This window comes from Pseudomonas sp. St290 (assembly GCF_018325805.1).
Taxonomy (GTDB): domain Bacteria; phylum Pseudomonadota; class Gammaproteobacteria; order Pseudomonadales; family Pseudomonadaceae; genus Aquipseudomonas; species Aquipseudomonas bijieensis.
On sequence record NZ_AP014703.1, the window covers coordinates 4,536,888 to 4,740,000 of the forward strand.

General features: G+C 62.1%; 146 protein-coding genes, 9 tRNA genes, 2 rRNA genes and 1 pseudogene (2 of these 158 only partly in view). 69 read left to right on the forward strand and 89 right to left on the reverse strand.

Annotated features, from left to right (window positions below; translation table 11 throughout):
• Window positions 1-608, forward strand: the 3' portion of a protein-coding gene (xthA, locus tag PBDP_RS19630) for an exodeoxyribonuclease III (protein WP_109754667.1). The gene continues 205 nt to the left of window position 1, outside the view; only the last 608 of its 813 coding nucleotides appear in the window; its start codon lies beyond the left edge, outside the window; it ends in the stop codon at window positions 606-608.
• Between the two features lie 39 nt (window positions 609-647).
• Here xthA and PBDP_RS19635 read toward each other — a convergent pair whose 3' ends face one another.
• Window positions 648-1,199 (reverse strand): ester cyclase, encoded by a 552-nt coding sequence (locus PBDP_RS19635; RefSeq protein ID WP_116832944.1) that lies wholly within the window; start codon window positions 1,197-1,199, stop codon window positions 648-650.
• Window positions 1,200-1,265: 66 nt separating this feature from the next.
• Window positions 1,266-2,279: a polysaccharide deacetylase family protein gene (locus PBDP_RS19640; RefSeq protein WP_116832945.1), complete on the reverse strand. Its 1,014-nt coding sequence runs from the start codon at window positions 2,277-2,279 to the stop codon at window positions 1,266-1,268.
• Between the two features lie 114 nt (window positions 2,280-2,393).
• Here PBDP_RS19640 and PBDP_RS19645 point away from each other — a divergent pair, with 114 nt between their 5' ends.
• The 3 genes from PBDP_RS19645 to PBDP_RS19655 all read left to right on the forward strand — a co-directional run bounded on the left by PBDP_RS19645 (window position 2,394) and on the right by PBDP_RS19655 (window position 5,570).
• Window positions 2,394-3,287 carry a LysR family transcriptional regulator gene (locus PBDP_RS19645; protein ID WP_116832946.1) on the forward strand — a complete coding sequence of 298 codons (894 nt, stop codon included), beginning with the start codon at window positions 2,394-2,396 and terminating at the stop codon, window positions 3,285-3,287.
• 101 nt (window positions 3,288-3,388) lie between these two features.
• A complete protein-coding gene (locus PBDP_RS19650; protein ID WP_370873825.1) occupies window positions 3,389-4,714 on the forward strand; it encodes a substrate-binding domain-containing protein in 1,326 nt (441 codons plus the stop codon).
• A gap of 514 nt (window positions 4,715-5,228) precedes the next feature.
• Window positions 5,229-5,570: a DUF6124 family protein gene (locus PBDP_RS19655; RefSeq protein WP_109754665.1), complete on the forward strand. Its 342-nt coding sequence runs from the start codon at window positions 5,229-5,231 to the stop codon at window positions 5,568-5,570.
• A 100-nt stretch (window positions 5,571-5,670) separates the two neighbouring features.
• Here PBDP_RS19655 and PBDP_RS19660 read toward each other — a convergent pair whose 3' ends face one another.
• Complete coding sequence (locus PBDP_RS19660) at window positions 5,671-6,909, reverse strand: M20/M25/M40 family metallo-hydrolase (protein ID WP_176689418.1); 1,239 nt, start codon at window positions 6,907-6,909, stop codon at window positions 5,671-5,673.
• Between the two features lie 372 nt (window positions 6,910-7,281).
• Between PBDP_RS19660 and PBDP_RS19665 the strand changes: the two genes are divergently transcribed.
• The 6 genes from PBDP_RS19665 (at window position 7,282) to PBDP_RS19690 (ending at window position 14,412) form a co-directional block, all read left to right on the forward strand.
• A complete protein-coding gene (locus tag PBDP_RS19665; protein WP_109754663.1) occupies window positions 7,282-8,211 on the forward strand; it encodes an alpha/beta fold hydrolase in 930 nt (309 codons plus the stop codon).
• A 138-nt stretch (window positions 8,212-8,349) separates the two neighbouring features.
• On the forward strand, window positions 8,350-9,849 hold the full coding sequence (gene glcD, locus PBDP_RS19670) for a glycolate oxidase subunit GlcD (RefSeq protein ID WP_109754662.1): 1,500 nt from the start codon (window positions 8,350-8,352) through the stop codon (window positions 9,847-9,849).
• Entirely contained in the window at window positions 9,849-10,907 is a 1,059-nt protein-coding gene (gene glcE, locus PBDP_RS19675) for a glycolate oxidase subunit GlcE (RefSeq protein ID WP_212801200.1), read from the forward strand. The genes glcD and glcE overlap by 1 nt, the downstream gene beginning before the upstream one ends.
• A 1-nt stretch (window position 10,908) precedes the next feature.
• Window positions 10,909-12,129, forward strand: coding sequence for a glycolate oxidase subunit GlcF (gene glcF, locus PBDP_RS19680; RefSeq protein ID WP_212801201.1), 1,221 nt, complete (start codon window positions 10,909-10,911; stop codon window positions 12,127-12,129).
• A gap of 88 nt (window positions 12,130-12,217) precedes the next feature.
• Window positions 12,218-13,594 (forward strand): 2-oxoadipate dioxygenase/decarboxylase HglS, encoded by a 1,377-nt coding sequence (gene hglS, locus PBDP_RS19685; RefSeq protein WP_109754659.1) that lies wholly within the window; start codon window positions 12,218-12,220, stop codon window positions 13,592-13,594.
• Between the two features lie 299 nt (window positions 13,595-13,893).
• Window positions 13,894-14,412, forward strand: coding sequence for an Hcp family type VI secretion system effector (locus tag PBDP_RS19690; protein WP_116832952.1), 519 nt, complete (start codon window positions 13,894-13,896; stop codon window positions 14,410-14,412).
• A 500-nt stretch (window positions 14,413-14,912) separates the two neighbouring features.
• On the opposite strand, the gene PBDP_RS19695 is transcribed toward PBDP_RS19690, so the two are convergent.
• The 6 genes from PBDP_RS19695 to PBDP_RS19720 form a co-directional block, all read right to left on the reverse strand.
• Entirely contained in the window at window positions 14,913-15,086 is a 174-nt protein-coding gene (locus tag PBDP_RS19695; protein ID WP_162893849.1) for a hypothetical protein, read from the reverse strand.
• Between the two features lie 30 nt (window positions 15,087-15,116).
• Window positions 15,117-15,359: a hypothetical protein gene (locus PBDP_RS19700; protein WP_212801202.1), complete on the reverse strand. Its 243-nt coding sequence runs from the start codon at window positions 15,357-15,359 to the stop codon at window positions 15,117-15,119.
• A 65-nt stretch (window positions 15,360-15,424) separates the two neighbouring features.
• Window positions 15,425-16,495: a lipocalin-like domain-containing protein gene (locus PBDP_RS19705; RefSeq protein WP_212801203.1), complete on the reverse strand. Its 1,071-nt coding sequence runs from the start codon at window positions 16,493-16,495 to the stop codon at window positions 15,425-15,427.
• Window positions 16,485-18,953 carry an ABC transporter permease gene (locus tag PBDP_RS19710; protein ID WP_212801204.1) on the reverse strand — a complete coding sequence of 823 codons (2,469 nt, stop codon included), beginning with the start codon at window positions 18,951-18,953 and terminating at the stop codon, window positions 16,485-16,487. The genes PBDP_RS19705 and PBDP_RS19710 overlap by 11 nt, the downstream gene beginning before the upstream one ends.
• Window positions 18,953-19,621 (reverse strand): ABC transporter ATP-binding protein, encoded by a 669-nt coding sequence (locus PBDP_RS19715; protein WP_109754654.1) that lies wholly within the window; start codon window positions 19,619-19,621, stop codon window positions 18,953-18,955. Before PBDP_RS19715 ends, PBDP_RS19710 begins: the two co-directional genes overlap by 1 nt.
• Before the next feature lie 112 nt (window positions 19,622-19,733).
• Window positions 19,734-21,431: a sulfatase-like hydrolase/transferase gene (locus tag PBDP_RS19720; protein WP_212801205.1), complete on the reverse strand. Its 1,698-nt coding sequence runs from the start codon at window positions 21,429-21,431 to the stop codon at window positions 19,734-19,736.
• A 377-nt stretch (window positions 21,432-21,808) separates the two neighbouring features.
• On the opposite strand from PBDP_RS19720, the gene PBDP_RS19725 reads away from it, so the two are divergent.
• From PBDP_RS19725 to PBDP_RS19805, 17 genes are all read left to right on the forward strand, one after another.
• Window positions 21,809-23,173 (forward strand): UDP-glucose dehydrogenase family protein, encoded by a 1,365-nt coding sequence (locus PBDP_RS19725; RefSeq protein ID WP_109754652.1) that lies wholly within the window; start codon window positions 21,809-21,811, stop codon window positions 23,171-23,173.
• Complete coding sequence (locus PBDP_RS19730) at window positions 23,170-24,225, forward strand: NAD-dependent epimerase (protein ID WP_212801206.1); 1,056 nt, start codon at window positions 23,170-23,172, stop codon at window positions 24,223-24,225. Before PBDP_RS19725 ends, PBDP_RS19730 begins: the two co-directional genes overlap by 4 nt.
• Window positions 24,222-24,968, forward strand: a complete 747-nt coding sequence (locus PBDP_RS19735) for a sugar transferase (protein WP_116832957.1) — start codon at window positions 24,222-24,224, stop codon at window positions 24,966-24,968. The genes PBDP_RS19730 and PBDP_RS19735 overlap by 4 nt, the downstream gene beginning before the upstream one ends.
• Window positions 24,969-25,613, forward strand: coding sequence for a CpsD/CapB family tyrosine-protein kinase (locus PBDP_RS19740; RefSeq protein WP_109754649.1), 645 nt, complete (start codon window positions 24,969-24,971; stop codon window positions 25,611-25,613).
• 20 nt (window positions 25,614-25,633) lie between these two features.
• Window positions 25,634-26,656, forward strand: a complete 1,023-nt coding sequence (locus tag PBDP_RS19745) for a polysaccharide biosynthesis/export family protein (RefSeq protein WP_109754648.1) — start codon at window positions 25,634-25,636, stop codon at window positions 26,654-26,656.
• Between the two features lie 16 nt (window positions 26,657-26,672).
• On the forward strand, window positions 26,673-28,265 hold the full coding sequence (locus PBDP_RS19750; RefSeq protein ID WP_109754647.1) for a GumC family protein: 1,593 nt from the start codon (window positions 26,673-26,675) through the stop codon (window positions 28,263-28,265).
• The gene (locus tag PBDP_RS19755; RefSeq protein ID WP_212801207.1) at window positions 28,262-29,365 is read left to right on the forward strand and encodes a glycosyltransferase family 4 protein; all 1,104 of its coding nucleotides are present in this window, start codon (window positions 28,262-28,264) and stop codon (window positions 29,363-29,365) included. The genes PBDP_RS19750 and PBDP_RS19755 overlap by 4 nt, the downstream gene beginning before the upstream one ends.
• Window positions 29,362-30,732, forward strand: coding sequence for an O-antigen ligase family protein (locus tag PBDP_RS19760; RefSeq protein WP_212801208.1), 1,371 nt, complete (start codon window positions 29,362-29,364; stop codon window positions 30,730-30,732). Before PBDP_RS19755 ends, PBDP_RS19760 begins: the two co-directional genes overlap by 4 nt.
• A complete protein-coding gene (locus tag PBDP_RS19765) occupies window positions 30,729-31,688 on the forward strand; it encodes a glycosyltransferase (RefSeq protein ID WP_109754644.1) in 960 nt (319 codons plus the stop codon). Before PBDP_RS19760 ends, PBDP_RS19765 begins: the two co-directional genes overlap by 4 nt.
• Window positions 31,681-32,817 (forward strand): glycosyltransferase family 2 protein, encoded by a 1,137-nt coding sequence (locus PBDP_RS19770; protein ID WP_116832959.1) that lies wholly within the window; start codon window positions 31,681-31,683, stop codon window positions 32,815-32,817. The genes PBDP_RS19765 and PBDP_RS19770 overlap by 8 nt, the downstream gene beginning before the upstream one ends.
• A 12-nt stretch (window positions 32,818-32,829) precedes the next feature.
• Window positions 32,830-33,834, forward strand: coding sequence for a polysaccharide deacetylase family protein (locus PBDP_RS19775; protein WP_109754642.1), 1,005 nt, complete (start codon window positions 32,830-32,832; stop codon window positions 33,832-33,834).
• On the forward strand, window positions 33,831-35,135 hold the full coding sequence (locus tag PBDP_RS19780; protein WP_109754641.1) for an oligosaccharide flippase family protein: 1,305 nt from the start codon (window positions 33,831-33,833) through the stop codon (window positions 35,133-35,135). The genes PBDP_RS19775 and PBDP_RS19780 overlap by 4 nt, the downstream gene beginning before the upstream one ends.
• A gap of 242 nt (window positions 35,136-35,377) precedes the next feature.
• Window positions 35,378-37,273 (forward strand): hypothetical protein, encoded by a 1,896-nt coding sequence (locus PBDP_RS19785; protein ID WP_212801209.1) that lies wholly within the window; start codon window positions 35,378-35,380, stop codon window positions 37,271-37,273.
• Window positions 37,270-37,959, forward strand: a complete 690-nt coding sequence (locus PBDP_RS19790) for a GNAT family N-acetyltransferase (RefSeq protein WP_116832962.1) — start codon at window positions 37,270-37,272, stop codon at window positions 37,957-37,959. Before PBDP_RS19785 ends, PBDP_RS19790 begins: the two co-directional genes overlap by 4 nt.
• Window positions 37,960-37,964: 5 nt before the next feature.
• Window positions 37,965-39,140, forward strand: coding sequence for a GNAT family N-acetyltransferase (locus PBDP_RS19795; protein ID WP_212801210.1), 1,176 nt, complete (start codon window positions 37,965-37,967; stop codon window positions 39,138-39,140).
• On the forward strand, window positions 39,112-39,906 hold the full coding sequence (locus PBDP_RS19800) for a carbohydrate deacetylase (RefSeq protein ID WP_212801211.1): 795 nt from the start codon (window positions 39,112-39,114) through the stop codon (window positions 39,904-39,906). Before PBDP_RS19795 ends, PBDP_RS19800 begins: the two co-directional genes overlap by 29 nt.
• An 89-nt stretch (window positions 39,907-39,995) precedes the next feature.
• Window positions 39,996-40,934 carry an alpha/beta hydrolase gene (locus PBDP_RS19805; RefSeq protein WP_212801212.1) on the forward strand — a complete coding sequence of 313 codons (939 nt, stop codon included), beginning with the start codon at window positions 39,996-39,998 and terminating at the stop codon, window positions 40,932-40,934.
• A 251-nt stretch (window positions 40,935-41,185) separates the two neighbouring features.
• Here PBDP_RS19805 and PBDP_RS19810 read toward each other — a convergent pair whose 3' ends face one another.
• From PBDP_RS19810 to PBDP_RS19835, 6 genes are read right to left on the reverse strand one after another with little or no spacing between them, the layout of a single operon-like run.
• Window positions 41,186-42,928 carry an ABC transporter substrate-binding protein gene (locus PBDP_RS19810; protein ID WP_109754635.1) on the reverse strand — a complete coding sequence of 581 codons (1,743 nt, stop codon included), beginning with the start codon at window positions 42,926-42,928 and terminating at the stop codon, window positions 41,186-41,188.
• Window positions 42,929-42,976: 48 nt separating this feature from the next.
• On the reverse strand, window positions 42,977-43,249 hold the full coding sequence (locus tag PBDP_RS19815) for a DUF2160 domain-containing protein (RefSeq protein WP_057451631.1): 273 nt from the start codon (window positions 43,247-43,249) through the stop codon (window positions 42,977-42,979).
• 10 nt (window positions 43,250-43,259) lie between these two features.
• Window positions 43,260-44,060, reverse strand: coding sequence for a carbohydrate ABC transporter permease (locus PBDP_RS19820; protein WP_109754634.1), 801 nt, complete (start codon window positions 44,058-44,060; stop codon window positions 43,260-43,262).
• 10 nt (window positions 44,061-44,070) lie between these two features.
• Window positions 44,071-44,937, reverse strand: coding sequence for a carbohydrate ABC transporter permease (locus PBDP_RS19825; protein ID WP_030142069.1), 867 nt, complete (start codon window positions 44,935-44,937; stop codon window positions 44,071-44,073).
• Window positions 44,934-46,043 carry an ABC transporter ATP-binding protein gene (locus tag PBDP_RS19830; protein ID WP_109754633.1) on the reverse strand — a complete coding sequence of 370 codons (1,110 nt, stop codon included), beginning with the start codon at window positions 46,041-46,043 and terminating at the stop codon, window positions 44,934-44,936. The genes PBDP_RS19825 and PBDP_RS19830 overlap by 4 nt, the downstream gene beginning before the upstream one ends.
• A complete protein-coding gene (locus tag PBDP_RS19835; RefSeq protein WP_053123386.1) occupies window positions 46,043-47,137 on the reverse strand; it encodes an ABC transporter ATP-binding protein in 1,095 nt (364 codons plus the stop codon). Before PBDP_RS19835 ends, PBDP_RS19830 begins: the two co-directional genes overlap by 1 nt.
• 397 nt (window positions 47,138-47,534) lie before the next feature.
• Here PBDP_RS19835 and PBDP_RS19840 point away from each other — a divergent pair, with 397 nt between their 5' ends.
• Complete coding sequence (locus PBDP_RS19840; RefSeq protein ID WP_109754632.1) at window positions 47,535-49,379, forward strand: sigma-54-dependent Fis family transcriptional regulator; 1,845 nt, start codon at window positions 47,535-47,537, stop codon at window positions 49,377-49,379.
• A gap of 199 nt (window positions 49,380-49,578) precedes the next feature.
• Here the strand turns inward: PBDP_RS19840 and PBDP_RS19845 are convergent, their stop codons facing one another.
• Window positions 49,579-50,082 carry an anti-virulence regulator CigR family protein gene (locus PBDP_RS19845; protein ID WP_109754631.1) on the reverse strand — a complete coding sequence of 168 codons (504 nt, stop codon included), beginning with the start codon at window positions 50,080-50,082 and terminating at the stop codon, window positions 49,579-49,581.
• 127 nt (window positions 50,083-50,209) lie between these two features.
• On the opposite strand from PBDP_RS19845, the gene PBDP_RS19850 reads away from it, so the two are divergent.
• Both PBDP_RS19850 and PBDP_RS19855 read left to right on the forward strand, forming a co-directional pair.
• Window positions 50,210-51,421: an MFS transporter gene (locus PBDP_RS19850; RefSeq protein WP_212801213.1), complete on the forward strand. Its 1,212-nt coding sequence runs from the start codon at window positions 50,210-50,212 to the stop codon at window positions 51,419-51,421.
• A gap of 232 nt (window positions 51,422-51,653) precedes the next feature.
• Window positions 51,654-51,860, forward strand: a complete 207-nt coding sequence (locus tag PBDP_RS19855; protein WP_027912993.1) for a hypothetical protein — start codon at window positions 51,654-51,656, stop codon at window positions 51,858-51,860.
• Window positions 51,861-51,922: 62 nt separating this feature from the next.
• Here the strand turns inward: PBDP_RS19855 and PBDP_RS19860 are convergent, their stop codons facing one another.
• The gene (locus PBDP_RS19860; RefSeq protein ID WP_212801214.1) at window positions 51,923-52,756 is read right to left on the reverse strand and encodes an FRG domain-containing protein; all 834 of its coding nucleotides are present in this window, start codon (window positions 52,754-52,756) and stop codon (window positions 51,923-51,925) included.
• Between the two features lie 159 nt (window positions 52,757-52,915).
• Here PBDP_RS19860 and PBDP_RS19865 point away from each other — a divergent pair, with 159 nt between their 5' ends.
• Both PBDP_RS19865 and PBDP_RS19870 read left to right on the forward strand, forming a co-directional pair.
• Entirely contained in the window at window positions 52,916-53,344 is a 429-nt protein-coding gene (locus PBDP_RS19865; protein WP_176689404.1) for an HD domain-containing protein, read from the forward strand.
• A 223-nt stretch (window positions 53,345-53,567) separates the two neighbouring features.
• A complete protein-coding gene (locus PBDP_RS19870) occupies window positions 53,568-53,996 on the forward strand; it encodes a DUF2628 domain-containing protein (protein ID WP_163857748.1) in 429 nt (142 codons plus the stop codon).
• A 99-nt stretch (window positions 53,997-54,095) separates the two neighbouring features.
• On the opposite strand, the gene PBDP_RS19875 is transcribed toward PBDP_RS19870, so the two are convergent.
• A complete protein-coding gene (locus PBDP_RS19875) occupies window positions 54,096-54,239 on the reverse strand; it encodes a hypothetical protein (RefSeq protein WP_176689403.1) in 144 nt (47 codons plus the stop codon).
• Window positions 54,240-54,408: 169 nt separating this feature from the next.
• Between PBDP_RS19875 and PBDP_RS29995 the strand changes: the two are divergent.
• A pseudogene (locus tag PBDP_RS29995) lies at window positions 54,409-54,871 on the forward strand (phosphotransferase); the annotation flags it as partial.
• Here PBDP_RS29995 and PBDP_RS19880 read toward each other — a convergent pair.
• Both PBDP_RS19880 and PBDP_RS19885 read right to left on the reverse strand, forming a co-directional pair.
• Entirely contained in the window at window positions 54,868-55,539 is a 672-nt protein-coding gene (locus PBDP_RS19880) for a hypothetical protein (RefSeq protein WP_212801215.1), read from the reverse strand. The pseudogene PBDP_RS29995 and the gene PBDP_RS19880 overlap by 4 nt on opposite strands.
• A 97-nt stretch (window positions 55,540-55,636) precedes the next feature.
• Complete coding sequence (locus PBDP_RS19885) at window positions 55,637-56,059, reverse strand: PACE efflux transporter (protein ID WP_163857741.1); 423 nt, start codon at window positions 56,057-56,059, stop codon at window positions 55,637-55,639.
• Between the two features lie 106 nt (window positions 56,060-56,165).
• Between PBDP_RS19885 and PBDP_RS19890 the strand changes: the two genes are divergently transcribed.
• The gene (locus tag PBDP_RS19890; RefSeq protein ID WP_212801216.1) at window positions 56,166-57,050 is read left to right on the forward strand and encodes a LysR substrate-binding domain-containing protein; all 885 of its coding nucleotides are present in this window, start codon (window positions 56,166-56,168) and stop codon (window positions 57,048-57,050) included.
• A 49-nt stretch (window positions 57,051-57,099) separates the two neighbouring features.
• On the opposite strand, the gene PBDP_RS19895 is transcribed toward PBDP_RS19890, so the two are convergent.
• Window positions 57,100-57,300: a hypothetical protein gene (locus PBDP_RS19895; protein WP_013693816.1), complete on the reverse strand. Its 201-nt coding sequence runs from the start codon at window positions 57,298-57,300 to the stop codon at window positions 57,100-57,102.
• Between the two features lie 424 nt (window positions 57,301-57,724).
• On the opposite strand from PBDP_RS19895, the gene PBDP_RS19900 reads away from it, so the two are divergent.
• Window positions 57,725-58,399 (forward strand): hypothetical protein, encoded by a 675-nt coding sequence (locus tag PBDP_RS19900; RefSeq protein WP_212801217.1) that lies wholly within the window; start codon window positions 57,725-57,727, stop codon window positions 58,397-58,399.
• 170 nt (window positions 58,400-58,569) lie between these two features.
• Here the strand turns inward: PBDP_RS19900 and PBDP_RS19905 are convergent, their stop codons facing one another.
• The 4 genes from PBDP_RS19905 to PBDP_RS19920 all read right to left on the reverse strand — a co-directional run bounded on the left by PBDP_RS19905 (window position 58,570) and on the right by PBDP_RS19920 (window position 61,784).
• Window positions 58,570-59,115, reverse strand: coding sequence for a DUF4410 domain-containing protein (locus tag PBDP_RS19905; protein ID WP_176689397.1), 546 nt, complete (start codon window positions 59,113-59,115; stop codon window positions 58,570-58,572).
• Between the two features lie 493 nt (window positions 59,116-59,608).
• On the reverse strand, window positions 59,609-60,367 hold the full coding sequence (locus tag PBDP_RS19910; protein WP_212801218.1) for a hypothetical protein: 759 nt from the start codon (window positions 60,365-60,367) through the stop codon (window positions 59,609-59,611).
• A 185-nt stretch (window positions 60,368-60,552) separates the two neighbouring features.
• Window positions 60,553-61,068, reverse strand: coding sequence for a hypothetical protein (locus PBDP_RS19915; protein ID WP_249411813.1), 516 nt, complete (start codon window positions 61,066-61,068; stop codon window positions 60,553-60,555).
• 443 nt (window positions 61,069-61,511) lie between these two features.
• Entirely contained in the window at window positions 61,512-61,784 is a 273-nt protein-coding gene (locus tag PBDP_RS19920; RefSeq protein ID WP_003203821.1) for a hypothetical protein, read from the reverse strand.
• A 791-nt stretch (window positions 61,785-62,575) separates the two neighbouring features.
• On the opposite strand from PBDP_RS19920, the gene PBDP_RS19925 reads away from it, so the two are divergent.
• The gene (locus PBDP_RS19925; RefSeq protein WP_176689388.1) at window positions 62,576-63,661 is read left to right on the forward strand and encodes a type I restriction endonuclease; all 1,086 of its coding nucleotides are present in this window, start codon (window positions 62,576-62,578) and stop codon (window positions 63,659-63,661) included.
• 181 nt (window positions 63,662-63,842) lie between these two features.
• Here PBDP_RS19925 and PBDP_RS19930 read toward each other — a convergent pair whose 3' ends face one another.
• Window positions 63,843-64,487, reverse strand: a complete 645-nt coding sequence (locus PBDP_RS19930) for a hypothetical protein (RefSeq protein WP_212801220.1) — start codon at window positions 64,485-64,487, stop codon at window positions 63,843-63,845.
• 83 nt (window positions 64,488-64,570) lie between these two features.
• Window positions 64,571-64,647: transfer RNA gene (locus PBDP_RS19935), tRNA-Val, on the reverse strand.
• A gap of 183 nt (window positions 64,648-64,830) precedes the next feature.
• Here PBDP_RS19935 and PBDP_RS19940 point away from each other — a divergent pair.
• Entirely contained in the window at window positions 64,831-66,114 is a 1,284-nt protein-coding gene (locus PBDP_RS19940) for an NAD(P)/FAD-dependent oxidoreductase (protein WP_134925098.1), read from the forward strand.
• 222 nt (window positions 66,115-66,336) lie between these two features.
• On the opposite strand, the gene PBDP_RS19945 is transcribed toward PBDP_RS19940, so the two are convergent.
• From PBDP_RS19945 to leuC, 19 genes are all read right to left on the reverse strand, one after another.
• Window positions 66,337-66,413 (reverse strand) — tRNA-Asp (locus PBDP_RS19945).
• A gap of 89 nt (window positions 66,414-66,502) precedes the next feature.
• Window positions 66,503-66,579, reverse strand: a tRNA-Asp gene (locus PBDP_RS19950).
• A gap of 58 nt (window positions 66,580-66,637) precedes the next feature.
• Window positions 66,638-66,713 (reverse strand) — tRNA-Val (locus PBDP_RS19955).
• Between the two features lie 103 nt (window positions 66,714-66,816).
• Complete coding sequence (locus tag PBDP_RS19960) at window positions 66,817-67,590, reverse strand: SDR family oxidoreductase (protein WP_109754609.1); 774 nt, start codon at window positions 67,588-67,590, stop codon at window positions 66,817-66,819.
• Window positions 67,587-68,798: an O-succinylhomoserine sulfhydrylase gene (locus tag PBDP_RS19965; protein WP_109754608.1), complete on the reverse strand. Its 1,212-nt coding sequence runs from the start codon at window positions 68,796-68,798 to the stop codon at window positions 67,587-67,589. Before PBDP_RS19965 ends, PBDP_RS19960 begins: the two co-directional genes overlap by 4 nt.
• Before the next feature lie 58 nt (window positions 68,799-68,856).
• On the reverse strand, window positions 68,857-70,362 hold the full coding sequence (gene purF, locus PBDP_RS19970; protein ID WP_109754607.1) for an amidophosphoribosyltransferase: 1,506 nt from the start codon (window positions 70,360-70,362) through the stop codon (window positions 68,857-68,859).
• Between the two features lie 41 nt (window positions 70,363-70,403).
• Window positions 70,404-70,964 (reverse strand): CvpA family protein, encoded by a 561-nt coding sequence (locus PBDP_RS19975; RefSeq protein WP_003179770.1) that lies wholly within the window; start codon window positions 70,962-70,964, stop codon window positions 70,404-70,406.
• 89 nt (window positions 70,965-71,053) lie between these two features.
• Complete coding sequence (locus PBDP_RS19980; protein WP_109754606.1) at window positions 71,054-71,716, reverse strand: SPOR domain-containing protein; 663 nt, start codon at window positions 71,714-71,716, stop codon at window positions 71,054-71,056.
• Window positions 71,700-73,007, reverse strand: a complete 1,308-nt coding sequence (gene folC / locus PBDP_RS19985) for a bifunctional tetrahydrofolate synthase/dihydrofolate synthase (protein WP_212801221.1) — start codon at window positions 73,005-73,007, stop codon at window positions 71,700-71,702. Before folC ends, PBDP_RS19980 begins: the two co-directional genes overlap by 17 nt.
• The gene (gene accD, locus PBDP_RS19990) at window positions 73,004-73,924 is read right to left on the reverse strand and encodes an acetyl-CoA carboxylase, carboxyltransferase subunit beta (protein ID WP_109754604.1); all 921 of its coding nucleotides are present in this window, start codon (window positions 73,922-73,924) and stop codon (window positions 73,004-73,006) included. The genes folC and accD overlap by 4 nt, the downstream gene beginning before the upstream one ends.
• A gap of 254 nt (window positions 73,925-74,178) precedes the next feature.
• Entirely contained in the window at window positions 74,179-74,811 is a 633-nt protein-coding gene (locus tag PBDP_RS19995) for a phosphoribosylanthranilate isomerase (RefSeq protein WP_109754603.1), read from the reverse strand.
• Window positions 74,812-74,874: 63 nt separating this feature from the next.
• Window positions 74,875-75,699, reverse strand: coding sequence for a tRNA pseudouridine(38-40) synthase TruA (gene truA / locus PBDP_RS20000; protein ID WP_109754735.1), 825 nt, complete (start codon window positions 75,697-75,699; stop codon window positions 74,875-74,877).
• Between the two features lie 437 nt (window positions 75,700-76,136).
• Complete coding sequence (locus PBDP_RS20005) at window positions 76,137-78,734, reverse strand: FimV/HubP family polar landmark protein (RefSeq protein ID WP_109754602.1); 2,598 nt, start codon at window positions 78,732-78,734, stop codon at window positions 76,137-76,139.
• Between the two features lie 210 nt (window positions 78,735-78,944).
• On the reverse strand, window positions 78,945-79,955 hold the full coding sequence (locus PBDP_RS20010) for an aspartate-semialdehyde dehydrogenase (RefSeq protein ID WP_109754601.1): 1,011 nt from the start codon (window positions 79,953-79,955) through the stop codon (window positions 78,945-78,947).
• A 264-nt stretch (window positions 79,956-80,219) separates the two neighbouring features.
• Window positions 80,220-81,332, reverse strand: a complete 1,113-nt coding sequence (gene asd, locus PBDP_RS20015) for an aspartate-semialdehyde dehydrogenase (RefSeq protein WP_109754600.1) — start codon at window positions 81,330-81,332, stop codon at window positions 80,220-80,222.
• A gap of 54 nt (window positions 81,333-81,386) precedes the next feature.
• Window positions 81,387-82,469, reverse strand: a complete 1,083-nt coding sequence (gene leuB, locus PBDP_RS20020) for a 3-isopropylmalate dehydrogenase (protein WP_109754599.1) — start codon at window positions 82,467-82,469, stop codon at window positions 81,387-81,389.
• A gap of 54 nt (window positions 82,470-82,523) precedes the next feature.
• A complete protein-coding gene (locus PBDP_RS20025; protein WP_116833048.1) occupies window positions 82,524-83,288 on the reverse strand; it encodes a class I SAM-dependent methyltransferase in 765 nt (254 codons plus the stop codon).
• 133 nt (window positions 83,289-83,421) lie between these two features.
• Window positions 83,422-84,066 carry a 3-isopropylmalate dehydratase small subunit gene (gene leuD / locus PBDP_RS20030; protein WP_109754597.1) on the reverse strand — a complete coding sequence of 215 codons (645 nt, stop codon included), beginning with the start codon at window positions 84,064-84,066 and terminating at the stop codon, window positions 83,422-83,424.
• Between the two features lie 11 nt (window positions 84,067-84,077).
• Window positions 84,078-85,496: a 3-isopropylmalate dehydratase large subunit gene (gene leuC, locus PBDP_RS20035; RefSeq protein ID WP_109754596.1), complete on the reverse strand. Its 1,419-nt coding sequence runs from the start codon at window positions 85,494-85,496 to the stop codon at window positions 84,078-84,080.
• A gap of 155 nt (window positions 85,497-85,651) precedes the next feature.
• Here leuC and PBDP_RS20040 point away from each other — a divergent pair, with 155 nt between their 5' ends.
• Together PBDP_RS20040 and PBDP_RS20045 are read left to right on the forward strand one after the other, a co-directional pair.
• The gene (locus tag PBDP_RS20040) at window positions 85,652-86,542 is read left to right on the forward strand and encodes a LysR family transcriptional regulator (RefSeq protein ID WP_109754595.1); all 891 of its coding nucleotides are present in this window, start codon (window positions 85,652-85,654) and stop codon (window positions 86,540-86,542) included.
• A 69-nt stretch (window positions 86,543-86,611) separates the two neighbouring features.
• Entirely contained in the window at window positions 86,612-89,890 is a 3,279-nt protein-coding gene (locus tag PBDP_RS20045) for an EAL domain-containing protein (RefSeq protein ID WP_109754594.1), read from the forward strand.
• A 217-nt stretch (window positions 89,891-90,107) separates the two neighbouring features.
• Here the strand turns inward: PBDP_RS20045 and PBDP_RS20050 are convergent, their stop codons facing one another.
• The 11 genes from PBDP_RS20050 to uvrB form a co-directional block, all read right to left on the reverse strand.
• Entirely contained in the window at window positions 90,108-90,560 is a 453-nt protein-coding gene (locus PBDP_RS20050; protein ID WP_003203872.1) for an Hsp20 family protein, read from the reverse strand.
• 119 nt (window positions 90,561-90,679) lie between these two features.
• A complete protein-coding gene (locus PBDP_RS20055; protein ID WP_212801222.1) occupies window positions 90,680-91,639 on the reverse strand; it encodes a tRNA dihydrouridine synthase in 960 nt (319 codons plus the stop codon).
• A 248-nt stretch (window positions 91,640-91,887) separates the two neighbouring features.
• Window positions 91,888-92,337 (reverse strand): acyl-CoA thioesterase, encoded by a 450-nt coding sequence (locus PBDP_RS20060; RefSeq protein ID WP_116833051.1) that lies wholly within the window; start codon window positions 92,335-92,337, stop codon window positions 91,888-91,890.
• Window positions 92,338-92,421: 84 nt separating this feature from the next.
• Window positions 92,422-93,255 (reverse strand): alpha/beta fold hydrolase, encoded by an 834-nt coding sequence (locus PBDP_RS20065; protein ID WP_212801223.1) that lies wholly within the window; start codon window positions 93,253-93,255, stop codon window positions 92,422-92,424.
• Between the two features lie 28 nt (window positions 93,256-93,283).
• Window positions 93,284-93,823, reverse strand: a complete 540-nt coding sequence (locus tag PBDP_RS20070) for a TetR/AcrR family transcriptional regulator (RefSeq protein ID WP_109754589.1) — start codon at window positions 93,821-93,823, stop codon at window positions 93,284-93,286.
• Window positions 93,824-94,003: 180 nt separating this feature from the next.
• A tRNA-Glu gene (locus PBDP_RS20075) sits at window positions 94,004-94,079 on the reverse strand.
• A gap of 76 nt (window positions 94,080-94,155) precedes the next feature.
• Window positions 94,156-94,231: transfer RNA gene (locus PBDP_RS20080), tRNA-Ala, on the reverse strand.
• A gap of 53 nt (window positions 94,232-94,284) precedes the next feature.
• A tRNA-Glu gene (locus PBDP_RS20085) sits at window positions 94,285-94,360 on the reverse strand.
• 79 nt (window positions 94,361-94,439) lie between these two features.
• Window positions 94,440-94,515: transfer RNA gene (locus PBDP_RS20090), tRNA-Ala, on the reverse strand.
• Between the two features lie 146 nt (window positions 94,516-94,661).
• Complete coding sequence (gene gltX, locus PBDP_RS20095) at window positions 94,662-96,143, reverse strand: glutamate--tRNA ligase (RefSeq protein ID WP_041023763.1); 1,482 nt, start codon at window positions 96,141-96,143, stop codon at window positions 94,662-94,664.
• 217 nt (window positions 96,144-96,360) lie between these two features.
• Window positions 96,361-98,376 (reverse strand): excinuclease ABC subunit UvrB, encoded by a 2,016-nt coding sequence (gene uvrB, locus PBDP_RS20100; RefSeq protein WP_109754588.1) that lies wholly within the window; start codon window positions 98,374-98,376, stop codon window positions 96,361-96,363.
• Between the two features lie 331 nt (window positions 98,377-98,707).
• Between uvrB and PBDP_RS20105 the strand changes: the two genes are divergently transcribed.
• Window positions 98,708-99,904: an amino acid aminotransferase gene (locus PBDP_RS20105; protein ID WP_212801224.1), complete on the forward strand. Its 1,197-nt coding sequence runs from the start codon at window positions 98,708-98,710 to the stop codon at window positions 99,902-99,904.
• A 245-nt stretch (window positions 99,905-100,149) separates the two neighbouring features.
• Here PBDP_RS20105 and PBDP_RS20110 read toward each other — a convergent pair whose 3' ends face one another.
• Window positions 100,150-100,377 carry a hypothetical protein gene (locus PBDP_RS20110; RefSeq protein ID WP_109754586.1) on the reverse strand — a complete coding sequence of 76 codons (228 nt, stop codon included), beginning with the start codon at window positions 100,375-100,377 and terminating at the stop codon, window positions 100,150-100,152.
• A 234-nt stretch (window positions 100,378-100,611) separates the two neighbouring features.
• Here PBDP_RS20110 and PBDP_RS20115 point away from each other — a divergent pair.
• The 3 genes from PBDP_RS20115 (at window position 100,612) to PBDP_RS20125 (ending at window position 101,400) form a co-directional block, all read left to right on the forward strand.
• A tRNA-Asn gene (locus tag PBDP_RS20115) sits at window positions 100,612-100,687 on the forward strand.
• Between the two features lie 246 nt (window positions 100,688-100,933).
• On the forward strand, window positions 100,934-101,128 hold the full coding sequence (locus tag PBDP_RS20120; RefSeq protein ID WP_003203896.1) for a hypothetical protein: 195 nt from the start codon (window positions 100,934-100,936) through the stop codon (window positions 101,126-101,128).
• Window positions 101,129-101,217: 89 nt separating this feature from the next.
• Window positions 101,218-101,400, forward strand: a complete 183-nt coding sequence (locus PBDP_RS20125) for a hypothetical protein (protein WP_003203898.1) — start codon at window positions 101,218-101,220, stop codon at window positions 101,398-101,400.
• Here the strand turns inward: PBDP_RS20125 and PBDP_RS20130 are convergent.
• Window positions 101,397-102,458, reverse strand: a complete 1,062-nt coding sequence (locus PBDP_RS20130) for an AI-2E family transporter (protein ID WP_109754585.1) — start codon at window positions 102,456-102,458, stop codon at window positions 101,397-101,399. The genes PBDP_RS20125 and PBDP_RS20130 overlap by 4 nt on opposite strands.
• Before the next feature lie 147 nt (window positions 102,459-102,605).
• Here PBDP_RS20130 and trhP point away from each other — a divergent pair, with 147 nt between their 5' ends.
• Entirely contained in the window at window positions 102,606-103,943 is a 1,338-nt protein-coding gene (trhP, locus tag PBDP_RS20135) for a prephenate-dependent tRNA uridine(34) hydroxylase TrhP (RefSeq protein WP_109754734.1), read from the forward strand.
• A gap of 288 nt (window positions 103,944-104,231) precedes the next feature.
• Here trhP and ctpM read toward each other — a convergent pair whose 3' ends face one another.
• From ctpM to PBDP_RS20165, 6 genes are all read right to left on the reverse strand, one after another.
• Window positions 104,232-106,052, reverse strand: a complete 1,821-nt coding sequence (ctpM, locus tag PBDP_RS20140; protein ID WP_502936853.1) for a methyl-accepting chemotaxis protein CtpM — start codon at window positions 106,050-106,052, stop codon at window positions 104,232-104,234.
• Window positions 106,053-106,139: 87 nt separating this feature from the next.
• Window positions 106,140-107,456, reverse strand: a complete 1,317-nt coding sequence (locus tag PBDP_RS20145; protein WP_162893913.1) for a Na+/H+ antiporter family protein — start codon at window positions 107,454-107,456, stop codon at window positions 106,140-106,142.
• 255 nt (window positions 107,457-107,711) lie between these two features.
• The gene (locus PBDP_RS20150) at window positions 107,712-109,025 is read right to left on the reverse strand and encodes a sensor histidine kinase (RefSeq protein WP_109754582.1); all 1,314 of its coding nucleotides are present in this window, start codon (window positions 109,023-109,025) and stop codon (window positions 107,712-107,714) included.
• Complete coding sequence (locus PBDP_RS20155) at window positions 109,022-109,690, reverse strand: response regulator transcription factor (protein ID WP_109754581.1); 669 nt, start codon at window positions 109,688-109,690, stop codon at window positions 109,022-109,024. The genes PBDP_RS20150 and PBDP_RS20155 overlap by 4 nt, the downstream gene beginning before the upstream one ends.
• Entirely contained in the window at window positions 109,690-110,001 is a 312-nt protein-coding gene (locus PBDP_RS20160; protein ID WP_109754580.1) for a PepSY domain-containing protein, read from the reverse strand. The genes PBDP_RS20155 and PBDP_RS20160 overlap by 1 nt, the downstream gene beginning before the upstream one ends.
• Window positions 110,001-110,309 carry a PepSY domain-containing protein gene (locus PBDP_RS20165; protein ID WP_109754579.1) on the reverse strand — a complete coding sequence of 103 codons (309 nt, stop codon included), beginning with the start codon at window positions 110,307-110,309 and terminating at the stop codon, window positions 110,001-110,003. The genes PBDP_RS20160 and PBDP_RS20165 overlap by 1 nt, the downstream gene beginning before the upstream one ends.
• A 245-nt stretch (window positions 110,310-110,554) precedes the next feature.
• On the opposite strand from PBDP_RS20165, the gene PBDP_RS20170 reads away from it, so the two are divergent.
• From PBDP_RS20170 to codA, 5 genes are all read left to right on the forward strand, one after another.
• Window positions 110,555-111,634 (forward strand): patatin-like phospholipase family protein, encoded by a 1,080-nt coding sequence (locus tag PBDP_RS20170; RefSeq protein WP_212801226.1) that lies wholly within the window; start codon window positions 110,555-110,557, stop codon window positions 111,632-111,634.
• A gap of 83 nt (window positions 111,635-111,717) precedes the next feature.
• Window positions 111,718-112,074 (forward strand): 6-carboxytetrahydropterin synthase QueD, encoded by a 357-nt coding sequence (queD, locus tag PBDP_RS20175; protein ID WP_025212792.1) that lies wholly within the window; start codon window positions 111,718-111,720, stop codon window positions 112,072-112,074.
• 231 nt (window positions 112,075-112,305) lie between these two features.
• Window positions 112,306-113,121, forward strand: coding sequence for an alpha/beta fold hydrolase (locus PBDP_RS20180; protein WP_212801227.1), 816 nt, complete (start codon window positions 112,306-112,308; stop codon window positions 113,119-113,121).
• Window positions 113,122-113,387: 266 nt separating this feature from the next.
• The gene (gene codB, locus PBDP_RS20185; RefSeq protein WP_134925127.1) at window positions 113,388-114,659 is read left to right on the forward strand and encodes a cytosine permease; all 1,272 of its coding nucleotides are present in this window, start codon (window positions 113,388-113,390) and stop codon (window positions 114,657-114,659) included.
• 12 nt (window positions 114,660-114,671) lie between these two features.
• Window positions 114,672-115,919: a cytosine deaminase gene (codA, locus tag PBDP_RS20190; protein ID WP_109754575.1), complete on the forward strand. Its 1,248-nt coding sequence runs from the start codon at window positions 114,672-114,674 to the stop codon at window positions 115,917-115,919.
• Window positions 115,920-116,113: 194 nt separating this feature from the next.
• Here the strand turns inward: codA and PBDP_RS20195 are convergent, their stop codons facing one another.
• Window positions 116,114-117,106, reverse strand: a complete 993-nt coding sequence (locus PBDP_RS20195; RefSeq protein ID WP_109754574.1) for a diaminopimelate epimerase — start codon at window positions 117,104-117,106, stop codon at window positions 116,114-116,116.
• Window positions 117,107-117,276: 170 nt separating this feature from the next.
• On the opposite strand from PBDP_RS20195, the gene PBDP_RS20200 reads away from it, so the two are divergent.
• On the forward strand, window positions 117,277-118,428 hold the full coding sequence (locus PBDP_RS20200; RefSeq protein WP_109754573.1) for an MFS transporter: 1,152 nt from the start codon (window positions 117,277-117,279) through the stop codon (window positions 118,426-118,428).
• A gap of 231 nt (window positions 118,429-118,659) precedes the next feature.
• On the opposite strand, the gene PBDP_RS20205 is transcribed toward PBDP_RS20200, so the two are convergent.
• The 11 genes from PBDP_RS20205 to PBDP_RS20255 all read right to left on the reverse strand — a co-directional run bounded on the left by PBDP_RS20205 (window position 118,660) and on the right by PBDP_RS20255 (window position 133,128).
• Window positions 118,660-121,098 carry a TonB-dependent siderophore receptor gene (locus PBDP_RS20205; protein ID WP_212801228.1) on the reverse strand — a complete coding sequence of 813 codons (2,439 nt, stop codon included), beginning with the start codon at window positions 121,096-121,098 and terminating at the stop codon, window positions 118,660-118,662.
• A gap of 97 nt (window positions 121,099-121,195) precedes the next feature.
• Window positions 121,196-122,179: a FecR family protein gene (locus PBDP_RS20210; RefSeq protein ID WP_163857672.1), complete on the reverse strand. Its 984-nt coding sequence runs from the start codon at window positions 122,177-122,179 to the stop codon at window positions 121,196-121,198.
• A 37-nt stretch (window positions 122,180-122,216) separates the two neighbouring features.
• On the reverse strand, window positions 122,217-122,717 hold the full coding sequence (locus PBDP_RS20215) for a sigma-70 family RNA polymerase sigma factor (RefSeq protein WP_060741413.1): 501 nt from the start codon (window positions 122,715-122,717) through the stop codon (window positions 122,217-122,219).
• 218 nt (window positions 122,718-122,935) lie between these two features.
• Window positions 122,936-123,376, reverse strand: a complete 441-nt coding sequence (locus tag PBDP_RS20220) for a carboxymuconolactone decarboxylase family protein (RefSeq protein ID WP_003203930.1) — start codon at window positions 123,374-123,376, stop codon at window positions 122,936-122,938.
• A 249-nt stretch (window positions 123,377-123,625) separates the two neighbouring features.
• Entirely contained in the window at window positions 123,626-125,068 is a 1,443-nt protein-coding gene (locus PBDP_RS20225) for a mechanosensitive ion channel family protein (RefSeq protein WP_109754570.1), read from the reverse strand.
• Between the two features lie 102 nt (window positions 125,069-125,170).
• Window positions 125,171-126,037: a pirin family protein gene (locus tag PBDP_RS20230; protein WP_109754569.1), complete on the reverse strand. Its 867-nt coding sequence runs from the start codon at window positions 126,035-126,037 to the stop codon at window positions 125,171-125,173.
• A gap of 228 nt (window positions 126,038-126,265) precedes the next feature.
• On the reverse strand, window positions 126,266-126,880 hold the full coding sequence (locus PBDP_RS20235; protein ID WP_109754568.1) for a response regulator transcription factor: 615 nt from the start codon (window positions 126,878-126,880) through the stop codon (window positions 126,266-126,268).
• A 115-nt stretch (window positions 126,881-126,995) separates the two neighbouring features.
• Entirely contained in the window at window positions 126,996-127,430 is a 435-nt protein-coding gene (locus tag PBDP_RS20240; protein WP_109754567.1) for a chemotaxis protein CheY, read from the reverse strand.
• Between the two features lie 241 nt (window positions 127,431-127,671).
• Complete coding sequence (locus tag PBDP_RS20245; RefSeq protein ID WP_212801229.1) at window positions 127,672-130,884, reverse strand: ATP-binding protein; 3,213 nt, start codon at window positions 130,882-130,884, stop codon at window positions 127,672-127,674.
• A 280-nt stretch (window positions 130,885-131,164) separates the two neighbouring features.
• Window positions 131,165-132,499, reverse strand: a complete 1,335-nt coding sequence (locus tag PBDP_RS20250; RefSeq protein ID WP_116833064.1) for a lysine N(6)-hydroxylase/L-ornithine N(5)-oxygenase family protein — start codon at window positions 132,497-132,499, stop codon at window positions 131,165-131,167.
• A 146-nt stretch (window positions 132,500-132,645) separates the two neighbouring features.
• Window positions 132,646-133,128 (reverse strand): sigma-70 family RNA polymerase sigma factor, encoded by a 483-nt coding sequence (locus tag PBDP_RS20255; protein WP_109754564.1) that lies wholly within the window; start codon window positions 133,126-133,128, stop codon window positions 132,646-132,648.
• Window positions 133,129-133,578: 450 nt separating this feature from the next.
• Here PBDP_RS20255 and PBDP_RS20260 point away from each other — a divergent pair, with 450 nt between their 5' ends.
• The 4 genes from PBDP_RS20260 (at window position 133,579) to PBDP_RS20275 (ending at window position 138,948) form a co-directional block, all read left to right on the forward strand.
• Window positions 133,579-134,727 (forward strand): efflux RND transporter periplasmic adaptor subunit, encoded by a 1,149-nt coding sequence (locus tag PBDP_RS20260; protein ID WP_212801230.1) that lies wholly within the window; start codon window positions 133,579-133,581, stop codon window positions 134,725-134,727.
• Window positions 134,728-136,698, forward strand: coding sequence for a MacB family efflux pump subunit (locus PBDP_RS20265; protein WP_212801231.1), 1,971 nt, complete (start codon window positions 134,728-134,730; stop codon window positions 136,696-136,698).
• Window positions 136,699-136,708: 10 nt separating this feature from the next.
• Window positions 136,709-138,103, forward strand: a complete 1,395-nt coding sequence (locus PBDP_RS20270) for an efflux transporter outer membrane subunit (RefSeq protein WP_212801232.1) — start codon at window positions 136,709-136,711, stop codon at window positions 138,101-138,103.
• A 518-nt stretch (window positions 138,104-138,621) separates the two neighbouring features.
• Complete coding sequence (locus PBDP_RS20275) at window positions 138,622-138,948, forward strand: DUF6124 family protein (protein WP_109754560.1); 327 nt, start codon at window positions 138,622-138,624, stop codon at window positions 138,946-138,948.
• 213 nt (window positions 138,949-139,161) lie between these two features.
• Here PBDP_RS20275 and pvdP read toward each other — a convergent pair whose 3' ends face one another.
• The gene (gene pvdP, locus PBDP_RS20280; RefSeq protein ID WP_109754559.1) at window positions 139,162-140,778 is read right to left on the reverse strand and encodes a pyoverdine maturation tyrosinase PvdP; all 1,617 of its coding nucleotides are present in this window, start codon (window positions 140,776-140,778) and stop codon (window positions 139,162-139,164) included.
• A gap of 331 nt (window positions 140,779-141,109) precedes the next feature.
• Between pvdP and pvdM the strand changes: the two genes are divergently transcribed.
• From pvdM to PBDP_RS20305, 5 genes are all read left to right on the forward strand, one after another.
• Window positions 141,110-142,480 (forward strand): pyoverdine-tailoring dipeptidase-like protein PvdM, encoded by a 1,371-nt coding sequence (pvdM, locus tag PBDP_RS20285; RefSeq protein ID WP_212801233.1) that lies wholly within the window; start codon window positions 141,110-141,112, stop codon window positions 142,478-142,480.
• Window positions 142,477-143,757: a pyoverdine-tailoring periplasmic protein PvdN gene (pvdN, locus tag PBDP_RS20290; protein WP_109754557.1), complete on the forward strand. Its 1,281-nt coding sequence runs from the start codon at window positions 142,477-142,479 to the stop codon at window positions 143,755-143,757. Before pvdM ends, pvdN begins: the two co-directional genes overlap by 4 nt.
• A gap of 33 nt (window positions 143,758-143,790) precedes the next feature.
• Complete coding sequence (pvdO, locus tag PBDP_RS20295; RefSeq protein WP_109754556.1) at window positions 143,791-144,666, forward strand: dihydropyoverdine dehydrogenase; 876 nt, start codon at window positions 143,791-143,793, stop codon at window positions 144,664-144,666.
• A gap of 275 nt (window positions 144,667-144,941) precedes the next feature.
• Entirely contained in the window at window positions 144,942-146,591 is a 1,650-nt protein-coding gene (locus PBDP_RS20300) for a cyclic peptide export ABC transporter (RefSeq protein ID WP_212801234.1), read from the forward strand.
• A gap of 104 nt (window positions 146,592-146,695) precedes the next feature.
• The gene (locus tag PBDP_RS20305; RefSeq protein WP_212801235.1) at window positions 146,696-149,146 is read left to right on the forward strand and encodes a TonB-dependent siderophore receptor; all 2,451 of its coding nucleotides are present in this window, start codon (window positions 146,696-146,698) and stop codon (window positions 149,144-149,146) included.
• 222 nt (window positions 149,147-149,368) lie between these two features.
• Here PBDP_RS20305 and PBDP_RS20310 read toward each other — a convergent pair whose 3' ends face one another.
• From PBDP_RS20310 to PBDP_RS20330, 5 genes are all read right to left on the reverse strand, one after another.
• Complete coding sequence (locus PBDP_RS20310; RefSeq protein WP_109754553.1) at window positions 149,369-150,331, reverse strand: alpha/beta hydrolase; 963 nt, start codon at window positions 150,329-150,331, stop codon at window positions 149,369-149,371.
• Window positions 150,332-150,597: 266 nt separating this feature from the next.
• Window positions 150,598-163,146, reverse strand: a complete 12,549-nt coding sequence (locus PBDP_RS20315; protein ID WP_249411814.1) for a non-ribosomal peptide synthase/polyketide synthase — start codon at window positions 163,144-163,146, stop codon at window positions 150,598-150,600.
• The gene (locus PBDP_RS20320) at window positions 163,146-174,233 is read right to left on the reverse strand and encodes a non-ribosomal peptide synthetase (RefSeq protein WP_212801236.1); all 11,088 of its coding nucleotides are present in this window, start codon (window positions 174,231-174,233) and stop codon (window positions 163,146-163,148) included. Before PBDP_RS20320 ends, PBDP_RS20315 begins: the two co-directional genes overlap by 1 nt.
• On the reverse strand, window positions 174,234-186,698 hold the full coding sequence (locus PBDP_RS20325) for a non-ribosomal peptide synthase/polyketide synthase (RefSeq protein WP_212801237.1): 12,465 nt from the start codon (window positions 186,696-186,698) through the stop codon (window positions 174,234-174,236). It lies immediately after the preceding gene.
• A gap of 263 nt (window positions 186,699-186,961) precedes the next feature.
• Window positions 186,962-187,696 carry a thioesterase II family protein gene (locus PBDP_RS20330; RefSeq protein WP_163857631.1) on the reverse strand — a complete coding sequence of 245 codons (735 nt, stop codon included), beginning with the start codon at window positions 187,694-187,696 and terminating at the stop codon, window positions 186,962-186,964.
• Window positions 187,697-187,841: 145 nt separating this feature from the next.
• On the opposite strand from PBDP_RS20330, the gene tam reads away from it, so the two are divergent.
• The 4 genes from tam to PBDP_RS20350 all read left to right on the forward strand — a co-directional run bounded on the left by tam (window position 187,842) and on the right by PBDP_RS20350 (window position 192,696).
• Window positions 187,842-188,612: a trans-aconitate 2-methyltransferase gene (tam, locus tag PBDP_RS20335; protein ID WP_212801238.1), complete on the forward strand. Its 771-nt coding sequence runs from the start codon at window positions 187,842-187,844 to the stop codon at window positions 188,610-188,612.
• 91 nt (window positions 188,613-188,703) lie between these two features.
• Complete coding sequence (locus PBDP_RS20340; protein ID WP_163857624.1) at window positions 188,704-189,837, forward strand: cupin-like domain-containing protein; 1,134 nt, start codon at window positions 188,704-188,706, stop codon at window positions 189,835-189,837.
• A 242-nt stretch (window positions 189,838-190,079) separates the two neighbouring features.
• The gene (locus tag PBDP_RS20345; RefSeq protein ID WP_116833077.1) at window positions 190,080-190,880 is read left to right on the forward strand and encodes an SDR family oxidoreductase; all 801 of its coding nucleotides are present in this window, start codon (window positions 190,080-190,082) and stop codon (window positions 190,878-190,880) included.
• Window positions 190,873-192,696: a glycoside hydrolase family 15 protein gene (locus tag PBDP_RS20350; protein ID WP_116833078.1), complete on the forward strand. Its 1,824-nt coding sequence runs from the start codon at window positions 190,873-190,875 to the stop codon at window positions 192,694-192,696. The genes PBDP_RS20345 and PBDP_RS20350 overlap by 8 nt, the downstream gene beginning before the upstream one ends.
• A 140-nt stretch (window positions 192,697-192,836) precedes the next feature.
• On the opposite strand, the gene PBDP_RS20355 is transcribed toward PBDP_RS20350, so the two are convergent.
• Window positions 192,837-193,202 carry a DUF6124 family protein gene (locus PBDP_RS20355; RefSeq protein ID WP_212801239.1) on the reverse strand — a complete coding sequence of 122 codons (366 nt, stop codon included), beginning with the start codon at window positions 193,200-193,202 and terminating at the stop codon, window positions 192,837-192,839.
• Window positions 193,203-193,783: 581 nt separating this feature from the next.
• Between PBDP_RS20355 and PBDP_RS20360 the strand changes: the two genes are divergently transcribed.
• Together PBDP_RS20360 and PBDP_RS20365 are read left to right on the forward strand one after the other, a co-directional pair.
• The gene (locus PBDP_RS20360) at window positions 193,784-194,161 is read left to right on the forward strand and encodes a hypothetical protein (protein WP_109754543.1); all 378 of its coding nucleotides are present in this window, start codon (window positions 193,784-193,786) and stop codon (window positions 194,159-194,161) included.
• A gap of 28 nt (window positions 194,162-194,189) precedes the next feature.
• Window positions 194,190-195,092, forward strand: a complete 903-nt coding sequence (locus tag PBDP_RS20365; RefSeq protein ID WP_212801240.1) for an alpha/beta fold hydrolase — start codon at window positions 194,190-194,192, stop codon at window positions 195,090-195,092.
• Here the strand turns inward: PBDP_RS20365 and PBDP_RS20370 are convergent.
• On the reverse strand, window positions 195,061-196,053 hold the full coding sequence (locus PBDP_RS20370; RefSeq protein WP_212801241.1) for a GlxA family transcriptional regulator: 993 nt from the start codon (window positions 196,051-196,053) through the stop codon (window positions 195,061-195,063). The genes PBDP_RS20365 and PBDP_RS20370 overlap by 32 nt on opposite strands.
• 100 nt (window positions 196,054-196,153) lie before the next feature.
• Here PBDP_RS20370 and inhA point away from each other — a divergent pair, with 100 nt between their 5' ends.
• Window positions 196,154-196,840 carry an isonitrile hydratase gene (inhA, locus tag PBDP_RS20375; protein ID WP_212801242.1) on the forward strand — a complete coding sequence of 229 codons (687 nt, stop codon included), beginning with the start codon at window positions 196,154-196,156 and terminating at the stop codon, window positions 196,838-196,840.
• A gap of 225 nt (window positions 196,841-197,065) precedes the next feature.
• Here inhA and PBDP_RS20380 read toward each other — a convergent pair whose 3' ends face one another.
• Window positions 197,066-197,803, reverse strand: coding sequence for an SDR family oxidoreductase (locus PBDP_RS20380; protein ID WP_212801243.1), 738 nt, complete (start codon window positions 197,801-197,803; stop codon window positions 197,066-197,068).
• 202 nt (window positions 197,804-198,005) lie between these two features.
• On the opposite strand from PBDP_RS20380, the gene PBDP_RS20385 reads away from it, so the two are divergent.
• Window positions 198,006-198,953, forward strand: coding sequence for an AraC family transcriptional regulator (locus tag PBDP_RS20385; protein WP_212801244.1), 948 nt, complete (start codon window positions 198,006-198,008; stop codon window positions 198,951-198,953).
• Between the two features lie 160 nt (window positions 198,954-199,113).
• Window positions 199,114-199,509: a hypothetical protein gene (locus PBDP_RS20390; protein WP_502936854.1), complete on the forward strand. Its 396-nt coding sequence runs from the start codon at window positions 199,114-199,116 to the stop codon at window positions 199,507-199,509.
• 464 nt (window positions 199,510-199,973) lie between these two features.
• On the opposite strand, the gene PBDP_RS20395 is transcribed toward PBDP_RS20390, so the two are convergent.
• A complete protein-coding gene (locus tag PBDP_RS20395) occupies window positions 199,974-200,432 on the reverse strand; it encodes an SRPBCC family protein (protein ID WP_109754535.1) in 459 nt (152 codons plus the stop codon).
• Between the two features lie 147 nt (window positions 200,433-200,579).
• On the opposite strand from PBDP_RS20395, the gene PBDP_RS20400 reads away from it, so the two are divergent.
• A complete protein-coding gene (locus PBDP_RS20400; protein ID WP_116833087.1) occupies window positions 200,580-200,981 on the forward strand; it encodes a lysozyme inhibitor LprI family protein in 402 nt (133 codons plus the stop codon).
• Between the two features lie 115 nt (window positions 200,982-201,096).
• Here PBDP_RS20400 and rrf read toward each other — a convergent pair.
• Together rrf and PBDP_RS20410 are read right to left on the reverse strand one after the other, a co-directional pair.
• Window positions 201,097-201,212, reverse strand: a 5S ribosomal RNA gene (rrf, locus tag PBDP_RS20405).
• Between the two features lie 171 nt (window positions 201,213-201,383).
• Window positions 201,384-203,113: ribosomal RNA gene (locus tag PBDP_RS20410) — 23S ribosomal RNA — on the reverse strand; it runs 1,162 nt beyond the window's last position.

Consider the following 203,113-nt stretch of genomic DNA (forward strand, 5'->3'; position numbering starts at 1 on the left):
CCCGCCAGGCGCCGCTGAGCCTGTACAAAGGCTTCGAGGGCGACGACGAGGACGCCCAGCGGCGCTTCATCTGGGGCACCTTCGCCGATGCCAACGGCGTACCGGTGACCATCATGAACGGCTATTTCCCACAAGGTGAAAGCCGCGACCACCCGACCAAATTCCCGGCCAAGGAGCGTTTCTACAGCGATTTGCAGCAACTGCTGGAAAGCCGCTTCAGCAACGATCAGCCGCTGGTGGTGATGGGTGACGTGAACATTTCCCCGGAAGACTGCGACATCGGCATCGGCCCGGACAACATGAAGCGCTGGCTGAAGACCGGCAAATGCAGCTTCCTGCCGGAAGAACGCGAGTGGATGGCCCGCCTGAAAAACTGGGGCCTGGTGGACAGCTTCCGCCACCTGAACCCGGACGTCACCGACCGCTTCAGCTGGTTCGACTACCGCAGCCGCGGGTTCGAAGACGAGCCCAAGCGCGGCCTGCGCATCGACCTGATCCTCACCTCCCACGGCCTGCTGCCACGGGTCAAGGACGCCGGGGTGGACTATGAGCTGCGGGGCATGGAAAAACCGTCGGACCACGCGCCGATCTGGCTGCAGTTGAGCTGACCGGCAAGAAACGGCTCGCCGCAATGGCGAGCCGTCCTGTCACAGCGTACCCAGTTGCTTGAACAGGGTCAGGTTGTCCTCGATGTGCCAGTTGGCGACGATCTTGCCCTGGTCGACCTGGTAGATATCCGTCGCAATGAACTCCACCGGCTGGCCCTGGCCCTTGAGCTGGTCGAAGGTCCCGGTGAAATGCCCGCGAAAGCGCAGGTGCACCACCACCCGATCCCCCGCCACCAGCATCTGCTCCACGACGCAGCTGAGATCCGGCACGGCAGTGCGGAAAGCCCGCGACGCCAGCAACGGGCCTTCCGGGCCCTGCTTGCGCCCGGCCGGAGGGGTCTTATCGATGAAACTCGACGCCAAGGCTTCGCGGGCCAGCGCTTCGTCGCCGGTGTGCCAGAACGTGTCATAGCGCCGCGCCGCCAGGATCATCGATGTCGCCTGCTGCTCGGACAGGCTGCGGTCGACAATCAGGCTTTGAGGTTGCACGAGCGCATCGGTGGCGGCCGAAGCCCCCAGCGACAGGCCCAGGCTCAGGAAAAAACCGGCCAGGCGCAGGCCGCCGGGCATGGCAAGGGATGAGAACGACATGGTGGATTCCTTCGGGTCGATCAAGGGCCGGACAACACCGTGCGGCCCAGGGTTATGGAACAGGTTTCAGAGGGTTTCGGACTCCCGCAAGGACAGCGGGCTGGCAAGGGTGTAGCGGGCAATGTCGTCCTTGCGCATGAACGCCACGCCCGGATGGCTTTTGGCGTAACGCAGGAACTCATCCCAGACCCGCACCATTTGGGGCGTGCCGCTGATGCGGTCGTGGGCACTGATGGACATCATTCGTCGCCGCGTGCCGGCTTCTTCGTAGAGCTGGTCGAAATCGAGCTTCACTTGCTCCAGGAAAGCCTGGGGCGAGTAATGCCGGCCTTCGATCAGCACGATGTCGTTGTTGCGCAACGTGTAGGGGACCACGACGAAATCCTTGCCGTTGACCGCTTCGATGAAGGGTTCATCGCGGCTGACGTCATCGATGTGATAGAGGTAGCCCAACTCTTGCAACAACCCCAGGGTATTGGGTCCCCGGCGCAGCCAGTTGCAGTTGTAGCCGGTGACTGGCTGCCCGGTGACCTCCTGGACCATCTGCGCGGCCTGGCGCAGGAACGTGCGTTCCTCGTCCCGACTCATTGCAAATTGCGAACTCCAGCGCGGCCCGTGCCCGGCCGCCTCGTGACCGCGAGTGACGATCTCCCGTGCCAGGGCCGGTTGGTGCCGCGCCGCTTCGCCGATCATGTGGGAGGTGACCTTGACGCCATGGCGGTCCCACAGATCCAGCAAGCGTGGGATGCCTTCCCGATAGCCGTAGGCAAACCAGGTATTGGTTGCCGGATCGCTAGGCACACTGTTCGGGAAGTCGACCGCGGGAAACGGACTGTCAGTGCCTTTAGGCGGCTGTCCGCCCGCTTCGAATTGCATGGAAATCGAAATGACCAAGCGCGTGTCGCCCGGCCAGAAGCCCCCCTTGGAAACGCCGGCGGCTTTTGCCAAGACGCCAGCCTGCGCCGAGCCCGTCGTCAGCAGGTCGCCTACGGCCAACAGCGCCGCGCCAGCACTTGCCTGGGCCAGGAAAGTCCTGCGTTCGGGATTGTGAGTGACATCGGCTGCTTCGGGGATGGCCATGGCAGAACTCCTGGGAAACGCTGCGGTGTGATCGTCTGAGGTGCTAAGGTATGCCTTGCGGGTTTTCCTGATAATTGATCAACTTACGAAAATACATTTCGGAACTTCCGAACAATGTTCCTGAAGAATCTCGAGCTCTTTCTGCTCATCGTTGAAAAAGGTGGCTTGTCTGCTGCCGGTCGAGAGGTAGGGTTGTCCCCGGCCTCGGTCTCGGAGCGGCTTGCCCTCCTGGAAACCTATTACGGTGCCAGCCTGCTCAATCGCACCACGCGGGCGATCAGCCTGACCGACGAGGGCAGGATTCTGGTCGAAGGCGCCCGGCGCTTGCTGGCCGAGGCCGGCGAGTTGCACAGCAGCATCCGCACCGGTACCCAGGCCCTCAGCGGGCCGATTCGCCTGAGTGCCCCGCAAGACCTGGGCCGCCAGTACATCGAGCCGATCCTGTCGCGCTTTCTCGACGAGCACCCCGATGTCAGCCTCGATCTGAACCTGGGCGATGGCTATGTGGACCTGGTCAGCCAGGGGTTCGATTTCGCCATTCGCTACGGTGCCCTGGCCGATAGCTCACTGCGGGCCAGGCCCTTGGGAGAGAATCGTCGCGTGGTCTGTGCCGCCCCCACTTACCTGGCGCGACATGGCACGCCAACGCATCCCTGCGAACTGGCCCGGCACGAATGCCTGGTGATGCGCCTGGGCATCAACACCGCGCGGGAATGGACATTCAGCCGGGACGGCGAGGTGCATCGGGTGATGGTCCAGGGCCGGCGAATCGCCAACGACGGCGGCCTGGTGCGGCAATGGTGCCTGGAGGGACATGGCATCAGCCTCAAGTCGATCTGGGACGTACGCGACGATCTCAAGAGCGGACGGCTGGTGGAATTGCTCCCGGACTTCACCGCCGGCAACACGCTGCTGCAGATCGTCTACCCGACCGCCCGCGTCCAGCCCCGGCGCGTGCGCGCCTTGATCGAATGCCTGGTGGCCGGGCTGGCGGCGAGCGAGGCCTAGCGCAACCACCCTGTCATCGTTCAGTCATCTGCCTGACTTATTCTCCCGGCACTTCCCTGGGATCTGAAGGTGGCGGCATGCGGCTGTGCGTGGTCTGGATAATGGCGTTGTGGCTGCCGTTGGCGTTCTGCGCCGAGCGTGAGCCCGCGCCTGGCCTGCCCCTTCCTGCGTCCGGCCCGGCCCTGCGCCTCCAGGGCTCCAATACCATCGGTGCGGCTCTGGGACCGGCGCTGGTCAGGGGTTTGATGGAGGATCAGGGGCTGCGCAGGGTCAGTAGCGAAATCACCGGCCGGGACAACGAACAACGAATCGTCGGCCAGACCACCGATGGCCGACGGGTCGAGATCGACATTGCCGCCCACGGCTCCAGCACCGGGTTCGCTGCCCTCAGGCAGGCCAGCGCCGACCTGGCCGCCTCGTCCCGCCCGATCAAGGACAGCGAGCTGAAGGAACTCGCGTCCCTCGGCGATCTGAAAAGTCCTACCGCCGAGCAGGTCATTGCCATCGACGGCCTGGCGATCATCCTTCATCCGCAGAACCCGCTACGTCAGCTCGATACCCTGCAACTGGCACGGATATTCAGTGGCGAGGCGAAAACCTGGGAGGCAGTGGGCGGCACTGGCGGGCCGATTCATCTGTATGCCCGCGATGAACAATCCGGCACCTACGATACCTTCAAGGAACTGGTGCTCAGCCGCCAGGGAAAACGGCTGGATCTTTCAGCGCGGCGCTTCGAATCCAGCGAACAGTTGTCCGACGCGGTCAGCCAGGACCCGCAAGGCATCGGTTTCATCGGTCTGCCCTACATACGCCAGGCCAAGGCGCTGGCGATTGTCGACGGCGACTCGCAACCCATGTTGCCGTTGAACCACCTGATCGCCACCGAAGACTATCCCTTGTCCCGCCGGCTGTTCTTCTACCTGCCCCCTCGGGAAACCAACCCCTGGGCCACGGCGCTGGTCGAGTTCACCCAAAGCGACCAGGGCCAGGCCATCGTTGCGGCCAATGGGTTCATCGCCCAGACCGTCCAGGCCATGGCCGTCACCCCCAATGCACTGATGCCCGAGGGTTACCAGGCCCTGAGTCGTCATGCCCAACGCCTGAGCGTGAATTTTCGCTTCGAAGAAGGCAGTGCCAACCTCGACAACAAGGCTCATCAGGATCTGGGCCGGGTGCTCGACTATATCCAGAAGCACGGCAAGACCGAGCGGCGCGTGACGCTGGTGGGTTTCGGTGACGCCAAGGACGACCCGGCACGGGCGGATCTTTTATCCAAACTGCGGGCCATGGCGGTGCGACGTGAACTGGTCAAGTACGGCGTGACCCTGCGCGAAGTGCGCGGCTTCGGCGCGCTGATGCCGGTGGCGGCCAATAATGAAGATGGAGGGCGGATCAGGAATCGGCGGGTGGAAGTTTGGGTTTACTAGCAACGCCGCCATCAAAAGACGAACCCGCTTTTTGTGGCGAGGGGATTTATCCCCGTTGGGCTGCGAAGCAGCCCCCAAAGGCGCTACGCAATCTATCTGAGATACCTCACTGTCAGGTTTTAGGGCTGCTTCGCAGCCCAGCGGGGATAAGTCCCCTCGCCACAATAGCTTGTTGTTTATCCCGCTAACTTCGATGTAGGAACAAGCCAAGTCGCCTTGCGCCATTGCCTACAACTACGCCAGAATCCGCCGGCTTGTGCGCCTGGAGGCTCGGCTCTATCGTTTCCCGGTCGCTGACGAATCAGCGATCGGGTTTGGTAGCCCGGGTTGTCGGTGCATAGCGTCACCCTCTGCAAGTGCAGTCATGCACTTCGCTTTTTGGTGGCCATGCGCAGGGTCTCTTCGGAGGCGCCGGCTCCGATGCCCGGTCTACCAACCTTCGTATGGCCACCACCCAATTCGTTTGGTAGCGAGCAGGTGATGGCTCCTTTTCAAATGCATCGGAGCTTCAACTATGTTCAAAGCAACACCCAACCCGCCGGATTCCGATCCAACGACCCACAACTCAAAAGAATTCGACGAAGCCGCTGACCGCGCCCTCGACTACTACCTCAAACCCAAACCCGACAAACCCGAGCCTGATCCAAGCCAACTCTTCACGGTCGTCAACGGCGTCGACACCGAATCCCTGCTCGCCAATCTCAGTGAAAACCTGGCCTCGGCCAATGCCATGGTCAGCAATCTGGCCTTCGACCTGGAAGGCCCGAGGCGCCACATTGCCCTGGGCATCCAGCAGTTGATCGAACTGAGCGGATTGCTGGCGAACCGGGCGTTGGATAACATCGACCCGCGCTAACCGACTCACCGCCTCTGGAGCACACCAGAGGCCTGTGGGAGCAAAGCTTGCTCCCACAACAGGTTTGCCTTTGCCCCGACGGTTTGTGCCTGGTTGACTATTAGCGCCCCGCCAACTCCATGATCATCCGCGACAACAGATAAATCCTTGGCACTACGCTCTCAACCTCCGCGTATTCCTCCGGCGTATGGATGTTGCCACCGACAATGCCAAAACCATCCAGCGTCGGCGTACCCACCCCGGCCGACAAGCTGGCATCCGCCGCGCCGCCGCTGCCTTCTTCGGTGAGTTTGCGCCCCAGTTCGCCATAGATCCCTTGGGCCATGGCCATCAATCGATCCGACTCCGCCGTCTGCGGCATCGGTGGCAGGCCGCGTTTGAGGCTGGTGGTGACTTCGGTGTCGGCGATCAATTTGTCCTGCGACACCCGCGCCAGGTCTTTTTCGATGCGGTCGAACTCCTCCGGCACCGCCGCCCGCACGTCAGCCTTGGCGCTGGCCCGGTCGGGGATCACGTTGGTCCGGTCGCCAGCCTGGAGCACGGTGAAGTTGATGGTGGTTTTCTTTTCCGCGTCGCCGAGCTTGCCCAGCTGCAGGATCTGGTGCGCGGCTTCCATCGCCGCATTACGCCCCAGTTCCGGCGCGACACCGGCGTGGGACGCCTTGCCCTTGACCTCCACCAGCGCGGTGGCACTGCCCTTGCGCCAAACCACCAAGCCATCAGCCGGGCGACCCGGTTCCAGGTTGAGGGTCACGTCATGGGCCTTGGCGGTTTTCTTGATCAGGTCGGTGGCCACGTCCGAGCCGGTTTCTTCGCTGGCATCCAGCAGGAAGGTGATCTGCGCGTAATTCTTGAAGTCGAGGTTCTTGAGGATCTTCAACGCGTAGATACCGGCGACGATGCCGCCCTTGTCGTCCATCACCCCCGGCCCATAGGCGCGACCGTCCTTGATGTGGAACGGACGCTCGGCGGCCGAGCCTTCCTTGAACACCGTGTCCATGTGGGCCATCAGCAGGATCTTCGCCTTGCCGGTGCCCTTGAGGGTCGCCAGGATGTGCTGGGTACCGTCCGAATTCGGCACCTTCTCGATGGTGGCGCCCAGCTTCTTCAATTCGTCGATGGCAATGTCACCGACCTGGCTCAGCCCCGGTACATACCCGGAGCCGGAGTCGATATTCACCAGCCGTTCCAACAGCTTCAGGGCTTCGCCCTTGTATTGCTCGGCATCGGCCAGGACTTGCTGGTGGGGCTGCGCAAAGGCCATGGGGGCGAAGGCGCCAAGGGCCAGGCTCAGGCCGAGACTGACGGCCAGGCGAGTGCGAAGAGCGGTCATCGTCATGATTTCATCCTTGTTCCGTATCGAAAGAGTGCCACAGGCACCCTACCCGACAATGACCCAAGGCTCTAGACAGCAGGTGGCCATCTCAGCCCCGTGGCCGCAAGTGGCTTTGCCTGGAAACCTCTGCATCGCGAGCTTCCCAGGTCAGCGGGGTTGCCTGGCGTCTATCAGGGCAGCACCCAATAGACATCCGTGAATGAAGGGGTATTTATTCTTCTTCAAATGCCCCGCCCTGCCACAGATCTTGGCTATACATGACTCATCAGGCGGCTGTCATGGTTGGTATCAAAGCAAAAGCGGCCCTGTCATCGCGATATGCCCGGGTTTCAGCTTCACTTAACACATTCTGTCCTGACCCATGGAGGGCAAAACATGCTGGTGTTGTGGGTAGTCCTTGCCGTGTTTATCGCCTGGAGCTGGTTGACGTATCCAGGCATCGGTCATGTGCTGTACGACATGGGCACGGCGCTGGAGGCACGGCTCTACCGGTTGCACAAGATCACCGTCCCCATCAGTGAGATGACCGTGTCGACCTGGCAAGGCGGGCCATATGAAGCGTCCGGCAGCATCCTGATGCTGCATGGCTACAGCGCCGACAAGAATCTGTGGCTGCGTTTTGCCCGGCATTTTGTCGGCGACTACCGGGTGGTGGTGCCCGACCTGGCCGGCCATGGCGAAACCGGCTTCAAGGCCGGCGGCGGCTATGACATCCCGACCCAGGCCCGACGGGTGATCGAGTTGCTCGACGCCTGTGGCCTGGACAAGGTCCATGTGGTCGGCAATTCCATGGGCGGTTACCTCGCCGCCTGGCTGGCGGCCACTTCGCCCGAGCGCGTACTGACCTTGGCGCTGATCGATCCGGCCGGCGTCACCGCTCCCCAGGCCAGCGACATGGAGCGCCACCTGGCCGCCGGGCATAACCCGTTCCTCGTCGACTCACGGGATGATTTCGCGCCATTCTACGCCATGACCATGGCCTCCCCACCCTGGGTACCCAGCGTGGTGCTGGCGGCGTTGGCCGAACGTTACGAACAGCGCCGCGATGAACTGGCGGAGATCTTCGTCGACTTTCGCGCCAGCCCGCCGATGGAGCCGCGCCTGGCCGACATCCGCGCCCCATCCTTGCTGCTCTGGGGCCGCAAGGACCGGCTGATCGACGTGAGCAGCGTGCCGGTGTGGAGCAAGGGCATCGCCGACCTGCGGGTGGAGATCTGGGACGGCATCGGCCATATGCCCATGGTCGAACGACCGGGGAAAACCGCGGCGCTGTACCGGGACTTTCTCAAGGGCTTGGGGCAATGACGGCAATGTAAATCATGTGGGAGCGAGCTTGCTCGCGATAGCGGCGATACATCCAACACTGATTCAAGCTGACACACCGCCATCGCGAGCAAGCTCGCTCCCACCGGGATTCGTGGCAACTGAGGGGTATCGATTTTCATGAACATCCTCTACGACGAACACCTCGACGGTCCCTTGCCGAAGGTGGACAAGCAAGCCCTGCTTCAAGCCTTGCAGGCACAGATTCCAGACCTGGACATCCTGCATCGAGAGGAAGACCTCAAGCCCTACGAATGCGACGGCTTGTCAGCCTATCGCACCACGCCGATGCTGGTGGTGCTGCCCAGGCGTGTCGAGCAGGTGCAAGCGCTGCTCAAGCTCTGCCATGGGCAGAACGTCCCGGTGGTCGCCCGGGGCGCCGGAACTGGTCTATCCGGCGGCGCCTTGCCCCTGGCGAGCGGCGTGTTGCTGGTGATGGCGCGGTTCAACCAGATCCTGCACATTGACCCCGACGCCCGCACCGCGAGGCTTCAGCCGGGTGTACGCAACCTGGCGATCTCCCAGGCGGCGGCGCCGTTCGGGCTGTATTACGCACCAGATCCTTCGTCGCAGATCGCCTGTTCCATCGGCGGCAATGTCGCGGAAAACGCCGGAGGCGTGCACTGCCTCAAATACGGTCTGACGGTGCACAACCTGTTGCAGCTGGAGATCCTCACCATCGAAGGCGAACGCCTGACCCTGGGCAGCGAAGCCCTGGATTCACCGGGCCTGGACCTGCTGGCGCTGTTCACCGGCTCCGAAGGCTTGCTCGGGGTGATCACCGAAGTGACGGTCAAGCTGTTGCCCCGGCCCCAGGTCGCCAAGGTGCTGCTGGCCAGTTTCGATTCGGTGGACAAGGCCGGCCGTGCAGTGGCCGACATCATCGCCGCCGGCATTATTCCCGGCGGCCTGGAAATGATGGACAACCTGGCGATCCGCGCCGCCGAGGACTTCATCCATGCCGGTTACCCGGTGGACGCCGAAGCGATCCTGCTGTGCGAATTGGACGGCGTCGAGGCCGACGTCCATGACGACTGCGAACGGGTCCGCCAGGTGTTGGAGCAGGCCGGCGCCACCGAGGTGCGCCAGGCGCGGGACGAGGCCGAGCGGTTGCGGTTCTGGGCCGGGCGCAAGAACGCCTTCCCGGCGGTCGGTCGCCTGGCGCCGGACTATTACTGCATGGACGGCACCATCCCGCGCCGGGCCTTGCCCGAGGTACTGCAGCGCATCGCCAGCCTCGGTGCCGAGCATGGCCTGCGGGTCGCCAATGTGTTTCACGCCGGCGACGGCAACATGCACCCACTGATCCTGTTCGATGCCAACCAGCCCGGCGAACTGGAGCGCGCCGAAACCCTGGGCGGGAAAATCCTCGAATTGTGTGTCCAGGTGGGCGGCAGCATCACCGGCGAACACGGGGTTGGCCGGGAAAAAATCAATCAGATGTGCACGCAATTCAACAGCGACGAACTGAACCTGTTCCACGCGGTAAAAGCGGCGTTCGACCCCCAAGGCCTGCTCAACCCCGGCAAGAACATTCCCACCCTGCACCGCTGCGCCGAGTTCGGTGCCATGCACATCCATGGCGGGCAGTTGCCATTTCCTGAACTGGAGCGTTTCTGATGAGCCGCGAAGCCGACCAGGACGCCAGCGACCTGCTACTCGAACAGATCAATCGCGCACGGGCCAATACCACGCCACTGCGCATCCAGGGTTCGAACAGCAAGGCCTTCCTGGGGCGCGAAGTGGCCGGCGAAGTGCTGGATACCCGCGTGCATCGTGGCATCGTCCACTACGACCCGACCGAGTTGGTGGTCACGGCCCGTGCCGGTACCCCATTGCGGGAACTGCTCGCCGCCCTCGACGCCGCCGGACAGCGGCTGCCCTGCGAACCGCCGGCGTTCGGCGACGACGCCACGGTCGGCGGCATGGTCGCTGCCGGACTATCGGGGCCACGTCGCCCGTGGGCCGGTTCGGTGCGCGACTTCGTCCTCGGCACGCGCCTGATCAGTGGTCACGGCACGTTGCTGCGTTTCGGCGGCGAGGTGATGAAAAATGTCGCCGGCTATGATCTCTCGCGCCTGATGGCCGGCAGTTTCGGTTGCCTGGGGGTGATCACCGAAGTGTCCTTGAAGGTCCTGCCCAAGCCACGTCACAGCCTGAGCATCCGCCTGGAACTGGACAGCACCGAAGCGCTGCAGAAACTCGCCGAATGGGGTCGACAACCGTTGCCCATCAGCGCCGCCAGCCATGACGGCGACTGCCTGCACCTGCGCCTGGAAGGGGGCGAAGGCTCGGTCAGCGCCGCTCATCAGCGCTTTGGTGGCGAGGTGATCGACGATCGATACTGGACGGCACTGAATGAACATCGGCTGGCCTTCTTCGACGAAGGCTCGCCGTTGTGGCGCCTGTCGTTGCCCAACCATACCGGCCCGCTCGCCCTGCCCGGCGCGCAACTGATCGATTGGGGTGGCGCGCAGCGCTGGTTGAAAACCGAGGACGACACGGTGCAAGCCCTGGCCCATGAAGTGGGCGGCCATGCCACCTGCTATCGTCAGGGTGCCAGCGATACACCGTTCCAGCCACTGGCTCCGGCGCTGCTGCGCTATCACCGGCAGTTGAAGGCCCAGCTCGACCCGCTCGGGCTGTTCAACCCTGGCCGGATGTACCCGGAGATCTAGCATGCAGACTCGGTTCAGTGAGGAAAGCAAAAATCTGCCCCGCGCCGAAGAAGCCGAACGGATCTTGCGCAGTTGCGTGCATTGCGGTTTCTGCAATACCACCTGCCCCACCTACCAATTGCTCGGCGATGAGCTGGACGGCCCGCGAGGGCGCATCTACCTGATCAAGCAAGTGCTCGAAGGCCAGCCGGCGACAGCCAGCACCCAACTGCACCTGGATCGCTGCCTGTCGTGTCGCAACTGCGAGACCACCTGCCCGTCCGGCGTGGATTACCACAACCTGCTGGACATCGGCCGGGCAGTGGTCGATCAGGCCGTACCGCGCCCCGCTGGCCAACGCGCACTGCGCCTGGGCCTACGAAGCCTGGCCGCCAGCCCGGAACGATTCAAGGCCCTGCTGCGCCTTGGCGTGGTTTTCCGTCCGTTGTTGTCGGCGAACCTGAGCGCCAAGTTGCCCCGCCCTTCCCCTGCCCGCAGCGAGCGCCCATCGCTTCGACATGGGCGTACGGTGTTGATGCTCGAAGGGTGCGTGCAACCAGGTCTCTCGCCCAACACCAACACCTCGGCGGCGCGGGTACTGGATCGGCTTGGCATCAGCGTAATCCCCTGTGCAGAGGCCGGCTGCTGCGGTGCGCTGGATTATCACCTCGATGCCCAAGCCACCGGACTGGACCGTGCCCGACGTAACATCGACGCCTGGTGGCCGCACCTGGAGAACGGCGCTGAAGCCATCGTCCAGACGGCCAGCGGCTGCGGCGCATTCATCAAGGACTACGGGCATCTGCTGGAACATGAGCCCGCCTACGCCGCCAAGGCCAGACAGGTGAGTGAACGAGCACTGGACCTGGTGCAGGTACTCGGCAAGGAACCGCTGGAACAGATCTGCGCGGCCAGGAACCAGCGCATTGCCGTGCATTGCCCCTGCACCTTGCAACACGCACAGAAACTCGGCGGCAGCATCGAAGCGCTATTGACGCGGTTGGGTTTCAACCTCACCGAGGTGCCCGACGGCCATTTGTGTTGCGGCTCGGCCGGCACCTATTCGCTGACCCAGCCGGCCCTGGCGCGGCAGTTGCGCGACAACCGCCTCAACGCGCTGGAAAGCGGCCAGCCGGAGCTGATTGTCACGGCCAACGTCGGCTGCCAGAACCACCTCGACGGCGCCGGTCGCACGCCCGTACGACACTGGATCGAGCTGGTGGATCAGTCCCTGGCAGAATGAAGTCCTGAAGATTCTTCGTTTGCCGGGGCCGGCGAAGGCTGCGATCTTTCGTCCAACTTTCCCACAGCCCTCGCCAGGAATTCTCACGATGAGCTTCGTCAGCCCCGACCTGATCCGCCAACGCTTCTCCAGGGCGATGTCCGACATGTACCGCGACGAGGTGCCACTGTATGGCGCCCTGATGAAGCTGGTGGAGCACACCAACGCCCAGGTGCTGGCCGAAGACCCGGCCCTGGCCGCACACCTGCGCAGCACCGGCGAACTCGAACGCCTGGACCTGGAACGCCACGGCGCGATTCGCGTTGGCACCGCCGCCGAGCTGGCGACCCTGGGGCGTCTGTTCGCGGTCATGGGCATGCAGCCGGTGGGCTACTACGACCTCACGCCGGCCGGGGTGCCGGTGCATTCCACGGCCTTCCGCGCCGTGCACGAAAGCGCGTTGCAGGTCAGCCCGTTCCGGGTGTTTACCTCGCTGCTGCGCCTGGAACTGATCGAGAATGCCGAGCTTCGGGCCTTTGCCGAGTCGGTGCTGGCCAAACGGCAGATCTTCACCCCCAGCGCCCTTGAGCTCATTGACCTGGCCGAACGCCAGGGTGGCCTGACCGAGGCCCAGGCCGAGGACTTCGTCCTACAGGCCCTGGAAACCTTTCGCTGGCACCACAGCGCCACGGTCACCGCCGAACAGTACCGGCAATTGAGCGCCCAACATCGTTTGATCGCCGACGTGGTGGCGTTCAAGGGCCCGCACATCAACCACCTGACGCCGCGCACCCTGGACATCGATATCGTCCAGGCTCGGATGCCCGTGCACGGCATTACCCCCAAGGCCGTGATCGAAGGTCCACCCCGTCGGCAGTGCCCGATCCTGCTGCGCCAGACCAGTTTCAAGGCACTGGACGAACCCGTCGCCTTTACCGACCAGGCACAAGCCCAGGGCAGCCACAGCGCCCGCTTCGGCGAAATCGAACAACGGGGCGCCGCGCTCACGCCCAAGGGCCGCGCGCTCTACGACCGATTGCTGAACGCCGCGCGGGATGCGCTGGGGGAGTTTCCCAACGAAGCCAACGCCGAACGCTACAACCGGCTGATGAGCGAACACTTTGTCGAATTCCCTGACAACCACGATGAGCTGCGCCGACAAGCATTGGCCTACTTTCGCTATTTCGTGACGCCCAAGGGCCTCGCCGCCAAGGGCACCCTCGGGCAAGCGGCGTCCCTGGAGCACTTGCTCGCGCAGCAATACCTGCGCGCCGAACCTTTGGTGTACGAGGATTTCCTGCCAGTCAGCGCTGCCGGTATCTTCCAGTCGAACCTCGGCGATGCCGCCCAGAGCCATTACGCCGGGCAGTCCAACCGCCAGGCCTTTGAAGAGGCGTTGGGGGGAGCGACCATTGATGAGCTGGGGTTGTATGCCCAGACTCAACAGCGCTCTATCGATGAGTGCAGGGCCACATTGGGCTTGTAGGAACAGGCCGAAGGATAAAACGGCAAAAAGCTGCATGACCAGGCGTGTTGCGCAGCACGCCTACATCGGCCACTTTGCCTGGCTTTCGCGGTGTTTGCTCAGGCCACAAAGAGCTGCAACGCGCCGGGCAAACCTTTGTGCGCTTTCTTGCTTGGCTGAGGAAAATAATCGCCAATAATCTATTCAACTATTTGATATTTATAGTTTTTTTAAAAATGGCATAGCTCTTGATAATCGTCAGGCCACCTCGGGGCGATTCCCGTCCCAGGCCCATAGTTATCCAGGAAGGAGAGCATCCATTGGCTACCCCCGCGTACATGACCATCAAAGGCATCAAACAAGGTCTGATCACTGAAGGCGCGTTTACCGCTGACTCGGTTGGCAATATCTTTCAGGAAGGTCGTGAAGACAAAATCATGGTGCAAGGTTTCCAGCATCAGATGACCGTCCCACGCGATCCTCAATCCGGCCAGCCAACCGGCCAACGCGTTCATCAACCCCTCATCATCACCAAAGTATTCGACAAGGCCACGCCGTTGCTACTGGCGGCGCTGGCCAGTGGTGAGCGCATGGAAGAGGTCGTGATTCAATGGTTCCGGACATCCGCCTCGGGCACCCAGGAACACTACTTCACCACCACGCTGGAAGACGCGATCATCGTCGAGATCAAGGACTACATGTTCAACTGCCAGGACCCGGCGAATGCACACTTCACCCATCTGGAGGACGTGCATTTCGCGTATCGCAAGATCACTTGGACTCACGAAGTCAGCAATACCACGGGCTCCGATGACTGGCGTTCGCCCGTGGTCGGTTAAATCGGGAGCAGCCGTCCATGCATCGGCCAACTCCGCTGACTAATGTGCAGTTGAAAACAATCGATGGGGGTTGATTCAGGATGGTGTTCGCCCAGTGCGATGGCCTCGGCAATCCATGCACTGGTAAAGAGCCTGACACTGGGCGAACGGGCACAATAATAATCGAACTTTTAGAAGATGTCCGTGAGCCTGTTTAAATAATTATTCATCGTTACAACTGTTCACAACTGAGCCCCCCAGCCGCTTGTACAATTACAGTGCGCCGTGACGAGAGCACTTCCCACTCGGCTGGGTGGGCATCCCGCGCGCAACGGCCACTCGCCATAGAGCCCGACGGGAGCATGCATCCTCGCCAGGGGTTTGTGTTTGAATGGGCATTATGTATTAGCTGTACAAACAGTTATACAAAACGATGAATAAGTACAAACGTTATTCGCAACACGTCGTTGCAAGTTTAAACAGTCATTAAAAAAATCTTTTAATACCCCGTGTGACTCACTTCAGCCACGCCGACCGGTTTTCTGCGCATCGGTATCCCCTGCCTCAGGATCGCCGTGCTGTTGCTTGCGCTTGGCCGGGTCATTGGGCCGCAAGGCATCGTTATCGCGTTCCACTTCACCGGGCAACGCCGGCTCGTCGGGGTTCTGCGGCGTTTGGTCGGGGCTGTGCTTCATGGCGAACTCCTTGAATCCTTCAGGCTTGGATCACGCGTCGGGGTCGGCGACTTCTTCAGCGACGTTGGCGTCCGGGGAGCGTTGGTGCAGTTGCTCGGCCTTGGTCTTCAAGGCCTGCCACTGCGCCAGGTCGATGGCGCCCAGGCCGAACAGATCATTGGCCAGCCGCATCAGTTCGGTGAAGTGAACGTCGGGGGACTGCTGCCAGTAGGCCTTGTCGTCGAACAATCGCTGCCAATCGGCCAGCGACGCAAGTTTGAGGTCATCGCTCATGACGGGCTCCTGCGAGACATTCATAAGTTATGAGGGGCGACGTTCGCGGGGAGTTCCAATGATTCTCAGTAGCCGGTCATTTCCAGGTAACCCGTGCCGCCCTGGTTGCCATGCAGTTGCACCGGTCCTTCCCAGTAGGGGATGCGCAAGTTCATCCAGGCATTGGGATTCAGCGCGTGGACAGTAATGTCGAGTTGCTTGCCGGGGATCTTGATGGCCCAGCCTACCGGCATCGAGCGCCCGGCGACCTTGGCGGTGTCCAGGGGCTGCAGGCTGATTTCCCCGGCGCGCAGGGTTTGCGCTTGGCCCTGGGCGTCGATCCAGGTGCCCGTGAGGTACGGCGCACCGTCCTTGTGGCGCATGCGGTAGAGCATCAGGTGCTCGCCGTTGTCCAGGTGCAAGGAGAACCAGTCCCAACCGGTCTGGTTGGCGGTCAGGGGCTGGCTGCTCCATTCGCGGTCGAGCCAGGCCGGGCCGCTGACCGCATAACGCCGGCCGTCGATCTCCAATTCACCGCTGGCCTGGAAGAACGGCTGGCTGTAGTAGTACGACGCTTGCCCCTGTTCGGACTTCTGGCTGAAACCTTGATCGCCCTGCAACACCAGCGGCCGGCTCGATGTGAGCCGCAACGCATAGCTGAAGCGCGGGTCGCGAGCCTTCAACTGCATGTCCGCCAACGGCTCGGCCCCTGCAACCCGGGTGCCGAATTGCCAGTCGTCGATCCAGGCATTGAAGGGCACCGCCTGCACCCCGGCCTGCCCTACCCCACCTCGGGCATAACGCTCGGCGGCATGGTGCACGGTGGCGGATGTGACCGCAGCGTGACCGAGCCAGATCGTCTGGTTGCGCCAGCCGCTGGCCTGGGGCGCGGCATCCAAGGCACTGCGAAACAGCGTCCACTGCACACCGAAATCACGGCCCTGGGCATCCTTGAGATTGGCGGTGACGTACCACCACTCGATGCGAAAACCTTCATGAAGGCCATGGTCGGCCGGAAAACTGAACAGCCGCCCCGGCACAACCGGCGTGAACGCGACAGCCTGGTCGCCGAGGCCGGCAAAGCCCTTTTGCGCCGGCGCCGAGTCATCACAACCGCTGAGCAACGCCAGCAACAACACGCAGACACTAATCCTCATGGGCAAAGGTCCTCAACAAATCCGCCGGCTGCGTGCGGTACAACGCGTACAGCGGCCAGGCCGATGCCAGTAGCGTGGCGAGCATCGCCAGGGCCAGCAACTGCACCAATTGCAACGGGAACACCCGCAGCGGCAGGCGCCAACCGAAGGCCTGCACGTTGATCACCGCGTCCAGGCACCAGGCCAGGGCGATGCCCAGCGGCAACGCCAGGACCAGGGTCAGCAGTGCCAGCAACCAGGTCTGGCCGAGATTGAGCAACATCAACTGCCGGCGCGTCACGCCCAGCGCCCATAGCGGCGCCAACTGACCGAGGCGACTCTGGCTCTGGGTCAGCAGGCTGATGAACAACGCCACCCCGGCCACCGCCAGGGTCAGGCTGTTGAGGGCGGCGGTGGCGGCGAAGGTGCGTTCGAACACCTGGGTCGACCAACCCTTGAGCCGGGCTTGATCGACGATGCGGCTGTCATCCAGGCTGAAGCGGCCTTGCAACGCTGTCAGTAGCGCCGGGATCGCGGGCGGATCGATACGCAGGTTGAAACGGTTCGGTGTCAGGTTCGGCCAGTGCGCCAGCAAGTGATCGGCATTGACCAGCACATGCCCCTTGGGATTGCCGTAGTCGGCGTAGATCCCGACGATGCGCAGCAACCATGGCCCCTGCGGCGTCGGCAGGGTCAACTGATCGCCGATGCTCACCTTGAGGCGTCGGGCCAGTTGCTCGCTGAGCATGAGGGTATCGGCGGCCGCCAGTTGCTCCCACGGTTTGTCGCCGGCCGATTCCAGCAGCGGCCAGTGCTGGCGATAGTGGGGATGATCGATGATGCCGTGGATATCCGTCGGCCAGCCCTGCAACGGGACCGAGATTTGCCAGAGGGGAACGACGGCAGTGATCGCCGGTTGCTGCTTGAGCCAGGCGTGCAGTTCGTTCGCCTGGGCCGGGGTTTGCGGATTGATGTACAACTCGGCGGTCAGCCGTTGTTCGAGCCAGTTACTGAAGGTCTGGCGGAAACCGGCGGTCATGCTGCCGGCACCGATGTTCGCCGCCAGCGCCAGCAACAACGCCATCAACGCCAGGCTCAACGTCGGTAATTGCTGGCGGCAATCGGCGAGAAACCATTGTCCGAGTACCGAGCGGCTGCGACGCGACAACAGGTTCAGAGCGCTGTTGAGCAACACCGGCAAGGCCAGCGCCGCCCCCAATAGCAAGGCCGTCATCAAGACAAAACCGCTGGCCAGATTATCGCCCCAGATCAACGCCGACGCAGCGATCACCCCGGCCAGTGTCGCCACCCAACCCTGGCGTCGCAACCAGCGCGCATGAGCCTGATGCCAGGCCTGGGGATTGGCCAGCGCCAGCAAGGGCAGACGCGCGGCCCGCAGCAAACTGTCGGCCCCGGCTAGCAGCGCACCGAGCAGGCTCAGGCCGACGCCGCTGAGCCACCACCACGGGCTGAGGTTCAACTGCCCGGGCACTTCAGCACCGTACAAGCCCCGCAGACTTGCCGCGACATCGGGCAACAAGAGGCTCGCCAGCCAATAGCCGCTGAGCACCCCGGTGATGCCCCCCAGCAACGCCAGCGCCCCCAGCTCGAAGACCAGGCTGGTGATCAGCACCCGCGCACTGACGCCACAGGCCCGCAGGGTTCGCAGTAAGCCACGACGCTGTTCCAGGGCCAGGCCAATGGCAGCGTGGACAATGAACAGCCCCACCACAAAGGATAAAAATCCCAGGGCGTCGAGGTTCAAGTGAAAGCTTTCGGTCAGACGCGACAGATTGTTTTCTTCATCGGCGCGCTTGAGTTGCAACCGACCGTTGAATGCCTCCGGCAACGCCGCACTGAACGTGGCGGGCAACAGCAATCGCGACAGCTGCTCCGGCAACCCGAGCACCTGCTGGGCAAAACCAATGTCCATCAACAGCACGCCCGGCGCCATGTCCACTTGGGCGTGCAGCGGCGGCAGGGATCGCCCATCGACCGTCCGGGGCCGATCACCCTCGCCCATGCCCAAGGCTTGCAACGTCTGCGGGGCGATCCAGGTGCGGCCGGGATCGCTGAAAAACGCCACCACCTCGGTCATCTCCCGCGCCTGCCCCACCAGCGCCGCACCAGGGGGCAGCGACACCGGATCGATCCCCATCAATTGCAGGCGCTGCTCCTCGTGGCCCTCGAGCATCACTCGCGCCTGCAACACCGGCGACACCGGCCAGCCCTGGCGCCGCAGATCGACAAACCATTGCTGAGCAAACGTGCCGCCGCCGGGTGCACTGAGGCTGGCCTGGGGTTCGCCGCCAATCAGTTGGCTGGCCCGGGCGTAGCTGTCCCGGGCCTGACTGTTCAGCGCTTGCACGCCGGTTAGCAGACTGGTGGCGAGCCAGAGCCCGGTCAATACGCTGAAAAACTGCACCGGGTGCTGGCGCCAGTGACTGAGCAACGCCTTGAGGGTCTGCCGAAAGATCATCAACCCTGGGCCACTTCAGCCAGGCGACCGCGCTGCAACACCACCCGATGGGCCAGGCGCGCCGCCACCCGGGGGCTGTGGGTCACCATCAGCAGGCTGGTGGAGCTGCCATCCAGCAGTTCCAGCAGCAGTTGCAGCACTTCGTCGCTGGTGGTTTCGTCGAGGCTGCCGGTAGGTTCGTCGGCCAGTAACAGGGGCGGTCGCGAGGCCAACGCCCGCCCCAGCGCGACCCGTTGCTGCTGCCCGCCGGAAAGCTGTTCCGGATAACGCCGCAGCAAGTCTGCAAGCCCGAGCCGCTGCACCAGATGGGCCTGCCAGACAGGATCATAGCGCCCGCACAGACGCGCCTGGAACGCCAGATTGTCCTCCACCGACAGGCTGCTGATGAGGTTGAACTGCTGAAACACCAGACCGATTTCCGTACGCCGCCAGTTCGCCAGCTGGCTTTCGCTCATGCCGTCGAGTCGGTATTGGCCACTGCGGATACTGCCGCCATCGACCTTGTCCAGCCCGGCGACCAGATGCAACAAGGTGCTTTTGCCGCTGCCGGACTCTCCCATCAGCGCCAGACTGCTGCCGGGCGGCAATGTCAGGTCGATGCCTTGCAACACCGGCAACGGGCCCTGGGGAGTGACGTAGCTTTTGAAGACTTCGCGCACTTCAAGCATGGAAAGGCTCGATGGATAAACATGAGGCTCAGGATAGCGGAGCTTGCCCGCGAGGGCATCGGCACATCCAATATCGATGCACTATCGCGAGCAAGCTCAGCTCCCACAGGGATCACTGCCCCGCCGCCATCTGCGCTTGCGTCGGCCCCGGTGTGACGATGTGGTTCAGGTCGATGTGTTTCCATTCAGGCACAGCCCCCAACCGTGCATTGAAGCGGTAGTTGAAGGTGAAGGCGTCGTCGGTCGGCTGGCTCAGGGACTTGCCATAGATTGCTTCAATCCCGGCCGGCTCGTACCCCATCAACTGCAACAGCGTCGGGAAGATGTTGTAGTGGCTGGAACGGTCTTTGTTCTGCGCCCAAGCTTGCTGCCAATCCAGGGTGTGCGACTGCGCGCCCTCTATCACCACCAGCGGCACCAGCCCCTCTTCCGCCACCGGGTCGCCGTCGCAATGGGTGTTGAGCCCCGGGTTGCCGCGCTCGTGCAGGTCCTGGCCGTGATCGGAGGTGTAGATCAATACGGCACGACTCAAATCAGCCTGCTGGAAGATTCGTTTGAAGAACTCACCGACATTCCACAGCAACGTGTTCTGGTAGGCGTTGCGGTACAATACCCAGTCGTCCTTCTGGCCATTGAAGCCGTCACGCAGGCCGGTGTCGGACACTTCCTGGAACAGCCCTCGCGGCAAGGCCGGGCGGTAGTTCATGAAGTCGTCAGGGTATTTGTCGTGCACAGGGAAATGCGCGCCCACCTTATTGATCAGCACCAGCTCGGCGTGGTCATCGCCCAGCAACTCGATCAACTTCGCTGCCGCCGCCATGTCACGGTCGCGCACGCTGACCTGGTCGAATTGGATGAATTCGTCGATGTCCTGTTTCTCAAGGTCGGTCATCAGGTTCTGCAGGTTGCCTCCGGTGCGTTGGGCATCGATGTAGACGGTGCGCAACCCAGCCTTTTTAGCGTACTGCCAGATCGACGGCAGGGTGCTGTTGATACGTATGTAGTCGGCGCGAGTACCGCCGTAACGCAGGGTGATATTCGTGTCGGCGCTGCAATTGGCGATGGAGGCCGCGTAACCGAAATTGATGACCTCCACGCCCGAAGGTGGCATTTTCAGGCTGGTGTACACACCGAACGGCGCGTTGATGTCCAGGTAGTTTCCGGCGACGCTTTCATCGATGATCAGCACAATGTCATGCTCGATGACCGAAGTTAGCTGCGCAATGCGCACCGGTTCCCGAGGACCCACGATGTTGTGCAGGGCCTCATAGATGAACAGGTTCAAATAGGCCAACGGCGTGTACATCACCGGCAGCCCGCGCGCGCCCTCGCCCGCCCGCATGAACAACACAGCACTGAGCAACAGCACGCCAAGCAATGGCGCAGCAACTGGCAGAAAGCCTGGCAACGGTAGCCGTCGGCGAGGCTTGAGTCCGATCCCCAACAACAGCAACACACCAGCGGCCGCCGCCCTGATGATCACTTCGCGGTACTGATAGGCCGCCTCCTGGATGAACCCACCGGAGTACACCAGCGACACGAACTGGCTGTAGGTCAGGTAGCTGTCGGTGACCCGGGTGTACACCTCGAAGAACACCGCCGAGGCAAACATCACCAGCGCGAACAGATGCCGCACCGGGGCCGGGCGGATGTACGCGCTCATCCACAACGCCACCACCAACACCACGAACATCGCGCTGTACAACAGCGTAGGGAAACCAAAACCCAGCGCCTGCAGACGATCAAGGTAATAGTCGTACCCCCGCACCAGATACAGCACCAACAGCAGTTCCTTGAGGTATCGGGCCATGTCGATTTCGACTCTATCGCGACGTTGGAAAGGGGTTCGTTTTCTGCACACTAGCAGGGGGTTTCCAAAGTGCAAGAAAGGGATGAACGTCGCAAGCGTCAAAAAAAAGTTACCCCAAAAATGACACGAAAACACGTCACAAAATGTAAAAACCTATGGATTACTACCGTTTATCGCTTTGTCAAATTCCCGTGAAGCCCAATAAAACAGCCACTTTTCTAAGACACTCAATAACTTGATATCAAAAGGCCCGACTCCACTTGAATTGCCAACAGTGACAACTGTCATTTTGCTGACACGCTTTCCTGAAGCTGCGCTATACCCCTCTAAACAGTTTCATCCGAGTTACATCATTCGGTCTGCGAGGCGCGCCAAAAATGGACGTGAGCGTATTTGGTACGGGGTATGTCGGGCTGATCCAGGCGGCCGCAATGGCCGACGTCGGACACCGCGTTTTGTGCATCGATATCGACCTGAACAAGATCCGGCAACTGCAACAAGCCGTACCGACCATCAGCGAACCGGGGCTGTCCAGTTTGCTCGAAGACAACATCAAGTCCGGACACTTGTCGTTCAGTTCTCAGGCCAGCGACGCGGTTAACCATGGCGAGCTGATTTTCATCGCCGTCGGCACCCCCGCCGATGAAGACGGCTCCGCCGATCTCAGCCATGTATTGAGCGTCACCCGGCAAATCGCCGACTTCATGGACAGTGACCGCACCCTGATCATCAAGTCCACGGTACCGGTGGGCACGGCCGACAAAGTGGCCGAATGCGCGCGCCAGGTCCTGGAGCGCCGGGGCCTGAAAAAACTTGCCGTGCGCGTGGTCTCCAACCCCGAATTTCTCAAGGAAGGCAGCGCCCTGGCCGATTGCATGCGCCCGGACCGGATCATCGTCGGCACCGCCGACCCGCTGGCCCGCGACCAGATGACCGAGCTCTACGCGCCCTTTTGCCGCAACCACGAAAAACTGATGTTCATGGACAACCGCAGCGCCGAACTGACCAAGTACGCCGCCAATGCGATGCTCGCCACCCGCATCAGCTTCATGAACGAACTGGCCAACCTCACCGAACGGCTCGGCGCCGACATCGAGGCGGTGCGCAAGGGCATCGGTTCGGACCCGCGCATCGGCTACCACTTCATCTACCCCGGCTGCGGCTTTGGCGGCTCGTGCTTTCCCAAGGACCTGCGGGCCTTGCTGCACACTGCCGAACAAAGCGGCATGCCACTGCGCTTGCTGCGCAGCGTCACCGACGTCAACGACAGCCAACGGCACATCCTCTTCGAGAAACTGGCGAAGCAATTCCAGGATGGCCTGGCGGGCAAGTCGATTGCCATCTGGGGCTTGGCGTTCAAACCCAACACCGATGACATGCGCGAAGCCCCCAGCCGCTACCTGATGGAAGCGCTGTGGCGCGAAGGCGCCCGGGTCCAGGCCTATGACCCGGAAGCCATGTCCGAATGCCGCCGCCTCTACGGCTATCGCAAAGACCTGAACCTCTGCGCCACCCGCGACGACACCCTGGAAGACGCCGATGCACTGGTGATCTGCACCGAGTGGAAGAATTTTCGCGTAGTGGACTTCGACCTGCTGGCCAGCAAGTTGCGCGCCCGGGTGATCATCGATGGTCGCAACCTGTACAACCCCGAACACCTGGCCGCCGCCGGGCTGTTGTATCGCGGCATCGGCCTGCGCCACACCGTGCCGGGCACCCCGGCGTCAGGGCCACAAGCGTGAACATCCTGGTCACCGGCGCAGCCGGCTTCATCGGCGCCCACGTAGTGCTGCGACTGCTGCGCGACGGCCATCGAGTATGCGGGCTGGACAATTTCAACGACTACTACGACCCGCAGCTCAAGCACGACCGCGTGACCTGGGTGAACGATCAGGCCGGCGAATTCCCCCTGGCGCGGATCGACCTGGCCGACGCGCCGGCCATCGACGAGCTGTTCCAGGCCCGACGCCCCGACGCAGTGATTCATCTCGCGGCCCAGGCGGGTGTGCGCTACTCCCTGGAAAACCCGCAGGCCTATGTCGACAGCAACATCACCGGATTCCTGAACATCCTGGAAAGCTGCCGCCGCTATCCGGTCAGGCACCTGATCTACGCCTCCTCAAGTTCCGTGTACGGCGCCAACCCGCGCACGCCTTATTCGGTGCAGGACAACGTCGATCATCCGCTGTCGCTGTACGCGGCCAGCAAAAAAGCCAACGAGCTCATGGCCCACAGCTACAGCCACCTGTTCGGTATTCCTTGCACCGGCCTGCGGTTCTTCACAGTGTACGGCCCTTGGGGTCGGCCGGACATGTCACCGATCCAGTTTGCCCGCGCCATCATCGAAGACCGTGTGCTGCAACTGTTCAATCACGGCGAACACCAACGCGACTTCACCTACATCGACGACATCGTCGAAAGCATCGCCCGCCTGATCGAACATGCGCCCCAGGTCACGCCCTTGCTGGATCACGAACAACCGGGCCCGGCCACCAGCCGCGCGCCCTGGCGGATCTACAACATCGGCGGACAGCACCCGGTGGCGCTGCGCACCTATGTCGCGCTGCTGGAAAAACACCTGGGACGCACCGCACGCGTCGAGCTGCTGCCCCTGCAAGCAGGCGATGTGCTCAACACCTGCGCCGATGCCAGCGACCTGGCACGGGCCACCGGCTTCAAGCCGGGTATCGAACTGGACGACGGCCTAGGCCGCTTCATCCAGTGGTTCCTCGAGTATTACCTACGGCCTGCCCACGCGCCGCTTGCGGCCCAACCTCAGCGGAGGAGTCTATGACCCGACATGAGCAAATCATTACGATCAATGCCCCTGGACGCGACAAGCGTGTCGACCCCGACCACCGCAGGCGCCTGGACGCGGCCATCCACCGCCAGGGCCGTGGTTGGTTGACCGGTCGCGACGGCGGCCGGCCCTGGACGGTCTCGCGCACCAACCGCGTAGTGGCCAGCCTCGGCGCCCTGGCGATCCTGCTGGTGTTCTGTCCACTGCTGCTGGGCCTGGCTCTGCTGGTCAAGTTCTCCAGCCCCGGCCCCGTGCTGTTCGTGCAGAAGCGCACCGGTTATCGCGGCCGGGTCTTCGGCATGTACAAGTTCCGCACCATGGTCGCCGATGCCGAGGCCCTCAAGGAGTCGCTGCGCCACCTCAACAAACACGGCGCCGATGCCATCGACTTCAAGATCGACAACGATCCGCGCATCACGCCTATCGGTCGGTTCCTGCGCCGCAGCAGCCTCGACGAACTGCCGAACCTGATCAATGTAGTGACCGGCGACATGCGCCTGGTGGGCCCGCGGCCGACCTCGTTCAACGCCTATCGCTACAAGGACAATCACCTTGTGCGCCTGAGCATCTACCCCGGCATGACCGGTCTGTGGCAGATCTCCGGGCGCAGCAATATCGACTTCGACCAGCGCGTGGAATTGGACCTCAGCTATATCGCTGAACAAAGCCTGTGGCTGGACTTGAAGATCCTGATGCTTACCCCCTTCAAAGTTTTCAGCGGCCACGGAGCGAGTTAAATGGACGGTTCAACGAATATCCTGACCATAGCCAGCCCGAGCGAGACCAACCTGACCTCGACCGTGCTCGACCCTTCCCTGCGGATCCTGCTTCTGACGGCCGCCAACACCGGCACCGGAACCAGCACCAGCGCCATGGCGCTGGCCGCTCAACTGGCGCAGATGAGCAACGGCCGCGTACTGCTGGTGGATGCCAGCCAGTCACCGCGCAACCTCAGCCAGCAACTGTCGTTGCACAAGGAGCGCGGTTTTACCGACCTGCTGTTCAACAGCCTCGCCCCGCCCTTGTTGCAAGACTGCGTGGTGCAGACGTCCAGCCTGCCCTTCGATGTGCTGCCCCACGGTCGCCTGGGCCGCAATGCCGAACACCTGAGCCCCGAGCGACTGCGCCCGCTGTTCAGGCAACTGGCGGCGCAATACCGCTTCGTGGTGATCGACGCCGACGCGGTGTATTCGGCCAGCGACACGCTGGTGCTCAGCACCCAGGTGGACGGTGTGGTGCTGGTGGTGCGCGGTGAAGACACGCGCTGGGAAGTGGCCCAGGCCACCCGCCAGCGCCTGTCCCAAGCGGGCGCGAAAGTGGTCGGCAGCGTGTTCAACCGCCGCAAGTACTACATGCCCAAGTGGCTCTACAACAACCTGTAAGCCTGCAAAAGGATGACGAGATGAACGCCAGAATACTTGTCCTGCTGTTGCTGCCGCTTGCCGGTTGCTCCAGCAATACCGATACCCGCTCGATGCCGGTGCAGATCCTCACAGCCCCGCCGGCCAACGCCCAGGCCACCGACATGCCCAAGGTCGAACAGACCCTGCGGCCCCAGGACGTGCTGGATGTGATTTTTCACATCGACACCACCTCTTCCCAGGCTTACCGCGTGCAGCCGGGCGACCAGGTTGCCCTGAACTTCACCGCTGCCAGCCAACTCAACGGCACGCAACAGGTGATGCCCGACGGCAGTATCGAACTGCCGGGCGCCAACACCTCGGTGAAAGTCTCCGGCCTGACCACCGAAGAGGCCCGCCTGGCGGTGCAGCGGGCCTACAACCAGAAGATGCTGTTCCAGCCCAATCGCAACCAATTGACCGTAATGGTGACCAGCCCGCTGTCCGGCGAGACGAACCTGCGTAACACCTTGACCCACCCTGCCACCGGCATGAGCCGGGAAATCATCGTGGGCCGAGATGGCTACGCCAGCTTCCCGGAAATCGGTGCCGTACCGTTGCAAGGCATGACCGTCACCCAGTTGGAGACCTTCCTCAACGAGCGCTATGCCCAGTTGCCCGGCCACATGACCGTGGATGTGCTGCTCAAGTCCACCGGTGGTAACGAGATCTATGTCCTCGGTGAAGTGGCCCAACCCGGTTCCTACCCTATCCGCCGGCCGATCTCCGTTCTCGAGGCGCTGACCCTGGCCCGGGGCACGAACGTCAAGGCAAGGCTCGACTCGGTGGTCATCATGCGCCGCAACGGCAATATGGTCGAAGCTCGCCACTACGACGTGGAGAAGGCCTTGAGCGGCGACGCGTCGCAGATCGCCTACCTGCAACCGGAAGACATGCTGTTCGTGCCCAAGACCAAGCTAGCCAGCGCCGGCGAACTGGCCAGGCAACTGGCCGACGTGGTGCTGTTCCAGGGCGTTGGCGTCAGCTTCGGCTACGACCTCGACAACAAAAGCGGCAGCAACTGACCCCAGGTGACCGATCATGAACCCCAAGGAAAACTATCTGCACGAGTTCTTCAGGATCTTCTTCGCCAACAAGCAGTGGGTGAAGCGCGTCTTCCTGATTTTCGCCGTGATCGCCCTGGTGCTGCCGTTGATGCTCAAGCAGAGCTTCGACATCACCGCCCAAGTGATCGTCCAGTCGAAAAAACTCTCCCAAGGCGACGCCACGACTTCGCTGAACCAGGAAAGCGCAACGTTCGTTCCACCGTCCCTGGCGGACATGGAAACCGAGAGCAACATCCTGCGCTCGCCGGCGTTGATTCGCGAAACCATCAAGACCCTGCGCGACCAGGGTGAATACACCCCAAGCCCAGGCGTCCTCAACAAGTGGGTGAGCGAACCGCTCAAGCGCTACATCACCCAGCCGTTGCGCGAATACGTCATCAATCCGCTGCGCGACGGCCTGGGGCTGGAGGTGGATCCGGTACGCGACACCGTACTCGATACGCTTACCGATGAGGCCATCGAAAACCTGAAGATCGAAACACTGCCCGGCTCCAACGTCATTTCGATCGTCTACAGCTTCGGCGACCCAGCCCAGGGCACCCGGTTCGTGGCGCAATTGCTGCAGAACTACCTCACTGGCCGCCAGGACCTGCAATCGATCGAGTTGCCCCAGACGTTCTACGAGCAGAAAAAAGTCCAGTACCAGACGCGCCTTGACGGCTTGGAAAGCAACCGCCTGACGCTGCTTGAAGGCATCGGCTCTTCCGATCCCAAGGAAGAAATCACTTTCCGCTTGAATGCGATCAACACCGAGGAACAGGCACTGAACCTGTTCCAGGATCGCCTGCTGCAAAGCCAACGCTGGCTCGATTACCTCAAGACCAGCCTGGCGGCAGCGAACAGCTCGCGGTTCAACGACTACACCTTCCCGTTCACCTTCACCACCACCGTGGACAACATTGCCTTTGAAGACCGGGAAATCCGGCAGCTGGGCGAACAACTGACCAGCCAGGTCAGCCGCTACATGAACGACCTGGCGATCTTCCAGCCAGGCAGCGAACCGATGCTGCTGGCCCGGGAGCAGATCGTGCGCACACGCCAGCAGTTCCTCAAGGTAGTGAACAATCGGATCCAGGAGCGCACCACCGACCTGGCGGTGGTCAGTTCGGTGATCAATCAGAAAGTCGAACGTATCGCCGCCTTCAAGGAGCGTATCCACCAATTGCAGGAAACCCAGAGCAAGCTGCGGCAGATGGACACCGAGATCAACGCGCTGCATGCGGCCTTCTCGACTTATGCCCAGCGCTTCGCCGAGGCCAGCACCGCGCGTTCGCTGGACAACGACCTGTCCAACGCCCGGGTCCTGAGCCCGCCGTTCGAACCAACCACCCCGGCCTTTCCCAAGCCGATGCTGATTATTGTCTTCGGCATGTTCTGTGGCCTGCTGCTGGCGATCGCCCTGGTCTATGTGCGTGAGTTCTTCGACCATCGCTTCAAGCACCCAGCACAAATCAGCCAGCAACTGGATCTGCCGGTGTTGCTGGTGATCAACGAGCAATCACCCGATCAGGTCAATCCGCACCGCAACTGGACCCTGCCCAGCCTTGTCCATTGGGTGAAAAATTGAACGCGCCGTTCGGCCCGACCCACCACAGCAGCCCCCTGTCGATCATTCATCTGCTCGACAGCGGCGGCTTCTATGGGGCCGAGCGGATGCTGCTCGATCATTGCCTGGCGACGCCCGGGCAGCACCAGGTGCTGTTCCTGGCGGCGCCGCCGACCTTGATCACGCGGTTCCGCCAGGCTGGGGTCGATTGCCGTCATTGCACCAGTTGGGCCGAGCTGTTGCAGCACTTGCGCCAGCGCCGGGACGAACGCCCGCTGATCAACACCCATAACTTCAAGGGGCTGCTGTTCGGCTGGTCCGCCGCCACGCTGCTGCGCTTGCCGCTGGTGATCACCCAGCATGGCTTCACGCCGCGCAGCCCCAAGCAGCGGTTCTATACCTGGCTGAGCCTGCAACTGTGCCGCACCGCCTCGGTCAAGCGAGTGGTCTGCGTGGCCGAAAGCATCGCCACGCTGCACCGCCAGGCCAGCGTGCGGGCGGAAAAACTCGATGTGATCCCCAATGGCCTGCCAGCGCCCAGCGCGCCATTGACCCATCGTGCCGACAAGCAACGCTGGCGGGTTGGCTACGTCGGTCGCTTGAGCAGCGAGAAAGGCCCGGACCTATTCCTCGACGCCATGATCCCCCTGTGCCAGCGGCATTCGTCGCTGCACGCGGTGATGCTCGGCGACGGCCCGGAACGCCAGGCGCTGCTCAAGCGCATCACCGACGCCGGACTGCCCACGCGTATCGAACTGCCCGGCTACCAGACCGATATGAACGCCTGGTGGAGTCGCCTCGACGCGCTGGTGATCAGCTCGCGCACCGAAGGCACCCCAATGATTCTGCTCGAAGCCATGCAGGCCGGCGTGCCGGTGGTGGCGTTCGGCGTCGGCGGCATTCCCGACGTGTTGCAGGACCGCCATAACGGCCTGCTCGCGGCACCGACCGACAGTACGGACCTGGCGGCGCAGATCGAGACGCTGTTCAGCGAACCGCCACTGGCGCGGATCCTGGCCGACAACGCGCGGTGCACCCAACGCGAGCACTACGACCTGCGCACGCTGACCGAACGCTGGTCGCAGCTTTATATCCGTACGGCACGGGAGGCTCGCTCATGATTGTCCCGCTCTCGATCGTCAGCCTGCTGGGCCTGGTGTGCCTGGCGTTGCTGGCCAGCCCTTATCCGTTCCTCGCCCCAGGCGCGGTGCTCGGCCTGGTCGGCGTTGCCATGCTGTACCGCAAACCCGCCTGGGGTTTGCTGGGCATCGCCGCGCTACTGCCGTTCGAAGGCCTGTTCAAGGACAACGTGTTTTCCGGCAGCAAATTCCTCGGCGTGGCGCTGATCCTGATCCTGATGCTGCAGTTGGCCTTGCACCAGATCCCTGCGACGCGCTTGCGTAGCAACATCTGGAAGCCGTTGCTCGGCTTCATGGCGCTGTATGGCCTGAGCCTGTTGATCTCGGAAAACATGGACCTGTCCTTGACACATCTGCGTGAACTGGCAGTAGGGCTGATTCTGTTCGTGATCACGTTGCTAATCGGTCGCGAGCTGAACCTGGATGTGTTCGCCCGGCTGATGACAGTGAGCGTCGCCACGACCTGCGTACTCGCGATGTTTTCAGCCAAATACCAGGATCAGGGTCGCGCCTCGGGTTTGCTGGAAGACCCGAACGCCTTTGCGCTGTTGATTGCGTTTACTGTACCGCTGGCATTGTTGTTGACAATACGCAGCCAGAACCTGTTGTACCGGTTGTTCTGGGGCGGCGGTTTCATCCTGTTGTTGGGCGGAATGACCAAGACCGAATCGCGTTCAGGGCTGGTTGTGCTGTTGCTCAGTCTGATGATCGGGCTGTATCACTATCGGGCGCAGTTGCCACGTGTGCGTCCTCGACACCTGGGGTTCGCAATGCTCGGCCTGGCACTGATGGTTCCGGCGACAGTCGCCTTGATGCCTGCTGGCTACGTGGCACGCATCGAGTCATTGAGCATCCTCAGTTCCGGCACCAACGCCCACAAGGACGGATCCTTGGGTCGCCGCGCCTCGTACATTGTGGTGGGCAGCCAGATGATCCGAGAGAAACCGATACTCGGCTCAGGCCCCGGGACGTTCCCGGAGCACTACGCCCCCACCGGTTACGCGAAAGCGTTCTCGGCCAATCGCAAACGGGGGGATCTGTACCGCCAGGCCCATAACACTTACCTGGAAATTTTCAGCGAAATCGGCGTGCCAGGTGGCTTGATGTTTATCGGTACGATTGGGCTGGGCCTCTACAACCTAGTGCGCGCGCGCCAACTCTGGCTCCTGCGCCGGGACTGGGCTCAGGCGGATCTGTTGACCCACCTGAGCATGAGTTTCCTGTCGCTGGCGTTGTTCCTGATGTTCCTCAGCGCACCGAACCACAAGTTGCTGTGGATCATGCTTGCCTTGACCAGCCTGTTGCGCTACGACGCCGAACAGGCCGAGCCGCGGGAGGCCCGTTCATGAGCCGCGTAAGCGTCATCATACCGATGTACAACGAGGCCCGGCACATCGGCCGCACGCTGCTGGCGGCGCAGGAAGCGGTTCGCCAGGCGCAGCTGGAGTGCGAGTTGATCGTGGTGGACAACGGCTCGGACGACCACGGCCCGCGCATCGCCAACGAGCTGGGCGCGCGGGTGCTGATCGTATCAGGGGTGCACATCGGTGCCCTGCGCAACCGTGGCGCGGCGGCAGCCAGTGGTGAATGGCTGGCGTTCATCGACGCCGACATGCAAATGCCGACCGACTGGCTCAAGTCGCTGGTCGAAATGGAAGGCCGTCAGGGCGATGTGCTGGCGCTTGACCTGGACACGCCTGGCCAAGCGCCGTGGTTCGCACAGGCTTGGCAACGCCGCAGTCAGCGTCCGGGCTCGCGCCCCTTGCATCGTGTCCAATGGTTACCCAGCGCCAATCTATTGATGCGGCGCGCCTGGTTCGAACGGGTTGACGGTTTCGACGAGACCCTGCGCACCGGCGAGGACAAGGATTTCTCCCTGCGCCTGCGCCAGGCCGGTGCGCAATTGTTGCTGGTCAACGAAAGCGTGGCCCTGCACTGGGGCTATGAAGGCAGCTGGCGCGAATGGATGCGCAAGGAACTGTGGCGCCAGGGCAGCCACTGGCAGTTGTTGCGCAGCCACGGGCCGAGCCTGCGCCTGCTGCGCTTCCCCGCCCTTTCCATTGGCACCTGGGGCATGGATTCGCTGGCCTTGGTGGCCCTGCTCCAGGGGCAGGCGCGCCTGGGCCTGATGCTGTTATTCATCAGCCTATTGCCGGCCTTGGTTCTGAGCCTGCGCCAGAGCCAGCGCGACCCGCGCCTGACCCTGCAACTGTGGACCTTGCACGGAGTGCGCCTGCACCTGACCGGCGCCGCGCTGCTGCTCAATCTTTTTCAACGCAATGTCAGGAGACCTGCCCGTGGCTGAATTCATTTACTGGTCGTGCCTGTTGCTGCCGGTTTACGCCTACCTCGGTTATCCCTTGATGTTGAGCCTGCTGGTGCCGCTGTTTCCGCTGCGGCGCTATGGCAAGGCGTTGCCGATGGACGTCAGCATTGTCATAGCCGCCCACAACGAGGCCAGGCACATCGAAGAGAAGTTGCGCACCTTGCTGGCCCAGGACTATCAGGCCCATTCGCTGCAAATCATCCTCGCTAGCGACGGCTCCACCGACGACACGGTGGCCTGCGCACGCAAGGTGATCGACCCGCGCATCACCGTGCTCGACCTGCCACGCCAGGGCAAGGCCGCCGCCCTCAATACCGGCGTGGCCCACAGCAACGGCGAGATCCTGGTGTTCACCGATGCCGACAATCAATGGTTCCCCGACACCCTCGGCCATCTGCTGGCACCGCTGGGGGATCCTGAGGTTGGCGCCTGTGCCGGCCATATGGAGATCCCTGTACCGGGCAGGGGCCTGAGTCTGGGGGACAGTCTGTATCGGCACTACGAAGGTTGGTTGCGCCGGGTGGAGAGCCGCACCGATTGCATGGTCTCGGCCGACGGCGCCCTGTTGGCGCTGCGCCGGGCGTTGTTCCAACCGATACCGGCGCAAGTCAACGATGACTTTTTCCTCAGCACCTGCGCGCCGGCCGCCGGCAAGTCCATCGTCTACGTGCCACGGGCTCGGGTGACCGACCAGGGCGTGGACGAAGCCGACAAGCAGTTTCGTCGGCGCCAGCGGGTCACCGTCGGCGGGTTGCAGAGCCTGGCGCACCGTCGTCAGTTGCTCAATCCGCTGTGTCATGGGCTCTATGCCATCGGGCTGATCAGCCACAAATTGATCCGCCGCCTGGCGCCGGTGTTGTTGTTGCCGTTACTGCTGAGCAATGCCTGGTTGTGGGAGGAGCACATGTTTTATCGCCTGAGCCTGGTGGCGCAGTTGCTCGGCTACGCCATGGCACTGATCGGGTTGATGGACGCAAGCCACCGTTTGCCCCGGCCCTTTCGCCTGGCCGCGTTCGTGCTGGTGACGCTGGCAGGCATGAGTATCGGCCTCTGGCAGTTCCTGCGGGGGCATCGCTACAGCCAATGGAACCCTGAGCAGAATCGCTAAGGAGAAGGGCCGATGTCGATCAAACACGTTTTCAAACGCACCGGCGGCTGGCTGTACCTGAATACGTCCCTGGGCCGCCACCCGCTGCGTGGCGCCGGCGTGATCCTGATGCTGCATCGTGTGTTGAACAACGATCGCGCCGCCGAGCTGCCCCATCGCAACGAGCTGTGCGTGGGGCCCGAAGCGTTTGAACATCTGCTGATCTGGCTACTGCGGCATTTCGAGTGTGTGCCGTTGATGAGCTTGCTGCTGGCCGACCCTGAGAGCGTCCCGAACCGCCCACGGGTGGCCCTGACCTTCGACGACGGCTGGCGCGACAACGCCATGAATGCCTTCCCGTTGCTGCGTCAATATCAGGTGCCGGCGAGCATTTTCCTCTCCACCGACTTCATCGGCAGCCGCCAGCACTTCTGGTGGGAAAGCATCGGCGAGACCCTGTGGGGCAGCCATGGCCAGGTGGCGCGGCATTCGTTGATCGAGCACTTGCAACACGTCGGTCGACCGTTACCGGTGCTGCTCGATGACATTGACGACGAGCGCCGCAGCCTGGCACTGCTGCACTACCTGCAAAGCCTCAAGAGCCTGGATCCACGTACATTGAACGACCTCACCGAAACCTGCCCGCACGGTTCCCAACCCCAAGCGCTGGACTGGTCCCAGGTGCGCATGCTCGAGGATTCCGGCCTGGTCCGCTTCGGCCCCCATGGCGCCAGCCACGCGATCCTGACCGGGCTGGACGACCAGCGCCTGCATGAAGAACTGTCCCGCAGTTGGACGGCCCTGGAAAATGGCTGCGCCCAACCCTTGCCGGTGTATTGCTACCCCAACGGGGACAATGACGCCCGTGTGCGCGAGCAGGTGGCGGCCCACGGTTTTCCGTTCGCGCTGGGCACCGAGGCCGGACTGTATCGCCATGACGGCGACCCGCTGAACCTGCCACGTTTCGGCGTCAGCCAACGCAACGCCTGTCACCCCGAGTTATTGGCCTGGCGTATTCGCCGAGGAGTCCGCTCATGAACCGTGCACGTTACCTCAGGCTCTTGGTGATGAGCATGGGCACGAGCCTGGCGATGATCGGCCTGCGCCTGTTGCGCAACGTGTTGCTGGCACGGATCCTGGGGCCCAGCGAACGCGGGCTGTTGGCGCTGCTCAGCACCCTGCCGGACTTGATCAGTGCCACCACCAGCGGGGGCCTGAATTCCGCCGTGGGTTATCAGGCGGCGCAGCATCGCTCGATGAGCCTGTTGCTCAGCCATGTGCTGGTCTTCGGTTGTCTGCTGGCGGGGTTGCTGACGCTGCTGGTGGTGGCGCTGGTGCGTGAGTTCGGCGCCGAACTGGACGTCACCACGCAACTGGGACTGCTGGCCTGGCTGCTGTTGCTGGCCGTGCCGCTGGCGGCGCTCAAGACCGGCCTGCTGACGCTGCACAACGCCTCCGGCGGCGTCGGCGTGTTCAACGCCTTGCGGCTGATGGAATCTTTGGTCCCGCTGTTGCTGTTCGTGGCGCTGTTCTGGATGTGGAAAGACACGGCGCTGGAAGCGGCGCTGATCAGTTGGCTGGCGGGCCTGAGCCTGGTGGTGCTGGTGGGTTGGATGTGGTTGCGTCGCGATCACGCGGTCACCCTGCGCTGGGATCGCGCCGGCCAGACCGAACTGTTGCGTTACGGTGTCCGCAGTCATCCGGACCTTTTGTTCCAGCAACTGATGACGCGTTCGGATTACCTGTTCATCGGCGCGCTGTTGGGCAGCACGGCGCTAGGGCACTACGCCATGGCCAGCGCGGCGGCCGAACTGCTGCATATCGTGCCGGAAGCGGTCACCACGCCACTGATGAAACGCCTGCTGCAGCAGGACAGCGACATGAAGCGCCTGACCCCGCTGGCCTTGCGCCTGACAGCCACGGCCATGCTGGGCGCCTGCCTGGGGATGGTCCTGGTCGGCGAATGGCTGATCGTCACCCTGTTCGGCATCGCCTATCAGCCGGCGTACCCGGCCCTGCTGGCGCTGCTGCCAGGGGTGTTCGGGTTGTGCTATGCGAGCATCCTGCGCCTGGACCTGCTGGGCAAGAACCGCCCCGGCACCGTTTCGCTGCTGATGGGCGGGGGGGCGCTGTTGAACCTGGCGCTGAACCTGATTTTGATTCCGCGCTACGGCATCGTCGGCGCTGCCGCCGCGTCCTCGACCGCCTACCTGGGTGTCACCCTGGCAATGCTTGTCATGTATTGCCGCCTCAGCGGCGTGGCGCTGTGGCAGACGCTGATCATCCTGCCCAGCGATTTGCTGCCAATGCGTCAGATGCTGCTGGGGAAATCCGCGTGAATACCGTTGTCGGCAAAACCGCCATCGCGAGCAGGCTCGCTCCCACAGGGTCCGGTGCCGGACAGAACACCTGTGTCCACCACACCCCCCTTGTGGGAGCGAGCCTGCTCGCGAAAGCGGTGGGTCGGTTAGCGGCGATGTTGAGGCTGAAGGCCTCTTCGCGAGCAGGCTCGCTCCCACAGTGGAAGATCGGCGCGTGCCTATGTCTTCTCGCGTTGGCAACTTCGGTCCACGGCGCGTCCATGCAATGGACCGGCATCCGTGACGGCAGCCTGTACCTGCAAACCGACCGCCAGGACGCTGTCACCGTGCGCTGGGTGCCCGCCTGGCAAGCCGAAGCCAATACCGAACACCTGTATCTGCTCGACGGCCAGGGACGATTGGCGGGTGAGCGCCTGATCAAGGCCGACCAGGTGCGTGGAGAACAACAATGGCCCCTGCTGCCCGGCACCGCCAGTTATCGGCTGGAAATTCCCGGCTACAGTTTCCGGCGCTATAGCGTTGAGCACGATGTGCGCACCCGCGCCCTGTTTGCCCCGGCCAAGGTGCATTTCAGTGCTGAAACCCACGATGGCGATGAGCTGTATTTCAAAGTGGCAGCCGGCGAACAGGCGGTGCTGGCCGGCAAGTTCCACGGCGGCGTACGTGCGCTGCAAGTCCGGCGAGTCGCGGACGGCAAGCAGTTGCAACTGAATCTCAAGCCACAACGGGCCTATTGGCAATTCGACCAGGTGACCCTGCCGGTGGCGGACGTGGACCAAATCTGGCGCCTACATCTGCAAGGCAACGGCAAGGCCGCGTTCTGGTTGGACGGTACCGCCAACCTGTTCGCCCAAGACCCGGCGCACCTGCAACCGGTGCGCCAGGATCCGGGGCAGACCCACCTGACGTTGTACAACGAGGCGCTCGGCACGACCCCCAGGCTGGGCATATACCTGCCCTATGAGTTACTGCCGCCATCCAGCTACCCTGTGCTCGATGCGCTCAAACCCCAGGCGGCAACCCTCTACAGCTTCGTCGACGTCATGGCGGCCAAGGTCAATCATGAAGATGCCTTCCGACGCTTGTACCGGGGCCGCTTCGGTATCAGCCAAGACATCACCCTGCTGGCCGCCAGCCAGCGCCGGGCGGATCTGCAGGCCGACCGGACCAGTCTCGGCGGTTTGCAAGCCTGGCTCATGTCGACCCGGGCGTCGGGCGACAACGGCATCCATTACCTCAGTTTTGCCGATGAGCCAAACCTGAACTACCCAGACTTCGCCAGTTTCCAGCAACTGTTCCAGAGCATGGCTGCCCAGGTCCGCGCCGATCCTGCCAACGCACGCGCCGGTGTCCGCATCGCCATACCGGCCAGCTCGCGGTTCACCAACGGCCCCTTCGCCGAAAATGCGGCTGACAGGCGCGGGATCGACTGGGCACGGCGCCTGCTCGCGACGTCCGACGACCAGATCGACGCCCTGGCCTGGCACGAATGGATGATCCGCGACCTGCTGGCGACCCGGGTCTACCGCGACAGTGTCCGTCAGGCCGCCAACCTGGTGGGACTGGACAACCAGGGCCGGCCCCGCAAGGCTTTGCTGTTGGACCAGACCAACATATCCAGCGGCTCGAGCCTGAGCCCTTACGACCAGGAAACCCACTATGCCGCTTTGTGGTGGACCTCGGTGGCGATCAACGCCTCCGCGGATGGTTGGCTCGATATGCTCAACTGGTTCATGCTCGCCGACGAACCCGAATACCCCAAAGGCATGGTGCGGGTGCTGGACGCTCAGCGCTTCGAGCTCAAGCCCGTGGGCCTGGCCCAGCAGTTCATTCGACAGCACTGGCTCAACCAGGTGCTGCGCCTGGACAACGACGCTTTTGAAGTCGACGTACTGGCCATGGCCACCGGCAAGCAACGCAAACTGCTGGGCGTGAACAAAAGCACACGAGCCCATCAGGTCAGCCTAGACGGCGCGACCTGCCCTCAACCTGGCATGACCCTGCTGTATTTCGGCCCGGACAACCGCAGCCACAGCGTTGCGTTTGATTGCAAGGCCGGCCAGATCGGATTTCTCCTACCAGGGGAAACCGTGTTCGCCCTCAGTTGGACAGCTTCCCTTTCCCCCCAACCTGCCGCCCGCCAGGAGGCACCATGAACGCTCTGCAAACATTGCGTGATCGCATTCAGAAAAAAGGTCTGCGCGCCGTTCTAAAGCAGCTATGCAGACGCTACGTATTTTCCCACACCCGCCTGGTGTGGCTGGAGCACGATATACGGACCCCGCTCCCCCCACACAACCTCAAGCCCTACCCACCGATGCGCCTGGAGTTCATCACCGTCGCCAATGCCGATGCTTTTGCCCGGCACTTCGGCGACCGCGTCAAAACCATGCGCGAGCTGGCGGCCGAAGGCTACACAGGCTTGATGTATCTGGATGATCAGGGCGACACCGTGGGGTTCGCCTGGGCCAGCACACGGGACTATTTCGACCGCCATTTCTACCACTGCAACTTTCCGATCAAGCCTGGCGAGTACTTTCAGTTCGGTGGCGAGGCGATTCGCCAATACTGGGGTTCCAGTATCTCGGCGGACATGCAGTTGGAGGTGTGGAAAGTCATGGCGGACCACGGTTGCAGCACGATGGTCGATGTCTGCGATTTGCAAAACATCCAGGCGATCAAGATGCATATCCGCATGGGCTTCCAGGAGCGCGGGCAGATCACCCACCTATACTGCTTGCTCGGTCGCTGGCGGCTTCTGCGCAATACGTCCTACACCGGCACGGTACTGGACGCCTTTCGTAAACCGGCCCAGCCGGCTGCCTCGACTTCGGCGGCCTGATCCCCATGGCGATCCGGTTCCAATGGTGTCGCTCCCTGGGCGCGGCGGATTTTCCTGTACCAGCTTATGAACAGCTGCTGACCCAGGTGGCCGACGCAACACCGTTCAACACCCTGGCCTGGCTGCAAGCGGCGGAATTAGCCCTGTTGCCCGAGCAGCAATTGCATGTGCTGCTGGGCTGGCAGGACCAGAGCTTGTGCCTTTGCCTGCCCCTGATATCAGGACTTGAACGCATCGGCGGGCTGCGGTTCCGGGTGTTGCGTCACTTGGGTTTTCCAATGACCGACCGCATCGCCCTGATGGCACGCCTGGACGCCGAAGACATGGTCCAGGCGCTGATGCAGATCCGTCAGCACTTGCCTCACGCGTTGCTGCAATTGAATGAAGTGATCGAGCCGGTCGGTGAGCAAAGCGCCCTCAGCGCCTGGATGGCGCTGAGTTCCACCGGAGAGCGGCGACTCAGTTGTCGGGTTCCGGTGCACCTGATCAGCGACAGCGATCATCAGGAAATTTCCGGTGATACACGCTACAAGCTGCGTCGGGCGCGCAAGCGAATCGCCGCTTGCGGCGCAGAGATCCGCCGTTTAACGCCGGACGCCATCAGCATGGGGCAATTGTTGCGGGCCCTGGCCGACGTCGAGGCCGCCAGTTGGAAAGGCGAGGAAGGTGTCGGGATCTTCTCCGACCCCATGCACCAGCAATGGATGAACCACGCCTTCAGCGCCCTCGCTGCCCAAGGCCAGGTGCGGGTGGTGACGCTGGAGCTGAACGGTGAGTGCATCAGCTATCGCCTCGGCCTGTTGGATCAAGGCCGGCTGTACGATTACAACCTGGCGTTCCTGCCGCAGCATGCCGACCTGGGTAGCGGCCGGGTATTGCTCGAAGAGTGGATTCGCTGGGGGCTGGACGACAACTGGCACTGGATCGATGCATCGCGGGTCAGCCTGGAGAACTCCAACCATCAGTTACACGAACGCATGACCGGCCAACTGGAACACTGGCGCTGGAGTTTTTATTCATGGCAGCCCGGTGGCTTGCTCCTGGGATTTGCCTTGCGACTATGGAAAAGCTTGAAGCCATGGTTTGGCAAACGCCGAAGCAAACCAACCGCGACGACGGCATCGTCCTCCCCCAAGAACCAGGAGAACACGAATGCCTCGTCAAGTGATCGTCAACGCTGACGATTTCGGACTCAGCCTCAGCGAAAACGCGCTGATCCTGCAAGCCTTCGAGAGCGGCGTGATCAGCTCGGCCACGGCCATGGCCAACATGCCAGGGTTCGAGCAAGCGTGTGAACTGGCCCGGCAACCGCTGCTCGACGGCCACATCGGCCTGCATTTCAATCTCAGCTACGGCCCGCCGCTGGGCCAGGCGATCATATCGCGACCGCTCTTTTGCGATGCCTATGGGCAGTTCGACCTGAACCTGTCGCGTTATTGCCTGCGCCTGGGTTCAAAGGACTTGGCGGCCGTGGAGGATGAATTGCAGGCGCAATGGCAGCACTGCCTGGACCATGGCCTGCGTCCCAGCCACCTTGATTCCCATCAACACGTGCACAACATCTGGCCCATCGGCGAACTGGTGGCCCGCTTCGCCGCCAGGCAAGGCGTGCCCATGCGCCTGGCGCGCAACCTGGGAGCGAACTTGACCATGCCCAAGCGCATTTTCAAGACCCTGCTCAACCGGCGCATGCGCGGCTTGTGCGGTGCGACAGCGGACTACGTCTGCACCCCAGCCGACCTGAACCACGCCGCGCCACCGAAACATGGCTCACTTGAGGTCATCGTGCATCCGCTGCAATTGGACGGGGATTTTGGCGATGCCAGCCTGATACCGGGAGACTCGTTGACCCAGATACTGCACAAGCGCCTGGCGGGCGTGCCCAAGGTCGCCTACGGCCAGACCGCGCGGGTGTTGACGCTGATTGAATATGGGGATGTGCAATGACAGGGACGCCGCGTCCGACAGAAATCCCTGCGCCACTTCCGGAGAATCTGCTACAAGGCATATTCCGTTTGCAGTAGCGAATTGCACCGATGTCTTCACTCTTACTTTCTCGCCTGAAACGACGCTGGTTGGCCTGGCTGTGCATGAGCGCATTGGTGGTCGGCCTGCCGGTGGGCTGTGCAGTGTTGCAGCATAAGGAACGCGAACTGGTCTTTCGCATCGAGCCGGGGACGGCGAGCTGGTTCAGTGGACTGCCCAGCGACGTGCAGGAATTCGATCTCAAGCCCAAGAGCTTCAAGGCCGGGGAAAATATCCACGGCTGGTGGTGGCCGGCCGAACGCAAGAACGCTCCGGCCATCCTGTACTTGCATGGCGTGCGTTGGAATCTGACCGGCCAGTTGTTTCGTATCCAGCAACTGAGGGCACTGGGCTATTCGGTGCTGGCGATCGATTACCGTGGTTTTGGCAAAAGCCATGGGGATCTGCCCTCGGAAGCCAGCGTCTATGAAGATGCACGCATCGCCTGGGAACGTCTCAAGGTACTGCAACCGGACCCGGCCCTGCGGCTGATTTATGGTCATTCCCTGGGTGGGGCCGTCGCGGTAGACCTTGCTGCACAGCTGGGCCAGGAGGCGGCGAAGAATGGCGGTGCCCAGGTCCGAGGCCTGGTCATCGAATCCACTTTCACTTCCTTGGGCGATGTTGCAACCGCCATGGCGAACACGTCCCTGCCGGTGCGCTGGCTGCTGTCGCAGAAGTTCGACTCCATCGACAAAATCGGCGAGATCAACATGCCGCTGCTGATTGTCCATGGTGCCGCCGACCGCTACGTACCGCCCCGGTTCAGCGAGCAGCTGTTCAACGCCGCCCGGGAGCCCAAGCGTCTGTTGCTGGTGCCCGGCGCGACGCACAACAACAGCATGAGCCTGGCGGGCAAAAGCTACCGGCAGGCATTGGATGCCCTGATGAAAAGCTCACCCGCGCCCGTGGCTGGAAACGCCCTGGCCAGCCCGGCCAAGGCGGGCTGATCACTCCACTTCAGATCACCCCCCCCTTGTGGGAGCGGGCTTGCTCGCGAAAGCGTCAGCCCAGTCAACATCGCTGCAACTGACCCGCCGCTATCGCGAGCAGGCTCGCTCCCAAAGGGGTTGGCGGTGTGCATGGAGCTTTGGTCACCCCAAGACAGACCATGTGGGAGCGAGCCTGCGCACGATAGCAGTGCGAGCGAACGCAAAAAAAACGGCACCTTTCGGTGCCGTTCGTTTTCACACGTGGGGCTTTACTTGCGTGCCGCCTCCCATGATTTCAACAGCTCGGTGTAGCTCACCGTTTCACCTTTAGGCTTCTCGTTCGCCAGTTTCGGCTTCGGTGCGCCCGGTTGGTCGAACCAGTATTGCGCGTCGCGCTCGGGGTTCATTTTCGGGGCGCAGGTGGCTTGGGCCTTGGAGCGTTCCAGGCGCGTCATGATCGCGTCCTGGTCCTTGGCCAAACCGTCGAGGGCCTGTTGCGGGGTCTTCTCGCCGCTTGCTGCTTCGGCGATGTGGCTCCACCACAGTTGCGCCAGGCGTGGATAGTCCGGCACGTTGGTCCCGGTCGGGGTCCATTGCACACGGGCCGGGCTGCGGTAGAACTCCACCAGGCCACCGAGTTTCGGCGCCAGGTCGGTCAAGGCCTGAGAGTTGATGTCCGACTCACGAATCGGTGTCAGACCGACGATGGTCTTTTTCAGCGACACGGTCTTGGACGTCACGAACTGCGCGTAGAGCCAGGCGGCGAGTTTCTGTTTCTCCGGCGTGGACTTCATGAATGTCCAGGAACCCACGTCCTGATACCCCAGCTTCATGCCCTCTTCCCAGTACGGACCACGCGGCGACGGCGCCATGCGCCATTTCGGCGTGCCATCGGCGTTCATCACCGGCAGGCCCGGCTTGGTCATGTCGGCGGTGAAAGCGGTATACCAGAAGATCTGCTGGGCAATGTTGCCCTGGGACGGTACCGGGCCGGATTCGGAGAAGGTCATGCCCGCCGCTTCCGGTGGCGCGTACTTCTTCATCCAGTCCACGTATTTGGTGGTGGCGAACACCGCCGCCGGTCCGTTGGTATCGCCGCCGCGGGTCACACTGGAACCGACCGGATGGCAGTCTTCGACACGAATGCCCCACTCATCCACCGGCAAACCGTTGGGCAGGCCCTTGTCGCCACCGCCGGCCATGGAGAACCAGGCATCGGTGAAGCGCCAGCCCAGGGACGGGTCTTTCTTGCCGTAGTCCATGTGGCCGTAGACACGCTTGCCGTCGATTTCCTTGACGTCTTCGGAGAAGAACTTGGCGATGTCCTCATAGGCCGACCAGTTCACCGGTACGCCCAGCTCGTAGCCGTATTTCTCCTTGAACTTGGCCTTCAGCTCAGGGCGCTCGAACCAGTCGGCGCGGAACCAGTACAAGTTGGCGAATTGCTGGTCGGGCAGTTGATAGATCTTGCCGTCCGGCGCGGTGGTGAAGGAAATGCCGATGAAGTCCTTGATGTCCAGGGTCGGCGAGGTGAAATCCTTGCCTTCGTTGGCCATCAGGTCAGTGATCGATTCAGTCTTGCCGTAGCGGAAGTGCGTGCCGATCAAGTCCGAGTCGTTGACCCAGCCGTCATAGATATTCTTGTCCGATTGCATCTGGGTCTGCAGCTTCTCCACCACGTCGCCTTCCTGGAGCAGGTCGTGGGTCAGCTGGATCCCGGTAATTTCGCTGAAGGCCTTGGCCAGCACCTTGGATTCATATTCGTGGGTGGCGATGGTTTCCGACACCACGTTGATTTTCATCCCGCGAAACGGCTGGGCGGCCTTGATGAACCACTTGAGTTCTTCGAGCTGCTGCTCGGCGGTCAGGGTCGACGGCTTGAATTCACTGCCGATCCATTTTTTAGCGGCGTCTTCATAGGCGTCGGCCCAGGCCGCAGCACTCAGCCCGCTGAGTGCCAGCATGGCTGCCAATGAAACGCTATGTCGCAGCTTATTGTTTTTATTGAACATAGAGACCTCCTGTTTGGGTTTAAGAGCCTGATCGGCGAACCTTCGCGACTAGCCCCACCGCATCACTGCCAACAGCCACACCAAAGACAACGCGAACGCTATCCAGATGCTCCAGTCGGTAGCACCGATCACCAGCATATGCAGGTAGGCGCTACCGAGAAGACCGATAAACAACCGATCGCCCCGGGTGGTGGCAATCGGCAGGAAACCGCGCCGAGGGATACTCGGCGAACGCAGTTCCCACGTAGTCATGCCTGCCAGCAGCAAGGCGATGACCCCAAAGAATGCCGCCGTGGGGGCGGTCCAGTTCATCCATTCCATCATCGACTCCTCAGACCCGGCCCAGGGCGAAGCCCTTGGCCACGTGGTTGCGAACGAACCAGATCACCAGCATGCCCGGCAGGATGGTCAACACCCCCGCCGCCGCCAGCACACCCCAATCGATCCCGGAGGCCGACACGGTGCGGGTCATCACCGCGGCGATCGGCTTGGCATTGACCGAGGTAAGCGTGCGCGCCAGCAGCAGTTCGACCCAGGAAAACATGAAGCAGAAGAATGCCGTGACACCGATGCCGGAGCCGATCAACGGGATGAAAATCTTGGCGAAGAACTTGGGGAAACTGTAGCCGTCAATGTAGGCGGTCTCGTCAATTTCTTTTGGCACCCCGGACATGAAGCCTTCGAGGATCCACACCGCCAGCGGCACGTTGAACAGGCAATGGGCCAAGGCCACGGCGATATGGGTATCGAACAGGCCGATGGACGAATACAGCTGGAAGAACGGCAACAGGAACACCGCCGGTGGTGCCATGCGGTTGGTCAGCAGCCAGAAGAACAGATGCTTGTCCCCGAGGAAGCGGTAGCGGGAAAACGCATAGGCCGCCGGCAGCGCGACGGTCAGGGAAATCACCGTGTTCAGGCTGACGTAGTACAGCGAGTTGAGGTAACCGGTGTACCAGCTCGGGTCGGTGAAGATCACCTTGTAGTTGTGGAACGTGAAATCCTGGGGCCACAGGGTCAGGCTGCCGAGGATCTCGGTGTTGCTCTTGAACGACATGTTCAGCAGCCAGTAGATGGGCACCAGCAGGAACAGGATGTAGATCAAAAGCGGAATCAGCTTTCTCTTGCTCATCGTGCGGGCCTCAACGGTTGGCGTCGGAATGCGTCATGGCGGTATAGAACAGCCACGACACCAACAGAATGATCAGGAAGTACACCAGGGAAAACGCCGCCGCCGGGCCCAGGTCGAATTGACCGATAGCCATCTGCGTCAGGGTCTGGCTGAGGAACGTGGTGGCGTTACCCGGCCCGCCGCCGGTGAGTACGAACGGCTCGGTGTAGATCATGAAGCTGTCCATGAAACGCAGCATCACGGCGATCAGCAGCACACTCTTCATCTTCGGCAACTGGATGTGGCGGAACACGGCCCAGTTCGATGCGCGGTCGATCCGCGCGGCCTGGTAGTACACGTCGGGAATCGCCCGCAGCCCCGAATAGCACAGCAGCGCGACCAACGAAGTCCAGTGCCAGACGTCCATCACCAATACCGTGACCCAGGCGTCCATGGTGTTGGCCGCATAGTTGTAGTTGATGCCCAGGCCGTTGAGGGTCGAACCCAGCAAGCCGATGTCGGCGCGGCCGAAAATCTGCCAGATGGTGCCCACCACGTTCCAGGGAATCAGCAGCGGGATCGCCAGGATGATCAACACCAGTGACGACCATTTGCCCTTGGTCGGCATGGTCAGGGCGATGGCGATGCCCAGGGGGATTTCGATCAGCAACACGCACGCCGAATAGATGAACTGACGCAGCAATGAATCGTGCAGCCGTGGATCGAGCAGCACCTGCTTGTACCAGTCGGCGCCGACGAAGTAGCGGCTGGACTGGTCGAAGATGTCCTGCACCGAATAGTTGACCACGGTCATCATCGGGATCACGGCGCTGAAGGCCACCAGCAGGAACACCGGCAACACCAGCCACCAGGCCTTGTTGTTCTGCACCTTGTTCATGGCTGCACCTCGCTCAGTGGTTCCAGCAGGTATTCATCGGCATAGACCATCAACCATTGCGCCGGAAAACTGATGTACGCCGTGCCTTCCGGCACCGGCTTGTCTTCGGCCAGGCGTACTTTCAACGGCGCGCCATCAAGGTTGAGGGTCAGGATCTTGTAGGTGCCCAGGTCTTCGACGTGGACCACGTCGGCCCGCATCGCGTCGTCGTATGGGCCGTCCCAGACATGCACGAATTCCGGACGAATACCGACCTTCAGGGTTTTGCCCTGGGCCTGGGCAACGCGTTGTTGCAGGGTTTCGGACAGGGGCAAGTGGGTCGAGCCGAAGCCGACGCCGCCGGGCTGCGCCGTGACTTCGATCAGGTTCATCCCCGGGCTGCCGATGAAGTAGCCGACAAAGGTGTGGCTCGGGCGCTCGAACAAGTCCCGGGGCGTGCCGAACTGCACGATCTGGCCGCCATACATCACAGCGATCTTGTCGGCGAAAGTCGAGGCTTCCAACTGGTCGTGGGTGACGTAGACCATGGTGATGTTGAACTGCTCGTGGATCTGCTTGAGCTTGCGCCGCAGCTTCCATTTCAGGTGCGGGTCGATCACCGTCAGTGGCTCGTCGAACAGGATCGCCGACACATCGTCGCGCACCAGCCCGCGGCCCATGGAGACTTTCTGTTTTTCGTCGGCGGTCAGGTTGCGGGCCTTTTTGTCCAGCAGGTTCTGCAGGTCCAGGACCTCGGCGATTTCCTGCACCTTGGTGTGGATCCTGGCTTCGGCCATGCCCTGGTTACGCAGCGGGAACGCCAGGTTGTCGAACACGGTCATGGTGTCGTACACCACCGGGAACTGAAACACCTGGGCGATGTTGCGCCGCTCCGGAGTCAGGTCGTTGACGACCTTGCTGTCGAACATCACCTGGCCTTCGGAGGGGCTGAGCAGTCCGGAGATGATATTGAGCAAGGTGGATTTGCCGCAGCCCGAGGGCCCGAGCAGCGCATAGGCGCCGCCCTGCTCCCAGATGTGGTTCATCTCGCGGATCGCGTAGTCCTCAGGGCCCGCCGGGGTGCTGGTGTAGCTGTGGGCGAGGTTCTGCAAACGAATTTCAGCCATCAGGCAACCCTCGCAATACGCAGGCCCGGGGCCTGGACCAGCTTGCCTTGGGCATCGAAGACAAACAGTTTATGGGTCGGAATGTAGATGCGGATCGGCGCATCCACGTCGTACTCATGTACCCCTGGCAAGTGCAGCACCAGCAGGAAATGTTCGTTGCGCACATGCAGGAACGTCTCCGAGCCGCTGATCTCGGCCACTTCGACGGTCACCGCCAGTTCGAGGTCGTCGTCGTTGCTCGGCACCAGGGAGATATGGCTGGGGCGCACGCCGAAGCGGAACTCGCCCTCGCCCACCGGGCGCAGGTCGACGTTCAGCGGGAAGTGCACGAAATTGGCGAAGCTCACTTCATTGCCGGCGATGCGTCCGGGCATGAGGTTGATGGGCGGTTCGGAAAACAGCTCGGCGGCCAGCACGGTCTGCGGCTGGTGATACACCGAGGACGATTTGCCGCTCTGGATGACCCGGCCTTCATGCAGGATGGTGGTGGTGCCGCCCAAGGCCAATGCTTCATTGGGCTCGGTGGTGGCGTAGACCGCGATGGTGTGGCGGGCCTGGAACAGTTCGCGCATTTCCTGGCGCAGTTCTTCACGCAGCTTGTAGTCCAGGTTCACCAGCGGCTCGTCGAACAGGATCAGCTCGGCGTCCTTGACCAGCGCCCGGGCCATGGCGGTGCGCTGCTGCTGGCCGCCGGACAACTCCAGCGGATGACGCTTGAGGAATTTCTCGATCCGCAGCATTTTTGCGGTTTCCAGGACCTTGCCCTGGATAACCTCCTCGGACACCCCGGCCTGGCGCAACGGCGAAGCGATGTTTTCGAAAACGGTCATGGTCGGGTAGTTGATGAACTGCTGGTAAACCATCGACACGTTGCGCAGCCGCACCGGGCGGTTGGTGACGTCGACGCCGTTCATCAGGATGCGGCCGCTGTCGGGCTTGTCCAGACCGGCCATCAGGCGCATGAGACTGGTCTTGCCGGACAGCGTGCGGCCCAGCAGGACGTTGAAGGATCCGGGTTCGAAACTCAGATTGGCATCGTCGATCCAGGTCTGGCCTTCGACGGTGCGACAGATGTGCTCAAGCTTTAATGACATGGCTCGGCCTTTTTATTATTTGGAGTCAAGCGACCCGAGCTAGAAAGCGAAAGCCGTGCCAGAAATCACAAGCCTTTGATCAGATTGGTATTTCCCTTGATCTGTAGGAAAAAGGCGTTCATTGATGAACACAAATGAACAATCATGAGTGAACAACTGAACAACGATCGGGTTGACAATGAACAATTTTGAACAACACTGAATAACACCTGTGGGAGCGAGCCTGCTCGCGATAGCGGTGTGTCAGCCGCATTAATGCATCAGATCCATCGCTATCGCGAGCAGACTTGCTTCCACAAAAGGGGCTGTGTATGAAGTGATATTCAGGCTGCCCCAGCACAAGGAGGATGTGCGAGACTGATCACAACAATAAAAACAGCACCTGCGAGAGTGCCCCATGGCCGCACCTGCTCCAGCCTTGTCCCACGAGGCCATCATCCAGGCATCCTGGTCCCGTTGCCGCGCCTTCGGCCTGAACCATCAAAGCGTGCCGGCCTTCGACCAATTGCCCGCCCAAGGCATCGCCCAGTTGCTGGAGAGCCAGCATTCGCTGGTGCAGACCACCCACCAGGAAGTCTTGCCGTATTACGAAAACATCCTGAGCAACTCCAACTGCCTGATCATGCTGGCCGACAACCAGGGCCAAGTGCTGACCTCCTGGGGCACCCAGCGTTTCATCGAGCCGAAACTGGCCCATGGCTTCAGCGCCGGGGCGAGCTGGATGGAGCGCTGCACCGGCACCAATGCCATCGGTACCGCGCTGGCCTGCGAACAGGCGGTGCACATCGAACACGATGAACACTTCCTCAAGGCCAACCGCTTCATGACCGGCTCCGCCGCGCCGATCTTCGATGCCGAGCGCAAGGTCATCGCCGTGCTGGACGTATCCAGCGACAGCTACCTGCCGCCGTCCCACACCCTGGGCATGGTCAAGATGATGAGCCAGACCGTGGAGAACCGGCTGATCCTCAACCTGTTTCGCGGTGAACACTTCCAACTGACCTTCAACACCGGCTTGAACAACCTCGACAGCCAATGGGCCGGGCTGCTGATCTTCGATGAGAGCGGCCAGGTACTGTCCGCCAACCGCCGGGCCGACAACCTGCTGGGCTTGAGCCTGTCGCGGGTCAGCATCGAAAGCCTGTTCAAGGTCTCGTTACTGGAACTGCTGAACCAACCCGACGGCCTGCCGTTCGCCCTGCAAGCATCCGGCAGCAATCGCTTCCAGTGCTTGCTCAGGCGCCCGAGCCAAGTGTCGATCAAGGCCCGGGTTTTCACCGAAGCAGCGCCTGCACCAACGCCCGTCAGCAACGCTATCAGCCTCAACACCCTGCACTTCGGCGACAGCCGCGTGGAAAAAGCCGTGCGCCAGGCCGAGCGCCTGCTGGAGAAGGACATTCCGCTGCTGATCCATGGCGAGACCGGCGTCGGCAAGGAAGTCTTCGTCAAAGCCCTGCACCAGGCCAGTTCCCGCTGCAAGCAGCCATTCATTGCCGTCAACTGCGCGGCGATCCCCGCTGAGCTGGTGGAGTCGGAACTGTTCGGTTATGAAAAAGGCGCGTTCACTGGCGCCAACCAGAAAGGCAGCATCGGCCTGATCCGCAAGGCCGACCGGGGCACGCTGTTCCTCGACGAGATCGGCGACATGCCCCTGCCAACCCAGGCCCGGCTGCTGCGGGTCTTGCAGGAGCGTTGCGTGCAACCGGTGGGTAGCGCCGAGCTGTTCCCGGTGGACATCCGCATCATCTCCGCCACCAACCGCTCACTGCGTGAACAGGTACAACTGGGGCGGTTTCGCGAAGACCTGTACTATCGCATCGGCGGCCTGACCCTGGAACTGCCACCGCTGCGCGAACGCAGTGACAAGCAGGCGCTATTCAAGCGCCTCTGGGAACACCACCGCGAACCGACCCAATGGGCCGGTTTGAGCCGCGAAGTATTGGATCTGTTCGAACGCCATCCATGGCCGGGCAACCTGCGCCAGGTCAGCAGCGTGCTACAAGTGGCCCTGGCGATGGCCGAGGAACAGCCGATCCGCCCGGAGCATCTGCCTGACGACTTTTTTGTCGACCTGGAAATGGAGCCGGTGGAAACACCGGAGCCGCTGACGGTGGACCTTAACGATGCCGAGGACCTGAACCGCCAGTTGCAGGCGGTGGGCGGGAATATCTCGCACTTGGCGCGACGGCTGGGGGTCAGCCGCAATACCTTGTACAAACGCCTGCGGCAACTGGAAAACTGATACGAAACCTGTGGTGAATGCGATACCTGAGACAACTCGGAAAAACTGTGGGAGCGGGCTTGCTCGCGAAGGCGGTGTGTCATTCAACATTGATGTTGACTGACCCGACGCTTTCGCGAGCAAGCCCGCTCCCACAAGTTCCGTTTCTCAACTGACTGGCATTACTCCGAAGAGGCTGCCATTTCGTTGGAACACCGGGTCAATCAAACGCCCCGTTGAGCACTTCATAGATGATGCCAGTGGCGATCGCTACCAGGATCAGGTCAGTGCCGACCTGTTGCCACTCATAACCGTCATAGTGCGGCAACCGCCCCAGCAGTCGACCGTCGAGTTTCTTGGCGATACCGGGTGGCAACGGCTTGCCCCGGGCAAGATTTTTCTGGATGCCCGGCGGCAATGCCGGGCCAGGGCTCCAGTAATCGCGATAGCCGCCAATCACACCCAGGATGCCGCCGCGATCGATGCTCGGGCCGTTATGCCAATCGCCGCCGCCACCACCCTGGTTGCCCTTATTGCCCTTGTTGCCAGAATTTCCTTGACCGCCCTTGTTGCCCTGCCCGCCTTTGCCTCCCTGGCCGTGACCGGGGCCTTGATCGAATTGAGCGCTTCCCTTGCCGTTGCCCGGGTCTGCGACAACAATGCCAGGGCCCGCTGCCAGGGCGAAACAAGTAACTGCAGCAATCAACGAGCGCGATTTGAACATGGCAGTTCTCTCGAAAAAGGGATGTCCCCTGTAAAGATATAGAGACTAACGGTGATATTAGTTCCATATCACGCTACCGTCGTCGCCAGGACAGAATGACGCGTTCAACCCGCAATCAAGGAGCTCCATGCGCAAGGATTACCTGGCTTTTTTCGCCTCGATGTTCCTCTCCCGGCTGGCCGATCAGATTTTACTGTTCATCGTCCCGCTGATTGTTTTCCAGACCACCAACAGCGTCTCCTGGGCGGGCCTGGCTTTCTTCGTCGAATCCTTGCCACGCTACCTGTCGTTCCCGATCTGCGGCGCGCTGTGCGACAAGTTTCCGCCAATTCGCATCCTGCACATCAGCCAGGTTTATCGCGCCGTAGCTTGCGGGGTGGCGGTCGCGCTCTATGGCGTCTTCGGCGGTATCTATTGGATCGTCGCCCTTTCGGCCCTGTGTGGCGTACTGACCACTCAAGGCATCATGGCCCGCGAAGTGGTGATGCCTTACATCTTCAAGCACTACACCTACACCAAGACCCTGTCCTACTCGCAAATCGCCGATCAGACCGGCTTGGTACTGGGCCCGCTGGTCGCTGCGCTGCTGCTTGAGGTGTGGGCGTGGCACTGGGTGGTACTGGCGATTGCCGGGCTGTTCCTGCTGGCGGACCTGACCATGCTGTACTGGCAGCGCACCAGTTCGGTCATCCTGGAAACCTTCGAGCAGCATCACGACCTCTGGCTGAACCCGCTGCGCATCGCCTTCGGCCATATCCGTCGCCTGGCGGAGCTGAAAAAAATCATCGGCCTGGCGGTGGGCGTCAACCTGATCATCGGCGTCACCCTCGCCACCTCGGCTGCCATGGTCATCGGCCATTACGGCGCCGGCAAGGATGACTATGCAGGTTTACAGGCAGCCGGTGCCGTGACCACCATCCTCATCCTGTTCCTCCTGGCCCGGCTGACCTTGCCCTTGAAACTACTGGGCGCCCTCTCCTACACGCTGATTGCCGTCGGCGCCTTCATCACCGCGCTCAGCCCGAACACAGGGGGCTACGTCGTCGGTTTCTTGCTGATTGTCGGTTTCGACAAAATGTTCAACGTCTACTTCCGCACCCTGCGCCAGCAAGTCATTCCGCCCCAGGACTTCGGCAAGACCGTCGGCGTCATCACGCTGCTCAACAACCTGTCGCAACCGCTCGCGGGGCTGTTGGTCGCGGTGCTCGCGGCGCCGGTTGGAACGCAACAGGTGATTCTGCTGTTGGCGGTTGCCTGCAGCCTGATCGGAGCCGGGGTGGTTGTGGTGCAAAGGTATTCGACACACCGGTCAAGCGTCTACAGCGCCGAGACCGACTGACCCTTCCGGAGAGCGGTTTGTATTATCAGTGACTTATTGTTGAGGCATGGTTGCAACGTTGTTGGCGTCAATGCACGTCTGCCCCGCCATTCGTCACCTGTCGAGTGTCGGGGCCAACAAGCGGCCACGTCTGGCTCAGGGTTTGCACTGGCCTGTCTCAGCAGCCAAGAACGACGTAATTCTGACGCGGCGGCAAATTAATCAATGCTTGGTCAGCAAACGGAGATGTACCGTGTCAACTCTCAACGAAATCGCAGCGAACCACGCGAGAATGGCAAAGTTAAAGGAAGAAGAGTCGATGCGGCTGAGTGCGCTTCAGGGTCAGGTGGTGGGGAGTTTTGAAATTCCGCCCATCGAAGCGCCGCAGGAGATGTCGTTGCACTTTATGACGGGTGTACAGGATCACTCGTTTGGGGAAGCGGCTGCGCTGAGTTTTTGACCTGGGTGTTGATTGGAATCAGTCGCCCGCTTATGCGGCGGGCGACTTTGGATGGCTACCGTTCAGTTAGAGTTTCGAGTGGCAAAACCACCAAAGTTGGTGAACGTCAAATCCTTGCATAAGCCTTCCAGGTCGCCATAAACAAGCTTCGAACCGAAATTCATTAACAACAGCTCGGAAAACACCGTCGCTACGCTCTGTTTTCTTATGACGATTTGGTGCGCCTCTGACGCTGGAAAACTGTCCTCTACCTCGTAGCCAATACTGAACAAACCGCTTTGAGACCTCAGCCGGTCATTCATATAGTTCGGCGTGTAGAAACAGAACCCGTCTTCGCGAGCATCCGGGACGCTCGAAAAAACGTCTTCCGGTAAGGCGTTGGTTTCCACCCAGATATGTTCACCGCGAGGTGTCACCACATACACAGCGGCGTCATTTTCAACGATCCCAACCCTGTCATCCATATCGACAGGAATCGTGTCGTTTTCATTGTAGCCAGCGATCAAACTAGCATTCTCGATCAGAGGAATCCGCTTGTACCTCACGCCGTCCAGTGCGAAAAAAAGCGCAACCAAGGGCGACAACGACCAATCCAGCAAGCGAGTAGGCATGCCATAGTGCTGCGCCAGCGCGAGCACATCCCAATCATTGTGGGAGGACAGTCGATGATAGGCGTGACGCTCGGCGTTGAATTTCCTGAAGGCCTTGATGGCCCTGGAGATCAAATCCCCTGACCTGGTTTTGGGGCTTCGAGCCAGAGAAGTCGTTAACCCCCAGTTAGCGTTGCCTTGGCCTCGATATACCGACCCGTGGACCGTACTGGATTCTTTATTGAGCTTCTTAACTGCGTCGATGTACTCAGTCAGACTCGACACGACAATCGTGGTTTTATACACAACACTTCACTCCCTGAATAAAAATCAGCCACTCACTTGCCAAAGGCAAACAGTCATAAAGCTCGCGCTGAACGCGCACCTTGCCCCATTTCCCCATTTAAAACGGCGTCATTCAACCCGAAACAGCATCAAATTGCCACTACGCTAAAGGTAAATGTCATGAGTACTCTTGAAAGAGCGATATCGATTTGCGCGCAGGCCCATGAAGGGCAAGTGGATAAGGGCGGCTCCCCTTACGTTTTGCATCCACTGAAGGTCATGCTGCGCCTGGCCCATGATCAGGAGCGCATTGTGGCGGTGCTGCATGACGTGGTCGAAGATACCGCTGTAACCCTCGCCGACCTGCGCAATGAAGGCTTCAGTGAGGCGGTCGTTGGCGCCATCGACTCCCTCACCAAGCGCGAGGGGGAGACTTACCAGGCCTTTATCGAGCGAGCTGCGCGAGACCCGATAGCGCGCCGAGTGAAGCTGGCTGACCTTGCGGAAAACAGCGATTTATCTCGCATAGGCGAACCAAGCCAGAAAGACCTGGACCGACTTGAAAAGTACCGGAAGGCGACTGACTACCTGACGGCCTTGGAGCAGTAGGAGCCCGTTGAAACAAATAGAGTGAAGCACGTCACAGACCAGATGAGCGCTTAAGCTACCAGTATGGAATGTTCCACACCGACGACCATAAAACGGCAGAATAAGCACCTCACGCGATTCACTTGAGCCCTCTCGACAAGACCAAGGCAATCAATGCTCTAAACACAGGGCACAGGATTTCTCGGAAGAAAAAAACATTCATGGAAAACAGGAGCCTTAAACAATGAGCAGCACCGAACAAGTGCAAAGCGCCGGTAAGTACAGCGCGAAGTGGCAGGAACGCTTTGATTTCTTTGAAACCTATGGGGCACCAAACGACCCGCGTTACAAGGAAGCCGTCAAGACGCTGCCTGGCTTCAAGAAGAAAATTCTCATCAACGCCAACGTGATTGCATTTTTCTTCGGCCCTATCTACCTGTTCGTCCTGGGCCTGTGGAAGAAAAATCTTGCCCTGCTTGGGATTTTCCTGGCGATCAACATCGCATTGAGCGTGATCTTCGCAATCATCGGCATGGAGTTTCCTCGGCCTTTGAACACGGGCCTGAGCATCGCCCTGTCGATGATGTACGCACTCATGACCAACTACGCGTACTACCTCAAAGAAGTGAAAGGCGAGCAAGGCTGGAACCCGTTCAAGGGCATGCGTCTCTGATTGCAGGCTTGAGTCATCAAGAGCCCGCACCTCATCATGAGTGTGCGGGTTTGTTGTTTCTGGGGATTACATACCTGCGAAAGAAGCGACAGTTGGTGTTCAACGCTCGAAATGTTGTTTTTTTACACCATTCTCTCTCTTGCGCTCAAAATAAGAGTGAAAAAACCACAGCGCCAGGGCAAACCCAGCAAAGCCAAAAATGAAGAGCAGAACCTCTATTGCAGTACCTTCATGAGAAAACATTGTGTTCACCTCGTCCTTAAGTAGGTTTACCGAAAATCGTCACGCTTGAAACACTTCGTAACAATCCAAACATTTTCAGGGTAGTCGCCATCAACCTGCATGACAACCCTTTATCCCCGTATAAACCCCGGTCTAGACGAGTCGCCGACCAATGACACCCTGCCCTGGTCTGCGTTGGCTGGCGTCTACCGGCACACCTTGCGCCCATGTCCTTGATGAAGCCCACACAACTGACAGGGATTGGCTGTTGTTAAGTGCAGTGCCGGGGGTTGACCTGCTGTCAGCCCCCATCGACGAGGCAGCCAAGGTCAATGTCATCGCCGACGCCCAGCGCCAACTCCATCAACTCGATCCGGTCGATGCCCCTTCGACCATAGCACCAGCCATCGCATTGCCAAGGCCCAAGCCCGAATGGAAGCCGGGCTTGTCGATCGGGAGGTATTGACGGCCGTTTTACGGGTTTCATCGATTGCGGTCGGCTGGGCGTTGCGGATCGATATCAGTACCTGACGCTGGTAACTCGGGACACTGCCGAAGAATTGGGAGAACATTGGGAGCCCCCTCAAGATGACCTTAGCGCCTTAGTTGCTCCGATAAAAACCGCCAACGCAGGTTTGAAAGGATGTCTCTAAACCCAATTGTCGTAGCGATTAAGCAGAATATTATCCATCTGCCTAAGACTGATTTCCCGGCCAAGTTCTTCTTCAAACAGGCTGCGAACGCGCAAGTAGAAGTCTACGTAGGTCGCGTAGTTTTTCGACATACCCGCCGTGGTCGGAGCGAAAACCAACCCCTCCTCATCCGCGATCCACTTCAGCGCTTCCCGGGCTCGCGAATCGACCATTGGAAACAAAGTCGGGTAATGGAAGTGCAGATACTTCGAAGCGAAGCTGCTCGCGTCCTTGTTAGTGACGGCACTGATAGCCTCGCAGAGCCGGGAATGCACCTTGTTCACCGCGATACAGACAGATCCGGCAAGCCTTTCCCCGACTGGAAGAAAGGACGCTTCCAGACCTACATCTGAGCTGCAAATAGATTTAGCCAACCGCGCATAGAAGCCTCCCGTGGAACCCTCATAGCCATCCTCCTCATCCTTGGTGCGATGCTCGACCGATGCAGCCAGGCTGCGACCAATGATCAGCGCCTTTGAAGCCACCTGCGCATGATCGGTATGACTGGGATTTTCTCGCACAAAGCTGTAGAGCGCTTTGTTGGCAGGTATGAATATGCCGCACCCTTGCTCCGTGCCGATGAACTCGTCAGTCAAATAATGGCGTTTTTCCTTTTGTAAAAACTGCATGCGTCTCTCCTTAGGTGAGCGCCAATCATGCCATTTAATTGCCACTATATGGGAGATGCCTGAATGACGCTTACTTTGTAGCCAACGAAAGCCGCCTTCAGGACTGCGCCGAAAGCGGAACATCAAACACCCGATCAAACAGCCATTGAAAAACCAGCGAGTAAAAAAAGAAGAACACAAACAGCCCCAGGTTAGTCACCAACGCCAGCCACAGGCTAATGCCCAACCACGCCCCGATCACGGGGGTAAGAATCAGCGTCAAGCCACCTTCAAATCCCAGGGAATGGAGCAGTCGTCGCTGCCAGTTGCGATGGCGGCTGCGTTGGCGACGCTCCCACCACTCGAACAAGCCGTTGAACAGCATGTTCCAGGCCAGCGCGACGGCAGAAATAACCAGTGACAGCAGGGTTGAATAGCCCATGCCCTGACCGTAGATCAGCGCCAGCGCCGGTGCGACGAACAGCACGCCGCCGGCTTCGTAGAGGATGGCCTGGAGGATTTTACGGGGTGCGCCTTGCATCGGAGAGCTCCTTGGTTGGACTTGGAAACCACAGCCTGGCAAGTTGAGCCGCCGCGCACAATTGAGCTAAATTGAGCCACGCTCAACCTGAGTAACCTACCCGCCCATGTTCGCCAAACTGCCCCTCACCGCCCTGCGCGGCTTCGAGTCCGCCGCACGGCTGGGCAGCTTCAAGGCAGCGGCCCAGGAACTGAATGTCAGTCCGGCGGCGATTTCCCATCAGGTCAAAAGCCTTGAAGCCTTCCTTGGCGTGCGCCTGTTCGAACGCTCCAGCCAAAACGTGCGCCTGAGCGCCGACGGCGAGCGCCTCCACCCTTACATGCACCGCGCCCTGCTTGATATCCAGCACGGCCTGCAAGTGTTGGCGCCGCCTTGTGTTGCGCAGTCCCTGGTCGTGAGCACCACGCCGGCGTTCGCCAGCCTGTGGTTGATACCTCGGCTGGGGGATTTCCATCGGTTGTACCCGGATATCGACGTCAGGCTGCATACCAGCAACGACGTGGTCGACCTGCTGCGAGACGCCAGCATCGACCTGGCGATCCGCGCCCTGTTCACGCCTGACCCACAACTGTTCGAACAGCCTTTGCTGGACGAGTACTTTGGCGTTTATTGCCGCCCTGGCTGGCAACCGCCCACAGCAGGGTCGCCCATCGAGCTGATCGATGTGCCGTGGCTGAGTAGCGCGAGCGTGGCGGTTGATTGGCCGGTATGGTGCGCCAGGGCCGGCATTCTGGACTGGTTGGATAACGCACGATTCCGGCGTTATGACGAGGAACAGCATGCATTGCAAGCAGCGATTGCCGGGCATGGGCTGGTGCTCGCCAGCAATGTGCTGGTCGCTGAGGCGGTTGTGCGTGGGGAATTGGTTGGCTATCGGCCAGAGGTTCGCCTGGAGGGTGCGCGGTATACCGTGGTGTGTGTGCCGGGGCGGGAACGGCAGGCGGCTGTACAGGTGTTTAGTGAGTGGTTGTTGGGGCACAGCAACGGCTGAATCGGAAACCCGCTTCATATCGTGGGTGTGCCCCCAATATCTACACGCTTCAATGAAGAACCCGGCGACTCTCCCCAATCCTGATCCTATCGAGCGCCCTGTTTAAAGCATCCAAGGCATCGAGCAGGGCTTTCGCCTCAGCTTCCCGCCCATCACCCCAAAGGCGTTCAGCCATTTTGTTCAGCGCCTGGATAGAACGCTCAATGTCAGCAGCAGTCGCTGCTTTGCTTTCCTGAAGTTTCTTTGGCATTGATTGACCCTTCCTCGGGGGCGTTGCTTCATCAGCATCAACGCGATTACATCACGCGCCAGAACACTATGCAGGTGTCCAGACCTGGCTAACGACCAACCATTCGCACTCTCGGTACCGGACCTGTATGAGCAACAAGGTTTCGAGCAAAAGAGAGAACTGGGAACACACCACAATTTTGAGCTCATTTGCAATCAGCTCGTCCCACAATCGTGGTCTTTCCATTTTTCCATACGCAGCTATGCTTCCAGTTCGGAGGGCTGGATAGGTAAGGACCACTCTCACAAGACACCAGCGTTCGTGACTTGTCGTGGTATCGATCATACTGAAGTCCTGGTCTACTCCACCGGTGATCAGGCGTTCAACCATAAGTCTGCTCAAGGTTCTTGGAGTCCGAAAGTAATACCCCCGGAGGATCGCACATATGGAATTAATGAAAGACAAACCCCAAATAGCAATAGTTTCTCTGGACTTACCTAGCAGAACACAAGGAAGAGACGTAAGCTGGAAATGTTCATTCTTAATTAACAACCCCAAATCGGATGGATATCTAATACAAAAAGTCACTATTACAACAAGAGAGTTTTCACTGGCAGATGAAGTCTTTGTAGAAAAAACCCCCAACCAAACTGTAACCTACTGGGAATCATGGAAAATCTCCAAGGGGATCAATTCTGCAGGAAACTATAGAGACACAGGCTCTTTTCTAAGCCGAGACTTTAATGACATTTACCACTTTCCATCGGCACCACCTCAAACTCGAAAAATAGAATATGTTATTGGTCACCTTGAATTTTATACAGGAAATCTAACTGAAGACTTCAAGTCAGGAAACGATCAAACGTTCGCCGGCCCAATACCATCCACAACCACCAAGCCTGATGACTGGCCCGAAACACGCGGCCCATTTCACAACATGTATGTATGCCACCTTGAAAACGACGAAACAATTGTCGCCACATACGCCGGAGAACTAAAGCTCTTTCACTTCAACAACCTCAACGAAATGAAAGTAATCTCGGGATTACAACAAAAAGATATAATAAACTACTTCAAGACTTCAAACGGAGACATTAAAAAACTAAAAACAGATGACTAGCCAGCCACTAAAAAACCAGAACAAACCACGATTTTGAATTCATCTGAATCCCATAATCGTGACCTGTCCCCCGTTTCCCCTGCCACCTATCCGCTTTCCGAAAGATCAACAGCGGCGTGCATCAGATCGACACCCGCCCCGATCAACGACGCTGATTAGCCAGGATTGCATCACTTGGCTTTTGCGCTCTTGATGTCACTGATGATTTTCTGAGAAATAGCCTGAACCTGCTCTTGGGTCATAGCCGACATGACACCTTCCCAGGCAGAAGACGACGTGTCATACGTCCGAGTTCCAATCAGGCGGCCTGATTTCAGGTCCGAGTAATCTGCACTGGAGTTGACCCACGCATTCCCCACCATAACCCCTGCTCCGTAGCGAGCGCCTGGGGTCAGGTAACGGAAATTGGTCACGTTGATCTTGATACCAACACCGTCCTTGCCGTCGAGGCTTGATGCCTGAGCTTCTGTAAGGCTGTAGCCGGCGCGAGTTGCTTCGACCTGAAGGGCGTCATTCCACTCCCGCTTCAAGCGAGGCCAGTCCTCGTTTTGTTGAACCTTGCTATTTCCTTCAAAGTTAACGACCAGATTCTGCTTGGCTGACTCCTGAATGACGAGCGTTTCAGTTCCGCCGCTTTTTACAGAGGCAGCGCATCCGCTCAACATCAAAACAGCAACAGCACAGGACAGCGCAATCGAAAGCTTGGATGTGTTCATTGAATTTCCATATCCACAAAATCGGTTGAGAGAGGGCGTTGAATATCCCCGCCGAGCCAGCTGGGCGCACACGCTGGACGCGCAGAATTTAGCACCATTACTTCGCTACTACGAGCCGGGGTGGGAGTCAGAACGACTGGGACAGGCCACGATATTGCGTACATTAATTTAGCGATCTCAAAAATCGCGGCATGCCCCTTCTCCCCGCCCCGAATCAGCCCTTACACAGATGCCTATGGGCAGGTAATAGCTTTTCGAGACTGCTTTTTGGTCCACAAAAGACGACCGTTGATTCTTCCATCAGTCCATGACTCGGTAACCAGAGCGCAATGGCCGCTCAGGTTCTCAACAAACGTCCTTGGATAACCTTCAGGCTCTTCTCCACCCAGACGCATCCAATTTGGATCTGGCGAGCTCACTGATTGATAAGGCATGCAGGCTACCAGTGCGGCCAGCGAGAGAGCCAAAACTACCTTTTTCATTTAAGTCCCAATCAATTGACGAGTGTCCGGGCAAAACGCGGAGTATAGATTGACTGGATGCTTTCCCAGCGCGAGCTACGACGGGGACTTGCTGTAAGTGCCACTATGGAACCCACCTCAATCGGCGGAAACCAGAAAGCTGGGGACAGACCGCGATTTGAGTTAACGTGTAATCGGACCGCCTCATAATCGTGGTCTGCCTGTGTTGTCCTTACATCCGCAGCCCACAAGCCCATTGTCGCGAATGACGATGAGGAGACGGGGACAGACTCCGATTTGAACTCATGATCACTTTCTAACCCACTGTAACGCCAGCCCAGCGATGCTCGCTCCCTTCGGGTCCGGCTCGTGAAGAAGGCACGGAAACGGCGGCAAGGGTTTAAATTGGACCAGGCCATATCCAAGCGTGCCTGCACCATCTCATTCTTCGCCTGAACGATCTGCCCTGCCAAACTTAGCGCCCTCCTTTTGAACTCCTTGTGAAGCGCCTGCTCCTCGGTCTCGTTTCCCAGTGGCTTAACCTGCATCTCGGAAAATGTGAAAAGCGTTTTGTCGCTAAGTACACAAAACGTGTCGCGACATTTTTGTATTTCACCCTGAAAGACAAAATCGACCGAAATGAACGCACGTTCGTCCATGTCTATGTAGTACAGCGGCTCACCCCGGAGGTTTCGAACTTTTCCGTCCTGGTGAATCCGGCCCAAGGGCGCCCCGTCGCTGCCATTGCCTTTGAAGACCAGGTAGCGGCCGTTCGTGTAGTTGTACGGCATCAACGGTCCTCATTTCGAATGGACATCGGAACACATGGTTTGCCCATTCGCAGCCCCCATCCATGAGCTTTTCACGTAACGCTATCAAGTCAAGACTACCGATGTTCAATTTCTTCTGGCGACTGCTCGCCGAGCTGCTAGCGCGAGCTCTAAAGATAATTATCTTCTGGTGTGATGTTTCGTGTTTAGTCCTTGAAAAGTACATTGCACCGGGCGCACCACCCTTCAGCTGCGCTCCGGTTCATTGGAAAACGGAGGAGAGGATGGCTTGTATCGGCAACCGTCAAAACCAGTGAGAATCCTATGAATCTACGCCGAATCTCGTCGGCTGGAACGCTCATGCCCGCCCCATCGACTATTTGAAGAACCCCGCCCGACACCCTGCTGTCAATCCGTTGCCACTCACACTGCCAGCCTGTTACCCACGTGAAGTCTCGAATTTGATAGTCGCCGGTGGCGCTTTGGCATTGAGCGAGTTTCTTGTTGGAGAGGTCAAAGGCAAGAAATATGGGGCTTGGATAGCCGAGCAGCTGAGTATCATCAAGGTTCAGGCCTTCTTTTAGGTTGATGGATGCTACAAGTGCTTTTGCTCGTCTCTTGCGCCGTATCAAATGCCATATGGCGAGGCAAAAAATAGAAACAGAAGCCAGGAAAAGCTGACGTCCTTCGACTGTAAGCTTATCGGGCGAAAACTCTATCATGCCCCACAAGAGTCCTATCGTCGCAAGCCCCGACAACCATGCGGCGGGGATCACTATACTGTTGGCGAGGCTAGCTCCAAGCGTCCTCACACAGCTTTTCATAATTGGTCCAATATCATTTATGGAAGAACTCGTAGGTTATCACTCACAGAGCGCTAACTTATAGGACCTAGCCCGCAATGCGCGGGTACATGCCTTGAACAGGGCTTCGTTTGCTTCGTTGCACGGGGACCTCACCGTTGGCCGGCTAACCTCTTCCGTCTTCCAGAGCCATCATCGACGTATGCAAATACGTCCAGAAACGCGGCTAGCTCGGAAAGACGAAAGACTGGGGACAAACCACGATTTTGAGTTCACTTGTAATTGGACCGCCTCATAATCGTAGTCTGTCCCCGTTCTCCTCTTATGAAACGGGCGGCTTACTTATAAGTCGCCCGTCTTCATTATTCCGCCGCCTGCGCCCGCAATCGTCTTCCAATCACATCCATGACATCACAACCATCACGTAGCGATGTGGTCAGCAATTTACAAAAATCAGTCAGCACCACCGTGTCTGAGCTGATGTCCGAGCGAAACGCGATATTTTCCAAGACTTGGGTCACCGTGCGGATACGGTAATCGGCGGTTTCGAAAAGGACGTCTAGAGGCGCCTCGGTGTCGATGAGCAGGGTTGCGGGGATGCAGTCGATGCCGGTGATGGGCATGTATCGGGTCATGAGTAGTACCTTCATTCAATTGATAAGGACTACCACTCAAACGTCGCCAAACGAATGGGGTGGCAGCTGTGCTCGGGTTGGCGAACCGGGAATGAAAGCGAACCGGCAGACTCGAAAGTCTCCCGCGCACAGCTGCCATAAAGCAGTCTGCAACTGCAAAAAAGCCCCGCAGTGTAGCAGGAGCTTCTGCGCTTCATTCAATCGAGTCGCCAAACCCGAATCGCCATCTGGGCGACAGAGAGACAATAAGTTGCATATCCAGATGCTGCAATGCACTGATTTCCGAGGTTTGTGTAGGAATTTGCGTTATGCCTCTCGCAGCGCGAGTTTGAGCCCTCAAAAGCCGTAGCTAAAGGACGCAGGGAAAAGGGGACGGAAAAGGGAACAGCTTTTTCCGAACCAGCCAAAACCACAGCTTTCAGCGCGGAGAAATATATCCCCTTTTCTTGGGAGCACTGTTACGCCCTATTCCACCGGGTTACCAAGCCCGATCGCCGATTGTGCAGCGACGTTCGGAGTCGTAACGCGACAGAAAATCTCCGGCGATAGGCTTCGGGTCAGAATAGTGCTTTTGGGGATATTTTCAGAATTTTCCTACGCCGCCGGACCTACGTGGGACTCTTGAATGCGACAGAAGGCCGAGGCAGGCCAAGATCCCGGACAGCTGTACAGTTCCTCCAGCTGTCCGGGTATCCAGCATGGACGAAAAGCCAGTATTCGAGTAGACCTGACAAGTAGTAGCGTTAAGCCTCTATGGGCCCAGTCGGGTAAACGCGCAACGGAGCTAGCAAATGGAATTTGTAGAACGCTTGAACGCAATGTCGGCGAAGGTGAACCAATTAGCTTCAACGATCCAAACCGAGGAAGCAACAAAGACCGCGTTTGTAATGCCATTCATTCATACAGTGCTCGGCTATGATGTCTTCGATCCATCTGAAGTCGTGCCCGAATACGTATGTGACATTGGTACAAAAAAAGGCGAGAAAATTGATTACGCAATTTTAAAAAACGGACAAATTCAGATTCTTATTGAAACCAAAAAAATCGGCGAACCGTTAAATATAAATCACGCTAGTCAGCTATTTAGATATTTCCATGTCACGACAGCCAGAATTTCAATCTTAACGAACGGCAGACTCTATAGATTTTTCACCGACTTAGATGCGCCCAACAAAATGGATGAAAAACCATTTTTGGAAATAGATCTTTTAGACATTGATGAACACGTGATTCCCGAGCTGCAAAAGCTCACAAAATCAGCGTTCGACGTTGAATCCATAATCAACGCCGCAGGTGAATTAAAATACGTAGGCCAGATAAAAAGGGAAATGGCCTCACAGTTCACACAGCCCGATGACGACTTTGTGCGCTTCTTTGCCTCTCGAATCTACGAAGGGGTAATTACTCAAAAAGTAAGAGAGCAGTTCGCGCTTCTTACCAAAAAAGCCGCAGCTCAGTTCCTAAACGATCAGATTAACGATCGTTTGAAGTCTGCTATCAGCGGCGTTCCGCTACCTACCCCGGCTGAACTGGTTGTATCCGAAAGCCAACCAGGAACAAGTGACACGCCCGAGGATAGAGTCCTCACTACGATGGAAGAGCTAGAGGGCTTCCATATCATAAAGGCGATAGTGCGCACAGTAATAGACGCAAAGCGGATCGCACACCGAGATACTCAGAGTTATTTTGGAATTTTATTAGACGACAACAATCGAAAACCAATAGCAAGACTCCATTTCAACAGAACTCAAAAGTATCTAGGTGTTTTTGATAAAGACAAGAATGAAACTCGACATCCGATCAATTCGCTCGATGAAATCTATGAGTTCTCGGACTCTTTAAAAGAGACAATCACCTTTTATCAAGGGCAGGCTTAAAAAACTCTAGCCCGACGGAGCGGGCCTAGGCCACGCTAATGAGTTCATTACTTGACCGCTTCATAATCGTGGCCTGTCCCGTTTTTCCCTTTTATTCGCCACAACGAGAAAGCCCCAATCAAAATCAGGGCTTTCTCGTTTCTGCTAAACGCAAAACCCGCTCGACGGCGGGCTGTACTTATCAGTTTTTGCAGACCACCTGCGGAGGCGCAGCATGCGTCAGCTTTTGGGGAATCACAATCGAAGTGCCAGGCAAAGTGGTAAGTTCGAGAACCGCCAACATGCAAATTAGCGCTGGATCGCCATCTTTGCTTGGTCTGCCATCCACCCCTACCACCGCTTCGTAGTCTTTCCCTGGTTCCAGCTTGTAAACGAGCGCCTGGCCACCACAGGTCCGGTAAGAGCTGCCGTTGCCCGCAATGGTCGCGCCCCGGGTTGCAATTTGGAATGGCAGATCCGTCCTGACGCGATACTCGGTTACGACCTCTTTGTAAGCCCCTTCCCCCATCCGAATTGCAGGGATGTACTGGATAAGACTGGGCCAAACTCTTTTCGGTACGCCAACGCTCGCCGACTTCAGGGGATACTGCGGATAGTTGATGTTCGCTGTCTCGTCCCCCCCGAAACGTCCGGCTTCAGCCATCTTATGCCGGGTAGCAGGAGCACAACTGCCGACGATGCTATCTCCGTACACATCAGAGTTCGTGATAACGCGAACACGCGCCACTCCCTCTGATTGAGCAGGCTCTTCGTATGGAACTGAAGGTATTCCAGAGCAACCAGCAAGTGCTATGGAAAGAAAAGTTACGGAAGTGACAACCCGCATGACCATGTCCTTATGTACGCCAACAAAAAAGGGCCCACCTTTCGGTGAGCCCTTCTAGACCGCCCAGCAGAGCGGATTTTGTTTGGTAGGCGCGATTGGACTCGAACCAACGACCCCCACCATGTCAAGGTGGTGCTCTAACCAACTGAGCTACGTGCCTGCTGTGAGGCGGCATTCTACGGAATTCCGGAGGGGTGTCAACACCTTTTTTTCACCTAACCCTATGAATATGCAAAATATTTAATTTCACCGATGCGACGAAGATTTGGCGGTGGCTGGCGGCCGATTTTTAACTCGGGTAGGATCGGCGCATTCGTAAAAAATATAAAACAGAGGTTGCAGAATGGCGAACACATCCTATCCAGCGTCCTATTACGCCGCGTCAGCCAACCCGGTTCCTCCGCGCCCTGCCCTGCAGGATGACGTTGAGACGGATGTTTGCGTGATCGGCGCTGGTTACACCGGTCTGTCTTCTGCGCTGTTTTTGCTGGAGAACGGTTTCAAGGTCACCGTGCTTGAGGCGGCGAAGGTCGGCTTTGGGGCTTCGGGTCGCAACGGCGGGCAGATCGTTAACAGTTATAGCCGCGACATCGATGTGATCGAGCGTAGCGTCGGGCCTCAGCAGGCGCAGTTGCTGGGCAATATGGCGTTCGAGGGTGGGCGGATCATTCGCGAGCGGGTGGCGAAGTATCAGATTCAGTGCGATTTGAAGGACGGCGGCGTATTCGCTGCCCTCACCGCTAAACAGATGGGCCACCTGGAGTCGCAGAAGCGTTTATGGGAGCGTTTCGGGCATACCCAGTTGGAGTTGCTGGATCAGCGCCGTATTCGCGAGGTGGTGGCTTGCGAGGAGTATGTGGGCGGCATGCTGGATATGAGCGGCGGGCATATTCATCCGCTCAACCTGGCCTTGGGTGAAGCGGCGGCGGTGGAGTCGCTGGGTGGGGTGATTTATGAACAGTCGCCAGCGGTGCGCATCGAGCGTGGCGCCAGCCCGGTTGTGCATACACCGCAGGGCAAGGTCAGGGCCAAGTTCATTATCGTGGCCGGCAATGCCTACCTGGGCAATCTGGTGCCGGAACTGGCGGCCAAGTCCATGCCTTGCGGTACCCAGGTGATCGCCACCGAGCCGTTGGGCGATGAGTTGGCTCATAGCCTGCTGCCTCAGGACTATTGCGTCGAAGACTGCAACTACTTGCTCGATTACTACCGGCTGACGGGGGACAAGCGTCTGATCTTCGGTGGCGGCGTGGTGTATGGCGCGAGGGATCCGGCGAACATCGAAGCGATCATCCGACCGAAGATGCTCAAGGCGTTTCCGCAGCTCAAGGATGTGAAGATCGATTACGCCTGGACCGGAAATTTCCTGCTGACGCTGTCGCGCCTTCCTCAGGTCGGGCGGCTGGGGGATAACATTTATTATTCCCAGGGCTGCAGCGGCCATGGCGTGACGTATACGCACCTGGCGGGCAAAGTCCTGGCTGAAGCGCTGCGTGGTCAGGCTGAGCGTTTTGATGCGTTTGCGGACCTGCCCCACTACCCCTTCCCCGGCGGGCAATTGTTGCGTACGCCGTTCGCGGCGATGGGGGCTTGGTATTACGGGTTGCGGGATAAATTGGGGTTCTGAAGCGCCCAACAACAAGGGCTGCTTCGCAGCCCAACGGGGCGGTGCGACGTTTCGCTAAATCCCCTCGCCACAGCAAACCCCTCGCCACAGGCTTGTTCCAATCTTTCAAATCCCGAAAACAAAAAACCCCGGTCTTTCGACCAGGGTCTTTGCTATCGACTAGAAGTAGCTTTGCAGCTTTCTTCTTAGCTTCAAGGCGTTCAGTGGGCCTCGAAGCAGATATGGCGCAGCGGACGGGACTCGAACCCGCGACCCCCGGCGTGACAGGCCGGTATTCTAACCGACTGAACTACCGCTGCGTATCGCTATGGACTTGCGTCCAGTTAACTCGTCTGACCCAAACCCTTGAGTTTGAACCTCGAACCAGGCGAACCTGCTTCGGAAAATATGGCGCAGCGGACGGGACTCGAACCCGCGACCCCCGGCGTGACAGGCCGGTATTCTAACCGACTGAACTACCGCTGCGCGTCGGTGGAGGCTTTTGACAGCTTCCGTCTCGCTTTCGCAAGACTCTCGTAAAACATGGTGGGTGATGACGGGATCGAACCGCCGACATTCTGCTTGTAAGGCAGACGCTCTCCCAGCTGAGCTAATCACCCTTTGCTTCGTTGAGGCCGCGAAATTTACGCAGGTACCGAAGCTAAGTCAATAGCAGGGTTGAAGTTTTTTCAAAACAGTTTCAAACGGCACCCGCAACCGCCCTCACTTATAAATCATTTTCTTGGTCATGCCGCCGTCCACCACGAACTCCTGCCCCGTGACAAAACCGGCATTGCGCGACAACAGCCACGCCACCATCGCCGCCACGTCCTCTACCGTGCCTACCCTGCCCGCTGGATGCTGGGCGTGGTCGGCATCAGTCAACGGCTGTGCGCGACGCTGGGAGGGGTCCCGCGCGTCGATCCAACCGGGGCTGACGGCGTTGACCCGGATCTCCGGCCCCAGGCTGATCGCCAGGGCATGGGTCAGGGCCAGCAAGCCACCCTTGCTCGCGGCATAGGCCTCGGTGTCGGGTTCCGATTGCGCGGCGCGGGTCGAGGCCAGGTTGACGATGGCGCCGTTGTGGGCGCGCAGGTACGGCGCGCAGTGCTTGGCCAGCAGCATCGGCCCCCCCAGGTTCACCGCCAGGACCCGATTCCAATAAGCCAGGTCCAGGCTTTCCAGGGTGATGTTGTGCGGGTCGGCGATGGCCGCGTTGCACACCAGCGCGTCGAGCCGCCCAAACTGCCCGAGCACCTCGGCGATACCGGTGGCGACCTGCGCCTCGTCCGCCACGTCCATGGCGATGAACCAGGCATTGTCGCCCAGAGTCTTCGCCACCTTGGAACCGCGTTCGCGATCCAGGTCGGTCAGCACCACCTGCCAGCCTTCACAGATCAGCCAGGCGGCGATGCCCAGGCCGATACCCCGCGCGGCGCCCGTAACCAGTGCAACCCGGCCATGAGTGCCGCTCGGCGGCGTAGCCAGCTCGATCACAAGGCCGCCAACCCGCGGGCCAGGTCGGCTTGCAGGTCCGCCACGTCTTCCAGGCCGACCGCAACGCGGATCAGGCTGTCACGAATACCCGCCGACTCACGCTCCTGGGGCGACAAGCGACCGTGGGACGTGGTGCTCGGGTGGGTAATGGTGGTCTTGCTGTCACCCAGGTTGGCAGTGATGGAGATCAGCCGGGTGGCGTCGATGAAGCGCCAGGCGCCCTCCTTGCCCCCTTTGACCTCGAAGCTCACCACCGCACCGAAACCGCGCTGCTGACGCAAGGCCAGGTCATGTTGCGGATGGCTCTTGAGGCCGGCGTAATGCACTTTCTCGATGCCGTCCTGCTGCTCCAGCCACTCGGCCAGGGCCTGGGCGTTGGCGCAATGGGCTTTCATGCGCAGGCCCAAGGTTTCCAGGCCCTTGAGGAAGATCCAGGCGTTGAACGGACTAAGAGTAGGACCTGCGGTACGCAAGAAGCCCACCACCTCTTTCATCTGTTCGCCACGACCGGCCACCACGCCACCCATGCAACGGCCCTGGCCGTCGATGAACTTGGTCGCCGAATGCACCACCACGTCCGCGCCCAGCTTCAGCGGCTGTTGCAGCGCCGGAGTGCAGAAGCAGTTGTCGACCACCAGCATGGCACCCTTGGCGTGGGCGATTTCCGCCAGCGCGGCGATGTCCACCAGCTCGGCGAGCGGGTTAGAGGGAGATTCAACAAAGAGCAGCTTGGTGTTGGCCTTGATTGCGGCATCCCAACCGGACAGGTCCGCCAGGGGCACGTAATCGACTTCCACGCCAAAGCGCTTGAAGTACTTCTCGAACAGGCTGATGGTCGAGCCAAAGACGCTGCGCGATACCAGCACATGGTCACCGGCGCTGCACAGACTCATCACCACGGCCATGATCGCCGCCATGCCAGTGGCAGTGGCCACGGCTTGCTCGGCGCCTTCCAGGGCGGCGATACGCTCCTCGAAAGCCCGCACGGTCGGGTTGGTGTAGCGCGAGTAAACATTGCCCGGCACTTCGCCAGCAAAGCGTGCGGCCGCATCGGCAGCGGTGCGGAACACGTAGCTGGAGGTGAAGAACATCGGATCGCCATGTTCGGCTTCCGGCGTGCGGTGCTGACCCGCGCGAACCGCCAGGGTATCGAACGCTACACCTTCAAGGTCGCTGTCCAGCCGACCGGCATCCCAATCCTGACTCATGCTGTCACTCCTGAATTCGGTTTAAACGCAAACCGGCCCCTCAGGGCCGGTTCGTCAATCAGTTGTTGTACAGATCGATGATCGCACTGACCGCCTGAGTCTTGGCCTTGGACGCATCGTTACGCGCGTTCTCGATCTTGTTCAGGTAGGCCTCGTCGATGTCGCCGGTGACGTACTTGCCGTCGAATACCGCGCAATCGAACTGCTCGATCTTGATCTTGCCACCGCCGACCGCTTCGATCAGGTCCGGCAGGTCCTGGTAGATCAACCAGTCGGCGCCGATCAGGTCGGCGACGTCCTGGGTGGTGCGATTATGAGCGATCAGCTCATGGGCACTCGGCATGTCGATGCCGTAGACGTTCGGGTAACGCACGGCCGGGGCCGCGGAGCAGAAATACACGTTCTTGGCGCCGGCTTCACGGGCCATCTGGATGATCTGCTTGCACGTGGTGCCGCGCACGATGGAGTCGTCCACCAGCATCACGTTCTTGCCGCGGAATTCCAGCTCGATGGCGTTGAGCTTCTGGCGTACGGATTTCTTCCGTGCGGCCTGGCCCGGCATGATGAAGGTCCGGCCGATGTAGCGGTTCTTCACGAAGCCTTCGCGGAACTTGACGCCCAAGTGGTTCGCCAGCTCCAGGGCCGCGGTGCGGCTGGTGTCCGGAATCGGGATGACCACGTCGATGTCGTGTTCCGGACGCTCGCGCAGGATCTTGTCGGCCAGCTTCTCGCCCATGCGCAGACGGGCCTTGTAGACCGAGACACCGTCGATGATCGAGTCCGGACGCGCCAGGTAGACGTGTTCGAAGATGCACGGAGTCAGGGTCGGATTGGTCGCGCACTGACGGGTGTGCAGCTTGCCATCTTCCGTGATGTAGACCGCTTCGCCTGGGGCCAGGTCGCGAATCAGAGTGAAGCCCAGCACGTCCAGGGACACGCTTTCGGAGGCGATCATGTACTCGACGCCTTCATCAGTGTGACGCTGGCCGAACACGATCGGACGGATCCCGTGGGGATCGCGGAAACCGACGATGCCGTAGCCGGTGATCATCGCCACCACCGCGTAGCCACCCACGCAACGGTTGTGCACGTCGGTCACGGCCGCGAACACGTCTTCTTCGGTAGGCTGCAGCTTGCCGCGCTGGGCCAGCTCATGGGCGAACACGTTGAGCATCACTTCCGAGTCGGAACTGGTGTTGACGTGGCGCAAGTCAGATTCGTAGATCTCCTTGGCCAGTTGCTCGACGTTGGTCAGGTTGCCGTTGTGGGCCAGGGTGATGCCGTAAGGCGAGTTGACGTAGAACGGCTGGGCTTCAGCCGACGTCGAACTGCCCGCGGTCGGGTAGCGCACGTGGCCGATACCCATGTGACCGACCAGGCGCTGCATGTGACGCTGATGGAACACGTCACGCACCAGGCCGTTGTCCTTGCGCAGGAATAACCGGCCGTCATGGCTGGTCACGATACCGGCAGCGTCCTGGCCGCGGTGCTGGAGCACGGTTAGCGCGTCATACAGCGCCTGATTGACGTTCGACTTACCGACGATACCGACGATGCCACACATGCGACGCAACCCCTACTTAATGGATCTGAACTGAACAACACTCACTGCGGCGTTTTGGCCATCGGCAAGAGGTGTTCCTTGAACGGTATTTCAGCGGGTACGCTGATACCGCTGGCAAGCCACTGACTGCTCCAACCCAGGATCAGGTTCTTGGACCAGTCTGCGACCAATAGAAATTGTGGCACGAGCCGGGACTCCTGCCACCACGTATCCTGCTGCACCGGCCCCAGGCTCAAGAGCCCGACGGCCACGACCACCAGCAACGCGCCACGCGCCGCGCCGAAGGCCATGCCCAGGAACCGGTCCGTCCCGGAAAGCCCGGTGACGCGAATCAGTTCGCCGATCAGATAATTGATCATTGCGCCAACCAGCAAGGTGGCGATAAACAAGATGGCACAGCCCGCGATCACGCGGGCCGATGGAGTTTCGATGTATCCGGCGAGGTACTGGGACAGCGAACCACCAAACATCCAGGCTACGACTCCCGCGATGATCCAGGTCAGCAGCGAGAGGGCTTCCTTGACGAAGCCGCGGCTCAGACTGATCAATGCGGAGATGGCGACGATCGCAACGATCGCCCAGTCAACCCAGGTAAATGGCACGGTGCAGCCTACAGACGGATAAGGCGGCGCATTTTAGCAGAGCGCAGGGCTGTCGGTAAGCTGCACGATTCAAATCCACTAAATCGCTGTCAGCCGCGCTCGGGCTGGAAGCGCACCACGAACCCCTTGAGGTTCTGCTGGCGACTGAGCAGATCACGCAGGCGGTCGGCCTCGGCACGCTCGATCAGCGGACCGACAAACACCCGGTTCTTGCCATCGGCGGAACGGATGTAGGCGTTGTAGCCCTGGCTGCGCAGGGTTTTCTGCAAGTTCTCGGCACTTTCGCGACTGGTCAGGCTGGCCAGTTGCACCGACCAACTGACCGACAGGCCATTGGCATCCACACGACTCTGGGTCGTGTCCGGCTTGGCGGGTGCCGCGGTGATCGGCTGGCTCGGGGCCGGCTTGACCGCTGGCGCTGCTGGAACAGGCACTGGCGCGACAGTCGGCTTGCTTGGCGCGGCCGGGGCAGGAGCGGGCGCAATAGGCGTGGAAGGCGCAGCAGGTTGCTCAGCCAGCTCCTCGTCGCTTGGCACCGGTTCCTGAGGCAACGTCTGAGGCTCGGGCACAACCACTGGCTCAACCTGCACCGGCGGCACTGAAGGCGCCTGGGGCGCGGCCGGCGCGTCGACTGTGACCTGGCGCTGCTCATCCTGGCGGGAAAACAGCATCGGCAGGAAAATCACCGCCAGGGCCACCAACACCAGGGCCCCGACCATGCGCTGCTTGTACGCCTTATCCAGCAATGCCATCTGCAGCCTCCTCCGTGGAGCGCCGGGCCAACCATTGAAGGGCCTCGGCAACACAAAAAAATGATCCGAACAGCAGAATTTCATCATCGGCCGTCGCCAGGGCGCACTGCCCTTCCAGGGCGTCGGCCACACTGGCGTAGGCTTGCACTGAAGCACCGCGACGCTGCAAGGCTTCCTGCAACTGCTCCGCCGTACGTGAGCGCGGCGAATCCAGTGGCGTCACCGCCCAGTGCTGGACACTAGCACCCAACGCCTCGACAACGCCATCCAGATCCTTGTCGGACAGCAACCCGAACACCGCCAGGCGTTGCCCCACCACCGGCCGCCGCGCCAGGCGCTCGGCCAGGTACTGCGCTGCGTGGGGGTTATGGCCGACATCCAGCAACAGGTTCAGGCGCTTGCCTTGCCAATCGAACTGACGACGATCGAGGCGCCCGACCACACGAGTCGCCTGCAACGCCTGGACGATTTGCCCGGCATCCCAGGGCAAGCCCAGCAGCAGATAGGCCTGGAGCGCCAACGCGGCGTTTTCCATCGGCAGGTCCAACAGCGGCAGATCGCGCAACTCCACCGGATTGCCCCGCAGGTCGCTGCCGCGCCATTGCCAATGCTGCTCGGTCATCGTCAGGTCAAAATCCCGCCCGCGCAGAAAAAACGGGCAACTCAGTTCGCGAACCTTGTCCAGCAACGGTTGGGGCGGATTGAGATCGCCGCAGAGTGCAGGCGCGCCCTGGCGAAAGATGCCGGCCTTTTCGAAGGCCACGGATTCGCGGGTATCGCCCAGGTAATCGGCATGGTCCACGCCAATACTGGTGACCAGTGCAATGTCTGCGTCCACCAGGTTGACCGTATCCAGCCGCCCGCCCAGGCCGACTTCCAGCACCACCGCATCGAGACCGGCACGGGCAAACAACCAGAACGCCGCCAGGGTGCCCATCTCGAAATATGTGAGGGTTGTATCGCCACGCCCGGCTTCCACCGCGGCGAAGGCTTCGCACAGCTGGGCGTCTGTGGCTTCGACGCCGTTCACTTGCACCCGTTCGTTATAGCGCAGCAGGTGCGGCGAACTGTAGACACCGACGCTCAGCCCCTGGGCCCGCAGCAGCGAGGCCATGAAGGCGCAGGTCGAACCCTTGCCGTTGGTGCCGGTGACGGTGATGACCCGGGGCGCGGGCTTGGCGAGTCCCATGCGGGACGCTACCGCTTGCGAGCGCTCCAACCCCATGTCGATGGCCGATGGATGCAACTGCTCGAGGTAGGCAAGCCAGTCGCCCAGGGTACGTTGGATCATAGGCCTGCAGGCACCGGCGGAACCACGACCGGCTCGATCGGTGCGGCGACGAATTTCGGCGTCGGCAGCCCCATCAGTTGAGCCAGCAGGTTGCCCAGGCGCGGACGCAGCTCCTGGCGATGGATGATCATGTCGATGGCGCCGTGCTCCAGCAGGAACTCACTGCGCTGGAAGCCTTCCGGCAGCTTTTCACGCACGGTCTGCTCGATCACGCGTGGGCCGGCGAAGCCGATCAGGGCTTTCGGCTCGCCGACGATCACGTCGCCGAGCATGGCCAGACTGGCGGAAACACCGCCGTAGACCGGGTCGGTCAGTACCGAGATGAACGGAATGCCTTCTTCACGCAGACGCGCCAGCACCGCGGAGGTCTTGGCCATTTGCATCAGGGAGATCAGCGCTTCCTGCATCCGCGCACCGCCGGAAGCGGAGAAGCAGATCATCGGGCAGCGGTTTTCCAGGGCATGGTTGGCCGCGCGCACGAAACGCTCGCCAACGATGGCGCCCATGGAACCGCCCATGAAGGAGAATTCGAAGGCCGAAACCACCACAGGCATGCCCAGCAAAGTACCGCTCATGGACACCAGGGCGTCTTTTTCGCCGGTCTGCTTCTGGGCAGCGGTCAGGCGGTCCTTGTACTTCTTGCCGTCGCGGAATTTCAGGCGGTCCACAGGCTCCAGGTCGGCGCCCAATTCCACACGACCTTCAGCGTCCAGGAAAATATCGATACGGGCACGCGCACTGATGCGCATGTGGTGGTTGCACTTGGGGCAAACGTCCAGGGTCTTTTCCAGCTCGGGACGGTACAGCACCGCCTCGCAGGATGGACATTTGTGCCACAGACCTTCAGGCACCGAGCTTTTCTTCACCTCGGAACGCATGATCGAAGGGATCAGTTTGTCTACTAACCAGTTGCTCATGCTTCTTTCTCCAGTACCGGCGGCCCGAACGCTCTGGTTCGCGGCCCCGCGTATGCCCTTGAGCTAAATTCATTGTGCGGCGAGGATCGAAGGCCACCACGGTCAGCGCGAAACATGACCTGCATGCAGCCCAACCTCCTCAGCCATCCCGGCAACCGCTGCACCGCGGTTACCCCTACGTTATCGGCCCACCCGGAGGCGGCGCCTGCCTGCTTTGTACAGTGCTGGTATGGACGGCGGCAGTCTGCCAGCCGTCACATTGACGACTGGCTACTGCGTACAGCGGCCATGAATGCACGAATCTTTGCCGGGTCCTTGATGCCCTTGCCCTGTTCCACCCCACCGCTCACATCCACTGCGTAAGGGCGAACCTGACGAATGGCCGCGGCGACGTTTTCCGCCGTCAGGCCACCGGCCAGGATGATCGGTTTGCCCAGGCCTTGTGGCACCAGCGACCAGTCGAAGGCTTCGCCGGTACCGCCAGGAACACCTTCCACATAAGTGTCCAGCAAAATGCCGCTGGCACTGGCGAAGGCCTCGCAACGGGCGGCAATGTCGTCGCCGGCCTTGACCCGCAACGCCTTGATGTACGGACGATGCCAGCCTTCGCAATCGGCCGGGGTTTCGTCGCCATGGAACTGCAACAAGCCCAGCGGCACCGCATCGAGAATCTCGCCTAGCTCGCAACGACTGGCGTTGACGAACAGGCCCACGGGAGTCACGAATGGCGGCAAGGCCTGGACGATCGCCCTCGCCTGCTGCACCGTCACCGCCCGCGGACTCTTGGCGTAAAACACCAGCCCGATGGCATCGGCCCCGGCCTCGACCGCCGCCAACGCGTCCTCGACGCGGGTGATCCCGCAAATCTTGCTGCGAACGACCGGCATGGTGGCTAAAACCTCAGGCAAATCCGTGAAAGTCCCGGATGGTAGCAAATGCTGCGCGGGGCGTCAGCCGTCGAGTTCCGAGAAGCCCGTGAGGAAATGTGGCCCTATGTAACGCTGTGGCAACTCGAATTCATCGTGATATTCGACCTGCACCAGGTACAAGCCAAACGGGTGCGCCGTGACGCCACCGGAACGGCGGATACGACTGTCGAGCACTTCCTTGACCCATTCCACCGGGCGCTCGCCGGCCCCAATGGTCATCAATACGCCGGCGATGTTGCGCACCATGTGATGCAGGAAGGCACTGGCGCGGATGTCGAGCACGATCATCTTGCCGTGACGGGTCACGCGTAAGTGATGCAGTTCCTTGATCGGCGACTTGGCCTGGCACTGGCCGGCTCGGAACGCGCTGAAATCATGGACGCCGACCAGGTATTGCGCGGCCTCGGCCATGCGCTCGACATCCAGCGGGCGGTGATTCCAGGTAATTTCTTCGTTCAGGTGCGCCGGACGGATCTGATCGTTGTAGATCACGTAGCGATAACGCCGGGCGATGGCCTTGAAGCGCGCATGGAAATGCGCCGGCATCTCCTTGGCCCAACTGACGCTGACGTCGTGCGGCAAGTTGATGTTGGCGCCCATCACCCAGGCCTTCATCGAACGCTCGACCTGGGTATCGAAATGCACCACCTGGCCGCAGGCATGCACGCCAGCGTCCGTACGGCCGGCGCAATGCAGCGACACGGGCGAGTCGGCGACTTTGGACAGCGCGTTTTCGAGGGTTTCCTGCACGGTCAGTACACCGGAAGCCTGGCGCTGCCAGCCACGGTAGCGCGAGCCTTTGTATTCAACGCCCAAGGCGATCCGGAAAAAGCCGTCGGCCGCCATTTCGGCGGCCGGGTTGTCTATGTTTGCCAAGGAATTACAGCCTGCTGAGGTACGCAAAGGCGGGCATTATAAGGCGGTCGGGACGGGATGCCAGTGCAACCGTTAGTCCTGTGCTGGACGGGCCGACGCCATCGCGAGCGGGCTCGCTCCCACAGGGGGCTGGCGATGGACTCAGAATTTACGCAACACACAAAAACCATGTGGGAGCGGGCTTGCTCGCGAATACGGTGTGCCAGCTAAAAATTCATGACTGACACCCTGCTTTCGCGAGCAAGCCCGCTCCCACAAAGAGCTCTGTTGGATTCAGATTTTACGCTACACACAAAAACCTGTGGGAGCGAGCCCGCTCGCGATGGGGCTAGCCCAACACCATCACCTCCCAACCCCAAACAAAAACGGCAGCCTCATTGGCTGCCGCTCTTGTTGAACCGAGCCTCTCAGACCAGGCGCGACAACATTTCCTGTGCTTCGCTCTTCTGGGTCGCGTCGCCTTCGCTGAGGACTTCGCCGAGGATATCGCGAGCGCCGTCGTTGTCACCCATGTCGATGTAGGCCTGGGCCAGATCGAGCTTGGTGGCTACCTCGTCGGTACCGCTGAGGAAGTCGAAGTCCGGTTCGTCTTCAGCGCCGACCAAGGCATCTTCGGCAGTGAAGGTCGGTTGGCCCAGGCTGTCGGACAAACGATCCAGCTCGGCGTTTACATCATCCAGCTCGGACTCGAAGGCGTCCTTGGGCGCATCGTGGGCATCCATTTCATCGGACAGGGACAGATCGAAATCCGCTGGCAGCTCCAGGTCGTCAGCCGGTGTATCGGCCAAGGCTGGCGTTTCAGTCGCAGGCAAGTCCAAGCCCTTGAGGTCATCGTCCAGGTCCAGCAGGAAGTCTTCGTCATCGAGCGCCGGAATCGGCGTCGGCGCGTCGGCGCCCAGGTCCAGGTCGAACTCCGACAGGTCGTCCAGGCTTTCGTTGGCCTCGGTCTGCTGCTTGAGCACCGACTCGAAACTCAGGTCGTCGTCCTCCGGAAACGCGTCCAACTCCGCGACAGGCTCGGGGGCCGGTGCGACCGGGGTTTCCAGGTCATCCAGGCTCAGGTCAAAGGCGCTGTCGAGTTCCTCGTCGGTTGGCGACTTGTCTTCCAGCAGATCCTTGACGTACTGCGCATCCAGCTCCGCGGCCACGGTCGCTGCGGCCAGGCCTGCTGTAGCGGCGACCACCATGGCCGGGAAACGGCTCTTCAGTTGTTCGACCTGGGCGAAGTTTTCGCCATTGGCCACCAGCTGGCGCTCCTGGGCGACAAAGGCGTCGCGGTCACCCTGCTGACCGTAGACTTCCATCAGCTTCAGACGCAAGTCGCTGCGCTGAGGCTCGGCCTTGATGCCCTGCTCGAGCAGGTCGGCTGCCTGGTTCAAGCGGCCGCGGTCGATATGGGACTGGGCCTGGGGCAGCACGTCGTCGGAACGCTCGGCGGCCGGAGCCACCAATGGCGCGGCGATAGGCGGCGTGACCACCACAGGCGCGACCACCGGGGCTGGCTTGGGGGCCGGCGCAGGCGCGGGTGCGGGTTTCGGCTCGAGTTTTACGCTAGGTGGCGGAACCTCAATGCCCTCGAAGCTGCTCGGGGGCAGATCGAGCTCCGGGGAGAAGTCAGCCTCCTCCTCGAGGGCCCGGGCCATGCGCAAGTGTTTTTCCGCTTCTTGCTGGGCCTTGCGGCGTCGAGCGAGCAACAACAGCAGCAACAGCAGGAGCAGTGCACCGCCGCCAATCAACCCCAGCAGGATCGGGTTGGTCAGCAGGTCGTTGTATTTTTGCTCGTTGGACGCGGCAGGCGTCGGTTCGACCGGCGCGGCAGGCGGTGTCGCTTCCGGGGTCGCTTCTGGCGCAGGTGCCGGTGCAGCCGCCGGGGCTTGTGCCGCTGGCGCAGGCGTCAGCTGTGCGGACATCGCCCCAGGTGCCTCGCCGGCTGGCGGAACGGCGGCGCCTTCGGCCTGCATCTTGGCCAGCTGGTTGTTCTTCAGCTCGATCAGGCGCTGCAGCTTGTCCAGTTGGCTCTGCAGATCCGCCATGCGGCTTTTCAGTTCTTCGTTATCCCGGCGCGCCGAATCGAGGCTTTCCTGGGTGACAGCAAGCTTGTTGGAGAGCGCCTGGGCATCGCCGGCAGCACCTTTGCCCTTGCCGCCCGCCTTCGCCGAGTCGGCCGACACCAGGCTCAAGTTGTCGCGACCGGCGGCCTGTGCCGGCGCGCCTTCGCCACGACCACGCTTGGTGGCATCCAACTGCTGCTTGCCGGCACCCGCCACGCCCCGACGTCCCGAACGCCAGGCGGCGTTCTGCGCAGCCACTTCAGCGATGGCCTGGGGTTGCGGCAACGCCGTGCTTTGCACCGGATCCGGCAGGCGCAACACCTGCCCGGTCTTGAGCAGGTTGATGTTGCCGTTGATGAACGCGTTCGGGTTCAACGCCTGGATCGCCAGCATGGTTTGCTGGACCGACCCGCCGTTGCGCACCTTGGCGGCGATTTCCCACAGGGTATCGCGCGGCGTGGTGGTGTACTGGGAAGGCTTGGTGGCGCCGGTAACCGGTGTGGACACAACCTGGGGTGGCTTCGCCCGGGCGGCGTCGGCGGCCTGTGGCGAGAATTTGGAGGGGTCGAGCAATACGCTGTAGTCGCGCAGCAGACGGCCATTGGGCCACATCACCTGCACCAGGAACTTGACCATGGGTTCGGACAGCGGACGGCTGGAGGTTACCCGCAGGACGCTCTTGCCGTTGGCGTTGATCACCGGGGTGAAGGTCAGGTCATTGAGAAAGGCCTGGCGGTCGACCCCGGCCTTGGCGAAGTCTTCGGGGGAGGCCAGGCTCGGCACGACTTCGGCGGCGGTCAGTTGCTGGACGTCGAGCAACTCGATCTCGGCGACCAAGGGCTGGTTCGGCGTCGACTTCAGGGTCAATTCCCCGAGCCCGAGCGCTTGCGCCATACCGGAGGACAGCGCCGAGGCGGCCGCTATTGCTAACACCAGTTTGCGAACTTGAACCATAGCCTCTTCCTTTGTTTGAACATTCCTCGGCCAGCGAGAAGGTATTGATGCCGCTGCCGTAAGGCATTGCGCGCAGCCCCGATGCGACGGTGCGCGCGATCATTTCACTCATGCCCCGGGAAAGTCCCCCAGAGGGATGTTCGCCTTCAGCACTCCGGCCAAGCATAGCGCCCAGCTAGAATCATTCGACAAATTGATGCCAAGTATCTTTTACAGCAAGTCTTTTATCAACAACTCAGCCACCTGCACAGCATTGAGCGCCGCGCCCTTGCGCACGTTATCTGACGTCAGCCACATATTTAGCTCCGCCGGATCGTCGATCCCGCCGCGCACACGACCAACGTAGACCACATCCTGCCCCACCGCATCGCCCACCGCCGTCGGGTAATCGCCCGCCTCCACCAGCTCGATACCGGGCGCCGCTTCCAAAGCCGCGTTGACCTTGGCCAGGTCGACGGCCTTGGCAGACTGCACAGTCACGCTAAAGCTATCGCCAAAAAACACCGGGGCTTGAATGCAAGTGACGGAAATCTTTAACAAAGGCTGATTCAGCACTTGGCGCAACTCGCGGACCAGGCGTTTTTCCAGCTGCGTATGCCCCTGCTCGTCCGGCGCGCCAACCTGGGCCAGCAGGTTGAACGCCATCTGCCGGTCAAAGAACTTCGGCTCCAGCGGACGGGCGTTGAGCAGCTCGGCAGTCTGACGCGCCAACTCGCTCACGGCCACGCGGCCCTGGGCCGACACCGCGAGGCTGGCGGTCAGGCTGATGCGCTGCAAATCCAGGCATTCACGCAGCGGCGCCAGCACCACCGCCAAGGCCGTGGCCGACGCGCTGGGGCTGCTGACCTGCAACGGTTTGTTCAAGCCAGCCAATACTTGGGCATTGGCTTCCGGCACGATCTGCGGCGCCTGTTCGGGCGGCAAGGCACCGGACAGGTCGATCAGCGCACAACCGGCTGCCGTGGCCCGCGGGGCGAAACTCAGGGTCACCGCTGGGCCCGCCGCGAAGAACACCAGTTGGACTTTGCTGAAATCGAACTCGTCGACCTCGCGCACCCGCACGTTTTTGCCGCGGAACATCACCGAGCTGCCTGCCGATTCGCTGCTGGCCAGCAGGTGCAGGTTACCGACCGGGAAGTCCCGCTCTTCGAGAATCTGGACGAGGGTTTCGCCAACAGTACCGGTGGCGCCGATCACGGCAATATCAAAGGACTGGCTCATGGGTCTACCTCAGGTAAAACGTGGGGAGCGGCACTTTACCGGGTGGTCGGTATGCAGGCAATTGGCAGGGGGATTTGCGGTGCCTGGGCTGGTCCCATCGCGAGCAGGCTCGCTCCCACAGGTTTTGCGGCCACCAAGGATCCCATGTGGGAGCGAGCCTGCTCGCGATGGCGCCGCCTCAGGCGCATAAAATCCCAAAACCGCCCCCCAAATAAAAAACCCGCACCTCTCACAAGGCGCGGGTTCTTTCACAGCGACAATCGATCAACGCTCGAGCAGGATCCGCAGCATGCGACGCAGCGGTTCGGCCGCACCCCACAGCAGTTGGTCGCCGACGGTGAAGGCACCGACGAATTGCGAACCCATGTTCAGTTTGCGCAAACGGCCCACCGGGACATTCAGGGTGCCGGTGACCTTGGTCGGGCTCAGCTCCTGCATGCTGATTTCGCGGTTGTTCGGCACCAGCTTGACCCAAGGGTTGTGCTGGCTGATCAGCCCTTCGATGTCGGCTATCGGCACGTCTTTGTTCAGCTTGATGGTCAGCGCCTGGCTGTGGCAACGCATGGCGCCGATGCGCACGCAGATGCCGTCCACCGGGATCGGGCTCTTGAAGCGACCGAGGATCTTGTTGGTTTCGGCCTGGGCCTTCCACTCTTCACGGCTCTGGCCGTTAGGCAGTTCCTTGTCGATCCACGGAATCAGGCTGCCAGCCAGCGGTACGCCGAAGTTTTCGGTCGGGTAGGCATCGCTGCGCATCGCCTCGGCGACCTTGCGGTCGATGTCGAGGATGGCGCTGGCTGGGTTGGCCAGGTCATCGGCGACGGCGGCGTGGGTCGCGCCCATCTGCTTGATCAGTTCACGCATGTTCTGCGCACCAGCACCGGATGCCGCCTGATAAGTCATGGCGCTCATCCACTCCACCAGCCCGGCTTCGAACAAGCCGCCCAGGCCCATCAGCATCAGGCTGACAGTGCAGTTGCCGCCGATGTAGTTCTTGGTGCCCGCATCCAGCTGCTGGTCGATGACCTTGCGGTTGACCGGGTCGAGGATGATCACCGCATCGTCCTGCATGCGCAGGCTGGAGGCGGCGTCGATCCAGTAACCCTGCCAGCCGGCTTCACGCAGCTTGGGGAATACTTCGCTGGTGTAGTCGCCGCCCTGGCAGGTCAGGATCACGTCGAGGGTCTTGAGCTCGTCAATGCTGTAGGCATCCTTGAGCACACCGGTGTCCTTGCCCACGGATGGGCCCTGGCCACCGACATTGGAAGTGGTGAAAAACACCGGCTCAATGAGATCGAAATCCTGCTCTTCCAGCATTCGCTGCATGAGCACGGAACCGACCATGCCGCGCCAACCGATCAGACCTACACGTTTCATCGCAACTACACCTATACAAAAGTGGGCCACCGTCGAAGCAGTGGGCCCGAAAGATTACAGATTCCGCAGCGCGGCGACTACTGCATCGCCCATTTGCTGCGTACCGACTTTGGTACAACCTTGCGACCAGATATCGCCGGTACGCAAGCCTTGGTCCAAGACCACGCTGACGGCTTTTTCGATCGCGTCGGCGGCATCGTTCAAGTTGAAGCTGTAACGCAGCATCATCGACACCGACAGGATGGTCGCCAACGGGTTGGCAATGCCCTGCCCGGCGATGTCCGGCGCCGAACCGTGGCATGGCTCGTACATGCCCTTGTTGTTGGCGTCCAGGGAAGCCGACGGCAGCATGCCAATGGAACCGGTGAGCATCGACGCTTCGTCGGACAGGATGTCGCCGAACATGTTGTCGGTGACGATCACGTCGAACTGCTTCGGCGCGCGCACCAGTTGCATGGCGGCGTTGTCGACGTACATGTGGCTCAGTTCGATGTCCGGGTAATCCTTGGCCACCTGCTCGACCACTTCGCGCCACAATTGGCTGGAGGCCAGCACGTTGGCCTTGTCCACCGAGCACAGCTTCTTGCCACGCACGCGGGCCATGTCGAAGCCGACCCGGGCGATACGGCGGATTTCGCTTTCGCTGTACGGCAGGGTGTCGTAGGCCTGGCGCTCGCCATTATCCAGCTCGCGGGTGCCACGCGGGGCGCCGAAATAGATGCCGCCGGTCAGCTCGCGAACGATGAGGATGTCCAGGCCCGAGACGATTTCCGGCTTCAGGCTCGATGCATCGGCCAGTTGCGGGTAAAGAATCGCCGGACGCAGGTTGCCGAACAAGCCCAGTTGCGCGCGAATTTTCAGCAGGCCGCGCTCGGGGCGGATGTCGCGTTCGATCTTGTCCCATTTCGGGCCGCCCACGGCACCCAGCAGCACGGCATCGGCGGCACGGGCACGGTCCAGGGTCTCGTCGGCCAGGGGCACGCCATGCTTGTCGATGGCCGCGCCGCCGATCACGTCGTGGCTGAGTTCGAAGCCCAGGCTGTACTTGTCGTTCGCCAGCTCCAGGACCTTGACCGCTTCGGCCATGATTTCCGGGCCAATGCCATCACCTGGGAGAATCAGAATCTGCTTGCTCATGCTTTCCTCGTTTGCTCTGTCGACACAGGCCTCTGGCGCTGGCCGGGAAAAATGCTACCGCTCGGCCCACAGCACCAGTACATCTGTACTGAACGAACCATCGGCCTCAATCTCAAAATATTCACGCACTTCATCACCCATCGAACGCTGCAGCTGGAGAATCGCCGCACGCATCACCTCGGGGGTACGCATGCGCTCGACCCAGGAGTGGTACTCCAGGCGCAGGCGCTGGCGTGAGGTGCTACGGGTGTGCAACCCCGCTTCGCTGACCTGGCGCAACCACTCGCCGGCCGAATAATCGCGCACATGGCTGGTGTCGCGCAGCACTTCGATGCTTTGCAGGTAGGTGTCCAGCAACGGCGTGCCCGGCGACAGGATGTCGATGAACGCCATCACCCCGCCCGGCTTGAGCACCCGACGCACTTCCCGCAACGCCAGGCCCAGGTCACTCCAATGATGCGCCGAATAGCGGCTGAACACGAAGTCGAACTCACCGTCGGCGAAGGGCAAACGCTCGGCGGCACCGCGCACCGTGCTGATATTGCCCAGGCCCCGCTCCGCGGCCGCCGCAGTCACCACATCGAGCATCTGCTGGGACAAATCATAGGCCACCACTTCACCGGCCAGCGGCGCCACGTGGAAACTCACATGGCCGGCGCCACAGCCCAGGTCCAACACACGGGCATCGCCACGGCCAGCCAGCGCAGCCTGTAGCAGCGCGAACTCAGCGCCCTGGGCGTGCACGGCACTGCTCAGATAGGCCGAGGCCTGTTCACCGAATTGCTTTTGTACAACCTGACTGTGGGCGGTGCTGGTCATGGAACTTCCTTTTGGCTGTGTCTGTTCTGGCCTCATCGCGAGCAGGCTCGCTCCCACATTGGATTTGCGGCGTAAAGAAAATCCCTGTGGGAGCGAGCCTGCTCGCGATGGCGTCGTTACGCCTTACGCAAAATCAAGCATCGCGAAACAACCAAGGCTGGCTCGCCCGATGCTTGGCCTCGAACGCGGCAATCGCCTCGCCGTCCTGCAAGGTCAGGCCAATGTCATCCAGGCCGTTGAGCAGGCAATGTTTGCGAAACGCATCGATCTCGAACCCCAACACCTTGCCGTCGGGGCGAGTCACGGTCTGGGCCGCGAGGTCGATTTTCAGCTGGTAGCCGGGGTTGGCTTCGACCTGCTGGAACAACTCATCCACCTCAGCATCGCTGAGGATGATCGGCAACAAGCCGTTCTTGAAGCTGTTGTTGAAGAAGATGTCGGCGTAGCTCGGCGCGATGATGCTGCGGAAACCGTATTCTTCCAGGGCCCACGGCGCGTGCTCGCGACTGGAACCACAGCCGAAGTTCTCCCGGGCCAGCAACACGCTGGCGCCTTGGTAACGCTCGGCGTTGAGCACGAAATCCTTGTTCAACGGCCGCTTGGAGTTGTCCTGGTACGGCTGGCCGACATCCAGGTAACGCCATTCGTCGAACAGGTTCGGGCCGAAGCCGGTGCGCTTGATGGACTTCAAGAACTGCTTGGGAATGATCTGGTCGGTGTCGACGTTGGCACGATCCAAAGGCGCGACAAGACCGGTGTGCTGGGTAAAAGCTTTCATGCTGCGCTCCTTCAGATCAATTCGCGGACGTCGACGAAACGGCCGTTGACAGCCGCCGCCGCGGCCATCGCCGGGCTCACCAGGTGCGTACGGCCACCGGCGCCCTGACGGCCTTCGAAGTTACGGTTGGAGGTGGAGGCGCAATGCTCGCCCGACTCCAAACGGTCCGGGTTCATCGCCAGGCACATCGAGCACCCTGGCTCGCGCCACTCGAAACCGGCCTCGAGGAAAATCTTGTCCAGCCCTTCCGCTTCGGCCTGGGCCTTCACCAGGCCCGAGCCCGGCACCACAATGGCCTGCTTGATCGTCGAGGCAACTTTGCGGCCCTTGGCGATCACCGCCGCGGCGCGCAGGTCTTCGATCCGCGAGTTGGTGCAGGAACCGATGAACACGCGATCGAGTTGAATATCGGTGATCGCCTGGTTGGCGCTCAAGCCCATGTATTTCAAGGCGCGGACGATGGAGTCACGCTTGACCAGGTCCATTTCCTTGGCCGGATCCGGTACGTTCTGGTCCACCGCCAGCACCATTTCCGGCGAAGTGCCCCAGCTGACTTGCGGTTTGATCTGGCTCGCGTCGAGCTCGACTACGGTGTCGAATTTCGCATCGGCATCGGAGACCAAGTCTTTCCAGGCTTCGACCGCCATGTCCCATTCAGCACCTTTCGGGGAGAACGGACGGCCCTTGACGTATTCCACGGTTTTTTCATCGGCGGCCACCAGCCCGACACGGGCACCGGCCTCGATGGACATGTTGCAGATGGTCATGCGGCCTTCGACGGACAAGTCGCGGATCGCGCTGCCGGCGAACTCGATGGCGTGGCCGTTACCACCCGCGGTACCGATCTTGCCGATCACCGCCAGGACGATGTCCTTGGCAGTCACGCCGAACGGTAACTTGCCCTCGACGCGCACCAGCATGTTCTTCATTTTCTTGGCAACCAGGCACTGGGTGGCGAGCACATGCTCCACCTCGGAGGTGCCGATGCCATGGGCCAGGGCGCCGAAGGCACCGTGGGTCGAGGTGTGCGAGTCGCCGCAGACCACGGTCATGCCCGGCAAGGTCGCGCCCTGCTCCGGGCCGATGACGTGGACGATGCCTTGGCGCACGTCATTCATCTTGAATTCGACGATGCCGTATTCGTCACAGTTATCGTCGAGGGTCTGGACCTGCAGGCGCGAGACCTGGTCGGCAATGGCTTCAATGCCGCCCTTGCGCTCCGGCGTAGTCGGTACGTTGTGGTCCGGGGTCGCGATGTTGGCATCGATGCGCCACGGCTTGCGCCCGGCCAGGCGCAAACCTTCGAAGGCTTGCGGCGAAGTCACTTCGTGGATGATGTGACGATCGATGTAGATCAGCGCCGAGCCATCGTCGCGCTGCTTGACCAAATGCGAATCCCAGAGCTTGTCGTAGAGCGTTTTGCCGGCCATCAGACGGTTCCTCATCAGCTTGTTTCTATGCCCCGGGCCTGAACGAATCAATAACCCCTTGGCTTGTGAGGCTGATCCTATGGGGTTACATTAAATAACTCAAATTCATATTTTTTATACTTTGCATAACCAACTGGAATTCGACCGGAACCGCCATGGACCTCGCCAATCTCAATGCCTTTATTGCCATCGCCGAGACGGGCAGTTTCTCCGGCGCCGGCGAACGCCTGCACCTGACCCAGCCGGCCATCAGCAAGCGCATTGCCGGCCTCGAACAACAACTCAAGGTGCGCCTGTTCGACCGCCTGGGCCGTGAAGTGGGCCTGACCGAGGCCGGCCGGGCCCTGTTGCCACGGGCCTATCAAATCCTCAATGTGCTGGACGACACCCGCCGCGCCCTGACCAACCTGACTGGCGAAGTGACCGGGCGCCTGACGCTCGCCACCAGCCACCACATCGGCCTGCACCGCCTGCCGCCTCTACTCAGGGAGTTCACCCGCCGCTACCCCCAGGTGGCACTGGACATTCAGTTTCTGGATTCGGAAGTGGCCTACGAAGAAATCCTCCATGGCCGGGCCGAACTGGCCGTCATCACCCTCGCCCCCGAACCCCACACGCTGGTAAGGGCCACGCCGGTATGGGACGACCCCCTGGATTTCGTGGTCGCCCCCGAGCATGCATTACTGGAAAACGGCGCGGTCAGCCTGGCGGACATTGCCTTGCATCCGGCGGTTTTCCCGGGGGGCAACACCTTTACCCATCACATCGTGCGACGGCTGTTCGAGGCCCAGGGCCTGACACCGAACATCGCCATGAGCACGAATTACCTGGAAACGATAAAAATGATGGTCTCCATCGGCCTGGCCTGGAGCGTTTTGCCGCGCACCATGCTCGACGAACAGGTGGCGCGCATTCCTTTGCCGGGCATACAACTCAGTCGCCAGCTAGGCTATATCTTGCACACCGAACGGACGCTGTCGAACGCCGCACGGGCTTTCATGGCCTTACTGGACGCACAAATCGATTTGCCAGGGACAAAGGCATAGGTTGTGCCGCGCCTGTAGGGCCTTGGATGCTTGTGCTTAATGCCCAAACCCGCTCAAGGCTCGCCAGAAATGCCCAAACCCGCTGACCATCTCCCGCCCTTGCCACGCATCCAGGCGCTAGACCCGAAACGGTCCGAGCAAAGCTGGGACAGCGCGCCGCAGTTGCTGGCCGCCCTGAACGGCGCTCGGCTGGGGGCCTGGTCGTGGGACATCGACAGCGGGCAGATCAGTTGGTCCCGCGGCACCCAGGCGCTGTTCGGCTTCGATCCGCGCCAGCCATTGCCGGCGGATGTGGATTATCTGGACCTGTTGCTGCCCGAAGACCGGGCCCGGGCCGTGCGCGCCTTTCACGCGGCAGTGGCCGGGGCGCCGTTGGAACAGGCGATGCACCACCGCATCGTCTGGCCCGATGGCAGCCTGCACTGGCTGGAGATCAGCGGCAGCGTGCTGCCCGACAAGCATGGCCGTCCGCGCATGATCGGGGTGATCCGCGAAATCACCCATCAGCGCGAGCGCGAACAAGCCCTGCGCAGTTCGGAAAAACGCTTCGCCACGCTCTTTCATCTGTGCCCGAACATGGTCTTGCTGACCCGCCAGGAGGACGGGCTGATCAGCGAAGCCAACCAGTATTTCGAAAGCCTGTTCGGCTGGCCGGTGCATGACGTAATCGGCCGCACCACCCTGGAGCTGGGCTTGTGGGTTGACCCCAGCCAACGGGCGAAACTGGTGGAAGCGACCAAAGCCAAGGGCGAGCTGGTGAGCACGGAGGTGGAGTTCCGGGCCAGCAACGGCCAGATTCATAACGGCATTCTCAGTGCGCAAAAAGTCGAACTCGAAGGCCAGCCCTACCTGTTGAGCACCTTTCTCGACACCACCGAGCGCAAACTCGCCGAACAGGCCCTCAAGGACAGCCAGGAACGCCTGGACCTGGCCCTCGACTCGGCGCAACTGGGCACCTGGGACTGGCACATTCCCAGCGGCATGCTCTACGGCTCGGCCCGCGCCGCGCAGCTCCATGGCCTGGAACCCAAGCCCTTCCACGAATCGTTCGACGCGTTTTTCGAGGGCGTCCCCACGGAAGAACGCAACAACATGCGCAACGCCTATCGCAGCCTGCGCGAAGGCCCGGCGGGCAACTACCAATTGACCTACCGGGTGCAACTGCCGGACGGCAGCTCGCGCTACCTGGAAAGCCGCGCCCGCCTCTACCGCAACGACGACGGCAGCCCTTTGCGCATGGCCGGCACCTTGCTGGACATCACCGACCAGGTGGAGCGCGAACAGAGCCTGGCCGCCTCGGAAGAAAAATTCGCCACGCTGTTCCAGGTCAGCCCCGACCCGATCTGCGTCACCCACCAGGACAGTGGCCGGTTTCTCGAGATCAACTCAAGCTTCACCCAGACCTTCGGCTGGACCGCCAACGACGTGATCGGCCTCGGCGCCGACGAAATCGGCCTCTGGGACGCCTCGGGCAGTAGCCTGCAACGCATCGAACGGGTGATCCGCGAACAATCGCTGAACAATGTCGCCATCGTCGTTCATCATAAGAACGGCCAGCCGCTGACCTGTGTGATTTCCAGCCGGCAGATCAACGTCGGCAACCAGCCCTGCATCGTCACGACCTTGCGGGACATCACGCAGCAACAACGCTCCGAAGCTGCCCTCAAGGCCAGCGAAGAGAAATTCGCCAAGGCGTTTCATTCCAGCCCCGACGCCATCACCATCACCGAGCACAAGAGCGGTCGCTACCTGGAGGTCAACGACGGCTTCTGTCGGTTGACCGGCTACCGCGCCGACGAGGTGATCGGGCGCACGGTCTACGAAGTGGGGATCTGGGCCGAAGAAAAACAACGCGCCGCCCTGCTGGCCGAATTGCAACTCAAGGGCCGCGTCGTTCACCAGGAAATGCTCGGGCGCAATAAACGGGGGGAAATCCTCACGGTGGAGGTCTCGGTCGAGCCCATCACGCTCAATGAAACGGCGTGCCTGCTGCTGACCGCCCGGGACGTGAGCCTGCTACGCAATGCCGAAGCCCAGATCCGCCACCTGGCCTATCACGACCCACTGACCAACCTGCCCAACCGGGCCTTGCTGATGGACCGGCTGAGCCAGCAGATCGCCCTGCTCAAGCGCCATAATTTGCGTGGCGCCCTGCTGTTTCTCGATCTGGACCACTTCAAGCACATCAACGATTCCCTCGGTCACCCGGTGGGCGACACCGTGCTGAAAATCATCACCGCGCGCCTGGAGGCCAGCGTGCGCCTGGAAGACACCGTCGCGCGACTGGGCGGCGACGAATTCGTGGTGCTGCTCAGCGGCCTGGAAGGCTCGCGCAACGAAGTCAGCAAGCAAGTGCAAACCCTGGCCGACACCCTGCGCGAACTGCTTTCGGAGCCGATGTTTCTCGATGGCCAGCGACTGCAGGTCACGCCGAGCATCGGTATAGCGCTGATTCCCGACCACGGCTCCACGCCCACCGATTTGCTCAAGCGCGCCGACATTGCGTTGTATCGCGCCAAGGATTCGGGGCGCAACACCTCGCAGATGTTTCACACCACCATGCAAAAAGCCGCCAGCGAACGGCTGCGCATGGAGACCGACCTGCGCCAGGCCCTGGCCCGTGGCGAGTTCAGCGTGCATTTCCAGCCCCAGGTCGATGCCCGGGACAACCGCATTGTCGGTGCCGAAGCCCTGGTGCGCTGGCATCACCCGGATCTGGGCGCCCAATCGCCGAACGAATTCATCAAGGTGCTGGAAGACAGCGGCCTGATCCTGGAAGTCGGGACCTGGATCCTCGACGAAGCCTGCGATGGCTTCAAGCAACTGATCGCCAAGGGCAAGATCGATCCGGAGCAATTCAGCCTGTGTGTAAACATCAGCCCGCGGCAATTCCGCCAAAGCGACTTCGTCGAACGCATCGAAAGCAGCCTGGCCACCCACGGCCTGCCCTGCTCCTTGCTGAAGCTGGAAATCACCGAAGGCATCGTGATCCAGAACCTGGATGACACCATCGCCAAGATGCGCCGGCTCAAGAAACTCGGGGTGAGCTTTGCCATGGACGATTTTGGCACCGGCTATTCGTCGCTGACCTACCTCAAGCGCCTGCCAGTGGATACGCTGAAGATCGATCAGTCATTCGTGCGCGACGCCACCAGCGACCCCAACGACGCGGAGATCATCCGCGCCATCGTCGCCATGGCCCGCAGCCTCAACCTGGTGATGATTGCCGAAGGGGTGGAGACCCTGGAGCAATTGCAATTCCTGCAGGGGTTGGGTTGCCATCTGTACCAAGGCTACCTGCACAGCCGGCCGTTGCCGCTGGAGGCATTTGAGCGGTTGTTGCCGTGACATGGAGGCGCTACGGGGAGCGCTTGTGGCGAGGGGGTTCTATGTGGGAGCAAAGCTTGCTCGCGACTGCAGCCTGACTCGGTATTTGAAGGACCGCATCGCTTTTATCGCGGGCAAGCCTTGCTCCCACATGAAATCCCCTCGCCACAATTAATCTTCCACCGTTCTCCAAAATGAAGAAGGGCGCCATCTGGCGCCCTTCTTCAGTTGCGATGCATCAGTTTTGCAACGCGGGTTGCTGCTGCGCCCCGTTGATCGGGATGCGCTTGGCTTTCGCCTCTTCCGGAATCACCCGCAACAGGTCGATGCTCAACAGACCGTTGCTCAGGCCGGCGGACTTGATCTCGATATGATCGGCCAACCGGAAGGACAGCTTGAACGCACGCTGGGCGATACCTTGGTGCAGGTAAGTCACGCTGTCGTTGCTCGCTTCGCGCTTGCCGCCACTGATGGTCAGCACACCTTTTTCCACTTGCAGGTCCAGGTCTTCTTCCTGGAACCCGGCGGCGGCGACCACGATGCGGTATTCGTCATCGCCATGTTTTTCCACATTGTAGGGTGGATAGCTGCTGCCCGGTTCGTTGCGCAGAGCGGTTTCGAACAGATCGTTGAAACGATCGAAACCCACCGAGGAACGGAACAGCGGGGCCAGCGAAAATGCAGTACTCATGATTCAAATCTCCTGAAAAATTCAGCAAGTTTTTTTGTCTCCGCGACCCGAATTCGGCATCGCGTAACCCTTATCTAGGGTTCGCCAAAAACTTTTCAAGAGCTTTTTTTGAATTTTTTTCAGGCCGCTTCGGTGTGCTGCACACCCAGCAGATGCCCCACCGCGTCCAGGTCGGTTTCCCGCCGCAGAGCGCTGAACAGCGCCACCGCTTCGGGATAATTGCGCGTCAGCATGGCCAACCACTGTTTCAATCTGCCCGGGGCCTGGCGGGGTGTCAGTTGCTCGACCACTTGCACCCAGAAGTCCTGGAGCATCGGCTGCAAATCGGCCCAGGACATCTCGATCACTTCCTCACCAGCCCGGGCCGCGGCGATCTGCCGGGCCAGATCAGGGCGAGAAACGAGGCCGCGACCGAGCATGATGTCTTCGACGCCGCTGATTTCACGGCATCGACGCCAATCTTCCACGCTCCAGATATCGCCATTGGCAAACACAGGCACCTTGACCACTTCCTGCACCCTGGGGATCCACTCCCAGTGGGCGGGAGGCTTATAGCCGTCCACCTTGGTCCGCGCATGCACCACAATGTGCGCCGCGCCGCCTTCGGCCAACGCCGTGGCACAGACCAACGCGCCATCCGGGCTATCGAAACCCAGGCGCATCTTGGCGGTGACCGGGATGTGTTCTGGCACCGCACGACGCACGTGTTCGACGATTTCGTTGAGCAATTCCGGTTCTTTGAGCAACACCGCCCCACCCCGGGATTTGTTCACGGTCTTGGCCGGGCAGCCGAAGTTCAGGTCGATCACCTCTGAGCCCAACTCGCAGGCCAACGCCGCGTTTTCCGCCAGGCACACCGGATCGGAACCAAGCAGCTGCACCCGCAGCGGTACACCGGCAGCAGTTCGGGCGCCAGTCAACAGTTCAGGGGCGAGCTTATGGAAATAGGCCGGCGTGAGCAGACGGTCGTTGACGCGGATGAACTCGGTGACACACCAGTCGATACCGCCAACACGGGTCAGGACATCCCGCAGGATGTTGTCGACCAACCCCTCCATGGGTGCCAGGGCAATTTGCATGGAAACACACACTCAAACGAAAAAACGTGCGGCAGTTTACCGGATTTTGCCCACATAGCCGGCATTCACCACAAATCCTTGTGGGAGCAGGCTTGCTCGCGAAAACGCGGTGGATCAGCTTGCATTGATGTTGGATGTGCTGCCGTCATCGCGAGCAGGCTCGCTCCCACAATGGTTCCAATGTGTTTACAGAATTGGAGCCCGCCACAAATCCCTGTGGGAGCGAGCCTGCTCGCGATGGCGATGGGTCAGTCTATGAAGATGCCAGATGGATTCAACGCCACGCCATAACCCTCGATGAATTCCTGCGGCATGCGCTTTGGCCGACCGGTGGACAGTTCAATGCAGACAAATGTGGTCTGGGCCCGCAGTAAGGTAGTGTTGTCGCTGGGGCGGACCAGCTGGAAATGCCGGGTCATTTTCAGGCGCTGGTCCCAGTCGACGATCCAGGTCGCCAATTGAAGCTCGTCGCCTTCATAAGCCGCCGCCAGGTAATCGATTTCATGCCGCACCACCGCCATGGCTCGGTCCAGGCGCCGGTACTCCACCAGATCCAGGCCCAGGCGCTGGGAATGGCGCCAGGCACAACGCTCGAGCCAGGTGACGTACACCGCGTTGTTGGCATGGCCCAGCCCGTCGATATCTTCGGCATTTACTTGAAGATCAATGATGAACGGCGTTGCCCGATCCCAGCCCATGCCCCTCTCCCGGTCGAATTTGGTTGGGGCAGTGTAACGGATCCGAGCTTGACCGCCATCGCGGGCAAGCCTTGCTCCCACAGATCAAGCCGATTGCCGCGCTTGCAGGCTGCGCCCGGCCAACAGCGATAACACACCATCAACGACCCGCGAATCGGCCAACACCCGCTGATGCCCACCCTGTGGCAGTCGCAGCAAACGACTGTCGAACCAGGCTTCATGGATCAATTGCGATTCCTTGACCGAGACGAAAGTGTCGTCGTCGGCATGGACGATCAACCCGGGCACGTCCAGTTGGTAATGGGCGACGTCCATTTTCTCGGCCCGCATGCCCACATCGCTTTCCACCAGACGAATGAAAGCTGAACGGGCCTTGGGCGGCAGCCCCATCATCCGCGCGAATCCGCGTAACACACCAAGAATGCGCGCAGGCGCAGCGATGCTGACCAAGGTCTCGGTCCGCAACCCCAACTGAACCGCGAGCATGGCACTGGCTCCACCCATGGAATGCCCGATCACGGCCTGCAACGGTGGCAGCTCAGCGGCGGCCTCAAGCATGGCCCTGGCGAACAACAGGACATTCGCCTCGCGGCCCGGCGAACGACCATGGGCCGGACCGTCCAGGGCCACCACCATGTAACCGGCGCCCACCAGGGCCGTGATCAGCGCCCCGAATTGAGTCGGCCGCCCTTCCCAGCCGTGCATCAGCAAGACTACCGGGCCTTTGCCCCAGCGCAACGCCGAAAGACCGAAGCGCAAGGTGATACGCTCGGACGAGGCCAGCAATGGTAACTCCCAATCCCGCGGCGGCAGGTCTCGAGGGCGCATGAACAGCAGACGCATCTGCTTGGCCACCAGGCGCGGAGCCACCCAACCAAGCGTGCCATTGACGCTACGAATCCAGCTAAACCTGTCCATCGCTCATCTCCAGGGCTTGCGCCTCAGCTCATTGCACCGCCGACTTGGCGGCGCGCAGCAAACGATCGGATAACTCTCCAGGCCCCAAGGCCCGCGCCAGGGCCAGGCCACCCACCATCAAGGCAATGTCGGCCAGGGCCTTGTCGGCGTCCTCCGGGCTGGCCGCCAATTGCGCGACCATCAATTCAACATGCTCGTTGAGCACCTCACGAAACGCATCTGGCAGCCGGCCCAGTTCGCCGACCGACGCAGGAATCGGGCAGGCATTCTCGGTGGAGTCACGGTGCTTTCGTGACAGATAGAACGCCGCCACCAATGCGCGCCGCTCTTCGCCTGTCAGCTCGCCGTCCATATCGGCAATCAAGCCGCGGCGCCGATTGAGCAATTGCTTGAATGCCTCCAGCATCAAGGCATCCTTGCTTTCGAAATGAGCATAAAAACCGCCCACCGTCAGCCCCGCCGCCCCCATCACCTCGCCCACGCTCGGTTCAGCCGGCCCACGCTGGATCAGCGCATCGCTGGCGGCCTTGAGAATGCGTTCACGGGTTTGTGCCTTCTTATCGCTCATCGTCGCCTCCGAATATTACGATTGAAATATTATTCCCATAATAATTTTCCGCAAGCAGAAATTTTGACCGCTGGTCAGAAGTTGCTTTCAAGGATAAGGGAATTGGCCGAACGCCAGATAAACAAAAGGGCCATTCAAGAATTGAATGACCCTTATAAAATCCCGCAGAGCGGGTAATCGTGGCGTCCCCTAGGGGACTCGAACCCCTGTTACCGCCGTGAAAGGGCGGTGTCCTAGGCCACTAGACGAAGGGGACACAAACCTTCTAGCTTGATCAGCGCTGAGAACTGATCGACTCAAGACCGGTGTGGCCAGATCTTGAACCTGTAAATTGGTGGAGCTAGACGGGATCGAACCGTCGACCTCTTGCATGCCATGCAAGCGCTCTCCCAGCTGAGCTATAGCCCCGGATTTTTCGCCTCGCGGCGGAGCGACATCTTGCAACATCGCTTCTGTAAAACTGGCGTCCCCTAGGGGACTCGAACCCCTGTTACCGCCGTGAAAGGGCGGTGTCCTAGGCCACTAGACGAAGGGGACGCAAACCCTTCTATACAACTGATCAACGCTGAGTGTTGATCGCTTCAAGACCGGTGTGGCCAGGCCTTGAAGTGTAAATTGGTGGAGCTAGACGGGATCGAACCGTCGACCTCTTGCATGCCATGCAAGCGCTCTCCCAGCTGAGCTATAGCCCCTCATCGCTGAGGACGGGGCGAATCTTAAGGGCGTATCGGAGGGCTGTCAAATTTATTTTCAACAAATTTGAAAGTTTTTTGCCGGGATAACAATCACTTACCGACAAACCCCGGAAAACCGGGGTATGTCCTGCCTCATCGAGCGCTTACGCGATCGCGCCCAGCAGTTTTTCCCACTCCTTGTTTTCCTTCTTCGACACGCCACCGAGCAGATCGATAGCCTGGCGCAAGCGGAAACGGGTCAGGTCGGGTCCGAGGATTTCCATCGCATCGAGCACCGACACCGAGCTGGCCTGACCGGTAATGGCGGCGAACATCAGCGGCATGGCATCGCGTAATTTCAACTCCAACGACTCGACCACGGCCTGGATGGTCGCGGTGATGCTGTCCTTCTCCCACTGACGCAGGCTTTCCAATTTCCACAGGATCAACTGCATCAACTGGCGCACCTGATCACCCGACAGCTTCTTGGATTCGAACAACTTCGCATCCGGCGTCACGCCACCGGCAAAGAAGAAGCCGGCCAGCGGGGCGATCTGGCTGAACGTCTCTACCCTGCCCTGCACATGAGGCGCGATTTTCATCATGTACTCAGGGTTCAACGCCCACTTCTGCACACGCGCGGCGAACTCTTCTACCGGCAGGTCCCGCAACCACTGGCCGTTGAGCCACGACAGCTTCTCGATATCGAAGATCGGCCCGCCCAGGGAGACGCGCGACAAATCGAAATGCTCGACCATTTCCTGCAACGAGAACTTCTCGCGCTCGTCCGGCATCGACCAACCCATGCGCCCCAGGTAGTTGAGCATCGCCTCGGGCATGAAGCCCATGCGCTCGTAGAACGTCACCGAAGTCGGGTTCTTGCGCTTGGACAACTTGCTCTTGTCCGGGTTACGCAGCAGCGGCATGTAGCACAGTTGCGGCTGTTCCCAGCCGAAGTATTCGTAGAGCAGGATCAGTTTCGGCGCCGACGGCAGCCATTCTTCGCCACGCAGGACGTGGGTGATGCCCATCAGGTGATCGTCGACCACGTTCGCCAGGAAGTACGTCGGCAAGCCGTCGGTCTTCATCAGCACTTGCATGTCCATGCGATCCCAGGGGATCTCGACATCGCCCCGCAGCATGTCCGGCACCACGCAGACACCTTCGCTCGGCACCTTCATGCGGATCACATGGGGCTCACCGGCCGCCAGACGACGGGCGACTTCTTCCTTGGAAAGCAGCAGCGCCCGGCCGTCGTAGCGCGGGGTTTCACCCCGGGCCATTTGCTCGGCGCGCATCTGGTCCAGCTCTTCGGCAGTGCAGAAGCACGGGAACGCGTGCCCCATGTCCACCAACTGCTGGCAATACTGTTTGTAGATATCACCCCGTTCGCTCTGGCGGTACGGACCGTGCGGGCCGCCAACGTCCGGGCCTTCGCTCCAGTCGATGCCCAGCCAGCGCAGGGCGTCGAAGATCTGCTGTTCGGACTCGCGGGTCGAACGCAACTGGTCGGTGTCCTCGATCCGCAGGATGAACTCGCCGCCATGCTGCTTGGCAAAGCAATAGTTGAACAAAGCGATGTAGGCGGTGCCGACATGGGGATCGCCAGTGGGCGAAGGCGCGATGCGGGTGCGGACGGTGGTCATGGCATGTCTCGGAAAGAATATAAAAGCGAAGATGAAACAGGGGGCGAATGGTAACAGGCGATGGCGGGCGGGCTCCAGTGAGAGCGGGATTTGTGTGGTCAGCCGTTGGACCGAGTCGCGCCCATCGCGAGCAGGCTCGCTCCCACAGGGACCGCGACTCGGTCAAAATGTGGGAGCGAGCCTGCTCGCGATGAGGCCATTACAACCACTACAAACCTCAGACAGTCAGCAACCGCTCGCGCAGCTTGCCAATCTCGTCGCGCAACTGCGCCGCCGCCTCGAACTCCAGGTCCCGGGCCAGTTGGTACATTTTCTCTTCCAGTTGCCGGATGCGCTTGGTGATTTCGCTCGGTGAGCGCAGTTCGGCCTCGTAGCGGGCGCTCTCTTCGGCCGCCTTGGCCATGCCCTTGCGCTTTTTGCTGCGCGAGCCGGGCACGGTGGCGCCCTCCATGATGTCGGCGACGTCCTTGAACACGCCCTTGGGGGTGATGCCATTGGCCAGGTTGAAGGCGATCTGCTTGTCGCGACGGCGCTCGGTCTCGCCGATGGCCCGCTCCATGGAACCGGTGATGCGGTCGGCGTAAAGAATCGCCCGACCGTTGAGGTTCCGCGCCGCGCGACCGATGGTCTGGATCAACGAACGCTCCGAACGCAGGAAGCCTTCCTTGTCAGCGTCGAGAATCGCCACCAACGACACTTCCGGCATGTCCAGGCCTTCGCGCAGCAGGTTGATGCCCACCAGCACGTCGAAAGTGCCCAGGCGCAGGTCGCGGATGATCTCGACCCGCTCCACCGTATCGATGTCCGAGTGCAGGTAGCGCACCCGCACGCCATGGTCGGCCAGGTAATCGGTCAGGTCTTCGGCCATGCGCTTGGTCAGCGTGGTGACCAGCACCCGCTCCTCCACCGCCACACGCTTGGTGATTTCCGAGAGCAGGTCGTCGACCTGGGTCAACGCCGGACGCACCTCGACTTGCGGGTCCACCAACCCGGTCGGTCGTACCACTTGCTCGACCACACGACCGGCGTGCTCGGCCTCGTAGTTGCCGGGGGTGGCCGAGACAAAAATCGTCTGCGGGCTCACGCCTTCCCATTCGTCGAAGCGCATCGGCCGGTTGTCCAGGGCCGAGGGCAGGCGGAAACCGTATTCCACCAGGGTTTCCTTGCGCGAACGGTCGCCTTTGTACATCGCGCCGACCTGGGGCACGCTGACGTGGGATTCGTCGATCACCAACAAGGCATCGGCCGGCAGGTAGTCATACAAGGTCGGCGGTGGCGCGCCCGCCGGACGACCCGACAGGTAGCGCGAGTAGTTTTCGATACCGTTGCAGTAGCCCAGTTCCAGGATCATCTCCAGGTCAAAGCGGGTCCGCTGCTCAAGACGCTGGGCTTCTACCAGCTTGTTGTTCGACCGCAGGTATTCCAGGCGCTCCTGCAGCTCGACCTTGATCCCCTCGATGGCGTCCAGCAGGGTTTCCCGCGGCGTCACATAGTGGCTCTTGGGGTAGAAGGTGAAACGCGGCAGCTTGCGGATGACTTCGCCGGTCAGCGGGTCGAACGCGGAAATGCTCTCCACTTCATCGTCGAACAGCTCGATGCGGATCGCTTCGAGGTCCGATTCCGCCGGGTAGATGTCGATCACATCGCCGCGCACCCGGAACGTCGCCCGGGCAAAATCCATGTCGTTGCGGGTGTATTGCAAGTCCGCCAGGCGCCTGAGCAAGGCGCGCTGGTCGAGTTTGTCGCCGCGGTCCACGTGCAGCACCATCTTCAGGTAGGTTTCCGGGCTGCCCAGACCGTAGATGCACGACACCGTGGTGACGATGATCGCGTCCTTGCGCTCGAGCAAGGCCTTGGTCGCCGACAGGCGCATCTGTTCGATGTGGTCGTTGATCGAGGCATCCTTCTCGATGAAGGTGTCCGACGACGGCACGTAGGCCTCGGGCTGGTAATAGTCGTAGTAGGAAACGAAGTACTCCACGGCGTTATTCGGAAAAAACGCCTTGAACTCACCGTATAGCTGCGCGGCCAGGGTCTTGTTCGGCGCCAGTACCAGGGTTGGGCGCTGCACCTGGGCAATCACGTTGGCAATACTGAAGGTCTTGCCCGAGCCGGTCACACCGAGCAGCGTCTGGTGCGCCAGCCCGGCCTCGATGCCTTCGACCATCAGGCGAATGGCTTCCGGCTGGTCGCCGGCGGGCTGGAATCGGGTGACTAGCTGGAATTCAGACATGACATAACCTCTGGGTTCATTCCTGTCGGCCAGCCGACAGGAATGAGAAAGACCGAAACGACTGATGCCGCCCGAGGAAAAAGCTGGGATGCACACAATGTGGAGGTGAATGCCTTCGCTTTCAAGACGAACGTCCTACACGCCTTGCAGACTTTGACGCGGAGAAGGGACTAACGGTCAAAAAAAATCGAAAATACTTACCGCAAAAGCCGAATCGCCTGTCGCCGTACCGGGTGATGGCCTCTATACTAGCTCCCCGTTTGTGCACCGCTCTAGTGCATCCGGCTGGAGCGCGACACGTCCCCCTCACTCCATTCAGAGCCGCGCAATAATGAGCCTGTTTTCCGCTGTCGAATTGGCACCCCGCGACCCCATCCTGGGCCTCAACGAAGCTTTCAACGCCGACACCCGTACCAATAAGGTCAACCTGGGCGTGGGTGTTTACTGCAACGAGGAGGGGCGCATTCCACTCCTGCGCGCGGTTGTCGAAGCCGAGACGGCTCGCGTGGCTCAGCACGTTTCCCGTGGTTACCTGCCGATCGACGGTATCGCCGCCTACGACCAGGCGGTCCAGACTTTGCTGTTCGGCAAGGATTCGCCACTGATCGCCTCCGGCCGCATCATCACCACCCAGGCCGTGGGCGGAACCGGCGCCCTGAAGATCGGTGCCGACTTCCTCAAGCAACTGCTGCCTGACGCCGTCGTCGCCATCAGCGACCCAAGCTGGGAAAACCACCGCGCGCTGTTCGAAACCGCCGGCTTCCCGGTGCAGAACTATCGCTACTACGACGCCGCCACCCACGACGTGAACCGCAGCGGTCTGCTGGAAGACCTCAACGCCCTGCCCGACCGCTCGATCATTGTGCTGCACGCCTGCTGCCACAACCCGACTGGCGTGGACCTGAGCCCGCAAGACTGGAAAGACGTACTGGCCGTGGTCAAGGCCAAGAATCACGTACCGTTCCTGGACATGGCCTACCAGGGCTTTGGCGACGGCATCGACGAAGACGCAGCGGCCGTGCGCCTGTTCGCCGAATCGGGCCTGACCTTCTTCGCCTCCAGCTCGTTCTCCAAGTCGTTCTCGCTGTACGGCGAGCGCGTCGGCGCATTGTCGATCGTCAGCGAATCAAAAGAAGAAAGTGCTCGCGTGCTGTCCCAGGTCAAGCGCGTGATCCGCACCAACTACTCCAACCCGCCAACCCACGGCGCCAGCATCGTCGCCGCCGTACTCAACAGCCCGGAGCTGCGCGCGCAGTGGGAAGCCGAACTGGCCGAAATGCGCCTGCGGATTCGCGGCATGCGCAACCAGATGGTCGACATGCTGGCCAAGGCCGCCCCGCAGCACGACTTCAGTTTCGTCGCACGCCAGAGCGGGATGTTCTCCTACTCCGGCCTGACCGTTGAACAAGTGACGCGCCTGCGCAACGAGTTCGGCATCTATGCTCTGGACACCGGGCGCATCTGCGTGGCTGCGTTGAACCAGAACAACATCGATGCGGTGACCAAGGCCATCGTTCAGGTGATCTGAAGCTTTCGGCACTAGATGAAAAACGGGAAGCCCTTGGGCTTCCCGTTTTTTTTGTGTGTTTACCAGGACAGGCGCACCTGTGGCGAGGGGATTTATCCCCGCTGGGGCGCGAAGCGGCCCTAACTCAGGCAACTCGGTGTGTCAGGTTCCCCCGGTTTGACTGTCTTGGGTCTGCTTCGCAGCCCAGCGGGGATAAATCCCCTCGCCACAAAGGCGTCTGGCCTGACACTCCTATTCAAACCAGGCTACAGCTCCGTCGCCCGCTGGCTCGCCGCATCGTCATAGATCACATACAACGACTCGGCAATCTGGCTCTTGATCGCCTTGGTGCTTTCCAGCCCCAGGACAAACCCTTCGGCCTTGCCACCGGCGCGGTTCAGCTCTTCGACGGTGCTGGCCTGGGTGATAGCGTCGTACAGTTTCTCGGCATGGGGCCCCACGCCCTTGGGCAAGCTGATCTGGGCGGTGCTCACAGGCACACCTCGGCGCAGCTGGCTGTGTGGAGCGGTAACAGATGGTTCATGGCGCGTACCTCAATGTCGGCGAATGGCCGGCAGTGCGTCCTGCCACTTCCGGGCAAGCATGGTAGCCCTCTCCCGCCATTGCGGTAACCGCAATTGTTGATTGACCGCCAATGGGCCCCAGGAATGCGCCGCCCGGTAATAGACGCTTGACTTCTCTTTTCCAATCAGTAACATACGCGCCATTCCGCGATAGCTCAGTTGGTAGAGCAAGTGACTGTTAATCACTGGGTCCCTGGTTCGAGTCCAGGTCGTGGAGCCAGACAGCAACAGAAAAAGCCCCTGGGTCGAAAGATCCAGGGGCTTTTTTGTGGGTGAAAAACAGACCAGATGGCCGTATGAGCCTGCCCGAGGTCGCTGCCGGAACAATAATCCGGCGCCAAAAAGGCATTATGGTCCGGATCCTGCTTCTTTTTCCAACAACTCAAGCTGTCACGTGAGCGTCATGACAGGGCCGCAAACTGGCATTGTCCGCCAACAACAGCTTCATAAAAACAAGGACGAAGGTATGCCCACGCAAAATCCCCATCGCATTGTCGGCTTGTGCACCTCCAGCAAGGTGTACAACGTGCTGACCGAACTCAAGCAACTGGAAGGCCACCGCAGCGCCAAGTTCCTTTCGCTGCTGGCGGAAAACCTGGTTCGCAAGGGCCTGCTCAACGAGCAGGAAGTGGTGCACATGCTCGATCTGGTCGTCGATTGAGCGGCATCGATTCCTACTATTGAGCCGGTTGATTTTTCGTCCTTCCTTCTGAGTCGTAAGGTAACCCCATCGTTTGATGGAGGTTTCCCATGCCCAAGGTTCAAATCATGTCTGTCATTGGCAGCGCCGTTCCCGCCCCACTCCGGGAGCTCGGGTTGCTGGCCTGCTGGTATCTGGTGCAGGACGGCGTGACCATCAGCGGCCCGCTGACTTCACTGCCCGCCGCCCAGGCATTGTCGCAACGCATCGGCCCCTACCTGTTGAGCGCCTAGGGCAACTGTACACGCGGCGTGCTTTCGACGAACAACGCCCAGCACGACATGAACAGCGCGGCGATCAGTGGTCCGATCACGAAACCGTTCAGCCCGAACACCGCCAGCCCGCCCAGTGTCGAGACCAGCACCATGTAGTCGGGCATCTTGGTGTCCTTGCCCACCAGGATCGGACGCAGGAAGTTGTCCACCAGACCGATCACGAATACCCCGAACAGCGTCAGCACCACACCCTGCCAGATCGCCCCGGAAAGCAGGAAATACACCGCAACCGGCGCCCAGACAATGCCCGCCCCCACGGCTGGCAACAGTGACAGGAACGCCATCAGTACCGCCCACGGCAATACCGTCGGGATTCCCAGGATCCAGAAGATCAGCCCACCCAGCGCACCTTGGCTGATGGCGACCAGCAGGTTGCCTTTCACCGTGGCCCGCACCACCCGATTGAATTTCAACTGCAGGCGGCGTTTTTGATGTTCCCCCAATGGAACAGCCGTGCGCACTTTGCGCACCAATTCCGGACCATCGCGCAGAAAGAAGAACAGCAGATAGATCATCACGAAGAAGCTGACCAGGAACTGGAACGTGCCCTGGCCGAAACTGAAGGCCTGGGTGGCGAAGAACTCGCTGCCCTGCATCGCACTCTTGACGATCTTGTCGCGCAAGCCATTCAGGTTGCCCAGGCCGAAGCGGTCCAGCAGGTGCTGGAAGTACGGCGGCAAGGCATCCTTGAAGCGGGCCAGGTAATCGGCAATGTCCAGCTCTCCGCTCTCCAGGCTCTTGTACAGCGCCGCGCCCTCCTGGACCAATAACGTACTGATGATGATCACCGGCAGGATCGCGCTGACCACACAGATGCTCAACGTGAACAACGAGGTGACATTGCGGTGCCAGCCGAACCTCAACTGCAGGCGGCGCTGCATCGGGGCAAAGACGATGCCCAGGATCACCGCCCAGAACACCGCGCCGTAAAATGGCAGCAGGATCCAGATGAAGGCGACCGTGACCAGCACCAGGAGCAGCATCTGGGCTTTGTTTTGCAGCATCTTTCGATTCATCAGCTTTCCATGTCCAAAGGCGGGATAAACATTAGTCATCCAGGACTCGCCGGAGTGCCTTCGCGTTTGCACCCGGCATTGATCCAAATCAATACCGCCGGGCCGACCGTGGCGTACCCTCGCCGCTTTTTGCGACCTGACGCCACCATGACCCTCGCCGCCCCCGAACTGCTCGCTCCCGCCGGCACCCTGAAAAACATGCGCTACGCCTTCGCCTACGGTGCCGATGCGGTGTACGCCGGTCAGCCGCGCTATAGCCTGCGGGTGCGCAACAACGAATTCGACCACGCGAACCTGGCCTTGGGTATTGCCGAGGCCCAGGCCATGGGCAAGCGCTTCTACGTGGTGGTGAACATTGCCCCGCACAACGCCAAGCTGCGGACCTTCCTCAAGGATCTGGAGCCGGTGATCGCCATGGCGCCGGACGCGCTGATCATGTCCGACCCGGGGCTGATCATGCTGGTGCGCCGACACTTCCCGCAGATGCCGATTCATCTGTCGGTACAAGCCAATACCGTGAACTGGGCGAGCGTCGAGTTCTGGCAGCAACAGGGCTTGAGCCGGATCATCCTGTCCCGGGAGCTGTCCCTGGAGGAAATCGCCGAGATCCGCGAGCAGGTGCCGGCCATGGAACTGGAAGTGTTCGTCCATGGCGCGTTGTGCATGGCTTATTCCGGGCGCTGCCTGCTGTCCGGCTACTTGAACAAGCGCGATGCCAACCAGGGCAGTTGCACCAATGCCTGTCGCTGGAAATATTCGGCGCAGCCGGCGGTGGAAAACGTCGTGGGCGACATTGTGCAAACCTGTCAGCCGGAACCGACCCTGGGCCTCGGCGCGCCCACCGACCAGGTGTTTTTGCTCCATGAAGCCAACCGCCCGGAAGACGCCATGCCGGCCTTCGAGGACGAGCATGGCACCTACATCATGAATGCCAAGGATCTGCGAGCGGTGCAGCACGTGGAGCGGCTGGCGCGCATGGGCGTGCATTCGTTGAAGATCGAAGGCCGGACCAAATCGCACTTTTATTGCGCGCGCACCACCCAGGTCTATCGCCGGGCCATCGATGACGCGGTGGCCGGCCGGGAATTCGATCGCAGCCTGATGACCGACCTGGAGTCCCTGGCCCAGCGCGGCTACACCGAAGGTTTTCTACGACGCCACGTGCACGACGAGTACCAGAACTACCAGAACGGCAGCTCGGTGTCGGAGCGCCAGCAGTTCGTCGGCGAACTGACCGGCGAACGCCGCGAACGCCTGGCCGAAGTACGGGTGAAAAACCGTTTTGGCCTGGGCGACCACATGGAACTGATGACCCCCAAGGGCAACTTCCACTTCGATCTGCATCAGTTGCAGGACGTCAAAGGCCAGAGCATCGAGGTGGCGCCGGGGGATGGGCATGTGGTGTACGTGCCGATTCCGGATGCGGTGGATTTGCGGTTTGGGTTGTTGATGCGGGATGTGCGCGAGTTGCCTGCCGGATCATGAAACGGTGGCGAGGGGATTTATCCCCGCTGGGCTGCGAAGCGGCCCCAAAAAACCAAATACGACTTTCCTGATGTTCCGCGCAATCTATCCGGGGGCTGCTTCGCAGCCCAGCGGGGATAAATCCCCTCGCCACAACAGTACTCGGCTTGAGTTGGCGAAACGACTTGCCCGGCAGGAACTGCCGAAGGCTGCGATCCTCCGCTTCCGATAAGGCCTGGTAGCCCAGGCGAAAACATCTGGATCGAGAGCGAAAGATCGCAGCCTTCGGCAGCTCCTGCTGCGACGGGATCAGATCCGGAACTGCCCCACCAGTTGGCCCAGGCGCTGGCCCAGGTCGGCCAGACTGCGGGAAGTCTGGGCGCCGAGTTGGGTTTCGTCGGCGACACTGTCCACCGCCACAGCGATCTGATGCACGCTGCGGTTGATTTCTTCGGCCACTGCGGTCTGTTCCTCGGCAGCGCTGGCGATCTGGGCGTTCATCGAATTGATGGTGCCGATCAACTGCGCCATGGTGTCCAGGGAAGCACCCGCCTCGTTGGCCCGTTCCGAGGTGCCATCGCCGGCCTCACTGGAACGGCGCATCGCTTCCACCGCCGCATGGGTGCCTGATTGCAGGCGGTCGATCATGCCCTGGATTTCCTGAGTGCTCTGCTGGGTCCGGCTGGCCAGGGCCCGTACTTCATCGGCCACCACGGCGAAGCCACGCCCCGCTTCCCCGGCACGCGCGGCCTCGATGGCGGCGTTGAGGGCCAGCAGGTTGGTCTGCTCGGCGATCGAACGAATCACCCCGAGCACACTGACAATCGAGGCCACGTCCTGCTGCAAGCTGTCCAGGGACACGCCGCTGCTACGAATATCGTTCACCAACGCATGAATCTGCTGGATGCTGCCAGCCACCACGCGCTTGGCCGACTGCCCTTCCTCGTCGGTCTGCTGGGCCGCGACAGCGGCGCCCTGGGCACTGCGGGCGACTTCCTGGGCAGCCGAGGACATCTCGTTGATCGCCGTGGCGACCTGATCGGTTTCGTGGCGCTGGCGCTCCATGGCCTGCTCGGAGCGCTGGGCCTGTTCGGAGACTTGCGTCACCAGGCCGGTCAGTTGCGAGGTCATGTCGGTGATCTGCCGCACCAGGCCGTGGATCTTGTCGACGAAGCGGTTGAACGAACCGGCCAACTGACCGAGTTCGTCCTGGCTGGTGATGGCCAGGCGACGGGTCAGGTCGCCCTCACCCGCGGCGATGTCGTCGAGGTTGTCTTTCATCAGGTGCAGGGGACGCAGGATCGTATTGGCGAGCACCAGGCCCACCACCGCAATCACCAGCAACACCACCGCGGCGATCCCGACGATGCTCAATATCACGCCTTGCAGACGCTCATGGACCTTGGCTTCCACCAACGCCACCTGGGCTTCGATGCCGTCCAGGTTGACCGAGCTGCCGACGGCCATGTCCCACTTGGACAAATATTCGGTGTAGCCGAGCTTGGGCACCAGGTCGTTGCTGCCGGGCAGCGGCGAGCTGTATTCCAGGTAATGCGTGCCATCCTTGGCGACTTTCACCAGGTCACGGTTGACGTAGACACCGTTCGGGTCGCGGTTGTCCTTGAAACTCTTGCCCACGCCATCGGGGCTGTTGGCCTTGAACAGACGAATGGTCTCGGAGTCGTAGCCGAAGAAATAACCGTCCTTGCCGTAACTGATATTCGACAGCAGCTTGATCGCCTGGGCGCGTGTCTCGTTATCGCCCGCAGCTGCGGCATCGTACAGCGGCTTGATGGCGGTAAGGCCCACCGCCACGTAGTTCTGCAGCGTGGCCTTGGCCTCGCTGAGCAGGCGTTCGCGAGTCTGCTGGACTTCTTTGCCAGCTTGTTCCTTCAAGATGAAAGCCGTGGTCAGGCTGATGATCACGGCGGACAGCAATACCGGCAGTATCGCAAGGGACAGGACTTTAGCCTTCAGGCTCAGGCGCATGCTGTTCACTCTTGTTGGTGTTATTGGCGTGGTTAGCTGTATTAACGGCAAGGCACGGCAAAACTGTAGGACAAAGTGAACAAGGCTTGAGGGAGGTATTGAATCTGGGGGGCCCCATCGCGAGCAGGCTCGCTCCCACATTGGATTGAGGTGTTCACAGATGTTGTGTCCACTGCAAGTCCCCTGTGGGAGCGAGCCTGCTCGCGATGCAGGCAACGCCGTCTCGGATTACAACACCATCGCCGCCACCCAGCCAAACGCCAGCAACGGCAGGTTGTAGTGAATGAAGGTCGGGACCACGGTGTCCCAGATGTGATGGTGCTGGCCGTCGATGTTCAGGCCGGAGGTCGGGCCCAGGGTCGAGTCCGAGGCGGGCGAACCGGCATCGCCCAGGGCGCCGGCGGTGCCGACGATGCAGACGATCGCCAGCGGGCTGAAGCCCAGTTGCAGGCACAGCGGCACGAAAATCGTCGCCAGGATCGGCACCGTGGAAAACGACGAGCCGATGCCCATGGTCACCAGCAGCCCCACCAACAACATCATCAGCGCACCGATGCCCTTGTTGTGGCCGATCCAGGCCGCCGAGGTTTCCACCAGGCTCTGGACTTCACCGGTGGCCTTCATCACTTCGGCGAACCCCGAGGCGGCGATCATGATGAAGCCGATCATCGCCATCATTTTCATGCCTTCGGTGAACAGGTCGTCGGTTTCGCGCCAGCGCACCACTCCCGAGAGCGAGAAAATCAGGAACCCGACCAGGGCGCCGATGATCATCGAGTCCACCAGTAGCTGCACCGCGAACGCCGCCGCCACCGCAAACCCGGCCACCATCAGGCTCAGCGGGTTGTAGCGCACGGCCACTTGCTCGACCCGGGCAATTTTTTTCAGGTCGTAGACGCGTTTCTTGCGGTAGGAGAACAACGACAACAGCAAGCCGAACACCATGCCCAGCGCCGGAATGCCCATGGCGTGAGTAACGTTGATGCCGCTGACGTCCACACCGCTGCGGGCGATGTTGGCCAGCAGGATTTCGTTGAGGAAGATATTGCCGAACCCCACCGGCAGGAACATGTAGGGCGTGATCAGGCCGAAGGTCATGACGCAGGCGATCAACCGGCGGTCCAGTTGCAACTTGGTCAGCACATAGAGAAGTGGCGGCACCAGCAGCGGGATGAAGGCAATATGGATCGGCAAAATGTTCTGGGAGGCGACCGCGACCGTTCCCAGCAGACCGATCAGGACCCACTTGACGCCCGAGCCGCCGGCGGCATCCTGGCGATCCACCAGGGCCAAGGCTTTGTCGGCCAGGGCATGGGCCATGCCGGACTTGGCAATCGCCACGGCGAAGGCTCCGAGCAAGGCATAGGACAACGCCACCGTCGCACCGCCACCCAGGCCGGCATTGAACGCCTTGAGCGTCGCCTCGATCCCCAGGCCGCCTGTCAGGCCACCCACCAACGCGCCGATAATCAGCGCGATCACCACATGCACGCGGGACAGGCTGAGTACCAGCATGACGCCTACCGCAGCAATTACTGCATTTATCATCGTTACCTCAAAGCACAGCGATGGAAAGCCACCGGACAAAAAGGTCGCGACTGTGCAGCAAGCGGCGGCAAGCTGCAAGGGCCGTGGGGCGGGTTTTCAAGTCTCGCCCCCCTGTATGAGGGGGATCTGTGGGAGCAAAGCTTGCTCGCGATGACGTCGTCACCTACAACATCTGTGTTGGCCAAAAAAATGCTATCGCGAGCAAGCTTTGCTCCCACAGGCTCACTCCACAGGGAGGCCATGAAATAGCTGTCAGCGCTTGGGCAATTCGATCACCACCTTCAACCCACCCCATTCACTGTCGTCCAACGCCAGCAGGCCGCCCCAGGTGTCGACGATGTCCCGCACGATGCCCAGGCCCAGGCCGTGTCCATCGGTCTGTTCGTCCAGCCGCGTGCCCCGGCTGAACACCTGGTCGCGGCGGTCCTTGGGGATGCCCGGGCCATCGTCCTCCACGGCCAGGCTGAAGCCCTCGGCTGTTTCGGTCATGGTCAGGCGTACCTCGGCGTCGGCCCATTTGCAGGCGTTGTCCAGCAGGTTGCCGAGCAATTCCAGCAGGTCCTCACGGTCCCAGGGCAAGTGCAGGCCTGGCGGGGCGACATAGCTCAAGTGCAGGTGTTCGCCGTGGATCATGTTCAACGTGGCCAGCAATCCTGGTAGTTCGGCGTCGCAGTCCAGATGCGCGCCGGGCAAGGCATCGCCGGACAGGCGGGCACGGTTGAGTTCGCGGTTCAAGCGCTGCCGGACCTGTTCCAACTGCTCGAGCAACAGCTTGCGCAGCTCAGGATAGGGGTCGAGCTTTTCGTTCGAAGCCAGGCTTTGCAGCACTGCCAGCGGGGTTTTCAAGGCATGGCCGAGGTTGCCCAGGGCGTTGCGTGAACGCTTGAGGCTGTCTTCGGTGTGGGCCAGCAGATGGTTGATTTGTGTCACCAGCGGCTCCAGCTCCCGCGGCACCTGTTCGTCGAGTTGCGAACGCTGCCCGCGCTGCAACTGCGCAATCTGCTCCCGGGCCCGGTCCAGCGGACGCAAGGCGCGGCGCACGGTGATGCGTTGCAGCAACAGGATCAGCAGCAGCCCCGCCAACCCGAGCCCGAGGCCAACCTGCTGCATCCTTCGGAAACTGTCACGCACCGGCGTGTAGTCCTGGGCCACGCTGATGGAAATCGCCTGGCCGAGCCGCCGATAGTCGGTACGCAGCACCAGCAGCTTCTGGCCCTCGGGGCCCAGTTGCAGGTTGCTGTGCAGGCCCGGGTGGTCGAGCCGGGGCAATTCCTGGTCCCACAGGGAACGGGAGCGCCAGTGCACATCGGCAAAATCGATGCGGAAATAATGTCCGGAAAAAGGTCGCTGATAGGCCGGCGACAAACGTCGCTCATCCAATTGCAAACCCTGCGGGCCGCGCACCAGGGCCACCAGCAGGTTCTCGCTGTCGTTGCGCAGGCCCGCTTCCAGATAACGCTGCAAGCCCAGTTCGAACAGCCACAGGCTGGTCTGCGCCAGCACCAGGCCGACCACCACCATCACACCGATCAGGCCCAGGCTCAGGCGTCGCTGGATGGATCTCACTGCGCCTGCCCGCCGAACAGGTAGCCCTGGCCGCGACGGGTTTCGATGACGCTGCGTCCCAGCTTGCGTCGCAGGTGATTGACGTGGACTTCCAGCACGTTGGAGTCGCGCTCGGTCTCACCGTCGTACAGGTGTTCGGCAAGATGACTTTTGGAAAGGATCTGCTCGGGATGCAGCATGAAATAGCGCAACAGGCGAAACTCGGCGGCCGTGAGCTGGATGTCGGTGCCGTCGCGGACCACGCATTGTCGCCCTTCATCCAGGTGCAGCCCGGCCGACTTCAGCGTCGGCTGGTTGACCTGACCATGGGAACGGCGCAGCAACGCCTGGATCCGCAAGTGCAGTTCTTCGGGGTGAAAAGGTTTGGTCAAGTAATCGTCGGCACCGGCCTTGAGGCCTTCGATGCGCTCGGCCCAGGACCCGCGGGCAGTGAGGATCAGCACCGGTGTGGCCAGGCCGCCGGCGCGCCACTGGGCCAGTACCTCCAGCCCCGGCACACCCGGCAGGCCAAGGTCGAGGATAATCAGGTCATAGGGCTCACTGCTGCCCTGGTACACCGCATCGCGACCATCGGCGAGCCAATCGACGGCATAGCCCTGTCGTGTCAGCCCCGCCATCAATTCGTCCGCCAGGGGCACGTGATCTTCCACCAGAAGCAGGCGCATCAGTCTTCCTTATCTTTGAGTAAGCGGCCGGTCGCGGCCTCCAGGTCCAACTCGCGCACGACGCCGTCGGTGTCCAGCAACTCGACCTCATAAATATAGACGCCGTGTTTCTCCTCCAACTCGGCTTCCAGAAGTTTGGCGCCGGGATGCAGGTCCAGCGCCTGTTGCAGCAATTGCTCCAGCGGCAGGATCACGCCTTGCTGGCGCAGTTGCAGGGCCTCGTCCTGGTCCAGGTCCCGGGCTACGGCCAGCGAACAAAACGCCAACAGCGCCAGCGCCCATCGACTATGGGCGCGCAGATTAAGCTTCATTACGTATCCTGATGATTCTTGAGTACCTCGCCGTTGGTGGCGTCCAATTCCAGGTCCCACTCAATGCCCTTCGTATCGCGCAGATCCACCTGGTAAATGTACCTGCCGTACTCCTCTTCCAGTTCGGTATCGGTCAACGTGGCGCCAGGGTGTTTGGCCAGGGCAATGGCGTCGAGTTTTTCAGTGGACAGAATGGTACCAGCGTCTCGCAGTTTGCGGGCTTCGTCGTTGTTGAGGTCTCGTGCGTGAGCCAGGCCAGCGCCGAGGGCCATGAGGGTCGCGATGAAAAAGGCAGTCAGGCGGTTCATGGGTTGTCTCCTTTTTATAATCTTTGCCGGGGGACTGTATCGGGGTGAACTTAACTGAAACTGAATGGCCATCATGGAACCCACATCAATAGTGTGTGGGAGCGAGCTTGCTCGCGATAGCGCCAGCTCAGTCACATCAATATCAACTGACAGACCGCCATCGTCGGAACGCCGCCCGGAACAAGCTCGCTCCCACAGGGTTTTGTGTCGCTATAATTGTCCGCTTGTTTGCATTCGAGGCCGGTATGACCGCCATCCACATCAAGTTCCCCGCCCTTACCCTCAAGGCCGGCCCCCGTGCCTTCGGGCGGATTCGCCAGGCCGGCCTGAACGCCGCCGACGTCGGCATCCTGCCGGGCGCCGCCGGTGGTCCCAAGGCCTTGGGTATCCAGGGGCTGGACCTGGCGCTGTTCGGCCAATGGCTGCCCGCCGCGCCGCGGGAACGCTCGCTGATCGGCGCCTCGGTGGGCGCCTGGCGCTTCGCCAGTGCCTGCCTGCCAGACGCCGCCGAAGGAATCCGGCGCCTGGGCACCCTATACAACGAACAAAGCTTCGCCAAAGGCGTGACCATGGCCGGGGTCAGCCAGAGCTCGCAGCGCATGCTCGATGACTTGCTCGAAGGGCGCGACACTTCGATCCTCGATAACCCGCGATACCGGCTCAATATCATGGTGGTCAAGAGCCACGGCCTGCTCGCCCAGGATCATCGCGGCCGGCTGGGCCTGGGGTTGTCATCGGTGATCGCCGACAACCTGCGAGGCCGTGCGCGGCTGTCGCGGCATTTCGAACGGTTGATCATCCATGACCCGCGCCTGGCCCCGCCCCTGCATCCATTGAATGACTTTCCGTCGCGCTTCGTGCCCCTGGCCGCTGGCAACCTGCGCCTGGCCCTGCTGGCCTCGGGCTCGATCCCGATGATCATGGAGGGCGTGCGCGACCTGCCGGGCGCCGGTGCCGGCACCTACCGTGATGGCGGCTTGCTGGACTACCACCTCGACCTGCCGTACAGCGGCGAGGACATCGTGCTGTATCCGCACTTCACCGACCGGGTCATCCCCGGCTGGTTCGACAAGGGCCTGCCGTGGCGCCGGGGCAACGTCGACCGCCTGCAGGACGTGCTGTTGCTGGCACCGTCCCGGGAATACCTGGCGCGCCTGCCCTACGGCAAACTGCCGGACCGCAACGACTTCAAGCGCTTCATGGGCGATGACCCGAGCCGCCGCAAATATTGGCGCACGGCAATGGACGAGAGCCGCCGGCTCGGTGACGAGTTTCTTGAACTGGCAGCCAACGGTGGCCTGGGCGAGCGTTTGCTGACCCTTTAGTCAGCACGCTCGCGCAACGCCGTTATCAAACTGATAAACTCCGCCGCCTGCCTCGCGACCGCTATCTAAAAGAGCCCGAACCTGTGGAAATCTTCAAAGAGTTTACTTTCGAATCCGCCCACCGCCTGCCCCACGTACCAGAGGGCCACAAGTGCGGCCGCCTTCACGGTCACTCGTTCAAGGTGGCGATCCACCTGAGCGGCGACATTGACCCGCATACCGGCTGGATTCGCGATTTCTCGGAGATCAAGGCGATCTTCAAGCCGCTCTACGAGCGCCTGGACCACAACTACCTCAACGACATCCCTGGCCTGGAAAACCCCACCAGCGAAGTCCTGGCCAAGTGGATCTGGAATGAATTGAAGCCGTTGCTGCCGGAACTCAGCGCCATCCGCATCCATGAGACCTGCACCAGCGGTTGCATCTATCACGGCGAATAATCACTCCCCTGTGGCAAGTGAGCTTCCTGTGGCGAGGGGATTTATCCCCGTTGGGCTGCGCAGCGGCCCCCAAACCAGGCAACTCGGTGTGCCAGGAAGATTGAGTTCATTGCTTTAGGGCTGCTACGCAACCCAGCGGGGATAAATCCCCTCGCCACAAGGATGTCTCTCCTACTGAATGGCATTGGCCTATGCTTGATCCCCTGAGCCATTTTCAGGGGAGTATCGATCATGACCCACTGGCCGCTGGATCAGACCTACGACTTCAACGGACACCCCATCCGCTACGCCATCCACGGCGACGGCCCGCCGCTGGTGTTTGTCCACGGCACGCCCTTCTCTTCCTACGTGTGGCACCGGATCGCTCCGCTGTTCTTCACCACCCACAGGGTGCATTACTTCGACCTGCTGGGTTATGGCCAGTCAGCGCAGCCCGATGCCGATGTGTCCCTCGGCGTGCAAAATCAACTGCTCGCGCAATTGCTGGAGCACTGGGGCCTGCATTGCCCGGACGTGGTGGCCCATGACTTTGGCGGTGCCACGGCCCTGCGCACGCACCTGCTCAATGGCAAGGACTACCGCAGCCTGACCCTGATCGATCCGGTGGCGCTGTCGCCCTGGGGTTCGCCTTTTGTTCAACACGTACGCCAGCATGAAACAGCCTTCAACGGCCTGCCCGACTACATTCAGCGGGCCATCGTGCCGGCCTATATCCGCGGCGCGATCAAGCGCGCTATTCCGGACGCAGAACTGGCGCCTTATGTACAGCCGTGGCTTGGCGAGCCGGGCCAGGCGGCGTTCTACCGGCAGATTGCGCAGATGGACGAGCGTTATACCCGCGAGGTCGAGGGCCTGTACCCAAACGTGCGCTGCCCGACCCAGATACTGTGGGGCGAGGATGACCAGTGGATCCCCATCGAGCGTGGCCGGGCCTTGCACAAACTAATTCCGGGCGCGCAGTTGCACCCGGTTCCGAACGCCGGGCACCTGGTCCAGGAAGACGCGCCGCAGGACATCGCCGTGGCGGTGTTGCGCTTTTTGACCTGAACCTGTCGGAGCGAGCCTGCTCGCGATAGCGATGTACCAGTTGACTTCGATGTGGCTGATCCGACGCTATCGCGAGCAGGCTCGCTCCCACAGGGGACTTTCATGAACAATGAGATCTGTGTTCCAACTTGAATCACCACCGCACCGCTTTCGCCCTCCTTCGCCCACCCAATCTCCAGGATTGTCTATAAATAACCTCGCGATCACTCGTTTGGCACGGCCGCTGCACGCTTGCGATATTCCCCTCATCCGCAAGGACCGCCCCCATGACCCAGAACGATCCAGGCAACGACTACCCCTTGAGCGAAGTTCCGATGCATGCCCGCAAGGGCCTGGCCTCCACGGCCATGGTGCTGCTGGGCTTCACCTTTTTCACCGCCACGATGTTTGCCGGTGGCAAGCTGGGCGTGGCGTTCGGTTTTGCCGAGATGCTCACGGTGATCGTCATCGGTAACCTGCTGCTGGGCCTGTACGCGGCGGGCCTGGGTTACATTGCCTTCAAGAGCGGGCTCAATTCGGTGCTGATGGGGCGCTTCTGTTTCGGCGAGGTGGGCAGCAAGCTCAGTGACCTGATCCTGGGCTTCACCCAGATCGGCTGGTACGCCTGGGGCACGGCGACTGCCGCCGTGGTGCTGGGCAAGTATTTCGAGTTGAGCGAGGGCACCGTGCTGGGGTTGATGGTGCTGTTCGGCTTGGGGTTCTGTGCCACGGCCTACATCGGTTATCGCGGCCTGGAAATCCTCTCCTACATTGCCGTGCCGGCCATGATGCTGCTGCTGATGCTGTCGATGTGGGTGGCGACGATGAAGGTCGGCGGCTTCGAGGGCTTGCTGGCGGTGGTGCCGACGGGCAGCCTCGATTGGTCCACCGCCATCACGCTGGTGTTCGGCACCTTCGTCAGCGGCGCGACCCAGGCGACCAACTGGACACGGTTCTCCCGCTCGGCGAAGGTCGCGGTACTGGCGAGCCTGATCGGCTTCTTCCTCGGCAATGGCCTGATGGTGCTGATCGGCGCCTACGGGGCCATCGTCTATCAACAGCCGGACGTGGTCGAAGTGCTGCTGTTGCAGGGCTTCGCCATGGCGGCGATGGCCATGCTGCTGCTCAACATCTGGAGCACCCAGGACAACACCATCTACAACTTCGCCGTGGCCGGTTGCAACCTGCTGCGCACCCGCCGGCGCAAAACCGTGACCCTCGGCGGCGCGGTGATCGGCACGCTGCTGGCGCTACTGGGTATGTACGACATGCTGGTGCCCTACCTGATTCTGCTGGGCACGGTGATCCCGCCCATTGGCGGGGTGATCATGGCCGATTTCTTCTTCCGCTGGCGCGGTCGTTATCCACGCCTGGCCGAAGCACAGTTGCCGGCGTTCAATTGGCCCGGGCTGTTGGCCTATGGGGTCGGCACCGTCGCCGCGTTCAATTCGCCATGGGTCGCGCCGCTGGTAGGAATCGCTGCCGGCGCGCTAACGTATGTGCTATTGATCGGCGCAATGGGTACTCGCACCGCTGACGCACCCCTACAAGACTTATAAAGGACTCGCCTGATGCACATCATCAACGCCCGCCTGCGCAACCGCGAAGGCTTGCATGAACTGCACCTGGAAAACGGCCTGATTGCCAACATCGCCCGCCAGACCGAGGCCCCCAGCCTCGGCCCGGACGACCTCGACGCCGGCGGCAACCTGGTGGTCCCGCCTTTCGTCGAACCGCACATTCACCTGGACGCGACCCTCACCGCCGGCGAGCCGCGCTGGAACATGAGCGGCACGCTGTTCGAAGGCATCGAGTGCTGGGGCGAACGCAAGGCCACCATCACCCAGGAAGACACCAGCACCCGCGCCAAGAAAACCATCCAGGCCCTGGCCGCCCATGGCATCCAGCATGTACGCACCCACGTCGACGTGACCGATCCCGAGCTCACGGCCCTCAAGGCGATGCTGCAAGTGCGCGAGGAAAGTCGCCACCTGATCGACATGCAGATCGTCGCGTTTCCCCAGGAAGGCATCGAGTCCTACCGCAACGGCCGCGAGCTGATGGAAGAAGCGATCCGCATGGGCGCCGACGTGGTGGGCGGCATTCCGCATTTCGAGTACACCCGCGACCAGGGCGTCAGCTCGGTGAAGTTCCTGATGGACCTGGCCGAACGCACCGGCTGCCTGGTGGATGTGCATTGCGACGAAACCGACGACCCACACTCGCGCTTTCTCGAAGTGCTCGCCGAAGAAGCCCGCAGTCGCGACATGGGTGCGCGGGTCACGGCCAGCCACACCACGGCCATGGGCTCCTACGACAATGCCTACTGCGCCAAGCTGTTCCGCCTGCTCGGGCATTCGGGCATCAGCTTCGTCTCTTGCCCCACCGAGAGCATTCACCTGCAAGGGCGCTTCGATACCTTCCCCAAACGCCGCGGCGTCACCCGAGTCAATGAACTGCTCGAAGCCGGGATGAACGTGTGCTTCGGCCAGGACTCCATCGTCGACCCGTGGTACCCGCTGGGCAACGGCAACATCCTGCGGGTGCTCGAAGCCGGGTTGCACATCTGCCACATGCTCGGTTACCGCAACCTGCAAAGCGCCCTCGACCTGGTCACCGACAACAGCGCCAAGGCCATGAACCTGGGCGAGCGCTACGGGCTGGAACCGGGGCGGCCGGCGAACCTGCTGATCCTGTCGGCGGACAGCGACTACGAAGTAATCCGCAGTCAGGGCTTGCCGCTGTACTCGATCCGCAACGGTGAAGTGCTGATGAAGCGGCAGATGCCGGTGGTGGAGTTCGCGCAGCCGTTGGGCTGATGCACCCCGTTGTGAGAGTGAGCTTGGTGTCCATCAGTTGATATTGAGGTCACTGACCTGCCGCTATCGCGAGCAGGCTCGCTCCCACAGAGGGTTTGTGTCGTACACAAATTCGTGCCCGCTGAAGCTCAAAATTGTGGGAGCGAGCCTGCTCGCGATGGCGTCATTAGCCGCACTGCGGAACTCCAGATTTTCTAGGACACAAGCTGCGCCGTACCAAACAACCTGACCCGAACCAGCTCACCAGCCTCTTCTTCCAACAAAATCGGCGCTGTCCCACCGGGCATCACCACCCTCACCGGCCCCGCCTGCACCCAACCCACCCGCCACGCAGCACTGGCCACCGCGCTGGCGCTGGTGCCCGAGGACGCAGTGGGGCCTTCGCCCCGCTCGAATACCCGGGCAACGATCCGCCCTTCGGCCTCGCGCCAGGCCCATTGCAGATTCACCCCCGCCGGGCACGGAACCCCTGCGCCAGCGGGCGGCGCATAAGCGATGCGGGTCAGGCTTTGCGACAACTGCGATGCACGCATTTGCGCGTTGCTCGGCAGCGCCTCGACCCCTTCCACCAGGGTCACGCAATGCGGATTGCCAATGTTCACGAATTGACTGTTGCCCCATGCCGGGTTCAACCCATGGAGCACCGCCACCCGACTGACCTCACGCTGATTGAACACCACGCGCTCCACGCTTTGGGCAGCGACGGCCTGAGGTCCAAACAGGGGTTTTCCCAAGTCCAGCCAGAAGCCCTGCACACCCTCGAACTCAGCTGACCGCACCGACGTGTGCAGCGGCGACAAGCCCTGGTGTTTGTCATGGTGCACCTGCAACAAGCAATCCCCCTCGCCCGGCATCAAGCCTTGCTCTTTCAGCGCCTGGGAGAAAATCGTCAAGCCGTTGCCGCTGCGCTCGGCCAGGGTACCGTCAGTGTTGACGATCAAAACGTCAAAGGGTGGTTCGCTCTGGAACGGGCCGATCAACAGCCCATCGCTGCGGTGGTCCTTGGCATCCGGCGGTGCTTCACCCGGCGACCAACTGCAGAAGGCATGCACGGCAGCCAAGGCCCAGGACTCGCGCCGCTGTGCAGCGAGGGCGACCGACGGCGGCAGGTCGATACCGTGGTCACGCACCTGTCGCGGGGAAACGACGCCATAAATATTGCCGCGTGCATCATAAAACTGCGTCATAGACCAGACCCGAAATCAGCCAGCAAGGGCCGGTACTTTATGCTGGCACAGGCTGTGGGAGCAAAGCCTGCGCTTTGATCGGCACCTTGGGGTCGCGGTGCGGTCAGTGGATATGCAAGCATAGGCTCCCTGCCCGCACCAGCGCACCACACGCAAGCCAAGGACGATTCATGACTGCCATCACCCCTCCGCCAACCTTTGTTCCCGGACGCCTGGAACAGATGTCCACCCGCATCGCCTATCTCATCGCCGGCATCGGCATCGCCGCCTGGGCACCACTGGTGCCATACGCCAAGGTGCGGGCAAACCTGGACGAAGGCACCCTCGGTTTGCTGTTGCTGTGCCTCGGGGTGGGATCGATCCTGGCGATGCCGATTGCCGGTGCGCTGGCCGCGCGGTTCGGCTGCCGGCGAGTGCTCAGCGGGGGCACGCTTCTGATCTGCCTGGCGTTGCCGTTGCTGGCGACGATGACCTCCCTGCCCTGGTTGGTGGCGGCATTGTTCCTGTTTGGCGCCGGCCTCGGCACCGTGGACTCGACCGTGAACCTGCAAGCGGTAATCGTCGAGCGGGCCAGTGGCAAGACCATGATGTCGGGCTTCCACGGCATGTTCAGCCTCGGCGGGATCATTGGCGCGGCCGGTGTGAGCGCCCTGCTCGGCCTGGGGCTTTCGCCGCTGGGGGCGACGCTGGTGGTCAACGCGGTGCTGCTGGTGGCATTGTTCAAGGCTGCGCCGCACCTGTTGCCTTATGGCAGTGAAAGCTCGGGCCCGGCGTTTGCAATTCCCCACGGAGTGGTGCTGTTCATTGGCATCCTGTGCTTCATCGTATTCCTCGCCGAAGGCGCGGTGCTGGATTGGAGCGCCGTGTTCCTGACCAGCGAACGCGCGGTGGATACCGCCTATGCCGGGCTGGGTTATGCCGCCTTCGCGCTGACCATGACCGTCGGCCGACTGACCGGCGACTCGGTGGTGCATCGCCTGGGCGCCAAACGCGTGATCATCTATGGCGGATCGATCGCGGCAGCCGGGTTCCTGCTGGCAACCCTCGCACCGATGTGGCAAGCCGCGCTACTGGGCTATGCGTTGGTGGGTGCCGGGTGCTCGAACATCGTGCCGGTGCTGTACACCGCCGTCGGCAAACAGACCCTGATGCCGGAAGCCATCGCCGTACCGGCCATCACCACCATCGGCTATGCCGGCATCCTCGCCGGCCCGGCGCTGATCGGCTTCGTCGCCCATGGCAGCAGCTTGAGCTTTGCCTTTGGGCTGATTGCGCTGTCGCTGGTGGCGGTGGCGGCCAGTGGGAAAGTGTTGAAGGTCTGAGGTCTCACACCCCCCCCCCTCAGTGGAAAAGAGATTGATCTGTGGCGAGGGGATTTATCCCCGCTGGGCTGCGAAGCAGCCCTAAAATCACCAACTCGGTGTGTCAGGCAGATTGAGTCTGCTGCTTTGGGTCTGCTTCGCAGCCCAGCGGGGCGGTGCGACGTTTCGCTAAATCCCCTCGCCACAGATCAGTCCCTCGCCACAAAAGTACGCATCAACCCTGGGGTTTCATCAAAACCCCACACTCGCCTGCACGAAGAACGTACGCGGTGCGCCGACATAAATGCCCGAGTTGTTGTCACTGGAACGGGTGTAGTACTGGTGATCGAACAGGTTCTTCACCCCGGCGCCGACTTTCAGGTTCGACAGTTGCTCGCCGAAGTCGTAGCCCGCGCGCACGTTCCAGAGCACATAGCCCGGCATGTCGCCGTACTGCCCGTCAGCGGTGCCGTCGGTGATGTAGTCACCGCTGAAACTGCCATCGGCGTTCACGCCGGTACCCGGCGAGCGCTGTTTCGACTGGGCGAAGGCATCGAGGTTGTAGGTCCAGCGGTTGACGTCATAGCGCAGGCCCAGGTTCACCACCTGACGGGAATAGAACGGCAGGTCGCGGCCCTTGAAGCTTGGAATCTCGCCTTCGTAAGTCGCCCGGGTGTAGGTGAAACCGGCGTTGGCGGTGAGGCCTTCGAGACGTGGGTCGAGCGCGGCCATGTCGTAATGCACCGAAGCTTCCAGGCCCTGGTGCTTGGTCGCGCCCAGGTTGGTCCAGCCCACGTCGTTGCTGATGTACTGCAACTCGTCGTCGAAGTCGATGTAGAACAGCGTCACTTCCCCGCCCCACACGTCATCGTTGTAGCGCGTACCGATCTCGTAGGTCTTGGCCTTTTCCGGGCTCAGACCGCTGGCGGTGCTGTTGCCGTCGCCGCCCTGGCCGAGCTGGAAGTATTGCAGGCTACCGAACGACGTCTCGTAGTTGGCGAACAGCTTCCACGCATCGGACAGGTGATACATCACGCTCAGGGCCGGCAGCGGTTCGTTGCTGTCGATACTGCGGCGTTTTTCCTGCACGGGGCGACCGGCGGTGTCGAGCACGGGGCGATCGTGCCACTCGGTGCTGATGCTTTCGAAGCGGATACCCGGGGTGATGGTCCATTTGCCGATATCGATCTTGTCATCGATGTAGACCGCGTGAGCTTCAGTGCCGCCAGTGCGGTCCTGGTAAACGTGACCGTCGGAGCCCGGACGCACCACCGGTTCGTTGTTACGCAACGCCAGGCGGCTGGCTTCTTCGTGCATGCCTTCCTTGAGGTAGCGATAACCGACGCTGGCTTCCTGGGTGGTTGGCCCCAGGTCGAACACGTGGGACACCCGAGGCTCAATGCCGAAGGTGTAATAGGTGCGCGGGTAGGAGGCCAGGTTGCGCTGGTCCCGGGAGGCGATGGTGCTGCCACGGTAGCTGTCGGAGTAGTAGGTCAGCACTTCGGCCTGGGTGCGGTCGTCGATCTGGCGCAACCATTTGAACGACACATCCTTGCGGCGTCCGCTGAAGTTGTCCCAGTCGCGGTCGGACTGGTACGGGTCGGCGTCATACTGCTCCTGGGTCAGGCCGCCGGGCATGTCGGCCTTGGCGTCGTAGTAATGGAAGTTCAGCGAGAAATCGTCCACATCGGTGGGCGCCCAATGGGTCTTGAGGATGACGTCGTCGATGTCGTTGTCGTTGTTGCTTCGGCGATAACCATTGCCGTTGACGCCCGAATACAACAGTGCCACGCCCAGGCCATTGTCGGCGGTGCCGCCGAGGAACGCCGTGTCGATGTGCTTCCAGCCACCGCGTTGGGAAGTTTCCAGGGTGGTGCCGATTTCGCCGGTGGCTTTTTCCGGAATCGCCCGGGTCACGAAGTTGATCACCCCGCCGACGTTCTGTGGCCCGTAGCGCACGGATCCGGCGCCGCGCACCACGTCGATGCTGTCCAGGTTGCCCGAGGAGATCGGCGCCATGGACAACTGTGGCTGGCCGTAGGGCGCAAACGCTGCCGGCACGCCGTCGATCAACACTGTGGAGCGCGGCGACAAGCGCGAAGTGAGGCCACGCACGCCGACGTTCAGGGAAATGTCGCTGCCGCCGGTGCCGTTGGCGTCTTGCACCTGCACACCCGGCACGCGCCGCAGCACATCACCAACGTTCATGGCGCCCTGCTCCACCATCGCTTCGCGGCGGATCACCGTGCGCGCGCCGGGATGGTTCTGCACCACTTCGGCGTTGGCATCGCCGAGCCAATCGCCGACCACCTGGATTTCAGTGGCGCCCAGCTCCAGCGGGCCCGCATTGGATGCCGAGGGTGCCGGCAACACGGTTACCGAACCGTCATCGATCTGGTATTGCAGGCCGCTGCCCTGGAGCAATTGGCGCAAGGCCGCTTCCGGGGACAGGTTGCCGTCCACCGCCGGGGCTTGCTTGCCGGCCACCAGTTCGGGGCTGAAGAACACTTGCAACGCGGTTTGCTGGCCGAGCTGGCTCAAGGCTTGGCCCAACGGCTGCGCCTGGATGTGAATGGCGGTGGCGGACTGATCGGCGAACGCCTGGGGCAGCGCGGCGCTGACCGCCAGGGTCAGGGCCAGTGGCAGCCAGCGTGCGGGGCTACGATTGTTGTTTTTGGCGGTTTTTTTCACGTCGAACCTTGTCCTGTTGATCGCAAGAATACGCGTCTGTTAATGCAAACCAGTTGCAGTTGGACAAGAAGACGAAGAACTCGAAAAAAACCTGAATCTATCGCGCAATTATTTCTTGGCTGCCGTCATCCAGGGTGCGCACGGCCACCGGCAGAATGTTCGGCAGGGCCTTGAGCAGAGCCTCGGGATCGTCGGAACGGAACACGCTGGTCAGGCGCAAGTTACCCACCGCCGCACTGCCGACCCGCAGGGGGTTGGCGCGATAACGGGAGACTTCTTCAGCCACTTCCTTCAGCGGCGCGTTATTGAACACCAGTTTGCCGTTGCGCCAGGCGGTGAGCGCCTCGGCGTTGACCGCGTAAGGTGTGGCGACTTTGCCCTGGGCATCGATCTGGGTGCCAAGGCCCGGCGTAAGACTGACGTACTGGGTTCGCGGTGCATCGCGTCCCTGGACCTTGACGCTGCCCTGCTCCACCGCCACCCGGGTCTTGTCGGCATCGCGGCGCACGTCAAAGCGCGTCCCGGTTACCGTTACCTGACCGTTGCCCGCATCGACCGTGAATGGCCGGCCGGCGTCATGCTCGACCGTGAACAACGCCTCGCCTTCGGCCAACTCCACTCGGCGTTGACGGTGTGCGAATTGAATACGCACCCGGCTGCGGCTGTTGAGGTCGATCACCGAGCCGTCGGGCAAGGCGATATGCCGACGCTCACCGAAGGCGGTGGCATATTCGCCGCTGTAGTCGGTGGAAGAACTCAAGCCGCTGAACAACCCCAAACCAAGCGCCGCCGCGAACAACCCGGCGGCGGCCGCATAACGCAACAGAGGCCGACGCGGGGAACGTTTGGCAGGAGCTTCGCACAACGCTCGCAGGCGTTCCTTGGGCAACAGGTCCGTGGCGCTCCAGATCCCCTGCAGCAATTGGATTTCGTCGCGGTGGTTGGGATGCTCGTCCAGCCAGGCTTCGAAGCGCTGGCGCTCCTCGACACTCATGGCAGGTGCTTGCAAACGTACGAACCATTGCGCCGCCGCGTCGCGAACCCTGTCCTGCCCGCACGGGCATTCACGGCTATCCATCATGGAAGGTCCTGTGGCTCGGGTGGAAGATGGCGACGGATCATTGGCCAGGCCCGTCCAGACGATCGCGCAGATGCCGCAGGGTGCGGATCATATACTTTTCCACCATGTTCTTGGACAGGCCCAGGCGCTCGGCGATTTCCGCCTGGGTCAGGCCCTCGATCTTCTGCCAGACGAACACCGTGCGGCAGTTGGCCGGCAGCTCGGCAAGCGCCCGCTCGATGGAGTCCGCCAGTTGGATCGCGTGCATGAAGTGCTCCGGGTCGCCCGAAAACGACTGACCAGGGTCGATGACAGCCTCTTCCATGGCCCCCCGTCGATCTTCGCGCCGATAGCCATCCACTGCAATGTTGCGCGCCGTCTGATGCAAATAGGCCCGTGGCTGCTCGACCCCGCTCGAATCGGACTCAAGCACCCGCACGAAGGTGTCATGGGCCAGGTCCTCGGCCTGCTGGCGATTGCGCAGGCGACGGGTCCAGGTGCCGATCAACTCTTCGTAATGCTCGAAAAAGCCGGGTCTGCGGGGCAGCTTGGGGGTCATCACGGCGCGCTGTGGGAACGGGGCGTGAATAGTAATGGTTACTATTAAGGAGAAGCAAACGGATTGCGGTGCCTGTCGTCCGAAGCTTTAAAGTCTGGAATTGATCCCTGTGGGAGCGAGCCTGCTCGCGATGGCGGTGTGTCAGTCAGTGATGCATGAACTGTCAGACCGCTATCGCGAGCAGGCTCGCTCCCACAGGTTTTCTGGTGCAAGAGGTCTCAGGCCTCCGGCATCTTGCGAAACCCCACCGCCAGACGGTTCCAGCCGTTGATGGCGTTGATCGCCACCGTCAGGTCGACCATTTCCTTGGGGCTGAAATGCTCACTCAGCAGGGCATAGTCGGCGTCCGGCGCGTGGGTGTCGCTCAGGCGGGTCAGGGCTTCGGTCCAGGCCAGGGCGGCGCGTTCACGGCCCGTGAAGAACGGCGCTTCGCGCCATGCGGTCACGGCGTACAAGCGGCGTTCGGTCTCGCCGTCCTTGCGGGCGTCGGCGGTGTGCATGTCGATGCAGAAGGCGCAGCCGTTGATCTGCGAGGAACGCAGCTTGACCAGCTCCAGCAGGGACTTCTCCAGGCCCAGTTTCGAGACCGCGGTTTCCAGGGCCAGCATGGCTTTGAAAGCGTCGGGGGAAGCGGTGTAGAAATCGATACGCGGTTGCATGGTGAACTCCAGGACAATTGGGTGTAGCGCTAAGTTAGCCGTGCAGTGGCGCGGTACAAATAGCCAATTGTTGGGAAGTTCGGGTGGCCAATGAAGACCCAGGGGATTGTGGGAGCAAGGCTTGCCCGCGATGAAGATGACGCGATCTTCCGGAGAACCGAGGCGCCTACATCGCGGGCAAGCCTTGCTCCCACACAGCGCGGATAAATCCCCTCGCCACAGGGGGACGTGGGGACTTCAAGATAGGCTTCAGGCCCGGCTTCGCAGCCATTGCAGGAAGCGCTTCTTGGCCACGGGCTTGGGCAGCTCGCGGGTGAGGTTCTGTGCCAGGTGGATGCGTACGTCCAAAAGGTTCTTCATGGCGTCGTTGATGTCGCGGCGGGCCTCCAGGCAAGGCTTGAGGTAGCTGTTCTCGATGCGGTACAGGGTGCAGAAGGTCTTGGCGGTAAAATTCGCCAGCGCAGCCTGCTCGGCGACGATCCCGGCTTCGCCGATCACCTCTCCCGGCCCCATGCGCCCGCCCTCGAGTGGCTGGCCGTTGCGCATGAGGGTCACGCTGACCACCCCGGATTCGATGATGAACAGATGATCGCTGACCTCCCCGGCCGCCAGGATCACGTCGCCCGCGCGGAAGGTCTGCAGGGTCATGTTCTGAGCGAAGGTGTCTTTCTCATCCTGGCGCAGGGTGGAGAAAATGTTCGAGCTTTCCAGCAAGGCCCGGGGGCGCGACACCGCCTGGGGAGTCGTGCTTTCGCTGGTAGACAACAGGCTCACGCCCGACGCCTGCAAATGCCGGAACGCCAGGTCGAACAGCTGGTTGCGCACCGTGCGTTTCTGGGCCATGGAGGCAACGAAACCGCTGATCTCGTACTCCGCACCAGCACTGCCGCTGCTTTTAAGCGTGACGCAGGGTGCGGGGGTGGTGAGCAAGGAACGACAGCCGATCATCGCCCGCTCCAACGCGTCGATCACGGTTTGGGGCCGCGCGTGAGGGCTGACCTGGACGCTGATGGACAAGCCATGGACATCGCTGGGTCGACTGAAGTTGATGACCTTGGCCTTGGCCGCCAGCGAGTTGGGGATCACCGCCATGCTGCCCTGGGCGGTCTGCAAGCGCGTGGCTCGCCAGTCGATGTCGGTGACCCGGCCTTCGGTGCCGTCGATGGAAATCCAGTCGTCGAGCTGATAGGGCTTGGTGGTATTGAGCACGATGCCGGAGAACACATCGCTGAGGGTGCTCTGCAAGGCCAGGCCGACGATGATCGCCATCGCGCCGGACGTCGCCAGTACACCCTTGACCGGCAAATCCAGCACATAGGCCAATGCCGCGATAACGGCGATCAGGAAAATCACCGCGCCCAGCAAGTCCTGCAACAACCGCCCGGTATGGCCGACCCGTTGCATCATCGCCGCGCCAATCAGCACCGTCAGGGTTCGCGCGGCAAACAGCCACCAGGCGATCTGCAAGCCAGTAGCGGCCAGGTGCCGCGGCACATCGTCGACCCACTGCGCCGGCTGCATGGGGTTGAGGCCTTCGTTGAACAGCAGCACGCTGAACAGCGAAAAAATCACCACCCTTGCGCCGATTTTCCAATAGGTCCGATCCGCACTGACCAGGCGCCACATCAATAGGTCGAGCACAAGCAGCACCAGGGCACAGAGCAGCGGGTGATCGGAGATCAGAGACAGCATCGGGACAGCTCCAGAAAGGCCATTGGCGAAGATTGGCACAGTTTTGACGAGAGTGTACCGACCACGCAAACAGGGGGTTCAGGGTGGTGGTTGTTTTCGCGTTCAGTCGTCCATCCGGCCAAAACGCCCGGAATGGAAATCACTGAAGGCCTGGTGGATTTCCTGCTCGCTGTTCATCACGAATGGACCATGGCCGACGATGGGTTCGTCGATCGGCTCGCCGCTGAGCAGCAGTACCACGGCATCGTTATTGGCTTGCAGGCTCAATTGATCACCAGCCCGGTCGAACAGGGCCATCTGCCCGGCCTCGACCCGTTCGCGGCCATTGGCCTGGACCGAGCCTCGCAATACCACCAGGGCGGTGTTGTGGCCTTCGTGCAGGTCAAGGGTGAGGCTTTTTCCGGCATTCAAGCGGATGTCCCAGACGTCGATGGGCGTGAAGGTCTTCGCGGGGCCTTGATGCCCTTCGAAACGCCCGGCGATCAGGCGCAGGCTGCCGGCGTCGTCCTTCAGGGCAATGTTCGGGATGTCACCCTTGAGGATCGTCTGGTAGCCGGCCGGGGCCATCTTGTCCTTGGCGGGCAGGTTGACCCACAGCTGGACCATTTCCATGAACCCACCCTGCCGGGCGAAGGCTTCGGAGTGGAACTCCTCGTGGATGATCCCGGAAGCAGCGGTCATCCATTGCACATCGCCAGGGCCGATCTTGCCACCGCTGCCGGTGGAGTCACGGTGCTCCAGTTCGCCCTGGTAGACGATGGTCACGGTCTCAAAACCGCGATGGGGGTGCTGGCCGACGCCACGACGCTCGGTGGTGGGCGTAAATTCCGTGGGGGCGGCATGATCCAGCAGCAGGAACGGGCTGATGTGCTTGCCCAGGTTGTCGTAGGAAAACAGCGTGCGAACCTGAAAGCCATCGCCGACCCAATGGGGCCGTGGACTGGTGTAGAGGCCGATGATGTTTTTCATGCCGTGTCTCCAAAATCAGGTACTGCGATTCGATGGACGCAGCTTAAAACCGACACCCTTCAAGCACTAGATGGCAAAAACCGGCTTTAGCGTTCTATCTGGAGAACAGCGATCAAAAAACTGTGGGAGCGAGCCTGCTCGCGATGGCGGTGCCTCTGCCGATGATGCATCGACTATCAGACTGCTATCGCGAGCAGGCTCGCTCCCACCTTATTTGGTGTAACTCATTCAAAGATGATTACGCTTGGCAAACTCCGACAACCCCACCAAGGATTGCAAGCCGAGTTTTTCCAACAGGCGAGTCTTGTAGGTGCTGACGGTTTTAGGACTCAGGAACAGGCTTTCGGCGATGTCCTTGCCGCGCATGCCCATGGCCAGCATGCGCAGGATGGACAGCTCGCGGGTGGAGAGGCTTTCCAGGGCCTGCTGTTCGCTGCGTTGCTGGAAATCCAGCCTGACGGGCATCTGGGGGAAATAGGCATAGCCGGACTTCAACGCCTGGATGGCCTTGGTCAGTTCCTTGAGGTCGCTTTTCTTGGTCACGAAGCCCCGGGCCCCGGCCGAGATGCAGCGGTTGCAGAAGTGCTGCGCATCCTGGGAGGTGAACACCAGCACACTGCATTCAGGAAACTGGGCCATGATCCAGACCAGCAGGTCCAGGCCATCGAAACCGTTCATCACCAGGTCCAGGATCACCAGGTCTGGCACGCGCTCCTTGATGATGGCCCTGGCATCGGCCACGCCGCTGGCATCCCTGATGTGGGTGAACGCCTCATTCTGGCAAATGAGCCGCAACGCCCCTCGTATGACAGGGTGGTCATCCACGATCAACACGTCTTTCAAAGGTAACTCCCCAGGTCATTACAAACGGCACCGGTGCCATGACTGCACCGGACTCTTGCACAAGCGCCAGGCCATGCCACCTGTCAGATCCGACAGTGCGGACCGACGGTCTTTCTCAGCGTCCATGGCCCTGTCTGAGGGCGCGCGTCCACGGTTGCAGCGACTCACTGACGTGAGGGTCGACCCGCTCCATCAGGCGCCGCAGGGAAGCGAGGTCAGGCAGTGGCGCCTGACTCAAGTGCATGCTCGATCGGCGCGCCACAGGCACCGACGACAGACTGGCCAGCTGCGCGTTGTAAATCATCCCGTGACGAACCTGTGGGTTATAGATAACAAAATCGTGCAGGTCCAGCGCCCCGCTCGCCAGCCCGGCATTGACGACAATCAAGTCAAACGGCTCGCTGCCGTACTCCACCAGCGTCAGCAACTCCTGCACATGGCTCACGGGGACAATCCGGAAATAGCCCTGTTGATTGAACAGGCGCTCCAGCACTACTCGATGAGCATGTTGTGGGTCGGCAATCAGGATACGGAGGGCTTTGTTCGGCATGGCAGGCATTCCAGTAGCAACACTGACGGGTATGAAGCAGGGCCGTCAGGCTAGAGGAAGCTTTTGTGAGGCGCTGTAGGACTAATCCGAAAAAGATGAGGGAAAAGCGTCAACCCGATCAACCGGGGAAACCGGAGCCGAACGCAACCCCGTGGCGAAGGGACTTATGTGGGAGCAAAGCTTGCTCGCGAAACAGGCACCGCGGTTCCTGAAAGAGCGCCTCGCTTCCACAAGATGGGATTTATCCCCTTGCCACATGGGTTTTCAGGTATTCGGCCAGATGTTCCATGGCTTGGTGAAGATCTGCCGCGGCATCGGCGAGCAGCGGCGTATCGCCTCCCCGACAAGCGCTTTCCAACGCCTCGCAGGCGGCGATCAGGCGTTGTGCCTGGATGATCCGCGCCCCGCCCTTGATCCGATGCGCCAGGTCCGCCAGGCCCGGCAAATCTTGTCGGGTGGACAGCTGCAACAGTCGCGCTGCGTCTTCGGCATTGCTGCTGAGCAGTTCCTCCAGCAGAGCGCTGATGGCGGCCGTGTCGCCGCCGGTCAGTTGTTCCAGGCTGGTCAAGTCGATGCTATCGCTGGGCTCATGCGCCGGCGCATCCGGCGTGACCGAAGCCAGGCACGCGTTGAGTTCCCGAAGGCTGATGGGCTTGAACAGGCAATCGTTCATCCCGGCCTCGGTGCAACGCTCCTTCTCCTCTGGCTGGGCGTTGGCCGTGAACCCCACGATCACGCCGGGCGACAGGTTTTGCACACGCTCTTCGTCGCGAATGGCGCGGGCCAGTTCGTAGCCACTCATCAAGGGCATGTTGCAGTCAGTGATGACCACATCAAAGTGTTCGCTGCGCCAGGCGTGCAGGCCTTCGACACCGTCCTGCGCCTCCCGGACCCGATGGCCCAGGTAGCCCAGTTGCTGGGACAGCAGCAAGCGGTTGGCCGGGTAGTCGTCGACCACCAGGATACTCAGCGCCGGGACCGGCAACAGCGCCTCGACCTCGGCAGGCGGCGCCGTCGGCAGCGCGTCGAGCAGGGGCAGGTCCAACAGAACCTCGACTTGCGTACCCTCCCCCGGCACGCTGCGCAACGTCAGGGTGCCGCCCATCATTTCGCACAACGTGCGGCTGATGACCAGCCCCAGCCCGGAACCGCTGCGGGCCGACTGGGTGCTATGGCCGGCCTGGGTAAAGGGGCTGAACAGGCGGCGCTGGTCATCGGGCGAAATACCGCAGCCGGTGTCCTCGACTCGCAGGCAAATGCCCAGAAGCCCGAACTCAGCGTCCGGCTCTGCGCGCACACTCAGGCGCACCTCGCCCTGGTCGGTGAATTTGATCGCGTTGCTCAGCAGGTTCGAGACGATCTGCTTGAAGCGCAAGGGGTCAATCAACACATCACGGTTGACCGCAGCGTCCAGTACCCGTTGCAGGCGCAGGTGTTTCTGCCGGGCCAGGCCTTCGAAAATCCGTGCCACCGACTCGATCAACTCGTGCAGATTGGCCCGTTGCGGCGTCAGCGACAGCCGGCCCGACTCGATGCGGGCAATGTCGAGGATGTCGCCGATCAAATCCAGCAGGCCATGGGCAGCCCCCGACGCGACCTCGATGGCGTGCCGGTCGACGATACCCTGGTCGGCTTTTTTCAGGGCCAGTTCCAGCAGGCCGATCACCGCATTCATCGGTGTGCGGATCTCATGGCTCATGGTCGCCACGAAGGTGGTCTTGGCCCGATTGGCGTCGTCGGCGCTTTCCTTGGCGACGCGCAATTGCTCCAGCAGCCGCCGCAGATAAATCACCCACCCCAAGGTCACCAGCAACAGCAGCGCAGCGACGGTGAACCCCTGGAGGATCGTGGTGCGGTTGCGCAGCCAGTAGCTGTCGTCGATCACCACCTCACTGCGCCAGCGGTTGGTCAGCTCATCCATCTCTTCGGGAGAAATGCTCAACAGCGCCTTGTCGAGAATCGAGTAAAGCTCCAACGCCCCCCGGCTCGTCGCCAACGCAACGCGCGCAGGCACAGTACCGACGGTACTGGTGACCTGCAGCTTGTCACGGTACTGGCGAGAGATCATGTAACGGGCGCTGATCAGCGGGTTGATCGCTGCGTCCGCCGTGCCGGCGGCGACCATGGCCATGGCGTCGGCGGCATTTTGCGCCGTCACCAACTGCACGCGGGGAAACTGCTCCAGCAGAAACTCGCGCAACACATTGCCACGCACCAACGCCAGGCGCTTTCCGGCCATCTGGTCCAGGGTCAGTGGACCCTTGGCCCGGACAGGCACCACCAGCACGAACGGGTTCGTCAGGTACGGTCGGGTAAAGCGCAACTCGTCTTCGAGTTCGGTGCTGGGTATGGCGGTGGCCAGGATGTCGGCCTTGCCGCTCTTGATCTGCCCAATCAAATCGTCAACCGAGCCGCCGCGCTGCACATCGAATTTCAGACCGGTGCGTAAGCTGATCCGGGCCAGCACGTCGGCACCGATGCCGCGCAAATGGTCCTGTTCATCGAAGAACGTCAGCGGCAGGAAGTTCTCGTTGACGGCCACTTTAATTCGCGGATGGGCATCCAGCCAACGCTGCTCATTGACGCTGAAATGCAGCGCCTGCTGACCCGGCATGCTCGCACCGCCGGCACTCCAGCGGCGCAGGATGCTCATACGTTCGCTGGCGGGAATGGCTTGCAGCGCGGCATTGACGATGCGCAACAAGCGCGCGTTGTCACGACTGACGGCAAAGGCGAAGGGCTGCACTTCCATGCGCGAAAAATCGGCCAGTTGAACATTGTTCAGGTAATTCTTGCTGATCAGGTAATTGGAACTGATCGAATCCCCCAGATAAACGTCAGCCTGACCGAACGCCACGGCACCGATGGCGCTCAAGGTCGAGGGGAACAGCTGCAACGAAGCATCGGGATAAAACGCCTCGACCGTCTCCGGCGGCAAGTAGTGATACAGCATCGCCACCCGCTTGCCCGCCAGGTCCGTGGGCAAGTCCTGGCTGTCATCGATGCGCGCCACCAGGGTGGGCAGATCATCGGCGTAGGCCTGGGACATCGCCAGGTCTGGCTCGGCCGCTTCGAAGCCGTTGGCGGTGCCGAGCATGTCGATCTCACCGCCACGCAAGGCCTGGAGCGATTCGGCACGGGATGGATAGCGTTGAACCTGCACCTTGACGTGCAACAACTGCCCGAGCAACTGGGCGTAGTCGGCCGTCAGGCCTTCATAGTCCGTGCCATTGCCGGTGATGCCGAATGGTGGGTCGTCTGGCGCCGAGGCGCCCAGCAGCAACGTGCCCTTTTGCCGCAGCCAGGTCCAGTCGGCCTCGTCCAGGGACAGCGAATAGTCGCTCACATGGGAACGCCCGAGCACATCCAGCACCTCGGGGGCCGCGCCAACGGTTGGCGCCACACTCAATGAGCCCAGCAACAGCGCCGCCAGGCCTGTGCGCAAAAGCATCATCTGGATCAGTTGTTTCGCTTGGCGTAGTCGGCCCGGCGCACCTCCGACTTCACCAAAAGTCAGGGCGACCGGCTGATTGGGTTCAGACTGCCAATACGAGGGAACAGCGAACCGAGCCTTTCAAACTGCGGGAGGCGTGCAGTGAGTGTAGGAAGTTTCTGAGGAATTTCCTGCGAGTTACCCGAAGCCGGCTTGCCCAGGGACCAGAACTGTGGGAGCGAGCTTGCTCGCTCCCACAGGGTTTTGCTTTGCATTGACTGACGCGTAGCGCAGGTCTGGCCTATACAGCAGCCAACAACACATCTCGCGCCGCACGCGCCTGCCCACGATTGTGCCCGTGCTCGTACAGCGAACCGGCGATTTCATCGGCACGCACCGGCAGGATCGACAGCAAAGTGTCGCTCAGGCCATGGCTGGCCTGGCAGAAGCCCTGCATGTAGATCGCCGCCTTGCAGCGCTCGTCGGTGATCAGCTTGTAGTTGCGATCCACCTCGAAATCCCCCAGGTACTGCGCCAGCGGTTCCAGCAGGGTGCGGTGCATCTGCCGCTCGTAACCGGTGGCCAGCACTACGGCGTCATAACGGCGCACCGTCAGCTCACCGGTGGCGTTGTTGCGCACCGCCAGTTCCACGCCGGCATCGGTGGCCGTGGCCTTCTCCACCGTGGTGAGGGTGCGGAACGCATGACGGGCGATGCCGGAGACTTTCTGGCGATAGAAAATCCCGTAGATGCGCTCGATCAGGTCGATGTCCACCACCGAATAGTTGGTGTTGTGGTACTCGTTGACCAGGCGCTCGCGCTCGCTGTGGGGCTGCTGGAACACCAGGTCGGTGAATTCCGGCGAGAACACTTCGTTGACGAACGGGCTGTCGTCCGCCGGCTTGAGGGCCGAGCCGCGCAGGATCATGTCGACCTGTGCCGAAGGGAAGCTGTCGTTGAGGTCGATGAAGGCCTCCGCCGCGCTCTGCCCGCCGCCGATGATGGCGATCTTCATCGGTTGACCCTTCACGCACGGTTGGCCCGCCATGCGCTCCAGGTACTGGGAATGGTGGAACACCCGCGCGTCGTCCTTGAACGCCTTGAACGCCTCGGGAATGCGCGCCGTACCGCCGGCACTGACCACCAGCGAACGGGTGGTACGCACCAGCTCTGCGCCCTGGGCGTCGCGGGAGATCACCCGCAGCGCTTCGACCTGCTGGTTGTGCAGCACCGGTTCGATGCGCAGCACTTCCTCGCCATAGCGGCTCTGCTCGGTGAAGTGCCCGGCCACCCAGCGCAGGTAGTCATTGAACTCCATGCGGCACGGATAGAAGGTGCCGAGGTTGATGAAGTCCACCAGGCGGCCATGGTGCTTGAGGTAATTGACGAACGAATACGGGCTGGTGGGGTTGCGCAGTGTCACCAGGTCCTTGAGGAAGGAAATCTGCAACTCGCTCTGGGTCACCAGGGTGTTGCCGTGCCAGCGGTAGTCGGCCTGCTTGTCGAGGAACAGCACGTCCAGTTCACCCTGGACCGGCCCCCGCTCCTGCAGCGCGATGGCCAGCGCCAGGTTCGAAGGGCCGAAGCCAATGCCGATCAAGTCGTGAACGATGGGCGATGCAATTGCCTGTGTCATGTCCAGTGTCCTCTGGAAAAGCCCCTCAACAGGGCACGAAAAGCCTGGGGAACCTGACCGGCATTCGAGGCGCCGGCAAGTCGTCTGTTGAGAGGAACGAGGACAATGAAAAAAAATTTACCGCCGGGTGACCGGCGACGATCGAATCAGGGCGCGTCCCACTGTCGCACGCGAACGCGGCAGTGCTTCATGGCGTTGACGATGTGCTTTTCCACCAGCGCTCGGGAAATGCCCAGGCGCTCGGCGATTTGCGGGTGGGACAGGCCTTCGAGCTTGCGCAGCAGGAAACTCTCGCGGCACAGCGGTGGCAGCTCGGCCAGGGCGCGCCGCAGCATGTCCAGACGCTGGCCATGGTCGAGGCTGGTGTGGGGCGACGGAGTGAAGAAGCGTTCTTCGCTGTCCAGCACATCCAGGGATTCGACCTGGCGCAGCGTATTGCGCCGATGCCCGTCGATCACCAGGTTCAGCGCCGTGCGGTAGAGGAATGCCCGAGGCTGTTCGATGGGCGTGTCGCTGGCACGCTCCAGCACCCGCACATAGGCGTCATGCACCACATCCTCGGCCGCCTGGCGGTTGCCAAGCCTGGCATTCAGGAAACACACCAGCTCGCGATAGTAGTTTTCCACCATGACTCCCGCGCGCAATGACTGCGACAGCTATCCCTGTGCCACCCGGCATGCCGGAAAAGGGCATGGCACGATAGTGGCAGATTCAGTCGCGTAATTTATAGTAATTCTCATATAGATTTAAAGCGTTGGTTTGTATCAAGGCGGATTCGTTCCTTTCTATTGGCGGCTTTTGTGGCGAGGGAGCTTGCTCCCGCTGGCTTGCGCAGCAGGCCCAAGGCAGGCAACACCATCGAATCTGACATAAACGGGATTCAGGTTTCAGGGCCGCTTCGCGCCCCAGCGGGAGCAAGCTCCCTCGCCACAGGGGTCTGTGGCGCTTCAACTGTTTTCCCCAACCTGCTACCAAGTGTTTCACCCGCTAAATTCCCGCCCGGAACGCTCGTCTACCAGAACAGCCCCCCGTCCCTGCCCTTCCTGGGACGGGCCCGATATCACCGGCCGGAACCCTGCATGAAACGTCCCCGCCCTACCCGACGCGCCTGGCTTCTCACCTTCGCCCTGCTTCCGGCCGTGGCCTTCGCCGCGTGGCAAGCGGTCGTGCCCAGCCGGGCGCCCCTGGTCACCGCGCCCGTCACCCGTGGCGATATCGAAAACAGCGTCACCGCCCTGGGCACCTTGCAACCGCGGCGTTATGTCGATGTGGGCGCCCAGGCGTCCGGGCAGATCCAGAAGATTCACGTGGAAGCCGGCGACGAAGTGCGTGAGGGCCAATTGCTGGTGGAAATCGACCCGTCCACGCAAAAGGCCCGGCTCGACGCCGGGCGTTTTTCGATCGAGAACCTCAAGGCCCAGCTTCAGGAACAGCGCGCCCAGCACGACCTGGCGCAGCAGAAATTCCGCCGCCAGCAGCAACTCAAGGCCGGCGACGCCACCCGCGAGGAAGACGTGCAGACCGCCCAGGCCGAAGTGCGCGCGACCCAGGCGCGCATCGACATGTTCCAGGCCCAGATCCGCCAGGCCCAGGCCAGCCTGCGCAGCGACGAGGCCGAGCTGGGCTACACGCGCATCTATGCGCCGATGAGCGGCACCGTGGTCGCCGTCGGTGCCCGGGAAGGCCAGACCCTCAACGCCCAGCAGCAAACCCCGCTGATCCTGCGCATCGCAAGGCTGTCGCCGATGACGGTCTGGGCCGAAGTCTCGGAAGCCGACATCGGCCACGTCAAACCGGGCATGACCGCCTATTTCACCACCCTGGCCGGCGGCGGCCGGCGCTGGAGCAGCACCGTTCGCCAGATCCTCCCGGTGCCGCCACGCCCGCTGGAGGCCAGCCAGGGCGGCAGCCCCACGAGCGGGCGCAGCGGCAGCGAGCGGGTGGTGCTCTACACCGTGTTGCTCGACGTCGACAACGCCGACCGCGCGCTGATGACCGACATGACCGCCCAGGTATTTTTCGTCGCCGCCCAGGCCAAGGACGTGCTGACCGTGCCCATCGCCGCCCTGCGGGACGCCAGCCAGGTACAGGTGCTGGCCGACAACGGCGATGTCCAGCCGCGCACCGTTCGCACCGGCGTCAGCGATCGGCTGCGCACCCAGATCCTCGACGGCCTGAGCGAAGGCGACCGGGTGCTGATCGGCCCGGCCAGCGGCAGCGGAGGCTGAATGAACACGCCCCTGATCGAACTGCGGGACATTCGCAAGGCCTATGGCGGTGGCGACAGCCCTCGGGTGGAGGTGCTGCGCGGCATCGATTTGTCCATTCACGCCGGGGAATTCCTGGCGATTGTCGGGGCGTCCGGCTCCGGTAAATCGACCCTGATGAACATCCTCGGCTGCCTCGACCGCCCCACCCACGGCGAGTACCGTTTCGCCGGCGAAGACGTCGCCGGCCTGGGCAGTGACGAACTCGCCTGGCTGCGGCGCGAGGCCTTCGGCTTCGTGTTCCAGGGCTATCACCTGATCCCTTCCGGCACGGCCCAGGAAAACGTCGAGATGCCGGCCATCTACGCCGGCACTTCCGCTGCCGAGCGCCACGCCCGGGCCAGCGCCCTGCTCGACCGCCTTGGCCTGGCCAGCCGCACCGGCAATCGTCCGCACCAGTTGTCCGGCGGCCAGCAGCAACGGGTGTCGATTGCCCGGGCCTTGATGAACGGCGGCCACATCATCCTCGCCGACGAACCCACCGGTGCCCTCGACAGCCAGAGTGGCACCGAGGTCATGGCGTTGCTCGACGAATTGGCGAGCCAGGGCCACGTAGTCATCCTGATCACCCACGACCGCGAAGTGGCGGCCCGGGCCAAGCGCATCATCGAGATCCGCGACGGACTGATCATCAGCGACAGCGCCAGCGCTTTGCCCCACGACGGGCGAGCCAACCCAAAGGCACTGCAAGCGGTGGATCTGCGCCAACGCCTGAGCGCCGGCAGCGAACACAACGGCGCCTGGAAAGGTGAGCTGGTGGACGCGGTGCAGGCGGCATGGCGGGTGATGTGGATCAATCGTTTTCGCACCGCCCTGACCTTGCTCGGCATTGTCATCGGCGTGGCCTCGGTGGTGGTGATGCTGGCCGTGGGCGAAGGCAGCAAGCGCCAGGTCATGGCCCAGATGGGCGCGTTCGGCTCGAACATCATCTACCTCAATGGCAGTGCACCCGCACCGCGCGCCGCCAAGGGCATCATCAGCGAATATGACCTGGCCGCCCTCGCCGACCTGCCCGAGGTACAGCGCATCATGCCGGTCAACGGCGCCGAAGCCAGCGTGCGTTTCGGCAACCTCGATCACACCAGCTACGTCGGCGGCAATGACACCAATTTTCCGACCATTTTCAATTGGCCGGTGGCCGAGGGCAGTTACTTTACCGACGCCGATGAACGCGGCGCCGCGGCGGTGGCGGTGATCGGCCACAAGGTCCGGCAGAAACTGCTCAAGGATGTTTCCGACCCCATCGGCCGCTACATCCTGATCGAGAACATGCCGTTCCAGGTGGTCGGCGTACTGGCGGAAAAAGGCGCCAGCTCCGGGGATTCGGACGCCGACAATCGCGTCGCCATCCCTTATTCCGCCGCCAGTGTGCGGCTGTTCGGCACCCGTCACCCCGAGTACGTGGTGATCGCCGCCCGGGATGCGGGCAAGGTCAAGGAGGCCGAACAGGCGGTCTCCCGCACCCTGTTGCGTCTGCACAACGGCAAGCAGGACTTCGAACTGACCAACAACGCCGCGATGATCCAGGCCGAGGCCCGCACCCAGGGCACACTGTCGCTGATGCTCGGGGCCATTGCGGCGATTTCGCTGTTGGTGGGCGGCATCGGCGTGATGAACATCATGCTCATGACCGTGCGCGAACGGACCCGCGAGATCGGCATTCGCATGGCCACCGGCGCTCGCCAGCGCGACATCCTGCGCCAATTCCTCACCGAAGCAGTGATGCTCTCGGTGGTCGGCGGGCTCGCCGGTATCGGCCTGGCCCTGCTGGTGGGCGGCGCCTTGCTGCTGGGCAAGATCGCCGTGGCCTTCGAATGGCTGGCGGTGTTTGGCGCCTTCGGCTGCGCCCTGGTCACCGGCGTCGTCTTCGGCTTCATGCCCGCCCGCAAGGCCGCCCGCCTCGACCCGGTCGCGGCCCTCACCAGTGAATGAACCCCACCCTATGAAAGCGCACCTGACCCTCCTGGCTGCCAGCCTGTTGCTGGCCGCCTGCGCCACCCCTGCGTCGCCGCCGGACAGCGGCATCCAGCCGCCAGCGGCCTGGCAGTCCCTCGACACACCCAGCGCCCGAGCGGATAACCAGCAATGGTGGACACACTTCGGCAGCCCGCCCTTGAACCGCTTGATCGAACAGGCGCGCCGGGACAGCCACGACCTGGCCGCCGCCATGGCCCGGGTGCGCCAGGCCCAGGCCAGCGCGGTGATCGCCGGCGCGCCGTTGCTGCCGCAGGTCACGGCCGGGCTCAACGGCAATCGCCAGGAGCTGTTGCGCGGCAAAGGCTATAGCCAACTGGACGTCGACCGGGACAACCGCACCATCGATTACTACGACGCCAACCTCAGCGCCACCTATGAGCTGGATTTCTGGGGCGGCAAACGGGCGGCTCGGGACAGTGCGCTGAGCACGCTGTCGGCCAGCCAGTTCGACCGGGCGACCGTGGAATTGACCCTGCTCAGCGGCGTCGCCAACAGCTACACCCAGGCGCTGTCCCTGCGCGAGCAACAGCGCATTGCCGAACAGAACCTGGACAACGCCCAACGCGTACTCGACCTGGTGCAGACCCGCTACGACGCCGGCAGCGCCACGGCCCTGGAACTGTCCCAGCAAAAAAGCCTGGTGGCGGCCCAGCAACGCCGCGTGCCCCAAGTGCAGCAACAGGCCCAGGAAGCCGTGATCACCCTGGCGACGCTGCTGGGGCAACCGGTGCAGTCGGTCAAGCTCGACGACGACAGTTTCGACCGCTTGCACTGGCCCGCCATCGACGCCGGTGTGCCCAGCGAACTGCTGCGCCGTCGCCCGGACATCGCCGCCGCCGAAGCCCGCCTCGCCGCCGCCCAGGCCGACATCACCGTGGCCCGCGCCGCCATGTTGCCCACCGTGACCCTGGGCCTGAGCCTCGCCACCGGCGCCGACATCGCCGACCAGTTGCTGCGCAACAACGTCTACAACCTCACGGCCGGCCTGGCCGCGCCGATCTTCAACAACGGCCGCCTGAGGGCCGAACGAGACAGGGCCACCGCCCGCCAAGAGGAACTGCTGGAACTCTACCGCGCCGCCATCATCAACGGCTTCGCCGACGTCGAAAAAGCCCTGAACGGCATCAACGGCCTGGACCGCCAACGGCAATGGCAAAGCGAAGAACTGCACCAGGCCCAGACCGCCTTCGACATCGCCCAACGCCGCTACCAGGCCGGCGCCGAAGACCTGCTCACCGTACTGGAAACCCAACGCACCCTATACGCCGCCCAGGATATGAACGTGCAACTGAGATTGGCGCGGGTGCAGGCGAGCGTGGCGTTGTACAGGGCGTTGGGTGGGGGTTGGCGGGTAATGTAAGCCCCAAACCCACCTTCAAGCCAAGTAATACATTGTGGCTAGGGTTATCTCCTGTGGGAGCAAGGCTTGCCCGCGATGCAGACGACACGGTTTCCGAGGACCGAGGTGCCTGCATCGCGGGCAAGCCTTGCTCCCACAGATAAATCTCCTAGCCACAAATAGTGTTCGGCTTTGGTTCTGTTTATCGGGCCATGTAGGACTCCCGAGTGAGGCTACGTTGCCTTGCGTCATTGCCTACAACTACGCCAGAATCCGCCGGCTTGTGCGCCTGGCACCCCATCGATAACTTGTTCCCCGTCACTGCTCATCAGTGATCGGGTCTGCAAGCCCGACGAATACCAGGCGCATAGCCGAAGCCAATCGACACGTTCGTGTTCGTTTTATGGCGGCTGTGTGCGGGAGACCTTCGGGTCTGCCGGGTTCCTGGTTTCCCGGTCTTGCAGACCCGCGCATAGCTGCCACCCCATCATCTGCAAGTGATGTCTGGCAGCGCCCTTTGAATAATCAGGAGCTGCACCATGTTCAAGATCACCCCCAACCCCCCCGAAGACGATTCCAAAAAACTCGACGAAGCCGCCGACCGCGCCCTCTCCTACTACCTCGACCTCAAGCCTGAAAAACCTACTCCACCACCGGGCCAGTTGTTCACCGTTGCAGAGAGTGCGGACTTGGAATGCTTGCTGGCCAACCTCAGCGAAACCCTTGCGTCAGTCAATGTCATGGCCAACGAACTGGCCTTTGATCTGGAAGGCGCACGACGGAGTTTCGCCCTGGGGATCCAGCAGATGGTCGAGCTGAGTGAGCTGCTAGCGAACCGCGCCCTGGACATCGCTGCGCCGCGCTGACGCCCCACACTAACCTCAAGCCAAGTGACACCTGTGGCGAGGGAGCTTGCTCCCGCTGGGCTGCGCAGCAGCCCCCAATGGCTGGCTCCTCGGTGGGTCAGGTGTTTGGAGGGGGCTGGTTTTGGGGCCGCTTCGCAGCCCAGCGGGAGCAAGCTCCCTCGCCACAAAAGCAGTCATTCACACAGCCCAGGTTCGGTCAGTTCGGGCCAGAGCTCACACCGGCTTGGACTTGAGATTGCGCGCATACCACGGCCGTTGCGGCACGCGACGAAACAGTTCGGCGAGCTTCTTGTCATCGCTGCCGAAGGTGATGCGCAGGGCCAGTTTCATGGTTTCCGGGTCCATCTCCACCGAGCGTCCGAGCTGCAGCCCCGGCGTGGTGCTGCACCCGTGGGTGTCCGGGCCCAGCCAGGGGTCGGCGATTTCGACCCAGCGGCCCGGGGCGAACCAGGGCACGCCGTTGACCTCGAGCCGGCTCACTTCCCCCGGATGGAAGCGTTCATGGGCGCGGAACCAGTCTTCGAGGCGGTCGTCGATCCAGCCGTGGAAGGCCCAGAACACCGGGTTCACGTGGGAAGAAAACGGATCGCCGAGAAAGTCATTCTCCGGGGCGTACCAACGCTGGGCGAAGTCCGCCGGGTCGCGGGCGAACGGCACCGGGTGGCCGTTGGACGGATCACGCGGCACCGAGGCCCAGCGCATGTGCAGCCAGTCGTGCAGGCCCAATTCCACTTCCGAGCCAAACTGGCCCAGGGTCAGTTTCGCCAGGTAGCGCGGGTCGCGGTAGCGCGATTCCCAGACCTGGAAATTGCTGTGGTAGGTCTCGGCGGTCTTGATGTCGCTGACCCACTGAGCGTACTGCTCGTCGCCATCGGCCAGCCAGGTCGGCGGCAAGGCCGTGCCATCGTGGTTATCGAGGTAACGGGCGAAGCCAAGGCGATCGCGCTCCAGCTCCGGTTGCGGCAAGGGGAAGCGTGGCCACGACGGCAGCGGCTGGAACGAACGGGCCGTGCCGAGCATGTGCCGGTGCATGAAAAAGAAGTCCACGCCCGAGCCATTGCGATCCTTGCGCGGCCCGCGGGCATCGCGCTCCTGGTTCCGTGGGCCGGGCTGCCAGCCGATGCCACGCAGGGCATTGCGCTTGTCCTCGTCCAGGGTGTGCCATTTGTCCCGCGAGGCGTGCCAGAGCTGGTGGAACAGCCGATGCTCGGGCGACACCAGCCAGGCCAGCAGTGCCGGGCTCAACGGCGTGCGCTCCCGGGCCTCGGGGAAGCGCTGCTTGACGGCGATGAAATGATTGTCCAGTTCAGGCGACGCCAAGGGACGGTCCAGGCGCAATACCCGACCGCTGAGGGTGGCGCTGCCGGCATTGCCAAAACCGGCCCAGACTTCGTCCAGGGTCATGATGCATTCATAGTCCGGCGCGTCGTGCTGCGCCCCCATCAGCCGCCAGCTCAGTTGCTTCGGATCGGTTCCGGCCAGGTCGCCCAACACCCGGTAACGCGGCTCCTCGGCAGCGCGCAAACGTTCGGCGCTGTCGAGGTAACCCACCAGGCCACGGCCCCTTTGGCCAATATCGAGGAAAAGCTGCAGATCGTCCTGGGGCAAGCCGTCGAGACCAGCGTCGCGGCCGGTGAAACGGATCGTCCAGATGCCCCGCAACGTATCGGCCCGGCGCTGGCCCGCCACGTCGGCCACGTCGAACGACGCCTCGCCGGGGGTAATGGTCGGGTCCGGCCGGGTCAGTTCGCGATGCCCGTAATACACCGCAGGCACGGCGGCACCGGTCAGCGCCAGGCCTGCCATGAACCATCGTCGAGAAATCGTCATTGCCTTACCTGTGTCCAGCCCTGGAGCGGGCTTTATCCAAGCTAGAACGAGGGGTGGGCTGACAAATTTATAGGCGAGCTGTGAGGGCCTCATCGCGAGCAGGCTCGCTCCCACAATGGATCTGGTACATCCGCGAGAAATCGGTCGACTGTCAGACCGCCATCGCGAGCAAGCTCGCTCCCACAGGTTGACCGCGTTCCAATGTGGGAGCGAGCTTGCTCGCGATGGCGGCCCCGAGCGCACCTAAATTTCCCGCCCGATCACTCGTTCTCCCCAGATAGCAAAGGCCCCCGCGCCTGTCCTTCCAAGGCGAACCTGACTGAGATCGGCAATGACAACACCTCGTTCGAAAAAGGCTCTTTTCATTGGCGTGCCCCTGGCCCTGGCGCTGGCCGTGGGTGGCGGCCTGGCGGCCTGGGACCACTGGTGGCGGGACAACCCCGGCTACCCGGTCAAAGTGATGAAAGAAGCCAGGGAACTGCACGAACGCCTGCTGTCCTTCGACAGCCACATCACCGTGCCGCTGGACTTCGGCACCGCCGGCAATGAAGCCGACAAGGACGGCAGCGGCCAGTTCGACCTGGTGAAAGCCAATCGCGGCCACCTGTCCGGCGCGGCGCTGACGGTGTTCGGCTGGCCGGAGTTGTGGAACGGCCCCAACGCCCCGCACAAGCCCACCGCCGGTTTTGTCGAGGAAGCGCGCAACCAGCAGGAAGTGCGCTACAAGATCATCACCGGCCTGGTCCGGGACTTCCCCAACCAGGTCGCCATCGCCTACACCCCGGATGACTTCCGCCGCCTGCACGGGGAAGGCAAGTTCGCGATCTTCATCAGCATGCTCAACGCCTATCCCCTGGGCCACGACCTGAACCTGCTGGACCTGTGGACGGCGCGGGGCATGCGCATGTTCGGTTTCAGCTACATCGGCAACAACGACTGGGCCGACTCCTCGCGCCCACTGCCGTTCTTCAACGACTCGCCCGACGCCCTGGGCGGTCTGTCGGACATCGGCAAGCAAGCGGTGACGCGCCTGAACGACCTGGGCGTGATCATCGACGTGTCGCAGATGTCGACCCAGGCCCTGGAGCAAGTCGCGCAACTGAGCCGCACGCCCCTGGTGGCCTCCCATTCGGCGCCACGGGCGATGGTGGACATCCCGCGCAACCTCAGCGACAAGGAAATGCAACTGATCAAGGCCAGTGGCGGCGTGGTGCAGATCGTCGGTTTCTCCCAATACCTGCGCCCGCTGACACAAAAGACCCAGGACAAACTCAACGCCCTGCGCGAACGTTTCGACCTGCCGCCACTGCCCAACCTGGCGATGGCGCTGATGCCCGGCGACCCGATCATCGCCGCCTGGCCGGAACAGAAATTCGGCGAATACGCCGCCCAGCTCTACGGCATTCTCGAAGAAGAACCCAAGGCCAGCCTCAAGGACCTGGGGGACGCCATCGACTACACCGTGCGCAAGATCGGCATCGACCACGTCGGCATCAGCTCGGACTTCAACGAAGGCGGCGGTGTGAAAGGCTGGGAGAACGTCGGCGACATCCGCAACGTCACCGCCGAATTGCTGACCCGCGGCTACTCCGAAGCCGACATCGCCAAACTGTGGGGCGGCAATTTCCTGCGAGTCTGGGATCAGGTCCAGAAAGCCGCCCGCCCCGCTGTCGTCTCGATCCAGAAGGCGGCCCAACCATGAATGAGCGTCGTACCTTCCTCAAGCAGGCCGGGATCCTCGCCGCGGGCCTGCCGCTCGCCGCCAACCTGCCCGCCACGGCCAGCGCCGATTCTCTGCCGCCACTGCCCAGGGATAAATGGGCGCAACTACGCTCACTGTTCAACCAGGACCCGGACTACCTGCACTTCTCCAACTTCCTGATCACCACCCACCCGCGCCCGGTGCGCGAGGCCATCGAGCGGCACCGCGCCGCCCTGGATAAAAACCCGGGGCTGTTGATGGACTGGGATCTGGGCGTCACCGAAGAACGCGAGGAAAACGTCCGCACCTGGGCCGGCCGCTACCTGCAAGCGACGCCGAAGCAGATCGCCCTCACCGGCAGCACCACCGAAGGTTTGTCGATCATCTACGGCGGCGTCCACGTGGCGGCCGACCAGGAAATCCTCACCACCGCCCACGAACACTACGCCACCCACACCATCCTCGACCTGCGCACCCAAAGGACGGGGACACGGGTGCGCAAGATCAAGCTGTTCGAGAACGCCCACGACGCCAGCCATGAGCAGATCCTCACGGCCATCGACCGCAACATCCGCCCCGGAACCCGGGTGCTGGGCATGACCTGGGTGCACTCGGGCAGCGGCGTGAAGCTGCCGATCGACAAGATCGGCGCCCTGGTGGACAAGCACAACCAGGGCCGCAGCGATGAGCAGCGGATCATTTTTGTGGTGGACGGCGTGCACGGTTTCGGCGTCGAAGACCTCAGCTTCCCCGCCATGAATTGCGACTTTTTCATCGCTGGCACCCACAAGTGGATGTTCGGCCCGCGCGGCACGGGCCTGGTGTGCAGCCGCAGCGAAGCGCTCAAGTACGTCACGCCGATCATCCCGACCTTCTCCGAAGCCACGGCGTTTTCCACCGTCATGACCCCGGGGGGCTACCACGCTTTCGAGCATCGCTGGGCGGCCGACGAGGCGTTCAAGTTGCACCTGCAACTGGGCAAGGCCGAGGTGCAGGCACGCATCCATGCCCTCAACAGCTACCTGAAAAAGCAATTGGTGGCACAGCCGCAGATCGAACTGGTCACGCCCCTGAGCCCGGAGCTGTCCGCCGGTTTCACCTTCTTCCGGGTCAAGGGTCGCGACAGCGACGAGATCGCCGCCTACCTGATGAAGAACCGGGTGATCGCCGACGCCGTGCATCGCGACGCCGGGCCGGTGGTCCGTACCGCACCGGGGCTGCTCAACACCGAAGCCGAGATCGATCGCTTCATGGGGTTGCTGGGCAAAACGCTCTGAGCCGAACCTTTTTGACCTTATCGAGAGAGATGGATGAACAGTTTTTCGCTGAAGTTTTTCCCGGCATTGGCCCTCGCCGCCCTGCTGCCCTCCGGCGCCCAGGCGTCGCAACCGGGCCAGGTTTTCCGCGACTGCAAGGACTGCCCGGAAATGGTCGTACTGCCCACCGGCACCTTCCAGATGGGCACCCCGGACGACGAAGTGGGCCGCGAACCCGACGAAGGCCCGCTGCACCCGGTGACGTTTGCCAAGCCGCTGGCGATCAGTCGCTTCCAGGTACTCAAGGGCGAATGGTTCGCCTACCTGCGCGACACCGGCTACACCATGCCCGACGGCGATGAGCGCCCCGGTCGGGCGTGCAAGGCCGGCATCCCGGACTACCAGGGCAGCGACCCGCGCAAGCAGTACACCGACCGGCACCCGGCGGTGTGCATGGATTTCGCCGAGGCCAATGCCTACGTGGCGTGGTTGTCGAAAAAGACTGGCAAACCGTATCGGCTGGTCAGCGAGTCCCTGCGCGAATACGCGGCACGCGGCGGCAGCACCGGGCCGTTCCCCTTCCCGTTCGATGAAGGCAAGGCCTACAGCATCGCCCAGCACGCCAACACCTACGGCGCGGCCGACGGCTACAACTTCACCGCCCCGGCCGGCAGTTTCCCGCCCAACGCCTTCGGCGTGTACGACATGCACGGCAACATCTACGAATGGACCGCCGATTGCTACAACGAAAACTATGTGGGCGCCCCGAGCGACGGCAGCGCCTGGCTGACCGGCAAGTGCGAGTTCAAGCGCATCCGCGGCAACGACTGGGGCGAGGCGCCGGTGTTCTCCCGCTCCGGCAACCGCAACGCGCTGGTGCCGGATAATCGGGGGGACTGGATTGGTTTTCGGGTGGCGCGGGATATGTAAATCAACCTGCCCGACACAGACAAGCTTTTGTGGCGAGGGAGCTTGCTCCCGCTGGGCTGCGCAGCGGCTCCAAGATTTTGCGGTCGCTGCGCAACCGAGCGGGAGCAAGCTCCCTCGCCACAATAATGTGTGTCAGGCAGTTCCTCGTTAAATCCCCTCCCCTCCCAATCGTTCTACAGGTGGGCGCGCCCCAACCCGGCGTGCCGCCGTCTTCCAGCCATGCGGTGAATGCCCCGCGATGGCCTTCGCCCTTTTCATCTAGCAGGGAAACCTCCATGAGCCAACCAAAACGCGGGGTGATCAATGAATTGTTCACCCTGCTCAAACCCTTCCGGCTGATTGTCATCGGCGCCATCCTGCTGGGCATGGTCGGTGGCCTGAGCGTGACCGTGCTGCTGGCGACCATCAACCAGGTGCTGCACGCCGAAGGCGGGTTGAGCCACACCGTGGTGGGCGTGTTCGCCGGGTTGTGCCTGCTGGCCCTGGTCAGCTCCATCTGTTCCGACATCGGCACCAACTACGTCGGCCAGAAGATCATCGCCAAACTGCGCAAGGAGCTGGGGGAAAAAGTCCTCTCGGCGCCCATCCAGCAGATCGAACGCTACCGCAGCCATCGCCTGATCCCGGTGCTGACCCACGACGTCGACACCATCAGCGATTTCGCCTTCGCCTTCGCCCCTCTCGCCATCTCCCTGACCGTCACCCTCGGGTGCATGGGTTACCTGGCCATGCTGTCGTGGCCGATGTTCCTGATGATGGTCGTGGCGATTGTCATCGGCACCGTGGTGCAGTACATCGCCCGCGGTCGTGGGATCAAGGGTTTCATGGAGGCTCGCGACTCCGAGGACGAATTGCAGAAGCACTACAACGCCATCGCCGAAGGCGCCAAGGAACTGCGTATCCATCGCCCCCGTCGGCAACGCATGTTCGTCTCAGGCATCGAGCAAACCGCCGACAAGATCTGCGACACGCAGATCCGCTCGGTGAACATCTTCGTGATCGCCAAGACCTTCGGCTCGATGCTGTTCTTCGTGGTGATCGGCCTGGCCCTGGCCCTGCAATCGCTGTGGCCGAGCGCCGACAAAGCGGTGATGAGCGGTTTCGTGCTGGTGTTGCTGTACATGAAAGGCCCACTGGAGCACCTGATCGGCACCCTGCCGATCGTCAGCCGTGCGCAGATCGCCTTTCGCCGCATCGCCGAGTTGTCGGAGCAGTTTTCATCCCCTGAACCGCACCTGCTGCTCAATGACCAGGGCCAGCCGAAAACCCCGGTGCAGACCCTGGAGCTGAGCAATGTGGCCTACAGCTTCCCGGCGGTGGAAGGCGCCACGCCGTTCCGCCTGGGGCCGGTGAACCTGAAGATCGACCAGGGCGACATCGTGTTCATCGTCGGTGAAAACGGCTGTGGCAAGACCACGCTGATCAAGCTGCTGTTGGGCCTGTACGCGCCGCAGCAAGGGGAAATCCGCCTCAACGACCACGTGGTGACGGCCGTGACCCGCGACGACTATCGACAGTTGTTCACGACGATTTTCGCCGACTACTACCTGTTCGACGACATCGTCCAGGGCGACACCCATATCCCGGACGACGCCAACCAATACCTGCAACGCCTGGAGATCGCCCACAAGGTCAGCGTGCGCGACGGCGCCTTCACCACCACCGACCTGTCCACCGGCCAACGCAAGCGCCTGGCACTGGTCAATGCGTGGCTGGAGGAACGCCCGGTGCTGGTCTTCGACGAATGGGCCGCCGACCAGGACCCGACCTTCCGGCGGATTTTCTACACCGAGCTGCTGCCGGACCTCAAGCGCCTGGGCAAGACCATCATCGTGATTTCCCACGACGACCGTTACTTCGACGTGGCCGACCAATTGGTGCGCATGGAAGCCGGCCGCGTCATCACCGAATTGCAATCCGCGTAAATAATCACGATTCTCATTCTGGTTTTTCCGGGGTCGTGCGTCCTAATTAAGAATTGATAACAACTACACCCCTATTAAAACTAAAACCTGCAAGAGTGAAACACATGCCAGCAACTCCGGGGATTCCACGTTTTACCAAGGCACTGATCATGCGCCGCCTGCTGCAACCAGGCTTCAGCGCCACCGCGTTCAGCCTGGCACTGGCCATGCCGTTCAGCGCGCAGGTCCAGGCACAGGAAGTCGACCTCAATATTCCGGCGCAGTCGCTGGCCAGTGCCCTGCAGGCGTTGAGCAATCAATCGAACATGCAAGTGCTCTACAGCGCCAACGATGTCCAGGGCCTGCGCAGCCAGCCGGTCAGCGGCCGGTTGTCGCCGGCCCAAGCGTTGTCGCAGATGCTGGTGGGGACCGGCGTCATGTTCACCATTCAAGGCAACACGGCCAGCGTGCGCGCCAGGACGGCGGGCGACTCGCTGGAACTGGGCGCCACCACCATCACCGGTAAATCCGTGGAGTCCGCCTACGGTCCGGTGGACGGTTACGTCGCCACCCGCAGCGCCACCGGCACCAAGACCGACACGCCGATCCTGGAGATCCCGCAGACCATCAACGTGGTCACCGCCGAGCAGGTCGCCACCCAGGGCGCACGCAACCTGACCCAGGCCCTGCGCTACACGCCGGGGCTGAACACCGGCGGCTTCACCGACCGCAACGCCATCGCCGACGAAATCACCAGCCGGGGATTCTCGCCCACGCCGCTGTACCTCGACGGGGCCTACCTGCCCTACGCCGGCAGCCTCGGCGGCGCGCCGCAAATCGACCCGTACACCCTGGAACGCATCGAAGTGCTCAAGGGCCCCTCGTCGGTGCTGTACGGGCAGAACCAGCCCGGCGGCCTGATCAACATGGTCTCCAAGCGCCCGACCACGGAACAGCGCAGCCAGATCAAGCTGGGCGCGGGCAGCTACAGCCGGGTCAACGGCGCGTTCGACACCAGCGGCCCGATCGACGACCAGAAGGAATTCAGTTATCGCGTCATCGGCGTGGCGAAAAAAGGCAACCAACAGGTCGATCACACCCACAGCGAACGCATGCTGCTGACGCCGAGCCTGACCTGGGCGCCCAACGAAGACACCTCGCTGACCGTGCTGGCGCAGATCCAGCGCGACGACGGCCTGGAGGACTACCAGGCGCTGCCGAGGATCGGCTCCCTGGAGCGCGGCCCCAACGGCCAGCGGATCGACCGGGACTTTTTCTCCGGCGATACGCGGTGGAACGACTACAAGCGCGACCAGTTCATCCTGGGCTACGACTTCAGCCACAACCTCACCGATGACCTGAAATTCCGCTCCACGGCGCGCTACACCGACGTGCGTGACCAGTACCGGGGGTTCTACCTGCGCAGCTTCGTCACCACCGGTGGCGTGACTGACCAGACCCAGGCCAACCGCGTAAAACTCGACTGGCAGCAGCACAACACCGCCTACACCGTCGATAACAACGTGGAATACAAATTCAACACCGGCGCCCTGGAACACACCACCCTGGCGGGCGTGGACTATCGTCATTTCAACCGCAAGTACGACGGCTACAACGCCTACAACGTCGCGCCGATCGACCTGTACGGCAATAACAACAACTACGACACCGGCAGCGTGACCCCGACGCTGGACACCAAGTGGGACAACACCGTTCGCCAGACCGGCGTCTACCTGCAGGACCAGATCAAGCTGGACAAGTGGATCCTGACCGTGGGTGGCCGCCAGGACTGGGCCGAAGTGGACAACAAGGACCTGCTGGCGGGCACCGTCTCGTCACTGCGTGACAACAAGTTCACCGGCCGGGTGGGCCTGACCTATGTCACCGATTTCGGCCTGGCGCCGTACATCAGCTACTCGGAATCCTTCCTGCCGACCACCGGCACGGACGCTAGCGGCAACGCCTTCAAGCCGACCGAAGGCGAGCAATACGAAGTGGGCGTGAAGTACCAGCCGTTCGACAAGACGATGATTACCGCCTCGGTGTTCCAGATCAAACAGAAGAACCTGGTGACCGCCGACCCCGCCGATCCGCAGAACTCGATCCAGTCGGGCCAGGTGCGTTCACGGGGCGTTGAATTGGAAGTCAAATCCACGGTCGACAACATCGACGTCATGGCCGCTGCCACCTACCTCGACTCGTTCTACACCAAGGACAACTACGGCAACGAGGGCAACCGCAGCGAACAACAGGCTCCGTTCTCCGCCACGCTGTGGGTCGACTACCACTTCACCCAGGCCGTCCTCAATGGCCTGACCTTCGGCGCAGGCGCCCGCCACACCGGCCGCAAGCCGGGCGATGCGGCCAACTCGTTCGACGTACCGGCCTTCACCGTGTTCGACACCACCATCAGCTATGACATGGGCAAGGCCACCTCGAGCCTGCGTGGCGTCACCACCAGCCTGAACGTGCAGAACGTCTTCGACCGCGAATACGTGTCCCACTGCAACTACTCGTTCGGCTGCTACTACGGCCAGGAACGCGTGGCCTCGCTGGACGTGACCTACGACTTCTAAGCAATACCCCACACAAAAAAACCGGGCCTGGCCCGGTTTTTTTGTGCCTGCAAAATACTGAAATCACCACAAAACAACTGTGGGAGCGAGCTTGCTCGCGATGGCGGTGTATCAGGCACTTAAGTGCTGGCTGACCTGCCGCTATCGCGAGCAAGCTCGCTCCCACAGGGGATCTGTGGCCTATGCAAATTCTGAGACCACCCACAGTTGTTTTGTGGTGTTTCAGGCAGTGAGTGCAATCCGCAAGGCTTGGCTCAATTGCGCGTACACCTCGTCAATCTCCGGCACCACGCTCTGCAAACGCAGGTAGTCGTGGATCAGGCCGGTGTATTCGATCAGCTCCACGCTTACCCCCTGTTCCTGCAAGCGCCGGGCGTAGGCGCGGCCTTCGTCGAGCAGCGGGTCATGGCCGGCCAGGGCGATCAGGGCCGGGGCCAGGCCTGGGTAACCGGGTGCCAGCAACGGCGAGAAACGCCAGTCCAGGCGATCGCTGGGCTCATTGGCGTAGTGCCGGTAGAACCACTCCAGGGTTTCGCTCTCCAGCAGATACCCTTCGCCGAACAACTCGGTGGATGGGCTGCTGGTGGACGCATCGGTCACCGGGTAGCAGAGCAACTGAAAGCACGGTTGGATCGCCAGGGAGGCGGGTTCCAGGGCCGCTTGCAGCGCAAGCACCGTCGCCAGTGTCGCGCCGACGCTGTCGCCGCCGAACGCCACGCGGCTGAGGTCCAGGCCTTCGGCGCGGGCCTGCCGGGCCAGCCAGTCGAGGGCATCGGCGCCGTCGTTCAGCGGGGTCGGGAAGGTGTGTTCCGGGGCCAGGCGATAGCCCACCGACAACACCGCGCACGGCGTCCGGGCGCAGAATTCGCGGCAGACACCATCGTGGGAGTCCAGGCTGCCGACCACATAGCCGCCGCCGTGAAAGTACACCAGCACCGGCAACACCTGGGCCGCAGCCGTGGCCGGACGATACAGACGCAGGGTCAGCGGCGCACCGTCACGGGCGGTGAATGCGTGAGCGGCGCACTGCACATCCGCCGGAGCGTTCCAGCGCAATTGCCCGGTGGTACGCTCGAACGCCTCGCGGGCCTGGGCCGGCGTCGACAGGTGAAACGGCCCAGGGCCCTCGGCCTGGCTTTCTTCGGCCAGGTCGAGGAAGGCGTTGAGTTCCGGATGCAGGGACATCGCAGGGGTTCCTTGTGAAAAACCATGGGTAAAAGATGAGCCACTCAGGCTCATGCAAAACCCTGTGGCGAGGGAGCTTGCTCCCGCTGGGCTGCACAGCAGCCCCAATGGCCAGCACCTCGGTGGGTCAGTTGTTTCGAGAGGGCTGGTTTTGGGGCCGCTTCGCAGCCCAGCGGGAGCAAGCTCCCTCGCCACAGGTTCGGTGCTGGCTATCTTCCTCCAGGCGACGGCGGGTTCCTCATATAACGATGAACCCGCCCCCATCCTTAGGCAGCCTGCGCCACGCAGTGCTCGATCAACGCTTCCAGTTCCTCCTGGTACGCGCGCATCAATCCCTCGACGGTCTCGGCACGGTAGCGGCGGGTGCTGAAGATGCAGCGCAGCGCCAGGCGCCCGTCGTACACCTGCCCCACCACTTCCAGCCAGTTGCCCAACGCGGCATGGGGGCTGTAGCAACTGCCGTAGCTTTCCGCCGCTGGCACCAGCAACGCCTTGTCGTCGAAACTCTGGTCGAACTGCCCCAGGTAGTTGAACGTCACCCGCGCCTGGGGGGCGCGGCCCAGGGTGGCGGCCATCGGCTCGCCGCTCATGTAGCGCAACACGCCATAGCCCAACCCCTTGTTCGGCACGGCGGCCAACTGCCGCTGCACCGCCCGCACCGACGTGCCGATGTCGGCGTCCGGGCTCGGGGCCAGGCGCACCGGGAACATGCTGGTGAACCAGCCCAGGCTGCGGCTCAGGTCGATGTCCTTGACCAAATCCTCGCGACCATGCCCCTCCAGCTGGATCAGCACCGAAGGCTGCTGGCTCCAGCGGCACAACACCCGGCTCAGCGCCGCCAGCAACACGTCGTTGATCTGCGTCTGGTAGACCGCCGGCACCTGTTTGAGCAACTGCTGGGTGTGCTGCTCCGACAGGCTCAAATGCGCGACCGACTGGTACTGCACCTGGTTCTTGCCCCGCAGGTTGTCACACGGCAACTCGCTGCCCGGCTGGTCGATCTGCTCTAGCCACCAGGCTTTTTCCTGGGCCGGATAATCCCGTGCATAGGCCTGCAAGCCCTCGGCCCAGGCCCGGTAGCTGCTGGTGCGAATCGGCAGGTTCGGCGTCTGGCCGTCGCTGTAGGCCGCATAAGCGGTCTGCAAATCCTGCAGGAGCAAACGCCACGACACCGTGTCGATGACCAGGTGATGAATGACCATCAGCACACGAATCTCACCACTGCCCAAGGTCACGTGCGCGGTGCGCCACACCGGCCCGTTGTGCACATCGAGGCTGCGCTGTACCTGTTCGGCGTACAGCTCCAGCTCGGCTTCATCGGCCACCGTGCGCTGCCACAACAAGGGTTCGCTGGCCCACTGCGCCTGCATTTCCTCCAATGCCTGGTAATGTTGCAGGTGACGCCCGCCGACCTCACTGAAGCGCAGGCGCAAGGCGTCGTGCTGCTGCATCATGCCGCGCAACGCCAATTCCAGCGCCGTCAGGTTCAACCCCTGGCGGGCCCGCAGCATCAACGCCTGGTTGTAGTGATGGGGTTCGCTCATGCGCTGGTCGAACCACCATTGCTGGATCGGAATCAGGTTGAACTGCCCTTCGCCCGCCACCTGGGTCACATCCTCGACCGTCACGGCAAGCGTGTTCGAACGCTGGTCGAAAATCGCCTCGATGGTCTGGCCACGCATCAGGTCCCGCAGCTTGAGCTCCATCTTCAGCTCCGGATGGTTGCGTACCCGCGAGACCACTTGCAGGCTGAGGATCGAGTCGCCGCCCAACTCGAAGAAGTTGTCGGTGATGCCCACCCGCTCGACCTGCAACACCTCGGCCCAGACCTCGGCCAACAGCTGCTCATCGCGGTTGCGCCCGGGCACATACTCGGCGCCCTTGAATTCCGGCTCTGGCAGGGCCTGGCGGTCGAGCTTGCCGTTCGGCGTGACCGGCAACGCCTCCAGGCAGATGACCTGGGCCGGCACCATGTAATCCGGCAACTGCGCCCGCAGCTCGGCCTTGAGCCGATCACCGATGGCCATGCCCTCGGGGGTGACCACGTAGCCGATCAGTTGCTTGCCCGAGGCACTGTCGCGGGCGATCACCAACGCATCGCTGACGTCGTCCAACTGTCGCAAGCTGGCTTCGATTTCCCCCAGTTCGATGCGGAAACCCCGCACCTTGATCTGGTGGTCGATACGCCCGACGTAATCGAGCACCCCGTCGACACGCTGGCGCACCAGGTCGCCGCTGCGGTACAGGCGATCGCCCGGCTGGCCGAACGGGTCCGGCACGAAGCGCTCGGCACTCAGGTCCGGGCGGCGGTGATAACCACGGGCGATCCCCTCGCCACCGATGTACAACTCGCCGGCAATGCCCGGCGGCAACGGGTTGAGGTTGTCGTCCAGGACATACAAGGCGCGCTCGCCCACCGCCCGCCCGATCGGCGCGTAGGCGGCTTCGCAACGTTCGCTGGCCGGCACCTTCCACAACATGGGCGTGACCACGGTTTCCGTCGGGCCATAGCCGTTGGTGAAGCATTGCGGGCGCAGCGCCGCCTTCACTTGCTCGAAGGTCTGGTCCGGCACCGCATCGCCGCCGAAGCAGTACACCCGCACCGGCGGTGGCGACAGCTGGCTGTGGGCAGCGTATTCGGCCAGTTGCTTGAGGTAGGCCGGCGGGAAGCAGGCGATGGTGATGCCGTGGCGGTGCAAGGCGTCGAAGGTCTGCTCCGGCGTCCACAGCGCGCCGTCGCGAATCACCAGGGTGCCGCCGCTCAATAGCGTGCTCAGCCAGCGCTCATGGGCGCCGTCGAAGGCGAACGACATGAAATGCAGCTCACGGGTGTGCTCGTCCATGTCATACAGCCCGGCGATGGCCTGGCAATGCATGCTCATCGGCCCGTGCGCCACGGCGACGCCTTTGGGTCGGCCGGTGGAGCCGGAGGTGTAGATCAGGTAGGCCAGGTTGCCACCCAGCAAGCCGCTGTGCGGCGGCAGGTCGCTGTAGCCACGGCTGTCGAAACCGTCGATGGCCTGGCGCGCCAAACCGTCGAACTCAGGCAGGCGCCCCTGCACCCGGCTGTGGGTCAGCAACAGCGCCATGGCCGAATCTTCGATCATGAACGCCAGGCGCTCGGGTGGGTAATCGATGTCCAGCGGCACATACGCCGAGCCGCTTTTCATCACCGCCAGCAGCGCCACGACCATGTCCACCGAACGCTCCAGGGCCACGCCGACCACCACTTCCGGGCCGGCGCCGAGTTCGATCAAACGGTGGGCCAGGCGGTTGGCCCGACACTCCAGTTCGCCATAGTCCAGCGAGTCGTCGCCACACACCAGCGCCGTGGCCTGTGGACGCGACCGGGCATGCCGACCAATCAGTTCCGGCAGCAACTGCGCCTGATAGCAGCCGTTCGGTGCCGCGCTCCATTGCTCGAAGGCCTGCCACTGCTCCAGCGACAAGCGCTGCAGGTTGCCCAGGCACGCGTGGGGCGCATTGATCATCGCTTCCAGGGTGTCTTCCAGGGTCCGGCGGATTCGCTCCACCGCTTCGACACTGAAGGCGTTGCGCAGGAACAGGTACTCGATGGACAGCGTTTCACCCAGGTTGACCGCCAGGTCCATCGGGAAGTTGGTCACGTCATGATTGCGCGACTCGCCGAAACTCAGGCCGGTGTCCTGCTGGTCGCCCAGGCGTTCGTCGATGGGGTAGTTCTCGAACACGATGATGCTGTCGAACAAGCCCTGCCCGCCCAGGCCCGACCAGCGCTGGATGTCCGCCAGCGGTGCATGGGAATGCTCACGCAGGTCCAGGTTGTAGGCCTGCAACTGCTGCAGCCATTGATCCAGCGGCTGCTCCGGGTCCAGGGTCTGGATCACCGGCAAGGTGTTGATGAACAGGCCAAGGATGTTGTCGGCGTTGACCAGCCCCGCCGGACGCCCGGCGACGGTGGCGCCAAAGACCACGGTGTTTTGCCCGGTGAAGCGCTGCAGCAACAGCAGCCACGCCCCTTGGATCAAGGTGTTCGGTGTGATCTGCAAGGCGCGGCAGGCCTGTTGCAGCCGCGCGGTCTGCGCCGCGTCCCAGCGCGAATACAGCGCCTGGTGCCCCGGCAATGCCGCGACATACCGCGGGAACATCGCCTGGTTGAGGGAGGTCGCCTGTTCCAATGGGTCGAGGCGGCTGCGCCAGAAGCGCTCCAGCGCACCCTGGTCCTGGCGTTGCAGCCATTCGATGAATTCGCGGTAGCGACCATTGCGGCTCGGCACCTGCCCATGGGCGTAGAACTGCAACACCTCACCGAACAAGCGCGAACTGCTCCAGCCGTCCATGAGGATGTGATGGCAGGTCCAGATCATCTGGTAACGGTCGTCTTCCAGGCGCAGCAACAGCACCCGTTGCAAGGGCGCACGGCTCAAGTCGAAACCGGCCAGGTAATCGGCGGTCGCCCGGGCGCTGATCGCCTGCTCGCTGATGTCCTGTCCTCGCCAGTCTTCGATCTGCAACGGCAACTCAACGTAACGGTGGACGATTTGCACCGGCGCGCTCAAGCCATCCTGCCAGTGGAAACTGGTGCGCAGGATGTCCTCCCGCTCGATCACCGCGGTCCAGGCCCGGGCGAAACGCTCGGTGTCCAGGCCGTGTACCGGCAGGCTGATCTGGTTGATGTACAAGCCGGAGCTGTCGTCGGCCAGGGTGTGGAACAGCATGCCGTCCTGCATCGGCGACAGCGGGTAGATGTCCTCCACCTGGGCCACGGGCACCGGCAGGCCGTTGAGTTGCGACTGGCTCAGGCGCGCCAGCGGGAAGTCGGAAGGTGTCAGGCCCTGGTGCCCGTCGGTGCAGCAGTGGTCGATCAGTTGTTGCAACGCCACCGCGTAGGCATCGGCCAACTGCTGGAGCGTGGCCCCGTCGAAGACATCGCCACTGAAAGTCCAGTCCAGGGACAACTGGCCGTTGAAGATCCGGCCGTCGAGGGTCAGCCAGTTGCCCAGCGCCACGTCATCGCCGTGCCCTGCGCCACTGCCCTCCTCGCTTGGCACGAACAGCGCCTGCTCATCGAAGCTCTGGTCGAACTGCCCCAGGTAGTTGAAGGTGATGCGCGCTGGCGGCAGTTTTGCCAGCCGCTGCTGGACCGCTTCGGCACCGAGGTAGCGCAGGACGCCGTAGCCCAGGCCCTTGTTCGGCACCGCGCGCAGCTGTTCCTTGATCCGCTTGATCGACTCGGCCGGGTCGCTGGCCGGTGTCAGCAACACCGGGAACAGGCTGGTGAACCAACCGACGGTGCGGCTCAGGTCGATGCCATCGAACAGCTCTTCGCGGCCATGGCCTTCGAGCTGCACCAGGCAGGCCGGTTGCCCGGTCCATTGGCAGACCACTTGCGCCAGGGCGCTGAGCAGCAAATCGTTGACCTGGGTGCGATAGGCCGTCGGCGCTTGCTTGAGCAGACGCTGGGTCTGGGTAGCGTCCAGGCGTGTGCTCACCGAACGGCCATGGGCCGCGGCCTGGCTGCCTTCGGGACGGGCCCGTGGTAACGGCGGCAGAGGCTGATCCAATTGCCCGACCCAGTAATCCAGCTCCTTGTTCAGGGTTTCGCTGTGGGCGTAGTCCTGCAACTGAGCGGCCCAGGCCTTGAACGCCGTGGACTTGCCCGGCAAGGCCGGCGCCTGGTTCGCCCGTAATTGGCGGTAGACGTTTTGCAGGTCTTCCAGCAGCACCCGCCACGACACGCCGTCCATGACCAGGTGATGAATCGCCAGGTGCAGGCGCGAACTGCCGTCCTGCACCGCGATCAGGCTGCAGCGCAGCAACGGGCCGTGCTGCAGGTCGAGGCTGCGTTGCGCCTGGTCGGCGATGGCGACGATCTCGGCGGCGTTCTGGGCGGTGCGCTGCCAGATCTCCAGCGGTGGCTCATCCACGGCCTGATGGCTGGCGTGCCAGCGGCCATCGTCGGCCTGGGTGAACCGCAGGCGCAGGGCATCGTGATGGGCCACCACGTGCCGCAGGGCCTGTTGCAGATGGGCGATGTCCAGAGGTTCGCGCGGGGTCAACAGGACCGATTGGTTCCAGTGGTCGCGGTGCGGGATATCGCTGGCGAAAAACCAGTGCTGCATCGGCACCAGCAAGCTGTCGCCGGTGACCGGTGCCAGGTCGATCACCGCCTCATCGGCCACCATGGCGACCCGCGCCAGGGCCTGGATGGTCTGGTGCAGGAACAGGTCCTTGGGAGCCAGGCCGATGCCTTGGGCACGCGCCCGGCTGACCACCTGGATCGAGTTGATCGAGTCGCCACCCAGGGCGAAGAAGTTGTCGGCGGTGCCCACCCGCTCGACGCCGAGCACCCCTTGCCAGATCTCCACCAGCGCCCGCTCGATGGCGTTGACCGGTGCCGTGAATGCTTCTTGGCGTTCGGCCAGGTCCGGCGCCGGCAGCGCCTTGCGGTCGAGTTTGCCGTTCGGGCTCAGCGGCATGTGTTCCAGGCGGGTCAGGTGCGTCGGCACCATGTGTTCCGGCAGGTTCAGGCGCAAATGGACCAGAAGCGCTTCACGCAGCAGCGACCAATCACCGGTTGCCTCGGCCTGGACGACCACGTAGCCGCTCAGCACCTTGCCGCTGCGGCTGTCCTGGGCCACCACCACCGCTTCGCGCACCGCCGCATGTTCAAGCAGGCGCGCTTCGATCTCGCCCAATTCGATACGGAACCCGCGGACCTTCACCTGATGGTCGATCCGGCCGATGTAGTCGATCACCCCGTTCGGGCGATAGCGCGCCAGGTCGCCGGTGCGGTACAGCCGCTCGCCGGCCACGAACGGGCTGGCGACGAAACGCTCGGCGGTCAGTTCGGGGCGGCGGTGATAACCGCGGGCCAGGCCCTGGCCGCTGAGGTACAGCTCGCCGTTGACGCCGCTCGGCACCGGGTTCAGTTCATCGTCGAGGATGTAGGTCATCAGGTTGGCAATCGGCTCGCCAATCGGCACCGCATCGCGCCCTTCGTCGCGGCAGGTCCAATGGGTCACGTCGATGGCCGCTTCGGTCGGACCGTACAGGTTATACAGCCGGGCATCGGGCAACTTGGCGAACACCTGCTGCTGGGCATCCACCGGCAGGGCTTCGCCGCTGCAGACAATACGGGTCAGGCTGGTGCAACGACTGACGTTGGCGTCGAGCACGAACGCTTGCAGCATCGACGGCACGAAATGCAGGGTGGTGATGCTTTCCCGTTCGATCAGGCTGACCAGCTTCTGCGGATCGCGATGATCCCCCGGTGCCGCGACGACCAGGCGCACGCCCGTCATTAGCGGCCAGAAGAATTCCCAGACCGACACGTCGAAACTGAACGGGGTCTTCTGCAAGACACTGTCGCCCGCCTCCAGGCCATAGGCCTGTTGCATCCAGCACAAGCGGTTGGTCAGCGCGCCATGGCTGTTGCCGGCGCCCTTGGGCTTGCCGGTGGAGCCAGAGGTGTAGATCACATAGGCCAGGTTCTCGGCGACGACCCGGGAAGGTGGGTTGTCGGTGGGATAGTCCCGCAGCCAGGCGTCGTCCCCATCCAGCACCAAGGGGGTGACACCGCCCCCTGTGGGAGCGAGCCTGCTCGCGATAAGGCCCTCACCTTCAACATCACTATTGACTGAACCACCGCCATCGCGAGCAAGCTCGCTCCCACAGGACAGCGGTAGTTGGTTGAGCAACGAGCTTTGGGTCAGCAGCAGCTCGATGCCGCTGTCCTCGATCATGTAGGCCAGGCGCTCCGGCGGGTACTCCGGGTCCAGCGGCACGTAGGCGCCGCCGGCCTTGAGGATCGCCAGCAGGCCGACGACCATCTCCACGCTGCGCTGCACCGCGATGCCCACCAGCACATCCGGGCCGATGCCGCGGGCGATCAAGGCGTGGGCCAACTGGTTGGCGCGGGCGTTGAGCCGGGCATAGCTCAGCGATTGCCCTTCGAACACCAGTGCCTCGGCGTGCGGGTCACGCTCGACCTGGGCTTCGATCAACTGATGCACCGGAACATGGTTCGGGTAGTCGGCGTAGGTGCGGTTCCAGTCCTCGACGATCACGCGCCGTTGTGCCCCGTCCAGCATCGGCAGTTCGGCGATGCGCTGGGTCGGGTTGGCGACGATGGCGCGCAACAGGTTCAGCCAGTGCTCGCCCAGGCGGGCGATGGTGCCCGGTTCGAACAGGTCGCGGGCATAGGTCAACGCGGCGCTGAGGCCATCGGCGTATTCGAAGGTGTCCAGGGTCAGGTCGAACTGCGCGGTGCCTGAGTCCCAGGTCAGTTGTTCCAGGCTCAGGCCCGGCAACGCCGACAGGTCCCGGCGGGCCTCGCTGGCATGGTTGAACATCACCTGGAACAACGGCGTGTGGCTCAAGTTGCGCGCCGGTTCCAGCCGTTCCACCAGTTGTTCGAACGGCAGGTCCTGGTGGGCCTGGGCGCCCAGTGCGCGTTGCTTGACCTGATCGAGCAACTGGTCGAACCGCAGGTTGCCGTCGATGTCGGCCTTGAGCACCTGGGTGTTGACGAAGAAGCCCAGCAGGCGCTCGGTTTCCTCCCGGTTACGGTTGGCGATCGGCACGCCGACGCGGATGTCGTCCTGGCCGCTGTAGCGGTGCAGCAAGGTCTGGAAGCCGGCGAGCAAGAGCATGAACAGCGTGCTGTTGTGTTGCTGGGCCAGGCGCTTGAGGCCTTCGGCCAAAGCCGGCTCGATGACGATGGGCAGCCGTGCGCCCCGATAGCTTTGCTGGGCCGGGCGCGGATGGTCGGTCGGCAGTTCGAGAATCGGTTGTTCGCCGCCCAACTGCTCGAGCCAGTAATCGAGTTGACGTTGTTGCTCCCCCGCCGCCAGCCATTGCCGCTGCCAGTGGCCGTAGTCGGCGTACTGGATCGGCAGCGGCGCCAGCGCCACGGGCTGGCCCTGGCTGAAACCCGCGTACAACTGCAGCAGGTCGTCGACCATGATCTGCATCGACCAGGCATCGGACACGATGTGGTGCTGGGTCAGGATCAGCACATGCTCATCAGCCCCCAGTTGCAACAACTTGACCCGCAGCAACGGACCGCGCTGCAAATCGAACAATCGTCGGGTTTCGGCTTCGATCAAGCCGCGCAAGGCCTGTTCATCGATACCGGCGTCCACCGATTCCACCGCCAGGGTCAGCGGCGCCGGTGCATCGATCACTTGCAGGGGACGCTCATTGTCGAGCACGAAGCGGGTCCGCAGGCTCTCGTGACGCGCCACCAGTGCATCGAAGCTCTGTTGCAACGCGGCACGGTCGAGAGCACCGCGCAAACGCAGCGCGGCGGGAATGTGATAGGCGCTGCTGGTGGGTTCCAGTTGCCAGAGGAACCACTGCCGCTGCTGGGCGAACGAGAGCGCCAGCGGCTGGTCGCGAGGAATACGGGGGATGCTCGGCTCATCATTCGCCGACGCCGTGCCCAGGGCCTCGACAAACGCTCGCAGGCTGTTGTGGGCGAACAACAGGCGAAGCGGCACCTGGACATTCAGTTGCTGGCGAATCCGCGACATCACCTGGGTGGCCAGCAAGGAATGGCCGCCCAGTTCGAAGAAGTTGTCATCCAGGCCCACCCGCTGGACCTTGAGGATATCGGCCCAGATCGTCGCCACCGCCTGCTGCACGGAGGTCTGCGGCGCGACATAGGTTTTCTGCCACTGACTGGCATCGGGCTTGGGCAACTGCTTGCGATCCAGCTTGCCGTTGGGCGTCAGCGGGAAGCGCGGCAACAGCACCACGTGGGCCGGCACCATGTAGTCGGGCAGGTTGACCTTGAGCCCTGCGGTGAGGCTGTCACGCAGGTCGCTCTGGGCGGTGGCGTCCAGGTCATCCAGTTCGGCGGTTGGGACGATGTACGCCACCAGCGCCTGGCCGCCCGGCGCGTCCTGGGCCAGCACCGCCGCTTCGCGCACGCTGCCCTGTTCCAGCAGGCGCGCCTCGATTTCCCCCAGTTCGATGCGGAACCCGCGGATCTTCACCTGGTGGTCGATGCGCCCGAGGTATTCGAGGATGCCGTCGGCACGCTGGCGCGCCAGGTCACCGGTGCGATACAGGCGCTCGCCGGCGACAAACGGATGGGGCACGAAACGTTCGGCGGTCAGCGCCGGACGCTGGAAATAACCCCGGGCCAGGCCCTGGCCGCCGATCAGCAATTCACCGGCCACGCCATAGGGCACCGGCATCAGGTCGGCACCGACGATGTACAGCGTGGTGTTGTCGATGGGGCCGCCCAGCCACGGCTGCGCAGCCTGGGTTTGCAACGGGTGCAGGGCCGACCAGATGGTGGTTTCCGTCGGGCCGTAGAGGTTCCACACTTCACCGCCAAGGGCGAGCATGCGCACGGCCAGTTCCCGGGGCAGCGCCTCGCCACCGCACAGGCACTTGCAGCCGCGCAAACCCTGGGCGTGCTCGTTGTCCAGCAACATGCGCCAGGTCGACGGCGTGGCCTGGACCACGTTGACCTGCTCCGCCGCGATCAGCGCCAACACCGCGTACGGGTCCTGGGCGACGTGTTGGCCGGTCAGCACGATGCACGCGCCGACCATCAGCGGCACGTAGATTTCCAGGCCGAAAATATCGAACGAGAACGTGGTCAGCGACAACGCCCGGTCCTGGGCCGTCATGCCCGGCGCCTTGGCCATGCTCGCGACGAAATTGGTCAGCGCGCCGTGGCGCACCATCACGCCCTTGGGCTTGCCGGTGGAGCCGGAGGTGTAGATCGCGTAGGCCAGGTGCTCCGCATCCAGGCGCGTCGCCGGCGCCTCGCAGGCATAGCCGTCGAGCCAGTCACCCTCCTGGTCCAACACCAGCGTGGTGATGCCAACACCGGCCCCTGTGGGAGCGAACCTGTGGGAGCAAAGCTTGCTCGCGATAGCATCGGCACACCCACCATCACCATTGACTGAACTACCGCCATCGCGAGCAAGCTTTGCTCCCACAGGCTCGCTCCCACAGGGTGCCGAGAATCGGTTGAGCAGCGAGTTCTGGGTCAGCAGCAGCTCGATGCCGCTGTCTTCGATCATGTAGGCCAGGCGGTCCTGGGGGAACGCCGGGTCCAGCGGCAGGTAGGCGCCGCCGGCCTTGAGGATCGCCAGCAGGCCCACCAGCATGTGCGCGCTGCGCTCCACGGCAATGCCGACCAGGACATCGGGGCCGACGCCAAGGCTCTGCAGCTTCCCCGCCAGTTGATTGGCCCGGGCATTGAGTTGGCCGTAGCTCCAGCGTTCGTCGTCGATCACCAGCGCCGGAGCGTCCGGGGTGCGCGCCGCTTGTCGTTCGAATAATTGATGGACAAACCCCGCCTCGGGCGCTGGCGCCGCGTTGCGCTGGCCGTCGTCGAGCTGGGCCTGGCGTTCGGCCGCGTCGAGCAACGGCAGTTCACCGATGCGCTGCGTCGGGTCGGCCACGATTGCCCGCAACAGGTTCTGCCAATGCCCGGCCATGCGCGCGATCGTCTCGGCGCCAAACAGGTCGGTGGCATAAATCAGCCCTACCGAGAGCCCTTCGCTGTGCTCCACGGTTTCCAGGGTCAGGTCGAATTGCGCCGTGTGCGAATCCCAGCGCAGCCCCTCGACTTTCAACGCACCGACCGGCCCCTCGCCCGCCGGGCCTTGGGTCCGGTGGTTGAACATCACCTGGAACAGCGGGCTGTGGCTCAGGTTGCGCTCAGGCTGCAACGCCTCGACCAGTTGCTCGAACGGCAGCTCTTGGTGCGCCTGGGCACCCAGGGCTGCCTGCTTCACTTGTTGCAGCAGGGCACCAAACGAATCCTGGCTCTGGACATCGCTGTCGAGCACCTGGGTGTTGACGAAAAAGCCGATCAGGCGCTCGGTCTCGACCCGGTTACGGTTGGCCGTCGGCACGCCGACACGAATATCGTGCTGGCCGCTGTAGCGATGCAGCAGCGCCTGGAACGAGGCCAGCAGAAGCATGAACAGGCTGACGCCTTCGCGCTGGGCCATGTGCTTGAGGTCGCCAGCCAGTACCGCATCGATGGCAAGTTCCAGCCGCGCGCCGCGATAGCTCATCACCGCCGGACGGGGGAAATCGGTAGGCAGTTCCAGCACCGGTTGCTGGCCACCCAAGCGTGCGGTCCAGTATTCCAACTGGCGTTCACGCTCGCCCGCTTCCATCCAGTGCCGCTGCCAGATGGCGTAGTCGGCGTACTGGATCGGCAGCGCCGGCAGCTCCGGCACGTGGCCCTGGCTGAAGGCGGCGTAGCCGTTGACCAGTTCCTCGACCATCACCTGCATCGACCAGCCATCGGCAACGATGTGGTGCAAGGTCACGATCAGCACATGGTCATCCGCCGCCAACCGCAGCAGGCGCGTGCGCAGCAACGGCCCTTGTTGCAGGTCGAAGAGCTGGCGGGTTTCGGCTTCGATCAACTGGCGCAGCTGGGTTTCGTCCGGCCGTTGTTCCAACGTGTCTGCCTGCAAGCGCACTGGCGCCGCCGCGTGCACCTGCTGCACGACCTGCTCGCCCTGGGTCTGGAAGGTGGTGCGCAGGCTCTCGTGACGCGCCACCAACGCCGTGAAACTCTGCTCCAGCGCAGCGATGTCCAGCGGCCCGCGCAAGCGCAGGGCCGTAGGCATGTGGTAGGCCGCGCTCTCGGGGTCCAGCTGCCACAGGAACCATTGGCGTTCCTGGGCAAATGACAGCGACAACGTGTCGAACTCGGCACTGACGGGCGCAATGGGCAGGTTCGCTGGGGAAACGTTCTCTTCGAGCATTTTCTGCAAGTACAAGCGACGTTTTTCCAGCGGCAGCGTTATGAAGCGCCTGGCAATACGTTGTGCGACAGCGGTGTCCATCAAACCTCCTCAAATTCATCGAGCAGCGCTTCAAGCTTGCTCAATTTCGACGTACTCATGGGTTCGCCGGCAGGCTCGAGTTGCGCCACGAACGCGCCGAGTACCGGGAATTGGAAAATCAGTTGCGGGGTCAAGGTCAGGCCCAGCTCCAGTTGCAGGCGCGAGACCACGCTCACCACCAGCAGCGAATGCCCGCCCAGCTCGAAGAAGTCGTCGCCCAGCCCGACCCGCTCGACCTTGAGCACGTCTTGCCAGATGGCCGCGACCCGGCATTCGAGGTCGCTCTGCGGTGCGAGGTAAGCCGAGTGCAGGGCACGGGTGTCCGGTGCCGGCAAGGCCTTGCGATCGAGCTTGCCGTTGGGGGTCAGCGGCAAGCGGTCGAGGAAGACCCAATGGGTCGGCACCATGAAGTCCGGCACCTGGGCCGCCAGTCGCGCCTTGAGCCGGTCGCTCAGGCTGGCCTGGTCAAGAGGGCTGTCGAGCGGGCTGTCCTGGCCGACCAGGTAGGCCACCAGGTTCGGCCCGCTCACGTCGTCCCGCGCCAGCACCACCGCATCGCGCACATCGGCATCGGCCTGCAGGCGCGCTTCGATTTCCCCCAGTTCGATGCGCAGGCCACGGATCTTCACTTGATGGTCGATCCGGCCGAGGTACTCGATCACCCCGTCCGCGCCGTAACGCGCCAGGTCACCGGTGCGATACAGGCGACCGCCGGCATCTGGCGCGAACGGGTCGGGAATGAAGCGTTCGGCGGACAATGCCGGTCGTTGGTGGTAACCACGGGCCAGGGAATCACCGGCGATGTGCAACTCGCCGACGGCGCCCACGGCGCAAGGCCGCAACGCCGCGTCCAGCACGTAGGTGCGCACGTTATCGATGGGACGGCCGATGGCGATGATCCGCTCGGCGTCCTCTTCGCGGCCGCGCACTACGGCATGGCTGCTGGTGTCGATGGTCGCTTCGGTCGGGCCATAGAGGTTGCGCAGCTCGCCCTCGAACAGCGCCATGACCTGGCGTGACAGGTGCGTGCTCAAGGCCTCGCCGCCGCACAGCAGCAGGCGCAGGGAGGCCAGTTGCTCGCGGGTCGCCAGAGGCAGCAAGGCCTGCAACAGCGAGGGCGCCATTTGCAGCACGCTGATGCGCCACCGCGCCACGTCGGCCCAGAGGGTGGTCAGGTCGAGGTTCAGGTGCGGGCTGGCGAGCACCAGTTGCGCGCCGCTCATCAACGGCAGCCAGAACTCCCAGACCGAGGCATCGAAACTGATCGCGGTTTTCTGCAGGACGCGGTCGGCGGCGGTCAGTTTCAAACAATCCTGCATCCACGCCATGTGGTTGCTCAGGCCGGCATGGCGAAGGGTCACGCCCTTGGGCTTGCCGGTGGAGCCGGAGGTGTAGATCACATAAGCGAGGTGCTCGCCGTCGATGGCCACGCCCGGGTCGCGCTCGCTGTAGCCGGCCAGCCATTGCCCGGGCTGATCCAACAGCAGCGTGGCCACGGCAGCGTCGCCGAACAGCGGCAGCCCATCGGTTTCAGTGAGGAGCAAGGCGATGCCGCTGTCCTCGACCATGTACGCCAGGCGATCCCGCGGATAGGCCGGGTCCAGCGGCACGTAGGCGCCACCGGCCTTGAGCACCGCCAGCAAGCCGACGACCATCTGCACGCTGCGCGACAGCGCCATGCCCACCAGCACATCAGGGCCGATGCCGCGTTCGATCAAGCCATGGGCCAGGCGATTGGCCCGGGCGTTGAGCTGGGCGTAGGTGAGCGTCTCCTGCTCGCTGACCACCGCGACCGCGTCGGGCGTGCTTCGGGCCTGGGCCTCGATCCATTGATGGACCGGGCGCCGAGGCGGTTCCATCACCGAGGTGGCGTTCCAGTCGTGCAGCAGCCTGTCACGGGTCACCTCATCCAGCAGTTGGATGTCGCCCACGCAACCGCCGGCCGGCAGGCTCACCATCTGCGCGAGCACGTAGGCCACCTGCTCAGCCAGGCGCTCGACGGTGTGTATAGGGAAAGCAGCATGGGCATAGGTGAAGTGCAGGCTCAGGATGTCAGTTAGATTGACGGCCAGGGTCAACGGGAAATTAGTCTGTTCCTGGCTGGCCACGCTGCCGAAGCTCAAACCCGAGGGCGCCTGCGCTTGCAGGGCCTGGGACACGGGGTAGTTTTCGAACACCAGCAAGGTGTCGAACAAACCGTCACCGCCCTGCCCGGCCCAGCGCTGGATCTCGAACAATGGCGTGTGCTCGTGCTCGCGCAAGGCCACGTTCTGGCCCTGGATCTGTTGCAGCAGTGCGCTCAGCGCTTGCTCCGGACGCGGGCTGGCGATGACCGGCAAGGTGTTGATGAACAGGCCGATCTGCTGCTCAACGCCCTTGAGCTCGCTCGGCCGCCCCGACACGGTGGCGCCGAAGGCCACGGTGGCGTGCCCGGTGTAGTGCTGCAGCAGTAACAACCAGGTCGCCTGGACGACGGTGTTGAGGGTGACTTTCTGCTGGCGGGCGAACTCGCTCAGGCGTTGGGTCTGCTGGGGCGTCAGGTCGTGGTAGTGGCTGGCGTGGCTGCTTTCCAACGCCGGTTGCAGCGGTGCGACACGGGGCTCGGCCAGACGGGTCGGCACCTCCAGGCTTTGCAATTGCGCCAGCCAGAAGGTTTCGCTGGCCTGGGCGTCGCGGCCTTGCAGCCAGGCGATGTAGTCCCGATACCGCCCGGCCGGGCGCGGCAGGGCCTGGCCGTCGTAGCGTTGCAGGACCTCGCCGAGCAACTGCGAGTTGCTCCAGCCGTCCATCAGAATGTGGTGATGGGTGTAGATCAGGTGATAACGCCGCTCAGCGGTGCGCACCAGCACCAGGCGCAGCAACGGCGCGCAGGCCAGGTCGAAGCCCTGTTCGCGCTCGGCGTCCGCCCGTTCGGCCAGGGCCTGGGTGGCATCGGCACGGGCGCTCCAGTCCAGGGAGGTGAACGGCACTCGCACCTGCTTGTGCACCACTTGCACCGGCCGCTCGCTGCCCTGCCAGATAAAACTGCTGCGCAGGCTGTCATGGGCATCGACCGCCGCTTGCCAGGCCGCCTCGAAACGCCGAGGGTCGAGGCCTTCGATGTCCAGGCGCATCTGGTTGATGTACTGGCCGCTGCCCGCTTCGTACAGGCTGTGGAACAACATGCCTTGCTGCATCGGTGCCAGCGGGTAAAGGTCTTCCACCCCGCGTGCCGACAGCGCCAGGCCATCGAGTTGTGCCTGGGTCAGGCCGGCCAGGGGAAAGTCCACCGGCGTCATGCCCTGGCTCGTCGGGTCGCAGCAATGGGCGATCAACAGCGCCAGCTCACGGGCGTACTCATCGGCCAACCGCTGGATGGTCGCCGGCTCGAACTGTTGCGCACTGAACGTCCAGCCCAGCCGCAGCGCGCCATCGAACACCTGACCGTTGAGCGTCAGCCAGTTGCCCAGGGTGGTCAGCGGGCTTTGCTCGTCGCCGGCGCTTTCGCTGGCCGGGCTGAACAGCGCGCCTTGGTCCTGATCGAAACTGCCGTCGAACTGGCCGAGGTAGTTGAAGGTAATGCGCGGCACCGGCAAGGCTTCCAAGGCCGCCCGACTGGCGTCTTCGCCCAGGTAACGCAGCGCACCGAAGCCCACGCCTTTGTCGGGAATCGTCCGCAGCCCTTGCTTGATCGACTTGATCGAGTCCGCCAGTTCGACCGCCGGCGACAACCGCACCGGGAACAGACTGGTGAACCACCCCACCGTGCGGGTCAGGTCGACGTTGGCGAACAGCTCTTCGCGGCCATGGCCTTCGAGCTGGAGCAACAGGCTGTCGTGGCCGGTCCAACGGCAAATCACCCGGGCCAGGGCCGTGAGCAACAGGTCATTGACCTGGGTGCGATAGGCCGCTGGCGCCTCTTGCAGCAACTGCCGGGTCAAGGGCGCGTCCAGCCGTGTGTGAACGGTGACGGCCTCGCGGTTTTGCCCGATCGCCTCGGGGTCGAGGCACGGCAGGTCGGTCGGTGCGTCGTGCAGTAGCCCTTGCCAGTAGGCCAATTGCTGCTGCAGCTCCGCGCTGCGAGCGTGGGCTTGCAACTGCTCGGCAAAGGCCTTGACCGAGCTGGTCTTGGCCGGTAATTGCAGGGCTTGGCCGGCGAGCAACTGCTGGTAGGCGGTTTGCAGGTCGTCGAACAGAATCCGCCACGACACACCGTCCACCGCCAAGTGATGAACCACCAGCAACAGGCGCTGGCTGCCATCGGCCAAGGTCGCCAGGACACCGCGCAACAGCGGCCCGGCGTCCAGGTCGAGGCTGCGCTGGGCCTGATTGGCGAGGGTTTCCAGCGCGCTGGCATCGGCCACGTCACGCTGCCACAGCAAACCGTTGCTCGCCCAAGCCTGTTGTTGCGCCGCCACCTCACGGTGTTCGGCGCGCCATCCTTCGGCGGTTTCACTGAAGGACAAACGCAAGGCGTCGTGGTGCAGCACCAACGCCTGCAAGGCCTGCCCCAACACGGAAGCTTGCAACGGGCTGGCCGGTTTCAGCAGCACCGACTGGTTGTAGTGGTGACGCTCGGGAATCGCCTCGGCGAAATACGCCTGCTGGATCGGCAACAACGGTGTCGACCCTTCGGTCGACGCTTGATCGATGGCCTGCGCCTGCCCACCCATTTGGGCGACGCTCGCCAGCGCCTGCACGGTCTGGTGCTGGAACAAGTCCTTGGGGGTAAAGCGGATGCCCGTCTGACGGGCGCGGCTGACCACCTGGATGGAGACAATCGAATCGCCGCCCAGCTCAAAGAAGTTATCGCTCAAGCCGACCCGCTCGACTTTGAGCACGTCTTGCCAGATCGTTGCGATCTGTTGCTCCAGTTCACTTCGCGGCGCCACGTAGTCCTGCTGGATCTGGCTGGCGTCGGCGGTTGGCAAGGCCTTGCGATCGAGCTTGCCGTTGGCGGTCAGCGGCCATTGCTCGAGGAACAGCAGGTGCGTCGGCACCATGTAGTCCGGCAGCTCGGCCTTGAGTTGGGTCTTGATCTGTTCGCGCAGGTCGGCTTCGTCCTCGCCGACTTGCGCCGCAATCACGTAACCCACCAGTTGCTGGCCGCTCGGGCCTTCCTGGGCCAACACCAGCGCTTCGCGTACCGACACCAGGGCATTCAGGCGCGCTTCGATTTCGCCCAGCTCAATGCGGAAGCCACGGATCTTCACTTGATGGTCGATGCGGCCGACGTACTCGATCACCCCATCGCTGCGGTACTGCGCCAAGTCACCGGTGCGGTACAAGCGTGCGCCGCTGTCGCCGAACGGGTCGGGGATGAACCGCAATGCGGTGAGGTCGCCACGATTCAGATAACCCCGAGCCAGGCCGGCGCGGCCGACGTACAACTCTCCGATGCAGCCTTTCGGCACCGGATTCAAATCGCCGTCCAGCAGGTACCACGACAGGTCGGCAATCGGCTCGCCGATGGGGCTGCTGGCGTCCTGTTCCAGGTCCGCTATCGACAGCGGACGGTAAGTCACGTGCACGGTGGTTTCGGTGATGCCGTACATGTTGATCAGTTGCGGCGCCGCGTCGCCGAAGCGCTCGAACCACGGGCGCAAGGACTTGACGTCCAGCGCCTCGCCACCGAACACCACGTAGCGCAAGGCATTGCTTCGCGAGTCGGCGCAGGCTTCGTGCATCAACTGCTTGAATGCCGAAGGCGTCTGGTTGAGCACCGTCACCCCGGCGTCGCAGAGCAATTCGTGGAACTGCTGCGGGGAACGGCTGATGTCGTACGGCACTATCAACAGCTCACCACCGTGGAGCAGTGCGCCGAAGATTTCCCAGACCGAGAAATCGAACGCGTAGGAATGGAACAGGCTCCAGACATCCACCGCACCGAAGTTGAACCACGGCTCGGTGGCCTCGAACAGGCGCAGCACGTTGTGATGCGGCAGCAAGGTGCCCTTCGGGTTGCCGGTGGAACCGGAGGTGTAGATCACATAAGCGAGGTTTTCGGCGTCCATCGACACCTGCGGATCGCTGTCGGCGAATGCACTGACGTCGGCGTCCAGCAGCAGCGTTTGCACACCGTCCGGCACTGGCAGCTGATCGACCAGGGCCGCTTGGGTCAGCAGCAAACCGATGCCACTGTCCTGCATCATGTAGGCCAGACGATCCTGGGGATACGTCGGGTCCAGCGGCACGTAGGCACCGCCGGCCTTGAGGATTGCCAACAGGCCCACCAGCATGTCGAAACCACGCTCGGCCGCCAGCCCCACCAGTACATCCGGGCCAACGCCGTGGGCGATCAACTGATGGGCGCGACGGTTGGCCTGGGCGTTGAGGGCGCCGTAGGTCAGGGTTTGGGCGTTGAAACGCAAAGCGACGGCATCAGGACGCAAACGCGCCTGTTCGGCGATGCGCTGATGCAGGCAGGTCTCGCCCGGGAAGCTGCGCGGCGCCGGGTTCCATTGGCCGATGTGCTGCTGTTGCTCGGCGGCCGTCAGCAGCGGCAGTTCACCGATGCGTTGCCGGGGATTGGCGACGATGCCGTGCAGCAGGTTCAACCAGTGCTCGGCCATGCGTTGCACGGTGCTGGCGTCGAACAAATCGGTGGCATAGGTCAGCGCCGCACCGAGTTCACCCTCGGCTTCCAGGGTGTCGAGGGTCAAGTCGAACTGGGCGGTCTGGCTTTCCCATTCCTGGGCCTTGATCACCAGCCCGGGCAGCGCCGGCAGTGCCTGGCGTGCGACGCTCTGGTGGTTGTACAGCACCTGGAACAACGGGCTGTGGCTCAGGTTGCGCTCAGGCCGCAGCGCCTCGACCAGTTGTTCGAACGGCAGGTCCTGATGAGCCTCGGCGCCGATGGCCGCCTGTTTGACCTGGGCCAGCAACGCGCTGAAACGCTGCTGCGGATCGACCTCGGCCTTGAGCACCTGGGTGTTGACGAAGAATCCGATCAGGCCTTCGGTTTCCACCCGGTTGCGGTTGGCGATGGGCACGCCGACACGGATGTCCGACTGGCCGCTGTAGCGATGCAGCAAGGCCTGGAACGACGCCAGCAAAACCATGAACAACGTGCTGCCTTCGCGCTGGGCCAGCTGTCGCAACTGTTGGCCCAGGACCGGCGGCAGGTCGATGGCCAGGCGGGCGCCGGCAAAGCTCTGCCGGTTCGGGCGCGGCCGGTCGGTGGGCAGCGCCAGCAACGGCTGCTCGCCCCCCAGCACCTCGGTCCAGTACGCCAGTTGCCGTTCCCGTTCGCCGGCGTCCATCCACTGACGTTGCCACACCGCGTAATCGGCATACTGGATCGGCAGCTCGGCCAATGCCAGAGTCCCACCCTGGCTGCACGCGGCATAACCTTGTATCAGTTCCTGCACCAACAATTGCATCGACCAGCCATCGGAGACAATGTGGTGCTGGGTCAGCACCAGCACATGCTCGTCGGCCGCCACCCGCAACAGACCAACCCGCAGCAACGGGCCGTTTTGCAGGTCGAATGGCTCGGCGATCTGCTGGCGGACGAAGGCCTGGATCTGTTCGTGACCACCGTCGAGAATCTGCGGGATCACCACCGGGTTCATCTGCTCGTGAATGACTTGGAACGCTTGTTCATCGACCTGGACGAAGGTGGTGCGCAGGCTCTCGTGACGCTGCACCAGGGCGGCGAAACTCTGTTGCAAGGCCTCCAGGTCCAGGTCGCCCTGAATCCGCAGCGCCGCCGGAATGTGGTACGCCGCACTGTCGGGTTCCATCTGCCAGAGGAACCACTGGCGTTGCTGAGCGTAGGACAGCGGCAGCCGCGCCTGGTCCCGGGCAAGCCGCGGGATGCTCGCCGGCCGTGCCACGTCGCTGTGCACCAGCGCAGCCACACAAGCCTCCAGGCTGGCGTTCTCGAACAACTGGCGCAGTTGCAGGTTCAGGCCGAGCGCCTGGCGAATACGCGAGACCATCTGTGTCGCCAGCAGCGAATGGCCGCCCAGCTCGAAGAAGTTATCGCTCAAGCCGACCCGTTCGACCTTGAGCACGTCCTGCCAGATCGCCGCGATCTGTTGCTCCCGTTCACTTCGCGGCGCCACGTAGTCCTGCTGGATCTGGCTGGCGTCGGCGCCCGGCAAGGCCTTGCGGTCGAGCTTGCCGTTGGCGGTCAGCGGCCATTGCTCGAGGAACAGCAGGTGCGTCGGCACCATGTAGTCCGGCAGCTCGGCCTTGAGTTGGGTCTTGATCTGTTCGCGCAGGTCGGCTTCGTCCTCGCCGACTTGCGCCGCAATCACGTAACCCACCAGTTGCTGGCCGCTCGGGCCTTCCTGGGCCAACACCAGCGCTTCGCGTACCGACACCAGGGCATTCAGGCGCGCTTCGATTTCGCCCAGCTCAATGCGGAAGCCACGGATCTTCACTTGATGGTCGATGCGGCCGACGTACTCGATCACCCCATCGCTGCGGTACTGCGCCAAGTCACCGGTGCGGTACAAGCGTGCGCCGCTGTCGCCGAACGGGTCGGGGATGAACCGCAATGCGGTGAGGTCGCCACGATTCAGATAACCCCGAGCCAGGCCGGCGCGGCCGACGTACAACTCTCCGATGCAGCCTTTCGGCACCGGATTCAAATCGCCGTCCAGCAGGTACCACGACAGGTCGGCAATCGGCTCGCCGATGGGGCTGCTGGCGTCCTGTTCCAGGTCCGCTATCGACAGCGGACGGTAAGTCACGTGCACGGTGGTTTCGGTGATGCCGTACATGTTGATCAGTTGCGGCGCCGCGTCGCCGAAGCGCTCGAACCACGGGCGCAAGGACTTGACGTCCAGCGCCTCGCCACCGAACACCACGTAGCGCAAGGCATTGCTTCGCGAGTCGGCGCAGGCTTCGTGCATCAACTGCTTGAATGCCGAAGGCGTCTGGTTGAGCACCGTCACCCCGGCGTCGCAGAGCAATTCGTGGAACTGCTGCGGGGAACGGCTGATGTCGTACGGCACGATAAGCAACTCGCCGCCGTGGAGCAGTGCGCCAAAGATTTCCCAGACCGAAAAGTCGAACGCATAGGAATGGAACAGGCTCCAGACATCCGCCGCACCGAAGTTGAACCACGGCTCGGTGGCCTCGAACAGGCGCAGCACGTTGTGGTGCGGCAGCAACGTGCCTTTGGGGTTGCCGGTGGAACCGGAGGTGTAGATCACGTAGGCGAGGTTTTCGGCGTCCATCGACACCTGCGGATCGCTGTCGGCGAATGCACTGACGTCGGCGTCCAGCAGCAGCGTTTGCACGCCGTCCGGCACCGGCAATTGATCAATCAGGGACGCCTGGGTCAGCAGCAAACGGATGCCGCTGTCCTGCATCATGTAGGCCAGACGATCCTGGGGATACGTCGGGTCCAGCGGCACATAGGCACCACCGGCCTTGAGGATTGCCAGCAGGCCCACCAGCATGTCGAAACCGCGCTCGGCCGCCAGCCCCACCAGTACATCCGGGCCAACACCGTGGGCGATCAACTGATGGGCGCGACGGTTGGCCTGGGCGTTGAGGGCGCCGTAAGTCAGGCTGTTTTCGTTGAAACGCAAAGCAGTGGCATCAGGACGCAAACGCGCTTGTTCGGCGATGCGCTGATGCAGGCAGGCCTCGCCCGGGAAGCTGCGCGGCGCTGGGTTCCATTGGCCAATGTGCTGCTGTTGCTCGGCGGCCGTCAGCAGCGGCAGTTCACCGATGCGTTGCCGAGGGTTGGCGACAATGCCGTGCAGCAGGTTCAGCCAGTGCTCGGCCATGCGTTGCACGGTGCTGGCGTCGAACAGGTCGGTGGCGTAGCTCAGGGACGCGGCCAGCTCACCGTCGGTCTCGTGGGTGTCGAGGGTCAAGTCGAATTGGGCGGTGTGGGAACGCCAGTCGAGGCTCTCGACCTGCAATCCCGGCAGTTGCAGGGCCTGGGCCGCGCCGCCGCTCTGGTGGTTGAACATCACCTGGAACAGCGGGCTGTGGCTCGCCTGTCGCTGCGGTGCCAATGCCTGCACCAACTGCTCGAACGGCAGGTCCTGATGGGCTTGCGCCCCCAGCGAGGCCTGCTTGACCTGCGCCAGCAACTGCACGAAAGGCAAATCGCCCCGCACCTGGGCATTGAGCACCTGGGTGTTGACGAAAAAGCCGATCAGGCCTTCGGTTTCCGGGCGATTGCGGTTGGCGACCGGGACGCCGACGCGGATGTCCGACTGGCCGCTGTAACGGTGCAACAAGGCCTGGAACGACGCCAGCAAAACCATGAACAACGTCGAAGCTTCGCGCTGGGCCAGTTGCTTCAGGCCCTGGGTCAGCCCGGCGTCGAAGCGCAAGTCCAGGCGTGCGCCGCGATGGCTTTGCAGCGCCGGGCGTGGGCGGTCCGTTGGCAACGGCAGGACTTCGCCGCCATCGCCCAGCCGTTCGGTCCAGTAGGCCAACTGTCGCTCCAGCTCGCCGGCCTCCATCCATTTGCGCTGCCAGATCGCATAGTCGGCGTACTGGATCGGCAAGGGTGCCAGGGTCGGTGCCTGACCGCTGCGGTGGGCGGCGTAGAGTTGGACCAGGTCGTTGACCATGATCCGTGCGGAGGCGCCATCGCAAATGATGTGGTGCTGGGTCAGCACCAGCACATGGTCGTCGGCAGCCAGTTGCAGCAGCTTGATCCGCAGCAACGGCCCCTGTTGCAGGTCGAACAATCCAGCGATTTCGTCATCGATCAGGGTTTTGAGCGCGGCCTCATCCGCGGCTTCCGGTTCGATCGCCAGGCGCAATTGTGCCAGCACTTCTTGCCGGGGACCTTGCGGGCTGTCGACGAACACCGTGCGCAGCACATCGTGACGGGCCAGCAAGGCGTCGAAACTGCGTTGCAGCGCCGGCAGGTCGAGGGCGCCGCGCAGGCGCAGCGCCGTGGGCACGTGATAGGCCCCGCTGTGACGGTCCAGTTGCCAGAGAAACCACTGGCGCTCCTGGGCGTAGGACAGGTCCAGGGTCTCGAATTCGTCGCGCATCGCTGGGATCGGCAATGCCGCCAGGCTCATGTTTTTGCTGTGCAGCTTGTGCAGGAACGCTTGCCGTTGGGCGAGCGGTAAACGGATGAATCGCTGAACCAGAGACAGGTTATCGAGCTGAGTCATTCAAAGGGTCTCCAGGTCTGCCAGGAAATCATGCATCTCACTCAGGTCGGCGCTGGAGTGAGGGGTCAGGTGGGCCGCCAGTTGTGCGGCGTAGTCGGCCAGGGACGTGGTGCTGAACAGCAAGTCCAGGGGCACCGCGGCGCCTTGCTGCATTTGCAGGCGCGCCGTCGCTTGCGTCGCCAGCAGGGAATGCCCACCCAGTTCAAAGAAGTTGTCGTCGCGCCCTACCCGTTCGAGCTTGAGCACGTCTTGCCAGATGTCGGCGATGCCCTGTTCGAGCGCGCCTTGTGGCGCCACGTAGGCACGCAGCAGTTGCCGGGCGTCCGGCAGCGGCAGGGCCTTGCGGTCGAGCTTGCCGTTGGGGGTCAGCGGCAAGCGTTCGAGCAACAGCCAGTGCGCCGGCATCATGTAATCGGGCAGCAACGGCGCGAGCTGCGCCTTGAGGGCTTCGCGCAGGGCCGCCGGCTCAGCCGTCTCCGGATGGGCGGCGATCAGGTAGGCCACCAACTGCAGGCCGCCCGGCCCTTGCTGGGGCACCACCACGGCTTCGCGGATCGCTTCCTGGGCCAGCAGGCAGGCTTCGATTTCCCCCAGTTCGATGCGGAAGCCGCGGATCTTCACTTGATGGTCGACCCGGCCGATGTACTCGATCACGCCGTTGCCACGCTGGCGCGCCAGGTCACCGGTGCGGTACACCCGCGCGCCGTTGCCGAACGGGTCCGGCAGGAAGCGCTCGGCGGTGAGCGCCGCACGGTCGTGGTAACCCCGGGCCAGGCCGTCGCCGCCAATCAGCAGTTCGCCGATCAGCCCGACCGGGTTCGGCGCGAAGTGATCGCCGACGATGTACAGCGAGGTGTTGGCAATCGGCCGGCCGAGGTACGGCACGCGTTGCTCTTCAGTCAAGCGGTAGGCCGCCGACCAGATGGTGGTTTCAGTCGGGCCATACAGGTTCCAGACCTCGCCAGCGACATCCAGCAGCCGCTCGGCCAGGTCCTCGGCCAACGCCTCGCCACCGCACAGGCACTTGCGCCCGGCCAGCAACGCGGACGCCGGGTGGTCGAGCAACATGCGCCAGGTCGAGGGCGTGGCCTGGACCACGCTGACCTGTTGCCGGTCGATGGTCTTGAGCAGCGCCTCGGGGTCGTGGGCGCTCTGCTTGTCCACCAGCACCACGCAGGCACCGCTCAACAGCGCGCCGTACAGTTCCAGGCCGAAGATATCGAACGAGAACGTGGTCAGCGACAGCACTCGATCACTAGCGGCGATGCCCGGTTCACGGGCCATGCTGGCGACGAAATTCACCAGCGCCCCATGACGCACCATCACGCCCTTGGGCTTGCCGGTGGAACCGGAGGTGTAGATCACGTAGGCCAGGTGCTCCGCATCCAGGCGCGTCGCCGGCGCCTCGCAGGTATCACCGTCGAACCAGACACCCTCCTGATCCAACACCAATGTCTTAACGCCAACACCGCTCCCACAGGACAGCGGTAGCTGGTTGAGCAGCGAACGTTGGGTCAGCAGCAGTTCGATGCCGCTGTCTTCGATCATGTGCGCCAGGCGGTCCTGGGGGAACGCCGGGTCCAGTGGCAGGTAGGCGCCACCGGCCTTGAGGATCGCCAGCAAGGCGACAATCATCTCCACGCCGCGCTCCAGCGCGACACCGACCAATTGATCGGGCCCCACGCCCTGTTCGATCAAGCGATGGGCCAGGCGGTTGGCCCGGACATTGAGTTCGGCGTAGCTCAGCGCCTGCTCGGCGAACACCAGCGCCGTGGCATCCGGCGTTTGGCGGGCCTGGGCCTCGAACAATTGATGGACGCAACGCGCCTGTGGATAACTGGCTGCGGTGGCGTTCCAGCCTTGCACGTGCTGGCGGGTTTCGCGCTCGTCGAGCAAGCTCAGCTCGCCCAAGGAACGTTGCCCGGCGTCGGTCATTTGCACCAGCAAGCGCTGCAGATGCAGGCCGATCCGCTCGACCGAGGCCTGAGCAAAACTCGCGCACTGGTAGCTGAACTGCACCGCCAGTTCGGCACCGAGGCTGACCAGCAGGGTCAGCGGGTAGTTGGTCTGTTCCAGGTTATCCACGGCACCGAAACGCAAGCCTTCAGGCGCCCCCTGCGCCAAGGCTTCGGAAATCGGGTAGTTCTCGAACACCAGGATGTTGTCGAACAAGGCTTCGCCGCCCAGGCCAGCCCAGCGCTGGATGTCGAACAGCGCCGTGTGCTCGAACTCGCGCAAGGCCAGGTTCTGCGCCTGGACGCTGTGCAGCCAGTCGCCCAGACTCTGTTCCGGACGCGGGCTGGCGATGACCGGCAAGGTGTTGATGAACAGGCCGATCTGGCCCTCGACGCCCACCAGGTCCGCCGGCCGCCCCGCCACCGTTGCGCCAAACGCCACGCTGGCCTTGCCGGTGTAGCGCTGCAACAGCAGCAGCCAGGCCGCTTGCACCAGGGTGTTGACGGTGACTTTGGATTCCCGGGCGAACTCGGCCAGGCGTTGGCTCTGCAGCGCATCCAGCTGTACGCGGTGATGGCCGTACGGCTTCGCCGAGACGTCCTGCGCCGGGCGGGCAAACACCTGGGCCAGGCGCACCGGCTCATCCAGCGTGCGCAACTGTTGCGTCCAGAACCCTTCGCCGAGGCTCGCGTCCTGGCGTTGCAGCCAGGCGATGTAGTCGCGATAACGGCCAGCCGGACGGGCCACGCTGGCGCCGCGGTAGTGCTGCAACACTTCGCCGAGCAACTGCGCGCTGCTCCAGCCGTCCATCAGGATGTGATGATTGGTGTAGATCAGGTGATGCCGATCCGTGCCGGTGCGCACCAGGACCAGGCGCATCAACGGCGCCTGGGTCAGGTCCAGGCCTTGGGCACGCTCTTCATCGGCCAGGGTTTGCAAGGCGCCGCCAATGTCCGTCCGCCCATTCCAATCGAGCACACGGAACGGCACCTCGACCTGACGCTGGACGATTTGCACCGGCTGCGCCAGGTCGCCCTGCCAGAAGAACCCGGTGCGCAGAATGTCATGGGCATCGACCACCGCCTGCCAGGCCGCGCGGAAACGTTGCGGGTCGACGCTCTCGACGTCGAGGCGCATCTGGTTGATGTAGTCGCCACTGCCTTGTCCGAGCAAGGAGTGAAACAGCATGCCCTGTTGCATCGGCGACAGCGGGTAGATGTCGTCGACGGCCTGGGGTTGGCGCACCAGGGTATCCAGTTGCGCCTGGGTCAGCCGCGCCAACGGGAAGTCCGACGGCGTCACGCCACGGTGCTGGCTGTCGCAGCAATGACGGATGAGCGCGGTGAGTTCTTCCAGGTAGTCGTCGGCCAGTCGTTGAATGGTCGACGCCTGGAACAGGTCGCCGCTGAAGGTCCAGGTCAAGTCCAGCGCGCCGCCGAAGACTTTGCCGTCCAGCGCCAGCGGACTGCCCAGCGGGCCCTGCATGTTCAACTCTTCACCGCCATGCTCGTCGGTGGGCACAAACAGGGCATCGTCAGCCGCCGCGAAATTGCCGTCGAACTGGCCGAGATAGTTGAAGGTCAGTTGCGGCGTCGGCAAGGCCTGCAACGCTTGCCGCGCTGACGCATCGCCCAGGTGCGCCAGGGCACCGAAACCGATGCCCTTGTGGGGGATGGCGCGCAGTTGTTCCTTGATCTGCTTCAGCGAAGCAGCGAGGTCGGCAGCGGGTGTCAAACAGGCCGGGAACAGGCTGGTGAACCAGCCGACTGTGCGGGTCAGGTCGATGTGCTCGAACAGTTCTTCACGGCCGTGGCCTTCGAGTTGCACTAACACACTGTCAGCGCCAGTCCAGCGCACCATCACCCGCGCCAGGGCGGTGAGCAACAGGTCATTGACCTGGGTGCGATAGGCCGCCGGGGCTTGCTGCAACAGTTGCCGGGTAAGGGTCTTGTCCAGTGACGTGCGGACAGTCTGGGCCTGGCCATGTTGCTGCCCGCCCTGGGGGTTATCCCACGGCAACGCCGTGGAAGCGCCTTGCAACTGCTGCTGCCAGAAACCCAGCTCGGTCTGCAAGGATGGGCTGCTGGCGTAGCCCTGCAACGCTTCGGCCCAGGCCTTGATCGCGCTGGTCTTGGCCGGCAGTTGCACGACCGCACCGGCGAGCGCCTGCCGATAAGCCGTTTGCAGGTCTTCGACGAGGATCCGCCAGGACACCCCGTCGACCACCAGGTGATGCACGATCAACAGCAGGCGCTGGGTGCCATCGGCGAGGTTCGCCAGCACCGCACGGATCAGCGAGCCACCGTCCAGTTGCAGGCTGCGCTGGGCCTGATTGCCCAGCGTTTCCAACCCAGCGAGATCGGTGACGTCGGCTTGCCAGACAATCCCGTCAGCCACCCCGTCACGGTAGCCCGCCGTCCAGCCTCCGGCCTGTTCGATGAACGCCAGGCGCAGGCTGTCGTGGTGCACGACCAGGGCGTTCAAGGCCTGCTCCAGCGCCCGGGCATCCAACGCCTGGGTCGGCTTGAGCATCACCGACTGGTTCCAGTGATGACGGTCAGGAATCGCCTGGGCAAAGAACCACTGGTGAATCGGCAGCAGCGCCGTTTCGCCGCTGGCCGGTTGCTGGTCCAGCGCTTGCCGCGGTGCGCCCGTCTGCGCCACCGCCGCCAGCGCCTCGATGGTCTGGTGCTGGAACAAGTCCTTGGGCGTGAAATGAATACCGGCCTGGCGTGCGCGGCTTACCACCTGGATCGAGACGATGGAATCGCCGCCCAGTTCGAAGAAGTTGTCCCGCAGGCCCACTTGCGCGAGCTTGAGTACGTCCTGCCAGATCGACACCAGTTGCTGTTCCAGCGCGCTGCGCGGGGCCACGTAGGTCTGCTGCAATTGGCTGACGTCGGGCTTGGGCAGGTTCTTGCGGTCGAGCTTGCCGTTGGGGGTCAGCGGCAGGCGGTCGAGCCGCAGCAGATAGGCCGGGACCATGTGCGCCGGCAAGGTTGCCTTGAGCTGGTCACGCAGGTGCTCGGCGAAATCCTCCGGCACCGGTTCATTGGCCACCACGTAGGCGACCAGGCGCTTGCCACTGCCGGCGGTGCCTTCCTGGGCCACCACCACCGCTTCGCGCACGCCGTCGAGGGCTTGCAGGCTGGCTTCGACCTCACCCAGCTCGATGCGGAAGCCGCGGATCTTCACCTGGTTGTCGATGCGGTCCAGGTAATCGAAGGTGCCATCGGCCCGTTGGCGCACCAGGTCGCCGGTGCGATAGAGCAAGCCGCCGCTGCGGCTGAACGGGTCGGCGACAAAGCGCTCGGCCGTCAGGCCCGGACGGTTCAGGTAACCCCGCGCCAGCCCGGTGCCACCCAGGTACAGCTCACCGGCCATGCCTTGGGGCAGCAGGTTCAGGTCGGCGTCGAGCACATAGGCGCTGCGGTCGCCGATGCGGCTGCCGATGGGTGCATAGGCGGCGCCACACGCCACGTCGCGGCCGGCCTTCCAGATCAGCGGGGTGACCACGGTTTCGGTCGGGCCATAGCCGTTGATGATGAAGTCCGGATCGAGGGCGCGCTTGACCCGTTCGAAACTGGCGTTGGGCACCGCATCGCCGCCGAAGCAGTAGATGCGCACCTTCGGCGGATTGCCCTCGCGCTCGGCGTGCTCGGCCAGTTGTTGCAGGTACACCGGCGGGAACGCCACTACCGTCACGCCGTGTTCGCCCATGGCGTTGTAGGTCTGTTCCGGGGTCCACAGGCTGTCGTCGCGAATCAGCAGCGAGGCGCCGTGGGTCAGGCTGGTGAGCCAGCGCTCGTGGGCACCGTCGAAGGCGAAGGACATGAAGTGGAATTCGCAATCGCTGTCGCGCATTTCATAGCGCTCGCCGATGGCCTGGCAGTGCATCGCCAGCGGGCCGTGGGCCACGCTCACGCCTTTGGGGTTACCGGTGGAACCGGAGGTGTAGATCACGTAGGCGAGGTTCTGCGGATCGACGGCGACCGAGGGTGCATCCGCAGGTTGCAAGCTCAAGTCCAGGCGATCGAGTTCCAGCACTTGATTGGCGCCCTCCAGCGGCAGTTGCGCCGACACCCGGGAGTCGGTGAGCAACAGCGCCAGCCCCGAATCCTCGATCAGGTACGCCAGGCGTTCCCGTGGGTAACTGGTGTCCAGTGGCACATAGGCCGCGCCGGCCTTGAGCACCGCCAGCAGCGCGACGATCACCCCTTCGCTGCGTGGCAGGGCCACACCAACCCGGGTTTCCGGGGCTACGCCACGGGCAATCAAGGCGTGGGCCAACTGGTTGGCGCGCCGGTCGATGTCGCCATAGCTGAAGCGCTGGCCGTCGAAGATCACCGCCGTCGCCAGGGGCTTGTGCGCCGCCAGATGGGCGATGCGCTGATGCACGGCGATGTCGGTCGGGTATGGCTGCGGGTGGTTGGCAGCCTGTTGCCGGGCCTGTTCCTCGACGCTGACCAGGGCGATTTGTCCGAGGGTGCGCGTCGCCGACTCGGCGAAGCGTTCCAACAGCAGCGACAGCTGCGCGCTGATGCCGTCGATGGCCGCCGGGCTGAAATGCGCCCGGTCGAAACTGTAGTGCAGCGCCAGGGTCTGGCCGAGGGTCACGGCCACGCTCAACGGATAATGGGTTTGCTCCAGGTGGCTGACGTCGCCAAATACCGCGCCCTGCCCGGCGCCTTCTGCCAGGGCCTGGGCAATCGGGTAGTTCTCGAACACCAGGATGTTGTCGAACAGCGCCTCGCCGCCCTGCCCGGCCCAGCGCTGGATGTCCGCCAACGGCGTGTGCTCGAATTCCCGCAAGGTGAGGTTCTGCGCCTGCACGGCTTGCAACCAGGCGCCGACCGACTGGTCCGGCCGTGGCGCGGCGATCACCGGCAAGGTGTTGATGAACAGGCCGACCTGTTGCTCGATGCCCGGCAGATCCGCCGGACGCCCGGCCACGGTGGCACCGAAGGCGACGCTGTCATGGCCGGTGTAGCGTTGCAGCAACAACAACCACGCCGCTTGCACCAGGGTGTTGAGGGTGACTTTCTGTTGGCGGGCGAACTGTTCCAGGGCCTGGGTGCGGGTCGCGTCCAGGGTCTGGAAGTGATCACCATGGCCGCTGTGGATTTCGCTGGTGGACATGACGCGCGCCAACCGCGTTGGCTCTTGCAAGGTTGCCAACTGACCGGTCCAGAACGTCTCGCTCAATTGAGCGTCCTGGCGTTGCAGCCAGGCGATGTAGTCGCGATAACGCCCGACATTGGCCTTGGGCAAGCGACCGCTGTAGCGCTGCAACACTTCGCCCAGCAGTTGAGCGTTGCTCCAGCCGTCCATCAGGATGTGGTGATGGGTGTAGATCAGGTGCCAGCGCTCGGCCTCGGTCTGCACCAGCACCAGGCGCAGCAACGGCGCCTGGGCCAGGTCGAAGCCCTGACGACGCTCGGCGTCGGCGCGCTCATTCAGGGCCTCGGCGAGGTGCTCGCGCCCGCGCCAGTCGAGGACCGTGAATGGCAACTCGACCTGGCGATGAACGATCTGCAACGGCTGCTCCAGGTCACCCTGCCAGACAAAGCCGCTACGCAAACTATCGTGGGCATCGAGGGTGGCCTGCCAGGCGTCGGCGAAGCGCTGCGCATCGATGCCTTGGACGTCCACGCGCAACTGGTTGATGTACTCCCCCGCCGCCTGCTCGTACAAAGTGTGGAACAGCAAGCCCTGCTGCATCGGCGACAACGGATAGAGGTCGTCCAACTGCCCGGCGGCCATCGGCAGGTTGTCGAGTTGCGCCTGACTGATGCGGGCCAGGGGGAAGTCCGATGGCGTCGCCTGTGGCGTTTCCAGCGCGCAGCAGTGTTCGATCAACGTCCTCAGCTCGGCGAGGTAGTCAGCGGCCAGTGTCTCGATGGTCTGCTGCTTGAACATCCGCTCGCTGAACCCCCAGTTCAGGGACAACTCCCCACCGTAGACCTGGCCTTCCACTGTCAACCAGTTCGCCAGCGGCGCCCGGGCATGTTGCGCCGCGCCACTGCCTTCGCTGGAGGGTACGAACAGCGCGCCGTCGTCGAACTGCCGGTCGAACTGCCCCAGGTAGTTGAAGGTGATGCGCGGCGCCGCCAAGGCCGCCAGTTCGGCACGCACCGCCGGTTCGCCCAGGTAGCGCAGCACGCCATAGCCCAGGCCCTTGTCCGGTACGGCGCGCAGTTGCTCCTTGATGGTCTTGATCGACGCACTCAACGCCGACGCCGGGCGGAGGCTGACCGGGAACAGGCTGGTGAACCAACCGACGGTGCGGGTCAGGTCAACGCCCTCGAACAGCTCTTCACGGCCATGGCCTTCGAGCTGGATCAGTGTGCTGTCCTGCCCGGTCCAACGGCACACCGTACGGGCCAGGGCCGTCAGCAGCAGGTCATTGACCTGGGTGCGGTAGGCCCTGGGCGCCTGTTGCAGCAGTTGGCGGGTCTGTTCGGCGTCCAGCCGCACTTGCACCTTGCGCTCGTCACACGCCAGGAGCAGGCGCTCGGGGTAGTCGCACGGCAAGCCGTTGCCGGCCGGCGCATGGCCCTGGGCACGCCAGTAATCGAGGCTGTCCATGAAGCCATCGAGATGCCCGTGCAGGTGCGCGGCCCATTGTCCATACGCGCTGGTCTTGGCCGGCACCTGGATCGGCTGGCCGGCCTGCAATTGGCGGTAGAACTGTTGCAGATCGTCCAGCAGCACGCGCCACGAAACCCCGTCCACCACCAGGTGATGGATCGCCAGCAACAAGCGCTGGCTGCCATCGGCCATGTCCACCAGCAAGGCTCGCAACAGCGGCCCATCGTCCAGGTCGAGGCTGCGCTGGGCGTCGTCGCACAGAGCGTTGAGCTGTTCGACCGACGTCGCCTGGCGCTGCCACAACACACTGGCCGCCGACGGCTCGGCATAGGCTTGCTGCCAGTGGCCGTTCACCTGGGTAAAGCGCAGGCGCAGGCTGTCATGGTGCTCGACCAAACGGGCCAGGGCCGATTCCAATGCCGCGACGTCAAGGGGCTCGCCGGGCACCAGCAGCAGCGACTGGTTCCAATGTTGCCGCTCGGGAATGTCGCGCTCGAAGAACCACTGCTGCACCGGCGTCAACGGCACCGCGCCGCGCGCCAGGCCTTGATCGACCGCATGGCTGTCGCCCTGGCGCGCAACCAGCGCCAGGCTGCGCAGGGTCTGGTGCTGGAACAGGGCTTTGGGATTGAGCACGATCCCGGCCTGCCGCGCACGGCTGACCACTTGCATGGAGACGATGGAATCACCGCCCAGCTCGAAGAAGTTGTCTTCCAGGCCGATGCTGTCGAGGTTCAGCACGTCCTGCCAGATCGCCGCCAGGGCTTTTTCCATGGGGCTGTGGGGCGCGACGAATTCGCGCTGCTGCTCACTGCCGTCAATGGCCGGCAAGGCCTTGCGGTCGAGTTTGCCATTGGGGGTCAGCGGCAGTTGATCGAGGAACACCAGGTAGGCCGGCACCATGTAATCCGGCAGGTGTTCACGCAAAGCAGCCTTGAGGGTTTCGCGCAATTGCACCTGGTGCTCGGCCTCGGTCAGCACCTTGGCGTCGCTCGGGACGAGGAAGGCCACCAGTTGCTGACCGTGCTCACTGTCCTGGGCCAGCACCGCCAATTCGCGCACCTGGGGCTGTTGCAGCAGGCGCGCTTCGATCTCCCCCAGCTCGATACGGAAGCCGCGGACCTTGACCTGATGGTCGATGCGACCGACGTACTGCAAGGTGCCGTCGGCCTGGTAACGGGTCAGGTCGCCGGTGCGGTACAGGCGTTCGCCGTGGGTGGAAAACGGGTTGGGCACGTATTTCTCGGCGGTCATCGCGGCACGGCCGAGGTAACCACGGGTGATGCCCGCGCCGCTCAGGTACAACTCCGCCGAGACGCCTTGGGGCACCGGTTGCAGGTCGGCGTCCAGCAGGTAGCTGGCCGTGTGCTTGAGGGGGCGGCCGATGTTCGCCGTGCCGCCGGCGGTGCGGCGGGTCCAGGTGGAATAGGTGGTGTCTTCCGAGGGGCCGTAAAGATCGTAGACATGTTCAACGCCACCCACCTGTGGGAGTGAGCCTGTGGGAGCAAAGCTTGCTCCCACAGGCACTGACTCCACAGGCTTTGCTCCCACAGACTCACAGGGTGAATGTTGGTACAGCGCATCCACCAGGCTCTGCTTCAGCGGCTCTCCAGCGAGGTTGATGATGCGCACGCTGGCCGGGATCTCACCATTGCGCTGCAACGCGGCAATCGCCGACGGCACGGTGTTGATCAGCCGCACCTGGTCCCGGGCCGGCAGTTGCGGCAATTCCAGGGCATTGCGGGCGATGATCAGCGAGCCGCCGTTGGCCAGGGTCACGAACAGTTCCCACACCGACAAATCGAAGCACACCGACGTGGCGGCGAGTACGCCCTGGATGTCGTCGCGGCTGTAGACCGATCGGGACCAGTCGATCAGCGCCAGCACGTTGCGATGGGCAATCGCCACGCCCTTGGGTTGACCGGTGGAGCCGGAGGTATAGATCACATAGGCGAGGTTGTCTGGCGTGACGTGGGTAATCGGTGCACGGAGTGGGTACTGCCCCAGCTCGATCCGATCCAGCATCAGCACGGCGGTTTCGCTCGGTACGCTCAGCGTCGCCGCCACCGCCTGCTCGGTCAGCAAGACCCGGGCGCGGCTGTCGTCGAGCATGTAGGCCACGCGCTCGGCCGGGTAGTCCGGGTCCAGCGGCACGTAGGCGCCGCCGGCCTTGAGCACCGCCAGCAAGGCGATCAGCAGGTGTTCGGAGCGCGGCATCGCCACGCCCACGCGCACTTCCGAGCCCACGCCCAATTCGATGAGCTTGTGGGCCAGGCGATTGGCGCGGCCGTCGAGTTCGCTGTAGGTCAGTCGGGTGTCGGCGAAAGTGACGGCCAGGGCATCCGGCGTGGCCTGGGCCTGGCGAGCGATCAGTTGGTGAATGCACAGCGTCTGGTCGAACGGCGCGTCCAGCGGGTTCCAGTCATGGATCAAGCGCTGATACTCATCGGCTTCGAGCAACGGCAACTCACCGACGCGTGCATGGCTGTCGGCAACCATGCCGTGCAGCAGCCGCGTCCAGTGTCGGGCCATGCGCTCGACCGTGGCGGCGTCGAACAGATCGTTGGCGTAGGTCAGCGCCGCGTGCAGTTTGCCGGCCTTTTCCCAGGTGTCGAGGGTCAGGTCGAACTGAGTAGTGCGGCCCTGCCATTCCAGCATCGACAACTCCAGACCCGACGCGGTGCGAATGCTGGCGATGTCGGCCACGTGCGGCTGGTGGTTGTACATCACCTGAAACAGCGGCGTATGGCTGAGGCTGCGCTCCAGTTTCAGGGCTTCCACCAGGCGTTCGAACGGCAAGTCCTGATGGGCCTGGGCACCGAGGGCGGCTTCCTTGACCGTGCGCAGCAGCTCATCGACACGGGTCTGGCCGCCGAGCTTGGTGCGCAATACCTGGGTGTTGACGAAGAAGCCGATCAGCCCTTCGGTTTCGGCGCGGTTGCGGTTGGCGATGGGCACGCCGACGCGGATATCGGTGTGGCCGGTGTAGCGATGCAGCAGCACGTTGAAGGCCCCGAGCAGGAGCATGAACAGGGTGATGTTGTGCCGCTGGGCGGTGGTGCGCAGTTGCTCGGCCAGGGCCGGCTCCACGGCGAATTCAAAGCGCGTGCCGCGATAGCTGGGCATCGCCGGGCGCGGGTGATCGATGGGCAGTTCCAGCACGGGGTGTTCATCGCCCAGTTGCGCCTGCCAATAGTCGAGTTGACGCGCCTGCTCGCCGGCTTCCAGCCAGCGGCGTTGCCACAGCGCATAGTCGCTGTACTGGATCGGCAAATCGGCCAGTTGCGGCGCCACGCCCGCTTCATGGGCGTCGTAGCAGCGGATGAACTCGTCGATCAGCACGTTCATCGACCAGCCATCGGAGACGATGTGGTGCAAGGTCAGCAGCAGCACATGCTCGCGTTCATCGAGCGTGAGCAATTCGACCCGCAGCAACGGGCCGCTGGACAGGTCGAAAGGCTGCATCGATTGTGCTTCGGCGGCCTGACGCACCGCCTGTTCGCGTTCGGCGGCTGGCAAGGCGCTGAAGTCCTGGCGCCCGATCTTCAGCGCGGCGTTGGAGGGGATCTGCAGCAGGCTGTCGTCGGCCTGGCGCTGGAACACCGTGCGCAGGGTTTCATGACGGGCCACCAGGCTGGCGAAGGCTTGCTCCAGCGCCGGCAGGCTCAACGCGCCCTTGAGCCGCACCGCACCCGGCAGGTTATAGGCGCCGCTGCCCGGCTCCAGTTGCCAGAGAAACCACATGCGCTGCTGGGCATAGGACAACGCCTGGCGATCCTCGGCCTCGACGCCCCGGGGAATGGGAAAACCGCTGAACTCCACGCCCTCCTTGTCCAACGCGGCCAGGAACATCCGGCGCTTTTCCAGGGGCAACCCGATAAACCGGCGAGCAAGTTTCAAGGCGTCTTCAGCATTCATTTCTGGGGTATCCGGAATCAGTGGGCACTAGGCACAAAGGCAAGTCGTCCCTATGAAACGAATGCAAACCGGAAAAATTAGCGTTTGGGAATTTGTGTCAGGAAGGAAAAACCGTGGCGAGGGAGCTTGCTCCCGCTCGGCTGCGCAGCAGCCGCAAAATCTGCCAGCCTCGAAAGAAAGGGGGCCTGGCCTGGCTGGGGTCGCTTCGCAACCCAGCGGGAGCAAGCTCCCTCGCCACAAAAGCAGGTCGTTTAGATCAGTGGTCAGGCGCTGGTGGCCAACCCATGCCGCCGATGATGCACGCTCAACTGATCCTTGATCAGCCGCAGCACCTTGGCCTCGTGCTCATGAATGAAGAAGTGCCCACCGGCCAGCATGTCCACCGAGAAGCTGCCCGTGGTTTCCCGGCGCCAGCCCATCAGTTGCTCCGTGGTGGCCTTGTCGGCCGTGCCGCCGAACACATGCACCGGGCAGTTGAGCAGCGGCCGCTGCCGCGGCTGGAAACGTCCGCACAGTAAAAAGTCGGCCCGCAGGATCGGCAGCGTCAGGGCCATCAGTTCTTCATTGGCCAGGATCTCCTCGCTCGTACCGTTGAGGGTGCGCAGTTGCTCGATCAACTCAGCATCGGTTTTCGCCTTGGCGAAATCGCGGTCGTAGTCGGCCCGCATCGTCGGCGCCGCGGTGCCGGAGGCAAACAGCGCCACCGGTTCCGGGCTGCCGAGTTCACGCAAGGCGTGGGCGATTTCACAGGCCAGCAGCGCGCCCAGGCTGTGGCCGAACAAGGCGTACGGGGCCTGGAGCGTCGGGTACAGCTCCCGCGCCAACTGCATCGCCAACGAACCCATGTCGGTGTGCAGCGGCTCGTCGAAGCGCGCCCCGCGCCCCGGCAACTCCACTGGCTGCACGTGCAGCCATTGCGGCAACGTGCGCCGCCAGCGGCTGTACACCATCGCGCTGGCGCCGGAATAAGGCAGGCACAGCAGGGTCAGTTGGGTCACTGCGGTTTTCTCCGATCGGTCGTGTAGGGAAGATAACGAAATCGTAACCCACAGAATTAGTCAAAACCGTTACGTTCGCTCCATCTTCTTCACCCGGCCTTATACTGGCGGCACCTCGACTCACTGCGCCGCACAGGAGAACGCCATGGGCTGGTCCGCCAAGCAATACGTCACCTTCGAACAGGAACGCACCCGTCCGTCCCGGGACCTGCTCGCCGCCATCCCGCCCACACAGGCCCGTTCGGTGATCGACCTGGGGTGCGGCCCGGGCAATTCCACCGAACTGTTGGTGGAACATTTCAGCGGCGCCACGGTGCGCGGCCTGGACAGCTCCAGCGACATGGTCGACGCCGCACGCAAACGCTTGCCCGCCGTGGCGTTCGACACCGCCGACATCGGCCAATGGGATGAACCCGGGCCATTCGACGTGATCTTCGCCAACGCCGTGCTGCAATGGCTGCCGGACCACGCCACCCTGCTGCCCTCGCTGCTCGGCAAACTCGCCCCCGGCGGCAGCCTGGCGGTCCAGATGCCCGACACCCTGCACCAGCCCTCCCACCGCCTGATGCGGGAAATCGCCGCCAATGGGCCGTGGGCCAGCCAATTGGCCGGGGCGGCTGATTCGCGCACCGAAATGAAGGATCCCAGCACGTATTACTCGATCCTCAAGCCCCACTGCAGCCGCGTCGATGTGTGGCGCACCACCTACCATCACCCCTTGGCTGGCGGTGCCGCAGGCGTGGTGGAATGGTTCAAGGGCAGCGCCTTGCGGCCCTTTCTCGAGCCGCTGGATGAGGCCCAACGCGAGCAGTTCCTGGCGCGCTATCTCCAGGCGATCGAACAGGCTTATCCGGCATTGGACGATGGGACGGTGCTGCTGCCGTTTCCCCGGGTGTTCATGGTCGCGACGCGTTAGGGCGACGGTCGATGATGCAGTGACGGGGCCTAAATTTCTGATCTAGGCCCTCGTTACCTGCTAAGACCAAAAACCCGCAAGAGTGACCGCCGTGGACCTGCAAACCATCCTGGGCAAGCTGTTCGCCAATGCCGGCGCCGTTGGTATCGAAGGCGTCTTCCAATTCGTGTTCGGCCCGCACCAGGCGTACTGGTCCGAGGTCAAGGCCAGCAGCCGCACCCAGGCCGGTCGGCACACCAGTCCTGACGTCACCATTGAAGTGGCGGAAAAGGATTTCCTCGGGATCATGGCCGGCATGGCCAACGTTGAAGAACTGTTTGCCAGCGGTCGCCTGAAGATCGGCGGCAACATGGGCCTGGCGACGTTGCTGCCGCAAATCATCGACCATGCCCGGCATGGCGGTGGCGTGGCGGAAAAGGTCGACATGAACAAGCGCTACCCCACCCCGTCGCGCTTCAGCGAAACACTCACCGCCAGCCTGCCGGTCCAACGCGACGTAGAGCGGCGGCCTCGCAGTGGACTGTCGGTGCAGGAGTTCCAAGCGCGTTATTTGCCCCACGGTATTCCGCTGGTCATCAGCGATGCCTTGCAGGACTGGCCGTTATTCAAGCTCAGCCGCGAAGAATCCCTGGTGCATTTTGCCGAGCTGCAAGGCATCACCCGCCACGGCGACTACGTGAAGAAAACCTTCTCTACCGAGCGGGATTTCCGCTCCACATCCATGGCCGACTTCATCGCCTCCCTGGACAGCCCGGCGGTCAAGGGCAGCGATGGCGAACCACCGGCCTACATGGGCAACAACATCCTGCCAGAACGGCTGATGAAACAGATCAAGTACCCGCCCTACTTCGACCCATCGTTGTTCATCCCGCCGCGCATCTGGATCGGCCCCAAGGGCACCCTCACGCCGCTGCACCGCGACGACACCGACAACCTGTTCGCCCAGGTCTGGGGCCAGAAAACCTTCACCCTCGCCGCGCCGCATCACCGCGAAGCCCTTGGCACCTGGTCCACGGCGCCCCAAGGCGGGCTGGATGGCTGTGATTTCAACCCCGACGCGCCGGACTACCAACGCTTCCCCCACGCCCGCGACGTGACCTTCATGCGCGTGACGCTGGAGGCTGGGGATTTGCTGTTCTTGCCTGAAGGTTGGTTCCATCAGGTGGAGTCGGTGTCGACGTCGTTGTCGGTAAATTTCTGGGTGAATTCGGGGCGGGGTTGGTAACCGCTGATCTGAAGCAACATTCTTTGTAGCAGGCAGATTGTGGGAGCAAGGCTTGCCCGCGATGAAGGCAATGCGGTCTTTCAGAAATCGAGTCGCCTGTTTCGCGAGCAAGCTTTGCTCCCACAGTCCCCTTGCCACAGGTTTGTGTTTGGACCTGAAATATGAAGACCGCTTCACCCAAGTGAACTCCTCCCACCTCCCACCAGTCAGCAGGTAAGGCCCTCCATTCAAGGTGCTAGACCATGCAGATATCCCTCGCCCGACAGGTTGCCCTGGTCACCGGCGCCAGCTCCGGCATTGGCGCAGGCGCGGCCAGGGCATTGGCGGACGCTGGTGCTGCGGTGGTGCTCAACTACCACTCCAGCGCCGGCCCGGCACAAGACCTGGCCAGTGAAATCAACGCCAACGGTGGCCGCGCCATCGCCGTCGGTGCCGATGTGTCGAAGGAGCAGGACGTCGAGCGACTGTTCGCCCAGACTCTCGAAGCCTTTGGCACGCTGGACATCCTGGTGGCCAATTCCGGCCTGCAAAAAGACGCCGCCGCCGTCGACATGAGCCTGGAGGACTGGAACACGGTGATCGGCACCAACCTCACCGGCCAATTCCTCTGCGCCCGCGCCGCCCTGCGGATTTTCACCCGCCAGGGCATTCGCCAGGGCGTGTCCCGGGCCGCCGGCAAGATCATCCACATGAGTTCGGTGCACCAGCGCATTCCCTGGGCCGGCCACATCAATTACGCGGCGTCCAAGGGCGGTGTCGATCTGTTGATGCAGAGCCTGGCCCAGGAAACCAGCCACCAGCGCATCCGCATCAACAGCATCGCCCCCGGCGCCATCCGCACGGCCATCAACCGTGACGCCACCGAGGGCGAGCAGGAGCAAAAGCTGTTGGAACTGATTCCCTACGGTCGCGTCGGCGATGTGGAAGACGTCGCCAACGCCGTGGTCTGGCTGGCCTCGGACTTGTCCGATTATGTGGTGGGCACCACGCTGTTCATCGATGGCGGGATGAGCCTTTACCCGGGGTTTCGCGGCAATGGCTGATCATGACGAACCGCAAAGCCCCATCGAGAACCACGGCATCATCGGCGACATGCGCACGGCTGCGCTGGTCAATGACCGCGGCAGTGTCGACTTTTTCTGCTGGCCGGAATTCGACAGCCCATCGATCTTCTGCTCGCTGCTGGACACCCCGGAGGCAGGCATCTTCCAACTCGCGCCAGACCTGTCGAACGCCCGCCGCCAGCAAATCTACCTGCCCGACACCAACGTGCTGCAAACCCGCTGGCTGAGCGATGACGCCGTGGTGGAGGTCACCGACCTGCTGCCCATCGGCGACAGCGAGGATGATCTGCCAGTGTTGATGCGCCGGGTGCGCATGACCATCGGCAGTGCGACGTTTCGCATGCGCTGTGCGGTGCGTCACGATTATGCCCGGGCCACCACCACCGCACGCCAGGACAGTACCCACATCTGTTTCGAGGCGCCGGGGCAACCGAGCCTGCGCTTGTGCGCCGATCAGCCCATGACGCTGGACGGCAACGCGGCGGTGGCCGAGTTCACCCTGGAACAGGGCCAGAGCGCCGAGTTCCTGCTGGGCGGCATCGACGACCCGCGCCTTCAGGATGACGTCAGCGCGATATGCCTGGAGCGGACCCTGGCGTTCTGGCGCGGCTGGATCGGCCAATCCACCTATCGGGGGCGTTGGCGGGAAATCGTCAACCGCTCCGCCCTGGCGCTGAAACTGCTGACCTCGCGCAAACACGGCGCGATCCTCGCCGCCGCCACCTTCGGCCTGCCGGAAACCCGTGGCGGCGAACGCAACTGGGATTACCGCTACACCTGGATCCGCGACGCCTCGTTCACAGTCTACGCGTTCATGCGCCTGGGCTTTGTCGAAGAGGCCAACGCCTACATGCGCTGGCTGCGCGGGCGAGTCAGCGACTGCTGTGACCAACCGATCAAACTCAACATCCTCTACGGCCTGGACGGTCGGCTGGAGCTGCCGGAAACCGAGCTGTCGCACCTGAGCGGTTTTGGCAATGCGCAGCCGGTGCGCATCGGCAACCTCGCCTACCAGCAGGTGCAGTTGGACATCTTCGGCGAGCTGATGGACGCCGTGTACCTGGTCAACAAATACGGCGAAGCCATCTCCCATCAAGGCTGGAAACACACCGTCGACGTGGTCGACCAAGTGTGCAAGGTCTGGCAGGACAAGGATGTGGGTATCTGGGAAATGCGCGGCGACAAACAGCATTTTCTGCATTCGCGGCTGATGTGTTGGGTCGCCGTCGACCGCGCCATCCGCCTGGCCGAAAAACGCTCCCTGCCCGCCCCGTTCGCCCGCTGGGACGAGACCCGCCAGGCCATCTACCAGGACATCTGGACCAATTTCTGGAGCGAGGAACACCAGCATTTCGTCCAGCGCCTGGGCAGCACCGCCCTGGACGGCTCGATGCTGTTGATGCCTCTGGTGCGCTTCGTCAGCGCCCGCGATCCGCGTTGGCTCTCGACGCTCGACGCCATTGAAAAAAGCCTGGTGCGCGACGGCATGGTCTATCGCTACCGCAACGACGACAGCCCCATCGACGGCCTCAGCGGCATCGAAGGCTCATTCGCGGCCTGCTCGTTCTGGTACGTCGAATGCCTGGCCCGCGCTGGCCGCGTGGAAAAAGCCCAGCTGGAATTCGAACAACTGCTGCGCTACGCCAACCCGCTGGGGCTGTACGCCGAAGAGTTCGACAGCCACGGTTACCACCTGGGCAACACACCGCAGGCCTTGACTCACCTGGCGTTGATCAGCGCTGCCAGCTTCCTGGACCGCAAGTTGAGCGGGGAGAAGAATCATTGGCAGCCGTGAGCTGCCCTTCAGCCTGAACGCGATCCCTGTGGCGAGGGAGCTTGCTCCCGCTCGACTGCGCAGCAGGCGCAAAAATCCTGGGGTCGCTTCGCAACCCAGCGGGAGCAAGCTCCCTCGCCACAGAGAAAGCGGTGTGCTGGCTACTGCGTTGAGTCAGCCAGTTCGATGTCATCCAACGCTCGGTTGGCCAGCAATCGGGCCAGCTCGATCAACTGCTGAATCCCCAGCGCAACATGCCGCCGGGAACCTTCCAACTCGAACCCCAGGTCACTGACCAGCGCATCGGCCGAGGCGAGGGTTTCGCTGAGGGTGGTGAGCACCGATTCGGTGTTGAGGCCGGGGACCACGGTGAAAACCTGGCCGTCCTGGGTGTCGGGTTTGGGCGGGGTGGGCGACAAGTGGATGTTCAACGCCCGGTCGGCGGCTTCGCGGAGTTTTTTTGTGTCGAGGGTGGTGTAGGTAGAGAGGTCTTCGGCGCGTGGCGGGTTGGGGGTGATCTTGACCATAGTGAAACTCCTGACTTGAAGTTGAGCTCACCCACCTCGTGACCAAACGAGGGTGGTGGGCTATACGCAGGTTGGTCAACCGGGAAGTCAGGCACCCGGCGCACTCGAAAGTGCCCCGCGCACAGCCCACCGCAAAGCATACCGTCAAGCACACAAAAAAGCGCCGACATGCTGAGGTTGGCGCGTGTGCGCCTGACATTGGACGGGTGACCAAACCCGGTCGCTGATTTTGCAGCGACGAGCAAAGCCTATCCCCGCCCTTTCCTAACCGGCAACCGCCGCGACTCGTCAGAAAATTCCGGTTCACCTATTTTTTTGTAGGAACACCGCACCACTGTGGCGAGGGGATTTATCCCCGCTGGGCTGCGCAGCAGCCCCCTAAACAGTCAACTCAATCTGCCTGATGCACCGAAGCGCTGGTTACAGGGGCCGCTTCGCAGCCCAGCGGGGATAAATCCCCTCGCCACAAAAACTAGTTACGCCCCCCTTTCGAGTTGCCAGCCCCACAACCCTCTCCTAAGATCGATGCACTCACGGGTGCAGCGGAGCTGCCCGATAAAAACCCGACTCAAGGATCTGACATGACTCATATCAAACGCCCCATCACCACCCCACCCCGAACAGGCCTGACCCGCGAAGACCTCTGGGAAGGCCAGGACCGGGGCTTGATCAAATGCTGGGAAATCGGTCGCGAGCGCGCGGTGAAGTTTCCCGAACTGGCACAACGCTGCCTGGCCGGTGAATTGCCCGTGCTGGGCTGGAAAGGTGGCGTGAGCCGCAGCCTGAAAAAAAGCGAAAAATTCGGCTGCCTCAAATACCTCGCCCAATGGCAGGGCCTGCGCGGTGAAGACCTGGACATCGACCTGACTCAGGAGCGCACCCTGACCTGCGCCAACACGAAGATGATCGTGACCTTCACGCCGGATCGGGCCAAATACGTCAATCAGGAACCCGCCTGACTGCAACCGCGCTATACCGGAGGCCAACATGAACTTGAATCCCAAGGTCAACTTCGCAGTCACGCCGCTGTTGCGCATCGCTTACGAAGAGCATGGCCCCGCCAGCGGCGAGCCGATCATCCTGCTGCACGGTTTCCCTTACGACCCGAGAGCCTTCGATGAAGTCGCGCCCGCCTTGGCCGAGCGTGGCTACCGGGTCATCGTGCCCTACCTGCGCGGCTACGGCCCGACCCGCTTCAACAACCCGGCCATCCTGCGCTCCGGCCAACAAGCGGCGTTGGCGCAAGACCTGCTGGACCTGATGCACGCGCTTTCCATTCCCCAAGCGGCACTGTGCGGCTACGACTGGGGCGGCCGGGCGGCGTGTATCGTCGCGGCACTGTGGCCCGAGCGCGTGCGCTGCCTGGTGACCGGCGACGGCTACAACCTGCAGGACATTCCCCGTTCCACGCAGCCACTGCCCCCGGAAACCGAACATCGATTGTGGTACCAGTACTATTTTCACACGGCGCGGGGTGTCGAAGGCCTGACGCAAAACCGCCGTGAATTGTGTGAATTGCTCTGGCGCCTGTGGTCCCCCACCTGGAAGCGCGGCGCCAAACTGTATCCCCTCAGCGCCCCGTCGTTCGACAACCCGGACTTCGTCGATGTGGTGATCCATTCCTACCGCCATCGCTTCATGTACGCGCCGGGCGACCCGACGCTGGAGTGGATGGAGGAACGGCTTGCGGCACAACCGGCCATCAGCGTGCCGAGCATTTCCCTGTGCGGCGCCGATGACGGCGTGGGGCCCGCGCCGGAACACGACGAAGACGCCGGGCATTTCACAGGTTTCTATGAGCGCCGAGTGCTGGCCGGTGTTGGCCATAACATTCCCCAGGAAGCCCCCGAGGCCACGCTCAAGGCATTGCTGGATCTGCTTGAGGGCTGACGGCGAACCGCTCGCGATAGGCCTGCGGCGTTACGCCCATGGCCCGCAGGAAACTGCGGCGCAGGGTTTCTTCGCTGCCGAAGCCGCATTGCACTGCCACCCGCTTGATCGATACGGCGGTGTCGGACAACAGACGGCGAGCGGTTTCCACGCGAATCAACTCTACCGCCCGCGCCGGGGTCTGGCCGGTGTCGGCGCGGTAGTGCCGGACAAAACTGCGCTCACTCATGCCCACCTCGGCGGCCAGGCTCGACAGGCCCAGGTTACGGGTGAGGTTTTCGGCGATCCAGGCATGCAGGTCATCGAATCGACTGCCCTGTTTTTGCAGCGACAACGTCACGCTGAACTGCGATTGACCACCAGGACGCTTGAGGAACACCACCAGATGCCGGGCGACTTCCAGGGCCACCGTGCGGCCCAGATCTTCCTCGACCAGCGCCAGGGCCAGATCGATGCCAGCCGTGACCCCAGCCGAGGTCCACACCGGACCGTCGTTGATAAAGATCGGGTTGGGTTCGACCCGCAGTTGCGGATGTTGCTCGGCCAGTTGTTCGCAGCGGGTCCAGTGCGTCACCACGCGTCGTCCGTCCAGCCAACCGCTGGCGGCCAGCAGAAACGCTCCGGTGCACACCGATGCCACCCGCCGCGACCGCAGGCCGTGATCCTTGACCCAGGCCACCAGCGTCGGATCCTTCGCCGCCTCGTACACACCCCAGCCACCGGCGATCAATAGCGTATCGCTGCCTTCGCTCGGCAGCGGCTCGGCCAGCAGCGCCAAGCCCGCCGAGGACATCACCGCCCCGCCCCCCACGGCGATGACCGTCGGCGCGTAGGGCAATGGCAGGCCTTGCTGGCGGGCCAGGTCGTTGGCCGAGGCAAACACCTGCAAGGGCCCGGTGACATCCAGCACTTGCACGTTGGCGAAGGCCAGGACATGCACGGTTTTCGGTGGGTTGGGCATATTGGCGTGATTCGTGGGTTTATTGGCGTATACGCCAGAGCCTACGGATCTAAAGTAGAACCGTCCACCCCTCGGGCAATCATCCACAGGAGAACGCGACATGACGTTGCAGATCGGTTTGCTGTTATTCCCTCAAGTCCAGCAGTTGGACCTGACCGGCCCTTACGACGTGCTGGCCTCGTTGCCAGACGTGAAGGTCCACCTGATCTGGAAGGACCTGGCCCCGGTCACCGCCAGCACCGGGCTGGTGTTGTTGCCCACCACCACGTTCGAGAACTGCCCGAAGCTCGACGTGATCTGCGTTCCTGGTGGAACCGGCGTCGGCCCCCTGATGGAAGACGAGCAGACGCTGGCCTTCATCAAGCGGCAAGCCGCCGAGGCGAAATACATCACCTCGGTGTGCACCGGCTCGCTGGTGCTCGGTGCGGCGGGTCTGTTGCGGGGCAAGCGCGCCACCACCCATTGGGCCTATCACAGCCTGCTGCAAACCCTGGGCGCGACGCCGGTCAAGGACCGCGTGGTCCGCGATGGCAATCTGTTCACTGGTGGCGGCATTACCGCCGGGATCGATTTTGCCTTGACCCTGGCGGCCGAACTGTTCGACCAGGACACCGCTGAACTGGTCCAACTGCAACTCGAATACGCCCCTGCCCCGCCGTTCAACGCCGGCAGCCCGGACACCGCGCCGACGCGCGTGCTGGAAGAAGCAAACCGGCGTGCGGCCGAGTCGTTCCGGGTGCGCTCGCAAATCACCCAACGTGCTGCGGCGCGGTTGGAACGGGCGTAACGATGGACCTCAAGACTAGGCACAGACTATGTTGGGCTGGGCACAGGCTTGAGGCAGTCACCATTGTGGCGAGGGAGCTTGCTCCCGCTCGACTGCGCAGCAGGCGCAAAATCCTGGGGTCGCTTCGCAACCCAGCGGGAGCAAGCTCCCTCGCCACAATGGTCAGGTTTCCCCTCGTGGCGATACAACCTGCTCATGAGGGTTTCCTGTTGGGTCGGCCTCGACTCAGAACGGGCTGGCGGTGGGTCGCACGATCAGTTCGCTGACGTCCACGTCCGCCGGTTGTTCGATGGCGTAGGCGATTGCCCGGGCGATGGCTTCGGCCGGAATGGAGATCTTGCGGAACTCGCGCATTTCGGCACGTCCACCTTCATCGGAAATGCTCTCGGCCAGTTCCGACTCGGTCACGCCAGGGGAAATCACCGTTACGCGCACATCCCCCCCGACTTCCTGGCGCAAGCCCTCGGAAATCGCTCGCACGGCAAACTTGGTGGCGCAATACACGGCGGCAGTCGGGCTGACGGCATAGGCACCGATGGACGCGATGTTGATGAACTGGCCGCTGCGCTGGCGCTGCATCAGCGGCAAGCCGGCAGCGATGCCGTGAAGCACGCCACGGATGTTGACGTCGATCATGCGGTCCCACTCCTCGACTTTCAGAGCTTCGAGCTTGGAGAGCGGCATGACCCCGGCGTTGTTGATGATCACATCGACACGACCGAACCGCTCGACAGCAAAGTCGATCAGGTTCTGGACGTCATCGCGACGGGTCACGTCCACGGCTTTGCAGACCGCTTGCTGGCCGGCGGTTTCGAGTTCGTGTACCAGTGTTTGCAAACGATCGATGCGCCGGGCGCCCAGCACGACACGAGCACCGCGAGCCGCGAGCAGCCGCGCCGTTGCTTCACCGATCCCGCTGCTGGCACCCGTGATGACCACTACTTTGTTTTGAATATCGGACATGATGGTTTCCTCGTCTGGATGTGTTGGCCCCCGGTGGGAGCGTTTTGACAGGTCCAGATTAGGGAATCGACCCTGGCCCGGGTTAGCCGGATCCTCCTGCGCACTTGCACGATCCTGTAGCGATAAAACCGACTCTGGCCGACAGCCGCGCAATCGGTTTTACTAGCGCGGTCTACTTATTTGGTCTGGGAGATTGATCGGCATGTCGGTATCCACGTCCATCCACATAGCGCCAGACGACGGCGTCAGCCAGCGCCGCGCTGAACTGGCGAGCTTGATGAAGCGCTTTGCGCCGGAGTTCGGCGTCCACCCCACGGCCATCGAGGCCTTGCACCTGATCCGCAGCGACCAGCCAACCGAGGCGCTGCACACCGTGCACAAGCCTGGTTTGTGCGTGATCATCGAGGGGCGCAAGGAAGTGCGCCTGGCGGACGAATGCTACGTGTATGACCCGCTCAACTACCTAGTTGTCTCGGTGACCCTGCCGTTGGCTGGCCAGGTGATTGAAGCCAGTCCCGAGCGTCCCTACCTGTGCATCCGCCTCGACATCGATCCGGCACAGATCTGCCGCCTGATCGCCGACGCCAGCCCTATCGGCGTGCCGCCCGAAAGAAGCGGACGTGGATTGTTCCTGGACCGCATCGATGCGCCATTACTCGACGCGATGCTGCGTTTACTGCGGCTGTTGGACAGCCCGGACGATATCGCCACCCTCGCGCCATTGGCCCAGCAGGAGATTTTCTACCGGCTGCTGCGTGGTTCCCAAGGCCAGCGCTTGCACGAAATCGCCATTCCCGACACTCAGACCCATCGCATCAGCCGCGCCATCGAGTGGCTCAATACCCATTACGCCGAGCCGCTGAGCATCGACAGCCTGGCACAAATGATCAATCTCAGCCCTTCGGCCCTGCATCACCGCTTCAAAGCCGTGACCGCCATGAGCCCGCTGCAATACCAGAAACAGCTGCGCCTGCAGGAAGCCCGACGGTTGTTGTTGGCGGAGAACAGCGACGTTTCGTCAATTGGCTACAAGATGGGGTATGAAAGCCCTTCGCAGTTCAGTCGTGAATACAGTCGTCTATTTGGCGCCTCGCCGAGCAAGGACATCGCTCGTTTGCGCGCCCAGGCGCTGCAAGCCAGTAGCGCCTGATCCTGCTCACAAACAGGATCAGGCAAAACCAGGACAGTATCCGTCTAACGCCCGCCCCTTCCTCGCCCCTAATCTGAACCCATGCAGCAAGACAACCGTCACCGCTGCAACGGGTTCAGCAGATCGCGATATCTGAACGACCCGGCACTCGACCCTTGATATGACCGGAGTCTTTACCATGAAAACGTTCAACACTTTGATCGCCGTTACCGCCTTCGCCCTGAGCGCCAGTGCGTTCGCCTTGCCGAGCCAGCAACAAGACCGTTTCTTTACCCAAGTTAGCGACTACCAGCAGCCTGTGGCCGCTGATGGTGCCGATCGGACGCCTGGGGGGCAGACCTTGACGGCCGATGGCGCGGACCGCACGCCTGGCGGCCAAACCTTGGCGGCCGATGGCGCAGACCGGACACCTGGCGGCCAAACCTTGGCGGCCGACGGCGCGGACCGGACACCTGGCGGCCAAACCTTGGCGGCCGATGGCGCGGACCGGACACCTGGCGGCCAAACCTTGGCGGCCGATGGTTCCGACCGCATCATGGCCCGGCGCCTGGCATGATCAGCTCACTTTTTCACAGACGAAAAAAAACCCGCCTAGGCGGGTTTTTTGAGGACCAATTTGACTCCCTGTCCGGCATTCCATGCCTGGTCCAATCATCCATGACCCTGAGCACTCCCTGTACCCAGTGGATGGACACAGATTAGGCCCACCGGAGTTTCTGGAAAAGACGAGAAAGCAGCAACAGCGTGTAAGCGTTTCGCTATAGGAACCTTTCCAGACTTTTTTGTGGGCGAAAAAAAACCCGCCGAAGCGGGTTTTTCCAAGACCATTACGACTCCCTGTCGATAGCTTTCCTTGCAAGGTCGATCGTCCCTGATCCTGAGCACTTCCTGTGCTTCAGTGGATGAGTCCAGATTACGCCTCGGATCCAAAATGAAATAGACGACATAGCTACCATCTCGTGTAAGACATTCGCTATACCAGTCCCTCCGAAAACCCTTAGTCCTATCAGCAGGCCAGGATCAAGACTTGCTCAGGAAGGCTTCAATATTGGCCATCTGCTCGTCCCAGCCACGGCTGTCCATGCGAAAAGCCTTGAGCCGACGGGCCTCAGGGATATTGTTGAAGCCCGACTCCACGACTTTGAGCAAGGTACCGCCATCCATGTCCTCGAGTTCGAATTGCACCCGGGTTTCAGACTCCTGGGAATAATCCACCTGCGGCTCGACAGCGTAAGGATGCCAGCGAAACGAGAACACACGCTCTGGCTCCACCCGCTCCACCGCCACGTCCCAGATGAGGTGCTCGTAACCTGGGTAAGTGATTTGCCCCTGGGTACGCTCACCTGCCACAAACCGTTTCCCCTCAAGGGCGACACCGAACCATTGGCCGAAGGCTTCGGCATTGGCCAGGGCTCGCCAGACTTGAGAGCGCGGAGCCTTGAGCAGGATCTTTCTTTCAATGCGATCGGATGAATGCATGAGTCACCTCTGTGTTTCAACAGTAGGCTTGTAAGACCACGAGGCCAACCGGAAAGTTGTATCAGACTCTTGTTTAGCACTCGCTACCTTTAAAACTGCATGGGCGATGTAAACTCCCACGGTGTACCCCTCAAGGAGAGACCGAACATGTCCCCACGCTTGCTTATGGCCTTGATGCCGCTGCTTTTCTTCACTGTTGCCCAGGCCGACGACTGCGCCAACGCCACCACCCAAGGCGAAATGAACCAATGCGCAGCCAAAGAGAATAAGGCCGCCGACAACGAGCTGAACAGCTTGTACAAGCAGATCACAGCACGCTTGAAGGACAATCCCGAGGCCAAGCAAATGCTGGTCAAGGCCCAGCGTGCCTGGATAGGCTTCCGTGACGCCGAATGCAATTTTTCCGCCTCTGGGGTCGAGGGCGGCAGCGTGTATCCACTGATCTACAACAATTGCATCACGACCCAGACCAAAGCCCGGGTCGAAGCATTCAAGACCTATCTCAAGTGCAAGGAAGGGGATCTGAGCTGTCCAGTACCCGAGGCTTAAGGGCCACGATGTAAAAAAGGATGGCCCCACAGGTCATCCTTTTTTGGCCAAGCTTTTTCTTGCAGGCAAAACAAAACCCCTACCTGCGTCAGCAGATAGGGGTTTCGGAATTTAATCTTGACGATGACCTACTCTCACATGGGGAAACCCCACACTACCATCGGCGATGCATCGTTTCACTTCTGAGTTCGGGATGGGATCAGGTGGTTCCAATGCTCTATGGTCGTCAAGAAATTCGGTAGCCGGTGCGTGCCTTGCGGTCACGTGCCAGCGAATGGGTATGCGATAGATTTGTGTGTTGCGTTCGTGAGCGATGCGAACTTTCGGTTCGTGTCGTCTTCACACACCGCAATCTGGTCTCTTCGCTCTTCAGCTTGGAGTTACAAATTGCTTGGGTGTTATATGGTCAAGCCTCACGGGCAATTAGTACAGGTTAGCTCAACGCCTCACAGCGCTTACACACCCTGCCTATCAACGTCGTAGTCTTCGACGGCCCTTCAGGGGACTCAAGGTCCCAGTGAGATCTCATCTTGAGGCAAGTTTCCCGCTTAGATGCTTTCAGCGGTTATCTTTTCCGAACATAGCTACCCGGCAATGCCACTGGCGTGACAACCGGAACACCAGAGGTTCGTCCACTCCGGTCCTCTCGTACTAGGAGCAGCCCCTCTCAAATCTCAAACGTCCACGGCAGATAGGGACCGAACTGTCTCACGACGTTCTAAACCCAGCTCGCGTACCACTTTAAATGGCGAACAGCCATACCCTTGGGACCGGCTTCAGCCCCAGGATGTGATGAGCCGACATCGAGGTGCCAAACACCGCCGTCGATATGAACTCTTGGGCGGTATCAGCCTGTTATCCCCGGAGTACCTTTTATCCGTTGAGCGATGGCCCTTCCATACAGAACCACCGGATCACTAAGACCTACTTTCGTACCTGCTCGACGTGTCTGTCTCGCAGTCAAGCGCGCTTTTGCCTTTATACTCTACGACCGATTTCCGACCGGTCTGAGCGCACCTTCGTACTCCTCCGTTACTCTTTAGGAGGAGACCGCCCCAGTCAAACTACCCACCATACACTGTCCTCGATCCGGATAACGGACCTGAGTTAGAACCTCAAAGTTGCCAGGGTGGTATTTCAAGGATGGCTCCACGCGAACTGGCGTCCACGCTTCAAAGCCTCCCACCTATCCTACACAAGCAAATTCAAAGTCCAGTGCAAAGCTATAGTAAAGGTTCACGGGGTCTTTCCGTCTAGCCGCGGATACACTGCATCTTCACAGCGATTTCAATTTCACTGAGTCTCGGGTGGAGACAGCGCCGCCATCGTTACGCCATTCGTGCAGGTCGGAACTTACCCGACAAGGAATTTCGCTACCTTAGGACCGTTATAGTTACGGCCGCCGTTTACCGGGGCTTCGATCAAGAGCTTCGCGTTAGCTAACCCCATCAATTAACCTTCCGGCACCGGGCAGGCGTCACACCCTATACGTCCACTTTCGTGTTTGCAGAGTGCTGTGTTTTTAATAAACAGTCGCAGCGGCCTGGTATCTTCGACCGGCGTGGGCTTACGCAGCAAGTGCTTCACCCTCACCGGCGCACCTTCTCCCGAAGTTACGGTGCCATTTTGCCTAGTTCCTTCACCCGAGTTCTCTCAAGCGCCTTGGTATTCTCTACCCAACCACCTGTGTCGGTTTGGGGTACGGTTCCTGGTTACCTGAAGCTTAGAAGCTTTTCTTGGAAGCATGGCATCAACCACTTCGTCACCCAAAGGGTAACTCGTCATCAGCTCTCGGCCTTAGAATCCCGGATTTACCTAAGATTCCAGCCTACCACCTTAAACTTGGACAACCAACGCCAAGCTGGCCTAGCCTTCTCCGTCCCTCCATCGCAATAACCAGAAGTACAGGAATATTAACCTGTTTTCCATCGACTACGCTTTTCAGCCTCGCCTTAGGGACCGACTAACCCTGCGTCGATTAACGTTGCGCAGGAAACCTTGGTCTTTCGGCGTGGGTGTTTTTCACACCCATTGTCGTTACTCATGTCAGCATTCGCACTTCTGATACCTCCAGCAAGCTTCTCAACTCACCTTCACAGGCTTACAGAACGCTCCTCTACCGCATCACTTGC

Coding starts and splice junctions, on each gene's coding strand:
- inhA (WP_212801242.1), top strand. CDS start 196,154: ATGACGTTGCAGATCGGTTTGCTGTTATTCCCTCAAGTCCAGCAGTTG.
- PBDP_RS20170 (WP_212801226.1), top strand. CDS start 110,555: ATGACCGCCATCCACATCAAGTTCCCCGCCCTTACCCTCAAGGCCGGC.
- leuD (WP_109754597.1), bottom strand. CDS start 84,066: ATGAAAGCTTTTACCCAGCACACCGGTCTTGTCGCGCCTTTGGATCGT.
- gltX (WP_041023763.1), bottom strand. CDS start 96,143: ATGACCACCGTCCGCACCCGCATCGCGCCTTCGCCCACTGGCGATCCC.
- PBDP_RS19890 (WP_212801216.1), top strand. CDS start 56,166: ATGTTCGCCAAACTGCCCCTCACCGCCCTGCGCGGCTTCGAGTCCGCC.
- PBDP_RS19915 (WP_249411813.1), bottom strand. CDS start 61,068: ATGATAGAGTTTTCGCCCGATAAGCTTACAGTCGAAGGACGTCAGCTT.
- PBDP_RS20315 (WP_249411814.1), bottom strand. CDS start 163,146: ATGGACACCGCTGTCGCACAACGTATTGCCAGGCGCTTCATAACGCTG.
- PBDP_RS19840 (WP_109754632.1), top strand. CDS start 47,535: ATGGCCGCACCTGCTCCAGCCTTGTCCCACGAGGCCATCATCCAGGCA.
- PBDP_RS20040 (WP_109754595.1), top strand. CDS start 85,652: ATGGACCTCGCCAATCTCAATGCCTTTATTGCCATCGCCGAGACGGGC.
- PBDP_RS19705 (WP_212801203.1), bottom strand. CDS start 16,495: ATGAGGATTAGTGTCTGCGTGTTGTTGCTGGCGTTGCTCAGCGGTTGT.
- leuB (WP_109754599.1), bottom strand. CDS start 82,469: ATGAGCAAGCAGATTCTGATTCTCCCAGGTGATGGCATTGGCCCGGAA.
- pvdM (WP_212801233.1), top strand. CDS start 141,110: ATGACAACACCTCGTTCGAAAAAGGCTCTTTTCATTGGCGTGCCCCTG.
- accD (WP_109754604.1), bottom strand. CDS start 73,924: ATGAGCAACTGGTTAGTAGACAAACTGATCCCTTCGATCATGCGTTCC.
- PBDP_RS19700 (WP_212801202.1), bottom strand. CDS start 15,359: ATGAGCGATGACCTCAAACTTGCGTCGCTGGCCGATTGGCAGCGATTG.
- PBDP_RS19820 (WP_109754634.1), bottom strand. CDS start 44,060: ATGAGCAAGAGAAAGCTGATTCCGCTTTTGATCTACATCCTGTTCCTG.
- leuC (WP_109754596.1), bottom strand. CDS start 85,496: ATGGCCGGCAAAACGCTCTACGACAAGCTCTGGGATTCGCATTTGGTC.
- PBDP_RS19710 (WP_212801204.1), bottom strand. CDS start 18,953: ATGATCTTTCGGCAGACCCTCAAGGCGTTGCTCAGTCACTGGCGCCAG.
- PBDP_RS20390 (WP_502936854.1), top strand. CDS start 199,114: ATGACCGGAGTCTTTACCATGAAAACGTTCAACACTTTGATCGCCGTT.
- PBDP_RS19870 (WP_163857748.1), top strand. CDS start 53,568: ATGAGCAGCACCGAACAAGTGCAAAGCGCCGGTAAGTACAGCGCGAAG.
- PBDP_RS20255 (WP_109754564.1), bottom strand. CDS start 133,128: ATGGTGGAAAACTACTATCGCGAGCTGGTGTGTTTCCTGAATGCCAGG.
- PBDP_RS19920 (WP_003203821.1), bottom strand. CDS start 61,784: ATGACCCGATACATGCCCATCACCGGCATCGACTGCATCCCCGCAACC.
- PBDP_RS19880 (WP_212801215.1), bottom strand. CDS start 55,539: ATGCAGTTTTTACAAAAGGAAAAACGCCATTATTTGACTGACGAGTTC.
- pvdP (WP_109754559.1), bottom strand. CDS start 140,778: ATGACGATTTCTCGACGATGGTTCATGGCAGGCCTGGCGCTGACCGGT.
- PBDP_RS19795 (WP_212801210.1), top strand. CDS start 37,965: ATGGCGATCCGGTTCCAATGGTGTCGCTCCCTGGGCGCGGCGGATTTT.
- PBDP_RS20210 (WP_163857672.1), bottom strand. CDS start 122,179: ATGATGGATAGCCGTGAATGCCCGTGCGGGCAGGACAGGGTTCGCGAC.
- PBDP_RS20350 (WP_116833078.1), top strand. CDS start 190,873: ATGGCTGATCATGACGAACCGCAAAGCCCCATCGAGAACCACGGCATC.
- PBDP_RS20025 (WP_116833048.1), bottom strand. CDS start 83,288: ATGACCAGCACCGCCCACAGTCAGGTTGTACAAAAGCAATTCGGTGAA.
- PBDP_RS19825 (WP_030142069.1), bottom strand. CDS start 44,937: ATGAACAAGGTGCAGAACAACAAGGCCTGGTGGCTGGTGTTGCCGGTG.
- PBDP_RS20310 (WP_109754553.1), bottom strand. CDS start 150,331: ATGTCCCTGCATCCGGAACTCAACGCCTTCCTCGACCTGGCCGAAGAA.
- PBDP_RS20045 (WP_109754594.1), top strand. CDS start 86,612: ATGCCCAAACCCGCTGACCATCTCCCGCCCTTGCCACGCATCCAGGCG.
- PBDP_RS19910 (WP_212801218.1), bottom strand. CDS start 60,367: ATGCCGTACAACTACACGAACGGCCGCTACCTGGTCTTCAAAGGCAAT.
- glcE (WP_212801200.1), top strand. CDS start 9,849: ATGAGCCGCGAAGCCGACCAGGACGCCAGCGACCTGCTACTCGAACAG.
- PBDP_RS19720 (WP_212801205.1), bottom strand. CDS start 21,431: ATGGCCCGATACCTCAAGGAACTGCTGTTGGTGCTGTATCTGGTGCGG.
- PBDP_RS20105 (WP_212801224.1), top strand. CDS start 98,708: ATGAGCCTGTTTTCCGCTGTCGAATTGGCACCCCGCGACCCCATCCTG.
- PBDP_RS20200 (WP_109754573.1), top strand. CDS start 117,277: ATGACTGCCATCACCCCTCCGCCAACCTTTGTTCCCGGACGCCTGGAA.
- PBDP_RS20230 (WP_109754569.1), bottom strand. CDS start 126,037: ATGAAAAACATCATCGGCCTCTACACCAGTCCACGGCCCCATTGGGTC.
- PBDP_RS20120 (WP_003203896.1), top strand. CDS start 100,934: ATGCCCACGCAAAATCCCCATCGCATTGTCGGCTTGTGCACCTCCAGC.
- glcF (WP_212801201.1), top strand. CDS start 10,909: ATGCAGACTCGGTTCAGTGAGGAAAGCAAAAATCTGCCCCGCGCCGAA.
- PBDP_RS19980 (WP_109754606.1), bottom strand. CDS start 71,716: ATGGCATTGCTGGATAAGGCGTACAAGCAGCGCATGGTCGGGGCCCTG.
- PBDP_RS20365 (WP_212801240.1), top strand. CDS start 194,190: ATGAACTTGAATCCCAAGGTCAACTTCGCAGTCACGCCGCTGTTGCGC.
- PBDP_RS19695 (WP_162893849.1), bottom strand. CDS start 15,086: ATGAAGCACAGCCCCGACCAAACGCCGCAGAACCCCGACGAGCCGGCG.
- PBDP_RS19635 (WP_116832944.1), bottom strand. CDS start 1,199: ATGTCGTTCTCATCCCTTGCCATGCCCGGCGGCCTGCGCCTGGCCGGT.
- glcD (WP_109754662.1), top strand. CDS start 8,350: ATGAACATCCTCTACGACGAACACCTCGACGGTCCCTTGCCGAAGGTG.
- PBDP_RS19665 (WP_109754663.1), top strand. CDS start 7,282: ATGCTGGTGTTGTGGGTAGTCCTTGCCGTGTTTATCGCCTGGAGCTGG.
- PBDP_RS19875 (WP_176689403.1), bottom strand. CDS start 54,239: ATGTTTTCTCATGAAGGTACTGCAATAGAGGTTCTGCTCTTCATTTTT.
- PBDP_RS20380 (WP_212801243.1), bottom strand. CDS start 197,803: ATGTCCGATATTCAAAACAAAGTAGTGGTCATCACGGGTGCCAGCAGC.
- PBDP_RS19865 (WP_176689404.1), top strand. CDS start 52,916: ATGAGTACTCTTGAAAGAGCGATATCGATTTGCGCGCAGGCCCATGAA.
- PBDP_RS19740 (WP_109754649.1), top strand. CDS start 24,969: ATGGACGGTTCAACGAATATCCTGACCATAGCCAGCCCGAGCGAGACC.
- pvdO (WP_109754556.1), top strand. CDS start 143,791: ATGAACAGTTTTTCGCTGAAGTTTTTCCCGGCATTGGCCCTCGCCGCC.
- PBDP_RS20050 (WP_003203872.1), bottom strand. CDS start 90,560: ATGAGTACTGCATTTTCGCTGGCCCCGCTGTTCCGTTCCTCGGTGGGT.
- PBDP_RS20130 (WP_109754585.1), bottom strand. CDS start 102,458: ATGAATCGAAAGATGCTGCAAAACAAAGCCCAGATGCTGCTCCTGGTG.
- PBDP_RS19845 (WP_109754631.1), bottom strand. CDS start 50,082: ATGTTCAAATCGCGCTCGTTGATTGCTGCAGTTACTTGTTTCGCCCTG.
- codA (WP_109754575.1), top strand. CDS start 114,672: ATGCACATCATCAACGCCCGCCTGCGCAACCGCGAAGGCTTGCATGAA.
- PBDP_RS20225 (WP_109754570.1), bottom strand. CDS start 125,068: ATGCTGTCTCTGATCTCCGATCACCCGCTGCTCTGTGCCCTGGTGCTG.
- PBDP_RS20370 (WP_212801241.1), bottom strand. CDS start 196,053: ATGCCCAACCCACCGAAAACCGTGCATGTCCTGGCCTTCGCCAACGTG.
- PBDP_RS19645 (WP_116832946.1), top strand. CDS start 2,394: ATGTTCCTGAAGAATCTCGAGCTCTTTCTGCTCATCGTTGAAAAAGGT.
- PBDP_RS20260 (WP_212801230.1), top strand. CDS start 133,579: ATGAAACGTCCCCGCCCTACCCGACGCGCCTGGCTTCTCACCTTCGCC.
- PBDP_RS20395 (WP_109754535.1), bottom strand. CDS start 200,432: ATGCATTCATCCGATCGCATTGAAAGAAAGATCCTGCTCAAGGCTCCG.
- PBDP_RS20270 (WP_212801232.1), top strand. CDS start 136,709: ATGAAAGCGCACCTGACCCTCCTGGCTGCCAGCCTGTTGCTGGCCGCC.
- purF (WP_109754607.1), bottom strand. CDS start 70,362: ATGTGTGGCATCGTCGGTATCGTCGGTAAGTCGAACGTCAATCAGGCG.
- PBDP_RS19805 (WP_212801212.1), top strand. CDS start 39,996: ATGTCTTCACTCTTACTTTCTCGCCTGAAACGACGCTGGTTGGCCTGG.
- PBDP_RS20070 (WP_109754589.1), bottom strand. CDS start 93,823: ATGAGCGATAAGAAGGCACAAACCCGTGAACGCATTCTCAAGGCCGCC.
- PBDP_RS20275 (WP_109754560.1), top strand. CDS start 138,622: ATGTTCAAGATCACCCCCAACCCCCCCGAAGACGATTCCAAAAAACTC.
- hglS (WP_109754659.1), top strand. CDS start 12,218: ATGAGCTTCGTCAGCCCCGACCTGATCCGCCAACGCTTCTCCAGGGCG.
- PBDP_RS19885 (WP_163857741.1), bottom strand. CDS start 56,059: ATGCAAGGCGCACCCCGTAAAATCCTCCAGGCCATCCTCTACGAAGCC.
- codB (WP_134925127.1), top strand. CDS start 113,388: ATGACCCAGAACGATCCAGGCAACGACTACCCCTTGAGCGAAGTTCCG.
- PBDP_RS19735 (WP_116832957.1), top strand. CDS start 24,222: ATGACCCGACATGAGCAAATCATTACGATCAATGCCCCTGGACGCGAC.
- folC (WP_212801221.1), bottom strand. CDS start 73,007: ATGATCCAACGTACCCTGGGCGACTGGCTTGCCTACCTCGAGCAGTTG.
- truA (WP_109754735.1), bottom strand. CDS start 75,699: ATGGCGGCCGACGGCTTTTTCCGGATCGCCTTGGGCGTTGAATACAAA.
- PBDP_RS20250 (WP_116833064.1), bottom strand. CDS start 132,499: ATGACACAGGCAATTGCATCGCCCATCGTTCACGACTTGATCGGCATT.
- PBDP_RS20245 (WP_212801229.1), bottom strand. CDS start 130,884: ATGATGCTTTTGCGCACAGGCCTGGCGGCGCTGTTGCTGGGCTCATTG.
- PBDP_RS19930 (WP_212801220.1), bottom strand. CDS start 64,487: ATGCGGGTTGTCACTTCCGTAACTTTTCTTTCCATAGCACTTGCTGGT.
- PBDP_RS20360 (WP_109754543.1), top strand. CDS start 193,784: ATGACTCATATCAAACGCCCCATCACCACCCCACCCCGAACAGGCCTG.
- PBDP_RS19925 (WP_176689388.1), top strand. CDS start 62,576: ATGGAATTTGTAGAACGCTTGAACGCAATGTCGGCGAAGGTGAACCAA.
- PBDP_RS19765 (WP_109754644.1), top strand. CDS start 30,729: ATGAGCCGCGTAAGCGTCATCATACCGATGTACAACGAGGCCCGGCAC.
- uvrB (WP_109754588.1), bottom strand. CDS start 98,376: ATGTCTGAATTCCAGCTAGTCACCCGATTCCAGCCCGCCGGCGACCAG.
- PBDP_RS19745 (WP_109754648.1), top strand. CDS start 25,634: ATGAACGCCAGAATACTTGTCCTGCTGTTGCTGCCGCTTGCCGGTTGC.
- PBDP_RS20010 (WP_109754601.1), bottom strand. CDS start 79,955: ATGAGCCAGTCCTTTGATATTGCCGTGATCGGCGCCACCGGTACTGTT.
- PBDP_RS19655 (WP_109754665.1), top strand. CDS start 5,229: ATGTTCAAAGCAACACCCAACCCGCCGGATTCCGATCCAACGACCCAC.
- PBDP_RS19660 (WP_176689418.1), bottom strand. CDS start 6,909: ATGACGATGACCGCTCTTCGCACTCGCCTGGCCGTCAGTCTCGGCCTG.
- PBDP_RS20400 (WP_116833087.1), top strand. CDS start 200,580: ATGTCCCCACGCTTGCTTATGGCCTTGATGCCGCTGCTTTTCTTCACT.
- PBDP_RS20195 (WP_109754574.1), bottom strand. CDS start 117,106: ATGACGCAGTTTTATGATGCACGCGGCAATATTTATGGCGTCGTTTCC.
- PBDP_RS19815 (WP_057451631.1), bottom strand. CDS start 43,249: ATGGAATGGATGAACTGGACCGCCCCCACGGCGGCATTCTTTGGGGTC.
- PBDP_RS19785 (WP_212801209.1), top strand. CDS start 35,378: ATGCAATGGACCGGCATCCGTGACGGCAGCCTGTACCTGCAAACCGAC.
- PBDP_RS20265 (WP_212801231.1), top strand. CDS start 134,728: ATGAACACGCCCCTGATCGAACTGCGGGACATTCGCAAGGCCTATGGC.
- PBDP_RS20215 (WP_060741413.1), bottom strand. CDS start 122,717: ATGACCCCCAAGCTGCCCCGCAGACCCGGCTTTTTCGAGCATTACGAA.
- PBDP_RS19725 (WP_109754652.1), top strand. CDS start 21,809: ATGGACGTGAGCGTATTTGGTACGGGGTATGTCGGGCTGATCCAGGCG.
- PBDP_RS20065 (WP_212801223.1), bottom strand. CDS start 93,255: ATGGACAGGTTTAGCTGGATTCGTAGCGTCAATGGCACGCTTGGTTGG.
- PBDP_RS20355 (WP_212801239.1), bottom strand. CDS start 193,202: ATGGTCAAGATCACCCCCAACCCGCCACGCGCCGAAGACCTCTCTACC.
- PBDP_RS19895 (WP_013693816.1), bottom strand. CDS start 57,300: ATGCCAAAGAAACTTCAGGAAAGCAAAGCAGCGACTGCTGCTGACATT.
- PBDP_RS20165 (WP_109754579.1), bottom strand. CDS start 110,309: ATGAACCGCCTGACTGCCTTTTTCATCGCGACCCTCATGGCCCTCGGC.
- PBDP_RS19965 (WP_109754608.1), bottom strand. CDS start 68,798: ATGAGTCAGGATTGGGATGCCGGTCGGCTGGACAGCGACCTTGAAGGT.
- PBDP_RS20180 (WP_212801227.1), top strand. CDS start 112,306: ATGACCCACTGGCCGCTGGATCAGACCTACGACTTCAACGGACACCCC.
- tam (WP_212801238.1), top strand. CDS start 187,842: ATGGGCTGGTCCGCCAAGCAATACGTCACCTTCGAACAGGAACGCACC.
- PBDP_RS19995 (WP_109754603.1), bottom strand. CDS start 74,811: ATGCCGGTCGTTCGCAGCAAGATTTGCGGGATCACCCGCGTCGAGGAC.
- PBDP_RS20300 (WP_212801234.1), top strand. CDS start 144,942: ATGAGCCAACCAAAACGCGGGGTGATCAATGAATTGTTCACCCTGCTC.
- PBDP_RS19780 (WP_109754641.1), top strand. CDS start 33,831: ATGAACCGTGCACGTTACCTCAGGCTCTTGGTGATGAGCATGGGCACG.
- PBDP_RS19790 (WP_116832962.1), top strand. CDS start 37,270: ATGAACGCTCTGCAAACATTGCGTGATCGCATTCAGAAAAAAGGTCTG.
- PBDP_RS20060 (WP_116833051.1), bottom strand. CDS start 92,337: ATGGGCTGGGATCGGGCAACGCCGTTCATCATTGATCTTCAAGTAAAT.
- PBDP_RS19650 (WP_370873825.1), top strand. CDS start 3,389: ATGGCGTTGTGGCTGCCGTTGGCGTTCTGCGCCGAGCGTGAGCCCGCG.
- PBDP_RS20220 (WP_003203930.1), bottom strand. CDS start 123,376: ATGCAACCGCGTATCGATTTCTACACCGCTTCCCCCGACGCTTTCAAA.
- PBDP_RS20305 (WP_212801235.1), top strand. CDS start 146,696: ATGCCAGCAACTCCGGGGATTCCACGTTTTACCAAGGCACTGATCATG.
- PBDP_RS20155 (WP_109754581.1), bottom strand. CDS start 109,690: ATGCGCCTGCTTCTGGTGGAAGATCACGTGCCCCTGGCGGACGAATTG.
- PBDP_RS19775 (WP_109754642.1), top strand. CDS start 32,830: ATGTCGATCAAACACGTTTTCAAACGCACCGGCGGCTGGCTGTACCTG.
- PBDP_RS19750 (WP_109754647.1), top strand. CDS start 26,673: ATGAACCCCAAGGAAAACTATCTGCACGAGTTCTTCAGGATCTTCTTC.
- PBDP_RS19940 (WP_134925098.1), top strand. CDS start 64,831: ATGGCGAACACATCCTATCCAGCGTCCTATTACGCCGCGTCAGCCAAC.
- PBDP_RS19800 (WP_212801211.1), top strand. CDS start 39,112: ATGCCTCGTCAAGTGATCGTCAACGCTGACGATTTCGGACTCAGCCTC.
- PBDP_RS20055 (WP_212801222.1), bottom strand. CDS start 91,639: ATGCAAATTGCCCTGGCACCCATGGAGGGGTTGGTCGACAACATCCTG.
- PBDP_RS19810 (WP_109754635.1), bottom strand. CDS start 42,928: ATGTTCAATAAAAACAATAAGCTGCGACATAGCGTTTCATTGGCAGCC.
- PBDP_RS20345 (WP_116833077.1), top strand. CDS start 190,080: ATGCAGATATCCCTCGCCCGACAGGTTGCCCTGGTCACCGGCGCCAGC.
- PBDP_RS19900 (WP_212801217.1), top strand. CDS start 57,725: ATGGAATTAATGAAAGACAAACCCCAAATAGCAATAGTTTCTCTGGAC.
- PBDP_RS20325 (WP_212801237.1), bottom strand. CDS start 186,698: ATGAATGCTGAAGACGCCTTGAAACTTGCTCGCCGGTTTATCGGGTTG.
- PBDP_RS19715 (WP_109754654.1), bottom strand. CDS start 19,621: ATGCTTGAAGTGCGCGAAGTCTTCAAAAGCTACGTCACTCCCCAGGGC.
- PBDP_RS19760 (WP_212801208.1), top strand. CDS start 29,362: ATGATTGTCCCGCTCTCGATCGTCAGCCTGCTGGGCCTGGTGTGCCTG.
- PBDP_RS20160 (WP_109754580.1), bottom strand. CDS start 110,001: ATGAAGCTTAATCTGCGCGCCCATAGTCGATGGGCGCTGGCGCTGTTG.
- PBDP_RS20125 (WP_003203898.1), top strand. CDS start 101,218: ATGCCCAAGGTTCAAATCATGTCTGTCATTGGCAGCGCCGTTCCCGCC.
- PBDP_RS19830 (WP_109754633.1), bottom strand. CDS start 46,043: ATGGCTGAAATTCGTTTGCAGAACCTCGCCCACAGCTACACCAGCACC.
- PBDP_RS20005 (WP_109754602.1), bottom strand. CDS start 78,734: ATGGTTCAAGTTCGCAAACTGGTGTTAGCAATAGCGGCCGCCTCGGCG.
- PBDP_RS20240 (WP_109754567.1), bottom strand. CDS start 127,430: ATGCCGAACAAAGCCCTCCGTATCCTGATTGCCGACCCACAACATGCT.
- asd (WP_109754600.1), bottom strand. CDS start 81,332: ATGAAACGTGTAGGTCTGATCGGTTGGCGCGGCATGGTCGGTTCCGTG.
- PBDP_RS20385 (WP_212801244.1), top strand. CDS start 198,006: ATGTCGGTATCCACGTCCATCCACATAGCGCCAGACGACGGCGTCAGC.
- pvdN (WP_109754557.1), top strand. CDS start 142,477: ATGAATGAGCGTCGTACCTTCCTCAAGCAGGCCGGGATCCTCGCCGCG.
- trhP (WP_109754734.1), top strand. CDS start 102,606: ATGACCCTCGCCGCCCCCGAACTGCTCGCTCCCGCCGGCACCCTGAAA.
- PBDP_RS20320 (WP_212801236.1), bottom strand. CDS start 174,233: ATGACTCAGCTCGATAACCTGTCTCTGGTTCAGCGATTCATCCGTTTA.
- PBDP_RS19850 (WP_212801213.1), top strand. CDS start 50,210: ATGCGCAAGGATTACCTGGCTTTTTTCGCCTCGATGTTCCTCTCCCGG.
- PBDP_RS19640 (WP_116832945.1), bottom strand. CDS start 2,279: ATGGCCATCCCCGAAGCAGCCGATGTCACTCACAATCCCGAACGCAGG.
- ctpM (WP_502936853.1), bottom strand. CDS start 106,052: ATGTGGGAGCGAGCCTGCTCGCGATGGGGCCCCCCAGATTCAATACCT.
- PBDP_RS19905 (WP_176689397.1), bottom strand. CDS start 59,115: ATGAACACATCCAAGCTTTCGATTGCGCTGTCCTGTGCTGTTGCTGTT.
- PBDP_RS19835 (WP_053123386.1), bottom strand. CDS start 47,137: ATGTCATTAAAGCTTGAGCACATCTGTCGCACCGTCGAAGGCCAGACC.